Origin of the sequence: Nitrosomonas sp. (genome assembly GCA_031316255.1) — a bacterium.
Lineage (GTDB): Bacteria > Pseudomonadota > Gammaproteobacteria > Burkholderiales > Nitrosomonadaceae > Nitrosomonas.
In genome coordinates this window covers 1,095,760-1,326,445 of sequence record JALDQW010000001.1, presented here as the reverse complement: position 1 = coordinate 1,326,445, position 230,686 = coordinate 1,095,760, and the positions used below count along the sequence as shown (strand labels likewise).

General features: G+C 44.7%; 181 protein-coding genes, 2 tRNA genes and 1 pseudogene (2 of these 184 running past the window's edge). 80 read left to right on the top strand and 104 right to left on the bottom strand.

The window, feature by feature from the left end; translation table 11 throughout:
- From MRK00_05925 to MRK00_05880, 10 genes are all read left to right on the top strand, one after another.
- Positions 1–463 carry the 3' portion of a cytochrome P460 family protein gene (locus tag MRK00_05925; GenBank protein MDR4516912.1) on the top strand. Its footprint begins 164 nt before the window's first position, so only the last 463 of its 627 coding nucleotides appear in the window; its start codon lies beyond the left edge, outside the window; the stop codon is at positions 461–463.
- A gap of 365 nt (positions 464–828) precedes the next feature.
- Positions 829–1,857, top strand: coding sequence for a glucokinase (gene glk, locus MRK00_05920; protein MDR4516911.1), 1,029 nt, complete (start codon positions 829–831; stop codon positions 1,855–1,857).
- A 221-nt stretch (positions 1,858–2,078) separates the two neighbouring features.
- Positions 2,079–4,637, top strand: a complete 2,559-nt coding sequence (glgP, locus tag MRK00_05915; GenBank protein MDR4516910.1) for an alpha-glucan family phosphorylase — start codon at positions 2,079–2,081, stop codon at positions 4,635–4,637.
- A gap of 72 nt (positions 4,638–4,709) precedes the next feature.
- Positions 4,710–5,417 carry a DUF5752 family protein gene (locus MRK00_05910; GenBank protein MDR4516909.1) on the top strand — a complete coding sequence of 236 codons (708 nt, stop codon included), beginning with the start codon at positions 4,710–4,712 and terminating at the stop codon, positions 5,415–5,417.
- Entirely contained in the window at positions 5,414–6,691 is a 1,278-nt protein-coding gene (locus MRK00_05905; protein ID MDR4516908.1) for a glycosyltransferase, read from the top strand. The genes MRK00_05910 and MRK00_05905 overlap by 4 nt, the downstream gene beginning before the upstream one ends.
- Complete coding sequence (gene treZ, locus MRK00_05900; protein ID MDR4516907.1) at positions 6,675–8,531, top strand: malto-oligosyltrehalose trehalohydrolase; 1,857 nt, start codon at positions 6,675–6,677, stop codon at positions 8,529–8,531. Before MRK00_05905 ends, treZ begins: the two co-directional genes overlap by 17 nt.
- Complete coding sequence (gene treY / locus MRK00_05895; GenBank protein MDR4516906.1) at positions 8,528–11,440, top strand: malto-oligosyltrehalose synthase; 2,913 nt, start codon at positions 8,528–8,530, stop codon at positions 11,438–11,440. Before treZ ends, treY begins: the two co-directional genes overlap by 4 nt.
- 704 nt (positions 11,441–12,144) lie before the next feature.
- The gene (gene rpoD / locus MRK00_05890) at positions 12,145–14,337 is read left to right on the top strand and encodes an RNA polymerase sigma factor RpoD (GenBank protein MDR4516905.1); all 2,193 of its coding nucleotides are present in this window, start codon (positions 12,145–12,147) and stop codon (positions 14,335–14,337) included.
- A 12-nt stretch (positions 14,338–14,349) separates the two neighbouring features.
- A tRNA-Ile gene (locus MRK00_05885) sits at positions 14,350–14,426 on the top strand.
- 269 nt (positions 14,427–14,695) lie between these two features.
- Complete coding sequence (locus MRK00_05880; GenBank protein ID MDR4516904.1) at positions 14,696–14,968, top strand: hypothetical protein; 273 nt, start codon at positions 14,696–14,698, stop codon at positions 14,966–14,968.
- A 134-nt stretch (positions 14,969–15,102) separates the two neighbouring features.
- Here the strand turns inward: MRK00_05880 and istB (MRK00_05875) are convergent, their stop codons facing one another.
- Both istB (MRK00_05875) and istA (MRK00_05870) read right to left on the bottom strand, forming a co-directional pair.
- Positions 15,103–15,930, bottom strand: a complete 828-nt coding sequence (gene istB, locus MRK00_05875; GenBank protein MDR4516903.1) for an IS21-like element helper ATPase IstB — start codon at positions 15,928–15,930, stop codon at positions 15,103–15,105.
- Positions 15,923–17,266: pseudogene (gene istA / locus MRK00_05870) on the bottom strand (IS21 family transposase). Before istA (MRK00_05870) ends, istB (MRK00_05875) begins: the two are co-directional and overlap by 8 nt.
- 172 nt (positions 17,267–17,438) lie before the next feature.
- Here istA (MRK00_05870) and istA (MRK00_05865) point away from each other — a divergent pair.
- Genes istA (MRK00_05865) through istB (MRK00_05855) form a run of 3 tightly spaced genes read left to right on the top strand, consistent with a single transcriptional unit; the run spans position 17,439 to position 19,670 of the window.
- On the top strand, positions 17,439–18,020 hold the full coding sequence (istA, locus tag MRK00_05865) for an IS21 family transposase (protein MDR4516902.1): 582 nt from the start codon (positions 17,439–17,441) through the stop codon (positions 18,018–18,020).
- 17 nt (positions 18,021–18,037) lie between these two features.
- Positions 18,038–18,934 (top strand): hypothetical protein, encoded by an 897-nt coding sequence (locus tag MRK00_05860; protein MDR4516901.1) that lies wholly within the window; start codon positions 18,038–18,040, stop codon positions 18,932–18,934.
- Positions 18,924–19,670, top strand: a complete 747-nt coding sequence (istB, locus tag MRK00_05855) for an IS21-like element helper ATPase IstB (protein ID MDR4516900.1) — start codon at positions 18,924–18,926, stop codon at positions 19,668–19,670. The genes MRK00_05860 and istB (MRK00_05855) overlap by 11 nt, the downstream gene beginning before the upstream one ends.
- 362 nt (positions 19,671–20,032) lie before the next feature.
- Here the strand turns inward: istB (MRK00_05855) and MRK00_05850 are convergent, their stop codons facing one another.
- The 7 genes from MRK00_05850 to MRK00_05820 all read right to left on the bottom strand — a co-directional run bounded on the left by MRK00_05850 (position 20,033) and on the right by MRK00_05820 (position 34,016).
- Positions 20,033–21,562, bottom strand: a complete 1,530-nt coding sequence (locus MRK00_05850; protein MDR4516899.1) for a hypothetical protein — start codon at positions 21,560–21,562, stop codon at positions 20,033–20,035.
- A 12-nt stretch (positions 21,563–21,574) separates the two neighbouring features.
- Positions 21,575–22,984 (bottom strand): ABC transporter substrate-binding protein, encoded by a 1,410-nt coding sequence (locus MRK00_05845; protein MDR4516898.1) that lies wholly within the window; start codon positions 22,982–22,984, stop codon positions 21,575–21,577.
- Entirely contained in the window at positions 22,981–23,559 is a 579-nt protein-coding gene (locus tag MRK00_05840) for an SCO family protein (GenBank protein ID MDR4516897.1), read from the bottom strand. Before MRK00_05840 ends, MRK00_05845 begins: the two co-directional genes overlap by 4 nt.
- A complete protein-coding gene (locus MRK00_05835; protein ID MDR4516896.1) occupies positions 23,543–25,468 on the bottom strand; it encodes a YncE family protein in 1,926 nt (641 codons plus the stop codon). The genes MRK00_05840 and MRK00_05835 overlap by 17 nt, the downstream gene beginning before the upstream one ends.
- Positions 25,465–26,046: a hypothetical protein gene (locus tag MRK00_05830; protein ID MDR4516895.1), complete on the bottom strand. Its 582-nt coding sequence runs from the start codon at positions 26,044–26,046 to the stop codon at positions 25,465–25,467. The genes MRK00_05835 and MRK00_05830 overlap by 4 nt, the downstream gene beginning before the upstream one ends.
- Before the next feature lie 11 nt (positions 26,047–26,057).
- The gene (locus MRK00_05825; GenBank protein ID MDR4516894.1) at positions 26,058–32,222 is read right to left on the bottom strand and encodes a hypothetical protein; all 6,165 of its coding nucleotides are present in this window, start codon (positions 32,220–32,222) and stop codon (positions 26,058–26,060) included.
- A 420-nt stretch (positions 32,223–32,642) separates the two neighbouring features.
- Positions 32,643–34,016, bottom strand: a complete 1,374-nt coding sequence (locus tag MRK00_05820; GenBank protein ID MDR4516893.1) for a cytochrome C — start codon at positions 34,014–34,016, stop codon at positions 32,643–32,645.
- Between the two features lie 616 nt (positions 34,017–34,632).
- On the opposite strand from MRK00_05820, the gene MRK00_05815 reads away from it, so the two are divergent.
- Positions 34,633–36,102 carry a hypothetical protein gene (locus MRK00_05815; GenBank protein ID MDR4516892.1) on the top strand — a complete coding sequence of 490 codons (1,470 nt, stop codon included), beginning with the start codon at positions 34,633–34,635 and terminating at the stop codon, positions 36,100–36,102.
- A gap of 74 nt (positions 36,103–36,176) precedes the next feature.
- On the opposite strand, the gene MRK00_05810 is transcribed toward MRK00_05815, so the two are convergent.
- From MRK00_05810 to MRK00_05765, 10 genes are all read right to left on the bottom strand, one after another.
- A complete protein-coding gene (locus MRK00_05810) occupies positions 36,177–36,806 on the bottom strand; it encodes a cupin domain-containing protein (GenBank protein MDR4516891.1) in 630 nt (209 codons plus the stop codon).
- A complete protein-coding gene (locus MRK00_05805) occupies positions 36,796–37,353 on the bottom strand; it encodes a sigma-70 family RNA polymerase sigma factor (protein MDR4516890.1) in 558 nt (185 codons plus the stop codon). Before MRK00_05805 ends, MRK00_05810 begins: the two co-directional genes overlap by 11 nt.
- Before the next feature lie 210 nt (positions 37,354–37,563).
- Complete coding sequence (locus tag MRK00_05800) at positions 37,564–39,066, bottom strand: tyrosinase family protein (GenBank protein ID MDR4516889.1); 1,503 nt, start codon at positions 39,064–39,066, stop codon at positions 37,564–37,566.
- Positions 39,067–39,150: 84 nt separating this feature from the next.
- Positions 39,151–39,354, bottom strand: a complete 204-nt coding sequence (locus tag MRK00_05795) for a hypothetical protein (protein ID MDR4516888.1) — start codon at positions 39,352–39,354, stop codon at positions 39,151–39,153.
- The gene (locus MRK00_05790) at positions 39,354–39,773 is read right to left on the bottom strand and encodes a hypothetical protein (protein ID MDR4516887.1); all 420 of its coding nucleotides are present in this window, start codon (positions 39,771–39,773) and stop codon (positions 39,354–39,356) included. The genes MRK00_05795 and MRK00_05790 overlap by 1 nt, the downstream gene beginning before the upstream one ends.
- Before the next feature lie 360 nt (positions 39,774–40,133).
- The gene (locus MRK00_05785; GenBank protein MDR4516886.1) at positions 40,134–40,877 is read right to left on the bottom strand and encodes an FprA family A-type flavoprotein; all 744 of its coding nucleotides are present in this window, start codon (positions 40,875–40,877) and stop codon (positions 40,134–40,136) included.
- A complete protein-coding gene (locus MRK00_05780) occupies positions 40,874–41,530 on the bottom strand; it encodes a hypothetical protein (GenBank protein ID MDR4516885.1) in 657 nt (218 codons plus the stop codon). Before MRK00_05780 ends, MRK00_05785 begins: the two co-directional genes overlap by 4 nt.
- Before the next feature lie 800 nt (positions 41,531–42,330).
- Positions 42,331–43,623, bottom strand: coding sequence for a S8 family serine peptidase (locus tag MRK00_05775; GenBank protein ID MDR4516884.1), 1,293 nt, complete (start codon positions 43,621–43,623; stop codon positions 42,331–42,333).
- Positions 43,624–43,630: 7 nt separating this feature from the next.
- Positions 43,631–44,335 carry a zf-HC2 domain-containing protein gene (locus tag MRK00_05770; protein ID MDR4516883.1) on the bottom strand — a complete coding sequence of 235 codons (705 nt, stop codon included), beginning with the start codon at positions 44,333–44,335 and terminating at the stop codon, positions 43,631–43,633.
- An 18-nt stretch (positions 44,336–44,353) separates the two neighbouring features.
- The gene (locus tag MRK00_05765; protein ID MDR4516882.1) at positions 44,354–44,944 is read right to left on the bottom strand and encodes a sigma-70 family RNA polymerase sigma factor; all 591 of its coding nucleotides are present in this window, start codon (positions 44,942–44,944) and stop codon (positions 44,354–44,356) included.
- Between the two features lie 537 nt (positions 44,945–45,481).
- On the opposite strand from MRK00_05765, the gene MRK00_05760 reads away from it, so the two are divergent.
- Complete coding sequence (locus tag MRK00_05760; protein MDR4516881.1) at positions 45,482–47,284, top strand: copper oxidase; 1,803 nt, start codon at positions 45,482–45,484, stop codon at positions 47,282–47,284.
- Positions 47,285–47,415: 131 nt separating this feature from the next.
- On the opposite strand, the gene pyk (MRK00_05755) is transcribed toward MRK00_05760, so the two are convergent.
- Complete coding sequence (pyk, locus tag MRK00_05755) at positions 47,416–48,855, bottom strand: pyruvate kinase (protein ID MDR4516880.1); 1,440 nt, start codon at positions 48,853–48,855, stop codon at positions 47,416–47,418.
- A gap of 340 nt (positions 48,856–49,195) precedes the next feature.
- Here pyk (MRK00_05755) and MRK00_05750 point away from each other — a divergent pair, with 340 nt between their 5' ends.
- The gene (locus MRK00_05750) at positions 49,196–49,627 is read left to right on the top strand and encodes a holin family protein (GenBank protein MDR4516879.1); all 432 of its coding nucleotides are present in this window, start codon (positions 49,196–49,198) and stop codon (positions 49,625–49,627) included.
- Positions 49,628–49,720: 93 nt separating this feature from the next.
- Here the strand turns inward: MRK00_05750 and gyrB are convergent, their stop codons facing one another.
- The 17 genes from gyrB to MRK00_05665 form a co-directional block, all read right to left on the bottom strand.
- The gene (gyrB, locus tag MRK00_05745; GenBank protein ID MDR4516878.1) at positions 49,721–52,141 is read right to left on the bottom strand and encodes a DNA topoisomerase (ATP-hydrolyzing) subunit B; all 2,421 of its coding nucleotides are present in this window, start codon (positions 52,139–52,141) and stop codon (positions 49,721–49,723) included.
- 44 nt (positions 52,142–52,185) lie between these two features.
- Complete coding sequence (dnaN, locus tag MRK00_05740) at positions 52,186–53,301, bottom strand: DNA polymerase III subunit beta (GenBank protein MDR4516877.1); 1,116 nt, start codon at positions 53,299–53,301, stop codon at positions 52,186–52,188.
- Between the two features lie 223 nt (positions 53,302–53,524).
- Complete coding sequence (dnaA, locus tag MRK00_05735; GenBank protein MDR4516876.1) at positions 53,525–54,889, bottom strand: chromosomal replication initiator protein DnaA; 1,365 nt, start codon at positions 54,887–54,889, stop codon at positions 53,525–53,527.
- Positions 54,890–54,976: 87 nt separating this feature from the next.
- Complete coding sequence (panC, locus tag MRK00_05730) at positions 54,977–55,813, bottom strand: pantoate--beta-alanine ligase (GenBank protein ID MDR4516875.1); 837 nt, start codon at positions 55,811–55,813, stop codon at positions 54,977–54,979.
- Positions 55,814–55,831: 18 nt separating this feature from the next.
- Positions 55,832–56,626: a 3-methyl-2-oxobutanoate hydroxymethyltransferase gene (panB, locus tag MRK00_05725; protein ID MDR4516874.1), complete on the bottom strand. Its 795-nt coding sequence runs from the start codon at positions 56,624–56,626 to the stop codon at positions 55,832–55,834.
- A 57-nt stretch (positions 56,627–56,683) separates the two neighbouring features.
- Positions 56,684–57,190, bottom strand: coding sequence for a 2-amino-4-hydroxy-6-hydroxymethyldihydropteridine diphosphokinase (gene folK, locus MRK00_05720; GenBank protein MDR4516873.1), 507 nt, complete (start codon positions 57,188–57,190; stop codon positions 56,684–56,686).
- Between the two features lie 2 nt (positions 57,191–57,192).
- Positions 57,193–58,590, bottom strand: coding sequence for a polynucleotide adenylyltransferase PcnB (pcnB, locus tag MRK00_05715; GenBank protein MDR4516872.1), 1,398 nt, complete (start codon positions 58,588–58,590; stop codon positions 57,193–57,195).
- Positions 58,591–58,686: 96 nt separating this feature from the next.
- Positions 58,687–59,439, bottom strand: a complete 753-nt coding sequence (locus MRK00_05710) for a 4'-phosphopantetheinyl transferase superfamily protein (GenBank protein ID MDR4516871.1) — start codon at positions 59,437–59,439, stop codon at positions 58,687–58,689.
- Positions 59,440–59,619: 180 nt separating this feature from the next.
- A complete protein-coding gene (gene fabD / locus MRK00_05705) occupies positions 59,620–60,720 on the bottom strand; it encodes an ACP S-malonyltransferase (GenBank protein ID MDR4516870.1) in 1,101 nt (366 codons plus the stop codon).
- A 58-nt stretch (positions 60,721–60,778) separates the two neighbouring features.
- Positions 60,779–62,575, bottom strand: coding sequence for a lipocalin-like domain-containing protein (locus MRK00_05700; protein MDR4516869.1), 1,797 nt, complete (start codon positions 62,573–62,575; stop codon positions 60,779–60,781).
- Positions 62,576–62,587: 12 nt separating this feature from the next.
- Complete coding sequence (locus MRK00_05695) at positions 62,588–76,432, bottom strand: SDR family NAD(P)-dependent oxidoreductase (GenBank protein ID MDR4516868.1); 13,845 nt, start codon at positions 76,430–76,432, stop codon at positions 62,588–62,590.
- A 114-nt stretch (positions 76,433–76,546) separates the two neighbouring features.
- Positions 76,547–77,350, bottom strand: coding sequence for a hypothetical protein (locus tag MRK00_05690; GenBank protein MDR4516867.1), 804 nt, complete (start codon positions 77,348–77,350; stop codon positions 76,547–76,549).
- 76 nt (positions 77,351–77,426) lie between these two features.
- Positions 77,427–78,272 carry a conotoxin gene (locus tag MRK00_05685; GenBank protein ID MDR4516866.1) on the bottom strand — a complete coding sequence of 282 codons (846 nt, stop codon included), beginning with the start codon at positions 78,270–78,272 and terminating at the stop codon, positions 77,427–77,429.
- A gap of 482 nt (positions 78,273–78,754) precedes the next feature.
- Positions 78,755–80,035 (bottom strand): glycolate oxidase subunit GlcF, encoded by a 1,281-nt coding sequence (gene glcF / locus MRK00_05680; protein ID MDR4516865.1) that lies wholly within the window; start codon positions 80,033–80,035, stop codon positions 78,755–78,757.
- Between the two features lie 6 nt (positions 80,036–80,041).
- Complete coding sequence (gene glcE, locus MRK00_05675; GenBank protein ID MDR4516864.1) at positions 80,042–81,133, bottom strand: glycolate oxidase subunit GlcE; 1,092 nt, start codon at positions 81,131–81,133, stop codon at positions 80,042–80,044.
- A gap of 23 nt (positions 81,134–81,156) precedes the next feature.
- The gene (locus MRK00_05670) at positions 81,157–82,611 is read right to left on the bottom strand and encodes an FAD-binding protein (GenBank protein ID MDR4516863.1); all 1,455 of its coding nucleotides are present in this window, start codon (positions 82,609–82,611) and stop codon (positions 81,157–81,159) included.
- Between the two features lie 22 nt (positions 82,612–82,633).
- Positions 82,634–83,548: a 2-hydroxy-3-oxopropionate reductase gene (locus MRK00_05665; protein ID MDR4516862.1), complete on the bottom strand. Its 915-nt coding sequence runs from the start codon at positions 83,546–83,548 to the stop codon at positions 82,634–82,636.
- Positions 83,549–83,797: 249 nt separating this feature from the next.
- Between MRK00_05665 and MRK00_05660 the strand changes: the two genes are divergently transcribed.
- Entirely contained in the window at positions 83,798–84,877 is a 1,080-nt protein-coding gene (locus MRK00_05660) for a L,D-transpeptidase family protein (GenBank protein ID MDR4516861.1), read from the top strand.
- A gap of 135 nt (positions 84,878–85,012) precedes the next feature.
- On the opposite strand, the gene MRK00_05655 is transcribed toward MRK00_05660, so the two are convergent.
- From MRK00_05655 to MRK00_05615, 9 genes are all read right to left on the bottom strand, one after another.
- A complete protein-coding gene (locus tag MRK00_05655) occupies positions 85,013–85,309 on the bottom strand; it encodes a type II toxin-antitoxin system RelE/ParE family toxin (protein ID MDR4516860.1) in 297 nt (98 codons plus the stop codon).
- Positions 85,309–85,515: an addiction module protein gene (locus MRK00_05650; GenBank protein MDR4516859.1), complete on the bottom strand. Its 207-nt coding sequence runs from the start codon at positions 85,513–85,515 to the stop codon at positions 85,309–85,311. The genes MRK00_05655 and MRK00_05650 overlap by 1 nt, the downstream gene beginning before the upstream one ends.
- A 5-nt stretch (positions 85,516–85,520) precedes the next feature.
- The gene (locus MRK00_05645; protein ID MDR4516858.1) at positions 85,521–85,835 is read right to left on the bottom strand and encodes a hypothetical protein; all 315 of its coding nucleotides are present in this window, start codon (positions 85,833–85,835) and stop codon (positions 85,521–85,523) included.
- Positions 85,836–86,467: 632 nt separating this feature from the next.
- Complete coding sequence (locus MRK00_05640) at positions 86,468–87,679, bottom strand: IS256 family transposase (protein ID MDR4516857.1); 1,212 nt, start codon at positions 87,677–87,679, stop codon at positions 86,468–86,470.
- A gap of 61 nt (positions 87,680–87,740) precedes the next feature.
- The gene (locus MRK00_05635) at positions 87,741–91,088 is read right to left on the bottom strand and encodes a hypothetical protein (GenBank protein ID MDR4516856.1); all 3,348 of its coding nucleotides are present in this window, start codon (positions 91,086–91,088) and stop codon (positions 87,741–87,743) included.
- Positions 91,089–91,797: 709 nt separating this feature from the next.
- The gene (locus MRK00_05630; GenBank protein ID MDR4516855.1) at positions 91,798–92,268 is read right to left on the bottom strand and encodes a bacterioferritin; all 471 of its coding nucleotides are present in this window, start codon (positions 92,266–92,268) and stop codon (positions 91,798–91,800) included.
- A gap of 175 nt (positions 92,269–92,443) precedes the next feature.
- On the bottom strand, positions 92,444–93,721 hold the full coding sequence (locus MRK00_05625) for an aminotransferase class I/II-fold pyridoxal phosphate-dependent enzyme (protein MDR4516854.1): 1,278 nt from the start codon (positions 93,719–93,721) through the stop codon (positions 92,444–92,446).
- A gap of 33 nt (positions 93,722–93,754) precedes the next feature.
- A complete protein-coding gene (locus MRK00_05620) occupies positions 93,755–94,711 on the bottom strand; it encodes an L-threonine 3-dehydrogenase (protein ID MDR4516853.1) in 957 nt (318 codons plus the stop codon).
- A 6-nt stretch (positions 94,712–94,717) separates the two neighbouring features.
- Entirely contained in the window at positions 94,718–95,719 is a 1,002-nt protein-coding gene (locus MRK00_05615) for a zinc-dependent alcohol dehydrogenase family protein (protein MDR4516852.1), read from the bottom strand.
- Between the two features lie 127 nt (positions 95,720–95,846).
- Here MRK00_05615 and glgA point away from each other — a divergent pair, with 127 nt between their 5' ends.
- Entirely contained in the window at positions 95,847–97,331 is a 1,485-nt protein-coding gene (gene glgA / locus MRK00_05610; protein ID MDR4516851.1) for a glycogen synthase GlgA, read from the top strand.
- A gap of 408 nt (positions 97,332–97,739) precedes the next feature.
- On the top strand, positions 97,740–98,939 hold the full coding sequence (speE, locus tag MRK00_05605; GenBank protein ID MDR4516850.1) for a polyamine aminopropyltransferase: 1,200 nt from the start codon (positions 97,740–97,742) through the stop codon (positions 98,937–98,939).
- Between the two features lie 71 nt (positions 98,940–99,010).
- On the opposite strand, the gene MRK00_05600 is transcribed toward speE, so the two are convergent.
- A complete protein-coding gene (locus tag MRK00_05600; protein MDR4516849.1) occupies positions 99,011–99,724 on the bottom strand; it encodes a Crp/Fnr family transcriptional regulator in 714 nt (237 codons plus the stop codon).
- Between the two features lie 460 nt (positions 99,725–100,184).
- On the opposite strand from MRK00_05600, the gene MRK00_05595 reads away from it, so the two are divergent.
- A complete protein-coding gene (locus tag MRK00_05595; GenBank protein ID MDR4516848.1) occupies positions 100,185–101,531 on the top strand; it encodes a SulP family inorganic anion transporter in 1,347 nt (448 codons plus the stop codon).
- A gap of 785 nt (positions 101,532–102,316) precedes the next feature.
- Here MRK00_05595 and MRK00_05590 read toward each other — a convergent pair.
- The 6 genes from MRK00_05590 to MRK00_05565 all read right to left on the bottom strand — a co-directional run bounded on the left by MRK00_05590 (position 102,317) and on the right by MRK00_05565 (position 109,554).
- Entirely contained in the window at positions 102,317–102,985 is a 669-nt protein-coding gene (locus MRK00_05590; GenBank protein ID MDR4516847.1) for a spondin domain-containing protein, read from the bottom strand.
- Between the two features lie 300 nt (positions 102,986–103,285).
- Positions 103,286–103,921: a DUF1109 domain-containing protein gene (locus MRK00_05585; protein MDR4516846.1), complete on the bottom strand. Its 636-nt coding sequence runs from the start codon at positions 103,919–103,921 to the stop codon at positions 103,286–103,288.
- A 3-nt stretch (positions 103,922–103,924) separates the two neighbouring features.
- Positions 103,925–104,461 carry a sigma-70 family RNA polymerase sigma factor gene (locus MRK00_05580; protein MDR4516845.1) on the bottom strand — a complete coding sequence of 179 codons (537 nt, stop codon included), beginning with the start codon at positions 104,459–104,461 and terminating at the stop codon, positions 103,925–103,927.
- A gap of 50 nt (positions 104,462–104,511) precedes the next feature.
- Positions 104,512–106,350, bottom strand: coding sequence for a hypothetical protein (locus MRK00_05575; protein MDR4516844.1), 1,839 nt, complete (start codon positions 106,348–106,350; stop codon positions 104,512–104,514).
- Positions 106,351–106,426: 76 nt separating this feature from the next.
- A complete protein-coding gene (locus MRK00_05570; protein ID MDR4516843.1) occupies positions 106,427–108,304 on the bottom strand; it encodes an SLC13 family permease in 1,878 nt (625 codons plus the stop codon).
- Between the two features lie 29 nt (positions 108,305–108,333).
- Entirely contained in the window at positions 108,334–109,554 is a 1,221-nt protein-coding gene (locus tag MRK00_05565; GenBank protein MDR4516842.1) for a lipase, read from the bottom strand.
- A 390-nt stretch (positions 109,555–109,944) separates the two neighbouring features.
- Here MRK00_05565 and MRK00_05560 point away from each other — a divergent pair.
- The 9 genes from MRK00_05560 (at position 109,945) to MRK00_05520 (ending at position 116,528) form a co-directional block, all read left to right on the top strand.
- Positions 109,945–110,021: transfer RNA gene (locus MRK00_05560), tRNA-Arg, on the top strand.
- A gap of 100 nt (positions 110,022–110,121) precedes the next feature.
- Complete coding sequence (mltF, locus tag MRK00_05555) at positions 110,122–111,474, top strand: membrane-bound lytic murein transglycosylase MltF (GenBank protein MDR4516841.1); 1,353 nt, start codon at positions 110,122–110,124, stop codon at positions 111,472–111,474.
- Positions 111,475–111,675: 201 nt separating this feature from the next.
- Positions 111,676–112,302: a riboflavin synthase gene (locus tag MRK00_05550; GenBank protein MDR4516840.1), complete on the top strand. Its 627-nt coding sequence runs from the start codon at positions 111,676–111,678 to the stop codon at positions 112,300–112,302.
- Positions 112,299–113,405 carry a bifunctional 3,4-dihydroxy-2-butanone-4-phosphate synthase/GTP cyclohydrolase II gene (ribBA, locus tag MRK00_05545; protein MDR4516839.1) on the top strand — a complete coding sequence of 369 codons (1,107 nt, stop codon included), beginning with the start codon at positions 112,299–112,301 and terminating at the stop codon, positions 113,403–113,405. The genes MRK00_05550 and ribBA overlap by 4 nt, the downstream gene beginning before the upstream one ends.
- 72 nt (positions 113,406–113,477) lie before the next feature.
- A complete protein-coding gene (gene ribH / locus MRK00_05540) occupies positions 113,478–113,963 on the top strand; it encodes a 6,7-dimethyl-8-ribityllumazine synthase (GenBank protein ID MDR4516838.1) in 486 nt (161 codons plus the stop codon).
- Positions 113,953–114,420 carry a transcription antitermination factor NusB gene (gene nusB / locus MRK00_05535; GenBank protein ID MDR4516837.1) on the top strand — a complete coding sequence of 156 codons (468 nt, stop codon included), beginning with the start codon at positions 113,953–113,955 and terminating at the stop codon, positions 114,418–114,420. Before ribH ends, nusB begins: the two co-directional genes overlap by 11 nt.
- A gap of 44 nt (positions 114,421–114,464) precedes the next feature.
- Positions 114,465–115,436 carry a thiamine-phosphate kinase gene (thiL, locus tag MRK00_05530; GenBank protein MDR4516836.1) on the top strand — a complete coding sequence of 324 codons (972 nt, stop codon included), beginning with the start codon at positions 114,465–114,467 and terminating at the stop codon, positions 115,434–115,436.
- A complete protein-coding gene (locus MRK00_05525) occupies positions 115,417–115,974 on the top strand; it encodes a phosphatidylglycerophosphatase A (GenBank protein MDR4516835.1) in 558 nt (185 codons plus the stop codon). Before thiL ends, MRK00_05525 begins: the two co-directional genes overlap by 20 nt.
- 80 nt (positions 115,975–116,054) lie before the next feature.
- Positions 116,055–116,528 carry a CinA family protein gene (locus MRK00_05520; protein ID MDR4516834.1) on the top strand — a complete coding sequence of 158 codons (474 nt, stop codon included), beginning with the start codon at positions 116,055–116,057 and terminating at the stop codon, positions 116,526–116,528.
- Positions 116,529–116,554: 26 nt separating this feature from the next.
- Here MRK00_05520 and MRK00_05515 read toward each other — a convergent pair whose 3' ends face one another.
- Genes MRK00_05515 through MRK00_05505 form a run of 3 tightly spaced genes read right to left on the bottom strand, consistent with a single transcriptional unit; the run spans position 116,555 to position 118,431 of the window.
- Entirely contained in the window at positions 116,555–117,250 is a 696-nt protein-coding gene (locus MRK00_05515) for a response regulator transcription factor (protein ID MDR4516833.1), read from the bottom strand.
- A gap of 7 nt (positions 117,251–117,257) precedes the next feature.
- The gene (locus tag MRK00_05510) at positions 117,258–117,746 is read right to left on the bottom strand and encodes a DNA-binding response regulator (GenBank protein ID MDR4516832.1); all 489 of its coding nucleotides are present in this window, start codon (positions 117,744–117,746) and stop codon (positions 117,258–117,260) included.
- Between the two features lie 46 nt (positions 117,747–117,792).
- Positions 117,793–118,431: a serine protease gene (locus MRK00_05505; GenBank protein ID MDR4516831.1), complete on the bottom strand. Its 639-nt coding sequence runs from the start codon at positions 118,429–118,431 to the stop codon at positions 117,793–117,795.
- Positions 118,432–118,873: 442 nt separating this feature from the next.
- Between MRK00_05505 and gltX the strand changes: the two genes are divergently transcribed.
- The 5 genes from gltX (at position 118,874) to mutS (ending at position 125,657) form a co-directional block, all read left to right on the top strand.
- A complete protein-coding gene (gltX, locus tag MRK00_05500) occupies positions 118,874–120,271 on the top strand; it encodes a glutamate--tRNA ligase (GenBank protein MDR4516830.1) in 1,398 nt (465 codons plus the stop codon).
- A gap of 515 nt (positions 120,272–120,786) precedes the next feature.
- Complete coding sequence (locus MRK00_05495; protein MDR4516829.1) at positions 120,787–121,083, top strand: IS66 family insertion sequence element accessory protein TnpB; 297 nt, start codon at positions 120,787–120,789, stop codon at positions 121,081–121,083.
- Positions 121,071–121,421, top strand: coding sequence for an IS66 family insertion sequence element accessory protein TnpB (tnpB, locus tag MRK00_05490; protein MDR4516828.1), 351 nt, complete (start codon positions 121,071–121,073; stop codon positions 121,419–121,421). Before MRK00_05495 ends, tnpB begins: the two co-directional genes overlap by 13 nt.
- Positions 121,422–121,483: 62 nt before the next feature.
- The gene (locus tag MRK00_05485) at positions 121,484–123,064 is read left to right on the top strand and encodes an IS66 family transposase (protein ID MDR4516827.1); all 1,581 of its coding nucleotides are present in this window, start codon (positions 121,484–121,486) and stop codon (positions 123,062–123,064) included.
- 40 nt (positions 123,065–123,104) lie between these two features.
- The gene (mutS, locus tag MRK00_05480) at positions 123,105–125,657 is read left to right on the top strand and encodes a DNA mismatch repair protein MutS (protein ID MDR4516826.1); all 2,553 of its coding nucleotides are present in this window, start codon (positions 123,105–123,107) and stop codon (positions 125,655–125,657) included.
- Positions 125,658–125,708: 51 nt separating this feature from the next.
- Here the strand turns inward: mutS and MRK00_05475 are convergent, their stop codons facing one another.
- The 22 genes from MRK00_05475 to MRK00_05370 all read right to left on the bottom strand — a co-directional run bounded on the left by MRK00_05475 (position 125,709) and on the right by MRK00_05370 (position 146,438).
- Positions 125,709–126,194: a peptidylprolyl isomerase gene (locus tag MRK00_05475; GenBank protein ID MDR4516825.1), complete on the bottom strand. Its 486-nt coding sequence runs from the start codon at positions 126,192–126,194 to the stop codon at positions 125,709–125,711.
- Between the two features lie 106 nt (positions 126,195–126,300).
- On the bottom strand, positions 126,301–126,747 hold the full coding sequence (locus tag MRK00_05470; protein ID MDR4516824.1) for a CopD family protein: 447 nt from the start codon (positions 126,745–126,747) through the stop codon (positions 126,301–126,303).
- 27 nt (positions 126,748–126,774) lie between these two features.
- A complete protein-coding gene (gene rnhB / locus MRK00_05465) occupies positions 126,775–127,368 on the bottom strand; it encodes a ribonuclease HII (protein ID MDR4516823.1) in 594 nt (197 codons plus the stop codon).
- Between the two features lie 28 nt (positions 127,369–127,396).
- Entirely contained in the window at positions 127,397–127,840 is a 444-nt protein-coding gene (gene fabZ, locus MRK00_05460; GenBank protein MDR4516822.1) for a 3-hydroxyacyl-ACP dehydratase FabZ, read from the bottom strand.
- Positions 127,841–127,921: 81 nt separating this feature from the next.
- The gene (locus MRK00_05455) at positions 127,922–128,479 is read right to left on the bottom strand and encodes an OmpH family outer membrane protein (protein ID MDR4516821.1); all 558 of its coding nucleotides are present in this window, start codon (positions 128,477–128,479) and stop codon (positions 127,922–127,924) included.
- 29 nt (positions 128,480–128,508) lie between these two features.
- The gene (gene bamA / locus MRK00_05450; protein ID MDR4516820.1) at positions 128,509–130,851 is read right to left on the bottom strand and encodes an outer membrane protein assembly factor BamA; all 2,343 of its coding nucleotides are present in this window, start codon (positions 130,849–130,851) and stop codon (positions 128,509–128,511) included.
- Positions 130,852–130,854: 3 nt separating this feature from the next.
- Positions 130,855–132,222, bottom strand: coding sequence for an RIP metalloprotease RseP (gene rseP, locus MRK00_05445; GenBank protein MDR4516819.1), 1,368 nt, complete (start codon positions 132,220–132,222; stop codon positions 130,855–130,857).
- Positions 132,223–132,410: 188 nt separating this feature from the next.
- On the bottom strand, positions 132,411–133,598 hold the full coding sequence (gene ispC / locus MRK00_05440) for a 1-deoxy-D-xylulose-5-phosphate reductoisomerase (GenBank protein MDR4516818.1): 1,188 nt from the start codon (positions 133,596–133,598) through the stop codon (positions 132,411–132,413).
- A complete protein-coding gene (locus MRK00_05435) occupies positions 133,595–134,419 on the bottom strand; it encodes a phosphatidate cytidylyltransferase (protein MDR4516817.1) in 825 nt (274 codons plus the stop codon). The genes ispC and MRK00_05435 overlap by 4 nt, the downstream gene beginning before the upstream one ends.
- A gap of 49 nt (positions 134,420–134,468) precedes the next feature.
- Positions 134,469–135,218: an isoprenyl transferase gene (locus MRK00_05430; protein ID MDR4516816.1), complete on the bottom strand. Its 750-nt coding sequence runs from the start codon at positions 135,216–135,218 to the stop codon at positions 134,469–134,471.
- Position 135,219: 1 nt separating this feature from the next.
- Positions 135,220–135,777, bottom strand: coding sequence for a ribosome recycling factor (gene frr, locus MRK00_05425; GenBank protein ID MDR4516815.1), 558 nt, complete (start codon positions 135,775–135,777; stop codon positions 135,220–135,222).
- Between the two features lie 75 nt (positions 135,778–135,852).
- Entirely contained in the window at positions 135,853–136,566 is a 714-nt protein-coding gene (pyrH, locus tag MRK00_05420) for a UMP kinase (protein ID MDR4516814.1), read from the bottom strand.
- Between the two features lie 38 nt (positions 136,567–136,604).
- Positions 136,605–137,489, bottom strand: a complete 885-nt coding sequence (gene tsf, locus MRK00_05415; protein ID MDR4516813.1) for a translation elongation factor Ts — start codon at positions 137,487–137,489, stop codon at positions 136,605–136,607.
- Between the two features lie 203 nt (positions 137,490–137,692).
- Entirely contained in the window at positions 137,693–138,418 is a 726-nt protein-coding gene (gene rpsB, locus MRK00_05410; GenBank protein MDR4516812.1) for a 30S ribosomal protein S2, read from the bottom strand.
- A gap of 626 nt (positions 138,419–139,044) precedes the next feature.
- On the bottom strand, positions 139,045–139,770 hold the full coding sequence (locus MRK00_05405) for a PEP-CTERM sorting domain-containing protein (GenBank protein ID MDR4516811.1): 726 nt from the start codon (positions 139,768–139,770) through the stop codon (positions 139,045–139,047).
- A 206-nt stretch (positions 139,771–139,976) separates the two neighbouring features.
- Positions 139,977–140,600 carry a DUF3465 domain-containing protein gene (locus MRK00_05400; protein ID MDR4516810.1) on the bottom strand — a complete coding sequence of 208 codons (624 nt, stop codon included), beginning with the start codon at positions 140,598–140,600 and terminating at the stop codon, positions 139,977–139,979.
- Positions 140,601–140,775: 175 nt separating this feature from the next.
- Positions 140,776–142,131, bottom strand: coding sequence for a tRNA uridine-5-carboxymethylaminomethyl(34) synthesis GTPase MnmE (gene mnmE, locus MRK00_05395; protein MDR4516809.1), 1,356 nt, complete (start codon positions 142,129–142,131; stop codon positions 140,776–140,778).
- 87 nt (positions 142,132–142,218) lie between these two features.
- On the bottom strand, positions 142,219–144,159 hold the full coding sequence (gene yidC / locus MRK00_05390; protein ID MDR4516808.1) for a membrane protein insertase YidC: 1,941 nt from the start codon (positions 144,157–144,159) through the stop codon (positions 142,219–142,221).
- A 180-nt stretch (positions 144,160–144,339) separates the two neighbouring features.
- Positions 144,340–144,549, bottom strand: coding sequence for a membrane protein insertion efficiency factor YidD (gene yidD, locus MRK00_05385; protein ID MDR4516807.1), 210 nt, complete (start codon positions 144,547–144,549; stop codon positions 144,340–144,342).
- Positions 144,537–144,881, bottom strand: a complete 345-nt coding sequence (gene rnpA / locus MRK00_05380; protein MDR4516806.1) for a ribonuclease P protein component — start codon at positions 144,879–144,881, stop codon at positions 144,537–144,539. The genes yidD and rnpA overlap by 13 nt, the downstream gene beginning before the upstream one ends.
- Positions 144,882–145,008: 127 nt before the next feature.
- Positions 145,009–145,143, bottom strand: coding sequence for a 50S ribosomal protein L34 (gene rpmH / locus MRK00_05375; protein MDR4516805.1), 135 nt, complete (start codon positions 145,141–145,143; stop codon positions 145,009–145,011).
- Positions 145,144–145,337: 194 nt separating this feature from the next.
- Positions 145,338–146,438: a transglutaminase domain-containing protein gene (locus MRK00_05370; protein MDR4516804.1), complete on the bottom strand. Its 1,101-nt coding sequence runs from the start codon at positions 146,436–146,438 to the stop codon at positions 145,338–145,340.
- A gap of 109 nt (positions 146,439–146,547) precedes the next feature.
- Between MRK00_05370 and MRK00_05365 the strand changes: the two genes are divergently transcribed.
- The 13 genes from MRK00_05365 (at position 146,548) to MRK00_05305 (ending at position 157,687) form a co-directional block, all read left to right on the top strand.
- Entirely contained in the window at positions 146,548–147,222 is a 675-nt protein-coding gene (locus MRK00_05365) for an alpha/beta hydrolase (GenBank protein MDR4516803.1), read from the top strand.
- A 41-nt stretch (positions 147,223–147,263) separates the two neighbouring features.
- Positions 147,264–148,031 (top strand): exodeoxyribonuclease III, encoded by a 768-nt coding sequence (gene xth, locus MRK00_05360; protein ID MDR4516802.1) that lies wholly within the window; start codon positions 147,264–147,266, stop codon positions 148,029–148,031.
- A gap of 222 nt (positions 148,032–148,253) precedes the next feature.
- Positions 148,254–149,525, top strand: a complete 1,272-nt coding sequence (locus MRK00_05355) for an HlyC/CorC family transporter (GenBank protein ID MDR4516801.1) — start codon at positions 148,254–148,256, stop codon at positions 149,523–149,525.
- A gap of 148 nt (positions 149,526–149,673) precedes the next feature.
- Positions 149,674–150,084, top strand: a complete 411-nt coding sequence (ybgC, locus tag MRK00_05350; protein ID MDR4516800.1) for a tol-pal system-associated acyl-CoA thioesterase — start codon at positions 149,674–149,676, stop codon at positions 150,082–150,084.
- Positions 150,081–150,761, top strand: a complete 681-nt coding sequence (tolQ, locus tag MRK00_05345) for a protein TolQ (GenBank protein ID MDR4516799.1) — start codon at positions 150,081–150,083, stop codon at positions 150,759–150,761. Before ybgC ends, tolQ begins: the two co-directional genes overlap by 4 nt.
- A gap of 19 nt (positions 150,762–150,780) precedes the next feature.
- Positions 150,781–151,194 carry a protein TolR gene (gene tolR / locus MRK00_05340; GenBank protein MDR4516798.1) on the top strand — a complete coding sequence of 138 codons (414 nt, stop codon included), beginning with the start codon at positions 150,781–150,783 and terminating at the stop codon, positions 151,192–151,194.
- A gap of 21 nt (positions 151,195–151,215) precedes the next feature.
- Entirely contained in the window at positions 151,216–152,178 is a 963-nt protein-coding gene (gene tolA / locus MRK00_05335; GenBank protein ID MDR4516797.1) for a cell envelope integrity protein TolA, read from the top strand.
- A 47-nt stretch (positions 152,179–152,225) separates the two neighbouring features.
- Positions 152,226–153,524 carry a Tol-Pal system beta propeller repeat protein TolB gene (gene tolB / locus MRK00_05330; GenBank protein MDR4516796.1) on the top strand — a complete coding sequence of 433 codons (1,299 nt, stop codon included), beginning with the start codon at positions 152,226–152,228 and terminating at the stop codon, positions 153,522–153,524.
- A gap of 180 nt (positions 153,525–153,704) precedes the next feature.
- Positions 153,705–154,220: a peptidoglycan-associated lipoprotein Pal gene (gene pal, locus MRK00_05325; protein ID MDR4516795.1), complete on the top strand. Its 516-nt coding sequence runs from the start codon at positions 153,705–153,707 to the stop codon at positions 154,218–154,220.
- Between the two features lie 3 nt (positions 154,221–154,223).
- Positions 154,224–155,150: a tol-pal system protein YbgF gene (ybgF, locus tag MRK00_05320; GenBank protein MDR4516794.1), complete on the top strand. Its 927-nt coding sequence runs from the start codon at positions 154,224–154,226 to the stop codon at positions 155,148–155,150.
- A gap of 1 nt (position 155,151) precedes the next feature.
- Positions 155,152–155,841, top strand: a complete 690-nt coding sequence (gene queE, locus MRK00_05315; GenBank protein MDR4516793.1) for a 7-carboxy-7-deazaguanine synthase QueE — start codon at positions 155,152–155,154, stop codon at positions 155,839–155,841.
- A gap of 4 nt (positions 155,842–155,845) precedes the next feature.
- On the top strand, positions 155,846–156,547 hold the full coding sequence (gene queC / locus MRK00_05310) for a 7-cyano-7-deazaguanine synthase QueC (protein MDR4516792.1): 702 nt from the start codon (positions 155,846–155,848) through the stop codon (positions 156,545–156,547).
- A gap of 429 nt (positions 156,548–156,976) precedes the next feature.
- Positions 156,977–157,687: a PEP-CTERM sorting domain-containing protein gene (locus tag MRK00_05305; protein MDR4516791.1), complete on the top strand. Its 711-nt coding sequence runs from the start codon at positions 156,977–156,979 to the stop codon at positions 157,685–157,687.
- A gap of 319 nt (positions 157,688–158,006) precedes the next feature.
- Here the strand turns inward: MRK00_05305 and MRK00_05300 are convergent, their stop codons facing one another.
- Positions 158,007–158,156, bottom strand: coding sequence for a hypothetical protein (locus MRK00_05300; GenBank protein ID MDR4516790.1), 150 nt, complete (start codon positions 158,154–158,156; stop codon positions 158,007–158,009).
- 157 nt (positions 158,157–158,313) lie between these two features.
- Here MRK00_05300 and MRK00_05295 point away from each other — a divergent pair, with 157 nt between their 5' ends.
- The 3 genes from MRK00_05295 to MRK00_05285 all read left to right on the top strand — a co-directional run bounded on the left by MRK00_05295 (position 158,314) and on the right by MRK00_05285 (position 162,623).
- A complete protein-coding gene (locus MRK00_05295; GenBank protein ID MDR4516789.1) occupies positions 158,314–158,616 on the top strand; it encodes a hypothetical protein in 303 nt (100 codons plus the stop codon).
- A 587-nt stretch (positions 158,617–159,203) separates the two neighbouring features.
- Positions 159,204–161,666, top strand: coding sequence for a DEAD/DEAH box helicase (locus tag MRK00_05290; protein MDR4516788.1), 2,463 nt, complete (start codon positions 159,204–159,206; stop codon positions 161,664–161,666).
- Positions 161,667–161,957: 291 nt separating this feature from the next.
- The gene (locus tag MRK00_05285; protein MDR4516787.1) at positions 161,958–162,623 is read left to right on the top strand and encodes a PEP-CTERM sorting domain-containing protein; all 666 of its coding nucleotides are present in this window, start codon (positions 161,958–161,960) and stop codon (positions 162,621–162,623) included.
- Between the two features lie 253 nt (positions 162,624–162,876).
- On the opposite strand, the gene MRK00_05280 is transcribed toward MRK00_05285, so the two are convergent.
- The 5 genes from MRK00_05280 to recA are packed head-to-tail and all read right to left on the bottom strand — an operon-like array spanning position 162,877 to position 167,830.
- Positions 162,877–163,323 (bottom strand): hypothetical protein, encoded by a 447-nt coding sequence (locus MRK00_05280; GenBank protein MDR4516786.1) that lies wholly within the window; start codon positions 163,321–163,323, stop codon positions 162,877–162,879.
- Positions 163,324–163,378: 55 nt separating this feature from the next.
- Positions 163,379–165,970 carry an alanine--tRNA ligase gene (gene alaS, locus MRK00_05275; GenBank protein MDR4516785.1) on the bottom strand — a complete coding sequence of 864 codons (2,592 nt, stop codon included), beginning with the start codon at positions 165,968–165,970 and terminating at the stop codon, positions 163,379–163,381.
- A gap of 5 nt (positions 165,971–165,975) precedes the next feature.
- On the bottom strand, positions 165,976–166,338 hold the full coding sequence (locus MRK00_05270; GenBank protein ID MDR4516784.1) for a hypothetical protein: 363 nt from the start codon (positions 166,336–166,338) through the stop codon (positions 165,976–165,978).
- Positions 166,335–166,799: a recombination regulator RecX gene (gene recX, locus MRK00_05265; protein ID MDR4516783.1), complete on the bottom strand. Its 465-nt coding sequence runs from the start codon at positions 166,797–166,799 to the stop codon at positions 166,335–166,337. The genes MRK00_05270 and recX overlap by 4 nt, the downstream gene beginning before the upstream one ends.
- The gene (recA, locus tag MRK00_05260; protein MDR4516782.1) at positions 166,799–167,830 is read right to left on the bottom strand and encodes a recombinase RecA; all 1,032 of its coding nucleotides are present in this window, start codon (positions 167,828–167,830) and stop codon (positions 166,799–166,801) included. Before recA ends, recX begins: the two co-directional genes overlap by 1 nt.
- 346 nt (positions 167,831–168,176) lie before the next feature.
- On the opposite strand from recA, the gene adk reads away from it, so the two are divergent.
- The 3 genes from adk to MRK00_05245 all read left to right on the top strand — a co-directional run bounded on the left by adk (position 168,177) and on the right by MRK00_05245 (position 172,486).
- The gene (adk, locus tag MRK00_05255) at positions 168,177–168,836 is read left to right on the top strand and encodes an adenylate kinase (protein MDR4516781.1); all 660 of its coding nucleotides are present in this window, start codon (positions 168,177–168,179) and stop codon (positions 168,834–168,836) included.
- Between the two features lie 181 nt (positions 168,837–169,017).
- Positions 169,018–170,277 carry a 6-phosphofructokinase gene (locus MRK00_05250; protein ID MDR4516780.1) on the top strand — a complete coding sequence of 420 codons (1,260 nt, stop codon included), beginning with the start codon at positions 169,018–169,020 and terminating at the stop codon, positions 170,275–170,277.
- 151 nt (positions 170,278–170,428) lie between these two features.
- Positions 170,429–172,486 (top strand): sodium-translocating pyrophosphatase, encoded by a 2,058-nt coding sequence (locus MRK00_05245; protein MDR4516779.1) that lies wholly within the window; start codon positions 170,429–170,431, stop codon positions 172,484–172,486.
- A 95-nt stretch (positions 172,487–172,581) separates the two neighbouring features.
- On the opposite strand, the gene MRK00_05240 is transcribed toward MRK00_05245, so the two are convergent.
- From MRK00_05240 to def, 6 genes are all read right to left on the bottom strand, one after another.
- Complete coding sequence (locus MRK00_05240; GenBank protein ID MDR4516778.1) at positions 172,582–173,841, bottom strand: sigma-54 dependent transcriptional regulator; 1,260 nt, start codon at positions 173,839–173,841, stop codon at positions 172,582–172,584.
- Positions 173,842–173,856: 15 nt separating this feature from the next.
- On the bottom strand, positions 173,857–176,010 hold the full coding sequence (locus MRK00_05235) for an ATP-binding protein (protein MDR4516777.1): 2,154 nt from the start codon (positions 176,008–176,010) through the stop codon (positions 173,857–173,859).
- Positions 176,007–176,612: a DUF4390 domain-containing protein gene (locus MRK00_05230; GenBank protein MDR4516776.1), complete on the bottom strand. Its 606-nt coding sequence runs from the start codon at positions 176,610–176,612 to the stop codon at positions 176,007–176,009. Before MRK00_05230 ends, MRK00_05235 begins: the two co-directional genes overlap by 4 nt.
- A 6-nt stretch (positions 176,613–176,618) precedes the next feature.
- Positions 176,619–177,896 carry a 16S rRNA (cytosine(967)-C(5))-methyltransferase RsmB gene (rsmB, locus tag MRK00_05225; GenBank protein MDR4516775.1) on the bottom strand — a complete coding sequence of 426 codons (1,278 nt, stop codon included), beginning with the start codon at positions 177,894–177,896 and terminating at the stop codon, positions 176,619–176,621.
- Complete coding sequence (gene fmt / locus MRK00_05220) at positions 177,889–178,845, bottom strand: methionyl-tRNA formyltransferase (GenBank protein MDR4516774.1); 957 nt, start codon at positions 178,843–178,845, stop codon at positions 177,889–177,891. Before fmt ends, rsmB begins: the two co-directional genes overlap by 8 nt.
- Before the next feature lie 70 nt (positions 178,846–178,915).
- Positions 178,916–179,419 carry a peptide deformylase gene (gene def, locus MRK00_05215; protein MDR4516773.1) on the bottom strand — a complete coding sequence of 168 codons (504 nt, stop codon included), beginning with the start codon at positions 179,417–179,419 and terminating at the stop codon, positions 178,916–178,918.
- A 104-nt stretch (positions 179,420–179,523) separates the two neighbouring features.
- On the opposite strand from def, the gene MRK00_05210 reads away from it, so the two are divergent.
- The 4 genes from MRK00_05210 (at position 179,524) to MRK00_05195 (ending at position 185,034) form a co-directional block, all read left to right on the top strand.
- A complete protein-coding gene (locus tag MRK00_05210; protein MDR4516772.1) occupies positions 179,524–180,561 on the top strand; it encodes a LysM peptidoglycan-binding domain-containing protein in 1,038 nt (345 codons plus the stop codon).
- 113 nt (positions 180,562–180,674) lie between these two features.
- A complete protein-coding gene (gene dprA, locus MRK00_05205) occupies positions 180,675–181,772 on the top strand; it encodes a DNA-processing protein DprA (protein ID MDR4516771.1) in 1,098 nt (365 codons plus the stop codon).
- 127 nt (positions 181,773–181,899) lie between these two features.
- A complete protein-coding gene (locus tag MRK00_05200) occupies positions 181,900–182,358 on the top strand; it encodes a DUF494 domain-containing protein (protein MDR4516770.1) in 459 nt (152 codons plus the stop codon).
- 171 nt (positions 182,359–182,529) lie between these two features.
- Positions 182,530–185,034, top strand: a complete 2,505-nt coding sequence (locus MRK00_05195; GenBank protein MDR4516769.1) for a DNA topoisomerase III — start codon at positions 182,530–182,532, stop codon at positions 185,032–185,034.
- A gap of 120 nt (positions 185,035–185,154) precedes the next feature.
- Here MRK00_05195 and MRK00_05190 read toward each other — a convergent pair whose 3' ends face one another.
- The gene (locus tag MRK00_05190) at positions 185,155–185,400 is read right to left on the bottom strand and encodes a hypothetical protein (protein ID MDR4516768.1); all 246 of its coding nucleotides are present in this window, start codon (positions 185,398–185,400) and stop codon (positions 185,155–185,157) included.
- Positions 185,401–185,757: 357 nt separating this feature from the next.
- Between MRK00_05190 and aroA the strand changes: the two genes are divergently transcribed.
- From aroA to fba, 10 genes are all read left to right on the top strand, one after another.
- Positions 185,758–187,065, top strand: a complete 1,308-nt coding sequence (aroA, locus tag MRK00_05185) for a 3-phosphoshikimate 1-carboxyvinyltransferase (protein ID MDR4516767.1) — start codon at positions 185,758–185,760, stop codon at positions 187,063–187,065.
- 16 nt (positions 187,066–187,081) lie between these two features.
- Entirely contained in the window at positions 187,082–187,762 is a 681-nt protein-coding gene (cmk, locus tag MRK00_05180) for a (d)CMP kinase (GenBank protein ID MDR4516766.1), read from the top strand.
- Positions 187,763–187,868: 106 nt separating this feature from the next.
- Complete coding sequence (gene rpsA / locus MRK00_05175) at positions 187,869–189,578, top strand: 30S ribosomal protein S1 (protein MDR4516765.1); 1,710 nt, start codon at positions 187,869–187,871, stop codon at positions 189,576–189,578.
- Between the two features lie 9 nt (positions 189,579–189,587).
- On the top strand, positions 189,588–189,872 hold the full coding sequence (locus MRK00_05170) for an integration host factor subunit beta (GenBank protein MDR4516764.1): 285 nt from the start codon (positions 189,588–189,590) through the stop codon (positions 189,870–189,872).
- A 148-nt stretch (positions 189,873–190,020) separates the two neighbouring features.
- A complete protein-coding gene (locus tag MRK00_05165; protein MDR4516763.1) occupies positions 190,021–190,227 on the top strand; it encodes a LapA family protein in 207 nt (68 codons plus the stop codon).
- Between the two features lie 406 nt (positions 190,228–190,633).
- Positions 190,634–192,649, top strand: a complete 2,016-nt coding sequence (gene tkt / locus MRK00_05160) for a transketolase (GenBank protein ID MDR4516762.1) — start codon at positions 190,634–190,636, stop codon at positions 192,647–192,649.
- 68 nt (positions 192,650–192,717) lie between these two features.
- Entirely contained in the window at positions 192,718–193,719 is a 1,002-nt protein-coding gene (gene gap / locus MRK00_05155) for a type I glyceraldehyde-3-phosphate dehydrogenase (protein ID MDR4516761.1), read from the top strand.
- A 167-nt stretch (positions 193,720–193,886) separates the two neighbouring features.
- Positions 193,887–195,065 carry a phosphoglycerate kinase gene (locus tag MRK00_05150; protein ID MDR4516760.1) on the top strand — a complete coding sequence of 393 codons (1,179 nt, stop codon included), beginning with the start codon at positions 193,887–193,889 and terminating at the stop codon, positions 195,063–195,065.
- A 21-nt stretch (positions 195,066–195,086) separates the two neighbouring features.
- Complete coding sequence (pyk, locus tag MRK00_05145) at positions 195,087–196,553, top strand: pyruvate kinase (GenBank protein ID MDR4516759.1); 1,467 nt, start codon at positions 195,087–195,089, stop codon at positions 196,551–196,553.
- Positions 196,554–196,659: 106 nt separating this feature from the next.
- The gene (fba, locus tag MRK00_05140) at positions 196,660–197,724 is read left to right on the top strand and encodes a fructose-bisphosphate aldolase class II (GenBank protein MDR4516758.1); all 1,065 of its coding nucleotides are present in this window, start codon (positions 196,660–196,662) and stop codon (positions 197,722–197,724) included.
- 83 nt (positions 197,725–197,807) lie between these two features.
- On the opposite strand, the gene MRK00_05135 is transcribed toward fba, so the two are convergent.
- The 4 genes from MRK00_05135 to MRK00_05120 all read right to left on the bottom strand — a co-directional run bounded on the left by MRK00_05135 (position 197,808) and on the right by MRK00_05120 (position 200,970).
- Positions 197,808–198,431 carry a CYTH domain-containing protein gene (locus MRK00_05135; protein ID MDR4516757.1) on the bottom strand — a complete coding sequence of 208 codons (624 nt, stop codon included), beginning with the start codon at positions 198,429–198,431 and terminating at the stop codon, positions 197,808–197,810.
- A 16-nt stretch (positions 198,432–198,447) separates the two neighbouring features.
- The gene (locus MRK00_05130; GenBank protein MDR4516756.1) at positions 198,448–198,720 is read right to left on the bottom strand and encodes an oxidative damage protection protein; all 273 of its coding nucleotides are present in this window, start codon (positions 198,718–198,720) and stop codon (positions 198,448–198,450) included.
- Between the two features lie 73 nt (positions 198,721–198,793).
- Complete coding sequence (gene argA, locus MRK00_05125) at positions 198,794–200,140, bottom strand: amino-acid N-acetyltransferase (protein MDR4516755.1); 1,347 nt, start codon at positions 200,138–200,140, stop codon at positions 198,794–198,796.
- Between the two features lie 86 nt (positions 200,141–200,226).
- A complete protein-coding gene (locus tag MRK00_05120; GenBank protein MDR4516754.1) occupies positions 200,227–200,970 on the bottom strand; it encodes a 16S rRNA (uracil(1498)-N(3))-methyltransferase in 744 nt (247 codons plus the stop codon).
- A 188-nt stretch (positions 200,971–201,158) separates the two neighbouring features.
- Here MRK00_05120 and MRK00_05115 point away from each other — a divergent pair, with 188 nt between their 5' ends.
- The 11 genes from MRK00_05115 to MRK00_05065 all read left to right on the top strand — a co-directional run bounded on the left by MRK00_05115 (position 201,159) and on the right by MRK00_05065 (position 212,881).
- Complete coding sequence (locus MRK00_05115; protein ID MDR4516753.1) at positions 201,159–201,716, top strand: thioredoxin family protein; 558 nt, start codon at positions 201,159–201,161, stop codon at positions 201,714–201,716.
- 2 nt (positions 201,717–201,718) lie between these two features.
- Positions 201,719–202,513 carry an inositol monophosphatase family protein gene (locus tag MRK00_05110; protein MDR4516752.1) on the top strand — a complete coding sequence of 265 codons (795 nt, stop codon included), beginning with the start codon at positions 201,719–201,721 and terminating at the stop codon, positions 202,511–202,513.
- 59 nt (positions 202,514–202,572) lie between these two features.
- Positions 202,573–204,009: a Trk system potassium transporter TrkA gene (gene trkA / locus MRK00_05105; GenBank protein ID MDR4516751.1), complete on the top strand. Its 1,437-nt coding sequence runs from the start codon at positions 202,573–202,575 to the stop codon at positions 204,007–204,009.
- Positions 204,010–204,024: 15 nt separating this feature from the next.
- Complete coding sequence (locus MRK00_05100) at positions 204,025–205,482, top strand: TrkH family potassium uptake protein (protein MDR4516750.1); 1,458 nt, start codon at positions 204,025–204,027, stop codon at positions 205,480–205,482.
- 65 nt (positions 205,483–205,547) lie between these two features.
- Complete coding sequence (locus MRK00_05095; GenBank protein ID MDR4516749.1) at positions 205,548–205,949, top strand: response regulator; 402 nt, start codon at positions 205,548–205,550, stop codon at positions 205,947–205,949.
- Between the two features lie 354 nt (positions 205,950–206,303).
- Entirely contained in the window at positions 206,304–207,110 is an 807-nt protein-coding gene (locus MRK00_05090) for a methane monooxygenase/ammonia monooxygenase subunit C (GenBank protein ID MDR4516748.1), read from the top strand.
- A gap of 186 nt (positions 207,111–207,296) precedes the next feature.
- Entirely contained in the window at positions 207,297–208,121 is an 825-nt protein-coding gene (locus MRK00_05085) for a methane monooxygenase/ammonia monooxygenase subunit A (protein ID MDR4516747.1), read from the top strand.
- Positions 208,121–209,383 carry a methane monooxygenase/ammonia monooxygenase subunit B gene (locus MRK00_05080; protein ID MDR4516746.1) on the top strand — a complete coding sequence of 421 codons (1,263 nt, stop codon included), beginning with the start codon at positions 208,121–208,123 and terminating at the stop codon, positions 209,381–209,383. The genes MRK00_05085 and MRK00_05080 overlap by 1 nt, the downstream gene beginning before the upstream one ends.
- 126 nt (positions 209,384–209,509) lie before the next feature.
- Positions 209,510–210,166 (top strand): hypothetical protein, encoded by a 657-nt coding sequence (locus MRK00_05075; protein ID MDR4516745.1) that lies wholly within the window; start codon positions 209,510–209,512, stop codon positions 210,164–210,166.
- 262 nt (positions 210,167–210,428) lie between these two features.
- Positions 210,429–210,845, top strand: a complete 417-nt coding sequence (locus tag MRK00_05070; GenBank protein ID MDR4516744.1) for a copper resistance protein CopC — start codon at positions 210,429–210,431, stop codon at positions 210,843–210,845.
- Between the two features lie 5 nt (positions 210,846–210,850).
- Positions 210,851–212,881, top strand: coding sequence for a CopD family protein (locus MRK00_05065; protein ID MDR4516743.1), 2,031 nt, complete (start codon positions 210,851–210,853; stop codon positions 212,879–212,881).
- An 18-nt stretch (positions 212,882–212,899) separates the two neighbouring features.
- Here the strand turns inward: MRK00_05065 and MRK00_05060 are convergent, their stop codons facing one another.
- From MRK00_05060 to MRK00_05020, 9 genes are all read right to left on the bottom strand, one after another.
- Positions 212,900–215,824, bottom strand: a complete 2,925-nt coding sequence (locus tag MRK00_05060) for an EAL domain-containing protein (protein ID MDR4516742.1) — start codon at positions 215,822–215,824, stop codon at positions 212,900–212,902.
- Between the two features lie 15 nt (positions 215,825–215,839).
- Complete coding sequence (locus tag MRK00_05055; protein ID MDR4516741.1) at positions 215,840–216,958, bottom strand: OprO/OprP family phosphate-selective porin; 1,119 nt, start codon at positions 216,956–216,958, stop codon at positions 215,840–215,842.
- A 160-nt stretch (positions 216,959–217,118) separates the two neighbouring features.
- Positions 217,119–217,556, bottom strand: a complete 438-nt coding sequence (locus MRK00_05050) for a substrate-binding domain-containing protein (GenBank protein ID MDR4516740.1) — start codon at positions 217,554–217,556, stop codon at positions 217,119–217,121.
- Positions 217,557–217,656: 100 nt separating this feature from the next.
- The gene (locus MRK00_05045) at positions 217,657–218,457 is read right to left on the bottom strand and encodes a PEP-CTERM/exosortase system-associated acyltransferase (protein ID MDR4516739.1); all 801 of its coding nucleotides are present in this window, start codon (positions 218,455–218,457) and stop codon (positions 217,657–217,659) included.
- Between the two features lie 24 nt (positions 218,458–218,481).
- A complete protein-coding gene (locus tag MRK00_05040; protein MDR4516738.1) occupies positions 218,482–220,320 on the bottom strand; it encodes an asparagine synthase-related protein in 1,839 nt (612 codons plus the stop codon).
- Positions 220,321–220,911: 591 nt separating this feature from the next.
- Positions 220,912–222,495 (bottom strand): acyl-CoA ligase (AMP-forming), exosortase A system-associated, encoded by a 1,584-nt coding sequence (locus MRK00_05035; protein ID MDR4516737.1) that lies wholly within the window; start codon positions 222,493–222,495, stop codon positions 220,912–220,914.
- A gap of 80 nt (positions 222,496–222,575) precedes the next feature.
- Complete coding sequence (gene prsR, locus MRK00_05030; protein ID MDR4516736.1) at positions 222,576–223,934, bottom strand: PEP-CTERM-box response regulator transcription factor; 1,359 nt, start codon at positions 223,932–223,934, stop codon at positions 222,576–222,578.
- A gap of 327 nt (positions 223,935–224,261) precedes the next feature.
- The gene (prsK, locus tag MRK00_05025) at positions 224,262–226,331 is read right to left on the bottom strand and encodes a PEP-CTERM system histidine kinase PrsK (protein ID MDR4516735.1); all 2,070 of its coding nucleotides are present in this window, start codon (positions 226,329–226,331) and stop codon (positions 224,262–224,264) included.
- A gap of 22 nt (positions 226,332–226,353) precedes the next feature.
- The gene (locus tag MRK00_05020; GenBank protein MDR4516734.1) at positions 226,354–227,751 is read right to left on the bottom strand and encodes a TIGR03013 family PEP-CTERM/XrtA system glycosyltransferase; all 1,398 of its coding nucleotides are present in this window, start codon (positions 227,749–227,751) and stop codon (positions 226,354–226,356) included.
- Positions 227,752–228,038: 287 nt separating this feature from the next.
- Between MRK00_05020 and MRK00_05015 the strand changes: the two genes are divergently transcribed.
- On the top strand, positions 228,039–228,707 hold the full coding sequence (locus tag MRK00_05015) for an ABC transporter ATP-binding protein (protein ID MDR4516733.1): 669 nt from the start codon (positions 228,039–228,041) through the stop codon (positions 228,705–228,707).
- Positions 228,704–230,686, top strand: partial view of an ABC transporter permease gene (locus MRK00_05010; GenBank protein ID MDR4516732.1) — the 5' portion only. The gene runs 579 nt beyond the window's last position; the window shows 1,983 of its 2,562 coding nt (coding positions 1–1,983); it begins with the start codon at positions 228,704–228,706; the stop codon falls past the right edge of the window. The genes MRK00_05015 and MRK00_05010 overlap by 4 nt, the downstream gene beginning before the upstream one ends.

Below are 230,686 nucleotides of genomic sequence, written 5' to 3'. Positions count from 1 at the left end.
CCGGGAATGGGTTTTTATCGGCAGTCCCTTGACACCCAACGATATGAACGACGGCAAAGCCGCTTTCCCGGAGTTTCACAATGTTTATATTGATCCGGTCAGCTGGACACATTGGAAAACAGCGGGTGAATTTCCAGACGAAACGATAATCGTCAAGGAACTCGTCGGTGTGGGCAGTAAAAAGGCAGTCAGTGGAAACGGCTACTTCCAGGGAGAATTTATCGGTCTCGAGGCGATGGTTAAAAACAAAAAGTATTTTCCTGACACGCCCGGTCATTGGGGGTTTTTCCGTTTTACAATTGAAAACAGCCTGCATTTGCATAAACGCGCAAACGCACAAGCCCCTGCAAACTGCTTAACCTGTCATCAGAGCAACGCGGCGACGGATCTTGTTTTCACCCAGTATTATCCTGTGCTACGCGCAAGCAAAGCCATGGGAGAAGCAGGAACGGGCGGCATGTAACAAGCCAAATTTTTAGAACTATTCTTCTAATTATTGATTAATCAGTCTACAAAATGACGTATACAGCGTTCACAAGGTGTTACTCCACGAGGGTTGGCACAAGGGCAATAGTCGTAGTTGTCAAGCACCGAAACACAACCTTGCCGCATCTTGTGAACGCCAAAAGGACAAGCCTTTCAAAGCCGCCAGTCGTTTCAATCACACATATTGATTTGCGCCACTTGATACATCATTGACATTCTTATCCACTAATTAAGATTCTGATTCAGGGTGCCAGACATTAACAACCGAATCCATTAAAATAGATGCGAATTTAGCTCGTTTTGATTTATTCAAATTTTGGCATTCTCTGGATCAAAGACACCGTGAACAAAAAAATCATTTATGGCGATATCGGCGGAACCAAAACCCTCTTACAGATTGCAGAAGTCAAGAATGGCGGTATTCTCTCACAAGAAACGTATCGCTATGACAGTGGAAAATACAATTGTTTTTCTGACATTTTTACTGATTTTCTGAGCAAAACCGGCGTTACTCCATCGGATTGCGTGTCTGCGTCCGCCTGTTTTGCAGTCGCAGGCCCTGTTGTTAGCCAGCAGGCTCAATTGACCAATTTGCCCTGGCAAATGGATGCTGCAAAAATCGCACATCTGTTTTCGATTCCCCGTGTCAAGCTTCTCAATGATTTTGAAGCGGTCGCGACGGCCGTGGAAGTGCTATCTCCTGATGATCTGGTTACCCTTCAGGAAGGCTGCGCATTGCCCAGAGCGATGCGCGTTGTACTCGGTGCAGGTACCGGCATGGGCGTCGCCTGGCTGGCCTGGCAGGAAGAGGGTTATAAACCCATTTCAACAGAAGCGGGGCATATTGATTTTGCACCCACCAATAACATACAAATTCAATTATTGGAGTCATTGCAAAAAAAATTCCATCATGTTTCTGTTGAGCGCGTATTATCGGGCGCTGGTTTGACGCATTTATTCAATTTCCTGCAAACCGACACAACGGAATTCTCGAATCTTGTTCCCATTCAATTGGCTGAGGACGACGGCGCGACTATAACAGCGCTCGCAACCGAACAAAATCATCCGGTTGCCATCCGCACCCTGGAACTGTTTGCAGAAATCTATGGGGCCTATGCAGGCAATTTGGCGCTTGCTGGGTTATGCCGAAATGGCGTATATATTGCAGGCGGGATTGCGCCCAAGATCCTTGATATTATTCGGGCAGGGGGGTTTATTCGCGGATTTTGCAACAAAGGGCGGTTTTCCGGGCTAATGCGTGAAATTCCGGTACGAATAATCATCAACTCCGAGGCCGGTCTGCTGGGTGCCAAAAGAGAGGCCTGGATATTGTCACACTATAATGACTCGCATAATGGCGCGATGAAGTGAATTCGGAAGTCATTTTGAATGTTATAGGTGCTGACTGACTTCACATCAGCGCGCTATTTGCCTATTATGACTTGTTCGCACTTGAGCAAACAAAGCATCGTAACAATTTATTACATTAAAAACACAAATATCACATGAATACAGACACATAACTCATGATCGGGAAGTATTGACAACCAGCAAATTCATGTTACTTTTTTCTCGTCACGGAGATCTACACTATGTTTCCTAAAACCGCATATACAATTACAATAAACCCCAAAATACCCGCCCGTCTTGAGCGTCTGGAAGAATTGGCCAACAATCTCTGGTACAGCTGGGATCGATCCACACGAACACTTTTTTCACGACTCGATCATACGCTTTGGGGCGCTGTCGGACATAACCCCAAAGCATTTCTCAAGCGCGCAGATGAAGTTGTGTTGCAGAAAGCAGCGGAAGATCCTACTTTTTTGACTACATACGACAGTGTATTAGCAACTTTCGATTCCTATCTTTACGAGCAGCCGTCGCCTCTGGATAAGGAGAACGGCTTACAACTGAAAGATCAGATCGCCTATTTTTGTTTCGAATTCGGGTTTCATGAAAGTTTACCCATTTATTCAGGCGGCCTGGGCATTCTTGCAGGCGATCACTGCAAGGCGGCAAGCGACTTGCGCTTACCGTTTGTCGGCATTGGATTGCTTTACCGGCAGGGCTACTTTTTTCAAACAATTGATAATCATGGGAACCAGCAGGCAATCTATACCGACTCGGATTTCGAAGACCTGCCTATAGCGCCTGTCTTGCATGACGACGGCACTGAAATGCGAATTGAAGTGGCATTACCTAAACGCAATGTCCTTGTAAAAATATGGATGGTAAGAATCGGTCGCGTGAAACTTTATCTGCTGGACACCGATTTGCCGGAAAATTCGCCCGAGGATCGCAATATTACCCATAAACTCTATGGTGGCGACAAAACCATGCGCATTGAGCAGGAAATTATCCTCGGCGTAGGAGGGGTGCGCGCGCTGCACGAGATAGGCATTAAGCCGACGGTATGGCATATTAACGAAGGCCATGCTGCATTCATGATACTGGAACGCGCACGTATGCTGATGCATGAAGACCTGGATTTTTCCAGTGCACTCGAAGCGGTAGCGGCCAATACGGTTTTCACTACCCATACTGCGGTACCCGCCGGACATGATCATTTCAGCGAAGAAATGATGCAGACCTATTTTGAATCTTTTTATCAAGATTTTAATCTCAACCGCGAAGCATTCATGGCGTTGGGCCACACTGCAGAATGTGTGGATTTCAATATGACTGCGCTCGCCATTCGCGGCTCGCGCACGCATAACGGTGTAAGTAAAATACACGGCAATGTGTCGTCCAGTATTTGCCAGGATTTATGGCCACAGATCGAACCGGAAGAAAATCCCATGTCTTATATTACCAATGGTGTCCATGTGCCGACTTTTCTTGCACAGGAATGGACTGCTTTGTTTGACCGCTATCTTGGCTTCGATTGGCGTGACAAAATGTGCGACACCGAATTCTGGCAACGTGTTCACGAAATTCCCGATCACATGTTCTGGAGTATACGACAGTCGTTGAAATCACAAATGCTTTTTGGCATCCGCGATCGCCTTGCAGAACAAAATACCCGCAACCACGGTTCTGATGCTCACCTGGATCGACTGCTTAAATTTACCGATCCGATTAACTCGAATATTCTGACTATCGGTTTTGCACGACGTTTTGCCACATACAAACGCGCCGCGTTGTTATTCGATGATCTTGACTGGCTGCGCAGAATTGTACTCGATGAAGCGCGACCAGTTTTATTTATATTTGCCGGCAAAGCGCATCCGGCCGATGAACCGGGACAGGATCTTATCCGGCGAATCAGCCAGATTGCACATATGCCTGAATTTCAAGGCAGGTTGTTACTCGTAGAAGGTTATGATTTGCGCCTTGCCAGACGATTGGTCGCTGGCGTGGATGTCTGGCTTAACAATCCGATTTTTCCTCTGGAAGCCAGCGGCACATCTGGTATTAAAGCCGGCATTAATGGATCGATTAATCTGAGTATACTCGATGGTTGGTGGGGAGAAGGCTATGATGGTCAGAACGGCTGGGCGATCAAACCGGGACCAAAAAACATGGAAGCAGGATTACGCGACCAGGAAGAGAGTCAAGCACTTTATGAAATTCTGCAGGACCAGGTGATACCTCTTTATTATGATCGCAGCAAACTCGGTTACTCACCCGAATGGGTGAAAATGGCCAAGCATTCTATGGCATCATTGCTGCCCCGCTTTAGCGCCGCACGCATGGTGAGTGAATACCTGAACAATTTCTATCAGCCGGCCAGCAAACAGGGTGAACACTATGCCGCTGATCATTTTGCCGGCGCCAGGAAGATTGCCGATTGGAAAAACCGTATCCGCAGCGCATGGAGCGGCGTTCAAATTCGGCGTATCGATACGCCGCTGAACCGGGCAAACTTTAATGCCATCCTGAATTTCAAAGTGGCTGCCAAACTGAACGGACTAAAACCGGAAGATGTTGTCGTAGAAATGCTGATACGCCGTCAGTTCAAAAAAACCCAGCTGCGAAAATTTAATCATTTCCGCTTTGAATTTACGGGTACGCAAGCGCATGACGAACACATCTTTGAACTCAGGCTGGCGCCGGAACTCTGCGGCAAACAGGAATATTTCATTCGTATTTACCCGTATCATTCATTACTGACACATCCGCTGGAAATGGGTATGATGGTTTGGGTGTAGGAGAAACAATCTGTACAATAATCGGTATTCATCGGACAAGGTAACACCATAACGTCTAAGAGGAAATATCATATGGCCGAACCTGATATTGTTACAATGAATCAAGAAGAGGCCCTCAACGTTCCTGGCCCATTCTTTATTAAAGACTGCGCACTGGTTGCGCTGGCAACCGGCAGACGGGCGCGTATGTTGCAAGAATTCCGCAGCGAACTAGCCAGTATTGATGAATCAAGCATTTATCATCATTACTGGGGCAGCTTGCTGCAAGCGCGCTTTGAGGAACGTGAATTCAATAACGATTTTGCCGCCTGGATTAGGCATGGCATCCATGACGCCATTCTGGCCGAACGTCTGGCGGCGCTGGATCCGACCGATTTTACCGACCTTGAATTATTACGCCATGAAATCATGGAACTAATTGACATGCGCCTGGATGAATGTGAAGGTTTGCTATGGATGCGTGCGACCCAACAATTTGAATTTATCCGCTCGCAAATTATTGTTTTTGATACATCATGCTGTTTGCAGCAACCAGCGGAACTGGCAACTGCAATCGAACAATTCTCAACCAGCAGCATCTTTTATCACTTTATTGACGCACGCCGCCGCACGGAACACCGATGCGATGATTTCAGCGACTGGTTAGGCGGCTTTGGTGAAAAATTCACGTTATTGCGGGAACAAATTGCAGGCATTGATCCATACTTTGGCAACCTTTCCGAATTGCGCGCACAACTGACACAGTTATTCCAGACTTATTTTCAGGGAGCGGATTCATGAGCCTATTGGATGATTATGCGCAAATTACCGGACAAGATGTCATTGCGCATCTGCGCCAACTTGCCGCACCTTTTTCTGGCGCAAAAGTCGTGCATGTCAATTCCACGCGTGTCGGTGGCGGCGTTGCTGAAATTCTGACCAAAATGGTTCCGCTCATGCAAGAACTTGGTATTGAGACAAGCTGGGAAGTGATCACCGGCGAAAGCCAGTTTTTTGAGTGCACCAAAGGCATGCATAATACGTTACAAGGCAATCAGATTCACTTGAGCGACAAGCTGCTCAGGGTTTATGAAAGAACCAATGCCGAGAATGCCGAGTCCCTGCGCCCGCTGTTAACAGAAGCGGATTTTGTCTTTATTCATGACCCTCAGCCTGCGGCGTTATTGCAACATTTCCCAAAACGTAAAGGCAAGTGGATCTGGCGCTGTCATATCGACGCCAGCCATCCCTACCGGCCGGTATGGAAATACCTGCGCCAGTTCATTGCGCCGTATGACGCCAGTATTTTTTCGCTGGCCGCTTTTGCCCGTGAATTGCCGCATCCGATTTATCTGATACCGCCCAGCATCGATCCACTCAGCGAAAAAAATATCGAGTTAAAGTCCGGCGCGATTGAACAGGTTTATAAAAAATATAAGCTAGACCCGGAGCGCCCGCTTATTTTACAGGTATCCCGCTTTGACCGTTTCAAAGATCCTGTTGGCGTTATTCAAGCTTATCAATTGGCTAAAAAATTTCTGCCATCATTGCAACTCGTCATGGCAGGCGGCGAAGCGACCGACGATCCTGAGGGCAGTATCGTTTTGGGCGAAGTGCAGGCAGCAGCCAACGGCGATCCTGATATTCATATTCTGTTGTTGCCATCCGATGCGCATCTGGAAATAAACGCACTGCAACGTGCAGCAAACATCGTATTGCAAAAATCCATCCGCGAGGGTTTTGGCCTGACTGTCACCGAGGCAATGTGGAAAGGAAAACCCGTGATTGGCGGTGATGTCGGCGGTATCCGTCTGCAGGTGATCAACCACCACACCGGTTTTCTCGTAAACACGCCTGAAGGCGCTGCGCTGCGCATGCGATACATGTTGTATCAACCCGAGAAAATCAGCGAAATGGGGGAAAAAGCCCGGGCTTTTGTGCGTGACAATTTTCTCATTACCCGCCATCTGCGTGAATATCTGGCACTGATGGTTGCTTTGTTATACGAGTCACAGGATCGCATCGAATTGACTGATTCCAGTCTGAACCGGGAAATCCATGAATCCCGGAAATGATTGTTATCGCATGCCCTTTGGCGCAGAAGTACTTGATGACCATGGCGTAAGATTCCGTCTATGGGCGCCCGCCGCCCGGACAGTCGATGTCTGTTTAAAAAACGAAACGATTGAAAAAATGATTCCGATGTCAACCGGAATTGATGGGTGGTTCGATATCACAACAGATTTGGCCGAGGCAGGCACGCATTATCGATTCCGCATCAATGGAGAAATACAAATACCGGATCCGGCATCCCGTTTTCAGCCGGATGACGTACACGGGCTGAGTGAAGTCATCGATGCCGGTAGCTGGCAATGGCAGGATATCCACTGGCAGGGACGGCCCTGGGAAGAAACGGTCATTTACGAACTACATGTTGGCAGCTTCACACCTCAGGGAAGTTTCTCCGGCATGCTGGAGAAACTCGACCATCTTGTCAATCTTGGCGTCACTGCAGTTGAATTAATGCCGGTTGCTGACTTCCCGGGAAAACGCAACTGGGGCTATGACGGTGCCTATCTTTTTGCGCCCGACAGCCGATACGGCAAACCGGATGACCTCAAAGCATTGATCGACGCGGCACATGCGCGCAACCTGATGGTGTTTCTGGATGTTGTGTATAACCATTTCGGACCGGAAGGCAATTATCTGCATCAATATGCGCCGCAGTTTTTTTCAGCAAAACACCATACGCCCTGGGGTGCGGCTATCAATTTCGATGATGCGCAAAGTTATTGGGTACGGCAATTCTATATCCACAATGCGCTGTACTGGCTGACCGAATATCATGTTGACGGTTTGCGTCTGGACGCCGTCCATGCCGTTCAAGATGACTCGCAACCGAATATCCTGACAGAACTTTCTCAGCAAATACAGAAAAGCTTTACCAACGGCCGACACATCCACCTAATCCTGGAAAACGACCACAACGCAGCACATTATCTGGCGCGGGATACAGAGAACAAGCCACGATTTTACGTCGCGCAGTGGAATGACGACATTCATCATTCACTGCATACTCTGCTGACCGGCGAATCAAGCGGATACTACATCGATTATTCCCAAAACCCGGTATATCAATTGGGGCGCTGCCTGACTGAAGGTTTCGCATATCAAGGCGATCTATCCGTCTATCGGGACGATCAACCTCGAGGCGAAACAAGCGGCCATTTACCGCCGACGGCGTTTGTATCGTTTCTGCAAAATCATGACCAGATTGGCAATCGCGCTTTTGGAGAACGCATACAATCGCTCGCCAAACCTGAACAAATCCATGCCGCAATGGCGATATTGCTGCTCGCACCGTCACCGCCGTTATTGTTTATGGGCGAGGAATGGGGGTGCCGTCAGCCATTTCCTTTTTTCTGTGATTTCGGACCGGATCTGGCCAATCTGGTGATTACCGGCCGCCGCGAAGAATTTGCCCGTTTTCCCGAATTCAGTAATCCCGTTGATCGTGAACGCATTCCTAACCCGATGGACGCCCAGACGTTCCGGCAGGCTGTTCTGAACTGGGATGACTGCAACCATCCTGATCACGCATACTGGCTTGATTTGTATTGCAAATTGCTGGCATTGCGCCATCGCGAAATTATCCCGCGGTTGCACAACATTGCTGGCCGGCAAAAAGATTTTAGTCAACTGGAAACAAATACCCTGACTGCATATTGGATTTTGGGAGATAGCGCCCGGTTATCCCTATTTGCCAACTTTGGCGATAAACCGTTCAGCGGTTGTAATTTTTCTCCCCATGCGGTTTTATATGCCACACATGCTGTCAGCCACGAACACCTCAACATCGAATCCCTGCCGCCCTGGTCCGTTATCTGGACACTTGATGAAAGGCCTGAACCATGAATCCATCCAGCATGCCCTGCGCGACATACCGCTTGCAGTTCAACCGGGAATTCACCTTTTCCGATGCCACCGGCATCATCGATTATTTACATACTCTGGGAATCAGTCATGTCTACGCATCGCCATTCCTCAAAGCGCGTGCTGGCAGCCTGCATGGTTATAACATTGTCGATCACAATGCATTAAACCCTGAAATTGGAGACAAGGCTGACTTCAATGCTTATGTTGAGGAACTTCATCAGTACGGAATGGGACAGATTATCGATATTGTGCCCAACCACATGGGTGTTGGCGGCGACGATAATGCCTGGTGGCTTCATGTCCTGGAAAATGGTGAATCTTCAATTTTTGCTACATTTTTCGACATCGACTGGCACCCTGCCAATCCAGCGCTATACAACAAGATTTTATTACCCTTTCTTGGCAATCATTATGGAACGGTCCTTGAAAACGGTGAGTTAAAACTTGAATTTGACAGCAATAGCGGCGCGTTTAACGTGCACTACTATGAACATTTGTTTCCCATCGATCTGCGCACCTATCCACAAATCCTGGATCTTCAGTCCGACAATCTTGCGCAACCCAACGCCTGTTCGCAAAAATTTCTTGAAGCACTGACCGCAATTATCCTGGAATGTAAGGCCCTGCCGCGCCGTAATGATCTCTCTGACAGTCAGCCAGCGCTTCGTCATCAAGGCGTACTGACCATCAAACGCCATCTGGCCGATCTTTACCAGGCGCATCCTGAAATGAACAGCTTCATACAGGCCAGCCTCACCTGCATAAATGGCGATGTTTCTCAACCGAGTAGTTTTAACAGATTGCATCACCTACTGGAGACACAGGCCTACCGATTGTCATACTGGAAAGTTGCCACAGCAGAAATTAATTACCGGCGTTTTTTCGATATTAATGAATTGGCCGCCTTAAGCATGGAAAACGATGAAGTCTTTAAGGTCACGCACCGGTTTGTCCGGAAAATGATCCATGACGGCCAAGTCAATGGCCTGCGTATAGACCATCCCGACGGCCTGTCCGATCCCAGCGCCTATTATCATCAGTTGCGGCATTTAATCCATCAGGAGAAAAATCATCATCCTCGACAGAATAACGGTTTTTTTGGTATCTGGATCGAAAAAATCCTGGCCAATTATGAGAATTTGCCAACTAACTGGCCTGTCAGTGGTACGACGGGTTATGATGCCGCGTTTTTATTGAACGGCATTTTTGTCCGCCAACAATCCGAGCGCCTTTTCAATCGCATATACAATCGGTTTATCGGTCTGACCCTGAATTTTGAGGAACTGCTTTACGACCGTAAAAAAATCGTCACCTACCGCATGCTTTCAAGCGAATTGTCTGTGCTGGCAAATTTGCTGAGTAACATTGCCCATACCAACCGCCATACCCGCGATTTTACCTATCAAGCATTACGCGACGCATTGAGCGAAGTGGTCGCCTGTTTCCCGGTTTACAGGACCTATATTAGTGCAGAATACATTAGCGATGAAGATTTGCGCTATGTGCAGTGGGCAATCGCACAGGCCAAGAAACATACTCCGGCTGCTGATATTCTTATTTTTGATTTTGTCGAAAATCTGCTGACACTGGCGAATCTTGATCACTACAGTGTAAACATGCGACGCAAGGCAATACAGTTTGTTCAAAAATTTCAGCAATATACTGCGCCGGTTATGGCCAAAGGGTTGGAAGACACTACTTTTTACATATACAACCGCCTGGTATCTCTCAATGATGTCGGATTTAATCCATGTGCTTTTGGTATTTCGGTTGCCGCTTTTCATCAAACGAATAAACAGCGGCTGGATTACTGGCCACATGCAATGGTGACCACATCCACACATGACAGCAAGCGCAGCGAAGATGTCAGAATGCGTATTAGCGTACTGTCAGAGATCCCTAGTGAATGGCAGCAGCACCTCAGCCGCTGGAGCCGGTTGAACCGGAATAAAAAACGTTTGATCAACGGCGAGCGCGCGCCATCGCGTAATGACGAATACCTCATTTATCAGACCTTGATCGGTACCTGGCCGCTGGAAACAGCTGAAACGCTCAATGGCGCAGCTACATTTGAATCGTTGCAAACGCGCATCGAAGCCTATACGCTCAAAGCAGCCAAGGAAGCCAAGGTGCATACTTCATGGATCAACCCCAATGAAGCGTACGAAAAAGCTATCCGTTATTTCGTCAATGCATTGTTTGAAAATCCCGAGCGCAATGCATTTCTAGCCGATTTTCTCCCGTTTCAGAAACGTATCGCGCGTTTCGGACTGTTCAATAGCCTGTCGCAAACGCTGCTGAAACTGACTGTGCCAGGCATACCCGACATTTATCAGGGCAATGAGTTGTGGATGTTTAGTCTCGTCGATCCTGATAACCGGCGGCCTGTCGATTATCAACAGCGCCGCCAGATACTGCAATTCCTCGTCAATGCATCCCAAGCAAGCGCAAAATTATCCGATTTCACCCGGCAGCTCCTTGAACAGATCGACAACGGCTACGCTAAACTTTATCTGACCTGGAAAACCATGACGCTACGCCACCAGTATCCACAATTATTCCATCATGGCAAATATGCCGGTCTATCCACGCAAGGCTTGAAAGCAGACCATATCTGCGCTTTTTTACGTTACGATGAAGAAAAAGCAGTCATCGTTGTTGCAGCGCGCGAATTTGTGCCACTTGTTACCGAAGAAAACGGCTTGCCAATCGGTCGTTCTGTTTGGGAAAACACCGTGATTGAAATGCCCGAAAACCAGCCTGCAAAAGCCTATCGTAATATCCTGACCGATGAATCTGTTACTCCCAAGGCAATCGATGGTCAGTTATTCTTTGATGCTGCCGATGTTTTAAACAGTTTTTCTGTGGGATTACTGGTCAGTGAATAAGCAAACAAAGCCCTAAAAATAAATTTTGATATTCAATACGAAACACTATTACAAACCTCGAGACACTAAAGCAACGCACATACGCAGTAAACAAGCGTGCTCGCCGAGTTGCTACTAAATTCCTATATTTTCAAAATCTTTTCTGAAACAAAAACGAAACTCTGAGAATGAAGTCAATGATTGATAGTGCAGCGCTTTACAAAGCCTATCGTCAAGTACGGCAAGGACGATATCATCGATGCCGAGGGCATTTGTAAAACCGCCAACCAATCGAACATGTACTATGTTGCGACCAACCTGACACACTGATAACACTTATATACCCACTTGAGCTAATTTCTCCCACAGAAAATGAACCTGTGGCGTTAAACCATGCCTCACATACTGTAAATACACTTTGATCTACATTTTCAGTCAAATCCGCTGAAATATTTTTTGATCCAGGGTAAATTTGATGACGAGTCGAATTGAAAAACATGATTCAATCCCAAATTAAGAAAAACAACATAAATTGGGTGGCTTCTTGTGCCTTAAAAAAGATTGCTGAAGATGGCCAAATCGACTTTGCTGTAAATATTTTTTGATATTGCAAATGGTGTTTCGAGGGTGAAAGCAAAAATGCTTGCAAGTCAGAATTTTGATATAATCCGATACTTTCGGCTTTTATACTTTTAATTAATCCATCCTATTTTGGAATTGAATATATGCCAAAGACAAAACCGGTCAATACCAGTGACGTAGAAGATAAAAAGTCTACCGTAAAAACGGAAGAAAAAAAAGAAAATTTAAAATGGGCAAAATCTCAAAATACCAAAAAAAATACAAAAGCAGTTGATAATACGGATAAAAAAATACGCAGGAAATCCAGTGATACAACTGAAATTACTGATGCTAACCAAGACAAAATGACCAAACCAAGCAAGAAAACGAAGACGCGAGTCAGTAAAAAGGCTAAAGCTGCGGCAATTACAGAACAGCTAAATAGTCTTGAATCTGCTGCTTCTGCATCACCAGAGAACTTGCAAGCTATGGATATTGAAGCCAGACGCATGCGTTTAAAACGATTGATTGTATTGGGTAAAGAGCGCGGTTATCTAACCTATGCGGAAATAAACGATCATCTGCCCGATGACATGCTGGATGCTGAACAAATTGAAGGCATCATCAGCATGATCAACGATATGGGTATCTCTGTCCACGATGAGGCGCCAGATGCTGAAACATTATTAATGTCAGATGCTGCAACTACGGTTGCTGATGAAGATGTTGCAGAAGAAGCCGAGGCCGCTTTATCCTCAGTGGATTCTGAATTTGGGCGCACAACCGATCCTGTTCGTATGTATATGCGGGAAATGGGTTCAGTAGGCCTGTTGACACGTGAAAGCGAAATCGAGATCGCAAAACGCATTGAAGGCGGGTTGCGCCATATGATTCAGGCAATTTCTGCTTGCCCGCCTATTATTTCTGAAATTCTCAAACTTGCCTCAGAAGTTGAAAATGACATTCTGCGTATTGATGAGGTGGTTGATGGATTGGTTGATTCTGATGATCAGGATATTGTTAATGCAGAAATGATGGGCGAAGCGTTGGATCCAGATCTGGATTCCAATGACATGGATGATGATTCTGATGATGAAGAATCTGATGACGGCAGTGCAATTGAGAGCGCAGACTTAATGAAGCTTAAGGCTGATGCTCTGGAACATTTTAATGTTGTCCGCGGACTTTACACAGAAATACAGGCCGTTCTCAATGCAGATGGACCCAATAGTAAAAAGTATCAACAGTTACAGGAAAAAATTTCCAACGAACTCATGTGTATCCGTTTTTCAGCCAAAATGGTTGAAAAACTCTGTGACACACAACGTATGCTAGTACAGGATGTTCGCAGTTACGAACGCAAAATAATGGAACTGTGCGTATCGAAATCGAAAATGCCGCGCAGTCATTTCATCAAAACATTTCCTGGAAACGAGACAAATTTTGACTGGATTGATAACGAGATCAATGCAGAAAAACCATACAGCAAAGCACTGGAACACTATAAGCCGGAAATTATTGAGCAACAACAAAAGCTGCTTACGCTCAAAGAAACGATTGGCATTTCTATCAGGGATTTGCGTGAAATAAACCGTAAAATGTCGACAGGCGAAGCCAAAGCGCGTCGTGCAAAACGGGAAATGACAGAGGCAAATTTACGCTTGGTGATTTCCATTGCCAAGAAATATACTAACCGTGGACTGCAGTTCCTTGATTTGATTCAGGAAGGAAACATCGGTCTAATGAAAGCGGTCGACAAGTTCGAATATCGACGCGGTTACAAATTTTCTACCTACGCGACATGGTGGATACGCCAGGCGATTACGCGCTCCATCGCTGATCAAGCACGCACGATTCGAATACCGGTACATATGATTGAAACAATTAATAAAATGAATCGGATTTCGCGTCAAATCCTGCAAGAAACAGGACAAGAACCCGAACCAGCAGTGCTCGCTGAAAAAATGGAAATGCCTGAGGAAAAAATCCGTAAAATACTCAAGATTTCCAAAGAGCCCATTTCCATGGAAACGCCTATTGGCGACGACGAAGATTCCCACCTGGGTGATTTTATCGAAGACGCCGCCACAATGGCCCCTTCAGATGCTGCAGTTTATGCTAGCCTAAGAGGGGTTACTAAGGATATACTTGATTCTTTGACACCGCGTGAAGCAAAGGTATTACGGATGCGGTTCGGCATCGAAATGAACACAGACCATACATTGGAAGAAGTTGGAAAACAGTTTGATGTTACTCGTGAACGGATCCGCCAAATAGAAGCCAAAGCATTACGGAAACTACGCCATCCAGCACGTTCTGAAAGGCTACGCAGTTTTCTTGACACTGGAAACGGGTAATAAAAAAATAAAGGGTCTGTAGCTCAGTTGGTTAGAGCAGGGGACTCATAATCCCTTGGTCGTTGGTTCGAGTCCAACCAGACCCACCATAAAATCAAGAGGTTAGAGGTTTTCTCTAGCCTCTTTTTTCTTGGGGTGTGCCAGATTTGTGCCAATAAAGACATTGGATACGAGTTCGGCATGCTCCAGAAGCTGTGGTTTTGACAGATGAGCATACCGTCTGACCATTTCTTCTGTAAATAGCGGAGTAAAAATGTACCACTGAAGCGCACAAGATTTTGCGAATATCGCGGAATAAAAGTGTGCCAGTCTGATGCCTGTAAGCTGATGCGTTTAGCACCAAGTGAAAGGCGAAAGGATGTATTCAGTGGAACTATATGTAAAAATACGACGGGCGGTGATGGTTGAAGGCAAAAGCGAGCGAGAAGTCGCGCGTTATTTTGGTATTCACCGCGAGACTGTTAAGAAGATGTGTCAATATGCGGTACCGCCAGGTTACCGGCGCAAGAGTTCTCCTGCTTCACCAAAGCTAGCCGCTTTCACTGGCATTATAGATGCCATTCTTGAAGCTGATAAAACAGTTCATCCCAAACAACGTCATACGGCAACCCGGATATTGGAGTGTCAATAGCGGAGCAAAAATGTACCAGATAGCGCGTTAAAAGTGTACCAGTAAAGTTAATAAAAAAGAGGAATTAATCCTCGGGTTTAGCGCTTTTATTTTTTATATTCCGGGGTTGAAATAAAGCGCAGTGTATTCCCCAACTACTCATTATTTTTTTTGGTGTTCTCCTTTCCTATAAGTGTGGAATTCATTGATTGTTTTTGTCGCTTCTTACTTGCAGCCAGGCGATACGATTCACCATTCATTTCCAGGATATGGACATGGTGGGTCAAACGATCCAGCAGTGCGCCGGTCAATCGTTCTGACCCCAGAACACTTGTCCATTCGTCAAACGGTAAATTCGATGTGACCAGGGTGGCGCCATGTTCGTAACGGCGACTAAACACTTCAAACAAGAGCTCTGCGCCTACTGCAGTAAATGGCACATAACCCAGTTCGTCGATGATCAACAATTTGGTGTTAGCCAGCTGTTTTTGCAATAGACGCAACCGTTTCTCATCACGCGCTTCCATCAATTCATGTACCAAAGCTGCGGCCGTCTTAAAGACAACGCTCAAACCTTTCTGACAAGCGGCCAGCCCTAAAGCTAACGCTGTATGCGTTTTGCCAACGCCCGAAGGCCCCAATGCAATGACATTTTCACGCTTGTCAATCCATTCGCAGCGCATCAGCTCTAATACCAACGATTTATTCAATTCTGGAATTGCAGTGAAATCGAAGGTATCCAGGCTTTTAATCACCGGGAATTTTGCCATACGTATACGCCGCTCAGTATTGCGTCGCTCACGGTCGATACGCTCAAGCTCACATAACCGTAATAAGTAACGCGCGTAATCAACACCTTCATTTGCGCATTCGATTGCAACCTTCTCATATTCACGAGCAAAGGTCGAAAGCTTCAATGCCTTGAAATGATTCTCCAGCAAAACCTGTGGTGTAACTGTCGTGGAAATCGATGTTTCATTCATAATGACTCTCCATTACAGGTTTTTGAGTTGCTTCGGATATTTGCAACAGGCTTAAGTACGTCCTAGGTTCGGTGGGTAGTACATTGGCATTGGGTAGATAGGGGTAACACGTCAGATCGAGTTTCGCTGGCCGTTGTTCAATTGCACACAGAATCAGATGCTTGATCGCGTCAAATCCAATTGAACCCAAATCAATCGCTTTTTTTATCGCATGTTCAACTTGCGCTTGGCTAAAATTCTCCAGTAGCCGCAAAACCTGGATATATTCCTTGCGACCACGCCGTTCCAACCGCGCTTCAAGCAATCGGCGCAAACGATCAAATACTTCGGGCAGCACCCAATCCTGGAGGGGCGCCGCCTGATCCAATGCGCGCGGCTTTTGTTCCAGCAATGCCAAATAATGCAGCGGGTTATAGATGAATTCTTCCCGGCCATAGCTGCGTTGATGTCGTGCAATGGTGTCCGCACCCAGACAAATATCAACATGATCAACGTAACCTTTGACCAGCACTTCCCGATGACCGTACTGAGTGGGTACCGAGTAGTCGTTGGTTCGATAGCGCACCAGAGACAGAGAAGATACACGAGTCGAAATCTTGTGGCATGCATCAAACTCAGCTGCAGGCAATGCCATGAGTGCAGCAGCATCACGCTTCATACGCTCAGCAATGGTTTCAGTTTGCCCACGTAGCTTAGCTTGTTGGCGTTTGATACAACCGTCCAGCAACCTGGTGTTCAAGGCATCAAAATTATCAGCTATCGGCAACGGCACCATGAAATGGCGACGATTGAAACCAACCATGCCTTCAACATTGCCTTTATCATTACCCCGCCCTGGACGTCCAAATTTGTCTTCAAACAGATAATGACTTTGCAGTTCACTGAATGCTTTAGTCCGCTTACGCTTGCCATCACCCAGTATTTTAGCGACGGCGAGCCTGGTATTGTCATATAAAATAGATTGCGGCACACCACCTAAAAACGCAAATGCAGCAACATGCCCATCCAGAAAGGATTCGGTATCTTCCGTCGGATAGGCTTTGACAAAGCAGCCGTCCGAATGTGGCAGATCAAGACAGAAATAATGAAACCGTACCAGCTTGCCACCAATATAACCGTCAGCTTCGCCAAAGTCTACCTGAGCGTGGCCAGGTAAATGGACCAGCGGCATAAACATCTCCTTCTGCTGAATCTTGGCTTTATAAACATAATTACGCACAATGGTATAGCCGCCAGTGAATCCATGTTCATCGCGCAATCGCTCCAATATCCGGGTTGCCGTATGACGTTGTTTGGGATGAACTGTTTTATCAGCTTCAAGAATGGCATCTATAATGCCAGTGAAAGCGGCTAGCTTTGGTGAAGCAGGAGAACTCTTGCGCCGGTAACCTGGCGTGTAAATCGGCATGTAAAACTTACCAGAATTTTCGGAAAATCGGCGTTGAAAAGTTTCCACTCTGAGATGATAAATTACCGGCATTTTGCTGGAGAACTTTGGAGTGATAGAGATGGATATAATTGCCGAAATCAGAAGGCGACATTTTGTCAGTAAAGAAAAAATCAGTTCAATTGCCCGTTCATTGGGGCTGTCCCGTCCTACAGTCAGGAAACATTTAAAGACGGAGGCTGAACCGGAATATCGGCGTCAAACGCAATGTGCGCCGAAGCTAGGAGAATTTAAAGCGTTATTGACCAGTTGGCTGGAAACAGAGGCATTGCTACCGCAAAAGCAGCGTCGAACAGCAATGCGATTATATGAAGGTTTGATAATTGAAGGTTATACAGGCGCTTATGACAGCGTTCGGCGTTTTGTAAAGCAGTGGAAAGCAGAGAACAAGGATACCCCGGCACCCAGGCAAACGTTTGTTCCTTTAGCGTTTAAACCCGGTGAAGTCTGTCAATTTGACTGGAGTCAGGAAGTTGTTGATCTGGGTGGGCGGGAACAAGTCGTCAAGGTGGCGCATTTTCGTTTGTGTTACAGCCGCAAGATGTTTGTCGTCGCTTATTTCAGGGAAGCGCAGGAGATGCTGATGGATGCGCATAATCGTGCATTTGCGTTCTTTGGTGGCGTGCCGCTGCAGATGGTTTAGACAATCCCAAGACAATTGTGGATGCGGTTTTGATGGGCAAAGAGAGAAAGTTTAATCGGCGGTTTATGGCATTGGCGAATCACTATTTGTTTGAACCGGTTGCCTGCACGCCGGCGGCCGGCTGGGAGAAAGGTCAGATAGAGAATCAGGTGGGTAATGTCAGAGAATGGCTGTTCACGCCGCGCATAAAGTTTGCAACGCTGGATGACTTAAACCGCTGGCTGGCGCAGCGTTGTCATGAGCTGTCAAACAGGAAGCATCCTGATTTTGCACAAACCATTGCGGAATGTTTTCAGCAGGAACAACCGTTATTGCGGCAAATCACAACACCATTTGCCGGTTATGTTGAGCACCTGATGAAAGTCTCCAGAACCTGCCTGGTGCGTGTTGACCGGAATCAGTACAGTGTACCGGCCCAATGGTCCGGGAAGGTGGTTTCGGTCAGAGTATTTGCCGGTCATCTTGATATTGTGGCGGAGGGAAAAGCGATTGCGACGCATCAACGCAATTTCCTGCGCGATCAGCTGATCTGTAATCCATGGCATTATTTGCCCGTGCTGGAGAAGAAACCCGGTGCTATCCGTCACGGCGCGCCATTCCAGAACTGGGAACTACCGGAATCGATCCGTCACGTACGTGAGAAACTTCAGAAGCAAGATAAAAATGAACGCGCTTTTGTTGATCTGTTGTTATTGACCCGCGAAGCCGGTCTTGATGCACTTGAGACAGCCTGTGAACTGGCGTTGGAATCCGGTGTTGTCAATGCCAGTGTGTTGCAGAATGCTATACGGCGTTTGATTGAACCAGTTCGTTCCAAGACATTGAATACCGGCGATACCTTACAACTAACCACTGAACCGCTGGCCGATTTCCAGCGTTACGATCATTTGCTTGGAAGCCGCCATGTCCACTGACTTGCTTACCCAACTCAAAGCATTGCATCTGTATGGCATGAGCGACGCCTGGTCTGAGTTAAGCGCTGAAATGCCGCAACGCAAGCAAATATCGCCGGAAACCGTATTAAGCCAACTGATCAATGCCGAAATAGCCGAACGCCAGCTACGCAGCCTGAAATACCAGATGAAGGCTGCAAAGTTTCCAATCCACCGCGACCTGGTGAAATTCGACTGGAATGAAACGCCACTCTCACGCCAACAGATAGAACAGCTCTCAACGGCTGCTTTTATGGATGATGCACATAACCTCATCCTGGTCGGTGGCACCGGTACCGGCAAAACCCATTTGGCCACAGCACTGGGCGTTGCCGCTATTCATCATGGCAAACGCATTCGATTCTTCAACGCTGTGGACTTGGTTAACCTGCTGGAGCAGGAAAAACAACTGAATAAAACCGGACACCTGGCCAGAAGGCTCATTCAGATTGACGCAGTCATCCTTGATGAACTGGGCTATCTGCCTTTCCCGGAATCAGGTGGCGCACTCCTGTTTCACTTGATCAGCCAGCTGTATGAGCGCACTTCACTCATTATAACGACCAACCTGAAATTCAGTGAATGGGTGCAGGTTTTTGGCGATGCCAAAATGACCACTGCATTGTTAGACCGTATTACACATCATTGCGACATCCTGGAAACCGGCAATGATTCTTACCGTTTCAAACATCGAAAACAATGTATAAAAACCAATTAACCAACTAAACAAGGTGGAAACTTTTCGACGCCGATGACTGGAAAATTTTCAATGCCGATTGACAGGTTCGGGAAATATTTTAGTAATTGACTTTCAATCGCCACCATGATCTGCACAATATGAAGGACAGGTTAATTATCGTCTCATAATTGTTAATTTTGCAGAATTATATGAAATGCAACTACTATAGAATGTAACGCAATATTCTGTATACAACTCGGCCAGGAATTTTGGAAACAATCAGTTAAATTTCTGGGAATGTGAGCAGCATTGCCTTGGTCACATGCTGCTCACTACATATCTTCTTATAGATGTCAATATTGACAAAGGACATTGAATCAGCTTTATTGTGTTAATTGATTCTAGAGACAGGCAGGGTTCCCATCTGCACGTAATTGTGCTGCGCCATGCCCGGAATCTGGAAAGGGAATTAAACGGCCTATTGATGGGGCTCCCGTTGCAGATCGACCTAATGTGGTGAGGGGACCGCTGCCGTTTTTTAGAAAGCAAAAATTTTCGAATGGTACAGATACGGGATTTTTGTGTTGTCCAAAACGGGTGTTTTCAGGATATATATACTCGCTTACCGGTGCGGTATATTGACCAGAGTCCAATCCACCTACATCTAAAGAAACATGATTTTCAATACGTATACGCACATCGCGCGTAATTGGCAGAAAATTGGCTTTTGCAGGTAAAGTTATCCGAATGCGTCCTACTTGAGCTGTAGGGCTTGGGAAAAGCGTGGTCATTCTTCGCTCTTGTTCTGTACCATCCAAAAGCGAGTCTAAAACAAAAACGTCGACTCTGCGGCTCGGGTCAGTTGTAAATCCAACCAAACGGAAGCGCGAAGTTTCTTCCTGATCAACACCTCTAAATGGCTGACCCAAGGTGCCAACTATAGCTTCTTCAATCAAAACATAAGCAGGGTCGATTCCTGGAGAAGTATAAACGCCCAGTTTAGCCTGTATCGCATGGGCTGCTATAAACCAGTTACCGCTATTGGGCGTTTCTTCTGTCAGCATACCCGAAAAAGTGATGAAATCACCAGGTTGTAGCGGCATCCTTTTCGTTGGATCACAGGTCGCATGGGGTTCGGCTGTCGGATCTATCGCCGGGACGCTACCGCAAGTAAAACGCCGCTTAGACAAAGGTTCTGGACGGTTGGAAATTGGGCAAAGCGCATCTTCAACAGATGGATCTGAACGCGGGATGCACATAGGAAAGCCTGTCTCGGCGACAATCGGTGCATTGCCTGGATCGCTGGAAAAGCGCTCGTCCATCACATCAGCGTTTTCTGGAAATTTGTCCTTATTCAGCTTTCCATATTTTCCCTCCGGATCATTGATTCTCACGCGGGCCGTAGCAACACCAGTTCCAGCTTCAGGGCCGACAAGCAATTCGCCTTTTTCGTAATCGATTGATTGAATAAAACCTTCCCCGGCATTTAATCCTCCCTGGGATATGCGGACTACGCCGGCGATATATTCACCATTGACGATGTTACCTATAATCTCTGCTTCAAAAAGAACTGCTGGTGCGATAGTGGGTGGCACTGGAGCCTGATTGCGATCAAGAAGTGCCAAACCACTTGGTTTTGTGGCGGGCTTCAGCAGCCCATCAGCATCAAATGGATGTGGTCCCCGGAATATATCATTCAGCGTCAGGTATTGCCCCGGCATTGTAATCAGAAGATTTTTCGGCAGTGTAATACGCAATCCATTAACAACAATAAAGCCTTTTGATAAAGGATCATCAAGATCATCCACGTCAAGCTCTTGAATATATCCCAAAACACTAAACGATGACGTCGGCACCTGAGCAGTCGACCAACCTGCAGTGCCAATTAAGATTGCAAACATTAAACATTTTAGCCAATTTGACTTTTTCATAGTTAATCCTCCTTAATGCCAAGTAAAACCTTCAGTCAGCGCATGTCGGGCTTTAGGTGTAAATCGAATAGATAAACCTGGGATAGGTTCGAATTCCTGAGGATTATCTAGTACTGTAATCAATCTATCTTGATCCAGAATACGTCCGGCGCGAGCCATAGCCTCAGCTATCAATCCGATTGCAGCATTACCCAAAGCAGTCCATAAATCCATGGCAAGCAACATATCTTGCGGTACTGGGGAGATCACAACCTGAGCTGCATGATCGGCATGGTATGAACTACCCGATATGCTTGCTAGTGTTGCTACACAGAGCTGTGATGCTTCAAGTTGAAATCGTATGCGCTCGATATCATCCGACGGAAGTAAAAGGATCAATTTATCTGCCAGGCGAGAATCAATCGTTTCTTTCAGTTGTTGATCAACTTGTAAAACATGAATAGCGCGTAACGCCAGTTTTCCAGCTACCGAATCATCTCCATAAAATTTACTTATAGCCGTTATTGCCGGCAAGTTCTTTTCATCCTGGTACCATATTTCACTATCCAGGTTTGAGTTACATTTTTTTTGCAAAATGGATAAGGCTGATTCAATTTGTTGCTGTAAACTCGGCAACAAGTAAGTCGTCAGCCGATGTTGCTGATTCGGAATTGTCATTCCGACCGCTGCAACGCTGGGAGTATTGCTTGCTGTAAGCGCATCAATCAAAGCATTTGATGGATCTGTCAGCCAACTGCCTACTAGGGCAAAAACGTTGTGCGAGTGGATCAAATCAAGTATTGCCGCATCCAATCCATTGGTTGCTGCATCCACCGGAATCAACAACAAGCTACGTCCAAAAATTCCACCGACTGCATTAATCTCGGCTATTTGTTGCTGCATTGCCCGCAAAATAGAATTTCCAGCTGTTGCCTGCATGCCAGTAAGCGGTAAGGCAGTACCCAGAATGATTGTATCAGTGGTTACTCCACGTACAGGGGCTGCCTCTGTACCAATTACGCGCAAGTATGCGATCAATGCCTTGCGCTCAGCGCTGGTCAATTCGAAACGCGGCATACCTTCAGTCAAAGACTTGTAATATATCCGCGCTTTGCCTTTCTCGATAGCACTTAGCACCCGTTCTGAGGAATCATAACCAGGAAGACCGGAACGCGTATCCATCAATGCATGCCACTGCACAGGTGGCGCAGCAATCCCTCCTTCCGTCTGCCCTGCACCATGTGGGCCGTGACAAGCTGAGCAATGTGCATTACTCAATGGTAACGGTACGCCGGTAACCTGAGGCGCTTGGGAAAATAGAACATTGCCATCATACAGCGCACGCCCAAGTTGTACTTCATCCATTACAGATGAAGCCGATAAGGCAGTAACTGTCAGCATAGTGCTCAGGAAACCCGCGTGCCGGAGCAGGTGCCGTATCATTGTGTTATCTCCCGGACCAATCGAGATAGCACATCAGGGCCATTTAACGCGGCTGTGCGTGTCCATCGTTTTTTTGCTTGATTGCCAATCCAAATCAGATTGGTATGTGCTTCAGGTACGCTACCTCGTTCACCAAATGACTGCATGATTCGACGCACCTGTTGAGACGAACCCGTCAGAAAAACCCAGCCATTTTCCACTCCCGTCCTTACGTCGAACCGTTCGGCATAATGACGTAATTGAGCGGGACTATCCGTTAAAGGGTCAACTGTTATGGAAATCAACAGTATTTTGCCGTTGAGATCGGAAACTTCGATTGCTTCCTGCGTTGCACGTAAAATGGCTGTTTGGGGAGAGCAACCGCTGTTGCAATTCGTAAACATAAAATTTACGAGCACGATATGTTCCGGTATGAGCTCATCCAAGCGAACTTTGTGTCCATCCTGATCAGTAAGTTCTATATTGGGAATAACGGGAGCTTCACTTAACCACACCGTACCTGTAGCAGCTTTTGCTACGTTTAAGGTAAATACAATGCAACCGAGTAGGCAAAGATACTTAATCTGCTTTAACATTCTGCCGCCTCTGTGCTGTATCAGCAGTAGATTCAAGATCCAAATATCCAATCCGTCCCAAGGTAAAATCAAGCTTGTGCGAAGGAACACTCACCAAAAGTTCATAGCGCCCTGGATAAGGTAGCTGTGCAGATGCTGCATAAATTCCTGCCTCTTCTTCTCGCAAAACCAGACGAGTTTGCCAACCGGTAGTACGGTGAAAAACCAGCAGGATGCCATCTGTAATACCATTAATTTCTTGTTGCCGAGAATCCTTCACTCCGATTCTAAAAGTATGCTGCTTTTTTACTAAAGTAGCTGATTCATTCAGCAAAACCGCATGTACCGAGTTTATGCGTTCTTCAGGCTTAGAGTCTGGCATACGTACAACAATCGGCAAACAGGCGGTAACTGCGGGCGAGAGTGACTTGACTATTACTTCATAAGTACCCGCAGACGGAAAATTAACTGGAGCCGCATATACGCCTGCGTCGTCCTCTGTTAAACCGTAATCCATGATCATAACAGCACGCGCCTTGCGGCGATAATTGCTAAAGCTGCCTGATGGCGCCATTAATCCTTCAGTGTATTGATATAGCATGCCATCCGCTGCATTAGCCGCAATGACGCCATTTCCTTCTGGCACCGGCACAATCATTGGCGCGACTCCGATTTCTTCACTGACCGCGTTAGGCGCAAGTCGCCCCATCTGTACTTGCGCTGCCTGTAATCGCCCTCGTGCGGCTTCACGTAAATTGATTACCGAAACATTGTTTGAATTTTGTCCGCGCACATAGGCATATTCGGCCGATAACACAATTTGATCGGGTCCAGCAGCAACCTGTATGGTCTTTTTTGCTGTTCCCATCGCGAGATCCACCAAGGTAACCGTACTATTTTTAATGTTAGCAACCAGCGCATAACGACCATCATCAAATAAAGCCAGCGCCTGCCCGGCTTCCTCAAGTTTGATGGTTGTCGTGATTTCTCCAGACCCTGGATCGACTAAAAGCAAATTGGGAATATTGGCTGTTATCACCGCCAAACGTTGCGCCAGGGCACTCCAGCCTGCAACGAGAGGAGTGCCGGGAACATCGATTTCATGTAGATGCTGTTTTGAAATCGCGTTGATTACGGATACGGTATCAGCTTGAGGATTGATCGCAAACACCCACTGCCGGTCATCGGATATTGCCAGTGTGTGTAAACCCGTTCCAACAGGAATACGTACAATTTTTGGATTCGTTACATCTTGATTCGCAGTTAATTCGATTACTGCAATCTCGGCGCGGCCATCCAATCCTATCCATAGTACCTGGCGCTCCTCATCCAGCATTATCCGCGCAGGACGATCACCGGCATCAAAAGTTACGGTGCGTATCAATTTGCGACTTGCAGTATCAATGACAGCAACACTATCCTGATCACGCAGCGTCACAAAAATTCGTTGTAGTTTGGGTGAATAGGTCCAATCGAAACCATCGCCCGGTAATGGTACGATTGATTCCAGTTTGGCATTATTCAAAGCAACAAATGGATTGATAAACGCCACGGTCCGGTCATGGTTTAAAGTAACGATACGATAGGTGTTGAGATCAATATCTGCACGCAGACTTATATTTCCTGACATCAGTTGCTTGGCCCGTATGTCGCAGGAAAGCTCACCACTATCGTAAAGGCCTTGTCTGGAAACAATCCAAGCCAGTGGTCTACCATCCGTATAGGCGCGGCCGCTGATCGAATCCTTTATCGCTATGGAAGCCAGTCCTAGCCCAGGTTGATCGGGCTCAGCCGCATTCTGTAGAGAAAAATCAATCGTTATTCCGCTTGCCTCAGTTTTTGTGTGTAGCGACTCAATGGCAAACACAGTAACTGATGTGTGCAGGACACATGCAAATACAGCGGTCAGGATCGATTTCAGTATACTCATTGCGGAATATAATGGAGGGTGTTGATTGCTATGTGCGTTGCTGGATCAGATAAATGTGGTGCAGTTTCCGAATGTGTAAAATATGCATCAAAGGTTACAGTATCAATCAATTTTCCTGCAGGAGCTTTGCCACCTAAAAAAGGCGCTGTGCCACGTATCTTATTGGAAATGCCACTCTTAATTAATCCTTTCTGAGCCGAAAAATTCGCGCGCAGTTGTCCCCAGTATTCTTCCCCAATCATTCTTGCATCAACAGAAATGTGTGCGCCTACCGCTAGAACAGCGGGTTCGAAAGTAAGCATAATTACTCTATGCTCGTTTCTTGTGGTTCGCAGTAATGGATCGCCATCAAAAAAATTATTATCAAGTCGAGTCCCGCTCCCACAATTATTTACCTGGATTTCATTATGATTTGATATATCAACAGTAATTTTTTGATGATCATAAATGTAATTCATGCTAACAGTATCCAAAAGATCTCTACGATTAATTGTAACGTTGGGATGTTCTATCCAGTTGACTGTGTTGGCATGGTCGAAGCCAGAAAGCTCTAGTTGCATTAATTCATCATTTGGCATTTCGCATCTCCTTATTTATTTTCTTGCGCAGATTTAGGTACAACACGCAGCAATCCCCAGATACCGCCATCAAACAAGAAACTGGCCTGGCTGCGATATAAATAATCCATGGGTATTTCTTTCTTACCGCCAGCTTTGAACACCAGGTTAGCCGCCATCATGGGACCAATAGCATTGTGGCTTCCCTCGATAACATGTCCATTGAGAGATTCGCTGGAAGTCAATATGGTTTTGGAATTATTCGTCCATGGAAATGGCGTCCACTGATGACCATGTACAGTTATGGCTTGCTGGCGTGTATGACCGCCGGGATGAACTACACGAAAGCGCACCTCCCGCCCAGCTTCAGCAACAAAAATAGGCGTTTCAGGATCGCAGGGGGTTTGGATGCCGTAAGGAAACAGTTTTTCTATACCCGCCTGACATAGTTCATTCCCATTTTTATCCATCACAATCTTTGAACTTAGCACATTGGAGTAATCAAATTCATTACGTTCCTCAAACTGAATTGAAGGATCTTCTCCCCGCCGCCCCCAAATTGGCTCAGTGCGGTAATTGATCGCTTTTACACCATAGTCGTCAGGTTCTTCCGCGCCTTTGAGATTACCAATTGGCCACATATCCATCGTGGCATCTACCGCATCCTGAAGTACCAACACAAAATCGCGGTATAGTAATTCCCCGGCCTCGTTGCAGATTGAGGCGCTGGAATCTGAACGGCGGTCAGCTGCCTGCTCAGGATCGCTCCCTGATATGCACACTTGTGAATCTTCTGGTCCGATCACTAGGGCACCAATTGCGCCATGTGCGGAATGTTTGATCACATCACCAAAACTTCGCAGTGGAACAGCTCCGAATTCAATCGGATCATATAGTCGATTTCCATCTTGATCTAAATCGTAATCACCGGCATACCAGGTATAAATGGTTCTACAAGAACCTTTCTCACCACATGCAGGTTGAAGTGAGCCTTGATTAGGATCAAGGTTTCTTTTAAGCTCAGTACCGTTGATACCTGCATTAGTGCCATCACTGATCGTTGGATTTTGTGCCAGCATCGGCACAGATAGACCAACCGAACTGGACATACGGAACTGATTATAGTTAAATCCGTCCAGAATCATTGACATGAAATTATGACCGAAATGACCGTCGATTGGATTGCCTTGTGCATCGAATGGTCCATCATGCATAACCAAAGGCAAATGATTTCGTAATTGAACATTTATGCACGCGCCAGCAGATGCACGTAAGATAAGTGGTTCGAGCACACGTCCATTTTTAAATTCTTCTTTTAATTGCTCAAGAACATCACTATCTGTCATCAATTGACCCTTTTCATCACTACTGAAAAAATCATCGCTTCGAAGATTGCTGCGTACAAACACAATGGCATTTGGATCTGAAATTTTCAGCCGTTGGTTCAATATGATTCCTTTTTTTCCAAATTCATTTTCAGCACAGGCCTCGTCAAAAAGCTGACATGCGCGTACAGCACTGATGTCAAAACTGAAATTTTTGGAACTGTCATCACAAACTTTTTCAGCCGGATCGTCAGTAAAATTATCCGGCTTTGGTATTTGCACAGGATTACCTTTTAGATTATTCAATTTTGCAACTGAAATGTTTTTATCTTCATTAGTGTAGTGACTATAAGAACGCATCACTCCCCACATGCCATCCCATAACTGATCCATGGATGAACCGAAGTAAAGATAGTCCACACGGTGTACATTTAACGGCGGAATATTGACATTAAATTCAAAATGCTCGGAAATACCTAATGGTTGTGCATTGGTATAACCGGAGTTGGAGGAAGCCGGTTGACGCTTCCACTTCACGCCATTCATGGTAAAGACATGTTGCGCTTCCTGCGCGCCTTGAATCAGGCGGATCTGTACAGGGTCTCCTTCGTAGACAGGGAGAATAGGCGTTGCGGGGTCACCCAATTCACGCCATGGCTCAAGGTTGGCAATACGGCATTCTTCCGGATTCAGGCCAGATAATGTACCCTCTGGATACAGCGCGCAGTTAAATTGCTTGCGCCACAACTCGACGTTTTCAAGTACAGTTTCGAGTTGTTCGCCTTTGCCTGCGCTAGTCAGCAGCGCCTTGGTTGCAGGGGAAATTATTGCCCCGTAGGGTTCTTCAGCAATGATTCTGTCTCGGTCCGAATGGACATGCGTGCTGAATACATTGGCCATATCACCAGTACAATGAATCCGCTGCTTTTCAATCTCCTCAGCAGAAAGTTCATCATCCTGAGTATTGAGACAGTCTTTTTGTTGATAGTTAAAGCTACCCAGAATCGGATCGGCTGCGCGTTCGGCAATGCGCAACCCAATCGGCTCATTACGATAATTAATCAACTGCGTGCCGGGATCTTCGGATGAAATCGCCAGCGGCATCGGCTTATTCAAAGGTACTTGTCGTCGTCCAAAATAAAGCCCGGATTGATCCCGTTTTTCAGGATTGATTGGTTCAAGTGCTGCGTTGTAGAGAATTGCAAAATCGGCAAATGCCATCGTGAATTCACGGCGCGTGTCAAACGTCCATTCTTTTTCCGGGCATTCGAATTTTACTGTTGGATCAGGGTTTAATGGACTTGACTCTGAATCGCCGATACATTTAGGTGCAATAATATTGGCGCGAGTAGAAGTTGGCCCGCCGTCGTCCCGTAATACCAGTGGATCACGAGCGCCTAACAAGATGTGGTCAAGCTTGTCGTTCTCACCTACTTTTGCGGGGTCGCGTTCCGCAGGCAGCGCTTTATTGAAATCAGCACCACCGATAATTTTTGTTAATTCCTCTTTATCCTGTGATTTGACTTTTTCCCAGTCAAGTGAATTCTCCCCCAGATTGAGCCACACGGAATTTTTAGGTTCAATGACTAAAGCAGCATACAATCCGTGCTGTTGATGTGAACTTGGACCAAAGTGATCATGCGTAAAAACAGTGCGTAACGTGTTGTCTTTGCCTGTTTCTTCATTGATGATCGGATCTGCCCACCAACGCTGAATCGTGCGTTGCGCACCACAATAGGGGTGATCTTCTGCGAGCTTAGCTAAACCTAGCTTTTCCCAATCCTGTGGACATATACCCTTCTTCTTGAAGTTAATGCACCGCTCAAAAGCCGCCGTATCACTTTTGTCTGTATCGCAACTCAGCTCTTCAAATAATGGATGTGTTTTGAGTTTCAGCATTTCCGATTCAGGCCGGCCGGCTTCTCTAAGTGCCTTATTAATCGCAAATACCCGTTCACGGACTTCGTCGGGTGAAAAAGTGCCATCTTCATAATTCCAGCCATTACCTGATCCATCTGAAGAAGTTACATCGAATTTCACCAGGTGAATATGTTGACCGATCGTATCAGTCGGTGTGTAAATTTGGAAATCATCCACATTCAGCGCATTAGGTACAAAATTGGAGGAATGAAACTCAATGCAGTCACCTGAATTGGCCCGAAAAAACAGCGGCTCCGGCAGGCGAACACGGTTATTTGCATCAATAATGTCTTTAATATCTCGCTCCAGCGCTATGATGCGGGCTTGCGGATCAAACCAGCCATGACGATTGACGGTCAATTCGGTTTGAATAAATGCCGCTTTATAACTGCGCATTGGGGCATGATCAGGGCAAGGATCGCCATAAGGAGCACCAGGTGCTGGTTCACGGCCGTTGATATAGAACAATGCCTTATTATCTTTATGGTGTCTCTTTTCTTTATGGTGTCTCTTTTGACCTTTAACTGTATTGGCCCATTCCGTTACATACGCCGTTGCTTCACCACGCCAGTTTTGGTGCGGGTCATGATGCCTGTGCATTCTTTTTACAGAATGTTCTATGGATTTACCCGCATGAAAATCCATCGCCTTTTTTTCCAGTTCTTCACCATAATGATCCAGCGGTTTAATATTCAGTATTTCCCATTCCTCGGCAAGAATCAGTGATCCAGGGTTAAGCTGATACACTCGATTAGCGATGACTTGTGCAGCATCGCCGCCTTTTTTGAGCGCTGTTTCTATGACGTTTTCATCTTTGTCTCCACGTTCCAGGATACCTTTGTTAGTCGTTGTTATAACCTCAGGCAAATGTTCGTTTTGAAGTTGGACAATATGACGTGGCAAGCCTCCATTTACGATTTGCCCGTCTTTTACGTCCATATCCAACGGCGGTTGAGGGGGACGATGACCTTCTTTACCCGGAATATAAAATGGATACCCTGGAAAACTGCTCGTCGGCATGACAGCTAATGCCGTACCCGGAATTGGAACAACTGCAGGACTTTCTATACCATTTTCAACTTCAGCATCCGGTAAATTTCTTATGCGCCAATGTTCATCCTTGCCTGCATCAGACAATTTATAGCGTCCGTCTTCAAATACATCGTGGGCACGCCACAACTCCCACATTCCTTGTGCAAAATGGGGATAGAGATGGCAATGGAAGATTGAATCACCCGGCGTATAGTTGCGATTGCCTGAGCCTCCGAATTCAATTTCGTAACTGAAAGTTGCGCCAGGTGAAATTGTTTGGGAATCCAGATAGGTGGAATTGGGATCGCTCGAATCCTGCACCCACTGGTGCGCATGCAAATGGAATACATGGGTTTCTTTGGGGCCTGCATGTATATTTCGAAATTTTACCGGATCCCCAAGATAGGAATGGTGCACATTGGAAGGATCATCTGGGTACATTGCTCCAATAGGTTTTTTTCCTTTTTCATCATACTTCAGGATCAGTGCAGGATCTCCGTTGGCCCATGAGCTAAGAAAAAACTCTTCAAGACGGCATTCGGGGCAATTTTTGGCAGGCCCAACATTACGATTGCGTGCCACCGTCATTGCGCCTAGACCGCCCACACCATAGTTAATGCCCATGCCATCCTTGATATAATGCAACGGATTATCTTGATCCTCCAATTCGGCAAATGCCTGGACAGCCTTTACTTCATCATGCATGATGACGGAAAATTCGCGAAAAGAACGACCACAGGAATTACCGTATGCGTAATTTTCACAATGCGAATTGTTTATAGGTTTCCCGTTATCATCAACCTCCGGCAAGACGATGATAGCGTTTAAATCACTGTGAACGATGTCATAAATTTTTTTGTGTGCATGGTGGTGTTTACCGTGCTTTTTATGTACTTCTTTTCGCATATTCAATACAGGTATGCCATCGCGCTTATACTCATAATTGATTCGACTGTAGGGATGCTTGCCTATAGGTTTTCTGCTTGCTGCCTGGAGATCCTCAAAGCTCACCTGGGAACGATACCATCGTGCTCCCGCAGGCTGGACATTTACAGCGCCAAATAATCCCAATCCTACTTGACCACCATCGCCTTCACCACCCACTCCGGCGCCAGTCGAATAAGCAAAGTAAGTACCCTCACGATGCGCACTGAAACGATAAAATGCACTCTGGCCGGGAAAAATTTGAGAACCTTGCAGTTCAAGCTTTTCGGCCAGTTTAGGTTCAGTGTCAGGATGTACGGTGCCTCGATTCAAGCCTACATTACTCGCTGCCGATCCGCATACCCATTCATGCTCATTGGTTGATAATGGACAGTCTTCTGGTTCAATGGGTAAATACTCCAACCCATTGGGGTGAAATGACACGGCCCGGGTCCAGGGCATATCGGAACTGATGGCAGTGGGATTGACCAATGCACGCGCATCTTCGCTTGTCAGTCCCTGCTCATTTACTTGATCGGGATAGACTATTCCATCTGGTTCTTCGATATGTGCCGGGACCTTACCGCCATATTGCTCAGGCCCATTACTGCGCTCTTCACGCACACCTGGCGTCAACATATTGTGCAACGTTACTTCAAGGCATTCACCTTCATTGACCCGCAGTACCAATGGGCGCGGCCTTTTATCTTCACGGAGTTTTACCTTGCCCGGGCGTAATATTGGATTATCGTCTGTCGAAACAATATCCGTTTTGAGCGCATACAATAAACCTGCAGGATTGAATGCGCCAAACCGGTTTAATAGATATGCTTGTTCTAATGCGACTATCTCCGCACGTACAATCGCAGTACATTCATCATCAATGCTTTCTTTTTTAACGGAAGCATGTGCTGCCCAAGGTAACAACATCGTTAATGATATAAGCCAAAGAAACTTGGGCAAACTCGATGCCATCGTTATTTTTTTTATGTACATATTGATTCCTCCTCAGACGATACATTTGTACTGCGTATCAGCGTGGCTTCTTTAACACAAAGGACTAATGTAACAGATTACAAAAGTTCTTCCGTGATAAATCCCACGTTGATTAAAAGGTTTTGATAATTGACTATCAATTTGAATTTGTCAACTGTAGAGAACAAGTAATGTAGAGAACAAGTAAACTGTCCGGGTATTTTGAGTGAGAGGATATCTGGCAGTAAACTCAGGAAAGATTACCGTTGAAATGATTCAAAGGCATAGCGAAGAGCAAAAGGGCGAACCGGTGGTTGATGATGTCGATTTCATGTCAACCTATCCCAAACTCCTCGTCTTACAGACGAGGGTTGTTCAGTTCAGCATACCGAAATGCTGTTTTATTCGATATCGGGTGGAAAGTTACTATAACAGATTTGTCTAGAAAGCCAGCCAGGCATTCAAGTAAAGTGTGTCGTTATTGACGGCATTGCGGCCGAATCCATCGTAATTGTGTATGCCCCCATTAAATTTGAAGTGATGTACATACTGTGCAGCAAGTCGCAGATTTGCCAGTGTGGCCAATGCCGACGTGGACTTGCCAAATGGCGTGTAACTGATTTCTGCAGTAAATGCCTGGCTGTTTGGATTGCCGGTGCGACTGCCACTGATTGGATCGCCAAAACTGTATATTACATTATCTGCTGTACCGGTCGTCTGACCATAAAATAAATTCAATCCGTACGTCTGTTGATAGGTGTAACCGGCTCGGATACGTACCGTATCCAGGTTACTGTTTTTCTTGTCCGCAAGCCCCAAAGCAAGGCTGGCATTCATGTCCCGTTGTTCACGGATATAGGTGGCATTAAACTCATAGATGTGTGTCGGATTAGCCAGATATTGATAAGTTATGTCAAATCCGTAATCGTAAATATTGTCGGTACCTGCGCCCAATGTCCGCTGTGGATAGACATTTGCCTGCATACCGAACGATCCGACAGCAAAATAATGGCCTTGCCAGTCTTTTTGTAGGGCAACGCGCCAGTAAGGTGCGCCACCGTTAATACGCGACTGCTCATCGTCAAAGACGCCGATGCCTGTTTGAATTTTTCGTGGCAGCATGGCGTAACCACCTGCTTCCACATATAGAAGATTATTCACCATCATGTAAGCAGTAGAACCGACAACCTGGCCACCGAGTGCTTCGATCAATGAACCTGCTGCCTGTGTGGGTGCTAAATCAGAAGATGCCCATGGAAATCCCCAGGTCGGTGTAGTATTCCAGAGATCGGTTACTGTGGGATTGTTATTTACTGTTAGACCGTAGACCAGGTTTTGACCCATCAAAGTTGTGTGATCGGCAAAACGAATCTCGGAATTGTCCAATTCTCCAATATCCTCGACACCATTATAGGTGCCCTCGATAAAAGCGCCTACTTTTGAATGAAGTCGGCCAGCCAGAAAAATTGCTGCTTCATCAATTGTTCCATTATCATTGCTGCCGAAGCGTTCTGATGCGCCGCCTGGCTGACCGTGCTGCGTATGGGTATATGATGCGCGTATCATGCCGCTGATTGGCACCAAGGGTATATTGCCTTCCTTATAGTTCGCGCCAGTTGCGGTGTAACCATTTAACTTGAAATTCCTGCCTACCGAAGTGAGCCCAGGCCCGAAAGATTGTACGTGACAGGAACTGCAGGGCATGCCGGTTTGACGTGCAAAGCTTGGCATGGCTTTTACATCCAAGTGAAATAATAGAATCAAAAAAAATGTAAAAAAAACCGTTACATTTTTTGTCGTAACGATTGATCGCATATTCAGTTTTCCTTCAAAAAGTTGTATGAGGTACTCATCAGTATTTTTGGCGTAAATTAAGAGATACTGATACAAACCTGAATTTTTTCAGTTAAAGAAAATTTCCCGGCTAGAGTTCAGTAATAAGAAATTATTATGAATAACTTATCGAGCGGGATCATACTCCAACAGCTGTGAAAAATTTCTAAATTTTCTGTTACAAAAATGTGAAGTTTTTAAAAAAAACAAATAACAAAACAATGGATTAATTGCCAAGACACAGGGGAACTGGTTGCTAAATTCTGCGTCAGGTTTTCGCGTACGGCATTCTGGATGATACAAGATGACGGGGACAGCATTTCAAGTCTAGCGAACCAGAATCCCAGCCGCTGACCCCGTGAGCCACAGCCCCGCCCAATGTCTATACCAACGGCTTGAGATGTGGCTTGTCACCCTGCTAAAAAACAATGGTAGGCCCCCGTATTCGTCACTTTCTGGCATTTTTTGAAAAAAATCTGAAATCAATCGAACCGTTTTGCGGTGTCGTTCGTATTAATGAATAAGTCGCGACGAAACCGGGTGTGTTGTAACCGCCCGAACTTTTAGATGGCATATTCATATTCTCAAGGAGGCTATCATGCCTATTAATACGATTCCTGCAAAACCGCCGTTTCAACCGCGCATGCCCAATAGGCCGGATGAGTTGCCGGATGTGGAAGGTAAAGAATTTACCGTGAGCAGTCAGACGGTGGACGAAAGCGGCTATATTTACGAACGTTTTGTGACCGTGTCGCGTGCGCAGAAATGGAAGCGCGTTTTTGCGGCTACGCTGGAATGCGGTGATTCGGTGGATCAGAAGATTACCCGCAAGATCGGCGTGTCACGCACTTTAACGACTGAAGTGTCTTCCAAACTGGGTGTTTCGTTTGAAGGGTTAAGCGCGGAACTGGGTGCAAAGCTGGGGGTGTCCGTTACTATCAGCGAGGAAGACACGGCGGAATTTAAGGCGACCTCGACGGCGCCAGCGTGTAAATCGCGCACTTACGTGGTGTGGCAACTGGTTGATATTTACAATGTTGAGATTATTGACGAATATTACGGCTGGCCGCCCGATTTTACGTTCAAATACCGGTTTGAGGCGCCGCTCAATGTGTTCGATCCCGATCACAAGGATTTCCCTAACGCCGAATGCTGCACGGAAAAAGTGGCGTTGCAGAAATCTGAAGGATTCGATTGTCCATTTCTGGTTGAATTTGACGATACCGCGCTAGTGGTGCTCGGTCAAACGGTTGAGAACGGGCGAGTGCGTTTTGCCGACAAAATTACGGGCGAATTCCAGCTTGGCGGACTGGTGCCGTATGCGGCGTTAAGTAGCGAATTGCAGGCGGAAATCACCGTACGCGATACCTGCCCCGAACTCACATTCGGTACCGTCAGTCTGTTGGACGATGCAGCCGGGTTCTATTGCAATGAATTGAATCTGGTTAATGAGGCCGGTTTCGAGCGCAGTCAGGCGCGTATTTTGCAGGTCTTCAATCTGCCTAAAGCACAATTGCTGGCCGCCACCAGCGGTGCGGATGAAGTGGTGATCGACCGGCTGATTGCGGCGCGCGGCGATACGGGTTTCAGTTCGCTGCGCGCGATTGAGAATCTGTCAGGATTTACCCGCGCCGATTTGTATCAACTGGTGGTGCCGATTCTGACAAAAGGCTATTTGCAACTGGTGAAACACAGAAACGGTTCGGGTAGCGTGATTACACCAATCGATATCTCCGGCTTTACTCGAGCCATGCTGGATAAACCACTGTCCGATCTGCCGATTGTGGGGCCATCGACGGCTGAGGATATCCGGCTGAAACTGGGTGCGGTCAATATCGGCGATCTGGTGGCTATCGGTTCCGAAACCAGGGCGTCGGAGAATGTGGCTGACGTAACAGATACAGTCACGGGCAGTGGGGATGATAACTCATCGGCCGGACGTATTTTCAATCCCGAACGGTTGCGCACCGAGCTGATTAAGGCCGATTTGCGGCGCGGACTGACCCGTCTGCCCGAGTCGGATATTGACGGTGTGATTGCAGCAATCACCGCCGAATCATCCGGTTAGCCGCGATATCAATCGGCCGTTGATCGGTATAAAACAGTCCGGGTGCATCACATGCCCGGACTGTTTTTTTGCGTTTATTCGCCAGCGAATTCCAGTCCTTCGATCAGAATCGCGGCGAAAATCAGTGCGTCGCTGCCGACCGATTCAACCGCATGCACAGAGCCAGCGCGGCGGTACAGACAATCGCCGGGGAAATAGATGGCGCCGCCGGTTTCTCGCAGTTCACCTTGCAGTACCAGCGACCATTCATCGCCTAAATGGCGGTGTGCGTCGATACGGTTACCGGGTTCGACATAAACCAGACCGCAATCGGCGTTTGGCGCAATTTGCGCACCGCCGTCGAAGTGCAATAAATGCGTGCCGGGAAATGCATTCATCTGCCACGATTCGGCATGGACTCGATCGAGAAGGGATAGTTGTGTCTCAACAGTTTCGCGCGGCAAGTCGAAAAAACCACACAGGCGTTCGATGAAGCCGGAAAACCGTGTTTCCTGCCGCAACGCATTCAATACCCGCGCGCGCAATTGCGCAGAAGGGGCAATCGGCTGCTCGGATTCGGCCAGCAGTGTCAGTGCGTCTTCGATTTCTCGTAGCGACGCCTGTTTTTGGGTGGAGTTGGCAATTTCCGTCGCCAGCATGCGCGCCGTTTTATCATCGAGTGTTTTTAAAGCGTATTCGGCAAACTTGTCGTCGTTATCGGACATGTGATTTTTCCTCATGCGGTTGCAACGCGCTGCGTAACTGTTTGAGCGCTGCGGACAGCCTTGATTTGACGGTGCCCACCGGTATCTGGCATCGCTCGGCGATTTCGGTGCAGGTCAGGCCTTCATAATAACTCAACACAATGACGTTATACTGCGGTTCCGGCAAGCGTTGCACGACGCTGCGCGCCTGTTGCCACTGCGCCAGTTGATCCGGTGCGGGACCGTGTTGCACCAGTGCTGACTCGTCGTAGTCATTCGCTGAAAAAACGGTTTGTGCGTATGTGCGCGAGCGCAACCTGTCGATTGCGCGACTACGTACCCGCAGCAGTATCCAGTTGCGCACCGAACTGCGCGTTGCGTCGAAATCCGCGGCTTTGTGCCAGATTTCCAGAAACACATCGTGAATCAAATCCTCGGCGTCTTTCCGCGACTTAAGAATTTTAACGGCTACGGCGAGCATTTGCATGACATGCCGTTCGTATAATCGTGCGAGTGCTTGCTGCTCCTGTTGTGCAATCTGTTGAATTAATTGCGTATCGATATCCACGCTGGTCTTCTGGTTTGTCTACTGACTGGCTGGGTTGTTGATCGGTTACCGATGCCGCGCAACGAAAACTGCATAGTCGGTGGTTGCCCGCTAAAAAAACACCGGCCAAAGCCACAATTATTTTTTTTCACGGTCATGCGGCTGTCGACTGGGTAAAAAATCATCTCCCCCACATTCATCTTCAATTGCACCCGAAACTCACCCGCGTGACTATAATCGAATCACACGGATCTGATACGCGCCTCTGCCAAAAGCCGAGAAATGCCGCACCGCTGCAAAGTAGCTTCCCGGACTCAGCTCTCGGATAAGTCTGGCGTTTAAACCGGCGCCGCTGTCATCATCGGTTGCGATTAATGTGCTCTGACTGCCCGGTCCGTATAAGGACAGGAAAACATCGGTATTGCCCTGTGTTTCAATCTGATATCTTCCGGCCGCGGAGATATTTATTTGATAGACATCACTTTCACGGTCGGTGGATATTTCGGCAGCAAAAGGCGGATTATCGACGGTTAATACCGGAATGGACGGTATCGGTGTCCCTGTTTCTGAGCTGAGTTGGATCCGGTAATCGCCTGTACTGCCGGGATTATACAATCGGACGGATGCACGGTAGCTACCGGCCGATAATGTCATTGAAATACGGCTATTGAAATTACTGCCGCCATCATCGTTCTCCGCGATTTCCCGGGTGAAATCATCAGGCCCGTACAACGTTAGCACGGTATCCGAATTCCCGGATGTTTCCAGAATGATGTTGCGAAGCTGGTCGAGATCGAATTCAAACAAATCGATTTCTCCCGGTTGCGAGACTTGTCCTGCAGCCGGTGCTGCGTTTAAATTTATTCGCGTGACATTCTGTCCAGGAGGTATCGGTTGTGGCGTACCGGGCAGCAATTGATCATATTCAATCCCTAAAGCGGCGCTGTCAAGCACATCAATGGGTCTTGAACCGACCGGTCCATTGGGTGTGCCGGCCATCATATCTGTAAGGTTCTGACCAAACGGCCCGCCCGAGACGGGCAGATAACCTTGATTGGGAAAACGCAATTGCCACTCATGCCACAATTTGTCCACCATGCAATGGTGCATAAAAAAAACCGGATCGTTCGGTGAAGTCATCGGCAACATGGAGCCGCCCACCCAAACATGGCCGCGATTATGTAGATTGGGTCCCATCCAGCCTTCCAATTGATTGCGAAAACTGGGCGAACTGTTCGTATTCCACGGGAAGCTGTCGTAAGGCGTCACACTGAGTACTTGTAAAATTTCGGATTGTGTCGGCAGCGTGTTTGCGCCGGAGCGGCCAAATTGCCGTCTGAGCGGGCCTGTCGAATTGCCGTCCGAATTGATTACACTCCACTGGCCTGAACGGAAAGGGCCGGTTTCAACGATACCGGTTATCGAATTGCCATCGCCGCCGAGCAGATCGTTATTCCACATTGAAGCGCCCGGCCCGCCACTCGACCAGTTCCAGTAGGGCAGACCCAAATCCGGATTGCCGGATACTCTCTGGAGTTCGCGTTCGAAGTCAAGAATGAAGCGACGATGCCACGGCAGGAAAGCAGGGCTGCGATGAATTGCCGTCATTGGCGTATTGGCGTGCCGTAAAACAAATTGATCATAAAGTCCGCTTTGTTTCAGCGCATGAACTGCCTGTACAAATTCCTGTCTTTCTGCAGGCGTCAGTGTGTTTGCATCTTTACGAATAGCCATGATTGCAGTCTCCAGTTAAATTTTTACCCATATTTATTTCATCTTTGACGCATTCTGCCAGCATGAAAATAAAGGCGGGAAGCCTTACTTGAATTCCTCTGAATCAGCGATGATTTGCTTGGCAAGCGTTAACAAATCGTCATACTGTTTATAGGGAATTAGGTGCGTCGACCACTTGCCCGTTTCGTTGTCAAAAAGAATCTGAACGGGTTTACTATTGATCAGCAGCCTCTTGTTATCCTGTATTTCGATGGTTTTATCCTGGTAGGTTTCCGATATGGTTGACATTAATGTTGCCTCCTTTGAGTGTTTTTGCAATTGACTGGAACAGTCAATATCGAAGGTGCCGGGTGGTGCATCAACTGCTGTGCAGACCAGACATCCGTAAACATACCTTTTTGCGTTGATTTATCCAATACCAGATAAGCAATTGTTCTGGGAAAAGCAATAAAATCGGTTACAGGTTCATAGTGCTCGCCAAGGAGCTCAAATTCGTGGACGTTTTCTTTATTTACTGTTTGCAAAACACGTCCTTGTATCTCCACAGCTCTTTCACTGAAACAGGATTCATACTGTGCAGCCAAACTGAAATTAGAAGCCGATAGATTTAATTTTGCCCGCACAATCACAGGCATCGCGCTGCATTCGGCACGTTGCGCCTTGATCACACAAAACACGTCTGCCCTTACTTCATTTGAAAATGCCACTCCCGGGATCAAAAAAAAGCAAAAACAATATAACAGTCTCTGCCTGTGCCTCAGGTTTAACAAAATAACCATTGTCGTTGCATGATTCACAGAGTTGATCTCTCATTATTCATCAGTGAAAGTTTGAAAAAATTATAAGCAAAAAACCGTGTCAGGAATGTGATTTTTCTCATAGAGTAACAGTAATCGTACAAGCGAGAACAAAACCAGATTCAGATGACGAATCAAGAAAATAATGTGCAGACAGCTTTGGCCGATCCCTTTATCTTTCCTTGCGAGTCTTGATTATCGCTGACCCGGGATTCTTCTTAACCATGAAATTTTCAGATTGAAAAGTCGGCAGCAGCAGTTATTTATTACCTACTTGCCCCAGATACCCACTTCAAGCGCTTCGAACCAGTCCAGAAACTGATTCACTTGCTTATCCTTAAAAATCGCACCATGCTGTGGGCAAAGCATATTTATATCCAGTTTCCTTACCCGCTTTATCCAATCGTTCTTGGCGGTATTTGAAGGCATCCACCGTTTATGAAAAGCTTCCATATACCGAATATGACGCTCAAAATCTTCCACAAATACATTGGTATAATTTTTGGGTAATAATCCGGCGCCGATATCACCGGAGAACAATATTTTTGCCTTGGCATCGTAGACGGAAAAATTACCCGCTGAATGGCAATAGTGGGCGGGAATAACTGTTACACGGGAGCGATTGCCAAAAGCGATATCCATTCCCTCATCAGGAATGGAAACAAACTGATTGACACTTTCCAGACCAAAATGAGCAATAAAACCCGTCCACATCCAGGGGATATATACTTTTGCATTGGGAGATAGGCCCGTCCAAAGCGGCAATGATGAAATAACATCCGGATCCTGATGCGAGCCAAAAATATGTTTGATTGAAGTAAAAGGAATAACTTCCGCCATCACACTGGCGATTTGGGCGAATACTTCCATTCCACCTGGATCAAGAATCAGTCCTTCGCCACCCGATACAACCACATATTCATTGGTATCGATCACATGTTCTGATTTTTCTGGGTCACGGCACAGAACATACCACGCATGATCACCCTTCTCAAATAACAACTTCTTGATCATGATTGCTCTCCTAAATATGCATTGATGATACCCAGCGCACTTTCTATTTCGTTTGTCATTTCATCCACTGTGGTAATGATAAATTCGTGAAATGATTCCAGTTCTTGCGTTACATGATCAAATTGATCACTGAATTCAGCGAACATCGCAACATTAATTTTAATCAGACTGACCAACGGATCAACAAATTCTGAAGTGGCGTAGAGATCAATGAGCGTGATCTTATGTGACTTTAACTGAACCCGGATAGAACGAAAATTATTTTCAATCTGATTATGCAATCGCGAATACTCACGATGAATGATATCCTTGCTTTTACTTTCGCGCGTTTTTTCCATGGCGCTAAAATAGTGCTTCATTAATCCGGCCAATCGCATGTTATCTTTTGCCAATCCTCCAAGAACATGACCGCTTTCCGAGACTTTCTGTAAAATTCTACCGACTTCCGACGCCATGGCGTTTATTTCCTTAACCAGCTCGGTCAATATCAGTCCCATCTCATTCGAACGACTGGCAATCACCTGGGCATTGATTCCCGCTCTGCGCAATTGTTCGATGCGATAATCGAAGGCGCGTGACCGTATTGTAAAATCAATACAACTCACAAAGATACTGACGACATTGTTTTTGTTTGTCGTCCTCGCCAGTTCCATAAAAGACTCCTCTAATGAATACAATACACGGATAAATCACGACCCAGCAGTATGTCAGGACATAATTACTCGGCGTCTAGTCTTGCATAACATTCGCGACAATGTCTATCTTTTTGCGTCAATCTCAATCATTTTAAATAGTAATCGCTGGAGCAGTCACATCATAATTGTATTAAGAAATTGAATCTTGAATTGCTTTCGATAGAGATAATAGCATTCCATTCAGTTGATTATTGATGCATGATAAATCACTACAAGGTCAAGGCACTGCCAAAATTACTCGGGAATCAGCCTGATTTCATGCAGATTCTTAAGCAGTTAATAATTGATGTTTTATTGATCTAAGTCAATGAATATTATTCAGATTGTGTGCAGGATAGCGGTTCCATTATTGTTTTAAGTGGAGGTTAAACATGGCAATGCTAGAAAAGGAAGATTCGGAAGCGTTTAAAAAATTGGGACTCAATCTTGCCATTATAAGTGCCGTAGCGGTGGCGTTGATTTTTTTATCAATGTATCTTGCGTAAGTGATAGTGCGGACGTTTCCTGAATTCAATGCGTTCATTAAATTCCAGGGAAAGGTAATCACGCACGACAACTTGTCAATCGTACCAAGATAAAATCGAAAAGCGGTGTCTTTTTGAGCTTTTGGTGATAGCGTAGTTACTGATGATACACTGCTTATCTGCTCATATTTGACAGATAAGCAGTGTATCATCAGGCAATTTCAGATGGATAGCGTACTAATTTGCATGAAGCATTGCTTGTAAAACCAGCTTTTGCACCAGCGGGCAGTTTTTTCATTGTTTAAACCCGGTTTTGATATTATTGGCTTTGTTGGAATGTGAGTTGAATACTTTATAGAACTGTGGCTCGTTAGCCTTGACCAGCAATTTGTACAGGTCCTGGCTGTTGAGGCCGCGCTCAAGCTGTAATAATAAAGCGGCAAGGCCGGTGACGTGGGCGGTGGCCATTGAATTGCCGGAGATGAAGTCGTAGGCGCCGTTGGGGAGTGTAGTGAGGATTTGTTCTCCAGGTGCGGGGACAATCTGTGCTTGTGTTTTATACGATGTTTGCAACATGTGATTGTGGCTTTGCACGCCGATCACGCCCGGCTGTTGCGCCGGAAAACCGGATTTGTCATCTTGCCGGTCGGTTTGAGAGGCGATGACAATAATGCCTTGCCGAACAGCGGCATCGATCAGTCTGGCCAAAAGGGGATCGTAAGGCCCGGTCAGACTTAAATTAATGACGTCTACCTTCATGTTGATGGCGGTGTTCAACGCCAGGGCCAGGGTAAAGCTGTTGCAAACCGCATCCAGGTTTCCTTCAGAAATTCCCCAGCAGGCTTTCATGGCAACAATGCGGCTATCGGGCGCCAGACCGACTATGCCCTGTCCATTGTTTGCCTTGGCGGCAATAATGCCGGCAATTGCTGTGCCATGCCCGTCACTGGGAAAAGCGGTGGCCTGATCTGCAACAAAATCCTTAATGACATTAATCTGACCGTCCAGATCGGGGTGTTTTGCATCCACGCCCGTGTCTATAATTGCAATGGTTATATTTTTGCCCGTTACTTGACTGTGGATCTTTTCCAGATTGAACGGATGAATACTCGATTGCAACCGGTAATAGGGGTCGCTGTATTCCCTGGCCAGCACTTTAAACGTCGCCATCGATTGAACATTATCGATACGGTTATCATTCGATAATGTCGCAATGATTTCAGCAACTGACTGGTTTTCATTGATCAGATAAACAACGCAGTGCTCGCCTATTTCGCTGATCGACCATTGTGCAAGAATGGTTAACTTGTAATCCGCCTCTATACTGCTGGCAACCCGCTGGCTCCATGTCGAACTGCTGTATTCGCCTCTTTTGCGGTACGCCTGATTGATCTGGCCGACAGGAATCCGGTCGATGTGCTTATCGGAATAGGTAACCAGAACAATGCGTTCAGCACGATTCGTATCAAAAAGCAACGGATCGATAACCAAATCCTGCCCGGCGCTGACCGGCAACACAGAAATACCCAGAACCGCAAACAGCATGGCAATAAACACCAACAATTTCTTTAGAAATAATATCAACATAGCAGGCTCACTCGGATGAAAGTGGGGCAAGCGCCAGTTCGGCAAAAAACACATGTGCGTTGTTACGTAACGCGTTTATGGCATCAGTTGCTTCCATAGAATATTTTTGTTCGCCATCGATAAGAATTTCATAAATACCGTTTTGGTATGGCCCGTTGACAATATGGCCGTGTACACTGCCGACAATCGCGTCAATTTGCGCCACATCAGTCTCGTCAGTAAAAATGACGCGTATCAAATTGGATTTCCTGCTTTCATCAAGCGATTCGGACAGCTTGGCCAAAGTCCGGTACTCATTATCCGGCAGATTCATTTCAAGCGTCGTATTGAATATCAACACCGTTGTCACCAGCACTATTGCGAAAGTCAGCGCGAGATGTCTTCTGAAATCCGGAAATTGAAAGAAAAATCTTTGAAAATTCTCGAATCTTTTACCAAAGGATGCAGATCGGGAAGCCGGCTGTGTGTCAATACGCATTTTGAGCCGATTAAACGACGCGTTGGACATTTGCTGCAAAAGCTCTGCCTGCTGGATATTCTCATAGACCTGCCGCTGCTGCTTTAATTCAATCCGGCATGTAAGACATGTCTTGATATGACCTTCCACCCGTGCCTGTTCCTCAGCACTCAGCGTCCGGTTGATAAACCAGGGCAAAAGACCCCACACCTCACGATGTTCGCGATTACTGCCGGTTTTGCTATTCACTGACATCTCTATTCGCTCCTGCCATTAATCTTGCTGAAGTGATTTTGCCAGAATTTTTCGTGCATGAAACATTCTGGTTTTCACGGTGTTTTCCGGGCATTGCATAATCTCAGCGATCTCATTGTAATGCAGGCCTTGAAAATAAGTCATTTCAACAACCGCCCGTTGCTCAGTCGACAACTGTTTGAATGCAACTTCCAGCCAGTTACTGGTCTCCAGCTGAGAAATCCAATCCGTACCTTTATCAGGAAAATAATCCAGCTCATCATTAAACTCAACAGAACGGTCCTCATCAGCAATCGATTTCTCAATACTCTTCAATGCCTTGAAATACGCAATGCCCAGTATCCAGGTTGATGGACGGCATATCTGATTATACGTTGAAGCCTTATCCCAAACGACATACATCACATCATTAATCACTTCTTCAATGCCGTTCTGCGTTCGCGTAATGCGAAAAACAAATTGAAACAACCGGTTAAAATAAAGCTGATAAAGCTGCTCAAATGCCTTCTCGTTCCCTGCCGCTGTTTCAGCAATCAACTGCTGCTCTCTCGCCTGCATTTTCGGTGAGGCATAAATACTCTCTTTATCATTTCTGGGTGATATGGCCATGATCCATTAATTCAATGAGACATCGTTACTTAGTTCCACTTACCCGTTAATCCACAACCATCATTAAATGGTTCAATGGATTGCAAAAAAATTAGAACCCAAACGTGATCGAACTCAGCATGGCAAACGGCTGTGCTGAAAAAAAGAAGTGCAAAGAGAAGTGTGTGATAAATAAAATTTCTTATTATAAAACAGAAAATTAAATGGCTTAAATTAACTTTGGTACATTAATGTAACCAACATAAGTCAATAAGAATTATTCCTTGATTTGAACCCTTTTGCGGATTATGCGGATATACCGCATGTTAAAAGTTCACATGTGTATACGCATTTGTAATGAAATTTGTAAACGTAAAGTGGAAAAAAATCTCTCTATCGATTGCTTTAACACATTATCAAACTATCAATTATTGGATTCAGTGATGCGCTCATTAAATTACTGTCTACAAATTGAAGTAACTCACAACTTTTCGGTTACAAATTGGTTGGGCCGTTTTAGTACTTTTACCGGCCTGCTGCTTAAATTAGGGAAATGATATGAAAAAATTATTAATCGTGATTATTTTGATGGTTCTTCCCGCTCTGGTCTGGGCAAAGGGGGGCAACCGGATTACTTTTAAACTGAACGACGGGCCGGGTATTTGGTATAAAAATACCAACGGACCAGTGGCCGGGCTGGGCTCTCTTGGCGTAGGCACACCGGGTGTCGAAGTTGTTTTCACGGGAGATTCCAATACCGTGCATACTTATACCAGCCTGCTTTATCCCACTGGCGCGAGAAACATGCCTTTTGATACCGATCCGCAAAAAGGCAGTGAAAGTGTCACGTTAAGAACGCCTGGCCTGTACGTCTTTTTCTGTCAGGTGCATCCCTACATGCTCGGTGCAGTGATCGTGGACGATCCGAATACCGAAGGACTCGACCTGGGTGAAACGATTACACTGATTAATGGCATTACTGTGCCGACCAGCAGTGATCTGGCAACACGCCTGCTGCGCGGTTTTATGGTGTTGACCGAGCCGGGTAACTGGCAAAACTTCTCTTCATCAGACCCTTGGCATATCAATTACCCCAGTGTTCCTGTACGCATTACAGGTGGTGCGGTGGTTGATCTCGCCAGCGTACTGAAAGCACGCTATGGCAACGATACTGCCCTGCCATCGTTGTTAACGCCCCCACCGGGTGTGGGTGAAGTCTGGGTAAACACACAATTTGAGAAAACGGCCAACAAACGCAAGCCGGGCGCAGCGGCTGTTGTTGATGCAACAACCTGGCAAGTAAAACGCAAAGTATTCTTGCCTGATGTAGAACTCAACAACCCACACAATATGTGGACTGACCGCGATCAGAATCTTATTTATGTCACGGAATGGTTTGACAGCAAGCTGACGATTTTTGACCGGGAATCCGGCCAGTTCATCGACCGGATTCAGGTTGGAGAAGCGCCAGCACATGTAATGACACGCGTGGATACCGATCAATTGCATGTTTCTATCAACGGTTCAGACCGGAATGAATCGGTTGTCGAGTTGTCACCGCTTGCCGGCGGCATCGAACGGCGCATTGATGTCGGTCGGCCTGGCCCGCATGCACATTGGATGGGTCATGACGGCGGCACTATGGTAACCCCTAATGTATTTACCGGAGATTCAACTATCTATGACTTTGTGCGCGACGATATACAGGATATTGTTCCTACCGGCAGCGTAGAAGCACATCCGATTGCTACCGGCATGATGCCCGATTCCAGTAAATACTATGTCGCTAATTTTCTCGATAGCACGTTTACAGTAATCGAAACAGCGACCGGAACGGTACTCAAAACCATTAATCTACTGCAAAACTATGACCCGGTTAACGGTAACATTACCGGCCCGGTTGGCGGCTTGCCGATTCAAACACCGGTCAGTCCGGATGGTATAGCCATGGTAACGGCTAATATCCTGACCGATACCATCACCATTGTGGATACCAAAACGGATACGCTGGTGGCTTCGCTGTCTTGCGATGCAGGGTGTCATGGGGTGCAATTTGGCGCCAAAGCTGGAGGCGGTTATTACGCCTATGTCAGCAGTCAATCAGCCAATGTGCTGCAAGTTGTCGATATCGATCCCAACGGTGACGGCAATCCGGCTGACGCTAAAGTTGTTGGTAGAATTTTGTTGACTTCGACTGCAAATACCGCCTCAGACGACACGATTACGGCACTTGATGGAATGGGCGGTCAGGGATTGTTGCCTATCCCTGTGGTTTATAACGGCTGGGTGCAAAACCTGCCGCAAAGCTGGAAAAACCAATTAACGCCGCAGCAACTCGATCCATTGAATACATCAAAATAGTTTATCTGTTAGCTTTAACTATTCATTCTTAGATTATTCAATAAGGATATGAATGCCGATAAGCCTCTCACAGAGGCTTATCGCAGAAACTACAGAATCAGACTTACACGAAAATCGCTCATCTGCTGATTTTACACTTTCAATACGCGAATATGGTCGGTGCCCCCGACTCGACGCTGTGTTCCTGCAGTTACGACAACAACATCTCCCATTTTGATGTAACCAAGTGCCTTGGCCCGGCTTAATGCGAATTCAAGCTTGGCATTATCGTCATTGCCTTCTTCACTGAGCAAGGGTACCACACCCCAGTTCATGGACAAGCGCCGCGCCACCAACTGGGAATAGGTTACAGCTACTATTGGGCAGTCGGGGCGATTTTTGGAGATCAACCGGGACGTGAGGCCGGTTTCGGTAAGACTGAATATGGCGACGGCCTTAAGCTTTTCTGCCATATCAACCGCCGACTGACTGACTACCTCGGGAATAATGTTCAATTGATCAATGCGGGTTTTCTGCAAGTAACCGTATTCACTCAGCGATGCCTCTGCGCGCTGGGCAAGAATAGACATGGTGCGCACTGCTTCTACCGGGAATTTACCTATCGCGGTTTCCCCTGAAAGCATGACTGCCGATGTACCATCAAGAATAGCGTTGGCGACATCGCTGGCCTCGGCGCGGGTGGGCTTGGGATTACGCTCCATGGAAGCAAGCATCTCTGTCGCAGTAATTACGGGTTTGCCATTCATTACCGTGGTACGGATAATTTTTTTCTGAAATACGGGAACTTCAGCCAATGGCAGTTCGACACCGAGGTCACCGCGCGCCACCATCACCCCATCAGCCGCTTTAACAATTTCCTCGAGGTGCTTGATCCCAGCTTTATTTTCTATTTTGGCAATGATTGGCGTGCGTCGTTCGGTTTTCAGAAAAATATCCCGGATACGATGGATATCCTCCGCACTTTGTACAAAAGATGCAGCCAAATAGTCCACGTCGTTTTCTGCAGCAAAGTTGATTTCCCTGACGATATCATCTCTGAATTCCGGGCTCACCGCATTGACTGCCAGTTCTATGTCAGGCAAGTTGACGCTCTTGTTTTCCTTTAAAATACCGCCATGGACAATCTGGCAGACGATTTCGTTATATGTAACCGAAGTCACTTCCAGTTCGATGGCGCCGTCATCGATCAAAATCGAAGTTCCCGATTTTACTTCACTGGGCAAGTTTCTATAGGTTATGGAAACACCATCCGCGTTGCCGATGCGTCCGTCCGTATACAGGGTAAATTTCATACCCCGCATCAGTTCAACCGAGCGATCACTGAGTTTGCCGGTTCGAATTTCGATTCCTCGGGTGTCAACCATGATGGCCAGTGGCACACCCATCGTGTTGGCGGTTTCACGGATCCAATCCAGGCGGACCTGGTGCTCCTCAATGGTGCCATGGGACAGATTCAGACGTGCAACATTCATCCCCGCAGAGATCATCGCTTTCAGAACATCGGGTGAATCACAGGCCGGGCCAATGGTGGCAACAATCTTGGTTTTTCGAAGGTTTTTCAGATTATTCATGAATCATTATTGAGGATACCGCACTCATCTGGAGGCATACTAACGCTCGGTAAATTATCGATTATAGACTAATTATGATAACAATTTATTTGATTATCGACTTTCGCGACAGGTTCCTGTTTTTTAGTAACCGAAATCGTGCTGAAGCGGTTCAATACCCGTCAGATGAACAATCTTAAAAAATACGTTATTCTAGGGGTAGTTCTCAATGAATGAATTATTTCTGTTGTCCCTGAGATGGTGCCATACCACGTTATTCGTCGCTCATGAATAATCCGTGTATAGCATCTTGCAGCTGCATACTTTTTAGAAGGTAAATCATACATTAGGAGGAATCAAAATGATCTGGAATTTCTTACAACCTTTATTAGGGCCAGTAATCAACAAGCTTATTGATCGAATTCCTGACCCCAATAAACGTGCTGAAGCCAAGGAAGAATTTGAACGTGAATTAATGAATGCGGTAATGTCAGCTGGAGAGGCTCAAACCAGGGTTAATCTGGTTGAAGCAAGTCATAAAAGCGTATTCGTTGCCGGATGGCGGCCATTTATCGGCTGGATTTGCGGAATCGGGTTATTGTGGGCTTTCGTACTGCAACCCATGCTGGCCTGGGCATTTTCCGCATTTTATCCTGAATTTCCGCATCCTCCGCAAATCCATACGGATGGCCTTTATCAGTTGGTACTGGCTATGTTGGGAATGGGTGGATTGCGGACATTTGAAAAATTGAAAGGTGTTTCCAGAGAACGAAGCCCTTTGAAAGAGGACTAAGTCTGGCGCGTGCAACACATTCGCCTAACCATTACATACCGGCATAAAATCAGCCGGTATGTTATTCTTTTTTATCAGTCCTTTAACATCGACTTAAACATCAATATTCGTCGCCCTGAGTGCATTATTTTCAATAAAAGCTCTTCGCGGTTCGACTACATCCCCCATTAATGTTGTAAAAATTTCGTCTGTTAATATACTATCCACGATCTGCGCACGTAACAGTCTTCTGATTGATGGATCCATAGTCGTTTCCCATAATTGTGCTGGGTTCATTTCACCGAGTCCTTTATAGCGCTGGATATTCAACCCTTTTTTTGCTTCTTCAAGCAGCCATTCGAGCGCCTGTTTAAAATTGCCGATCGATTGTTTTTTTTCACCGCGTTGAATATATGCGCCGTCCTTTATCAGCCCGTGAAATACCTGATATGTTTTTTTGATTTGTGTGTAATCGCCACTGTGCAAGAAATCCTGATCCAAATAACTGACATGCAGATTTCCATGTGACAAACGTTCTATTCTAAGGCGGTAGCGTTCATTGACTTCATCGTATTCAGCTTTTATATTTGCATCATGAACATGTGATTGCAGCCGTTCTGCGCTGTTAGCCGCATTTTCCTCATTACTCAAATCAATCTCCGGTTGATGCAATAAGGCATTCATAACGGCGTTATCGGTCAAACGGCTCATGCGTTCTATCACGGCCTCGGCCAATAGGTATTCAGTGGCAATTTTCTTCAGCGTTTCACCTGTCAGCGCCGGCTTATTTGTTTCAGCATACAATTGCGCATCTGACAAAGCTAATCCTAGAATATATTGCTTAAGTTCATAGTCGTCCTTGACATAACGTTCTTTTTTTCCATGTTTAATCTTATAAAGCGGAGGTTGCGCAATATAGATATGTCCGCGTTCTATCAGTTCCGGCATCTGGCGATAAAAAAATGTTAACAGTAGCGTTCGTATATGCGAACCGTCAACATCCGCGTCAGTCATTATGATGATTCGGTGATAACGCAGTTTGTCTGGATTATATTCGTCCTTACCAATTCCTGTTCCAAGTGCTGTGATTAACGCTATGATTTCCTGAGAAGAAATCAGTTTATCAAAACGCGACTTTTCCACATTAAGTATCTTTCCCTTCAGGGGCATGATCGCTTGAAATTTGCGGTCACGGCCTTGCTTCGCTGAACCGCCCGCCGAATCACCCTCGACTAGATAAAGCTCACAGAGTTCCGGATTCTTTTCCTGGCAATCCGCCAATTTTCCTGGCAACCCCATACTGTCAAGCACGCCTTTACGACGAGTTAATTCCCGCGCTTTGCGCGCTGCTTCGCGCGCTCTTGCTGCTTCCAGAATTTTATTGCAGATCGTTTTTGCATCGACAGGATTTTCCAGCAGAAACTCTGAAAGCTTTTGTGAAACGATTTCTTCAACAACTGGCCTTACCTCTGAAGAAACAAGTTTTTCCTTGGTTTGTGAAGAAAATTTTGGTTCAAACAGCTTGACAGAAAGTACGCAAGACAGTCCTTCACGCATATCATCACCCGCCGTTTCAACTTTGGCTTTTTTTGCCAATTCATTTTTTTCGATATAGCTGTTCAGCGTACGCGTCATTGCTGCACGTAGACCCGTCAGATGTGCGCCACCATCTTTTTGTGGAATATTGTTGGTAAAGCACAAGACCTGCTCGCTGTAACTGTCACTCCATTGCATTGCAACTTCAATGGTAATTTCATCTTTCTGACCGGATGCATAAAAAATATTGGAATGTAAAACTGTCTTAGTGCGGTTGATATATTCCACAAAATTTCTGATCCCCCCCGAAAAGGCGAACTTTTCTTCTTTTCCCTGACGCTGATCGATAAGGTGAATTTTTATCCCGTTGTTGAGAAACGAAAGCTCGCGCAATCGTTTGGCAAAAATATCATAGTGATATTCGACATTTCCAAAAATTTCCTTGCTGGCCAGGAAATGAACTTCGGTGCCATGTCGTTCGGCATCTCCAACAATTGTAAGTGGCTTAACAGGTACACCCATACGAAATTCCATTTCGTGAATCTTTCCATCACGGCGTATCGTGAGATGTAACCATTCAGATAATGCATTGACAACAGATACGCCAACACCATGAAGACCCCCTGACACTTTATATGAATTGTCGTCAAATTTGCCACCGGCGTGTAATTCGGTCATAACAATTTCAGCTGCTGACCGCTTTTGTTCATCATCCTGTTTGATCCCGGTAGGAATGCCTCTGCCGTTATCATGTACGCTGACTGAATTATCTGGATGCAGTATTACTGTAATTTCGTCGCAATAACCGGCCAGAGCTTCATCAATAGCATTATCGACAACCTCAAAAACCATATGATGCAAGCCAGTTCCGTCACTGGTATCACCAATATACATACCGGGCCGTTTACGTACCGCATCAAGACCTTTCAGTATTTTGATACTGTCTGAACCATAGTTGCTTTTATCTTCTATAGGTAGATTGTTTTTCTCGTCATTCATGAATAAGGCATTTTCCAAAAAATTATAACAAAATAGCTGGGGAATTAAATTCTCATTGGCATGATGACATACTTGAAGTCATCTCTGTCCGGAACAGTAATTAATACGCTGGATGAAGCATTTGCAAATGCAAAACGAAATGTATCGACTGTGACATTATTTAATAAATCTACAAGATAGGTAATGTTCAAACTGTAATCGATCGGTTCATTATCATACTGTATCGCTATTTCATCCGATGCTTCCTCCTGTTCGTTATTTTTACAAAAAATACTGAGTTTTTCTTTATCGATAGTTAAACGAACGCCTCTTAAGAGTACATTTGGATTGGATAGAATCGATACACGTTGCAATATTTGCAGGAAAGAAGCACGATCTAGATCGAAGTATTTGTCATTTTGTGTGGGAATAACACGATTGTAGTTCGGGTATTTGCCATCAATAACTTTTGAAATAAGAATAATATCGGAAAATGTAAACCTGACTTGTTTTGGAAAGATTTCTATCTTGACCGGTTCTTCATCGTCCTTCAGCAGTTTTATCAATTCAAACACAGTTTTGCGAGGTAAAATAACTTCTTGATTTATATCAGATGATTGAATTTCTGTCAAAGCAAGTGCTAATCGGTGAGTATCAGTACCTACCGTTTTTAATTCTCCATTTTCTATTGACAGTAGTACGCCATTCAAAAAATAGCGGATGTCTTGTTCCGCGATCGCAAACTGAGCATTGTTCAATAAGTTTTTAAATATGTTTTGTTGTAAGGTGATTACAGAAGCAATTTCGTTTTCTTCGGAAAGAACAGGGTAGTCATCCGAAGGCAAACTTTGCAAATTAAACAAACTTTTTCCCGATTTGACTTGAAGCTTTTCATCTTTTTTGACTAACAAAACCTCGGCGTTGGAATCGATAGCACGAACAATATCCAAGAATTTTTTAGCTGATACCGTTAGCGAAAAATCTTGACCTTCATTATTTTCAATTTTGGAAGTTGCTGTTATCTGCATTTCCATATCAGAGGTTAAGAAAGAAATTGTTTCATTATTTTTCTGAATGAGCACATTTGAGAGTATGGGCTTGGTTTGTTTTTTCTCAACAATTCCTGTAACCATTTGCAATGGTCTAAGCAAGTTTTCCCGGTTTGTTTTAAATAAAATCATTTATAGAAATATTTAGTAAAACTGATAATGATTTGAAAATTACTGTATAAATATGTTTTATTTTTAAGAATCAGATATTTATTTTTAAAATAAATAGGGTATAAAAACAGTAATTCATGTGTGTTTTTTGTGGATAAAATCAGAGAAAAGTGTGTATTTGAAGTTATTCACAGGTTTTTAAAATGTTATCAACATAAAAATGAGTAACAGTTGCGGGTAATTTTCAACCACGCAGAATATGTATCAATGCATTATAGTCACGATTGATTGCAGGATCGGATGTACGGAGTTCATTGATCTTTCGATGACCATGCAGTACTGTCGTATGATCCCGGCCGCCAAACGCTTCGCCAATATCAGGCAAACTCAGTGTCGTGAGCTCCTTGGCAATAGCCATAGCCATTTGTCTGGGCCTTGCGATAACGCGAGATCTTTTTTTGGAGTACATTTCAGAAACTTTTATTTTGTAGTAATCGGCTACGGTTTTTTGGATATTCTCTATCGATATTTGCCGGTTCTGTACTGCGAGCAAGTCTTTTAATGCTTCTTTGGCAATTTCAAGCGTTATATCCTGACCGACAAAACGGGAGAACGCAGTGATGCGTTTCAACGCGCCTTCCAGTTCACGAACATTCGAGCGGATATGCTTTGCAATGAAAAAAGCAATATTTTCGTCGAGCTTTATTTTTTCTTGCTCGGCTTTTTTGATAAGTATGGCAACGCGCATTTCAAGTTCCGGTGGTTCAATGGCAACAGTCAGACCCCATCCAAAACGTGAAACGAGACGTTCTTCAAGGCCGGATATTTCCTTGGGATAGGAATCACTGGTAATTATGACCTGTTTATGCGCTTCAATAAGCGCATTAAATGCGTAAAAAAATTCTTCCTGAGTTCGGTTTTTGCCAACAAAGAATTGTACGTCGTCAATCATCAAAAGATCGAGTGAATGGTAATACAGTTTGAATTGGTCAAATGACTTGTGTTGATATGCATTGACGACGTCGGATACATATTTTTCGGCATGCACATAGCGGATTTTCGCTTGCTTGTTGTTTTCATAGACCAAGTTTCCAATTGCCTGGATGAGATGTGTTTTACCGAGTCCAACACCGCCGTAGATAAAAAGTGGGTTATAAGCGATTCCAGGTGATTCGGCAACCTGAATGGCGCCTGCCCGGGCCAGTTGATTGGCTTTTCCGGTGACGAAATTGTCGAATGTAAAATTAGGGTTGAGCTGACTGGCCGTTCTTTTTTTTTGTTTAGACTGATTTTCAGCTATAGGCGCCGGTGCAGTTTTTTCTATTTTGGTTGATTTATTGGCTACTTTAGATGGGTCAGCTATTTTCAGGTTAAATTGAATTTCTTTCGAAAAATGATCTTTCGCCATATTTTCGATATGCGAAATAAAATTATCTTGAACCCATTGCAGAACAAACCGGTTAGGCGCAATGATAATGACTTCCGTTCCATTATCATGATTATTGCCTTCTAATTCGAGAGGTTTGATCCAGGTGTTGAATTGTTGTGCATTTAATTCATTTCTAAAATGTTCAAGACATGATAACCAGAAAGTATTAAATGCCTGCATGATTTAACTATTACCTGTATTAATCGGAACCAGATCGAATCTAGTACGCAAATCGGTTTAAAGTCTAATGACAATTTAAGTCATTGATCAACACTCGTTGATAAATTCGATATTATCTATGAGTCTTGTTTTTCCAATTCGAGCAGCTGCCAGTACAACGCGTTTTCGGTTATTGATTTGAGCAGGTAACAACGTTTCTTGATCGACAATGGAAATATAGTCTACTTTCCATTCTTTTTCAGTAAGTGTTTTAATTGCCTTCTTTTCTAATCGTGAAAAATCGCTTTGACCGTTTTTTACTTCATTAACGATGTTTTTTAATGTTTGATATAAATTACATGCTTCCAGACGTTGAGTGTTGTCTAGATACTGGTTGCGGGAACTCAAAGCAAGCCCATCCGTTGCCCGAATAATTTCTCCATCCAGAATTTTAATCGGAAAGTTAAACTGTTGCATCATTAATCGCATAATATGCAATTGCTGATAATCCTTCTTTCCAAAAACAGCGATATCCGGTTGAATAATATTAATTAATTTTAATACGACCGTAGCAACGCCAGTAAAAAAACCGGGTCTAAATTCACCTTCATACATGTCAGCTATAGGGGGTAATAGTACCAAGATTTCCTGAGGAACAGGAAAAAGAATTTTATTATTGGGAGCAAAGACCAAATCCACATCCAGGCTGTTTAGCAAATCACAATCTGCTTTTAGTGATCGTGGGTAGTGATTAAAATCTTCACTGGGTAAAAACTGCAGAGGGTTGACGAAAATACTGACAACCACAAAGTCGGCATGCTTTTTGGCGATTCGTATGAGCGAGAGGTGGCCTTCATGCAAATTCCCCATTGTTGGCACGAAGGCAATATTTTTTACATTTTGTAGCGCTTGACGCAGTGCTGCTATGTTTTCGACTATTTTCAATTTGCTTGAATTTAGCGGTTAATGGAATTCATGTTCTGAATCAGGGAACTGACTTGTCTTCACCGCCTTGACATAATTGCGCACGGCATCCTCAATGGTGTGGGATTCTTCCATAAAGTTCTTGATGAATTTAGATTTTTTACCTTGATACAAACCCAGCATGTCATGCAAGACCAGTACCTGAGCAGAACAATCAGCGCCAGCGCCGATGCCAATTGTTGGAATAGACAGGATTTCCGAAATTTGTTTTGCAAGCTTTGCCGGAATCGCTTCCATCAATAATAAATTAGCGCCGGATTCTTCCAGGATTTTTGCATCTTCCAGCAACATTTTTGCCGCGATTTCCGTATTTCCCTGTATTTTATAGCCACCCAGTTGATGAATAGACTGCGGCATTAAACCGATATGAGCGCAAACTGGAATGCCTCGCTGTGTTAAGTATTGAATCGTTTCGGCCATAATACGGCCGCCTTCTATCTTGACCATCTGGGCGCCTGCAGCCATGATTTGGGATGCGTTTTCGAAGGTGCGTTCCGGGGACAGCTGCGAGGTTCCAAAAGGCATATCGACCATAATAAATGCTTTGTCAGCGCCACGTGCCACACAATGTGTATGGTAAATCATGTTTTCCAGGGTAACCGACAATGTGGTCTCTTTGCCTTGAATCACATTGCCCAGGGAATCACCGACCAGTAAAACATCAACCCCACAGTCTTCCAAGAGTTTGGCAAATAGCGCATCATAGCAAGTCAGAACAGTAAATTTCTCACCATTTTCATACATTTTCAGTAAAGTATTGATTGTGGTTCTCATATGGATTATTTATTCAATCGATCTTCAATAGCACATCTGAAATGAAGAGATTTGTTTTCAGGAAATATTGAGCTGTTCAATTTTTTGATTGGAACATGCAGTAATCAATTGACTGATTTTACCATGTTCCGGAATCTCGCAATGCGGCGCGATTTCCATTAACGGCAGCAATACAAACGCGCGTTGGGTCATGCGCGGATGGGGTATCGTCAGCCTATCGTCGCTGAATTGCAGATTACCGTAGAGCAAAATGTCCAGATCAAGTGTGCGTGGTGCATTGCGAAACGTGCGTACGCGTCCATGTTGCAGTTCTATTTTTAATAATTTATCCAATAATTCTACAGGTGTTAACGTCGTATCGATTTCGGCAACAGCATTGATATAATCAGGCTGGTTGAGCAATCCAACGGCTTTACTTTTATAAAGAGAAGAACATTTCAAAAAATTTGTATCGGGTAATTTTTTTATTTTCTCGATTGCCGATTGTATCTGCTTGAACGGATCTTCAAGATTACTGCCAAGCGCAATATATGCGAGACTGTTCTTTTTATCTGGATAGGACATTTCTAAGATGCGGCTTTTTCATTGGCTAATGTGGCTGGTGCGCTATCGGCTGTATCCGGTTTTATAGCAGATTTTCGGCGACTTCGGTTTTTACGTTTTCTGGACGAAGTGGATTTATGGATCATTTTTTCACGCTTTTCATGGTCGGCAGCAACAAAATTTTTCCACCATAACCCCAATTCCGCATTTATTTCACCGCTTTCACACCGTAACAGCATGAAATCGTATGCCGCACGAAAGCGTGGATGGGAAACCAGGCGAAAAGGTTTGCGGCCTGCTAAAGATTCAAATCGTGGCTGCATTGCCCAAATTTCGATAATAGCAGCACTGAAGCGACGTGGAATAGCGAGATTTTTTTGTTGTTTTGACAATACCTCATCGATTGCACTATGCAATGCAATTACAGGTTTTTCCCCGGATGTCTTGTGAATATCCCAGGTTGCAAGAGCCTCATGCCAGAGCAGCGAAGCAAATAAAAAAGCCGGTGAAACATGTTTATCCTGTTGAATTCTTTCATCCGTATTTTTGAGTACAAGCGTTATGAAACGCTCTCCCATGGGTTGTTCGAGAATAACATCGAGCATTGGTAACAGACCATGGTGTAAACCGCGTGCACGCAGATCGACTACACAAGAGAGTGCATGGCCTGACAATAGCAGTTTTAACATCTCGTCGAACAAGCGTGCGGGCGGTACATTTAACAATAGTGGAGCTAGATCACCAATGGGTTTGGCTGTGCTGGTGTCAATCTGCATGTCCAGCTTTGCCGCCAGACGAACGGCTCTGAGCATGCGTACCGGATCTTCCCGGTAACGACGTGTAGGATCGCCAATAATACGCAGTGTTTTAGCTTCGATATCGGCATATCCGTCGAGATAGTCATGAATTTCTTCGCTGCACGGATCGTAGAAAAGTGCATTAATGGTAAAATCACGGCGCGCTGCATCTTCTTCCTGGCTGCCGAAAACGTTGTCTTGCAACAATCTGCCATGCTGATCGGTGTGGTTTTTAATACCCGGAATAGTATTGTCGGCAGATATAGGGCCACGAAACGTTGACACTTCTACAGTTTCGTTTCCGCACATGACATGTAGCAAGCGAAAACGCCGTCCGATAATACGGGAGCGCCTGAGCAGAGAGCGGGCCTGCTCGGGTGTTGCATTAGTCGCGACATCAAAATCTTTTGGTTCGAGTCCAAGCAGCAGATCCCTGACAGCGCCGCCAACAATAAATGCGGAAAAACCGGCTTTTTGCAGCCCCTGCGTAACTTTTAGCGCACATTGGCTGATTTGTCCACGGTTAATACCATGGACATTAGGCGGTATTATGCGTAGCTGAGTTTTTGTATTGACAGCAGAAGTCTTACGTTTAAATACTTTGTGAAGAAATTTTCGGATCATTGCGAAATACAGTACGTATCAGCATTGAATTATACACCCAGAGCTTATATTTCATCATGTTATATCGCTTCAATTTTAACTGGAGATATACCTTGTTCAAGTAGGAAAACTCAATTTACTTAATTCAGTAGTTTGCAGCAATGGTGTATTTTCAAAAAAACGAAATCGGTATTGTCTGGCTTGATTGCTCGTTTTTCCTCTGGTAGAGATGGCTATTCGATGTTTTTCATTGGGATAAAATAGCCAATTGCGCCAAAATTGGGTATGGTCAAATCGCTTGGCAGAAAAATGCAGGCGTATATTGTCATTTTTATATTGCAGTCTGTTTGATCCAATTTCAAAACTGAAGTCTGTCAAGGGTATGGATAATCCTAGACCACGGGCTTTGATATAGGATTCTTTTAAAGTCCAGTAATCAAAAAAACGGCTGCGTTGTTCATTTTCCGATGTATTGAGTAAATCCGAAAATTCTTGTTGCGAAAAATAGTTTTCTGCAATTGATAAAAAACTACAGTTTCTGTTAACCATTTCTACGTCACAGCCAATATCGTCGTTTAACATCACGGCACAGATGATTAAATCATCAGTATGGCTGATATTAAACCGAAGTGGTAACAATGGATTTACAATTTCCGGCTTGCCGTGGGAACCTGCTGTGAATTGCCAGCGGGAAGGGTGGATATCTTCATAATGCGAGAGCAAATCGCGTATAAAAGCACGAGTAATTAGAGCATTATGGCGTTTTTCAGCAAAAATATAACTGCTTTGCTTTTTTAATTCTTCATCAGTCAGTATGCCTTTATATTGTGCAAGTAAACCGGTTTGCCAAATGCAACGTGGCTTAGTCATCCATAGGTGGATGTCATTATTGTTCAGTTTTAATATTGAAACATTTTTGTTCGGAATGATCATTGTTATTTACAAATTCTGTTTTTTGATGCGTGTTCTTGGTAACGACGCGATGTGATTTATCATTTCCGGCAAAATAATGAACCTAAGGATTTAGCAATACTCCAGCGTACAAATTATTTATTTGCCGGAAGGTATGACTGAAATTTCGTTCAATGGGAAATAACCTTTGTAACCCAGCAAATAAATGACAGCTTTATTATTCAAAATAAACATTGCATTGCTGCGGGTTTGCAATTCTTTTTTGTAACCCTTGGCTTTCACAGGAGTTCCGATTGGATAATGATTATTCCAGTTATCTATTTGATTTTTGGGCATATCCACAATGTTTTCACTCTGCTGGGCTGTCTGCTTTATTGAGTATTTTTTGGTGGACGAATACTGTAGCTTTATAGAAGCAATTAACTTGCTCAAAACCTGGCCATTGCCAATTTCTTCAAATTCATCAATACCCAGTTCAAGCAGATAAAGCATACTTTGTTCCCACATGACGGAGTGTGTAATCTGGCTGGCCAGATAAGTTTTTATAGACTCATTTTTATACGGTTGGGCATCGATATTGGAAATAACCGGAATGTTCAATTCTGCGAATTCAAATTGTTCCAGAAAGCTTTCAAATTGTGCTTTGATGGGCTCCATATAGCGCGAGTGAAATGCGCCACTGGTATTGAGCGGGATAAAAACTGAGCCGGCATTTTCGATGAAAATTTTGGCGCGATTGATATCTGCAGGTAAACCCGAAATAACGATCTGAGCAGGTCCGTTATAGTTGGCAATATCAATTGAGGATAAGCCATTTTCGTCCAGACATTGCCGGATTTGCGCTTTGGACATTTTGAGGATTGCGGCCATGGCACCTTCGCCAGCCTGTGCCATTAACTCACCTCTGCATTTAACGAGCGTTAAGCCCGCTTCAAAACTGAAAGCGCCTGCAACTTGCAGTGCATTATATTCTCCAAGGCTGTGACCTGCGACATAATCCGGTTTTTTTTTGGTTTGCTTTAATTTTTTCAAATAAGTCAGCGTGTTGACCACATAAATAGCCGGCTGTGTATACTGGGTGTTGTTTAATTGTAGATTTTCATTTTCCAGACATAATTTTTTGATTGAGTAACCAAGAATATCATCCGCCATTTTGGTTATTTCAGGAAACTCATCAAACAAACCTTCTCCCATTCCTTTTGTTTGGGAACCTTGGCCGGGAAACATGTAGCAAATCATTTTATTCTCCTTCATTGGCAACTATTTTTTTAGTTTCAGTACAAATCAGTTCATACAATCAATGCCGATTCAATTCCATAACACAGTGTATTTTTGATTTGTCGATGCGATCAAACTGCCCTTCAAATTTTAATTGCCGTTGCGAGAATACGAGCTGGATGTTTATTTTTTTGATATTAGTTTCGAGCATGCCTTGCTCGATATAAAAAACAAAATGATTATGATCGATGACTTCAAAATGCCCGCAACAAGAACGTGTAGTATGGATAGCGTCATTGAGTTCCTCATTGGTTGCCAGCACTAAATTGTCATAGTAGGGGCGATTTCTATCCCGCAATACAGCGACCAATGAAAAAATGCCTTCTGCTGTCAGGATCAATAATCCGTCGGGATGATCCCCTAAAATTCGATTCCCGTCTTCTTCAAAGACTGTTATCGGCCATGATCCGACACACCAGTGATCTGCATATTTTGCTTGATTGTTGACTTGCTTCCAAATGAGCTTGGAATAGCCATTTGATTTACTTTGCCTGGCGTTTTGGGTCGTTAACGGCGCAGTTGTTAATGTGATAGTATTGTCTTCGATCTGAAAGTAGCGGGTAAGACTATCGTTATCAAAATTAGGATCGGTGCTTGCAGATACGGCGTGTTCAATAACACCGATATCTTCCTGATATGCACCGGTATACGATAGATATGTCAGTATTTTTTCAGCAGGTGTTATTTTTTTCGTTCCTTCATTAAGGACATTAATTGCTAGGTTATTCCGCGAGCCTTGCCATAAATGTGCAGCCATTTTGCCGTCGTGCTGATAAATCAGATATCCTTTCGGATTTGTGCCAAATGGGTATATATGGACTTCTTCAGTGCCTGCTTCAAAGGAAACGAGTTGGTATGTTGCAGCAGTAAATAAATTGTTTTTTTTATCGTTTTCTTTTTTACAAAATGATTTGACAGTTTTAAAAAAAGATTGTGGAGGATTCATGAAGTATAGATGCGAGCCTTCAATTTCTACTAAAGAAAACGATTCTTTGGTATATTTTTTCCATAGCGACAGGCTTACCGCGTCTTTGATCAAAATATCATTGTTTGCCTGAATAGCCAGGATCGGGCAGGACAATTGAAACTGATCATGCTGGAAATTGTAAGATTTGATAAGTTCCAGATCGCACCAGATTGCTTCATCGGGTAATGGTTTTATTCCGGATTTCAATGGGAGAATGATTTGACTTTTCTCCAGTATTTCCCGACATTCGCGCATTTCCATGGAGCGATCGATTTCATAAACAGGGGGCAGTATTTTATAACGCTCAAATATTTCGGGTGGTGAAACCGATGAAGGGATAAAAACTATGGGTGATAACTGACAGCTTTGTTCAAGTTTAACTACGGTTTCATAAGCGACAATGCTTCCCATGGAGTGACCATAGACAATAAATGGTTTATCGCAGTGCAGCTTGATATTTTCCACCATGTAATCGGTTAATTCTTGCCAGTCAGAAAAATCAGATGCGCCCATTAACCAGATTTCTATATTATTCTGATCACTGAAAGCATTTTTCCATGACCACGTCAGGGCTTCGTTACCGAAGCCAAACGGTAAGAAGATGAATAATCGTAACTCCGGGTTTTCGATGTGATTAATACATTCTATTTTTCGTGTAGCATAAGCTGAGTTGGCATGATTTTCAGCTGGAAAAACGGGCCTTATAATATTACTGGCGAGAACTTGATTGTCCTGTTTTTCTCCGTTTACAACGGTCTCAATCAAGTTCAGATATTGCGCTCTCGCTTCAGCTTCGGAAAGCTCGCCGAAGTGCACTTTTTCCAGTAAATTCTGAATTTGTTCGTACATGGTATAACCTCGCTATCTCATGGCTGCACTTTGTTTGACAATTTGCAACGCGGTATCAAAATCAATCTTGTTTAGTGATAAGGCATTGGCAATATCACCAATCGAAAGTGATGATTCTTCCTCCTGACTGATGTTTTCCGGTAATACTGAGTGATGTTGCTGACTATCGGCTGCTATTTCCAAACCAGTGGAAAGTAGTTTTTCGGCCTGATCAATTTGCCCAGGTTCCTGGTTGTCCAGGTCAAGCAGCTCAATCAGCAAATTTTTATGATTTGTTATCAAATAATCGGCAAGAGCGTCGATAGTCCTGTATTCTGTGAGCAGAGTGCTGGTAATATTCGGAAACGACCGGTTCAGAATAGTGATTGTTTGCATAATGAGTATGGAGTCCATTCCATAGGCTTCCAATGAGCGAGCACTATCAATTTTTTCTAAGGGCATTTGTAGTACAGAAGCTGCTAGTTGTTTGAGATAACCGATGCACTGTTCTCGTAAACTGTTCGGTGACAACTTCATTTTTGAACTGTCTTGTTTGTCTGGGGACTGTTGAGCGACTGCTTCTGCTTCGTTGATTGTGTAAATTGATTTAGACTTCAAAGAATCTGCGATCCAATAACGCTCTTTGGCAAAAGGATAAGTCGGTAAATCGCACCGTTGCGGTCTATGGTTTTCGTTATAGAGCCGGTTCCACTCAACAAACCGTCCTTTGACCCAGCATATGAGTACACGCTCATAGTTTTGATTCTGCAGCCAGTTATTTAAATCAAGCTCACTGACATCGGCTGCGGGTAATTGAGCGGTGCTATTCATGTCTATCTCGCCCACATACATATGCTCATGGTTTGTATCGCCGTTTATATAGGCTTTAAGTAAAAGCAGCAATTCTTTGCGATTTTTGGCCAGCAAGCCAAGGCGGTGTTCAAATGCTGTACGTCCGGTTTGAAGTGTATAGGCAATACGTTGAAGATCGAAACATTCATCCATCTGGTTTTCCAGATACATGCTCAGTTGATGTGCAAGCGCAACAAGTCTTTCTTTTGTTTTAGCGGATAACACAATCGGATAGCTTTTGTTACCGTTTGTATTTTCATCAGGTTTTGGTAATGGTTTGTCCGCATGCTCAGCAAGATATTCCTCAATGACGACATGTGCATTTGCTCCGCCAAAACCAAAACTGCTGACCCCGGCTCTCCGGGGTAGTGATGCACCGTTTTTATCCATTAAATTTGGCCAGTGTTCAGCGTTTTGAACGACTTTAAACGGCGTGTTTTCCAGATGTATATGCGGGTTTAATTCTTCGAAATGGCATTGTCCCGGCAGTACTTTGTTTTTAAGTGCGAGGATTGTTTTGATTACCCCGGCAACTCCAGCCGCAGCCTCCAGATGACCAATGTTGCCTTTGACTGAAGCGATGCCGCAGTAGCCCTCCTGCTGTATGGCCTGTCCGGATTTGAACGCATTTTTAAGGCCGTTCACTTCGATTGGATCACCCAGCGGCGTGCCTGTACCATGCAACTCAACGTAATTCAGGGTTGTTACATCTATTTTCGCTTTGCTGCACGCGTCGAGAATCAGCTCTGATTGCGCCCTGGGGTTGGGTACGGTCAGACTTGGAACCTTGCCGCCATGATTAACCGAAGTGCCTTTAATAACCGCGTGAATGGTGTCCTGGTCTTTAATGGCTTTATCTAGCCGTTTTAGAACAAGCGTGCCGACCCCCTCGCCTCTGACATAACCATTCGCTTTTTTGTCTAGTGGACTCAGATTCCCATCGGGACTTAACATGCCTGCTTTACTGAAGGCGATATAAAGTGTCGGTGAGATTAAGGCATTGACTCCTCCAGTAATGGCGACATCGCAATTTCCATGTTCTAATGACTTGACGGCCATATCCAGAGCCACCAAAGAACTGGAGCAAGCCGTATCGACTGGAATACTGGGACCTTTGAAATCGAAAAAGTAAGACACGCGATTTGCCGCAATGCTATGTACGCCGCCTGTTGATGAATATGCTTCTATATCGCTGTTCATCAGTAGTTCATAGTAATCATTACCGGAAATTCCGGTGAAAAATCCGACTTTGGAGTTTTTTGACAAATCCATCGGGGCGTAACCGGCATGTTCGATCGATTTCCATACCGATTGCAAAAGCAGCCTTTGCTGCGGGTCCATTAAAGCGGCTTCGCGTGGAGAAATGTTGAAGAAGGCTGGATCGAATTTGTCCAGGTCGTCGACAAAGTGACCCCATTTAATATTGGTCTTATGGGTTTCTTTGTTTGGGTCGCCGAAAAATGTTTTCCAGTCCCAACGGTTTACAGGTATTTCCGAAACAGTTGACTGACAGTCAATCAGTAACTGCCAGAATGATTCAAGATCGGGCGCACCCGGAAACACGCAATCCATGCCAATGACGGCAATATCGGTAGCGGGACTGGATTGAACATGAACTGAACTCGATTCATTTTTTTCGATTGAGTGCAGCCGTTTTATCTCAGTTTCTTGTTGTTCAAGCACGTGTTTGATTTTGTTGGCTTGCCTGATTCCTGCAGGTTTTACTTCGCTTCTTTCAATGGATTCATCGGTATGCCGGTTCTTTTCGTAAAAATGTGTCAACTCAGGGCGGAACTGTTCGAGTAAATGGATGTTCAGTTTTTCTAAAGAGGTATGTTCGAAAAATATTGCCGGACTGATTTTGATGGAAAACTTTTTGTTGAGTTGGCTGGATAGTTTTGCCAGAATTACGGAATCCAAACCCAGGCTAATGAAATCAACATCCGCAACGACCTGACCGGGTTTGAATTTCCCAAGGTCAACAATGATTTGTGTAATGTCGTCTCGCAGCATTTCGTCAAGATTTTCGGCGGATATTTCAGATTCTGCGCGGTGAACAGATGAATTGGCTTGCCGGTTGATATCACTGGAAACAATTTTTAATGTATTGGGAATTTCTCTCGATATGTCAGTAGCCTGAAGATTAACCGGTTTCGCACGTTCATAATAGGCGTAAATGTTTGTTTTGTGCTCATCAAGTAAGTAAGCAATCAATTTTTCCAGGTTGGTATGCTCAAAAAAAATGGCCGGACTGATTTTGAGAGAAAATTGCTTATTGAGTCGGCTAGCCAGTTTGGCAAGGATGACAGATTCCAGCCCAAGCGCCATAAAATCATTTTGTAATGAAATCTGTTCAGGGCTGAATTTCCCTAGCTCGGCAATCATGTTTTTTGTATCGATTTGCAGGTCAGATGCGATATCTGCGGCCGAGCTAGTAATAGCTAATGGGTTCTGGGATGAATCATTTTCATGAATCTGTTTTTTTTGTGTCATTAGCGGATCGGCAGTTGCCTTTTCGTTTTTGACGACGGCGATCTGGTTTTGTCCCAAATGAAAAATTTGCTCAAAACACTTCATTCCTTCAGCTGCTGCCAGCGGCGCTCCAAATGAATCGTCTAACATGTCAGACACATCTGCGCTTTGCCCCATTTTTCCATCTTTCCAGAGAGGCCAGTTGACGGTTAGTGACAAGCCCTGGCGGAGCTGTTTTTCGACCAGAGTTTGTCGATAGGCCATAAAAGCATCCATAAATCCGTTGGCAGCGCCATAGTCGCATTGACCGGGATTTCCCAATAGTGATGTCAGGGATGAGAACACTAGGAAGAAATCCAGCGGTTCGGAAAAAGTGGATTGATCAAGGTTAATGGTGCCCTGCAGTTTGGGTTGCAAAACTTTTTTCAGGGACTGGGTATTTTTGTTTATCAACAGATTGTCTTCCAGTACGCCAGCACAATGAATTACTCCGTTAATAACACCATACTGTTGCTTGGCTTTTGTAATAACCCGTTCAAGGCTGTCCGAGTCAGTTATGTCAGCTTGCAAGTAAAGCGCATCCTCCGTAGCGTGCCTGATACTTTTGATAAAAGCATCGTCATCGCTATCCAACGAAGAGCGGCCAATCAGAACTAGATTAACGTTGTAATTTTGGGCCAGGTAACGAACCAAAATTTTGCCGATTCCACCCATGCCGCCAGTAATCAAATAAGTGCCACCGGCTTTGATTGCGCTAAAGTCAAAGTTTGCAGATTTTCGTGGCATATTGATATCTTTAAGGGGGTGTAATTGCCATTCAGAGCGGCGCTGTCCATTTTCTGAATATCGAATCCAGTTGCCTGCATTGTCATCTGAAACCCTTAATTCATTGATCACCGGATCTATCCAGGCAGATAATTCAATACTATCCATTTTATTCAGCTGGATCGAAATGACACTGTTGACGGATTTAGTGTATTCGGTCTGAACACTGTTGAAAAATCCATTGATGCCGCCTTCGAGTACCTGCTGAGAGGTGTCTTTTTTACATATATTTACAAATAATTGCCGTATTGTTTTAGATGAGCTGAGGCAGTGTTTATTGATATCAAATAAGGCGACGATGCTCTGTTGGGTTTGAAAACATAACGTATTGGGTTCTTTTTGTGATGTTGAATCCTGCAAGCAGACAATATGGCTGATATCATTTTTTACATCATTCAAAAAAACCGCCAGTTGAGCGTTTGCATTCTGTTCCAGAGTATTCAGATAAAGTCTGCCCGGTTTTTCTGGGTGTTTCTTATCCGAAAGAATGATTTCATAAACAGGATGGTTATTATTGATCCGGTTTAATGTTGCACAGAATTGTTCGAGCTGGTCTGCATTATTTGAAACAACGATAAAGCCTGTTGCATTTTCAACAGAGGACTTCGAACTGTTTTTATTGATGGCCGTTTCTACCCAAGCCGGTGAAGAATAGGTTATCGCGTTGACAGCACCGTGAACGTGTCCGCTTAGTTTTTGAATTTGACCCGTTGATAAATTGGTTTCTCTAAATGAAAAGTTTTTTACTTTCATTAAAATAACACCCGATTGATCAACAATCGTTACATTAAACGAGCGAACTGAGTGGTGACTTTCGTGTAGCGCTTTGTTATCGCTTGGCTGTACCAGCGAATAGAGTGTGTCGGGTAAAGTGGCGTAAATTTCCACTTCTTCAATACTATAGGGCAGAAAGAGCGCGCCTTCTTTTTGATGCGTTGTTTCCAGGATATAGAGTGCTGTCTGCAGCGCACTATCCAGCAGACTTGGATGAATATGGTAATGATTTCTTTCCTGGCTGTTTAATGAGGCGGGCAAAGTTATTTTGCCAAGTGCCTGGACGCCATTCCATTTGATCCAGTTAATTCCCTGAAATCCATCCTGTAAATTGAGCCCTTTTTTATGAAACAACGCATAAATCTGATCTGAATCAATTTGGTTTTGCAAGCTGCTTTCGATTTCATCGATTGGAATCGAACTGTTTCTTTCCAGCTGCAAGTGATTCATTGATGGGTCAAGATAGAGGCATTGCCCATAGCCATGGACAGTCGTTTTTCCATTCTTTTCCGTGCAGGCCTGCAAATAAAACTCATCATCTTCAACAAGTAATTCAGTAGAGACCTGAAGTTGCCGGGATTCTTGCGTAATGGGCTCCAGCCAGGCAAGATTATAAAGTTTGAGGGGTTTTAATTCTTCTGTGCTTAAGGCGGCGGCAGAGCGGAACATTTCAATATAAGCCACGGCCGGCAGCACTTTAGTGTCACCCACAATATGGTCTTTCAGGAAAAACTCTTCTCCTGTAAATATTGAATTAAAACGTTGAGTGGAAAGTGTGGATCGATTTTCATGTATCAAAGGATGCAGTTTTGAAGCACCCTGGTGTTCGCCGATAATTTTTTCAACCTGGCCAGTTGAAATCCAATAGCTTTCTTTGGCAAATGGATATGTCGGTAAATGGATACGGCGGGGTTTATCCGATTGATAGAGCAGATTCCAGTTAATTTTGAAGCCTTTTACCCAGATGTCGAGCAGCTTGCCGTATTTCTTACGGGCAATCCAGGCTTCAATAATGCTGCCAATGTCTTCATCGCTTCCAAAGATACTCAGAATGTCTTTATGATTGGCGATATTGCCGGTATAAATATTCTTGGCAGTATCCTTGTTTAAATAGGCTCCAAGCGCGTTTTGAAGTTCTGCTACGGAGCCCGCAATAATGCCGAGCCGTTCATTCATTGCTTCCCGGCCAGTCTGCAATGTATAGGCCAGATCGCTTAAAGAATCTGTCAGAAGATTCTGATCCAGAAAATGCAATAGGTGGGCGGCCATTTCGCGAAGCCGGTTTTCATTCTTCGCAGATAACACAATCATATTGGCGGCGTCAGGTTGTACATTTGCAGTTTCTGTTTTCCGGGCATCAAATTCTTCCAGCAGAATATGCGCATTGGAGCCGCCCGCGCCAAAAGAGCTGATACCCGCCCGGCGGGGGTAAGTTTCAGAAATGCCGTCGGTGATCAGTTCTGGCTGAGTCCATACTGACAAGCCGTGCTGCACCTTAAAGGGTGTTTGCGTGAAATCAATATTTGAATTCAAGGTATCGGAATGAATCGAGGGTGCGAGTTGCCTGTTTTTCATCTGCAAGATGACTTTTGTAATTGATGCAATGCCAGCCGCGGCTTCCAAGTGACCAATGTTGGATTTAACCGAACCAATGGCGCAAAATTGCTTGTCTTTTGTGGATACTTCAAATGCCTTGCGCAGCCCTGTTATTTCTATCGGATCACCAAGCGGGGTTCCTGTGCCATGGGCTTCGATATAACTGACTGTGCGGGGATTAATGCCGGATTTCCTGAACACAGTTTTGATGATATCCGACTGCGCATTTGGGCAAGGAACAGTATAACCATTGGTTTTTCCGCCGTGATTAACGGATGAGCCTTTGATTACCGCATAAACAGCATCGCCGTCTTTAATCGCTTCTGATAACGGTTTCAATATAATTGCGCCGACGCCCTCGCCGGGTACATAACCATCACCACCGTCTCCAAAACTGCGGCATCGGCCGTCCGTGGATAGAAATCTGTTCTGGGATAAAAACAGATATTTGCTTGAATGTAGCGACAGGTTAACACCACCCGCAATAGCTACCTTGCAATCCCCGTTATGGAGACTTTGGCAGGCAAAATGCACCGCTGTTAATGATGAGGAACATGCGGTATCTATTGCCAGGCTTGGTCCTGAAAAATTCATAAAGTAGGATACGCGGTTTGCAATGCTGTAGAGTAATCCGCTGGGTGCTACAATATTGCCTTTGAGTGTTTCTTCGGTGCCTATGGCCTGATAGGGTTGCCACAGTGCGCCGACAAACACACCGACCTGGCGATCGGAAGAATCCAGCAGCGCCTGCCGTGTATAGCCTGCATCTTCCATGGCGCCCCAGGCAACTTCAAGAAATAATCTTTCCTGCGGATCAATCAGTTCAGCCTCGCGAGGGGAGATATTGAAGAAAGCGGCATCGAATTTATCAATGTCATTAAGAAAAGCGCCTCGCTTGCTATAGATTTTGTTATTTTCAGGATCTGAATCAAAGATTGGCCTGAAATCAAAGTGCGATTCAGGGATGTCGGTTATGCAATCCGTACCTTTTTTGAGTACTTCCCAGAATTCGTTTACATTGTTGGCATGTGGATAACGTCCATCAATACCGATAATGGCGATATCTTCATTTAAATGGACGGACTCGGCAGGCTGGGCAGAAATTGCGCTATTATTGTGTATGTTTTTTGGTACGAAAGAATCTTTTTTTCTGTCTGTATCTGGAACTGCTTCAGAACGGATGCGATCATCTTCCTTGTTTGTCTTGGTCGAATCAGTTGAATTCACCGATGTATTTAAATCAAACAGATCCTGTAGTCGTGTCAGGTGATTTTCGGCAAAGTATTCAACCAGTTCTTCAATATTTCGATATTCGAAAAACAGTGTTTTCGAAAGCGAGCCAAATACCGCTTCGAACGCCCTGTTCAATTCCACGATCATGACCGAATTGATACCGTATGCTTCAAAATCTTCACTGGCTTCTATTTCGTCTACAGCAAGACCGATATGCGGTGACAAAAGCTGTTTGATAGCGTGGGTGGCTGATTTATACAACTCGGCAGTACCCTGGTCGGTGTTACTAGCGGCGGTAATGTTACCGGGTGGTGTTTCGACGGGTTGAATATCCGGTTCTGGAATGAATGTTTGGTCATTCTCGGATGTTGGTTGCGCCAGTTTTTCGGCATGATTTTCAATAAAATATTCAGCCAGTTCCTGAACATTTCTATATTCGAAAAATAACGTTTTCGAAAGCGGGCCGAAGGTATCTTCAAAAGATTTGTTCAATTCTACAATCATGATCGAGTTAATGCCGTAGGCGTCAAACGATTCATCGTTGTCAATTTCTTCGACAGACAATCCAATATGTGGAGATAACAGGTTTTTTATGAAACGATAGCTGGCTTGCGCAAGTTGTTTGGAAGATTGATCGGATGTAATTGAAGTTTGTTCAGGGTAGTTATTCTTGTCGTTATCCTTCTTTTCCACGTTCTTTAACGCCCGGATTGCAAAGCCTTTCAGGCGGGCGGCAACCAGACCGTCTTCTCTGCAGACAAGCAGATCAAATTTTTTCAGGTTGTCATTGCTTTTAGTTGATTTCGAATAAACCAGGCAGCGGCTTGTGACGGGTGCAAAAATTTCCAGTTCATCAATGCCCATGGGAATAAAATGCGCCTGTTGATTTTCTTCATTAAACCGGTTGCTGATCAAAGCTGTTTGAAAAACACCCGTGAGCATTGTTGGATGCAGCACATAGTCATCCACAGTATCTTCTATGCTGTCAGGCAAAGCCAGTATTGACAACGCTTCACCCTTGCTTAACAGGATTTGCTGCATGGGTTTGAAAGTCGGACCGACATGCAGCCCTTCAGCGATAATCTGTCGATAGACTTGATCAGGCTGTTGAACGGCGGTGCACCGGGAACGCACTGCATTTAAATCCAGATAATCCGGTGCTATTGACGTTGCAGCATTATTTTCACGGTTAACGAGTGTGCCAATCGCATGTACAATTTTTTCCCGGCTGTCGTTATAACTGATCACTTCATAATCATATCCGGACGATTTAGGCAGAATATTGATGTAGGCGGTAAAGTCTTTCTCAGGTGATGAGAGCTGGCGCACCCAGTAATTATTGGTCAGTTTGATAACAGCTTTGTCACCCAAAAGCAGATCGCCCGCCTGTCGTGCCATTTCAATATAACACGCGCCGGGCATATTATATTGGCCTTCAACCACATGATCTTCCAGATAAAATTCGGCGACATTGAAAGTCCTCTGGAACTGTTTTTCAGATGGATTGGACTGATTGACATCAATCAATGATGTATTGTGTCGCGACGGCGGCAATCCCTTTTTGCTCTGGCAATGGCTATCAATGAATCGAACAAACTGATCGATTGTGTCGAGTTCAAAGAACACGGTCGGTTTCAGGTTGATTTCGAATCGCGTATTAATATGCTGGATAATAGAAACCATTGAGCCGGAATCTAATCCCAGCTCACTCATGCTTATTTCGCCATCGATTTTTTCAGCAGCAATATCAAATAATTCAGAAAATTTATTTTTGACTTCATTTTCAATATCATTGTTAGCGATACCATTCATTTCTAACCCCGTTTGATTGATTTCGTGCTGTATAGTGATATCTGATTGTGTGTTTTGCTGGTTCTCGATGCCCAGACAGTGCGCAATTTTTGATTTGTCGCCGTCGATGGCGACAATATGGCTTAAGCCGTGCGAGTGACCATAACAACTTGCAAATTTCAGCCCTTGCTCGAAAATTTCCAATCCAGACTTTTCTTCCAAAGGCGCCATGCCGAATTCGTGCAATAAATGCGCTTCTTCCTCAGGTGTAACGCGCATGCCGCCTTGCGCCCATAATGGCCAGTTAATCGCCAGTGTAAAGCCGCTACGCTTGTTTTCATCGCGTAGCCGGTTTCTCAATGCTGCGTAACTGTCGAGAAAGCTGTTGGCTGATGCATAATCTGACTGGCCCTGATTGGGCATGAGCGCGGCTATTGAAGAAAACAGGCAAACAAAATCGAGATTCTCGTGACGGGTTGCAGTGTCCAGATTGAGCAAACCGTTTACTTTGGTATGGATGACGCGGCGAAAAGAATCCTCTTTCTTCAATAATATATATGCATCTTCGATTACACCGGCAGCGTGGATAACGCCATGGATATGTGGGTATGTATTTTTTATTTCCAGGAATGTTTTCTGCAATGCATCCGCCTGAGTAATATCGGCGCTGTAGTATGTACATTGGCCGCCCAGAGACGCGATGGCCGCTATTTTTTCCTGGATTTGTGCATTCAGTTTGGATCGCCCGATGAGCAGCGTGGTGGCATGGTATTTTTCTGATAAATACCGGGCAAAAATAAACCCCAACCCTCCGGCGCCACCGGTAATCAGGTAAACGCCGTTCTTTCTAAGTACTGTTTCTGAACCGTGAAGATGCAAATCCGGTGGCGTGAAATTAACGATTTTGCGTGTTAATCTTTTTCCCGATTCATGGCGGATTTCCAACAGCTTGTCGTGTCGCTCACTGGCAAATTCCCTTTGGGCCAGTTGAATAATCTCCTCAGGAGCTGCGCTATCGATTCCCGCAGACAAGAAACGCATATTGGGGTTTTCATAAATCAAGGTTCTGGCAAAACCGCCAATCAACGCGTGATAAGGCTGAGAACTCTTTGTTTCGTTCGGGTAGCAATAGAGTAACTTGACGTTTTTAGAGGCTTTTCTGGAAATAATGGCTTTGGTTAAACGCAGTAAGGAAATAATGCCATTTTCTATAGGATCGATAGAATTTGATGGTTCAGAATCAAAATTCCACAGGTAAAGGATATTGTTGATAGCGCACTTCTCATCTTTGAGGTACTGAATCATCTTCAGATAATCATCGAAATTTGCCGGATCAATTTGAATATGGTTACTGTTGATGATTTGATAGTTGCTACCAGGCGTGACCAGATATACGGGCCCATTGACAGAGGAATGAGACCAGGTGTTTTGTTGGAGCAAGTGATTGTCATTGCCAAAAACAATGAGATGATCCAATGATTCAGGTTGCAGTTGAATCTCTGTATTTCGCCATTCGGAGCAATAGTAAATATCCGTTTTCTTCTTTTTTGATACTTGAGATTGAATGTTTCCGGTTTGAAGCTGCTGGATATCCTGATGCGGTTTCAGATGGAGCGCTCTTTTTGTCAGACCGGTAATGTTAACCAGCAATTCACCCGTTTCGTTGCAAATCACGGCGTCGAAGACAATCTCATTGACGTTCGGATTATTGTTGTCGCGTTTTTTTGCATAAGCATAGCAATGCGCAGGAATCGGCTTAATGATTTCGATGCGCTCCAGATAAAATGGGACATACTGTTCATCTTTCCGATCCGATCCAAATATACTTAAAGCAACGATTGTCTGGAAAACGCCATCCATAATGCTCGGATGCAACACAAAGTCATCCAGGGTTTGTGCTAACACTTGCGGAATCTTCAGTTCGGAAAAGATGGCCTGACTGTTATAGAAGCAACGCTGTAAAGGCTGAAAGCTGGGGCCATAGTTCAAGCCATATGGAATAAACCGTTGATAAATGTCCTGTTGCAGTATTTCACGCGAACATGCCTTCTTAATTACAGGAATATTGATAGGAACCAGATCCAATGCGCTTAAATTTGTATGCCCGATTTCGCCTCTGCTGTGTAAGAATTTATGATGCAAAACCTGGAAGTTGCTGAAAGACGACTGTTCAGGTTGCCTGGTTGTGTTGTTGGACAGCTTGACATGAATGGGGAGATCCTCATCTTTAAGAATAACAGGATTAATCCAGTAAACATGTTGAATGGTATTGGCGTTCTGATTCCCGGCCACCTGATCATATGCGGCCCGGGCTATTTCCAGATAGGCAACGCCAGGCAATAATTTTTCATCCTGAACGCAATGATCCCGGATATAAAAATCATTGGGATGCAGGGTTTTATTGAATACAATTTCCGCCATTTTAAAATCACTCTTTGGAGCAGAGATTGCAATCGGATTTTTTTCCGGGGTTTTAACTGGCGCTACACTTTCCTGATTGAACCAGCAGCGTTTTTTCATAAACGCATAGACCGGCAACGGTATTCTCGAAGCGCTGTTATTGTTACTATAAAATTCAGTCCAATCCAGCTTTGCACCCTGTGTCCATTTCTCCGCAAGTGATTCAAGCGACATTTCGGCATTTACCTTAATTATGGACGGCCTTTCACCTTTTTTAATCACGACACTACCTATAAAACAGGAAGTGTTTGATACACCGTTTTTGATGTAATCAGCCAATTGGCGAATTAATTCCGCTTTACTGGAAACGATCAGTGTCAACCGTTCTGTGAATTGATCCCTGCCCACCTGATGGGTATAGGCAATGTCTTGCAAACGGGGTGCGCGGTCACCCATGTTTTGGCCCGGGGCGTTCAGAGCAGATAAATACTGCAGTAAATTGCCAGCCTGTTCTTTCAGGCCTTCTTTTTTCTTGGAAGAAATCAATATCAATTGCGGTGTTTCTTCTTCATCCGTTGTTAAACGGACAGCTTTTTTAACAGGTGCTTCTTCCAAAATAACGTGCGCATTAACGCCGCCCATGCCAAATGAACTCACGCCGGCCCGTCTCGGTATTGTCTTGCCGTTGTCAGCTAGCAAAGCTTCCCATTCGATATTCCTGTCGGCGATGTAAAAAGGACTTTGTTCCAGATCGATATAGGGATTAAGCTTTTTAAAGTTACGTAACGCGGGAATTTTCTTATGTTGCATGGCTAAAATGGCTTTGATAATCCCGGCAATGCCCGATGCGCTTTCCAAATGACCGATATTGGTTTTAACCGAACTGAGCGCACAAAATTCGGTGCTTCTTGGCGCCGATTTTTGAGATATTCCCTGCTTTGATTTAAACGCCTTTTTCAATGCATTGATTTCAATCGGATCGCCCAGTGGCGTGCCGGTGCCATGTGCCTCAATATATGTAATAGTTCCGGGATCGACATCGGCGTTTTCCAAAGCGGTGCCGATCACCTCAGACTGCGCTTCTACAGTCGGAGACGTCAGAAAATTGGCTCGTCCGCCATGATTGATCGCTGAGCCTTTAATCACGGCGTGAATAAAATCGCCTGCTTCAATCGCTTTGGTCAGTGGTTTGATGAACAGTATGCCCGCGCCTTCGCCTCTGACATAGCCATTTGCCTCGGAATCAAACGTTTTGCATTGCCCGTCAATAGACAGCATCCCGGATTTGCTGTGCGAGATAAACATGGTTGGAGCCAGCAGGGCATTGACGCCACCCACCAGCGCGGCTTCACATTCACCGCAGCTGATATCGCGCATGGCATTATGCAATGCAACCAGACTGCTGGAGCACGCTGTGTCGACCGGTTCGCTTCTGCCATGAAAATCAAATAAAAAAGAGAGCCGATTGGTGAGAATGGAATGTACAGTTCCTGTTGAGATGAATGGTGCTATTTCATTACGCGATTCTCGCATCATTTCACTGTAATCATTTTTCGAAACCCCGGCGTATATGCCGATCTTTCTTCCTGCCAGGCTTTCAACACTGTATCCCGCATCTTCTATGCAGTGCCATGCTGTCTGCAGGAATAAACGGTGCTGCGGATCAATATATGCTGCTTCCTTGGGCGATATGTTGAAAAACAGGGGATCGAATTTATCGATGTCATCAATAAATCCGCCCCATTTGATATTGGTTTTATTGGTATCGGTACGTGGATCGCCAAAATATGCCTGCCAGTCCCAGCGGTCTTTGGGAATTTCAGCCACGCAATTTTTTCCCTGAATAAGATTTTCCCAATACTGCGCATAGTTTTCAGCACCGGGAAAACGGCAAGCCATACCAATTACTGCAAAATCAATTTTTTTTTCTAACACGGTTTCACCTTTGATCTTTTTGTTGTTTTGCTGGAACTGTCTGGCAGCCGAATGTTATCCAGCAAAACAAGTGAAAAGAATGCGCCTTTATTTGGCTTTATTGATTGATTCAGTTCAGTTCTGTTGCTCAATCATGGTTTCTTCAAAGCCAAGTCCTGGGAAAGTCAACGTATTCCGGGCTTGAGCAACAAACTGCCCATTAGAGAGTTTATGCAGCTCGGTATAGGCCCAACCCAAGCCTTCGCCCCATTCCGGATGAAATAATTCACAATTGATAATTAAGCCGGTGCCGACAGGAAAATTGGGTCCGCGGGATTGAAACCGGATAACAATATCTTCATATTTTTTACCGCGTTGGATGATATAGGTGCCTTCTGCTGCTAACATCGTTCCTGCGGGCGCGTGTACGCCGGCGAACTCCCCGGCTAGATCAATTCCCGAAGGATCGACCACTACTGCAATAAAACCGCCCTCCAAAATCGGAAATCCATTTCCCGGGTTATTTTCTTTACCTTCTCCGGTCATCATGATGGCTTTGAAATTGATGGTGGGATCTATTTGGAAGCCGGTAAAAATAACGCCCGGATTATTTACATCGATGCCAAAACGTTGTTCAAGAAATTCAATTGCCGCTTGCTGTTTATTTTCGATTTCCTGATCACTTAGGCCTAAAATATTTTTGAAAAATGCTTTGCCATCGCCACCAATCAGCCCGTCTCTAAAAATAGATCCGTCTACAGAGTCGAATGGGCGGTTTGCGACAAAAGTTATTGCTTTGGTCAGATTGTCCGGCGCATGTTTGCTTGCCGGATATTCGGCTTTTTTCGACTTGTGCGAATGTTCTGCAAATACTGTGGGAGTTAAAAAGAGTGTAATTAAGAGCGTAGAAAGAAATCTCATTATCAGGATTTTGTTCATGATGTTTGCCTCGGTGTTATAACGCCCCGCGGTGAATGCAGGGCGATTACATAATTGATAAACAGGTTTTGGTGAATCAGTTCTGTTCTATCATGGTTTCTTCGAATCCCAGGCCCGGGAAAGTCAAGACATTTCTTACCTGAGAGGTAATCCGGCCATCGGAAAGGTTATGGAACTCAAAGTATCCCCAGCCGAGACCTTCGCCCCATTCCGGATGCATTACTTCACAATTGATGATGCCACCGGTACCGACTGGCTGCATCGGCCCTCTGGATTGATAATTAATTACAATGTCGTCGCCTTGTTTGCCGCGTTTGATGACATAACTGCCACCGGACGCAAACATGGTGCCTGCAGGTACCCATGTGCCTTCAAATTCGCCGCCCAGCTCAATCCCGGCCGGATCAATTACCGCAGCTGCGAAACCGCCATCCAAAATCGGGAAGCCTTCTTTTGGATCATTTCCTTTCCCTTTTCCGGTCATCATAATCACGCGGTAATCGGCATCCGGATCAATCTGAAAGCCCGTGAAATGTATTCTGGGGTCGTTAACATCGATACCGAAACGTTCAGCATAAAAAGCAATGGCTGCATTACGTCTGTCTTCGATTTCCTGGTCACTCAGGCCCAGTACATTTTTGAAAAAATTCATGCCATCACCGCCGAACAAGCCGTCTTCAAAGAAAAGGCCATCGACAGAAACAAATGGGCGGGTGGAAATAAAAGTCATGGCTTTGATAAGGTTGTCAGGATCATCTGAATGTTTACCGTGATGATGCTTGTCGGATTTATGGGATTTATGGGATTTGTGGGATTTATGCGTATCATGCGATTTATGGGAATTATCCGCTGATGAAGCTGTTGCAAATACAGCCAGCAATAAAGCTGCAACAATCATTGTAATATTTTTTGTTAATTTCATAATTTCTCCTTGCAATAAAAAGTTATTGAATACATTGCTTAATGAGCATTCGAAAATCCATCTTTATCGGATAGCTACACTCTCCTGTACTTGGTTACACGTTGAATAATTAATTTGCTATGTCGATTTTTCGATCGGCTGCATACTCATCCCGGTCAGGAGCGGGTGAAGATTACAGTGATGTTTTAAACCGCACAGTGAAAAAACTCACAATTACGTGAAAAAAAATGGAATTGCTCTAAAGGACTAAAGGTGAGGTGGCCATGAATAGTTGGCCACTAAAATGGCAAAGTTAACGTGTTATTTTCTGTATGAATATTTTAGTAAATAAAAAATAATTACAACTATCCTGCTAACTTTTCTTTCAGAATAAATTTGGAGGAAAAATCTTATCCAGTTTTTGTACAACTAAATAGGCTGACATCGGATAGATGTGGCTAGGAATGTTGACGGAAAACATCCATCGCCGCTTAAAACGTAAGTTACCTGGTCAATTTCGGATCAGTATCAATGCCGTCTTTATGAATGTGTTCTTCCAGCACTTCAATCCAGTGCCTGACCGGTAAAGCCGTGCCGCTTTGTATATGCATCAGGCAACCGATATTGGCAGTTAGGATTTGTTGAGGACTGCCGGATTCAAGTGCGGATACTTTGTTTCTGAGTAACTGTTGCGACAACTCGGGCTGTAAAATGGAATAAGTGCCTGCGGAGCCGCAGCACAGGTGTGCGTCTGGAACTGAAGCGAGTTCGAAGCCGGCTGTCTGCAAAATGTGTTCAATCAGGCCTTTGATTTGTTGACCATGTTGTAGCGTGCAGGGTGAATGGAAGGCAAATTTGCTGGGAGTTGAATCTTTCCTTGATTTTCGTAGCAGCTGTATCAATTTTTCCTGCTCCGTAACCAGAATTTCACTGATATCCCTGGTCATGGCCGAGATCCGTTCGGCTTTTTCTGCGTACGCCTGGTCGTGGCGCAGGATATGGCCATAATCCTTGACGGTCACTCCGCAGCCGCTTGCGGTCATGACAATCGCTTCAATTTCATTGCGTTCAATAAACGGCCACCATGCATCGATATTTTTGCGCATGGCCTCCATGCCTTCTTCCTGTGCATTCAGGTGAAAGGCGATCGCGCCGCAACAGCCGGCCTGCGCCGATTTTATCAGTGAGATATCCAGCGCATCCAGAACCCGTGCAGCAGCCGAATTAATATTTGGCGACAATGTCGGTTGTACGCAGCCGTCAAGCACCATCATTTTACGTTTATGACGCGGTGCGGGCCATTGCCGTACTGCATTGTTGGGTTTTGCCGGAATCGATTTTTTTAAACTGTGCGGCAGGAACGGGCGAAACAATCGCCCGATTTTAATCAATGGTTTAAACAGTAAGGGGTTCGGAAGGATTTTGCGTAACAGGTACCGCAATCCTTTTTTTCCAGCAGGGCGATCAACCTGTTTTTCAATCAGGTCGCGGCTGATATCAACCAGTTCCGCATAGCGCACACCGGACGGACAGGTGGTTTCACAGGCGCGGCAGGTCAGACACCGGTCCAGATGCAACTGGGTTTTTTGCGTCACGGGCTGACCTTCGAGCATCTGCTTCATCAGGTAAATACGCCCTCTGGGACTGTCCAGTTCGTCACCGAGTAACTGGTAAGTCGGGCAGGTCGCCAGACAAAATCCGCAATGCACGCAACTGCGTAAAATGGCGTCTGCATCTTTTCCCTGGGGTGAGTTTTTGATGAAATCGGCGAGTCTGGTTTGCATGGCTTCTTAAAATTCAGGATAAAGCCTGCCAGGATTCAAAATTCCCGCAGGATCAAATTTTTGTTTCAGGCGCTGATGGATGCGCATTAGCCCGGGTTCAAGCGGTTGAAATCGCAGTGCGGCCTGGTTCTGGCTGCGGAAAAGTGTGGCATGGCCACCCGCTGATTTGGCCGCTTGTCGTATTGAATTTGCCGTAGCGTTGCCGCTGCATTCTTCGTCACAGGCCAGCCAGCGTAACGCGCCATTCCACTCAATCAATTGCCTTGCGTGCAGTTTGGGTAACGATAACGGGGATGCGGTCGATTTGATTGACAGGCGCCAGAGCGAGATGGCCGGTTTAAAAAAATTATGCGTTTGATCGCGCAAAGATTTCCAAAAAAAATCGCCTTCGCTAAAGATTTCTCCGCCGAGCTGTTTTTGTGCGGCGCTGACTGCGGACTCTGAACCGGACAAACGGATATACAATCGATTGCTGGTAAAGCCTGTTGCAGAAATTGGCAATGGCTTGCCTGCCCAGCGATTGGTGAATTCAATTGCACAGGCTTCGTCCATGTCCAGAATCAAGGTGCGTTCAACAGCCGGTAACGGTAACACCTTGAGTGAAACTTCCAGTAATACACCCAGCGTGCCCATAGCGCCTGCCATCAAACGGGATACATCGTAACCCGCTACATTTTTCATGACTTGTCCACCAAAATGCAAGTCCCGGCCATTTCCATCCAGCATGCGCACACCGAGCATGAAATCGCGTACAGCGCCTGCAGATGGGCGGCGCGGGCCGGATAAACCGGCGGCAACACTGCCGCCCAAAGTGGATGCATTGGAAAAGTGTGGCGGTTCAAATGCCAGCATCTGGCCATTTTCATGCAGTAACGATTCAATTTCCATTAATGGCGTGCCTGCACGGGCGGTGATGACCAGTTCGGTCGGTTCGTAATCGATAACACCCCGGTAGGGCGTTACATCCAGTTTTTTCGCCTGCGTGGTTGACGGATAACCATAGAATGCCTTGCTGCCGCCACCCGCGATAGACAGGGGTTGACTGCCTTCTGCGGCGGCCCGGATGGTAGAAGAAAAATGATCGATAACAGCGTTCATGTGAAATAAAGCAGGTCTGGTTTTCAGAAGCGGGGTAAATCAGGGAATCTTTCCGAACCACTGTGCACATGCATTGCGCCCAGTTCGGCGCAGCGATGTAATGTAGGGACGGCTTTCCCCGGATTCAACAATCCCTGTGGATCGAAAGCCGATTTAACGCCATGAAAAATATCCAGTTCACTCGACTTGAACTGCACACACATCTGGTTGATTTTTTCCATGCCGACACCATGCTCGCCGGTGATGGTGCCGCCGGCCTGAATACACATTTCCAGAATTTTTCCGCCAAATTCTTCGGTTTTTTCCAGTTCTCCCGGTGTGTTGGCATCATAAAGAATGAGCGGGTGCAAGTTGCCGTCACCGGCATGAAACACATTCATGCAACGCAGGCCGTATTCTTCTGACAGTGTTTCTATTCCGCTTAAAACCGTTGCCAGATGTTTTCTGGGGATGGTGCCGTCCATGCAGTAATAATCGGGAGAGACGCGTCCAGCGGCGGGGAAAGCGGCTTTGCGGCCCGCCCAGAAGCGCAATCGTTCCGTTTCATCGCGGGAAGTGCTGACACTGGTCGCGCCGCTGGTTTTCATAATGGCGTTGATACGTTCAATTTCATCGGCAACTTCCTCGGTTGCGCCGTCAGATTCGCACAACAGAATGGCTTGTGCATCCAAATCATAACCGGCATGCAGGAATTCCTCGACCGCATGGATAGTGATTTTATCCATCATTTCCATTCCGGCGGGAATGATTCCGGCGGCTATGACATTGGCGACCGCATTGCCGGCCTTCTGAACATCGTCAAAAGCCGCCATAACCAGTTGCGCCTTTTCGGGAATGGGCATCAGTTTCACGGTAATTTCAGTGACAATGCCGAGCATGCCTTCACTGCCTGTCATCAATGCAAGCAGATCAAAGCCGGGGCTATCGAGTCCATCGCCGCCAATTTCGTGATGCTCGCCATCTATCGTTAACAGGCGTAATTTAAGAATGTTATGGACTGTCAGGCCATATTTCAGACAATGCACCCCGCCGGAGTTTTCCGCAACATTACCGCCTATAGAGCAGGCAATCTGCGAGGATGGATCGGGCGCGTAATATAGCCCGTGCGGTCTGGCTGCATCACTGATCGCCAGATTTCTGACGCCCGGCTGGACGCGCGCCGTTCGAGCGAGCGGATCTACTTCAAGAATTTGGTTTAATTTTGCCAGCGACATTAAGATACCTTTGGCATGCGGTAATGCGCCGCCGGATAGCCCGGTACCCGCGCCGCGGGCAACTAAAGGGGTTTGTGTGGCATGACAGAGTTGCAATATCCGGGCAACTTGTGCTTCCGATTTTGGCAGAACGACAATCATCGGCGTTTGCCGGTAAGCGGACAGGCCGTCGCACTCGTAGGGCCTGAGATCTTCAGTTTCGTGCAATACCGCTTCTGCAGGCAGGAACGCGCACAAGGCGTTGATTAAGTCTTTTGGTGACATGGAGGCTATTTAACAAAGCGTATTATTCTGTTTTCTTTTTTATTTCATGGTTGGCCAGTTTTTCCAGCATTCTTACTATAGCTGAATTATCCCATTTTGCGCCACCATGTGCGATACATGCATTATACAGTTCATGCGCTGTCGCAGTATTGGGCAGACTGATGCCAAGTGCTGACGCGCTGGCAAGAACGATATCCAGATCTTTTTGCTGTAATTCAATTCGAAAGCCAGGATCAAAACGGCGGTTAATCATGCGTTCGCCATGAACTTCCAGTACCCGGGAACCTGCAAAGCCACCCATTAATGCCTGACGCACTTTTTCAGGATCGGCGCCGGATTTTGAAACAAACAATAGCGCCTCGCCCACAGCTTCTATCGTCAGCGCGACGATAATCTGGTTGGCAATTTTACAGACCTGGCCTGCGCCGTTTTCACCGATTAAGGTGACCTGTTTACCCATTAATTCAAAAACAGGTTTGACCGTGTTAAATACCGCTTCGTTCGCACCGACCATGATCGTCAATGCTGCATTTTGAGCACCAACATCGCCCCCGGAAACCGGTGCATCAACATAATCATGCCCGAGTTTATTTATTCGTGCAGCGAATTCGCGGGTAGCCAGTGGCGAAATCGTGCTCATATCGATAATGGTGCGGCGTATCTGCGGATTATCGCCGGAATTTTGTATACCCGCAGTCACACCGTTTGCGCCAAACAGTACTTTTTCGACATCCGGTGTATCGGGCAGCATTGTAATAATCATCTCTGCGCGTTGCGCCGCTTCCATGGGTGTCGCACAAGCGATTCCGCCCAGCGCGACCAGATCGTTCGGCACGCCGCTTCGTGTCTGAAGAAAAACAGTATGTCCACCCTGAATCAGATGTCCGGCCATGGATTTACCCATGATGCCCAGACCGATAAAACCGATGTTTGCCATATTGACTTGCAAAATATTGTATGAAAAGCAGCAGCTTGTTGCTGTTTGTTGTTATTTAGTATAAAGATATTAACAATAATTGTCTGTATTTCTTCATACTTGTTGAGCTATCTACAAAAACACTGTAAATTAAAAAGAGCAAATATCCAAATAATACATATGATTAAATCAATTTCATGGTCAAAGCACGCTAGGCAATATAGCTGCGGCCTATTCGTTATTATTCTTCTAAGCGGCTGTCAGACGTTTTTGAGCCAGTCACCTGAAGATTCCGCGCCGATAGCCAGTACGCTGCCTGTGCCTCAGGCCAGCCATGAATTCATTTTTGATGCGTTCCGCGACGATGTCGTTGGCAGCGTGCAGGTGATCACCGCCGAATATGAAGATACGCTCTCGGATATAGCGCGGCGGTTCAATCTAGGCTTTGATGAGATCGTAAGCGCTAATCCGGATGTTGATCCGTGGCTGCCGGGAAAAGGAACGCAGATTGTGATTCCGACACAATTTGTATTACCGGACGCGCCCCGGGAAGGCATCGTAATCAATCTCGCGGCAATGCGTTTGTTTTATTTCCCTGAGGTTAAAGACGGCGAGCCGCAGAGAGTCATTACCCATCCGGTCGGCATTGGCCGCTTGCAATGGAAAACCCCGGAGGGGATAACCCGGATTACCGTCAAGGACGAGAATCCAGTCTGGCGGCCGACACCGTCAATACACAGAGAATATGCCAAAAACGGTAATCCTCTTCCAGCCGTTGTTCCGCCAGGACCGGATAATCCGATGGGTTCTCATGTATTAAGACTTTCCTGGCCAAGCTATGCCATACATGGCACCAATAAGCCGGCAAGCATTGGCCTTCGTGGCAGCTTTGGCTGCATCCGCATGTATCCGGAAGATATTGTCGGGTTGTTTGACGATGTAACGGTCGGTACCCCAGTTCGGGTGATCAATCAGCCCCGGCTTTTCGGCTGGCGCGGCGATCAATTGTACCTGCAGGCTTATCCGGTACTGGAAGACGACAAGCGCAAGCACGACAAGCTGTTCAGTCAATCAATGAAAGCCACGCGAACCGCCCTTAAAGCACAAATCAATGCGCGTCCCCATCTTACGGTTAATGAAAAACTGATCGATGAAATAATCCGTGATCCACTTGCTACCGCGATACCGGTTACGCAACAGGATTTGACGATACATTCATATTTGAATCAAGCCAAACATGTACAGAATACGCTGCCGCAAAATGCGACCTGGGCGGGTGAAATGAATCAACAAATGACCACAGCTGAAATACCGGAAATGGTGAATGAAGAATCAGAACAGGTTCGCTAGTGACACTTTCTGGTTAAACCTTTTTGTCAGGCAGAAGAGCTGAATAACGTATTAATTCTTTTGGATCAAAGCTGTCCTGTGTGAATTACTATTTTTAAGCAACAACTGGCAAATTAAACAGATCGCGACACCTGGTTATGTTTTTTCCTTTCCAACCCAGTACTCTGGTTTTCTATGCTGGTGCGCAACGGCAATAATAATGATGTGATCTTTTTCAATAGAGTAAAGTAGTTTATACGGAAACTTGTGAAGAAGACATTTCCGGATATCGCCTCGTTCTACAGACCACGCCTCTGGATATTCTGAAATCCTTTTTGCCGCCAATTTAATCTCTTCTCGAAACTGTTTTCCAAGTCCTTGAAATTCAATTTCGTAGTATTGGCTTGCATCATCAAGTTCTTGTTTTGCAAGTTCTGAAAATAAAACTCGCATTATTCTTTCTTGAATACTTCCTCGATAGGTATACCTTCAAGGGTGCCTGCTCGATAGGCTTTGAGTCGCTTTTCTGCCTCGTCTGCCCATATTGCGTCTAGTGAGCGATCAGGTTCATCCAAGCTCTTTATGATCCCTTCGACCACCAGAAATCTCTCGTTTGGTTTAAGCTTTAATGCTTGTTCCAGTACATCTTTGCTACTCACCAGGTTCACCTCTCATTTGCTAGAAACATATCGCTGGCCGCACTAACGGTCAGTATTATAAGGATACTCCGTTTTTGTAATTGTATTTCCCAAATATAGACAATGTGTGAATGCAAGACCAAACCCCTTTGTCGGAACCCCTTTGTCGTTTTATTATTATGAAGTTCTTTAGTACACTCAAAGCCAGGTTTACCATCATCTCCTACATAAACAACATAACCATCCTTTTGCGCAACAATATGCACAATTTTTTTCCCATGATCTGTCGTGTCGCCTACAACGTATTGGCTTGACAATTTGTCTTTCATGTCTTGAGTCATCACAAGTTACCAGTCAAATCCAATATAATTTCACGATTATAACCTAGCAAAAATCACCTATATTAATCGCGGCAACGTAATTTTAATAACTCTCTTTTTATGTGGTATCAGACTTCATTCAAATAAGAATACCATCCATGCACAAAACAGTGAATCAGTTTAATTTAATGATATGTACGTTATGGTGATAAATTGCACTGGTGGCAAATTATCTAGTCGCTGTGAACCATACCGAGCCATATCTCGAACTTTTGATAGAAAATCCAATAATTCAACAAAGAAGATATTTAACCTAATACATGAGAAAGAACAATCTGATGACAATTTGAATAAGCGAGCGGCATAAACTGTATTCATAACCTTATCTTCTCAAGGAACGCATATTCTGCGAAGGAAGGGAAGTTTGCTAAGGGTAAAAAAATTTAAGCTGGTTTCAGTTGATTTTATAATAAAAAAAATATAGATTAATTACTTAGAATTACATTTATCATGAGGGTGTTCAAAATTCTGTGTCAGTTTGCCAATCACCTAACGCGCTTCGCTTGTTGACCACTGAAACCGGTGACCGATCGACACAATTCGTGTCGATACGCTAACCAGTTTCAGCGGTGACATAAAAATCTGTATTAAATTCATAAATCCAACGCCGCATCCAAACGACCCTCAAAATATATCGCTAACTGGGATAATGTCAAATTCCAGTTCTGTATCGGCATCGTCCATTTCTTGCTGGCATTTTTAATTCCGACATACAGTAGCTTTAGTAGACTGTTTTCATTCGGAAATCCACCTTTGGTTTTTGTCAGTTTGCGAAATTGGCGATGTACGGCCTCAATGGTGTTGGTTGTATAAATCACACGGCGTATCGGTTCAGGATATTTGAAGTATACCGATAAATTTTCCCATTTGTTGCGCCAGGATTGAATCACGATGGGATACTGTTTTCCCCATTTGGCTTCCAATGCATCAAGCGCATCTTCAGCTGCATCAATGGTCGGCGCTTTGTATACCGGTTTCAGGTCAGCCATGAATGCTTTTTGATTTTTTGACGCCACATATTTCATCGAATTGCGGATTTGATGAATAATGCATAACTGAACCTCGGTTTCTGGAAAAATACTGTTGATTGCCTCAGGAAAACCCACGAGTCCATCAACGGCGGCAATAAGGATATCCTGTACGCCACGGTTATTTAAATCTGTCAGTACGGAAAGCCAAAACCGGGCGCCTTCGCTTTCCGATACATACAACCCTAGTACTTCCTTCTTTCCTTCAATGTTTAAGCCAAGTACGGTATAAACTGCCTTGCTGACATACCGGCCATCGTCTTTCACTTTGTGATGTATGGCATCCAGCCACACGAACGGATAGTGACTATCCAATGGCCGTTGCTGCCATTCCCTAAGCTCCGGAATAAGCTTGTCAGTGACTGCACTGATCGTCGCCGATGAAACGTCAATGCCGTATATCTCGGCAATATGCCCAGAGATATCCTGATAGCTGGAGCCCAACGCAAATAACGATAGAATTTTGCGTTCGATTTCATCGGTAAGATGAGTCTGATGCTTTTTAACCAACTGAGGTTCAAATGTACCGTTGCGGTCTCTGGGTGTTTCCAGTTGAAAACTACCTGATGCTGATTTTACAGTCTTTGGCGTCGTGCCATTCTTCCGGTTCTGTTCATCCCCGGATTTGATATGCTGTTCAAGTTCCGCCGCCAATGCAGCTTCAGTGAGTTGTTTGATCAATGGCGTTAATATGCCATCTTTTCCATTCAAATTCCGCCCCGCTTTCAAGGATTCCAAGGCTTCTTCAAAATCAAATTGCACTGTAGTCTTGTTCATTCGTCACTCCTATAAAATTTAATACTAAAGGAATGACACAGAATTTCTAATACTCCCTTTATCATAAATCGGGGGTTATAATTTTAAATATTTTACAATCCTCATCCCAATCTATATCAAATCTAATGAAGATTGTTATCAGTATTCTTTGTAAAAGATGTTGTCGCTGTTCAGATCTATCACCGATTTCACTAAGCCATTTTGGTGGTTTATCAAGAAACTCATCAAGTAAATCTTGATCTTCTGAAAACGCATTAATATCAAAATAAAAAACATCTTTAATTTTCCCAATATCTTCATCTTTGTTTAATGGACTTTGCTGGACATATGTTCCAAATTTATTTTTATTTATTATAAACAAATAGTTATTTTGGGTATTATGGCGTATTTCAAAAATAGGCACTAGCTTGTCGTTTAGTCGATACCATCCATAAAAGCCTTTAACACCCAGTTTAGGTGCGTCTTTGTGCCAATTTGGTAATATTTTTTGATTTTTTTCAAAAAGATATACCGTCATGATATTTGTACTAACTATTACAACTTCACTCAGGTCATCAAATTTTTCCAAATGTGAATCAAGCATATCAATATTAATTGTTTCAGCTTTTTCTGCTATCTTGTTTAATACACTTGAATCAGCTCCTGTAGCAATATTTCGACCATAGTTTTCACCCCACTTTCCATAGCTAACATACCAATCTTCAAAAAAGGCGGCTTTATCATCTACTGTATTAATTCCAAATCTACTTTTGCCTTTCTCATTGATTCCTGTTTCGCTTAAATCTCTAAATCTCTTTAAATGTTTAAATAATGTGAGCGTCTGTTCATTCTCATAATATGCTTTTACAACGTCATTTTCAAAATTAGAAATTATTTTACTGGATGGAGCTGTTTCTATTTTAATTTTTCTTTCTATCTCTTCTTGAGCGTCTTTAGCCTGTAATAATAAAGCTCTAAATGCTGTTACTTTTGTATTGGCATTTTGATTTAGTACAAACTGCCAATCCTCTGGATGTTCTTCAATATTTTTTAAAATAACCATAAGATCCCTCGAGCCTTCTACTAAAAATACAAAATCTCTCGAAGTTGGCAATACCATTCTTTTGATTTCTTCTTCACTCTTTTTTGTTAATAACATTAAAGATTTTACTGCATAAAACTTTTCAAGCTTCTCGAGGACTTGAATGCTATGAACCCCTTCATCTGGTCTTGTTTCCCACCAATTCCAATTCCAAAAATCTTCAACTTCAAACGAATGACATTCTTGGAAAAGTCTTGTTAGCTCAATCAAGTCATTAGGTACAGTACTGTTAATACTATTGAAGAACTTAGAAAGTAGTTCATCCTCTTTGGATTTTTGAAATTGATCAAAGACAAACGTAGCGATCCCAAACAACATTTGCTTTCTTCTGGACTCAATATTTTTCCACAACACTTCTCTCGCAATTGCTACGTTACGCTTTTCTTCAATCGATATCCTTTCTTCTTCAGTAATTTTTTTGTTTTTTATTTCATAATCCCATCGTCTAACATCACTGTAATTTCTAAAAAAATGCGAGTGCTCAAAAAGTGTACTTACCTTGAGTTTAAACTTTTCAAATGACTCAATATCATTGTTATCAAATGACATTTTAAGTAGATTCTGAAAAATAAAGATTAAATGTATAGAGAAACCCTCATAAGATTTTATTTCTTCGATGGTGAGAGTCTCTTTTTTAAGTGAAGATTCAAGATAATAATCACATAACTCCTTAATATATCTCCAGCTTCTATCAACTAAGAACTGCTTTATATTCTCGTTCTCGACTCTGGTTGAATATAGATATAATGATTCAACAATTCTAATGAATTCTTGAAAAGTATAATGATCATGTTTTTCTATAGCTCTACGGGCAATTCCTATTGGAATAAATGCGACTGTTCCAATAATACTTTTATTATTTGATTTTATTGCGAGTTCTAATAAATCAACCAGATCAGTTGATAACCAACGAACCTGTTCCCATCCAGAAAAGAGAGAAGTCCGCTCCTTTACTGCTTGGTCGTGGTCATAGCCACCACCATATTTAATAATCTGTTCCAAAAACCCTTCAGCCAAAGCTATATAGGTCTTTGAATGCTCATCTACTTTACCTGAAGCTTCAGACTTTATTGCTGCCGCGAAATCATCTCTTAAGTTTTGCAGTTCTAACCTAACTTCTTCTGCAAATGAATCTGTCTTCTCAATACTAAAAATTTGCTCAAAAATTCTCTCTAGTTCTGCTCGCACCTCTTCATTGCTTCCAATTAGATTTCTGTCATAGCAGATCAAAGTACAATGCTCTTCGTCAATAAGATCATTATATTTTTTGAGTATGTATCGTTTGGTGTTTTGTTGTAACTTGATTTTACTTGATTCATTCACTGAACCATCAACTGAAATCTTGGGGATAGACTTTTCTTGCACTTCCTCATAAGAAAAACCATTTTTGACAGCTTCTTTATTAAGTAATTTTGAGAAATCCTCTAATTTCAGTAAGTTAATATCTTTAATCCTGCCAAATTTTTTAGACTTTAAACAGATTAAATCTGACGTTCTGTCAATCGAAAACAAATGAAATTGGATAAGGATTTCTTGCTCATCAAGTTTGGAAAGAAAAATATTGTCTGCCAACCTTGATTCAATTGCCAAATCAATACTTCTCTGCATGAGTTCTTTTAAAAGAGTCCTACGCTTTTTAACAAACTCGACTCTATTTAGAAGTGTACCAATAACTCGTGCAAGTGATAACAGCGAGAACAGTGCGACCAAGATAATTGGTATATAAATAATAATATTATTATTTCCCCACAAAAATAACAAGAAGGAAAGGACTACTGAAACAGTTAGAGGCCAGATGTTACTTTCTTTGAGAAGAACTCTTCCTTTGTCAGTCGAACCGTCTCGAAAGCTTTCCGCAATAAAGATGGTAAGAGCAAAAACAATTACACCAATACCCGCAAGTGCTGCAATTAGATTTTGATTGTCTTCGTTTTTTATAGTTGGGAATGCTGGGGTTTCAAATGGGTAATGCCTATTAATATAGGCTCCTAGTAAGTCTATTAAACTTTGTGACCAGTGTGCCAATATAAAAATTAGAACGAAGCCTAAGAGAATGACTGAAAATGATTTGATTGAAGGTTGATAGATATCATCCAGTTTAAATTTATCCAAAATTCCGGATGATTTTGATACACGCTTCTTCTCTCGTTTTATATAAGATGAGAGATAGGGATTTGTCTGCTTTACAAAAAAGTCAGATAGAATCTTCTTTTTACTTATGAAGAAAGACTTTGCAGATCCTACAAAATCAATCAGCTTGTAATAATGTCTTTTTGCCAAAGAAATTAATACATCCTTTTTATTTGTAAACCAGGTTTTAATTTTCACTATTGAGTCACAATATAAAATATATTGTTCTTTGTCTATTAAAGGGTTCTCTCTCCTTAAAGTAAAATAACTTTTGTTGTTATCCTGTCAATGAAATTTAGACTTTTTTACATTTTGACCTATTCAAAATAAATATCTGTGAAGATTTTGTTGTAATTGCACCTGGAATATTTAGGGATAGTTAATTTGCACTGGTGGAAAATTATTCTGCTGTAGCCTAACCATATTGAGCAATATTTTGTAGTTTTGATACAAAATTATTTTTATGTCATACCCATATATCGCATATGTCCACGTTTCTACACCAAGCAATTAATTAATGGAGTTTCAATAGTAGAACAACGCCGCACCTCTTAATTAGCCTCAGGCCATCAATTAAGTATTGAATGGTATGAAGAAAAATACGGGGGTCAGATCTTGAAAAATACGGGGGTCAGATCTTGCAATACAACACGCGCAAAGTATATGTACCCCGCATTCAACCTATAAAAAAACTAAGTCCGGGTCCTAACCAATAAAAACAAGTCCGCAATTCCATTTTTAAACCAAGCCAGTCATGTACAGAATACACTTCCCTATAAGGCGACTTGGACAGGTGAAATGTATCAACAAATAACCACTGCCGAAATACCGGAAATGGCGAGTGAAGAATCAGAACAGGTTCGTTGAGCGTGTTTCCGATTCTCCTGTTTTGCCAGTTAGAATTTAGCTAAACTGTTTTGGCTTCCGAAAAAGCAGCAACATCCCCTGGCCGCCGAAGCATTTTGTCTACCTCGCCCTGATGCATTTCTTCTGCGGCGATTAACCGGCGGGCGTATTCTTCCATCATTACAAATTTGCCTTCGACCAATGACAACAGGGTTTTGTAGTGTGCAAGCGCTTCCCGCTCGTGTTCCAGTGATTCCCGTAATATGTTGCCGACGTCATGTTGATGGGTTTCCAGCAAGGGCCCGATTGTTAAAGGCGGATGTTCTCCCAGATGGGTGATCATTTCACCGGCTTCGCGGGCATGCATGAGGGATTCATTGGCTTGCGCCTGTAACCAGGAAACAATTGGAATGCGGTTGTAGCCATAGATCATAAACGCATAATGCGTATAACGCACAACGCCGGCCAATTCCATTTCAAGGATTTTGTTCAGGCAGTTGAGTACGGCTGGTCTATCAAAATCTTCGTTCATTTGGCTTCTCCTTTATCGCGTGGTCATAAATTAAGGACGCCTCTGGAAATTCAGCGTTTTAAGCAAGACGAGGCGAGAACAAAAAATATCGATGCAGCATAAGTTTGATATGAAAGGAAATATTTTTTGTGAACTACGACGTATTGTAACAAAATCCGGCTTTTAAGAAGTGGACTTAAAATTTTTCCAGAACTTCAAGCACATAATCAATATCCCGTGTTGTATGATTGGCGTTGATTTGGAAGCGGATTTCCTCGTCTCCCTGAGGTACGACCGGATAATTAAGACCGGTGGCCAGTATCTGGTTTTTAAACAAATGTTGGATCAGTTGCGTTGTTTTTGGGGTATCACGGACGACAAGCGGTGTGACAGGATGTTCGCCGGGGATGGTTTCAAAGCCAAGTGAACTCAACCCGGATTCAAAACGGGATGCCAACGTGCGAAGTTTTTGCAGTCGCTTGCGTCCTGCGTCGCTTTCCAGGATGTTCAGCGATTGCGTCGCTGCCTGCGCTTCGGATGGCGTGATCGGATTTGAATAGATGTAAAAGGGTGAAGTTTCACGCAGGTATTCAATCACAGGCGCGCTGGCGGCGACATACCCCCCGTTGACACCCAGTGCTTTTCCGAGTGTGGCGATTAAAATGTCGACCGTGCAATTGGTAAATTCCTCGGTTCCGCGCCCCGTCGCGCCAAACGCGCCGATGCCATGTGAGTCATCGGCAATAGTGATGACGCCTTCGGAAAAATGGTGTTCATGGCTGCGGCAAATTGCAACGATTTCATTCAGCGGGGCATGGTCGCCGCGCATGCTGAAGATACCATCGGTCACCACCAGCACGCGCCTGATTTGGGCGTTATTTCCATTGCGATTTCCTGCGGCATAGTTGCCGAGAATCCGCTCGAGTTCGGTCATGTCCAGGTGCGGGTAAATTTCTTTTGCAGCGGGACGGGACAAACGGATTGCATTGATAATGCTGTTGTGATTAAGCTGATCGCTGATCACCAGCGTATTGTCATCGATCAACGGCGGCAGCACACCCATGATTGCCGCATAGGCTGCGCTGTAAATCATGGCGGACTCGCGTCGATGAAATGCTGCGAGGCGTTTTTCCAATTCGATATGCGGCGCGTAGGTGCCGGATATAAAACGCACCGCGCCCGGACCGGCGCCGTAGTTCTGCATGCCCTTTTCTTCCGCTGTCATTACTTCCGGGTGTAAGGACAACCCCAGATATGAATTGGAATTCATCAACAGATAGGGGTTTTCATCACCGGCAAGAAAATAACGCGGCCCAAACGCCTGGTCTAGTTGCGCATCCGGCAAAAGGCCTTTTTTGACCCAGTCGGGCAAGACGATGCGGTTAATAATGTTCTCAGTGCTTTTTTGTGCGCCTTTTTCCTTGATGATCTGCACTTTTTCCGCGCAATAGGCGTTCAATTTATCCAGCGACATGTTAACTCCCTGCAGTTGTGGCGCAATTTGACGCTAACGGTGCTCCAGTTTTTTTGATAGACGCGCGATCATATCCCGCGTCATGTGTTCAAGATTATACTGTGGTTTCCAGTCCCATTCTTCCCGTGCTACATGGTCATCCATATGACGCGGCCAGGAATCCGCGATGGCTTGCCGGACAGGATCAACGGTATAGCGTATTGAAAAATCCGGAATCAATGTCTGAATACTTGCTGCCAGTTCTTCGGGGGCAAAACTCATGGCGGTGATGTTGAACGCATTACGGTGTATTAAACTGTTTGCATCGGTTTCCATCAGTTCAATCGCAGCCCGTACGGCATCGGGCATATACATCATGTCCAGATAAGTGCCCGGTTTTAAAAAGCACTCATAAGGTTTGCTTGCAACAGCGTCGTAAAAAATTTCAACAGCGTAATCGGTGGTGCCGCCACCCGGTAAAGTTTCGTACGAAATCAAACCCGGATAGCGAACCCCGCGGGTATCGACACCATAACGGGTATGATAATAATCGCACAACAATTCACCCGACACCTTGCAGACGCCATATAGGGTGTTCGGACGTTGCAGCGTATCCTGCGGTGTATTGTCGCGTGGCGTATTCGGGCCGAATGCACCGATTGAGCTCGGAAAAAACACCGCACAATTATTTTCCCGGCTGACTTCCAGTATATTGTATAGACCGCCCATATTGACCTTCCAGGCCAGTTGCGGGTTATTTTCTGAAACAGCCGATAACAGTGCGGCAAGGTGAAAAATCGTGTCGATTTGATAGTCACGGACTACCGCCGAGATGGCTTCAATTTGAGTCACATCCAGCGTGATATACGGTCCTTCTTCCACAACGCCTTGTTGAGGGGTTTTGTTATGGCCGGCAGCCACGACATGTGCATTGCCGTAGCGGCTACGGAGTGCGGGGACCAGTTCGGAGCCGATCTGTCCGGTTGCACCGGTTACAAGAATACGCTTCATGGGTAGCTATTGACCCATGTTCAGGACTACTTTGCCAGCTGGATGCTGTTGTTCAAGAAAATCCTGCGCAGCCGCTGCTTCCGCCAGATCGAATGTCCTGGCCACTTCTATTTTCAGTTTGCCGTCATCAATCAACGCTGCGCAGCGCGTCAGAATTTCACCCTGATGGTGTTTTGCGCTGTCGATTTCCAGAATGACCGGCGTCAGCATCAGCTCAAAACCGAACCGTATATTGCGGACGCGTGCATCGCTCCAGTTGGTGTCAGCGGCGGGCTGCAAAATCGTTACCACATCGCCGTAGTTTTTAACACTGTTGAAACAATTCTGCAGTACGCACGGTCCCACGGTATCGAATGCAATGTCAACCCCTTTGCCGCCGGTCCAACTCATGACTTCGTCAACCACATGCTGTGATTTGTACAAAATTGTTTCATCTGCTCCTAACTGTTTTGCAAAGGCTGATTTTTCGACATTGCTGACTGTGGTGATGACTTTGGCGCCTGCAAGTTTGGCCAGTTGAATCGCCACATGGCCGACACCACCCACTCCGGCATGAATCAAAACGGTCTGGCCGGAAGAAATGCGTGCGCGGTCATGCAATGCTTCCCATGCGGTGATCAACACCAGCGGCGCGGCGGCAGCCTGTTCAAACGATAAAGCCTGCGGTTTTTTTGCCAGCAGGCTTGCATCCACAAGCACATAGTCGGCGTAAGTGCCTTGGCGCTGATTGAAGCCGGGCTGGGAAAAATAGACTTCGTCACCGGGTTTGAAGGTTTGCACGGCTTTGCCAACAGCCTCAACAATCCCCGCGCCATCGCATCCCGGTATTATTGGGAAGGATACGGGAAAACGATCCGGGGCGGCGCGGATTTTGCAATCGATCGGGTTGATGCCGGCCGCCTTGGTGCGTACCAGCACCTGTTTGTCGTCACACTGGGTGGGTGCATCGATATCACCGTATTGCAATACATCCGATGATCCGCTTTTTTCAAAATAAATTGCTTTCATCATCAGTCCTTTTCTATTTTTTCCTTGTACGTTGCAGTAATTACGCAAAGGAACCCTTATTAATCAATGTATAATGCGATTTATACATCATTATGTCATGAGTTGAGTCTTTTTTGTTTTTTCCAGGATGATCACTTCAAAGCAGAATAATCTGAAGGTTCTGTTCGCAACCAGCGAAGCGCATCCGCTGATTAAAACCGGCGGGCTTGCCGATGTTGCGGGCGCGTTGCCGGTAGTTTTGCAAAATCTGGGCTGCGATATCCGTGTCGTGCTGCCCGCATATGGCGATATTCTGGAAAAGCAGCCATTTATGGAGACGCTGGCGGAAATGTATTTTCCCGGTATAGCGGGCAAAGTCACATTGCATTCCACATGTCTGGGCGATAGTACGGTAAAAGTTTTGCTTGTCGAGCATGCGTCCGCCTTTGCGCGCAAGGGAAACCCCTATGTTGACCGTGATGGAAAACCGTGGCCCGATAATGCAGAGCGGTTTGCGTTATTCAGCAAGGTCATTCAGCGTATCGCGCTGGATTGGGTACAACTGGACTGGAAACCGGACGTGGTGCATTGCAACGACTGGCAAACCGCTCTGGTTCCGCCATTATTAAAACAAATACCGGATGCTCCGCCGAGTTTGTTTACCATTCATAATCTTGCCTATCAGGGTTTGTTTCCACAAAGCACCTTTGATGCACTGGGTTTGCCGGCGGCATTATGGTCTCCGGAAGCTTTGGAATTCCATGGCCAGCTTTCGTTTATCAAAGGCGGTTTGGTATTTGCCGATCGCATCAACACCGTGAGTGCGCAATATGCCAGGGAAATACAAACTCCGGAAATGGGTTATGGGCTAGAGGGATTACTGCAACACCGGAAATCTGTTTTATCAGGCATCGTGAATGGCATTGACGATATCATCTGGAATCCACAAACGGACAAGTTGATCAGTCAGAATTACACGAGCAGGACACTGGCCAGGAAAAAAGCCAATAAATCAGCCCTGCAAAAACTGTTTAAGTTGCCTGTCAAGGAAGATATATTCTTGCTCGGATTTGTCGGTCGACTGGTGGAGCAAAAGGGCATTGATCTGATTATTGAATTCCTGAAAAGCATAGACGAAAAACCGGTGCAATTTTGCCTTTTGGGTTCGGGCGGCAAAGGTTTTGAGGAAGCGCTGATTGATCTGGCTGGAAAAAACCCAAAACAAATCGGTGTCCACATTGGTTACTATGAAAAAATTGCACATCAGATTGAGGCCGGGGTTGATGCCTTCTTGATGCCGTCAAGGTTTGAGCCGTGCGGATTGAATCAGCTCTACAGCCTGCGTTATGGCACAGTCCCGATCGTTCACAATGTCGGCGGACTGGCCGATACGGTGATTGATGCAACCGGGGAGGCGATTGCAAACAACACCGCTACGGGATTCGTGTTTAATCAGCCGACAGTAACGGCTTTAAGTGAAGCAATTGGCCAGGCGCAAAAAGTCTATCTAAAATCAGGAATATGGAAAAAACTTGCAAAAAATGGCATGAAAGCTGATTTTACTTGGAGCAAAAGCGCCCAGGAATATCTCAATCTTTACCAATCTATGCGGTCAGATGAAGAGAAGATTTAATCTGCAAGCGCATTGAATGATCAAGCTAATTCTATATAGTTTAAAATCGTTTTTAAATAAACGTGCAGTGATGTCTTGCCCAGGTTTCGCGAGGATGATGACAAACCTTCAACATAAATGAACGCTAAGTATTCCATTTCGTGCAACTTCCAAGTAAAATTCCGCTTTTGCGTGAATCTCATCAAAATAATAATTTATGCCGGTGAGTTTCAGAATGCATACGCTCGGTCGAGGCCGAATTCTTAACCAGGCGCCTTGCTGTAATGTGTAGATGAGGTGCCCATGTTGGGTTTTGCACGAATTGAACGAAAACGAAGATTCCACTATTCCGCTGCCAGACAGCGACAACACTTTATATCCTATAATCCATTTTAAACCGTACCTGACAGCGTATCTGGAGATACGGCCATGAACGGTTTGCATCTAATTGGTGATTTGAGCGGTTGCCTTTGCGACCCGCAACGCCTGCTCGATGGCACCGGTTTTAAAGAAAAATGCATCGATTTGGTGCGGAATTCCGGCTTGACGGTGATGGATACCACATTCAAGCAGTTTGATGATTCGGGATTTACGGGAACAGTTGTTCTTGCCGAGTCACATGTTGCAATCCATACCTGGCCTGAAAATAACGGATTAACGCTGGATGTTTATGTATGCAACTATAGTGCTGACAACAGCATTAAGGCGCATAAATTGTTTGATGCAATCGTTGCATATTTTCAGCCGGAAGAAATTGCCAAACATGAAATAGCGCGCGGCGAGCATCTGCTTGTCGAACCGCTGAATGATTCAATCGGTTTCTATGTCAAGGCCAGTCGGCAAATCGGAGAATGGCGAACCAAATACCAGAAGCTTTCGATTTACGATACCCCGCAATATGGAAAGATTTTCCGTCTGGACGATTACAATATGACTTCCGAGCGGGAAGAGTTTGTTTATCATGAAAATCTGATTCACCCCGCATTGACAGTTCACGATGCGCCAAGAAATGTACTCATCATTGGTGGCGGTGATGGCGGTTCATCCGAAGAGGCGTTGAAACATCCGTCGGTTGAGCGGGTGACCATGGTCGAAATTGATGAAGAAGTTGTCAGGATAGCCAAGGAACATTTTCAAGCGGTACATAACGGCGTGTTTGACAATCCCCGATTGCAGGTGATTGTGGATGACGGCATGAAATTTGTGCGTGAAACCCAGAATAAATTCGACCTGATTGCACTGGATCTTAATGATCCGGTGGGACCGGCCGCAGCGCTTTACTCAGTGGAATTCTTCCAGCAATGCCGTCAGGCACTGAATCCGGAGGGTTTGCTGACACTTCATATCGGCTCGCCGACGGCGCAACCCGAGCGCGTTGCTGAACTCGCACAACGCCTGCACGGTGTTTTCAATATTATGCGGCCCTATACCATGTACATACCACTCTATGGCGCACAGTGGGCCTTGGCCGTATGTTCCGAACAACTTGATCCAAAAGCATTTTCGCCTGAAGAGATTGACCGGCGCATTAAAGCGCGTAATCTACAGCAATTGCAGTTTTACAATGGCGATACTCACCAGGGCGTTTTTGCGCTGCCAAATTTTGTGCGCGATCTGGTTGAAAAATAAAAAGGGAAATTGATAACGCATTTGTCAGACGAACCATAATCCGGAGCTTCTCCAGGAATAAATCCATATATTTAGATACCGCCGCGTACCATATTGACCATATCAGTCAGTTTTTCAATATCGAGAATATGCAAGTCTTGTCCTTTGCGTATTACAACCTTTTTTTTAGCCAAACTACTAAGCTCGCGGGTCACAGCTTCGCGATGCGTGCCGACCAGGCTGGCGAGATCAAAATGGGTGGGTGCAGGAGAAATAACTGCTGTGTTAGGCCCTGTCATATGTTTTTTGGCGATGCGCAATAATTCGGTTTGTATTCGGTTACTGACTGCAAGGGTACTGAAGTCATACACACGATCGGTCAGTCTGCGGACTTCGCTAACCAGACGTTTTAGGATGGTTCCGGCGACAGTACGGTTTGAATAGATAATTTTCATAAAATCGGCAGCCGTCATCGATGCCAGTAATGTGCTTGTTTTTGCCAGAACGGTTGCTGAGCGGTACTCTCCATCGATTGCTGAGAGCTCGCCAAACATTTCACCTGCGGACAAATCGCATAAAATGACTTCGTGCCCTGACAGGGAATGATACGTCACACGAATTTCACCTTGCGCGATAAAAAAAACACTGTTTGACTTATCATGAAAATGTATGATTTCTTTACCTTCATGGTATCGGTCCCAGTGGCAGTCATTGGCAATTTCTGTCAGATCGGAGGGAGATAGTGCTTGAAATTCCTTGATAGTTGAAAGCATTGCACATGCACGTTCTACGGAAATAGTTGCCATCTGTTTTTAGCCCTCCCGATTGGGTGTTTTAATCCTTTGGTCTTGCAATATAGAGATTAACATAATAAGTGTTATGACATTTTATTACCAGAGCCGAATTTTACTGACAGTCATTTATACTCTTAAATCATTCCATTAAGAACCTGTTCAGTATTTCGAACCGCACAATGCGGCACAAGGCAAAATAGAACGAAAAGGCGGAGCATACACAAAATAATCTAAAAATATTTGAGTTACGTCAATACACCTTAATGCGACATGGAATAAACAGTAATCATACACTGAACAAAGCTGAAGCGTGGTGGTGTTATGTATTGACATTCCGCTATAAAAAACGGCTTTAAATGCAGTATTGCATATGAAAAATGCAAATTTCAGATTTTTAGTGCTCGTTTTATGGTGAACGCCGATTGTCTGTTGAAAAAAGTTTGTTTTTTCATAGATGGGAGATTCCAGAGATATGAACGCGCACGACCCCAAAACTCAGTCGTCACCCGAGAAAAAAGGCCAAAAACATACTGAACATGTTTCTTCAGATATCACGGGGTCTGCCGCATTCCAGGTAAAGCATGTCGCCCGTGATGTTCAGGCTGGAATAATTACCGGTGCAATGGCAATTCCGCTTTCCGTCGGCATTGCCATAATGTCGGATTACCCGATTAAGGTTGCACTGGCTACGGTCGTTTTTGCCTGTTTTGTCGGCTGGATCAATGCATGGATACGACCCGGTAATTATATCGGTGCACCTGGTGTTGCTGCAGGTCTCGCACCGGTGCTTGCACTGGGTGTAGCCAGTTTTGGCATGGAAAATATGGCGTTTGTCATTTTTCTGACGGCTTCGATGCAGGCGGTCATCTGGAAATTTAACCTGCAAAAATATATTTTGATTGCGGTGCCAAGCTATCTGGTGGAAGGTTTGTTGGCGGGTGTGGGGCTTAAAATCGCCATTAATTTTTTTGCGATGACCTATGAAATTCCTGAAGCGATGGAAACAGAAATTTTCTGGAATTCGACGCGGATTCAAATGGTCTTGATATCGTTGACTGGTTTTGGCGTTTTTCTTTATCTGTTTTCCAAATTTCAGAATACACAGCCCGCGATTCCCTATTTCGTACTGATTACGGCCAGCATCATTGTCTCCTATTTTGTTGCTATGCCAATGCTGCACGTCGATGATATTCCGTTGACGCTGTCTTTGCCGTTGCCTAAATTTGATAGCGCGATAACCTGGGTGTATGTGATCGGTTTTGCCGCCACGCTTGCAGTCATCGATGTGATTGAACAGGTGATGAGTAACGCGGCGATTGAGAAAATTGACCCATTGAAACGCAAGTGCAACACGAATAACAGTCTGCTTGCGATCTGGATTGCCAATATGGGCGCGAGTTTTTTTAACGGTATGACAAATCTCGATGGCATTGCCAAAAGCACCACCAACAAACTGGCGGGGGCATATACGAAATTCTCTGTTCTCATTATTGGTTGCGTTATCCTGTTTTTTGTACTGAATACGGATTTTCTGGAATTTATGCCGAAATTCTCTCTGGCTGCGGTGATGATATTTACCGGATGGAAAATGATTGCCGGCCTGTTTCATGTGGCGCATCATGGGCGATATGAACTGATGCTGGCGACCATCTGCGCGTTGCTGGTGTATAGGCTCGGTATTTTTGAAGGCCTGCTGATTGCCATTGCGTTGCATGGCATGATCAATTATGTCGTGCTCAATAAAGCGCATAATGTTACGAGCAAGGTCATAATAAAAAAGTATCTGGAGCGCTTTGCAGGTAAGGGTGGAGTGGATTGACAACTGGATTAACGGCGCTAATTATTTCTAAAGTTTAGGAATTAAGTTCTTGCTAATGTCGCACTTGGGCTTTTTCATCTAAGTTGTCTGAATCAACTTCCACCAGAATCTCGTCCATACTCTGAAGCAATAAATCTGTAATTTTTGATTGGAGTAGTGTGTGTTTCGCGCGCTTATACCATTGATCAGAATGATTTTGCATTGGAGATTAAAGTGCAAAGCCATGGGAATGATACTTAGGGCGTTGTTTCGGAATAGCATTAGTAACATACAAGGGTGCCGGTGCATATCATCTCGGTTTAAGGCCTGTCAGTACATTATGTGGAAGAACCTATTTTCTGTTTTATAGTAGATGCACGTCCTGGGCCTGGAATCAAGGCAAGTAGGATGAGCATTCTAGAGGTTTTTCGATTTTCTTTTGACCATGATTTTCCTTAACCTGACTAAAACCAAAGTATTGATTGCTGTAGATTGTGGTACAAATTCCGTCGGAATTCTCTGGGCGATCGGAATGAATGAATAATGCAGAAACTGGGGAAATTTGCTAGCTGATGAAATGCAGTTATCCAGTATGTTTAATATTAAAAACCTGTTCAAGTTCTCACGAAGCAACCTACAATTGAGTTGAAAAAGGCCTTAAATGCTCCTTTATTACGTATAAACTGTGTTTTCTTGCTTGTTTTTGTCTTGTACTGCATTCATTTATAAAGATCTTGAACAGGGTCTAAGGAAAAAGGTGGTGAATCTGTAAAGTTTATGCCTATTCACCGGTATCGTTAATACAATTAGTTGATACGCTTGATAACCACCAGGGCCACGGGGTTGCGCCAGTCATAAAGCGAGGCGTCAAGTCCTCCTATTCCATGAATTCCGTTGTGTATATGGACAAAACCCTCGCCTTCGTCTTCCGGTGAAAGACCTGTGCCACCGCAGGCCGGTCCGGGTATGGTGCTGCATGATTCATCGTTGGTTTCACTACCGGCGTCGTAAGCGTCAGCAAAATAGGTGATGGAGTGGTTACCTTTGGGCAGTGTAACGTCTCTAAGTGCAATGAATGCATCGTTAGTGTTGACCAGCATGGCTCCAAGACTTAGATGATCCTTCCTGGAATGTGCATTAATCATCATTGTTCTGGTTTCGCCCGGGCCGATTCCGCTAGCACCGACTTGTGCATCACGATAACCCGGTGTACTTATCAATTTGGCTGCCAAAGGGTTGCCGTCACCGGCTTCTGCAAGCGTTGCCAGTTCCGGAGTAGGCGTATCACCCGCGTTAAAAAATGATATGCCCGCGCGGTGGGTGGCTGTCATGGGTGGTGCTATGGGTTGACCGGGCGAGAGATTCGTGATGGTTATTTGATATGTAATTTTGTCGTCGTTCTCGCTTGCCCAGCTATTAGCAATAGCAAAAATAAAGGTGGCACTCATAGTGTACAGAAATTTTTTTATAACCATTTTGAGAAATCCTTTTGAATAATAATAGAAAATCGAGTTGATTGTCCCGAACTTAACGCCAAGCGTTGTTTGACAAGCACATGCCGCATGGGTAGATGATTGTCAATTTGGCACTTTGCTTACATTGATTCGTATGCGTTAGCAAAAAGGTTACAAAACATGGGAAATATTTCAAAAAATGCTGTCTGGTAATCTGTTTTGGCTGGTTTATTTATTTCAAGAAGCTAGATATGTAAGTTATGATGACCCGGTTTGTCGGAGAAGGAGGTGCTGCATACAAAATGTATGTAACAAGCGGTGCTACCATTTCAGAATAATTTCTCCCAGCCATAAACCGACGAGTCCGATGACAAACATGGGCAGATAATGCCATTCGACAACATGACTAATGGAATCATTGACTTCATATAATCGTAACCATAAAGCGCCAATGCTGGTTGCGGAAAGCAGTGCAAGCCCGCCAGCGAGACGGTAGTGTATGCTTGCCAGTTTGCGCAATGAATAAAATGTCCAAACAGTCGGCAACAGTGAAACCAGGATAATGCACAGCGTGCATTCATAGGTGTGGTCAGGCAAGGATGCAGGTGGATGATCTGCATTCCAGGCGAAAAATATCACGACCAGAAACATACCGATCATGAGAATCGGTGCAAATGCGATAGCGCGTTTTTGGTGTATATCCGGAAATGCGAGTAGCGAAGTGGTCACTAATGTTGCTACAAAAATGCTGAATAAAGCCAGAACTTCAGCAACAAACCATTGGTTTTCGATTGCCTGCATAAAATCGGACCTCGGGCCAAAAATTCCCAGTAATACGGATAGATAGACAATTGTAGCTACGGTCCATTTGAGGGTCAGCAGAAATGGATGCGGTGCAGGTTGTACTTTCGTTGCATCGTCAGTTAACGTCTTAATCAATTGTTCTATATTATCCATCTATTACTCCAATTGATGCCTTAATGTTTTGTAAGCGCGATGCGCAGCAACTTTTACCGCAGCTTCTGTCATGCCAATTTTCTCGGCAACTTCCCTGGCTGTATAGCCTTCCTGGTGCATCATTTGCATTATCAGCGCCTGCTTTTCAGGTAACTTGTGGATTTCTCCACTGATAGATTCGTAACTAATACGGTATTCTGTTACATTATTTTGCAAAGAATTTTCCAATTCTGACATGTCTAGGGCTGAACGCAGGTTATCGGCATAATGGTTGCGCAGGTAGTCCAGCAAACGATATCTGGCTATCGCATATGCCCAGGGCTTATAGGGTCGCAAGCCATCGTAAGTATGGCGCACTTTGTGGATGGACAAAAGAATATCCTGTAAAAGATCGTCCACTTCATTTTCAGCACTCAGTTTCTGCTTCAAAAAAGGCTTTAAAAAATGTGCAGTTTCCCGAAGCAACTCGGCGTACGCACGTTTGTCTCCTTCCAGTGCTTGTTGCATCAGCATTTCAAGGTATGTGTCATTTTTTGTCATTGAACACCAAACAATTTTTTGAATGAGCCATTCTATTCATTCACGTGGCTCTAATTCAACTCCAGCGATTCCTCAAACTCCAGCCGCGCTTCATCAATTGCTTCGAGAATCTGCTGTTTGAATTCATCGCGGGAGTAGTGTTCCTCGAGTTTCAGTAGCAGGTGTTCGACACCAAGACCTATGGAGATGCCGCCAATAATACCCCCAAGGGCTGCGCCGATTGCGGTGCCAATGCCTGGAACAACAGAGCCGAGTGCTGCACCGCTGGCTGCGCCCGCGGCGGCACCGCCAAGCACGCTGGCTGCTTTTCCGGCAGCGACTTTGATCATCGCCTTGGCGCCTAAGCTGATTGCGCCTTTGGCGATCACTTTGCCGGTCACTTTACCGGCAATGGCGCCGGTGATTGCACCAGCTGCGCCTATGCCACCCGAAATCAGCAGGCGATTTTCCAGATTGACGATTACGCTATTGCTCGGGGGTTCTTTGATGGCGTCCAGGGGCGAATATTGTACGATCTCGGGTTGTTGTGTTGTGGGTTCAATCTGATTCTCGGCCAGTATCTGATTGATTTTTTCAAGATATTCACTGCGCAGTTGGTCGTTTTTACGCATGGCGTCTTCGATGGATTGCTGTACCGGGCCAAATGCATTGCCCTGCATCAGATAGGCCTCAAGTTTTTCAATCATCCAGTTTTCCAGTTTTCCGGTTGCCAGTGCAACAATGCGTTCGTATTCGCCGGGCAGGCTGTAATACCAGTCAAGGTAATCATCCACATTTTGCGCCATTAACAGAAAGCTTTGATCCGTGGTTTTTCTGAGATCATGAACCGATTTATCGAGTTCGTGCACAATTTCGAGATAGGCCTGCCGGGTTTGTTCAATGGTGCCCGGTTTATAGTAGCCATCGCCGATCTTCTCCAGCGATTCGATTTTTTCGACTACAGCAACCTGGGTTTCTTGCAGGTGTTCTACAACGCGTGGGGTTGAACGCAGCCAGGCATCCACATAAACTGTTGCCGGTACATAGATAAACAGCATGAAAAAGGTGATCAATCCAGATGCAATTGCCAGTGAACGCGGCGGAATATACGCCGGTACATCAATATCTTGCAGTGGCGTGAGTACGCGACGGTATTCGGATAATGGCACCATAAAGCTGGAAATGGCAAGTGCAATATTATAAAAAAGAATGGTTCCACCGAAAAAAACAAAAATCAGAAAAATAATGTCATTGAGGGAATGTAAATTGCCTAGCACATAGGCTTTTAAGCCTTCAACAAAACCCAACAGTCGAGCGGTTTCCAGTATCAATATGCTGTTACTGGCGCCATCGACGCCAACACTTCTCCCTTGAATCGCCTCGGCTAAAGACGCGTAGGGTTGATATTCACTCGCCAGTTTTACATAGAGCACGTAAAATCCGGCCATTGCCAGCGCTGTTGCCCAGCGTGTCCAGATTAAGGATTTGTGCAATGCAATATAAGGCTTGAATTCCCGAGTTGCAATCGGTGCAAAGATGACATGAAAACAGGTAAATACCGGAACGGTCAATAGAAAAACAATCCATTCGATCTTTTGGGATACGCCGAGATAAAATACCAGCACAAATGTAAACGTAACCGACCAGAGCGCCCAGCCGATATAGGGTAAAATCCGTTTATTCAAAAACCAGTACAGAATGCCCAGATTACGGAACTGATTGGCGCGATGAATTCTCTGGATGGTTATCGAATAGGTGGCCGCCATATACAGCGGCATGCCAAACACAAAGGTCACCAGCAAAGCAAACCATAGCTGTTGATCGGGAATCATGCCGCCACTATGATAGGCGAATACCAGCCAGCCCAGCGACAATATCCAGAAGGTGATCATTCTATTCAGTGAGACCATTTATGTACCTTGATTTACGACGTATTCTTCTTATTGTTTTATCGGACGAATCTTCAGTCCGTATTGTGCTATAAACTTAGTATAATGGCCAAACCAAAATAAGCATCGGGATACTGATCGTGACAACCAGAATTTCCAATGGCAATCCCAGCCGCCAGTAATCGCTAAATTGAAAGCCGCCGGGGCCGAGTATCAACGTATTATTTTGATGACCGATCGGCGTCAAAAATGCGCATGAGGCGCCTACTGCCACAGCCATGAGAAAAGCATCCGGGTTTGCGCCCAGTTGATTGGCTGCGCCGAGTGCAATCGGACACATGACTGCTGCAGTTGCCGCATTATTCATTAAATCTGAAAGTGTCATGGTTACTATCAGGATCAACCCCAATGCGATAACTGCATGTCCCTGCGCCAGATTGTCGAGTAATGCGCTTGCAATCAGATCGGCTGCGCCAGTACTTTGCATTGCATTTGCAACCGGAATCAGGGCTGCCAGCAAAACAATGACGGGCCAGTCGACCACCTGATAAACTGCGCGTAACGGCATGATCTGCAAGAGGGTTACTGCCAGTACACTGCACATGAAGGCAATTGCGGGTGGCATTAGACCCAAAACGATGACGCCGATAGCCAGTAACATAATGAAACCACTCAGTAATGCCTTTCGTTTGTCAGGAATGCGCAGCGTTCTTTCGGCTAACGGCACACAGCCGGTATTCTCGGCAAACTCGGCTATGGCATCGGGTGCACCCTGCAACATTAAAACATCGCCTGCCTTGAATTGGATCGTGCGTAATCGCGCCATTGTCCGTTTTCCGGTACGTGACAATGCCAGTAGATTGACGCCATAGCGTGTACGCAGCGCAATGGTTTTAGCTGAGCGATTCACCAACAGCGAAGCGGGCAGTACGATATATTCAGCCAGAATAATTTCATTCGATGCAGATTGTTTTTCTGTTTTGTTTTCTTCTGTCGCCGGTTCAGTTTTATTTATTTCTGTTTCAGTGCCGCGCTTCTTTTCGGAATCTGCTTTATCCTGGGGTTCTTCCGCGTCGTTGGTTTTTTTTGCCGCTTCAAGAACCAGACCCAGGCTGGATATTACATTGGCGAGCGGTTCCGCTTCCGCTTCGATAATCAGAATGTCGTTGGGATAAATTTGCCGGTTCAAACTTGCTGGCGTTACCCGAACATCGTTTCGCACCAGGCCGATCACTTGGGCATCGGCTTCTTCCAGTGCGGCATCTATTTCATAAAGCCGCATACCGGCGGCTTTGCTGTCTTCAGTGACGCGTACTTCCGTCAGATATGCACTAAGGTCGAACGTTTCCTGACTTACCTGCTTGCGCACGGGAACCAGGCGCCAGCCAGTCAGGGAAATAAACAAAACACCCGTTATCGCAACGGCGATTCCAACGGGCGTAAAATCAAACATGGAATAATAGCCAAACTCGGTTGTTTCCGCACGAATGCCAGAGACAATCAGATTGGGCGGCGTGCCGATGAGTGTTGTCATGCCCCCCAGAATGGAACCAAAAGCCAGCGGCATCAGAATTTGCCCGGGCGGCATTTCCAGCCGTGTCGCCATTTGCAGTGCGACTGGAATCAAGATCGCCAGTGCGCCAACGTTGTTCATGAAACCGGAAAGAATTGCCGCCAGACAGGTCAATGAAAGAATTGACAGCGTTGCACCGGATTTTAACGGCAACAGCGTTTTGGTGAGCCAATCAACGGCACCGGTATTTTGCAATCCGGCGCTCAAGATTAGAATACAGGCAACGGTAATGACAGCCGGGTGGCCAAAACCGGTGAAAGCTTCCGAATAACTGACCAGACCGGAAACGGTGCAGGCGAGCAGCGCACTGATTGCAACCAGATCATGGCGCCAACGGCCCCATAAAAACATGATTGCTGTTGCAAGCAGTATGCCGATTATCAGTATTTGTTCAGTCGTCAAATGCAGGCGCTGTATTTATTTTCAACGAACTACCAGCCATCCTGATAAATTGTCAAAAGCGACGATGCATTATCAATCAGGGTGGTAATACTGTGACGATTGAATCTGAGCTCATCCAGTTTCTTGAGCTCCGATGGGAGGATTTCTTTTAGATCAAAATCAAATTGTATCAGCGGCGAAATATGATCGGCATTTTGATAGAACTTTCCGGTTTCATCGGTGTTGGAAACCGGATCGTGAATATCGCCCAATACAAAGATGATTTTGCTCAGTTCTTCGGGTGGTAAAGCGGATGGAAAGTCCTTAAAAAAATCATCCGGAACCGGTGCGGAATTAAACGCAAAAGTTTCCAGCCCGAATGACGCGCCGACTGCTTGAGCCAAACCGCCGCCAAGCGAATGACCCGTAACGATAATTTTCCGCCCCTGCACACGATTAACGACAGTCTGGGCGTAATCCATGGCATCTTCGAATTGTGTGTCTACAAATCCGAATGTGAGTAGTGCATCAGCAGCCGAATCTAGGAAAAACTCTGCAGATTCACTGATTGAACATGGGAAATCGCAGCTTTCTGTCCCGCGAAAGGCAAGCACCACTTCATCATTTTCCTCGTGATAGTAGACTGCGGCCTGCATACCGGAATTTTTGTCCTTTTTATCGATCAGCACCCATTGATCAACGACGGTGTTATCAAAATCGTAAACGGCATCCGCAAGCCGCGCATAGGGCAACGACCGGCCTAACAGATCAACCGCATGCCGTTCTTCCCGATCCAGCATGCCGTAGGGCTTCCAGGTAACATTGGGAATAAAGTCGGGATTGATATAGCGTGCTATCGAAACCAGTTCAAATATGGAGTGATCATCGCTTTCGACTAAAACCAGACTGGCAACATAGCGTTCCGTACCGAATGTCTGCGGGATATCGATTTTGGGTAGAACTAGAGATCCATTCGCAAGGGAAAAAACAGGGCTGTGTTGATCGGATAAATTGTCATGTTTTGTAGTGAGCAACCTGAATTGATTCGGGTTATCCAATCCTGACCATTCCAGAGACGCTTTGTAAAAAGCTGCGCCCGGATGTTCTGCTATGGTTATGTTTTGCAGGCAAAGTAGGCCATCGTCAACAAAAAAAGCCGCAGGTGTTGTTTTTTCCTCACAATCAGTGGTTACTGCTTGTGCAGGATTAATAATGATTAAAAAACAACTTAAGCCAATCAAAAAGCCTGCCGAGCTGTAATTTCTAAGCATAATTTTCTCTTTTGTGGATAATCTGCGGTAGCCAATAGCGCAGGTCACCTCTTTTGTAACGTGTCATAACGCATTATGTTTTTTTTAATTTTTTTTCAGGGAAGATTATAAACCTATTTGTACTGCGGTATGAGTTTGAATATCTGGTCAACTGCCATCATACAGGACGGGCATTTCGTACGGTAACCCGATATTCAGCAATCGAGCCGGCTTAAGCGAAATTGTTTGAAAAGTGAATGCGCAAAAATGCTGTCTTGATCATCTTTGCAGAGCAAAACTGGCGGACAAACACAAATTGGACGTATTTTATAAAAGAGGTTATGCTTTAATGTTTCTTACAGTTTGCTTCAGGGAACAGTCAAAACCGATTGCTGTTTTTGTAAGTGTATTGCGCCCATAGCTCAGATGGATAGAGTACCGCTCTCCGAAGGCGGGGGTCACACGTTCGAATCGTGTTGGGCGCGCCATATTTCAAATTATTGTTCATTAACTTAATTGTTCAATTGGTCAAGCCGTCTTCTATTATTTCAGGTCATTTAATTTGAAAAAATATACGATCATTGGGTTATGTGTACACCAACAGTGAGAATTGTTATTTTTATTTTATATGGCTTGCTGATTACCGGGTGCAGCTCATATGAAAAGCCTGTTTCGCCATTTGCAATGGCCAATGAGCTGGTGGTGATCACCGTTGAGCACACAGATAATTTTTATATCGATAATGAAGGCAATTTTTCCGGCATAACCTATGATCTAGTCAACGAATTTGCAGCAGAGATTGGGCTGGAGGTGCGATTTATCTTGATGCCCGAGATGGATTCTGCATTAGCAGCATTACACAGACACCAGGCTCATATTGCAATTGGTTTAAGCATTCGGGACGATCAAGCCTCACGTTTTATTTTAGGTCCCGTTTACTTACATACGCATCATCAGGTCGCTTTTAATGCCAAAAATTTTGAACCCCGAAATGCCCATCAGCTGGTTGGGAAAAAAATTGAAGTGCCTGTGGGTTCAATCCATGAAAAACAATTGCAAAAAATCAAATCAGAACTTCCTGAATTGGGCTGGTCCGCAGTTGCCCTTTCAAGCGAAGAATTACTGGCAAAGCTGAACAAGGGTGAGATTGCCTATACAGTTGCAGATTCTTTACATATTAAGAAAGCCAATCATTTTTTTCCGCAGGTTAAAGGTGCTTTTGAATTAGATACCTCTGTCAGTCAATGGATTCTCCCTAAATATACGGAAAAGCTGCTTGTCGATAAGGTAAATGCCTTTTTTGAACGAATTATGCAAGAAGGCGTACTCGGACAATTGCTGGATAGCTATAACGGACAATATAATCAACTGAGTCCGGGCGATATTTACTTCTTTAAAAAGAAAATCCGATCAAGATTGCCTGAATTCAAACAATATTTTTTCCACGCAGCGCGAAGAACGGGGATCGATTGGCGCTTGTTGGCAGCTTTGGCATATCAAGAATCACACTGGAATCCACAGGCAAAATCACCTACCGGTGTACGCGGAATCATGATGTTGACGCAGGAAACTGCCAGACGAATGGGCGTAAAAAATCTATCTGATTCCCGTCAAAACATACTTGCCGGGGCGCGCTATTTACAAATGCTTAAGAATAAGCTGCCAGAAAGTGTTCTGGAACCGGACAGGACGTGGATGGCGCTGGCTGCCTACAATCAGGGTTATGGCCGGATTATCGATGCGCGGGCATTAGCAAAACGGTTTAATTTAAATCCGGATTTATGGATCGATTTGAAAAAAACATTACCATTACTGAATAAAAAGCATTATTCCAGTACTGTAAAATATGGTCACGCACGCGGAGACGAAGCGGTGATATTGACAAATTCGGTCCGTGCCTATTATGAGATTTTAAAAAATACTGCAGCTGAAAGTTATTAACTTGTTTATAAGATTTGTTTTTATTTATGGACACCTCTAAAAATTCATACTTCGTTACAATACTTCGTTGTTTACAAAAAATGTTTCCTTACATATCAATCATATGCTGCGTCAAAATTTTTTGTTCTCGCCTCGTCTTGTTTAAAACTCTGAATTTTTAGAGGTGCCCTTATATTGATCTAATGGCCTCATCATAAAAAAATGTTTACAGGAATCATTCAAGCAACTGGAACGCTAACCCAGGTCAATATCCCGAAAAACAATGTTGAGAATGGTCTGTGTCTCAGTATTTCTCCAGGTTCTTTGGATATGAGCGATGTATCGATCGGTGACAGTATCGCTGTCAACGGAGTTTGTCTTACTGTTAAAGCGCTTCCGGATTCGTTATTCACGGTTGACGTGTCGCCGGAAACGCTCCGGTGTACTTGCGGTCTGGACGAAATAGGCCTTTCGGTAAATCTCGAGAAAGCCATGCGTTTATCGGACCGGCTAGGCGGGCATCTAGTCAGCGGACATGTCGATGCCACCGGAGAAGTGATTAAATTTGAGCCTTCAATAGAAAATGAAGAAAATTTTCTGTTGACGATTCGGCCACCCGGACACTTGCACCGTTATATCGCTCTTAAAGGATCAATAACTGTCAATGGCGTCAGTTTGACTGTTAATCAAATTGAAAACGATGAATTTTCCATTAATTTAATCCCGCATACTTTATCGGCAACGACATTAAGCGCGCTTAAGCCGGGTCTGCGTGTAAATCTGGAGACTGACATGCTGGCTCGATATGTAGAAAATCTTTTGAAAATGCCAGGAAACCAAGAAAAATGAAAATCAGTACCGTTCAAGACATTATCAATGATTTAAAATCGGGCAAAATGGTTATCCTTGTTGATGAGGAAGACCGGGAAAATGAGGGTGATTTGATTCTCGCGGCTGATTTTGTTACACCGGAAGCAATTAATTTTATGGCAACCTATGGCAGAGGGCTTATCTGTTTAACTTTGACGGAAGAACGCTGTCAGCAATTGAATCTGCCATTGATGGTTACTTCGAATCGTTCCCCGCTGGGCACTAATTTTACTTTGTCTATTGAAGCGGCAAGCGGTGTCACGACCGGTATTTCTGCTGCCGATCGTGCAACGACGATACAGGCAGCAGTTAAAGCGGACGCCAAGGCGAAAGATATTGTGCAACCGGGTCATGTTTTTCCGTTGATGGCTCAGAAGGGTGGCGTACTTGCGCGCGCAGGACATACGGAAGCAGGTTGTGACTTGGCCGGGATGGCCGGTCTGACCTCAGCGTCCGTTATTTGTGAGATTCTGAAAGAAGATGGCAGTATGGCTAGATTGCCCGATTTAATGATCTTTGCAGAAAAGCACCAACTCAAAATCGGAACAATTGCAGATTTAATCCATTATCGCAGCTTGACTGAAAGTCTGATAACACGTGTTGCTGAACGGCCAATTCAAACAATACACGGCCATTTTTTACTCACTGCATACCGTGATGAAACGGTTAGTACCGTTCATCTTGCCTTATCCAGAGGAGAAATAGAGCCGGACACAGAAACATTAGTGCGTGTGCATGAACCTTTGTCTGTTATAGATTTGTTGGATGTTCATGACGATACACATTCCTGGAGTATTCATGAATCGATGCGGATGATTGCAGATGCCGGGCGTGGCGTTATCGTATTTTTACGTGGAGAGGAAAATTCTGATAAAGTGATTAACCGTGTTGAAGCGAAGCAAGCAGAAATTACAGTACGGGACAAGTCTGATTTAAGAGATCACGGCATAGGTGCACAGATATTGAAGGATTTAAATGTTGGTAAAATGCGGTTACTGGCAACACCAAGGAAGATGCCAAGTGTAACAGGCTTTGGTTTGGAAGTGACCAGTTATGTAGATGTGACTGATCGTGGCAGTTAATGGTCATAAGGCATGCATAAAACGTGGCGCCGAGCACATATAATTGGAATATGAATTTATTCGGGAGCAGAAATGACATATTATGACAATATTCTGGAATTTGAACCGGAACTTGATGGTGAAGGTCTGCGGATCGGTATTGTAATGAGTCGTTTTAATATTGATATCGGAGAAGGACTGCTCGGCGCATGTACGGCGGAATTAAAAAAATACAATGTCCAGGATTCAGATGTCCTTCTGGTCACTGTTCCCGGTGCGCTCGAAGTGCCAGCCACGTTATTGAAAATGGCTTTTTCAAATCAGTTTGATGCGTTGATTGCGCTGGGTGCGGTGATTCGTGGAGATACTTATCATTTCGAAGTGGTAGCCAATGAATCCGCGCGCGGTATTACCCAGGTACAGTTAGAAACGGAGATTCCCGTTGCAAACGGTATCTTGACAACGGATACAGAAGACCAGGCCATTGAGCGAATGAGTCAGAAGGGTGTTGATGTTGCGCGTGCTGCGGTGGAAATGGGAAATTTACTGATCAAACTGGAAGAATACGGTGTTGACTGAAATAGCAGCGCAAAAAAAAATAACAAAACCAAAAAGTCGCCGTCGATTGGCGCGGGAACTTGTTCTGAAAGGACTTTATCAATGGCGTCTGGCTGGTGGAGCAGCCAGTATTATCGTGGCGCAATTGCGTGAAACAAAAGAATTTACACGCGCTGATGAAAAATATTTTCTGAAATTATTCAATGGTGTCTTTAGTGATGTAAATACACTAGAAGAAACGATACAACCTTTTCTCGACAGACCGTTTAAAGAGCTCAGTCCGGTAGAATTTGCCATATTGCTACTCAGCACCCATGAATTAATTCATTTTCTTGAAATACCTTACCGTGCCATTATTAATGAAGCGATTGAGCTTGCCAGGACTTATGGCGGTAGCGACGGTTATAAGTATGTCAACGGCGTATTAGATAAACTTGCGATAAAATTGCGCGCTGTTGAAATCGCTGCGCAAGTATAACACTTGGCTGGAATCTGTATTTACCCGTAGCGAGTAGCAGAATCGTGCCCTCTGAATTCGATGTTATACAGCGTTACTTTAAACGACCGGTAACAGGAACAGTGCTGGGCATCGGCGATGACGCGGCAATTGTAGCGCCAAATGCTGACATGGAATTGGCTGTTTCTACAGATACTTTGGTTTCAGGAAGGCATTTTTTTGAAGATTCAGATCCCTATCAATTGGGATACAAGTCTTTGGCTGTGAATTTGTCCGATATGGCTGCAATGGGAGCAAAGCCACGATGGGTAACACTTGCGTTAACTCTGCCACGGGATATGGTCGAATCAAATGAAGCGTGGCTCAGTAAATTTGCTGACGGTTTTTTTAAACTGGCACAGCGTTACCGAATTGAATTGATTGGTGGTGATACTACATGTGGGCCACTTAATATTGGCGTGCAGATTATCGGAGAAATTACAAAAGGTCGGTTTTTGCGACGCGATGGCGCGGAACCTGGTGATGATATCTGGGTTTCGGGATGTATGGGTGACGCTGCGTTGGCATTAAAGTATGAATTGCAAGAAATTGATTTAACTGAAGACGAAGCGGATTATTGTCGGTCTGCATTATATATGCCGATTGCGCGAGTTGAATTGGGACAACATTTGGTTGGTCTTGTACATAGTGCAATTGATATTTCCGATGGATTAGTGGCCGACCTGGGGCATATTTTAACCTGTTCAAAACAGGCAGCAGTAGTGCGTTTTGATACTGTGCCGTGCTCCTCGGTTATGAAACGATATATTGCTTCACCGTTGGCGCGGCAGTGTCTGCTTGCCGGTGGGGATGATTATGAACTCTGTTTTACTGCACCAAGAAGTAACCGTGCTTCTATTGAACATATTGCACAAAAATTACAAGTTCCTTTGACACTCATCGGGGAAGTTAGGCAAGGGGAAGGTCTGGTCGTGATGGATGCGAAGGGTAGAGAAATGGATATAGAGAAAACGGGATATGACCACTTTGCTTCCTAAGGCATACGGCAATTCGAATGATAACGGTACTGCATCACCAAATGTGCAACCTGATATTGTTTTTGTCTGTAAACATCCGGCTTATTTTATCGCTTTTTCTGGTGGTTTTGGTTTAAGTCCTAAAGCACCCGGTACTGTGGGAACGCTTATCGCTTTTCCATTATTCTGGGTATTGGATCATTATCTTGATTCAATTCATTTATTGTTGTTGATCGATGCCTTGTTTATCCTGGGAATCTGGGCATGTGGCGTGACGGGCAAAGCACTGGGTGTGCCTGATCATGGCGGGATTGTTTGGGATGAGACCGTTGCGTTTTTATTGGTACTATACTTTACACCAGCGGACTGGGTTTGGCAGCTTGCTGCTTTCTTCCTTTTTCGTTTCTTCGATATAATCAAACCGCAACCCATTCGGTATTATGATCGACGTTTAAAAGGTGGTTTTGGCGTCATGTTTGATGATTTGATCGCTGCGTTTTTTACTTTGCTTTGCCTGTCTGGATGGAAAGCATGGGTGTTGTTAGAAGGGTATTTTTAGAACAGATTGATAGCAACTTGGATACCGCTAAAACGAAAATTTCTGATAACACGCAGTCTATTAGGTATTTGGCTGCGGAAGTGGGCGAACGTCTACGGCAACGGGGTGTGCTAATGGCTACTGCGGAATCCTGCACAGGGGGATGGCTCGGTCAGGCAGTCACGGCGATAGCCGGGAGTTCTGTCTGGTATGATCGTGGTTTTATCACCTATAGTAATCTTTCCAAAAATGAAATGCTGGGTGTCAGTATGACTACACTAGAAAAGTATGGTGCTGTATCCGAAGTAACGGCGCAGGAAATGGCTTTTGGTGCGCAAAAAAACAGTCATGCTCAGGTCAGTGTGGCCATAACGGGAATAGCAGGCCCAACGGGCGGCACCGAACTCAAACCAGTTGGTACGGTTTGCTTTGCATGGATGTTAAAGGAAGGCCTGTTGAATAGTGAAACATGTTTTTTTAGTGGAGACCGTGAATCCGTACGGCGGCAGGCCGTCATGAAAGCACTGCAGGGACTGCTAAAGCTATTGGATGAGAGCTCAATCCATGTTGTTTAACGATTACCGGTTTTGAAATTTATGACTTATGCAAAATAGGATGGATCGTGGAAAGCATTGTTTGTGTGAGATGGCTTGAGCGAAGAAACAGTGTCTTTCATCATCAACGCCAGTTTGATACGATCTGTTATTTGCAGTTTACGAAAAATTTCAGTTAAATGTGCTTTGACCGTCCGTTCTGTGATATCCAGTCGGTTTGCTATTCTTTTGTTGCTTTCACCGCGTCCGACCAGCATCGCTATTTCATATTCACGTTTGGTCAGGTTTGTTAACAAGTCGTGGATAGCGTTTTCAATTCTGTCTTTTTCCAATGTTACTTCGACAAGCTCCTGCAGCATGTAGCTTGTCAATGATCGACGTATCCACAATTCACCTTTCTGAACGGCTTTAATAACATAGATGATTTGTTCGGGTTCCATGTCATACTGACAGCAACCACTGATACCATTTTTGAATAAAGTCCACTCTTCGTTATCATTAATCGCTGGGCTGAAAATGATAATCTTTATTCTGGGAATTGATACAGTGATATCCAGAATTTCTTTCTGAAGATCCTGTCCTAAAAATTTATAATCCAGTAAAAGGAGATCCGGTTTAACTTTCATAAGCCGGTCTTTAAAATGTCTTGGATTATTGATGGTCGATGTTGAAGATAGGCCAAACACACCATCTTCCCATCGTTTAAGTAATTCAGTATCGGAACTGGCAAGTAAAATTAACATAGGTCATTTAAGTAAATTTTATTTTATCCATTATCTTTACAAGCATTTTGCGTGAAACCCAGGGTTCTCCCTTATCTACTGTTTCTATTATTTTAGAGACATTAAAGGGTATTACGCTACAGTCGACAACTCCACATGCGCCACTCTCAAGAGCCTGCAATATATGGTTGTCGTCGGCCTCTTCTTTGATTAAAACAACAGGTAATGTATCCGGACAATGCTGACTTAACTCATGGAGCAAATCAAAGGATTCTTTCGTTAGCTGTTGAGTATTCACAAAAAGTACTCGAGGCCTTAGCCGTTTAATTCGTGCAACAGTATTTGCTTGTAACGACTGATTGTCACGAGACTTGAGCCGCCTTTCTACATTTTTGTTGTAAAAGGAATCTTTGTCGGTTAAAACTTCGATAGTTTGATCGTTCTTGCGTAGATAATGTTCGAGTTGACTGCATTTTTCCTGATCGTTTTCTGCAACAGCTACTGTTATTGGCCGCATTTTTCCCTAATTCTTATAATGTAGTTGATGAGAAAAGGTCGACTTTTCAGTTCTTGTAATGCGCTTTTCCCAGTAGATCTACAATATATTTTCCGGGTATCGCATAACTGATTCCACTCGGTGCTGAAAGTGCAGCTTCTTTCTTACCTTTTACATACACCATATTTATGACGCCGTAAACTATACCTGTGTCTGGATCGTACAATGGGCTGCCACTGTTCCCCGGGTAGGCTACCCCGTCAAGCTGAAATACCAGAAAAGGAGACTGGAGCTGTCTGATCAATTTTGCATCCAATTGTGTGGTGTTATGTGCAGGCCTGATGATTGGCGTAATAGACGAGATGATTGCTTGGTGTGTTACCGGATAAAAACCAAGAACCATACCAATCGGAAAACCGGTGTAGGCCATTAGTTTTCCCTCTCTAACCGTTTTCGAATCCCCCAGTTTCATCACGGGTAATGCGGAACCACTTATTTTTAACAAAGCCAGGTCATGCTCTTTGTCCACGGAGATAATGGTTACATCTCTGAGTTCAGGTTTTTGGTCTTTTCCTGTAATTACAACATGTTTTTCCATTCTTTCTAGATTTAGAGACTCTGGGATTACATGCGCATTGGTTACGACATGCAAACCGTCACCTACCACAAAACCTGTGCCCATAAATGTAACTGGTGGCGACTTCATTTTTTGATACGTTCCAATACCGACAATTGATGGCTTTATTCTGGTAATAGTTTCTTCTAGTTGTGCGTTACCTGTGGATGATAAAATGCACAAGAAAAATAAAAAAATAAACGTTCTTACTATTTTCTGGTTGGTAAAAAGAAAAAGTCGATTGATATTTCGGGTGAAGGATAATTTCTTCATAATTATAAAAGTCTGTTATCAGTCCTCGCTTAGAAAGTAGGGATATATGAAGTAAAATAACCAATCCAAATATCGGCTTGGATAGAAACCGAGAAAGATACAAAGCAAAACAAGTACTTTATCCATTTGATATTGCTTGGTTTAGTGAACTTGTCAGTGTACCTGACAATAATTTTGAATAGTGTACTAGCTTAACTATAGTTTTGTTGAAAAGAAAGCAATAAGTCACATTAATTTATTAAATAGTCTATTTATTATGATCGTACGTACTCGATTCGCACCTAGTCCGACTGGTTATCTTCATATTGGTGGTGCACGCACGGCTTTGTTTTCCTGGGCTTTCGCACGTAAACATGGCGGTCAATTTATTTTACGCATTGAGGATACTGATCTGGAACGTTCAACCAAAGAATCCACAAAAGTCATTCTAGATGGTATGTCCTGGTTAGAACTGGATTATGACGAAGGGCCGTATTATCAGATGGAGCGTTTGCAGCGTTATCAAGATGTTGCGCAACAATTATTAGAAAATGATCAGGCTTACTATTGTTATGCCAGTAAAGAAGAACTCGAAAAAATGCGCGAGCAGCAGCTGGCAGCAGGAATGAAACCTAGATATGACGGACGCTGGAGAGATTCCAGGCAGACACCGCCCAAAGGTGTTAAGCCAGTAATTCGGTTCAAGAATCCATTAACAGGTTATGTCAATTTTAATGATCAGATTAAGGGAAAAATTTCGGTTGCTAACAGTGAGCTTGACGATCTGGTGTTGATCAGAAGCGACGGCATACCCACATACAATTTCAGTGTGGTATTGGATGATCTCGACATGAATATCACGCATGTTATCCGAGGTGATGATCATGTAAATAATACCCCCCGGCAGGTTAACATCCTAAAAGCACTGGACGCTCCCTTACCGGAATATGCCCATGTTCCAATGATACTCGGCGCCAACGGCGAACGTTTGTCAAAACGGCATGGTGCAGTTTCAGTAACACAATATCGGGATGACGGATATTTGCCGGAAGCATTAATCAATTATCTGGCGAGATTGGGATGGTCTCATGGTGATGAAGAAATTTTCAGTCGTGAACAGTTGGTCGAGTGGTTCGATTTGAGTGCTATCAATCGCTCTCCGGCAAAATTTAACCCGGAAAAGCTGCATTGGCTTAATCAGCAATATCTTAAAAAAGCGGATAATAACCGCGTGCTTGAATTGGTTATCCCTTTTCTTCAAACTGATGGTTGTGACATATCCAAGGGGCCCGATCTTTTAGAAATGATTGATTTGTTAAAAGAAAGAGTGTACACAATAGAAGAATTGGCAGATGCGGCTGTATTCTTTTTTCGTCCGCTGGAATCCACCGATGAATTAAAAGCACAGTACTTTACTGCGAACAGCAAACCAATCATGCTTGATTTAATGGAAAGATTAATGCGAACACAAGACTGGCGAAAAGATACAATTCAACAAACGATCAAGAGTGTTGTCAAAGAACATGACGTTAAGTTTCCAATGGTCGCAATGCCATTGCGAGTCATGGTGACGGGAGAAACGCACACGCCGTCAATTGATGCTGTTCTTGAACTCCTCGGACGTGAGGAAACGTTAAGGCGTATGAATACACAAATAAATAATTTTCCAGATACTTAGTCTCTCCTTAAATATTCCCAAACAGTTAATATTAATTTTGATTGTCAATCACCATCGAAAACCGTCTATCTGGTTGGGTTGGTTAACCGGTTTAACGGTGCAGTGGTCATACTGACATTTCCAGATACTGGAATCCATTCATTAAATTTTAGGTTGATCGTTAATTGGTGAAGGATATATACAATTGGTTGATTTATTTTTTGCTAATATATTCAAAAAATTTGTCTCAAAATAGTGAAAAGGGAACAACTTTCTCCCATGTACTGCACCTTGCTTCATAACATCACGGCAATGCGTGTTCGACAATTTCAGATGGATAGCGTACTCGTGAAATAATAATCTTTCTGAAACGCGAGCTCATAGCACCTTAAGATAAGGCTTTTCCCCGTTTTTTATAGTTGATCGCAGTCCGATAGCATATATGAATTCCAAAAAAGAAAGTAAGCGTTTAGCCCTACCATCTAGAAAGCAGATCTCATTCTGGTTAACTTCAAATATTTATTGGAGGATAACCAATGACAACCCAAGAACAACAGATACGTCATATCAAAGCGTGGCAGGCGAGCGGTTTGTCGCAAGTGGCTTATTGCCGTGATCATGGATTGAACAGCAAGACATTTGGGAATTGGCTACGGGTTTATCGTGATGTGCAAAAAGACAATCAACGAACTTCGTTGATACCGGTGACGATCAGAACAACCACAACACCATCGGATTATCTGAAACTGCGTTGTTCAGGCGGTCATACACTCGAACTGCCGGCAGATGTATCACCACAATGGCTCGGTGAATTGTTGAGATGTCTGGATTGATTGCGCATTCTGGACAAATCTGGATGGTTGTGGAGCCTGTGGATATGCGCCGGGGTATTGACGGATTGTCGCTTATTGTCCAACAGGCATTGGGGCATTCACCCTGTGCGGGTTCAGCTTTTGTATTTTGCAACCGCGCACGCAACCGGATGAAGGTGTTGTTGTGGGATGGCACTGGCGTTTGGTTATGTCAGCGCCGTTTGCATCAGGGCTGGTTTGTGTGGCCGAAGCTGGGAGATCGTTGTTTTGAATTGAGTCAATCACAGTGGCAATGGCTGACAGCAGGTGTGGACTGGCAGCGTTTATCGGCATTGCCACCTGCTCATTTGCGCGCATAAAATCAGTCTGATAATTCAATATTTACAGCAAGTTAGGCTGGTTTTTTGGTATAATAACAGCCATGAAATCACTGGCGCAGCTTGATCAATTAAACCTTGATGCGGATACCAAACAACAGGTCACCGGTATTGTTCAAGCATTACTTGATCAGGCGCAACAAGAGATTCGTGCACAGGCATGCAAGATCGAGGCATTGACCATGGAGCTGGCGCATTTGCGCCGCATCCGTTTCGGCAAGAAGAATGAATCGTTGTCAGTGGTGCAGCTCAGTTTATTTGAAGAATCGGTGCTGGCTGATATTGCAGCCGTTGATACCGAAATCGAGCAGATTGAACCGGCTGTAAAAACAACACCGGCAAAACCGCCGCGTTCCCGTGCAGGCCGCCAACCGTTGCCTGATCATCTGCCACGCATCGAACACCGCCATGAACCGGAATCCTGCCAATGCGGACAGTGCGGCAACACGCTGCTCAAAATCGGTGAAGACGTCACCGAACAACTCGACGTAGAACCGGCCAAATTCTTTGTCCATCGTCACATTCGTCCGCAATATGCATGTAAGGCCTGCGAAACCGTCACCGCAGAACCGGTGCCACCGGCAGTCATTGACGGCGGCATAGCGTCACCGGGGTTATTGGCCTGGGTGATCAGCAACAAATACCTTAATCACCTGCCGCTCTATCGCCTGGAACAGATGGCTGCACGTGAACAAGTTATACTTTCGCGTTCCACATTGGCCGAATGGGTCGGCCGTACCGGTGTTGCGCTGCAACCCTTGGCAGACCAACTGAAATGGCATCTTTTGCAAGGAAACACCCTTCACGCCGATGAGACACCGGTTGCGCAACTGGAACCCGGCAACGGTAAAACCCGCAAAGCCTACCTGTGGGTCTACCGCAGCAATGACCTCGATCCCGGGCCGCGCATTGTTGTCTTTGATTATCAAATAAGTCGCAGTGGCCGGCATACGCAAGACTTTCTGCAAAACTGGCAAGGTCATTTGCTGGTCGACGACTATGGCGGGTACAAAGCCTTGTTCTCTCGAGAAGAGTCGCCTTGCATTGAACTGGCATGCTGGGCACACGCCAGGCGCAAATTCTTCGACCTGCATCAGGCCAATGACAGTCCGATGGCATTTGAAGCATTGCAGCGTATCGGCGAACTGTACGCAATCGAGGCCGAAGGCAAACAGCTGACCATCGAAGCGCGTCAACAGCTGAGAAAACAGAAAAGTCTGCCGGCACTCGATGCCTTGTACGACTGGCTGATGCAAACTCGAATGCAAACTGCCAACGGCGGCGCATCCGCCAAAGCACTCGACTACACACTCAAACGCTGGCCTACTCTAGTACGCTACGTACACACCGGCCACCTACCGATCGACAACAACCCGGCGGAAAATGTCATTCGTCCCATAGCTGTCGGCAAGAAAAACTGGCTCTTTGTCGGTTCTGAACGTGCCGGTCAACGCGCTGCCACTATTCAAACCCTGCTTGGCACCGCACAACTCAACGGCCTCAACCCAGCCGCATGGCTCAAAGAAACACTCGACAAACTTCCAGCCTGGCCTAATAGCCGTATCGATGAGTTGTTGCCACTCGCGCCGGAATTTATCGAGGCATTAAAACGAGAAAAATTCTAGATGGCCGTGCCGGACGCATACAAAAGAAACGCATACTCCCATGATGCAACAATATCTGCGTATTAAAGCGCAGTATGGTGACATGCTGCTGTTTTACCGCATGGGAGATTTTTATGAACTGTTTTTTGAGGATGCCGAGAAAGCAGCGACTCTTCTTGACATTACGCTGACACGGCGAGGATCATCTGCCGGTGAGCCGATCAAGATGGCGGGAGTACCCTATCATGCGGCCGAGCAATATCTGGCTAAACTGGTCAAATTAGGCGAGTCTGTCGCGATTTGTGAACAGGTGGGCGATCCGGCGACAAGCAAGGGGCCTGTCGCGCGTGAAGTGACGCGAATTGTTACCCCAGGCACGTTAACCGATGCCGCACTGATGGAAGACAAGCGCGATTGCATTCTGCTTGCGCTGTATGTTCATGAATCAACGCTCGGTCTGGCCTGGCTGAATCTGGCGGCGGGCCAGTTACGCGTGATGGAGACATCATCCGGTCATCTCATCAGCGAACTGGAGCGGCTGCAGCCGGCTGAGATTCTGGTGCCGGAATCATACCAATCGGTCAAGGGTCTGAGAGACCGCTGGGTATTGAAGTATCTGCCGCCCTGGCAGTTTGATCTGGACAGTGCGGTAAGCAGTCTGACGCGTCATTTTGATACGCACGATCTCTCCGGTTTTGGTTGTGAGGATTTGTCAACGGCCTTATGCGCCGCCAATGCATTGTTCGAGTATACCCGGCTGACACAGGGCACCGCTGCGATTCATGTGACGTCTTTACAGGCAGAGCGCGACAGTATTTATGTACGTATGGATGCCGCTACCCGCCGCAATCTGGAAATTTCAGAGACGATACGCGGTGAGCGCGCGCCAACGGTATTGTCCTTGCTGGATACCTGCGCGACCAGTATGGGCAGCCGTTTATTGCAATTCTGGCTTCATCATCCGTTGCGTGATTTGTATGCGATTCAGCAACGGCTGGATAGCGTTGCCAATCTGATCAGCCATAATATTTATATCACGGCGCACGATTGCTTGCGGCATGTTGTGGATATTGAACGGATTACTGCACGTATCGCGCTGCGATCTGCGCGCCCCAGAGACTTGTCCGGCCTTAGGGACAGTCTGAAGCATCTACCTGATACGGTTAAAGCGCTGTCTGGCTGTACAGTCAAAAGAATAAAGCTGCTCGAGCAGGATATGCTGCCGGATCAGGCGCTGATCGATTTGCTGGAAAAATCGATTCAACCGGAGCCCAGTGCGGTATTACGGGAAGGGAATGTCATTGCGGATGGATACGATGCCGAGCTGGATGAATTACGTGCTTTGCAGAATAACTGTGGCGAATTTCTGGTCCAGCTTGAAGCACGTGAGAAGGAACGCACCGGCATTCCAAATTTGAAGGTGGAATATAACCGCGTGCATGGTTTTTATATCGAAGTGACCCATGCGCATAGCGATAAAGTTCCGGATGAATACCGCCGCCGGCAAACGCTCAAAAGTGCAGAACGCTACATCACGCCCGAACTCAAGGCTTTTGAGGACAAAGCACTGGCGGCGCAGGACAGGGCGCTGGCGCAGGAAAAATCCCTTTACGACGACTTGTTGAACACACTGGCCGATTCCGTACAGGCATTACAGAAAATAGCTGCCAGCGTTGCCGAAATCGATGTTTTATGCGCTTTCGCGGAACGGGCCCAGTCGCTTGACTACGTTGCCCCGGTATTATTGCATGAAAATGTCATCGATATCGAAACGGGTCGTCATCCAGTAGTTGAACGACAGGTAGAAAACTATGTTGCCAATGACGCCCAGTTTGGCCAGGATCACTACAGCAAGCAGCAAATGTTGGTTATTACCGGCCCCAACATGGGCGGCAAGTCAACATATATGCGGCAGGTTGCCCTTATCGCATTATTGGCGCATTGCGGCAGTTTTGTTCCAGCGGAAAAAGCTCAAATCGGTATTCTTGACCAGATATTCACCCGTATTGGCGCTTCCGATGATCTGGCGGGTGGGCGCTCAACGTTCATGGTAGAAATGACGGAAACCGCAAATATCTTGCATAATGCCACAACACAAAGTCTGGTTCTCATGGATGAGGTCGGGCGCGGCACATCAACGTTTGACGGGCTTGCGCTTGCTCTGGCAATCGCGCGTTATCTGTTGATCAAGAATCAGAGCTGCACACTTTTTGCCACGCATTATTTTGAGTTGACCAAACTGGCCGAGGAATACAAACAAATTCGTAATGTACATCTTGAGGCCGTGGAGCATAAAAACCGTATCGTTTTTTTGCATAAGGTTACTGCCGGGCCTGCCAGCCAGAGTTACGGTCTGCAGGTTGCTGCACTGGCGGGTGTTCCCAGTCAGACGATCCGTATGGCCAGAAAACATTTGGCTGAACTGGAAAAGGACAAAGCGGACAAAAATCCGCAACTGGATCTGTTTTTCGATGAGCCAGCAGTTGATGAATTCGAAATGCTGCAGGAAAATCCTGTGATTCCTTTGCTGCGAACCATTTCGCCTGATGAGTTGACGCCGCGGCAGGCGCTAGAGCAGCTTTATAAGCTCAAACAGATATTGAATGAGCAATAAGGCTTAGCGGATAAACGTTTATAAGTCAGCGTTGATCAAAACAATAATCACTTAATGTGTATGTCCATCGGGACCATGAACATGTTGATGTGAAATTTCTTCTGCTGTTGCCGGGCGGATATCGATAACCGTACAGGCAAAATTGAGGGCCATTCCTGCCAGTGGATGGTTTCCATCCACGACCACTTTGTCGTCCGCAATATCGGTTACTGTGTAAATCAGATAATCTTCCGAGTCTTCAGTGGCGCCTTCAAAACGCATGCCGACTTCAACATCTTCAGGAAAGGCGCTGCGCGGCTCAATTCGAATCAAGGTGCTGTCATATTCTCCAAAAGTATTCTCGGGTTCCATAGAAACGGTACAGCTAAAACCGACTTCTTTTTCATGCAGTGCTTCTTCAACCATGGGGAAAATCCCATCATAACCCCCATGCAAGTAACTGATTGGTTCTTCTGTTTTTTCAATGAGATTACCTGATGAATCAGATAATTCGTAATGAAGTGATACCACGGTATCTTTAGCAATGCGCGTATTCATCTAAAACTCCGTAAAATTGATTTAAAATGAGCGAGTACGCTATCCATCTGATATTGCTGGATTCTTATGGATTTGCGGTACGCCCTTTGGCAATAGCCGGGTGTTGTTATGTATCCAGAACGGCTATGGCGATGGTTACAAATCCGAGAATCAGGTTTAACCCGATCAAAACACGGATCTGCACCAGTGCAATACCCGCTTTTTCCCACTCTTCTGCAGCGACATAGCGCTTGAGTTTGCGGTAGGCGGTAAAAAACACATATATAAATATCAACATCATCATCGCGCCAATCGCAAACATCAAATAAATATTAAAGGGCAGTTTTTCAAATCCACTCATCTGCGAAATCATGTGCAGACCGCTTGCGAGGATAACCGTTATCGATAACCAAACCCAATGGAAAAAACTGGAAAAAACCGCCTGCCAGAATTTAAGCATTTGCGGTGACGGCAGCAATTGATTGACAACGGGTCTTAATACCATGTAGGCAAAAAACATACCGCCTACCCAAATAACAACACCCATTATATGTAAGACTTTCAGGGTTCCCATTTTGCTTCCTTTGCTTGTTTTACAGATTTAACTATTTATATTTTCTATTGTTTTAACTGGCGCAAAGCTTCGCCGATGTGCTGTTGTTATACCATATATTCGCAAGGCATTGATATGCTTCTTGGTTGGATAGCCCTTGTGCTGGTCAAATCCATATTCAGGAAAACGTTCATGCAGTAGTCTCATTTCAGCATCACGCGCTGTTTTGGCCAGAATGGATGCTGCCGATATTTCTGCTATAAGGCAATCGCCTTTTATCACCGTATGGACTGGAATCTCGAGTTTCGGACTATGAATGCCGTCAACCATTACCAAATCTGGTATAAGCGGTAACTGTTCGACAGCACGTTTCATGGCTAATAATGTAGCCTGCAAGATATTCAATTGATCTATTTCGGTGACTGATGCCGATGCGATTGCCCAGGCCTTTGCAAACTGTTTAATTGCTGCCGCAATTTCATTCCGTTTCTTCTCGCTGAGTTGTTTTGAATCCGCCAGACCATGAATGGTTTGGTGTTTATCCAGGATTGCGCATGCCGCAACCACCGGACCGGCAAGCGGGCCGCGACCGGCCTCGTCCACCCCGCAAATCAGTTGAGGCTTCGTTGCAACTGCTGGCAACTGTTAATCCCAGTGCTTGCGGTAATGGTTACACGCTTCTGGAAGTGCACATTAATTTGGCTTCGGTCACCAATTGATCGTCAACTTCTGCGCGTGCCGAATATTTCCATAAGCCTTTTATCTGACGGTCTATTGAAACTTTAAGTATAAGCTGATCGCCTGGCATGACGGGTTTTTTGAAACGGACACCGTCGATGCCGACAAAATAATAAACAGAATCCTCTTTGTTCGTATTGCCTTCGGTTTTCAAAGTCAGCAGCGCAGCCGCTTGAGCCAGCGCCTCTACGATCAGCACACCCGGCATGACAGGGTGATGCGGAAAATGTCCCTGAAAAAACGGTTCATTGATAGAAACATTCTTTAAGGCGACAATGTTTTTTTCTGCTTCAATAGAAATAACCTTATCTACCAGCAATAATGGATAACGATGTGGCAAATATTTAAGTATTTCATGAATATCCATAGTACTCATTGTTTTTCCTTATTTATTCAGATCAAAAATCGATGCAAATGCAAAGCTTGATTTGGAGTTGCGTATAAATCGGGATCATGTTCAGTGCGCATTTTTATTACGGCTATTTGTTTTATTCAGGACTTTTATCACTTGATCAGTGATATCGATACGTTGACTGCGATAAACTGAATCTTGCAATTGCAAAATCAGATCGTAGTTTTCTTTTTCAGCAACAGTGTTAATGGCTTCATCGATCAGTTCCAGAATTACACCATATTCTTCGTTCTGACGAACTGTCAGATCTTCACGCATCTGGCGTTGCGCGCGCTGGTAATTGCGGCTCAGGTTTGCAAGTTCCCGTTCCAGTTCACGTCTGTCAGCATCGTTCATTGTTGCGCCTTTTTGTTCCAGCTTTTCCTGCAACGTTTTGGCTTGTTTGGCCATATCCTTAATTTCCGCATCGCGTGGAAAAAATTCTTGATCGATTTTTTGCTGGGCTTTAAGCGCGGGCGTTGATTCGCGCAAAATTTTTTCGGTATTGACAACACCTATTCTGATATTGTCTGCATGAAGATCGGATAGCGCATTTACAGGCAATAACAAGATTGCCATGACAATATAGTAATGAAATTTCCACCATCGAAGCGTCAAGTCCAATAGGTTCTCCTGATTGGTTCTAGCCTGGCCTAAAACTGTTGCCCAAACCTGAACTGAAACATCTGTAAATTATCTTCATCTTTAGCGTTTAGTGGCTTGGCAATACTGACCTGGAGCGGCCCCATGGGTGAGATCCACATTACGGACAAACCTGCAGAGTAGCGCATCAAATCGGTAAATCCTTGCTCTATGATATTGCCATTAGCATCGTGCTTTGCTTTAAAATTATCGAAAACCGTTCCCGCATCGATAAATGCGCCCAAGCGAACAGAGCGGTCATCTTTCATAAAAGGTGCGGGAAACAACAACTCAAGATTAGCCACGACACGTTTGCTGGCACCCAGTGCGAAAGTTCTGTTATTGGACGTCCCATTACTATTTGGAACTTCCTCTCTTGGACCCAGAGAGTTCAAGTCAAAGCCGCGTATGGAATTGTTTCCGCCTGCAAAAAAGTTTTTGAAAAAGGGAAGCGGCTTGCCTGCATAACCGTCACCAACGCCAAATTCGGTATTCAGCAATAACGTAAATGTATTGGTGAGCGGAAAATAGGTTTGCTGGTTATAGCTGGCTTTATAATAATTCAGATCAGCCCCAGGTATGCTGACTTCACCAAACAAGCGATGCGTGGTACCTGAAGTGGTATAAATTGCACTGTCTCGTCTATCTCGCGCCCAGCTTACTGTGAACGGCAGGTTGTATGTTGTTTCACCAAAGTCTTCAACAAACTTTACAGTACGTGGCAAGCTATCTGAAAAGGTGCCAATTTGCGTTTGCTCAGCGCCTGCACTAAATGACACAATATCATTCTCGGCAATAGGAATACCAAAACGCACGATAGCGCCAGAGGTTGTTGTTCTGAAGGCATTAACTCTCGATAAACGCGATGTATTTAAATTTCGTCTGAACACATCGAAACCCAGGCTTACTCCATCCACAGTAAAGTAGGGATTAGTGAAAGAGGCGGAAAAAACGCGATTAATACGACCGGTGTTGACTTGCAGGCTAAAAAAGTTTCCGGTGCCAAAAATATTGTTTTGCGAGACTGAACCGTTGAGTATCAGTCCTTCACGATCCGAGAAACCTGCGCCAAACATAATTGCGCCGGTCGGTTTTTCTTCAACATGAATATTGACATCGACTTGATCGGGCGCATCCGGCACAGGTGGTGTTTCTACATTGACACTGTTAAAAAAGAACAACCGGTCAACCCGTTGCCTGGAAAGATTGATTTTCGAAGTGGAATGCCATCCGCCTTCCATCTGACGAAATTCGCGACGAATAACTTCATCTTTTGTGCGGTCGTTGCCGGTAATATTGATACGGCGTATATAGACACGTCGCCCCGGATCGACAAAGAACGTAAAAGCCACCTGCTGATTTTCATGATCCAGTTCGGGGGCTGCATTAATGTTCGCAAACGCATAACCGTCATCACCTAAGCGATCGGAAATCAATTTGACCGATTCGGTTAATTTCTCGCGTGCAAAAACATCGCCGGGATGTAGCAGGATCAAATTTTTCAATTCTTCTTCGGGTACGAGTAACTCACCCGCCAATTTGATATCGGAAACAGTGTACTGTTCCCCCTCGGATACGTTGACGGTGATGTAGATATCCTTCATGTCCGGGGTAATCGATACCTGTGTGGAATCAATGCTGAATTCCAGATAGCCGCGATCAAGATAGTAGGATCGGAGTGTTTCCAGATCCGCAGATAGTTTTTGCTTGGAATACTGATCGTTTTTGGTAAACCAGGTTAATAAACCGGGCGTTCTCAACACAAACAGGCCGCGCAATATCTTGTCATCAAACGCTGCATTACCGACAAAATTGATTTGTTTAATCCGCGCCGTACGACCTTCTTCAATATCGAAATTAATGCTGACGCGATTGCGCTCAAGCGGTGTTGTGGTTGTCGTTATCTTGACTGCATACTTGCCCGTACTGATATACTGCCGTTTCAGTTCCTGTTCTGCACGATCCAGCAGGGAACGACTGAAAATCCGGGATTCCGATAGTCCCGCTTGTTTCAGGCCTTCCTTGAGCTTGTCTTTTTCAAATGCCTTGGAGCCATTAATGTTAATCTGAGCGATTGCTGGCCGTTCTTCAACCTGTACAATCAATACACCGTTTTCGGTTTTTAATTTGACATCCTTAAAGAATCCAGTGGCGTACAGTGCTTTGATCGCGGCGGTTGCTTTTGTTTCATCTATGGTATCGCCGACCTTAAGCGGCAGATAACTGAAAACTGTTCCGGCCTCGGTACGTTGTATGCCTTCGACACGTATATCCAAAACGACAAAAGATTGACTGGCCCACGCAGAAAAAGCACATAAAAAGCCGACCAGCGCGACAAAATACTTGTATTTCATTATCTAACCAGTTGCCAACCGATTAATGTCGTTATAGATCGCAAAGGTCATTAGTGTAAACAGCATCAATAAACCTATCTTCTGCCCAATAATCATGATTCTCTCGGAGACTGGCGAGCCTTTGATCATCTCGATGACATAATACATTAAGTGCCCCCCATCCAGAATGGGGATAGGCAACAGATTTAAAACGCCCAGACTGACACTGATCAGGGCCAGAAATGCAAGATAGGAGACCAATCCCATTTGTGCAGATTGCCCAGCATAATCGGCGATGGAGATCGGACCGCTCACATTTTTCCAGGAAACGTCGCCGGTGATCATTTTAGAGAGCATGCTCAAGGTTAAAACAGTTGTTTCCCAAGTTTTATTCAGCGCTATTATGACTGCTTCTCCAGCTGGATAAGTGACAACGACACGCATTGCTTCAAACAGGGATTGGTCAATTTCGGGCATAATGCCGATCCGGCCGACCTTCTGGCCATTTTCGGTCACTGCTTCAGGGACAATATTCAGGGTTATGATTTGATCATTACGCAGAATATCCAGAGTCAGAGGGCGTCCAGGATTTGTCTGTACTTCCGGCACAAATTCTATCCAGCTGTAGATGTCCTTGTCATTTACAGCCAGAATCTCGTCTCCTGCACGCAAGCCGGCGCGCTCACCCGCGCCGCCCGACATGACTTCCGCGATTATGGGTTTGATTTCGGGTTGATAGACATTAAATCCGATCTTGCCAAGCACATTTCCTTCCATTTCATCCGGGTGAATGCCGCTGAGATCAAGTTGGCGCCAATTTCTCACACCGTTCTGATTAATTGTCTCAACGGAAACGGCGGAGGAACGATCAACCGCGTAACGCAATAATGTCCAACGTGCATCCTGCCAGCTTTCAACCGATTCATTTTCAATACTGACGATAGTTTCACCCGCTTCAAATTGTGCATTGGCCACCGGGGTATCCGGTACAATCGGCCCTAACGTGGGTTTTATACCGTCGACGCCCAGAATAAACATGAGCCAGTACATAACGATTGCCAACAGGAAATTGGCAAGCGGTCCCGCAGCTACAATCGCGAAACGACGTCCAACCGGTTGGCGATTAAAAGCGCGCGAAAGTTCTTCTTTTGCAACCCTGCCTTCGTTTTCATCGAGCATCTTGACATAGCCGCCCAATGGAATGGCCGCAACAACCCATTCAGTCTGATCTTTACCTAATCGTTTTCTAAAAACAGGTTGACCAAAACCTACAGAAAACCGCAGAACTTTAACGCCGTTCCAGCGGGCTACAAGATAATGACCAAACTCATGGAAGGTGATCAGTATACCTAGCGCAACGATAAAGGATATGATTGTGAAAAATATTGACATGTTGGATCAGTATATAAGATTGTTATTGAGTACTGCCGCTTTAATCCCGTACAGTCCATTTGTAAAGTCTATCATCATGCAAAATCCGCTGCTTGATGTGCCCGCATTTTCTTTCACATTCCTTAGTTTTTGAATTAACGCTATCTTACCATTAGAAAAATTCAAACAGCATAGAAAATGTATATTGATTATTTGAATGTGCTCAGCCAGTCATGCGCTGCATTACGGGCCATGCTATCAGCCTTAAGTACATCGCTTAGCGAGTGTATCGTTTCTTGCTTCAACGTTTTCATGACATGTTCAATCATAACCGGAATTGCGGTAAACGGCATTTTTTCCTCAAGAAAAGATGCAACAGCAATTTCATTGGCTGCATTCAGTATTGCAGGCATGTTGTCGCCCATATCTAGCGCTTCATAGGCGAGTCTCAGGCAGGGAAAGCGAGTAAAATCAGGTTGGTCGAAATCCAGATGCGCCACTTCGAACATATTCAGTGATGCTACGCCGCTTTCAATTCTTTCAGGATAACCCATGGCATGGGCTATCGGTGTTCGCATATCCGGGTTTCCAAGCTGCGCCAGTACGGAACCATCAATATATTCAACCATGGAGTGAATAACACTTTGCGGATGAATAACCACTTGTATGTTTTCAGGTGCCGCATTAAATAACCAGTGTGCTTCGATAACTTCGAGTCCTTTATTCATCATGGTTGCTGAATCAACAGAGATTTTACGCCCCATATCCCAGTTCGGATGTGCACATGCCTGTTCCGGTGTAACATGCGCCAACGAATCCAGCGAAGCATTTCTGAAAGGGCCGCCCGAGGCGGTCAACAGGATACGCCGGATACCTTTTTCCTGAAGGCTTCCGTCAAAGTCATGCGGTAACGATTGGTGTATCGCATTATGTTCGCTGTCAATGGGCAGCAGGGTGGCACCATGTGTTTTGACCATATCCATGAAAATCCGGCCTGCCATAACCAACGTCTCTTTATTGGCAAGCAAAACCAGTTTGCCTGCTTTTGCGGCCGCAAACGTCGGTCGAATTCCGGCTGCGCCGACAATAGCGGCCATGACAACATCAACTTCCGGAAGTGATGCGACTCTTTCCAGTGATTCCACGCCGGACAATACAGTGGTATCCAGGTTACTCTGATTAATTGCGTGTTCCAATCGCTCTGCTTGCACTGGGTCCAGCATTACAGCATAGTGAGGCCGGAAATGTCGGCATTGTTCAAGCATTTTTTCGACGTTGTTGTTGGCGGTGAGCGCCAGGACCTTGAACAGATCGGGATGACGATTAACAACATCGAGCGTACTTTCACCGATACTGCCAGTCGAACCCAGTATTGTTAAAAAGCGAATTTTATTCATAATTGTGAAGGGTTAAAAGCCAGTAATGCCAGAATAGCCATGGGCAGGGAAGGTGTTAAGGCATCAATTCGGTCTAAAATGCCACCATGTCCCGGAAGAATTTTACCGCTGTCCTTAACACCAGCTTGACGTTTTATCAGGGATTCAAACAAGTCGCCAATAATGCCGAGTATAGCCAGTACAATCAGCAATGGTACTAGCAACATCGGATAAGCACCATCGGCAAATGCAAAAACCCATACAAGTCCATAAACGATAACAGCCAGCATGGCACCGGCAACGCCTTCCCAGGTTTTTCCCGGGCTGATGTGATAGGCAAGCTTGTTTTTACCAAAAGCGCGGCCAGTAAAATATGCTGCGGTATCAGAAATCCAGATTGTCCCCATAAAGCCCAGTAAAAGCAGCGGGCTTATTGCGCGTAACTGATACAGAGCAAGTGCGGTCGGCAGCAACACCAACCAGCCTATCAGCATTAAAACAAAAGTGCTGTTGATTGTATGGGTTTGTTTCAATAAAAAAGGGACATAGCCAATCCAGAAAATGGCCGAGAGCACATAAATCCAGATCAGCGCTGGTGTAAAAGCATCGATTTCAACGGCTTCACTTAACTGAAACAATAATTCTCCACCCAGTAATGTTGTCAGGATCATGAAAATAACAGTATTTCTAACTGAGAATCGGGATAAATGACACCATTCACGTGAACCGATAACCGTTAAAACCAATAATAGGGTGGCCCAGAAAATATCTTGCAAATAGAACAAAGCAGATAAAAAAAGAGGTAATACAATAATTGCAGTCAATATACGGGCTTTTAACATAAATATCTTTCAGTGCAGCAAAGTTTACATTGATGGTGAATGGAAGTCGTTATTGTTGAATTTGCTCGCTGGTTTGGCCAAAACGCCGCTCTCGTTGCTGGTACGACTGAATCGCTAAATCAAATTCGCTTTCATCAAAATCCGGCCAGAGTGTATCGGTAAAGTATAATTCTGTATAAGCAAGCTGCCATAATAAAAAATTGCTGATGCGACATTCGCCACCTGTGCGTATAAATAAATCGGGTTCGGGTGCATAATTCATGGATAGATACTGAGCAAGACTTTCTTCTTCAAAATGTTTAGGTAAATCAGTTGATTTATCCATCATCTGACGCATGGCCTGCGTAATGTCCCATCGCCCGCCGTAATTGGCCGCTATTGTCAATGTTAGCCTGGAGTTGTTAGCGGTGAGTTGTTCACCTTTTTGTATAAATTGAATAATCTTAGATTCAAACTTTGAAATATCGCCGATGACTTTAAAGCGAATACCGTTTTCATGCAGTTTTGAAATTTCCTGTTCTAAGGCGCCAACAAACAATTGCATCAGGAAAGATACTTCATCGGCTGGACGTCGCCAATTTTCGCTACTGAAAGCAAACAGTGTTAGATACTCTACACCATGTTCCGAACAGGATTTAATAACATTTCTAACTGTTTCAACACCTTGTTTATGTCCAGCCATGCGTGGCAAATATCGCTTTCTTGCCCAACGTCCATTGCCGTCCATGATAATGGCGATATGTTTAGGTATGGGTCCTGTTTCAGGTATTTCTCGCGTGGAGCTTGTACCATGAGACATATCAAATGGCCATTAATTCGGCTTCTTTGGTTTGCAGAATCTTATCGATTTCGGTGATATAACGATCCGTTATTTTTTGGATTTCATCCTGGCCGCGACGCTCTTCATCCTCCGAGATATCTTTGGATTTCAATAATTCCTTTAACTGAGAATTGGCGTCGCGACGAATGTTTCGCATTGCTACGCGCACATTTTCCGCTTCATGTTTGACTACTTTGGTCAATTCTTTCCGGCGTTCTTCCGTTAAAGGCGGCATCGGAACACGGATTGTTTCACCGACTGACATAGGGTTAAGTCCAAGATCAGATTCACGAATGGCTTTTTCCACCGCGCCGGCCATCTTTTTTTCCCATGGAATGACACCAATTGTTCGCGAGTCGATCAAATTAACATTGGCCACCTGATTAATCGGTGTTGGCGTGCCATAATAATCAACCGTAACATGATCAAGCAAGCCGGTATGCGCCCGTCCGCTTCTTACTTTGCTCAAATCCGTTTTTAGCGCTTCCAGACTTTTTTGCATTTTTTGTTCAGCAGTTTTTTTTACATCGGCAATCATAATAATTTTCCCATAAGTTGCGTTATCGACAGCAGTTCAATAACGCACGAGAATAACAAACAGGAACTTAATAACCTAGACCATTACAAAAGTTCCTTCATCTTCTCCCATAATAATACGCTTGAGTGCCCCCGGCTTGAAGATACTGAACACATTGAGGGGTAAATTCTGGTCTCTGCATAAAGTCAGTGCTGTTGCATCCATAACCCGCAAATTCTTGACAATGGCTTCATCAAAAGTCAGCTTCTGAAAACGTGTTGCCTGCGGATCAATTTTGGGATCACTTGAATAAATGCCATCCACTTTAGTCGCTTTTAGCATGATGTCGACATTCATTTCCATGCCGCGTAATGCTGCGGCTGTGTCAGTTGTAAAGAATGGATTTCCTGTTCCAGCAGCGAAAATGACAACCCAGCCTTCTTTCAAATAACGAATTGCCTTGCCTCGAATATAAGGCTCGACAACTTGATCGATGCGTAAAGCTGATTGAATACGGGGAACAAGACCTGCTTGCTTCATCGCATCGTGCAATGCCAATGCATTCATAACAGTAGCCAGCATACCCATATAATCGGCCGTGACACGTTCAATGCCGTCATTGGTAGATTTCATGCCGCGAAAAATATTTCCGCCGCCAACAACTATCGCAATTTCTACGCCGAGCTTATTGATTTCTTTGATTTCAGCAACAATCCGCCCAATCACTGTCTGATTAATGCCATAGCTATCTTCGCCCATTAGTGCTTCTCCAGAAAGCTTGAGCAAAATACGCTGATATCGAGTTGTCATGGGCGGTGTTGTTTAATAGTAAAGAGTGATATCAAAGCTTATTTTGCCTGTCCCATCTGTGCTTTGACTTCTTCTGCAAAGTTCTCTGTTTTCTTTTGGATACCTTCACCCACAACAAACAGGGTAAAATCATTTACCGATGCTGATTTTTTTGTCAATAGCTTTTCAACTGTCTGATCAGGATCTTTGACAAAAGGCTGCCCCAGCAGGGTTACTTCTGCAAGATATTTGATAATGCGGCCTTCGACCATTTTTTCAATAATATTGGCTGGTTTACCACTTTCAGCAGCCTGTGCTGAAAAAATCTGACGTTCGTGTTCCAATACATCAGGGGAAACCTGTTCTTTGGAAACACACATCGGTTTGCTTGCCGCAATATGCATTGCCAAGTCCTTGCCTAAGGTTTCATTTCCACCTTGATAATCGACCATGACACCAATTTTGGTTCCATGTAAATAGGTAGCCAGCTGATCTCTGGTTGAATGATATGCGCATCGACGAATACTGATATTCTCGCCAAGTTTCATGACAAGCGCTTTGCGAGCGGTCTCGACTGTATCTTCGCCAGACAACGTCGTTTCACTCAACACTTGAACATCCGTAATATTTTTTGTGGCCACCAATTCTGCCAAATGATTGGCAAATTGGATAATGTCCTCGTTTCTAGCAACGAAATCCGTTTCGCAGTTGACTTCAACCAATGCACCGGTATTGCCATTGGCAGCAATAAAAGAGCCAATTACACCTTCCGCAGCAATGCGTCCTGCAGCCTTGCTTGCTTTAGCGCCGCTTTTAATTCTGAGCAGATCTTCTGCTGCCTTCATATCTCCGTTAGTTTCCGTTAAAGCTTTTTTGCATTCCATCATGCCAAGCCCCGTTAACTCACGTAATTCCTTTACCATGCTTGCGGAAATCGCAGCCATATTCAATTTACTCCAGATACTTTATTTAAACAAACTTATGAATCCAATCTTATTAGCTCTCACCGGCGCACTTCGTGTTTTTCTATCAGTGTTTTCTGATCAGGAAAACTAAACTGAAGCGTTTAATCAGCAAGAACTGGCTTATTGAAAACGTTAATGACTTATTAATTAAAATTTAGATGTTTGGTAATAAGCCCGGATTTTTATTCATCCACTTCTTCAGCATTCATTTCAACGATTTCCTGAATCGCCTGATTGCGCCCTTCCAGAATAGCATCTGCGACGCCACGTGCATACAAGCGTATTGCCCGGCTCGAATCATCATTGCCTGGAATGATGTAATGAAGGCCTTCAGGATTATGATTGGTATCTACCACACCTACAACCGGGATACCTAATTTTCTGGCTTCGGTAACGGCGCCTTTCTGGTAACCTACGTCCACTACAAATAATGCGTCTGGCAAACTTTTCATTTCCTTGATACCGCCAAGACTGGCGTTCAGCTTGTCCAACTCGCGTTGCATATCAAGCGCTTCTTTTTTGATCATTTTTTCCAGCACTCCGTCTTGCACCATCGCTTCCATATCATGCAGACGTTTTATAGACTGTTTGATCGTTTTGAAATTGGTCAGCATGCCGCCCAACCAACGTTGATCAACATAAGGAGCGCCGCATCGCGTTGCTTCTTCCCGTATGATATCGCGGGCTTGACGTTTGGTTCCAACAAACAAAATAACGCCTTTATTCGCTGATAACTGACGCACATAGCTCATGGATTCTTCGTACATCTCCATTGTGCGTTCCAAATTGATAATATGGATTTTATTGCGATGGCCAAAGATATATGGCGCCATCTTGGGGTTCCAGAAGCGCGTTTGATGGCCAAAATGAACACCTGCTTCCAGCATTTGCCGCATTGTTACTGACATAAATTCTCCTCAAAGGGTTGAACCGCCATTCACCTAGTGACTTCGCGGCATCGGCTGCGAAGCACCCTTTTAATATACGCGTGAATGTGTGAAATAAAAAAACAAGTGATAGGAATTGCTTGCAGCAATTTGCTCGTTTATTTAAACAATCAAGCAAAATCTATCAACCATGCATTATAGCATTTTCCGACGGCCACTCAAGCTGGACAGTGACAAAGTCAACTTCTTCTGCAATTTCAAACAGTATTCGCAGAGAGTTAATTTAGGGCGTCTCTAAAAATCTGTATTTTGTAATAATACTTCTTTGTTCACAACAGATATCCCTTACATATCAATTATATGTTGTGTCGGCGTTTTTTGTTCTTGCTGTATCTTGTTAAGGCGCGATTTTACTGTGCATGAAGTATTATAGTTTGTTCCCACGGGTTCATTTTCTGCTAGAAGTCAACTTGAAGGGGTAAAATAATGGTAGCTTGTGCGATTGGATAAACAAGGCCAATGGTTCAATGGTTGTTTATTAATGCGATTCTTCAGATTGTTTTGTGCCAATATAGGTGGTAACTCTGAGTAGAATCGCAGTTCATTTCCGTTACCACTCATAGCATGTCAATGCGTTTTTTTTTTGACTATCTGCCAAGATGACGCGTTCTTACAAATGCAAACAATCCCAACCCCAATAGAAACAGTGTGCTGGGTTCAGGCACTACATTCATATCGGAATCATAGGATATGATTTGACCGGCTTCCAAATGAAGTTCGGCAATCTGTGTTAAAGAAAATGAGCTGTCGGTGCCCGGTGCTGAGACTGACGCAAGATTACTGGCAAAAGCACCCGGTCCAAAATATGTAGCGGAGGCGAGATGAACCGCGCCGACAGTGTCAAATGCGCCATTTGATGTGTTGAAATAATAGTCAAACTGAGCCGAGTTAAGTGCGTTACCGCCTAATCCTAATGTGCCGCCAACACTTGCAAGTAAGGTGCCGTTTGGCGAAGTCAGCTGATAATCAACATCAGTCAAAGTGATTCTCAGGTCTATTGCGGAAGATGAAGTAATTAAAACATTATTTAAATCCAGGCCGGCCACTAGATGTGAATTGGGTCCAAGTGGCTTGCTGGTTCCAACGGATACAAAAATATTTCCATTCGCGGTAGCGATGGTTGAATTTAGCAAGCCGAGCGTCGCCGACCCATCACTCGCGCCGTTATCGGTAATGCTGTATGTTCCACCATTAGTCAGGTCCTCAACTTTCAATTGCATGGTCGCGACTGCATGGCTTGTGCCTACATATAAAAAAGATATTAAAATTGATGCTGTTAAAACCTTAGACGAACATACGAATAAATTTTTCATTATTTTTCTCCTGTAAAAAAATTCAAACTATGTCGGCATTATGAGGATTGTTTTTTTAAGCAAATACTGGACATTGGTACACGCAGCCAGAAGGGGTTGTGCTTTTTACGCATTCCAATAAAGAAACGCCGCGTTTTTACCTGTGCCAATTTATGCAGCGTTTCAAGAGTGAGTTAATCCATTTTTTTGTGACGATCAACATAGAACTACTGATAGATCGCATTTTTATGAAAAAGCCATCCATTCACATGAATTTCTTCAGGATCGTGGTGCGTCCAGTGAATGACGCCGCCTTTATCATTCCATTCGTACTCACCAAAGAATTCAATCGAATCATTTATTTCTAAGGTATCAATTCTTGGCGCTAAATCTATATTATGTGCGATCAACAGCGTTTGTTTTGATTTCAGCTCGATGATAAACCTCTGGTGGCGGGTGCCGTCAAGCTCATCCGATAAAATGGAAATGACAGTGCCCACCCCAAAAACCTGTACATTACTTTGCGCACTTGCAAAGAGTTGAGCTAGCAATTCATCGCTGCTGGCTTTTGATTCTATGAAATCGGGAATTACTCCTGCTCTTAATAAGCCGCCGAAAACATTGCCAAAAACATAAACTTCTTCATCTTTGGTGCCAATATAGGTATCAGTTTCGGGGTAGTAGCGAACCAGATACGCATATAGCGGAGTAGTTTCGACTCCGGCTGGGCTAAAAAAATCAGGGTACGCGGCTTCAACAAAATTAAACAATTTATTGCTATTGATTAATGAATTTTCTGCGACAGATATTCCTGGAATTAACGTCAGGAATAGTAAAGTAAAGAATTTCATGAGCGATACGCCTTGATAAGGAAAAAAGATGGTACTCATAAGGCTATAACGGCATAAAACTTTGATTTTTAATCAGAATAGATAGAAGATTTATGCTGAATGATGGCAAACCAAAATCAGGCCGCCCTTGCTGTTGAAGGTGCTTCAGTGTGTTTGAGCGCCAATGCGACAGGTGTTATTTTCCAATGCAAAAATGTGAAAATATTTCGCCGAGCAAGTCGTCTGCAGTAAAGCGGCCGGTAATCGATGCCAATGCATCTTGCGCGAGCCGGAGTTCTTCGGCGAGCAATACCCATTCCGATTCATCCTGGGCCTGTTTCCAGGCTGCATTGAGATGAAGCCTTGCGTCTTCCAGCGCTTCCAGGTGGCGCTGTCTGGCCATGAAAAGTCCTTCCCCGCCCTGGCCGGTGTGCCAGCCTGCTGCGTGCAGGATTTGCTCGCGCAGTAGTTCCACGCCCACGCCTGTTTTTGCAGACAGGTAGACTTCAACCGTGTTTTCTTTTGTTTTTGTTTCCGGTTTTTGATCAATCAGGTCTATTTTATTTAACACCGTGATATGCGGTTTGTCGATGGAAAAGGCCTGCAGTAAGTCGCTGTCTTCAACGGCCAGCGGATGGCTGCTATCAATCAGGCGGATGAGGATATCGGCACCCTTGACAGCGGCCTGAGTACGCTCAATGCCTTTTTGCTCGACAATGTCCGCGGTTTCTCTTAACCCTGCAGTATCGATGATATGAACGGGTATGCTCGAGATGGTGATTGTGCGCTGGATGCTGTCGCGCGTGGTACCAGGGATTTCGGTAACAATGGCGACTTCCTCCTCGGCCAGTTGATTGAGCAGACTCGATTTGCCGACATTCGGCTCGCCTACCAGGACGACCTTGATACCTTCTTGCAACAAATTGCCTCGGTGCGCGGATGACAGCACCTGTTCAAGTTGCGCGTTAATTGCGCCGAGCTTTTCCTTGACTTCCTCACCATGCAAACCGTCAATTTCTTCTTCTGGAAAATCCAGCGTTGCCTCGACCAACATTCGAAGCGTGGTTAACGATTCAACCAGTGCAGTGATGGTCGTTGAGAAACTGCCTTGCAGCGAACGCGCCGCACAGCGTGCAGCCTGGCTGGTGCTGGCTTCGATAATGTCGGCAACACTCTCGGCCTGGACGAGATCAAGCTTCTGATTTAGAAATGCGCGTAGCGTGAATTCACCGGGTTGCGCCATCCGTGCACCGCATGCAAGGCACTGGCCGAGCAGCAGACTCATGACTGCCGGGCCGCCATGTCCCTGCAATTCGAGCACATCTTCGCCGGTATAGGAATTGGGCGCGGGGAAATAAAGGGCGATACCCTGGTCGATGATTTGTCCCTGGATATCAAGAAACCGGCTTAACTGCGCATGTCGCGGTTCAGGAAGTCCGCCCAGAATGACCTGAGCGATTGATGCCAGATTTTTACCCGAGATGCGAACAATGCCAACGCTTCCTCGGCCGGGTGGCGTTGCAATTGCAGCAATAGTATCTGTGCGATTCAACATGCCTTTGTATTAATACAGTATTGCTAAACCGCAAAAAAACGATACAGCCAGTGCATGGAGACATTGGCTGTATCGCAATCGAAATTACCTTCGCTTGCCTTTCCTGCTTTTACCCTTTCGGGCAATTTGGTTAGGTTGGGGTTTTGGTTTTTCTGGTGCAGGAGAGGCTCTCTCTTCCTCAGATGTTTCTTCCTTGGTTGCAATTACTTCAGCGTCTTCGATATTGCTTTCTTTGGCTGGCGCATCAGAATGTGCAAGGTGTTTGGTTTCATCAATTGTTTCTTCCAATTCAGTGTTAGAAACATTTTTTCCTTTTCCCTTGCCTTTACTTCTTTTCTCTTCTTCTGCTTCTGCCTTTTTTTCAAGCATGCGTGTAATCTGCCATTGTTGCAGAATGGAAAGAATATTATTGCACAGTGAATACAGCACCAAACCCGAGGGGAAGAAAAAGAAAAATATGCTGAAAGCGATCGGCATAATCTGCATGATTCTCGCCTGAATAGGGTCGGTGGGCTTGGGACTCAGCTTTGACTGGATATACATCGATACACCCATCATCAATGGCAGCACATAGTATGGATCAGGCACAGACATGTCAGTAATCCATAGCGCCAGCGGCGCATAACGCAATTCAACTGCAGCCAGTAATGTCCAGAATAGTGCAATAAATACTGGGATCTGTACAAGTATCGGCAAACACCCACCCAGCGGATTGATTTTTTCCTTTTTATAAAATTCCATCATGGCCTGATGCATGCGCTGACGGTCACTGGCATATTGTTCTCGGATACGTTGCAGCTTAGGCGTGACCACACGCAATTTGGCCATCGAACGGTAACCCGCCGCAGACAGCGGGAAGAATATCAGCTTGACGGTCAGCGTTAACAGGATAATGGCAATACCCCAGTTATCAACATAGGAGTGGTAAAAGGAAAGCAGCCAGAACAAAGGCTTAGCCAATACCGTTAACCAACCGTAATCGACAGTCAGGTCCAGCCCCGGAGACAGTTCGGCAAGCTTATTTTGTTCTTGCGGGCCCGCGTAGAAAGGCATGTCTATGGTTTTGGTTTGACCGGGTTCTATAGCGCCAACGGGTACAATAACGCCTGCGGTATATTGGTTATACGCTAAACGCTTTATAAAATATTCCCGCGGTGTATCCTGTTTGGGCAGCCATGCTGTCAAGAAGTAGTGTTCAAGCATGGCAATCCAGCCATTATCGGCATTGGTTGGATATTCAGCTTTGTTTTTATCCAGGTCGGAAAACTTGACTTTTTGAAACTTCTCTTCATCCGTATAGAGCGCCGGGCCGGTATGAGAATGAACCAGGAATCCCTGGCCAACCGGGTCTTTGGCATCCCGCATCATCTGAAAATACGAAAATGGCATGATTGTGGAATCGCTATGATTCACAATTTCAAATTCCACATCAATGACATATGTGCCACGATGAAAGGTATAGATTTTGGTGACCTGTATGCCATCGACTTCGGGCGCCAGAAGACGGATGCTTATGCTGTCTTCACCCGGACTGAGTTCATATGTATGTTTATTTGAATCGAGCGTAAATCTGGTTTTATGACTGGGCAGACCTTCGCCGATTAATCCCGATTGCGCAATCTGAAAACGGGCCGCTTGATCGAGTAACAACTCGTAAGGCTTTGTTTCGTCTTCTCTTGCGGGATGTTTTAACAATCCAAGCTTTCTGATATCGCCACCAGCCGTATCGATTTCAGCAACAACCAAATCGGTAGTTACCTGAATTTTCTCACCGATTTCAAACAAATTTGGGGTGATCGATGGAGTAACGCCCGCAATTCCAGCGACTGCGCTCGGTTGATTCGCGCCGGCGAGCTCATCGCCAGGCACAGGCAGCGGGTCATGACGTTGATTAGTGCCATTTTCAGATATTACACCGGGCGTTACCTGAGTAACCGGCGGTTGAATTTCTTTTTGCCAAGAATCCCACAATAACAGCAGAGAAGTGGACAAAATAATGATAAGTATAAGTTTTCTTGTTTCCATTTTTATATGGTCAGATTAATTTTATGACGACACTTTATGGTGTGCTGCAATAGATGCAAAACACTCGGCGATTACATTAGTCGGCAGCTATCGTCGATGGCTATATTTTTGATTTAAATAGATACTTCGCGCCTTCAAACAAACCAATGCTTCGCAACACGCAAGCAAAGTGAGAGACTGTCAAGGTACTGGCTCATAACCCCCTTTACACCAGGGATTGCACCGCAAGATACGCCAGATGCTTAACCGCATTCCACGCAAAAAACCATGTTTGGCCAATGCTTCACATGCATATTGTGAACAGGTGGGAGTGAAACGACATGAGGGTGCCATCATGGGGCTAATGCAGTATTGATAAAATCGTATAAAACCAATCATTAATCGTGACATTGTTGTAGTTGATGCATCAATAATCTGACTTCTGCAATAAATTCCGTTGAACGTTCTGCTGTTACAGGGCACTTCAAACGCATAATCCAGTCCATTTCCATTGTATTATTGTTTCTTTGAAACGTTCTAAATGTTTCGCGTAACAACCGTTTTGCCCTGTTGCGTTTAACCGCGGCACGTTCCACTTTTCTGGAGACAATAAGCCCAAGACGAGAAAACGGCAGGCCATTCGGTTTGGCGTAAATTTGAACATAACCGCCGCGTACCTGTCGCCGGAAACGAAAAACCTCGGCGAACGCTTCAGCCTGATGTAGTCGATGGCTTTTGGGCAGGGAGTATATTTTTGCGCTAATGGGAATATTATTGCCCTGTTTTCACTCGGATCGAACACTTGCGCGAGCAGGATTTCGAAAAACCGTCTACGTTGCCGTTGCTGCGAAAACGGTTTTCAACAATCTGCTAGACACTCAGTTTCGCGCGCCCTTTAGCGCGACGTGCACGGATAACAGCCGCACCACTTCGTGTTTTCATACGCACAAGAAAACCATGCGTACGTTTTCTTTTGGTTACAGAAGGCTGATAAGTACGTTTCATTATTTATTCTCTCTTGTATCTAAATTTAGTCAATAAAACCGCATATTACAACCTGTTATATGACCTGATGTCAACTTTTTTTGAACATTGTTTTAATTGGTTTTTGAAATCCGGTTACTATTGAATATTGGGTCAAGTACTTACTGACTCCTTGCAAATTCGGCTGTTGGTAAATTAATGACGTTGTTATCGAATTAAAATTGGGCGCCAGTTCCAACGAGCTCGGCTGAGAAAATCTGATAGCTGAATTTTTTCGGGTCAAGACTATCGAGTGCCTGGTCATCAATCTCGGCATGCGGAAATAAAAAGAAAGGCAGTTTGCCGGATTTGCTGTTGGCCAACTGAATATCCTGTGCATGATTGAACGTAATCCAGTTCATTTCCCAGGCGCCAAAAAATTTCTCCCGTAAACGCGCTATCTTTGGATCGTCCAGTTCCAAGTTTTCCAACTTGGCCACTTTACAGACATCTGCTGGATTAACAGGTACCCAGCCGACGTTATTCAGATAGAATTCAGCGCGGCTATGTTGCGCATGGCTGATATCCGATTGCCTGCCAAGCGATTCATGCAATTCGGATTCCATCATACGGATACCGTATTGAATGCGTGCAGGTATGCCGACCGAACGCGCCAGTCCCACAAACAGTGAGTGTATATCCACGCATTTGCCGCTCAGTTGGCTGTTTTCCAGCATGAATTTGATATCACCCCGGCCACGCCCGCGTGTTGTCGCATCATGCTGAAAGTGATCAATTAACCAATCATAGATGGAACGTGCTTTATCGATTGCTGTATTATTTTCATCATAAACGATGGAATAGGCCACGTCTTTGACAATCCCATTGACCGGTATCAACTGGGTGGGCTCGAGATAAGGCTTTATAGCGCCAGGCACCGCAGTGTTTCCTGTCGTATGATAGTGATTAAGATTAGCGGCATGGTGTGAGGTTTTGATGATACATTGAACGGATGCGGTGCGCTCTCCTTCACCCTGCCATTCCGCCATAAATACTGGAAAATTTTCTTTGCCAACGGTATCAAACTTCGCCTGTGCAGCGTTGCCGGACCAATTGTTTCCCTGGGTAAACTGATAGGCTTGATCAAGAGAACTGGGTAGCGGCAGCCATAAACGCGCCCGTTTTCCTGTTGCAGGAAGATTGACCTGGTATGTCAACCGAAAACTATGCCATTTCTCATAATCCAGCGATTGTTTTTTTGCGAGCACCGGAAATGAAGCCATTGGTATTAAAAGTGCGCCCGACCCCATTATTTTGATAAAATCCCTGCGTTTCATCGTTTCTCTCTAAAAATATATTTTGAATTTGAATAACTGCCAGCTGGCAAATTTTATCCTATCATCGGCTTTAGTCAATGCCACATTGTACTCTCTGTAATTATCGCTCATGCCAACTTCAGATTTATTGCCCACAGTTGAAATAGAAACAGGTTCTGATCCCGATTATGCCGTTATCTGGCTGCATGGTCTGGGTGCGGATGGCAATGATTTTGTCCCTATAATCAATGAACTGGAATTTTCTCCCAAAAAAGGAATACGTTTCATCTTTCCGCATGCACCCATGCGACCAGTGACGATTAATGCTGGTTATGTCATGCGCGCCTGGTATGATATCCGGAGTATGAATATCAGTTCCCTGGAAGATGAAACGGGTATCAGAGATTCGCAACACGCTATTGACGCACTGATCGGTCATGAAATCAATCGCGGTATTGTTTCAAACAATATTGTTTTGGCCGGGTTTTCTCAGGGTGGCGCAATCGCACTGCAGGCCGGTCTGCGCCAAAAAAACAAACTGGCGGGTATTATGGCGTTATCATGTTATCTTCCGCTTTCTGAGACACTTTTAAACGAAGTGCATCCGGCGAATGCCTCAATCCCCATTTTTATGGCGCATGGCACATATGATGCGGTTGTTCCAGTTTCACTGGCCATTACTTCCAGGGATAAACTGTGCCAGGCCAATTACATGCCTGATTGGCACGAATACCCGATGGAACATGCCGTTTGCGCACAGGAAATCAGCGATATCGATGGTTGGTTACTTCGGGTTTTCGCGTAAGTGCGCTATCTTTACTTACGTTGTCTTAATGGAAAATAGATATGAAGCTGGCCACCTGGAACGTCAATTCATTGAAAGTTCGACTGCCTCAAGTCGTTGACTGGCTGCACGCACATCAGCCTGATGTGTTGTGTTTGCAGGAAACCAAATTAACCGATGAAAACTTCCCGCAAAATGAAATTGCTGAAGCAGGGTATCAATCCGTATTTACCGGGCAAAAAACCTATAATGGTGTTGCGATACTCAGCAAGAAGCAAGGTAAGGAAGTACTGACTGCGATACCGGGTTTTGAAGACGAACAACAAAGAGTCATTTCTGCGACTTTTGATGAGTGCCGTATAATTTGTATTTATGTCCCTAACGGCGAAGCAGTTGAATCTAAAAAATTTGATTACAAATTAAACTGGTTGCAGGCGCTTGCCGAATGGTTGCGTGATGAATTGAAAACCTATCCCAAACTGGCAGTACTGGGCGACTACAATATTGCACCGGATGACCGTGACGTTTATGATCCAAAACTCTGGGCAGGAAAAGTATTGTGTAGCCAGGCTGAAAGGGATTTTTTTGACAAACTGTTGAATCTTGGGTTCAAAGACAGTTTTCGTTTGTTTGATCAGCCTGAAAAGACCTATAGTTGGTGGGATTACCGCATGTTGGCTTTCCGCCGCAACAGGGGGCTACGTATCGATCATATTCTGTTGAGCAAGGAATTGGCTGATCACTGTAGCGCGTGTCATATTGATAAAGCAACGCGCAAACTGGAACGTCCTTCTGATCATGCGCCCGTCATCGTTGAATTATCGCGTTAGTATTTTCCAAGAATCTGCTCAAGATCGTACAAATGGAATTTTTGCCTTGCGTTAAACTCGTTTATCAACGCAAGAACAGATCTTAAGTATGAAAAAACGCTGTTTTGCAATAGAAAAAATAATGAATTGGCTATCGCCTACTTAACAACCCGCTCGAATTCGATTACGCTTGCAGTTTGATAACCGAAATTCAACTGCCGAAAAAGGTGTTCTTTGGAAGATATACCGCTTTATATCTTACTGATAATTCTATTTTTCTTATTAATTCTGTCAGGTTTTTTCTCACTTTCCGAAACCAGTATGATGGCGATCAATCGCTATCGCCTGAAGCATATGGCCAAGCAGGGGCACCGGGCTGCGCGCCTGACCAGCCGATTGCTGGACAAGACGGATCGGCTACTGGGTGTGATTTTACTGGGAAATAATCTACTCAATACCGCTTCGGCTACCCTGGTGGCAGTCATAGTCGCAATGCTTTTCGGGCAGGATGAATTGGCATTGTTAATTGGCACCATTTGCGTCACTTTCGCCATACTGATTTTCAGCGAGATTACCCCGAAAGTCATCGCAGCGGCATATCCCGAACGCATTGCTTTGTTTGCAAGTTATATTCTGACGCCTTTGCTGAAGATTCTTTATCCGGTTGTGTGGTTTATTAATTTATTTGTCACTGGGCTTTTGATGCTGTTGCGTTTAAACCCAACGCAATCGACAGCGACACAGACGATCAGCTCAGAGGAACTTAAAACACTGGTTCTGGAAGGCGGGCATTTTATCCAGAAAAAACATCAGAGCATGTTGCTTAATCTGTTTGATCTTGAAACGATTACGGTCGACGATGTTATTGTGCCGCGCAGCCGGATCGAAGCAATTGACCTGACCGCCGATGATGAAACCATACAGGAACAACTGCTGACCTGCCATCACACCCGACTACCGGTCTACCGTGAACGCATGGACAATATTGTCGGCATCATCCATATGCGAAAAGTACTGAATCACATGAAAAGCGGGCCCATTACGGCGGCCACTTTGGAAAAAATCATGCAAAAACCGTATTTCATTCCATCCGGAACACCGCTGTTTTCACAGTTGCAGCTTTTCGAGGAAAACAGGAATAGAATCGGCCTGGTTGTCGATGAGTACGGTGAATGGATGGGGCTGGTTACGCTTGAGGACATACTCGAAGAAATTATCGGCGAATTCACGACGCATGCGCCCACCCATGCAAGCACCTATCATAAGCAGGAGGATGGAAGCATTATTGTCGAGGGCAGCGCGTTATTGCGGGATTTAAACCGCAAGCTGGATACGCAGTTTCCGCTTGACGGTCCGAAAACACTCAATGGTCTGATTCTCGAATATTTACAGGAAATTCCGGAAAGCGGAACCGGACTCAATATTGCCGGTTACCCCATGGAAATTTTGCAAGTAAAAAATCAGGCGGTCAGAACAGTCAGAATTCATCCGGTTTCAATGGAAACCGAACAATAAAACACCCTCATTATCCGTTCCCGAAGTCGTCATATAAAAAATCATTTTTAATTTTAACTTCAAGTAATTTTTGTCATCTTTTCAGGTAATTTATAGTATAGAATTATCAGAATTTTTTTAGGCGCCCTGTTTAGACTTTTTATACACAATGGATAATCAAAAATTTTCCTTGCCCACAAGGGTTTATTACCAGGATACCGATGCAGGCGGTGTTGTTTATCATGCAACCCATCTTCACTTTCTGGAACGTGCGCGCTACGAATGGCTTCGGGAACTGGGCTACGATGTACATGAGTTGCTTAATACCCATAAATTGCAGTTCATGGTGCGCTCACTCGAGATAGAATATTTCAAACCCGCGATACTGGATGATCTACTTCATATCACCGTTGATGTCGTTGACATGGGACGTAGCCGCATTACTTTGGCGCAAGAAATTTTATGCAACCAGACTACTTTGGTTAAGGCAACAATCCATGTGGTATGTGTTGATACAGACACCCTTAAGCCCGTAAGAATTCCTATCAATCTACGCGAAAAAATCGAGACACCAACATGAACACACCAGTCACCCAGGATTTATCTCTTTTTTATCTGATCAGCAGTGCCAGTGTTTTTGTACAACTGGTCATGCTTATACTGTTACTGGCTTCATTGTTTTCATGGTGGTATATATTCCGGAAACTATTTGTGATTCGAAATGCCATAAAACAAAGCGATGATTTTGAGGATATTTTCTGGCGCGGCGCGGACATGAACGCGCTGTATCAGCGCGCAACCAGTTCGCGCTATACCTCTGGCAGTATGGAGCGTATTTTCGTGGCGGGATTCGGCGAATTCAGCAAGCATCCACCGGGCACGGACGTCGACATGGTTATGGATAGTACGCGCCGCGCCATGCAGGCAACGTACCAACGGGAAATGGACAGACTGGAAACACATTTGTCCTTTCTGGCAACAGTGGGTTCTGTCAGTCCCTATATCGGATTATTAGGCACGGTATGGGGAATCATGAATTCCTTTCGCAGTTTATCCAATATTTCCCAGGCAACAATTTCACATGTTGCACCCGGAATTGCAGAAGCCCTGATTGCAACCGCAATGGGTCTGTTTGCAGCCATACCGGCTGTTATTGCCTATAACCGTTATGTCAGTGATACCGAAAAACTGGCGACACGGTTCGAGAGTTTCATGGAAGAACTGTCTAATGTTTTGCAACGCAGGGCTTCCCATTAATCTGGAGTAAGAAAACACAATGGCTCGTCGCATTAAACGCCAGTTAAAGAATGAAATTAATGTCGTGCCCTATATTGATGTGATGCTGGTGTTGTTGATCATTTTTATGATCACTGCGCCCATGATCAATCCGGGGCAAATCGAATTGCCTCAGATCGGGAAATCATCCGCTGTGCCTTCCGCACCGTTGGAGGTGATGATCAAGGCCGACAACAGTCTTGCATTGCTTGACCGGGCCAAAACAAGTCTTGAAGTCCATGTGACACATCAACAGCTGATTGATGCGATCAAACAAAAACAGTCGCAAAATGCCGATCAGCCCGTCGTTATTGCCGCCGACAAAAATGTGCGTTACGAGGAAGTCATCAAGATCATGGATATTTTGCAGCAGTACCAGGTTCAAAAAGTCGGTTTGCTAACACAACCTAAATGATCAATCCTGAAAAGCCATTTTTTGTTTATTAATAGATCGGTAGTCATGATTGCAGGCCAGCCAGACAAAGCACCTTCAGAAGAACAGCGTTCAGCGCTGGCGGGAATTTTGGCATTGCTGGTGCACATTGTATTCATTGCTCTCCTGGTTTTCGGGTTTAACTGGAAAGACCGTCCGCCTGAAGGCATGATTGTAGAATTATGGCAGGATTTGTCCCAGCCCGTTCAGCCGCCGGTCGTCAAAACAACGCCGCCACCGCCTGCCCAGCCAAAACAACAGCCAAAACCTGTACCGGAGCCAAAGTCCGAACCGAAGCCGGAACCGGCCAAGGCCAGACCTGCGCCGATTAATGTTGCGCCGCCACCGCCCAGTAAGCCGGACATTGAACTAAAAGACAAAACTGAAAAACCAAAACCCGTCCAGGAAAAACCGAAACCCGATCTGGAGGAACAGAAGAAAAAAGAACAGGAAAAAGCTGAATCGGAGCGATTGAAACGCGAACAGGAAGCGCAAAAACAGCGTGAACTGGAAGCGCAGAAAAAGCGCGAATTGGAAGAACAAAAAAAACGAGAGCAGGAAGAACAGAAGAAACGAGAGCAGGAAGAACAGAAGAAACGTGAATTAGAAGCTCAGCAGAAACGGGAGCAGGAAGAAAAAGCCCGTCTCGAGGCGCAACAGGCGGCTGCGCGTGCACAAATCGCCAGTGAAATCGGAAAATACAAGGCTATGATTCTCGCTAAAATCAAAAGCAGAATCGTCATGCCGCCCGATTTACCGGGTAACCCGGTTACCGAGTTCAACGTCACGTTATTGCCAGGCGGCGATATTCTCGATGTCAGGTTGCGCAAAAGCAGCGGTTATCCCGCTTTTGACAGTGCCGTTGAGCGCGCCATTCTGCTTTCCAGGCCGCTGCCGTTGCCGCCCGACCCGGCATTATTTAATGAATTTCGGAACCTGCATGTAACCGTGCATTATTTGGAATGATTGTTATAATCCAATATTATTTTTCGAATTTTTAACGTCTTATATCTATGTCAACGCATTCTCGCACACAATTTTATTGTCTATTGACAGTATTGCTTTGGTTGGTCTGCACACCGCTGCACGCCAGACTTAATATTGAAATTTTTGGCGGCGGAACCGAACGAATCTCCATTGCAATCGTACCTTTTGCAGATGAAAACAGACTGCAGCAACGCGTCACCGATGTGGTTGCTGCCGATTTGCAGCGCAGCGGACTGTTCAGATTAATCGACCCGACCGGATTGACGCCCCATGCACCTGCGGAAGTCGTCTACAGCGACTGGACGAATCGGGGGGCGAGCGCCTTGGTTATCGGGCGCACGATTCCCATGCCCGGCGGTCAGGTGGAAATTCAGTTTCGTTTGATGGATGTGGCGAGACAGGCGCAGTTGACCGGCCTGGCAACAATTGTGCCGGTAACGCAATTACGCGCAGCCGCACATCGTATCGCCGATATCATTTACGAAGCATTGACGGGCGAAGCCGGTGTGTTCAGTACGCGTATTGCCTATGTTTTGAAACAGGGAAACAAATATGCGCTTCAGATTGCCGATTCGGACGGCTATAACGAACACTCGATTATCGAATATACGGAACCCATTATTTCGCCCGCCTGGTCGCCCAATGGCGGTCAAATCGCTTATGTTTCGTTCGAAAATAAAAAGCCGGTGGTCTATGTGCAGACGATTGCAACGCGGCAACGCAAGGCTGTCGCCAATTTTGCCGGCAGCAACAGCGCGCCTGCATGGTCGCCTGACGGTAAAACACTGGCCGTTGTGCTATCGCTGCATGGCGGTTCACAGATTTACCTGATTAACGCGGACGGCAGCGGTTTGCGGCGGCTAACCCGAAGTTCGGGTATCGATACGGAACCGAATTTCTCGCCGGACGGACGCCATATTATTTTCACTTCTGATCGCGGCGGCAGTCCTCAGATCTATCGTATTCCTGTTTCTGCGACAGAATCAACAACAGCCGAACGGCTGACATTTGAAGGCAACTATAATGTCAGCCCGGATTTCAGTCATGACGGCAAAAGCTTTGCATTTATACACCGGCATCAAGGCCGGTTTACTGTTGCAGTGCAGGATATTGCCACACGCCAGGTGCAAATTCTGACAAATTCCCAGTTTGACGAATCGCCCAGCTTTGCGCCGAATGGCAGGATGATCTTGCATGCTACAGAAATCGGAGGGCGTGGTATATTATCGGCTGTTTCTAGAGATGGTCAGACGAGGCAGCATTTATCTGTTCAGACGGGTGATATCAGGGAACCGGCTTGGGGGCCGTTGCTAAAACAAAAATGAGGTATTTGTGCGTTTAAAAAATTCGAAGATTTAAAAAAAGAGGTTCGCGTAAAAAATGATGACATAGCGTATCGTTTGATATATAAGGAAGCATTTTTGTAAGTAGTGTCGTGTTGTAGCAAATTTCGGATTTTTAGAGATGACCCTAAGATTTTTTGTTTATTATTAAAGGAGCGGTAAATGAAGACAATAGCAGGTATTTTGATCATTGGCTTATTATCAGCATGCGCCAGTCAAACGACGCAGCCTGATGTAGAAGATCGGTCAACAACAGGGGCAGATAGCGGTTATGGCGCGGATGGCAGCGCGCTGGGTTCAGGCGGTACGGGTTTTCATCCGCTGAACGATCCGAACAGCATTTTGTCACAACGCAGTGTGTTTTATGACTTTGACAGTTATACAGTAAAGAATGACTACAGACCTATGGTCATTGCGCACGCACAATATCTCCGCGACAATCCCAATGCACAGGTCATTTTGCAGGGTAACACCGATGAGCGCGGCAGCCGCGAATACAATCTGGCGCTCGGTCAACGTCGCGCCGATGGTGTAAAAAACATCATGACATTATCCGGTGCACGGGAATCACAAATTGAAGCCGTCAGCTTGGGCGAAGAAAAACCCCGCGCCTACGGCAGTAGTGAATCGGCATGGGGTGAGAACCGCCGCACGGACATACTTTATCGAGGTGAATAAAACATGTTAATACGCGTTTTCTGTCTGCTGTTATTGATCAGTAGCAATGCCAGCTATGCCGGATTATTTGGCGACGATAAAGCACGCGAACAAATCAGTGTTTTGCGTCAACAGGTTGAGGAAATGGAGACGCGTATTACCAAAATGGAAGAAGCGCTGAAAAGCCAGGCGTTGCTGGATCTTTATTCCCAGGTCGAGACGCTTGGACTGGAACTCGGCAAATTACGCGGGCAGATCGAAGTACTCTCAAATGACAACGCATCGTTGCAAAAACGGCAAAGGGATTTCTATATCGATCTGGATAACCGTTTAAGATTGATCGAAGATCCCAATGCGCCGCTTCCAACCTATACCGCCCCTACCAATGACGATTCTCCTGCCATTCCCGAACAATCGACGAACAGTATTGCCGTACCGCCCGCATCTGGTCAATCGGAGCAATCCAGTGTAGAAAACTTTGCGCCACAAGCACAGTTAACACCCGAAGCGGAAATGGCAAACGCGGAACCGCAAACAATGATTGCCGCGGTTCCCGAACATGATTTAAGACCCGCAGGTGCGACCGATAAACAGGTTTATGATACTGCTTACAGGCTTTTTACCAGTGGCGATTACAGCGGCGCCAAAGCGCAGTTTGAAGCCTTCCTGAAACATTATCCGCAATCGATTCTGGCGCCGAGCGCGGCTTACTGGGTTGGCAATGCGCTTTATGCGTTACGGGATTTTCAGGAAGCGATAGATGCCCAAAGTGCGCTGATCAACCGCTATCCGGACAGTCCCAAAGTGCCTGACGCAATGCTCAACATTGCCAGCAGCCAGAATGAAATGGCCAACAGTAAAGCGGCCAAAAAAACCCTTGAAGACCTGATTACCCGGTATCCTTTCAGCGATGCCGCCGGAAAAGCCAAGCAACGGCTGACTCAATTCTGATTTGAATTTTTCCAGCAGCAAACACACAAACCAGGCAAGGAACGACAAAACCTCAACCTTGCGTATCAGCGAGATTTTCTATTCACTACAAGGTGAAACCAGCCGCACCGGTTTGCCAACCGTATTCATCCGCCTGACAGGCTGCCCGCTGCGCTGCGGTTACTGCGATACGGCCTATGCATTTACCGGCGGAGAAAACATGGTTATTGACGTCATTCTGGAACGAATAGTCAATTACCGGACACGATATGTCACCGTCACCGGCGGCGAACCGCTCGCGCAAAAAAATTGCCCGGTACTGCTGACCGCACTCTGCGATGCGGGCTATTGCGTATCGCTTGAAACCAGCGGCGCACTCGATATATCTGGCGTTGACCCACGCGTTTGCAAAATCATGGACATCAAAACACCCGGATCGGGCGAAATGGACAAAAACCGTTGGGATAATCTGAATTATTTAACGCCGCACGATGAAATCAAATTCGTGCTGTGCGATGAAGCGGATTATCGCTGGGCATGCCGGATGATCCAGGAACACGGCCTGGACAGACGCGGTTCCGTGTTGTTCTCGCCCGTGCACGACCAGCTTGATCCAACTACTCTGGCCGGATGGATTTTATGCGATCAACTGCCTGTGCGCATGCAGATTCAGTTGCATAAACTGCTCTGGGAAGATGGGCCGGGGCGATGAACACATGAACAAAGCAACTCAACCTGAAAAAAAAGCCGTCGTACTGCTGTCCGGCGGCCTTGACTCTGCCACCGCGCTGGCGATTGCCAAAGACCGGAAATTTGATTGCTACGCGCTCAGCGTCGATTACGGTCAGCGGCATGAATCCGAACTCAATGCGGCCAGGAGCGTTGCCGCAGCAATAGGTGTTGCCGACCACAAAATCCTTACCGTCGATCTGACCGCATTTGGCGGTTCGGCGCTGACCGATACATCCATCGCTGTGCCAGTGTCAGGTGAAACAACCGGCATTCCAATTACCTATGTTCCTGCGCGCAATACCATCATGCTGTCGCTTGCATTGGCATGGGCGGAAACGCTGAATTGCCGGGATATTTTTATCGGCGTCAACGCCGTCGATTATTCCGGTTATCCCGATTGCCGTCCCGAATATATCCAGGCATTTGAAAAAATGGCCAACCTCGCGACCAAAGCCGCCATCGAGGGCGGCGCACTCACCATCCATACCCCACTCATCGATTTATCGAAGAAAGACATCATTCTGACCGGTCTGGCACTTGGCGTCGATTACAGTCTGACGGTTTCGTGCTATCAGGCCGACGAAGCTGGGCGTGCGTGCGGCGCTTGTGACTCTTGCCGGATCAGGCGGGATGGGTTTGAAGCTGCCGGTATTGCGGACATGACGTATTACCGCTCACTAACCTGAACGCATAGAGTACTGGGTCACATCCTTTTATTTATAAAAATAATCATACAGAAAATAACGCCTTAACATTGCCATTCTGGTGTCCAAATTACCGGGGCTACTTCAGCGCGAGTGGAATGATTTCATCCTGATGATCTTCAAGAAGCGCTCTAATAAAAATCAACAGAATAACCCGCAGTGACAAAAAATCCGAACCCGAAATCCGGGCAATGCAGTCAAATCAAAAGGCTCTATTACATTGAAATTTCACTAGAGGTGAAAACTAGCACATGTCGAAAACCTTTACATTTCTTAAAAATTAATTTTCATTATTCTGAAATATTCTCTAATAATCAGCAGCATAACAATATGGCATAAAAATTGCTCACTATATTTTTAAAGCATTAGGTTAATTTTTTTATTTTAATATTTTAAGAAAGGTTTATAACAATGAAAAGAAATATAAATTTGTTTACTGCACTAGCAATAGTCGGCTGTCTTATAATGCCACAAGCGCAAGCAATTACTCTAGGCACTTATACGCTGCACAATCATCCCGATGGTGGTATAGCGCCGCCGTTGTATGGTTTTCGTCTTGATGGTCTGCTGGGCGATCCAGCTAAAGAATATACTTTTGATTTTGATCATAGCGGCAGTAATATGACGCTTACTTGGGATGGCAGCAAAATTGTAATTGACGGCACTGCCTTTGGTGGTGAAGACATCGGAGGCGGTTATAAAGCAGGCACAACTGATCTATGGAATATTCATTTTGAATATAAGATTGGTATTTCACAGTCTGCCAACGGTGGATTGATCGATCTTGTCGTACATGCCGATAATCAAAATTTTGGCACGATTAGCAGTAGTTTTGGTTCATGGGAACTTGAGGATCAGTCTAATAATAATCAGAATACTGGTTTAGCGTTCCAGCTGGGTGATGAAAATGGCGGTGGTCATCGTGGTTTTTCCGGAATTTCAGGATGGGGTTGGGTTAACCATGGCGCAAATTGTATATCTGGAAGATGCGACCATATTTATTCGAGTGATTGGTTATTTACTGCCGAGAAAAATCAAGTACCTTTACCTGCAACTATTTGGCTGTTTGGCATTGGATTATTAGGTTTGACAGTACTGAACCGCGGCCGTAGCCGCATATAGTCTATTTATTGCGCGTTAAGTCATTATTCGGCAAAACGCGCAATGGGGTTCCGCGCAAAGGGGTTCGGTCTTGCATTGATACATTCTCAGATAATCGTCAGGCCTATTGAGTAGGCTATAATTCTAGATCAGACACCCCGTAGTATAAACGGATCGGTTGCCTGCTGCGTTGGAGCGTGTTGCGAGCTAAGCAGAGAGAAAAATTGAATGTTGTTTGGCAAGACACGATCCTTTGCGCCGCTCATTTGAGTATGCTTCGTATTGTATTGCAAGAAGACCTCGTTTTTTGTGTGACCCCGTTTTTGCAGTCTACGTAATGCTAATCCAATTCATTACGGCCTTCAACAGCCTCGCCTTCATGCGTTGTTCCATAGCTGTCAGTGTTTCCAGGACTCGCAGGTGCTGACGGTCCGCCACAGGCAATTAAAGCAAATGATAATAATACTGCAAACAATAATGTGAATTTCATAATATAAACCTTTTTGTAAAGAAAATATGCTTAAATCTTAATAAGCGCTATCAGTATACCTTTAAATACACTATGTAGCCATACAGAATAAAGCGGATTAAAGTTCTAAGAAAAGTAGAGGGTCTAGAATTATCTATCGCGACAACAAAAACGCAGCATGCTGCTAAACCATAGCAATCCTCGGATTCGTGCAAAAACCCAGCAGGCGGTGAAGGATCAACCGTCGCCAAAAACCTCCAAACTTTCTGGAGCGAGTGTTGTCAGTGAGGCACAAGAAGGTTTTAGCGTTACACTGACGGCCAGCAAACGTTTTCGCGTTCTCCATATGCATACCCCGAATTTTTATGGCGCCAAGATGATACGATCCGATACGGGGCTTTACACATACGTGCTGGAAGATCATGGTGCCCGAGCAATAGGGATAAATATCGTAGACCATACGCCAAAATTTATGTTGTAGTTCCCCAGACAGGGTGGTACCTGATTGATTCCTACGGCTATGGGAAAAACAAGGCTCGGCTACGTATCCAGGGCAATGGGCACTCCACTTTGGAAAACTGGGAATATGGGGCATCACCGACCTTCTACAGCCATTATGCAACAGTGGAGTATCTCGAGGAGGGCGGACATATTTTTTATTTTCAGATGGATACAATCCTAAGCGCCACCGTTGTGCTATCAAATTCCTTTACATTCTTTGAGGTATCGGTGGAGAGTTTTTAGGTCGTGTCTGTCCGAAAACTCCGTTTCTATCATTATCCAGCCTATTTTTAATTGTTCTATGAGAGATTTGGCAAGAGGATGCACAATCCGCGGGGTGTTTGAGTCTAAAATTAATTCTATGTATTAATGCAAGACCTACTGGTTGGGTTCTGATTGGGTTTGTATACAGAGCGATTGAGTGCCTATTGAGCAGATTTGGAAGTAGGGTAGATCTGCAGAAGAGACTTCATTGCACAGGGATTTTTTTCCGATTTGATAAATCAGTTTTATTGTTTCTCTGTTGACTTGTTAAAATTGTTCTTTTGTTACGCTCACAGGGAAAAAATGGCAACTAATAGCCGCAAAGCAAAGAAAAAATCGCCTCGCAAGGCTAAGACCGAGCTTAAGCTCTCACGGACGCATCTACCAGACGGTTTGACGGCGGTGGAATGGCAGCGAAGACTGCGGCGGCAGTTTGGTCGTGTGCAGCAATTTGGTCTCGTCAATCAGGGGACTGAAAAATTCTTTTCGGATTTTAAAGTTGTTAATCCGGTTTCGAACAGCAGTTATCGGGTCGCAATTCGCGGTTTGCGACCTGGTGATAATTTTTGTGCCTGTCCGGATTTTGCCACCAATGAGCTGGGAACCTGTAAGCACATTGAATTTGCGCTGGCCAAACTGGAAAAAGTGCGTGGTTTTAAAACGGCATTTGCTCGAGGTTATCACCCGGTTTTTTCTGAATTATATCTGCGTTACGATAGTGAACGAACGGTACATTTTCGTCCTGGAACCGATTGTCCGCAAAAACTATTGGACAAAGCGCGCGTGCTATTTGATGAAGCGGCAGATTGGTGTTTACCTGTGCAGCGCTATGGAGAGTTGGATAAATTTATTAATGCAGCGGTTAAATGTGTGCATGAATTGCGTACTTACGATGATGCGTTGGATTATGTTGCCGGATTGCGTGATGCTGAGAAACGGTTGCAGTTTTTAAACCAGACTTTCCCATTGGGGATAGAAGACCCGCAATGGAAGAAATTGCTAAAAGTACCACTTTATCCGTATCAGAAAGAAGGTGCTTTGTTTGCGGTACGGGCCGGACGAGCATTGATCGGTGATGAAATGGGACTGGGGAAAACCATACAGGCCATTGCGGTTACCGAGTTGCTGGCACGTTATTTTGATGTCAGTAAAGTGTTGATAGTATGTCCGACCTCGCTGAAATACCAGTGGCAGAGCGAAAATGAACGCTTTACCGGACGTGAATCGTTGGTAATCAGTGGTAATCCGGCCAAACGTCGCAAGCAGTATCAACAGGCCGGCTTTTGCAAAATCACCAACTATGAGAAGTTGCATGCCGATCTGGATTTGATAGAAGATTGGTCACCGGAACTGGTGATTGTGGATGAAGCGCAGCGGATTAAAAATTGGAACACTATTGCCTCGCGTGCACTCAAACGAATTAACAGTCCTTATGCAGTAGTGCTAACCGGCACACCACTGGAAAACAAGTTGGAAGAACTGATTTCGCTGGTGCAGTTTGTCGACCAATATCGCCTTGGACCGACTTGGAAATTGTTGTATGAACATCAGCAAAAAGATGAAACCGGCAAGGTTACAGGCTATGTTGGTTTGAACAAAATTGGCGAGACACTAGCTCCAATGATGATTCGTCGATTGAAATCTGAAGTTTTCTTACAATTACCTGAGCGGTCGGATCAGAATGTTCTCCTGCCTATGACAGCACAGCAACAACAGTGGCATCAGGAAAATGCTGAAGTCGTTGCCCGTATTGTGGCACGCTGGCGTCATAAGAAATATCTGTCTGATACCGACCAGCGTCGATTGACTTGTGCGCTGCAGAATATGCGTATGTCATGTAACAGCACATATTTGTTAGATCAGGAAACCGATCATGGGACTAAGGCCGATGAATTAATGGTACTGTTTGATGAATTGTTCGAGTACCCACAAAACAAGGTAGTGGTGTTCAGTCAGTGGGTCCGTACCCATGAAATCTTGATTCGGCGTCTTAAAACCCGGGGTATCAGCTATGTCAGTTTCCATGGTGGCATTGCATCCGAAAAGCGCCCAGAATTGATTCGGCGGTTTAAAGAAGACACCGATTGTAGAGTATTTTTATCAACAGATGCTGGCGCAACCGGACTGAATCTGCAGTTTGCCAACACTGTGGTGAATATGGACTTGCCGTGGAATCCAGCATTGTTGGAGCAGCGTATTGCTCGTATTCACCGTATGGGGCAACCGGATAAAGTGCAGGTAATTAACTATGTAGCCAAAGGTTCGATAGAAGAAGGTATGCTGTCGTTGTTGGCATTCAAGCGCTCGTTATCGGCTGGCATTCTGGATGGAGGTAGTGCTGAAATCTCACTGGGTGGATCACGTTTGAAACGCTTTATGCAAGATGTGGAAAATGCGACGGCCAATATGAGAGGCGGCGAACCGTTAGATCAGGCTGAACAGACGCCAATCCAACAAGAAGCAATCTATGAATTAAAAGAAGAAGACTGCAGCGATGCAGCTACACCGCCCAATTCAAGTCAAGATTCAGCAATAACAACAACCGCGCCGCCCGTTACTGATCCCTGGCAAGCGATTGCCCAAATTGGCGGGCAGCTTGTTGCTGCTTTGGCTTCGGCGCATAATCCTGATGCACCTGGGCACCCTTGGGTTGCGCGTGATGAACAAACCGGGACCAGTCATTTGAAAATCCCCGTTCCTCCACCTGAAACTACGCGTCAGTTGGCGGACACCTTTGCTGCGTTGGCAGAGATGCTGCGTAAGTAGTCGTCCCTTAGGATATTCTCAAGTAGATGATATTAATAATGATTATCCGGGATTTTGCTGTTTGTTGATCGTCAGAGAATGTATTAATACATGACTCAAGACGGCTAATTGGAGATCCCGTTTTTTCTTTGTGATTCTTATTTTTAAGTGTCGATTAATTTTACTGTTCACAACGGCTAGTCAATGGAAAGCAAACTAATGCTTTAATAAACAGTGGAGTGTAGATTGGGAGTGAATATTGCTTGAAACATACAAAAGGAAAAACTTCACAACAAAAAGGGGAAGAATAGAATGAAATGCTTCAATAAAGCAATAGAATTATTCGTGGTTGGCGTTATTGCAATTTTTCTTACAACATCAGCAAATGCCACGCTGGAATTTAGATTGGGCGGTAAAGCTGTATACGACACAGATCAAAACGTAACCTGGCTAGCAGATCCAAGCGCAGCTCGTCCTAATGCTTTCGATAACGGAAGATCTAATAATGATGGCGAAGTTACTTTTGCTAATGCTGTAGGCTGGCTTGCAAATTTGAATGTTGCTGGCGTTACAGGGTGGAGCGCTACCGAAGAAACCGATCGTTGGTATAACTATTCTAATTCTGAAGTAGATTTTCTTATTGACGAATTAGAGCAAACACCTTCTTTTTATGATGCTTTTGGAGGTCATCAATCATATTGGGCCGTAGGTTCCGCACTTGTTTGCGGCGGTTTCCCTTGTCCAGGCCCTGATAATACTGAAGAATTTGCAATTGGTTTTATTCTCGGTGCACCATATGGTTTGCGCTCATCTTTTGGTGAAGCTTATGAAACAGCGTTTTTAATGCTGCCCGAATCTGAATTTCGTATTTTGGCAATGCATGGCGGTGATGTGTTTGCACAAATTCCTGAGCCAACTATAATTGTGTTAATAGGTGCGGGCTTGATCGGGCTTGTAGTACAACGACGCAAGGCTTAGTTTAGATTCTTGTGCCTCTCTCTGTGCCGTAACGCGCAAAAGGGGTCGCGCGGCAAAACAACATTCAAATTGTCCTCTCTACCTAACTCGCAGCACTCTCCGACGAAGCAGGCAATCGATCTGGCTGTGCCACGGGGTGTTCGGGTCTAGAATTCTAGTCTACTAATATAGACCTGACGAATATGGGAATGTATTAATGCAAGACCTACCGTTCGGTACCGTTCACGTTTACTTCGATCAACTGCCGTCGTCATTATTTGCACCGGTTTTCTATATCCGCCGCAATGTCATCTGCGTAACTGAGATCGGACTTTACGATAGCGCCGAAATACGGGTGCCGGTAGAGGTCGGTATAGTCGCGCATGAGATTGCACCAGTCTTCCATGACAACAAATTCACTGCTTCTGAGATGATACGAGCTGATGCGCGGCTCAAGGATTGCCAGCGTCCAGTGTTTGACCCGTTCGGTGTCTGCGGGGCTGAAGTCTTTCGTGTCGTTGCGCTTTGTCCGGGCTATCAGGTCTGCGAGCTCATGATCCGATGCTACGGCCAGATTGATTTGGCTCATTAATCCAGCTAGGGATAATTGATGCGTGATCTGAATCGCTTCACGATTTTGCTGTAGTTCAAATATCACAAGTACTAGGCCAGATACCAAGGCGAAATTGGTGATAATGGTGAACAGTCGTTCAAACTTCATAGGTGTTCACGCTCAAACAGATTAATTGGGAATCAAGTTTTGTAATGAGAGTTATTCAAATCTTGCTTTGTAGCCAACCCACCACACTCTCCAACGCCTCAGGCAACCCATCCGGCAGCGTCCCCCCCGCCTGCGCCATATCCGGTCTTCCGCCGCCTTTGCCACCGACTTGCTGGGCGACGAAGTTGACGAGTTCGCCGGCTTTGATCTGTTTGGTGAGGTCGTCACTGACACCGGCAATCAAAGTGACTTTGTCAGCGTCAACGGTGGCCAGCACGATAATGCAGGATTTGAGCTTGTCTTTCAGTTTGTCCAAAGTTTCGCGCAGTGATTTGGCATTGGCGCCTTCGAGGTTGGCGGTGAGGACTTTAACACCCTTGATTTCCTTGGCCTGATCGACAAGATTTGTGCTTTGGTATCCGGCCAGCTTGGCCTTGAGTTGTGCAAGTTCTTTTTCAGTTTGCTTGACGTTGTCGATGATCTGGGAAATTTTCTGATTGATTTCCTGGGGATTGGTTTTGAGTGTTTGCGCGATGGTTTGCAGTTGCGCTTCGCGCTGCTGAATATAGTCGACGGCGCCCTTGCCGGTTACCGCTTCGACGCGGCGTATGCCTGCGGCAATGCCGGTTTCGGCAGTGATTTTGAAAAAACCGATCTGGCCGATTTGCGCGACATGCGTGCCGCCGCACAGCTCGGTAGAGAAATCGCCCATGCCGATGACGCGCACCACATCGGCGTATTTCTCGCCGAACAGCGCCATCGCGCCCTGTTTGACAGCTTCGTCATATTTCATATGATCGGCGGTAACTGGCCAGTTATGACGGATTTGTTCATTGACCAGCCGTTCGGCTTCACTGATTTCTTCGGTTGTCATTGGTGTATTATGCGAAAAATCAAAACGCAACCGGTTGGCGTCGACCAGCGAACCTTTTTGTGCCACATGATTGCCGAGCACTTTACGCAATGCGGCATGCAGCAAATGCGTGGCGGAATGATTATTGGCGATGCTGGAGCGGGTGAGCGGGTTGACTCTGGCCTGGACATGATCCTTGACGACCAACCGACCGCTTTGCAGCAGTCCTTTGTGGCCAAATACGTCAGCCTGGATTTTTTGCGTATCGGTGACGGCAAACGTGCCGTTCGCGGCCATGAGTTCGCCACTGTCGCCGACCTGTCCGCCGGATTCGGCATAGAATGGCGTATGATCGAGCACGATCACCGCTTCGTCACCGGCTTCGATAAAATCGACCGGTGTGCCTTCCTTGTAGATAGCGAGTATCCTGCCGTCATGCTGCAATGCGTCATAGCCGTGAAAAACGGTTTGATCGCCGTTATACGCCAGACCTTCGGTCATGGTGAACTTGTTGGCAGCGCGTGCCTGTTCGCGCTGCCGCGCCATGGCCTTTTCAAAGCCTTCATTGTCGATGCTGATACCGCGTTCGCGCGCAATGTCGGCGGTCAAATCGAGTGGAAAGCCGAAGGTGTCGTACAGACGGAATGCGGTTTCGCCATCGAGCACCTTGATTTCCTGGCTTAACGCTTCTTCCAGAATCTGCATGCCATGCTCCAGCGTTTCGGCAAAGCGTTCTTCTTCCAGTTGCAGCACACCGGCTACGCGTTCTTTTGCCGCAGTCAACTCAGGGTAGGCTTCGCCCATTACGTTGCTCAGATCCGTAACCAGTCGGTAGAAAAAAGGCTCCTTTTGACCCAGGCGGTAGCCGTGACGGATGGCGCGACGGATAATGCGCCGCAATACATAACCGCGGCCTTCGCTGCTCGGAATTACGCCGTCGGTGATCAGAAATGCACATGCGCGGATATGGTCGGCAATGACTTTGAGCGAATTGTCTTCAAGATTTTGCGTACCGGTTTCGCGTGCGGCGGCTTTGATCAGGTCCTGAAACAGATCGATGTCATAATTGCTGTGCACCTGCTGCATGACCGCGGAAATGCGTTCAAGTCCCATGCCAGTGTCGACCGAGGGTTTGGGCAACGGGTGCAGCTCGCCGTTGCTGTCGCGGTTGTATTGCATGAACACCAGATTCCAGATTTCGATATAGCGGTCGCCTTCTGCGTCAGGTGAACCCGGGGGGCCACCCGCAACATCGGCGCCGTGATCGTAAAAAATTTCGGAACACGGTCCGCACGGGCCGGTATCGCCCATTTGCCAGAAGTTGTCCATGGTGTCGATGCGCACAAAACGCGCGGGATCGACGCCGATTTCATTGAGCCAGATATCGGCAGCTTCGTCGTCTTCGGCGTAGACGGTAACCCACAATTTGTCCTGCGGAATGTTGAGTGTGTCGGTCAGAAATTCCCAGGCAAACTGAATGGCGTTGCGCTTGAAATAATCGCCGAAACTGAAATTGCCGAGCATTTCGAAAAAGGTATGATGCCGCGCCGTATAGCCGACATTTTCCAGGTCATTATGCTTGCCGCCGGCGCGAACGCAACGCTGTGAACTGGCCGCGCGCGCGTAGCTTCGCTGATCCTGCCCGAGAAAAACATCCTTGAACTGAACCATGCCGGCATTGGTAAACAGGAGCGTCGGATCGTTGCCGGGTACCAGCGGGCTGGAGGCGACAATGGTGTGGCCATGTGACTCAAAAAAGTCCAAAAATTTTTGTCGTATTTCGCTGCTTTTCATCTCTGTTATAAATTATTGTATCTTTTTAATTCAACAACTGTCGTGCCCAGTGCTTCACCCTTGATGATCGCCAGACTCTCAATGCGTACGCGGACCGTGAGTTTAATGCCTGTTTCAGGTAAGTCGGAACCTGTGAGTATGGTGATTTCGCCGGTATTGTCTTCCAGCACATATGCTTTCAAATCAATGACGGGAATGCGTGTCGGATCTTTTGTGATGCCGCTGAGCATGACTTCCTTGCCGTCAAAACTGGCGGGAGAGGTATTGATTTCCTGAATGGCTGTAATCCCGCTGGCGTTAAGTGGAAAAGGGTATGCCAATGGGAGCAGCATGATTAATGAAACTATGAGTCCTGAAACCGTTTTCATCGATTGTCCTGTTCAGCCTGCGACAATACCTGGTGAATGACGTCGGACGAAAATCCTCTGTTCACCAGAAAGCGTATCTGTTTGCCGCGTTCCTTGAGATCGTTGGGGGGCGCGCCGAATTTTTTTTGCCAGATTTGGCACGCGATTTCCAGATCGGTTTCTTTGAGATCGGGCAATATATCGGCAATCAAATGTGCGTCAACGCCTTTCTCCTTGAGTTCGCGCACGATGCGCTGGCTGCCAAACCGTGGTCTGCGTGTCCGTGCGGCTTGCTCGGCAAAACGTTCCGTTGACAGGTAGCCGTCCTGTTCGAGTTGATCGAGCAAGCTGGACAGTGCCTGAGGCGACTGTTCATGCGCTGACAGTTTTTTTTCCAGCTCACGCCGCGAATATTCGCGCCGCGCCAGATAGCGTAGTGCACGCGTTTCGAGAGTGGGTTTGCTGATGTCAGTATCTGTCATCACTCTGTTTCATTAGACGCTTGGGTTTGATTGTCGGGCGCAAAGATGCCAACCGATTCGCGGATTTTCCGCTCGATTTCCTGGGCCATATCGGCATGTTCTTTGAGATATTCGCGCACATTATCCTTGCCCTGACCAATTTTATCGCCATTGTAGGAGTACCAGGCGCCCGCTTTGTCGATCAGTTTGTGCTGCACGCCGAGTTCGATAATTTCGCTCTCGCGGGAAATGCCTTCGCCATAAAGAATATCGAATTCAGCTTGTTTGAATGGCGGGGCCACTTTGTTTTTGACCACCTTGACGCGCGTTTCATTTCCGATTGTTTCTTCGCCCTTTTTGATGGCGCCCGTACGGCGGATTTCGAGACGCACAGAAGCATAGAACTTGAGTGCATTGCCGCCTGTGGTTGTTTCCGGATTACCAAAGATGACACCGATTTTCATGCGGATCTGGTTGATGAAAATCACCATGGTGTTGCTGCGCTTAATGTTGGCAGTCAGCTTTCTCAATGCCTGAGACATCAATCTGGCTTGCAAGCCCATTTGCGGATCGCCCATTTCTCCTTCAATTTCGGCGCGCGGTGTCAGTGCGGCGACGGAATCAATGACAACGATATCAATTGAACCGGAACGCACAAGCATATCGGCAATTTCAAGCGCCTGTTCGCCGTTATCGGGCTGCGAGATAAGAAGTTCCTGCACATTGACACCGATTTTCCGTGCATAATTCGGATCCAGTGCGTGTTCGGCATCGATAAAGGCAGCCGTTCCGCCAAGTTTTTGCATTTCAGCAATCACTTGCAGGGTAAGCGTAGTTTTGCCTGAAGACTCAGGGCCATAGATTTCAATGACACGGCCGCGTGGCAAGCCACCAACACCCAGCGCAATATCCAGGCTAAGCGACCCAGTGGAAACAACTTGTATGTCATTGGCAACATCATTGGCCCCCATGCGCATGATTGCGCCTTTGCCAAATTGTTTTTCAATTTGGGCCAGTGCTACGGCTAATGCTTTGCTTCTGTTTTCGTCCATGTTTTTTCCTGTTAAGAAACTTCGGATTATCGCACAATCAATGGTGATTTATTAGAGGGTGTCTTAACGTGTCATGTACATTTCTGGTTGTTTTCAGGTGAAAATCAAAAATCTGCGCACTTACAAATGTACATAAGCGTGAACACATTCCTTGAATGAAGCTTGTTGTTTCCAAGTCGCTTTTTTAAAATTTTTTTGATTTTAAAATAAAACAAGACTCGAGTATCTTGCCAGCCTACGCTATAATGACGAATTAAAAAATGGGTGGCAGAGGCCTCAATTGTTTTTTGCTGCTCAATACGCATTAATAGTAAAACATACTAACAAAAGAATAGGGAGAACAGCTATCCGAGTCATATTATTAGGCGGTCCCGGTGCCGGTAAAGGAACACAAGCTAATTATATCAAGGAACATTTCGGTATTCCGCAAATTTCAACAGGCGATATGCTGCGTAATGCTGTCAAAGCCGGCACCGAATTGGGCGTGATGGCTAAGAAAATCATGGATACCGGAGGACTGGTATCGGATGATATCATTATCAATCTGGTTAAAGAACGTATTGCCGAGCCGGATTGCGTACACGGTTTTTTGTTTGATGGTTTTCCCCGCACTATTCCGCAGGCAGACGCCATGAAGGCGGCTGGCGTGCAAATTGATTGTGTGGTTGAAATCGATGTCGCAGATGATGAAATCATTCGGCGCATGTCCGGCCGCAGGGTCCATCCCGCTTCCGGCCGAACCTATCATGTGGAATTTAATCCACCGAAAGCTGAGAACCTCGATGATGTGACAGGTGAACCGCTCATTCAACGTGATGACGACAAGGAAGAAACTGTTAAGAAAAGACTGGCGGTTTATCATGAACAGACCGAACCGCTCGTTGCCTATTATTCAAAATGGTTTCAAGAAGGTACCCACAACGCACCACGCTATGTCAAGGTTGCAGGAGTTGGGAGCGTTGAAGAGATTCGGGGCAGGATTCTGGCAGCATTAACGGATTGTTAAAAGCTGCTGACGGTTTGACTTTACCGTTCATCGTATCATTTTCCAAGATTAGCGCGGCAACACTCATGTTGGGTGGTTTTGTTGCGCTGATTTTTGTAGTGTTGAAATTTTGAACTGTATCAACTGTGCCTTTTGATAGTAAGGTTTTGCTTAAGATTTGATCAATCAGGAGAAATAAAAAATGTCAATAAAAAATGCATTTTATGCCCAATCAGGGGGTGTGACTGCAGTTATTAATGCATCGGCAGCCGGTGTGATAGAAACAGCGCGCCAACATCCCGATAAAATTGGCAATGTTTACGCAGGCCGTAACGGAATTATTGGTGCGCTGACCGAGGACTTGATCGACACCAATGCCGATTCAGCCGAAGCAATTGCCGCATTGCGCCATACGCCATCGGGCGGATTTGGTTCATGTCGCTACAAATTGAAAAGCATAGAGCAAAACCGCCGCGAATATGAGCGTCTGATCGAGGTTTTCAAGGCACACAATATCGGATACTTTTTTTATAATGGCGGTGGAGATTCTGCTGACACCTGCCTCAAGGTGTCGCAAATTTCCGATACGCTGGGCTATCCGATTCAGGCAATCCATGTGCCGAAAACAGTCGATAATGATTTGCCGATTACCGATTGTTGTCCCGGATTTGGCTCGGTTGCAAAATATATCGCCGTATCGACGCGCGAGGCAAGTTTTGATGTGGCCAGTATGTCTAAGACATCCACCAAGGTTTTTGTGCTTGAAGTAATGGGACGCCACGCAGGGTGGATTGCTGCTGCCGGTGGTTTGGCGTCCAGCAAGGATTGTGAAATCCCGATTGTGATTCTGTTCCCGGAAATTACCTTCGATAAGGAAAAGTTTCTTGCCAAAGTGGATAGTTACGTCAAGGAATATGGCTATTGTTCAGTCGTGGTTTCTGAAGGCGTTCAAGGGCCAGACGGTAAATTTTTAGCCGATCAGGGGTTGCGTGACGCGTTTGGTCATGCCCAGTTAGGTGGTGTGGCCCCAGTTGTCGCAAATATTGTCAAAGAAGGACTGGGCTTGAAATATCACTGGGGTGTGGCGGATTACTTGCAGCGCGCCGCGCGTCATGTGGCTTCCAAAACCGATGTGGAGCAAGCTTATGCGATGGGTAAGGCCGCTGTTGAATATGCGCTTGCAGGCCACAACTCGGTCATGCCGACAATTGAGCGTTTGTCCAGCTCGCCTTATCGCTGGCAGGTGGGTATGGCGCAGCTTTCGAATGTCGCGAATGTCGAGAAAATGATGCCAACAGAATACATCAGTGAGGATGGGTTCGGTATCAGCGAAGCTTGCCGCGAATATTTATTGCCGCTCATAGAAGGCGAAGACTATCCACCGTATAAAGATGGTTTGCCTGATTACGTGCGGTTAAAAAATGTTGCAATAGAAAAGAAACTAGCTGGATTCGAAATCTAGGGTGTATAAAAAGATGCATTTAAACAACAAGTGCATATAAAATATGCGCCTTTTGTGCCAAGATTTTGGACAAGTGTTTAATTATGTGGAATTATTAGACCGATATTCTACGTATTAATTTTAGATGGTCTGACTTTAAGTGGAGTTCTTTATGTCTAACGGTTTAATTATCGCAATTGGTAGCGGGATTCTGGCCCTGATATACAGCGGCATATGGATCAGGGGTATTTATGCCCAGTCTACCGGTAATGCTCGCATGCAGGAAATTGCTTCTGCAGTACAGGAAGGTGCTTCGGCATATCTCAATCGCCAATATACAACGATTGGCATAGTCGGTTTAATTCTATTCCTGGCCATTGGCCTGGCATTGACATGGGATACTGCAATTGGTTTTGCATTGGGTGCTATTTTATCCGGTGCTGCAGGATATCTGGGAATGAATGTCTCCGTTCATTCTAATGTGCGGACTGCAGAGGCAGCGCGTACCGGATTGAACGAGGCACTCGCTATCGCATTCCGTGGTGGTGCAGTGACAGGCATGCTGGTCGTTGGCTTGGGTCTTCTGGGCGTTGCAGGGTATTGTGCATGGTTATTTAACGGTGCTGATCCGGACACGCCAGTCAGTGAAGTGATCAAACCTTTGATCGGGTTTGCTTTTGGCGGCTCGCTGATTTCTATCTTTGCCCGTCTGGGTGGTGGTATTTTCACCAAAGGCGCCGACGTCGGTGCCGATCTGGTGGGTAAGGTTGAGGCCGGAATTCCTGAAGATGATCCACGTAATCCTGCTGTGATTGCCGATAACGTTGGCGATAACGTCGGTGATTGTGCGGGTATGGCGGCGGATTTGTTTGAAACCTATGCAGTAACGATTATTGCGACCATGCTGTTGGGTTCATTACTCTTTCTGACCAACGAAATGAGCGCTGTGGTTTTTCCGCTCATGCTGGGTGCTGCTTCAATCGTTGCATCGATTATCGGGTGCTACTACGTCAAAATGCAGGAAGGTGGCACGATTATGAAAGCGCTTTATCGTGGATTAATTGTCGCCGGCGGTATTGCATTGTTGGCCTATCTGCCGGTAACCGTTTGGTTTATGGCCGATATGACACTGGAAGTATCAGGCGTTGAAGTCGCCGGTGGTGCGCTGGTTATGCGCATATACCTGGCTGCTGCGATTGGTTTGCTGCTGACCGGTGCGATGGTTGTGATCACGGAATATTACACATCAACCGACTATCCGCCAGTGCAGCATATTGCTGAAGCGTCTACAACCGGTCATGCAACAAACATTATTGCCGGATTGGGTGTTTCCATGCGCGCAACTGCAGCGCCAGTGTTGGCGGTCTGCTTGAGTATTTTGATGGCTTATTCACTGGCAGGTCTTTATGGTATTGCCATTGCAGCGACAGCTATGCTGTCGATGACGGGTATTATCGTCGCACTGGATGCGTATGGCCCGATTACCGATAACGCGGGCGGTATTGCAGAAATGGCCGAAATGCCGGAATCTGTTCGCGCAGTTACCGATCCGCTTGATGCGGTTGGAAATACAACGAAGGCAGTTACCAAAGGTTATGCAATCGGTTCTGCAGGCCTTGCGGCACTGGTGTTGTTTGCAGACTATACGCATGGGCTGGAAAAAGCGGGTCATATGTTGACGTTTGATTTGTCCAATCACATGGTTATCATTGGCTTGTTTATCGGTGGTTTGATTCCCTATCTGTTTGGCGCCATGTCTATGGAAGCAGTCGGACGCGCTGCCAGTTCTGTGGTGATTGAAGTCCGTCGCCAATTCAATGAAATTCCAGGGATTATGGAAGGTACCGCAAGGCCTGATTATTCCCGCGCGGTTGATATGCTGACCAAAGCGGCGATTAAAGAAATGATGATTCCATCACTCTTGCCCGTTCTGGTTCCATTGTTGGTTGGCGTGCTGCTCGGGCCGCAAGCATTGGGTGGCGTACTAATGGGCTCTATTGTGACAGGTTTGTTTGTTGCGATTTCCATGACAGCCGGTGGCGGTGCATGGGATAACGCGAAAAAGTACATCGAAGATGGCAATTTCGGCGGTAAAAACAGTGAAGCGCACAAAGCTTCTGTTACGGGTGATACAGTGGGCGATCCATACAAGGATACTGCTGGTCCGGCAATTAATCCACTGATCAAAATTATCAACATCGTGGCATTGATGATTATTCCGTTGCTGTAATAATCTTTGCATAGTATAAAAAAAGCACACCAATACGGTGTGCTTTTTTTTGAGACGCTTTGCCGTGCCGTTACGGTTAGTGTTTCAATAGTTCGTTAATTGCCTCTCAGTTTAATGCCCAGTAATTTGATCTTTCTGTATAAATGAGTGCGCTCCAATCCAGCACGCTCGGCGACGCGTGTCATATTTCCGTTTTCTTCTTCAATCAATCGTTCAAAATATGTTTTTTCAAATAAGTCGCGCGCTTCTCGCAATGACAGGTCAAAGGGAATGTCGGGTGCGGATGACGTTGAGGTTGATTCAGGGAAAACCATGGCTTGTTGAACCATGTCCGCAGTAATTTCGTCGCCAGTACAGGTGAGTGCTAACGAGTGAACAACGCCGGTCAATTGCGTCAGGTTGCCGGGCCAGTCATAATTGCGCAGACAATTTAACGCGGCTGTACTAAATTGCAAGACTGGCGAAACTTCTCCTGATTCGGCAAAGCCGGACAAAATCTGATTGGCCATATCGGGGATGTCTTCGCGGTGCGTTCGCAGTGACGGAACACCGATACTGAGCACGCTGAGCACTTCATATAACTTGGTATGGTAGTTGCCTTGAGCGGCCAATTCCGCCAGAGGCTGGGAAGTTGCGCAGACAAGGCGCACATTATATTTTTCCAGTTTGCTGAGCAGTAACAACAAGCCTTTTTGTGCCAGTTTATTGATTTCGCCAATATCTTTCAGGAATAAAAGTCCATCCTTGGCCTGTTCCAGGAGATCCAGGGGTTTCTCTGCTAATAGCGTCAACGTTTCCGGTTCTACCCAGGGTGTATTGGGGCGGTGCATAAAGCGCGCGCAGATTTCCATGCCGACACCGGGTTCGCCCATTAAGAGTAATGGGGTTTTCAGATTAGCAACTTTCTCCAGTTTCTTTTTGAGATCAATGATCAGTGCGCCTTTTCCCAGGCTGGCCAGCGATAGCGCGGTCTGTTGCTTGCTTTGGCCGCCACGCATTGCCTTGCCGACAGTGCTCAACAGCTTTTGCAGTGGTATGGGTTTCTCCAGATAACCGAATGCGCCAATACGCGTTGCCTCTACGGCTGTATCAATGGTGCCATGTCCGGACATCATGATTACAGGCATGGTCAGCATGCCGCTACTGGCCCAGTCCTTCAGCAGTGTGATGCCATCTGTATCAGGCATCCAGATGTCCAGTAATACCAGATCGGGTCGTGTCTGATTGCGCCAGATGCGCGCTTGTTCGGCGTTTTCAGCTAACGCAACGCGATAGCCTTCGTCGCGCAAAATTTCGGATAATAATTCGCGTATCCCGATTTCATCATCAACTACTAATATTGTATTATTTGTCATCATTAAATTTTATCCTTAGTCTTGAGCTAAGTTTTCTGGTGCCGGTAAAGTGATTGTTACCTGGGCGCCATGTGGTTTCCGATTTTCGATACGGATGGTTCCTTCGTGCTCCTCTACAATTTTTTTTACAATAGGCAGACCCAATCCGGTTCCTTTAGCCTTGGTGGTAACATAAGGTTCAAAAACCCGTGCCCTGACTTCATCGGAGAAACCGCAGCCATTATCACACACGGATAATTGAATACTGCCTTGCATTGCTTCCGTTTTGATTTCTATTACAGGTTTTTCGATTTCGTTCAAAGCATCCTGGGCATTAAGCAATAAGTTATGCATGACTTGACGCAATTGTGCGGAGTCTCCATAAATTGGCGGCAAATTCTTGGCCAGCACCCGCTTTATTGTTATCTGTCCTCTTTTTTCATTTGCGATATTTGCAGTTTCATAGAGTGACAGGATCTCCATCACCAGTTTATTGATATCCAGTTTACGCATTTCTAGCGTGGGTGCACGGGCGTACTGGTTAAACTCGTTAACCATACGTTTTAATGCTTCTACCTGATTGACGATTGTTTCAGTCAGGCGATGTAGGGTTTTGGCATCCTGCTCATCGAGTTTGCTGGCCAGTTTATGTTCTATCCGTTCGGCAGAGAGTTGTATGGGTGTGAGTGGGTTTTTTATTTCATGGGCAAGTCGTCGGGCTATTTCGCTCCAGGCTACAGCACGCTGTACTTGCAGCAGGTTTGTAATGTCATCAAAAACAACAACACCGCCGCCGCCAGAAATTTCAGGCAATCGCGTGCCGCGTAATAACAATACTTGATTGTTTCCGTCATCCGAGCGCGTCATTTGCCGTTCCCACATGCCTGTTTCACCCGAATTAAAGCCTGCGCGAATTTCCGCCACTATGGATTCAACCTGAAATTCATTTTCAATACAGCCGTCAATAACAGAACCATCCAGACTGATTAGCGGTGTCTGTAAAATCTGTTCGGCACTTCTGTTGGCCTTGATCAGTGTCAGTTGTTCATCAAATACGAGTACGCCTGATGAAAGATTTGCCAGAATACTTTCCAGATGCGCGCGCGCACTTTCAACCTCTTGCTGATTATGCTGCGCGATTGCACGGGCTTCTTCCAGTTGTTGCGTCATCAAATTAAAGGATTCGGTCAGAATGCCCAGTTCATCACGGCTTTGTACCAAGTGGCGGCGGCTATAATCCCCTTGTGCGACGGCTTTTGTGCCTTCAGCCAGCATACCCAGCGGTGAACTTAAGTTTTCACTCAATAGAGAGGCGGTAGCCAATGCTGAAAAAAGAGATAGCAATAAGGCCAGGGTCAGAGTCACGCTATAGAGGCGGGTCAGGCCTTGGCGCGAGAGCGAGAGCTCTTGGTAATCCCAATAACCTTCTTGCACTTTTTCTGCATTCTGTGCCAAATGTTCAGGTACCGGTTGCAATAACTGGAGAATACGAATGTCGTCATCCAAACTTAACACATTTACCGGCGCCAGTACACGCAGATACAATCCTTTGTCGTCGACCGGTTCAATGGCGCTATACGCTTTTTGTGTTCTGATATGGCGCATTACAATACCCGTGGGTACTTCAGGAAATAATGCCAGACTGTTTTCACTTGAGAAAGCAATAACCTTACCATCACGATTAAATAAAGTGGCTTCTTCTATCTGTGACTGCAATAGTAATTCATTCAATGAAGTTACGGGAGAGATTGATGGCTCTGATAATGTCAGTGCGGCTACTTTCGCTTTTTTTTGCAATTCTTCCAATGAATTTTCCAGCATTGTTTGACCCAGGTTTAAACCACTTTCGAGAGCCCGGTCTACTTTGACATCAAACCAGGATTCAATACTTTTTTCGAGAAATTGCACTGAAACCGTATAGACGAGCACGCCGGGTAAAATGGCCATTAATGAGAAAATGACTAATAACCGTAACGCTAATCTTGAGCCAAATACGCCGGATTTAAGTCGCCGTCTAAACCGCCATAACAGATATCCGACAACGACTATAAATAGTAATACGAAGACGATATTAATTATCAGTAGTAACTGGTAGCGGCGTTCAAAGAAGTCGGTGTTGGCGCCGGCTGTTGCCAACAAAAACAGCATGATTGCTCCCAATCCTGCGCCGATGATCAGAACATATTTCATTGATCGTCAAAAAGTTGAAACGGTTGTTCTGATGAGGGCAGTGTCATACGCCACTCTAGTCTGTCGGAGCTCAAATTCCATGCACTTGAGCCGAGTGCCTCAACTTGAAAGGGTTTGGGCATACGTGTCAAATCAAGCCATAATCTCAATATTGCATTGTAGTGAACATTGGGTTTTAGTTCATGTTTTATTGTTAAGGGGTGATCCCGTAGGCGCTGCAAGGCCATTAGCGCATCTTTGAGTGAGGAATAGTTACTTGAAGACGTTCTGTCAGTGAGGCGATATTGCCGTGTGAGAGCATGGTATCTTAAACCGGTTCGTGTTTTAATCCGGGCGATTTCTTTGTCTAGCCAGTACCAGCGTGGCTCAACGAGAGTGAATTTATTTACAAAGTACAGTACAACGCCTTTTTCCAAAGCCTGTACCAGTGTCGGGTTCAATTCAATTTCGGAGTCGATACTGACGGTGTAGCCATTGTCCACTGCGGTCAGTTTAAACGATTTAACCTGAATGCTGCCGTTGGCAAACGTGTTTGTAATACATGAACATGCTGCCGAAAACATAATAATGAAAGCCAATTTTAATAATCTGGGCCGTTTCATGACAGTTTAAAGTTTGTGCAAAAGCGTATAAAAAAAACCATCGTGTTGACTGTCCGGTAGCAGTTGTCCATCGAGTAAAATTGATTGCGAATGTGGCTCAATTCGTGCATCGGAATGTTGTTTTAGAAATTGATCTATCTGCAATTTATTCTCTTCTATAAACACTGAGCAGGTAACATAAAGCAACTTACCATTTCTTGCCAACATTTGCCATACGGCATTGAGAATTGTTTGTTGCTGAATGGCGAATTTCTGCAGGTCGCTTTCGCGCCGTAACCACTTGATATCAGGGTGCCGGCATACCACGCCTGAAGCGGAGCAGGGCACGTCAGCCAGAATGCGATCGAATAATTTTCCATCCCACCATGAACTGGGATTGGCTGCGTCTGCGCAAACGATACGGTGCGCATGCATTTGCAGACGCTCAAGATTTTGCTCAACCTGGATGAGCCTGGTTTTATCATTGTCCAGTATAGTTAATAGTATGTCTGCAATTTCCAATAAGTGAGTACTTTTGCCACCCGGTGCGGCGCACGCATCCAGCACGCGCATGCCGGGACGTACATCAAGTAAAGGTGCTGCAAGCTGAGCACCCGCATCTTGTACTGATACCAGCCCTTCATGAAATCCCGGTAATTTTTCAACCCCAACGGGTTTTTTTAGAAGTAAAGCATGCGACCATACCAATTGTGAATCCATATTGTTATCCGTGAGCAGCTGTTGATAGGCTGTTACACTGATTTTACGTTGATTGACGCGCAAAACCATGGGAGGGTGTTTATTATTTGCATTCAGGATAGTTTGAAAGTTTTGCGGATACTGCGCACGCAGCTTGTTTATCCACCATTGCGGATGAGAGTAAAAACCAACTTCATTTTCTGCCGCTTTTATCAACAGCGTTTCTTTTTGCCGTAAAAAATTACGCAGCACTGCATTCACCAGTCCCTGCATTTTTTTGTTGCCGGCCAGTGTTCTCGAAGCGGAAACGGCCTGGTTGACGACTGTGTATACCGGCAATTTGCTATAAAGCAATTGATACAGACTTATCAGTAACAGGTAGTATATTTTTTTGTCTTGTAGCGGTTTGCTCAGCAAAATGGTCAAAATTCCGGAGAGCTGCCCGTAAAACCGTAGCACACCATAACTGAAGTCTTGAATGGCGCCTTTTTGCTGACTTGAAAGCGTTGGATGTTTATGCCAGCATTGGTGGAGTGTGTCTGTCAGGCTGGATCCGGCTAAAACCTTGCTTATAACAGAAACAGCGATTAGCTGTGTATTAATCATGTATTACAGCTAAATCATCAGGGGTGTCAAAATAATCCCCGGCATGCAGATTAAATCCGGTCAGGAATTCATTTGCATGCAATCGTTTTCCGCCAGGTCTTTGGATGATCTCAAGTCGGAGTTGGCCTTGACCGCAAGCAACAAAAATCCCGTCATGCGCGATTGCAATAATTTTTCCCGTTTGGCAGGAATCCCCTGGTATCATTTTTGCCTGCCAAATTTTGATGTTAACGCCTTGAAAGCGCGTATAAGCGCCTGGTGACGGATTAAAGGCGCGAATTTTACGTTCAATTTCTTCTGCGGGCTGCTGCCAGTCTATTTGTGCTTCGTTTTTTTTGATTTTGGCAGCATAGCAGGCCTGGGATTCATCCTGCTGTGTCGGAGTGAGTTTGTCGCGCTCGAGTAACTTCAAAGCGTTGATAATGGCATCTGCTCCAAGTTTGCATAATTTGTCATGCAACGTATGTGTTGTTTCATCATGTGAAATAGCCATGCTTTCTTTAAATAACATGCCGCCCGTATCAAGCCCCGCATTCATTTGCATAATGGTGATACCCGTTTCTTTGTCACCGGCGAGAATCGCTCTTTGGATCGGCGCCGCGCCGCGCCAACGGGGTAGCAGGGATGCATGAATGTTTAAGCATCCATGACGGGGTATTGGTAACACGACATCGGGTAATATCAAACCATAAGCAGCTACGACCATGACATCAGCACTGACAGCACGCAATTGCTGATGCATTTCCGGGTCTTTCAGAGATTGTGGTTGTATTAAAGGCAGTTTATGTTTTTCAGCCAGTTGTTTGACCGCACTGGCGACCTTTTTCATTCCTCTGCCCGCTGGTCGGTCCGGTTGAGTGAGTACCAGTGCAATTTCATGACCCGCAGCGATCAGCGCATCCAGTGCTGTTGCTGCAAAAACCGGTGTTCCCGCAAAAATTATTTTCATGATGCTGATTGTTTTTCAGTCTTAAATGGCACGCAATGTTGGAAAAAGTCAGAAAGAATAATACAGGACACTACATTGCTCCGCGTTGTTGCTTCTTTAATTTTGCCAAAACCCGGGATTGTTTAAATTTGGACCAGTATTCTACAAAAACCTTGCCTTCAAGGTGATCCATCTCATGTTGAATGCACACAGCCAACAATCCCTTTGCGTCAAGTGTAAAGGGTTTGCCATCAGTATCCAGTGCTTTAACCGTTATTGATTCAGCGCGTTTTATTTTGCCAAATATTCCGGGAACGGATAAACAGCCTTCTTCGTAATCAAATGATCCGTCGCGTGAAATGATTTCTGGATTAATAAGAACATACAGTTGATCGTGTGTTTCAGAGATATCAATAATAATAATGCGTTCATGTACATCAATTTGTGTGGCGGCCAGGCCAATGCCTGGTGCCGCATACATTGTTTCAGCCATGTCCTGAATCAGCGTGCGCGTTTTGTCATTCACATGAGCAACCGGCGCTGCTTTGATATGAAGCCTTTCATCAGGGTATTGTAAAATTTTTAGAATAGCCATAAAAAAATTATCTATTTTATCAAATCGAACAGACGATATAGACCGTATCATTGGTGAGTAATTCTGCGCTCACTAAAACTATTTTCTGTCGCCGAGGTCATTTCATGCGTAAGCTAATTATATCGATAATCCTGTGTTTAAGCCTTTTTTCCGCTTTGTCTGTCAAAGCTGTTGATCATGGTCTATTAAAAAGTGATATTCCTGATCGATATGAAGTTGTACAAGGCGACACGTTGTGGGGGATTGCGGCACGATTTCTGAGAGAACCATGGCGCTGGCCTGAAATTTGGGGACTAAATCGCGATCAATTGAAAAATCCGCATAGTATTTTTCCGGGCGATATTATTGCTCTGGAAAAAACACTGAAAGGTAACCGCCTGCGGCTTATAAAAGGCGAAGGTGATCAGAGGACCGTCAAATTATCGCCGCAAATACGTATTGAGCAGGTAAAATCAAGAGCTATTCCAAGTATTCCCGCATCTGTTATAGAGCCATTTCTCAGCCAGCCGATGGTTGTGGAACAAGACGGTCTTGTGCAGGCGCCCTATTTACTGGGAACGAGCGACAATCGAGTTGTTTTGAGTGCGGGAAACACAGTCTACATCGGCAACATGCCGTATGATTTGGGCAAAGCCTGGCAAATTTTTCGAACTGGCAAACCATTGAGGGATCCTGATCAGAATAATCAGGTAATCGGTTATGAGGCTGAGTATTTGGGCAATGCCAGTGTTAAAGTTTTTGATGAGATTAGCACAGCAGTGATTACACATTCCACGCAAGAGATTTTAAAAGGCGATCGCCTTGTACCCGCACCCGGAATTGTCTTCAACAATTATGCACCGCATGCTCCAGAGGTGTTTATTACCGGACGGATAATTTCTGTTTATGGCGGCGTTACAGAAATTGGCAAAGGTTCTATTATTACGTTGAATAGAGGTATGCAGAATGGTTTGGAAATGGGCCATGTTCTTGCGGTTTATCGTAGAAGCCAAACTCGCATGCCCGATGGAAAAATGATTGAGTTGCCTGAAGAACGTACTGGCCTGGTTTTTGTATTTAGGGTGTTTGATCATGTGTCCTATGCGCTTGTTGTTAACAGTACCGCTACAATCAAAATTCTGGATGCAGTGAAGAATCCATGAGCTGAAGTAGTCGATGAAAATGGGCCTCGGTTTGGCTTGACAGCAAATGTTTGTTGCGGGAATACTCCAATCTTAGATATTCTGGCGGAGTAGAGCGTTCTCAAAACAAAAACATGAAACATGAAACCGATATCGAGTCATGGTTGAAACTCTGTCTTATCAAAGGTGTAGGTGATGAATCCATCCGGCGATTATTGGTTGCATTTGGGACGCCAACAGCAGTTTTAGCGGCGCCTGAAGCCGCACTTGAGCGCGTTGTCAAAAGATCGGTTGCCAAATTTATTAAAAATGGCGCTGATTCAAAAAGAGTAGCTTGTACACTGGACTGGCTTAAAGATTCTGCCAATTCGGTTATTACTTTTGCGGATAATGACTATCCGTCCCAGTTGCTTAATATTGCGGATCCGCCCCCTTTGCTTTATTTCAAGGGCAGGCGTGAGCTTCTGAATAATCCGGCGCTCGCGGTGGTGGGTAGTCGCAATGCAACGCCGCAAGGGTTGTCCAATGCGGAAGCGTTTGCAGGATCAATCAGTAATGCCGGGATTTGCATCATCAGCGGCATGGCGCTTGGCATAGACACTGCCGCACATCGTGGCGGATTGCAAGGAAACGCATCAAGTATTGCTGTTGTGGGCACCGGGTTGGATATCGTATATCCGGCAAAAAATCATTCATTAGCGCATAAATTGGCGCAAGACGGCGCGCTGATCTCAGAGTTGCCATTGGGCACACCGGCCATTGGTAGAAATTTTCCTAGAAGAAACAGAATTATCAGTGGCATGAGTCGGGGTTGTTTGGTCGTTGAAGCTGCATTGCGCAGCGGTTCTTTAATTACAGCCAGACAAGCGTTGGAACAAGGACGCGAGGTTCTGGCTATACCGGGTTCTATTCATTCTCCATTATCAAAAGGGTGTCATGCACTCATCAAGGAAGGTGCGAAACTGGTTGAAAGTACTCAGGATATTCTTGATGAATTGAATTATCCTGTCACTCAAAATAAACAAAGCATGATTGAGCCGGGTGGTTTTGAGCTGTCAAATGAAAATACTTTGCTGCTCAAGTATTTGGGTTATGATGTTGTCGATGTGGATACGTTATGTATGCGTAGTGGCTTGACGGTTGAGTCTGTATCAGCCATGCTATTAACGCTTGAACTTGATGGTTATGTTGCCAGTCTGCCGGGTGGTTGCTATCAGAGAATTACGAAATAAAACAGTAAAAAAGAATAAAATGCTGAGTCTTTTTGTTACAGTGTACATGGCTGATTTGATTTAGTCTGAAGCCCAGTGATTAATCAGCTTATGCTGTAAGTATATTGATATATTTTAGAGCTTTATGATGTTTGACATACTTTATTATTTATTTGAAAATTATTTTGACTCAGGGAGTTATCCTGACTCAGAAACGCTTACCCGAAAACTGGCATTGGCTGGTTTTGATGATGAAGAAATACATCAGGCGTTGGATTGGTTATCTGAGTTGGCGCGTCAAGATACTGGCAACTATCCAGCTGCATTTGCAGATAATGGCTCGTTTAGATGCTTTAGCGCGTTTGAGATGGAGAAAATTGATACGGAAGGACGCGGTTTTATTCACTTCCTTGAGCAAGCAAAGATTATTAACCCTTTGCAAAGAGAATTATTGATTGACCGCGTGATTGCGATGGATGAGGTGTCTTCCAGCTTGGATAAAATCAAACTAATCGTGCTAACAGAACTCTGGATACAGAACCAACTTTCCGATGATGCGGTTCTGGAGAAATTATTAATTGTAAGTGATTCGCACTATAGGCATTAGTATTTGCCTGTATGTCTGTTGTCATTTCATTTGAAATTATTTTTCCAGAATGAATGTGCTAAAAATTACATCGGGAAATGAGTCGATTCTACCCGCGAAATTTTTCAAATCAGAAATTGTCGTCATAATGATTAGAAATATGACCGATTCTCGCTTATTTGGAGAAAAGTCATGAGCAAGTCATTGATAATTGCCGAGAAACCTTCGGTTGCATCGGATATTACCCGCGCATTGGGTAATTTCACAAAACATACGGATTATTTTGAAAATGATGCGTATATTGTTTCATCGGCAATTGGTCATTTGCTCGAACTTGCTGTGCCAGAAGAGTATGAAGTTAAGCGTGGAAAGTGGAGTTTTGCAAACCTTCCGGTCATTCCACCGCGATTTGATTTACATCCAATCGAGAAAACAGCAACACGTCTGAAGTTGTTAACCAAATTGATCAAGCGCAAGGATGTTGACACCATTGTCAATGCATGTGATGCGGGACGTGAGGGCGAATTAATTTTTAACTATATTATCCGGCATGCGGGTGTTAATAAGGCGATCAAGCGCCTTTGGTTGCAATCCATGACGCCTGATGCGATTCGAGAGGGATTTAAGAAGCTCCTGGATAATTCGGAAGTTCAATCGCTGGCAGAGGCCGCTGTAAGTCGATCGGAATCGGACTGGTTGGTTGGGATTAACGGTACGCGAGCCATGACTGCGTTTAATTCCCAGGAAGGCGGTTTTCATAAAACAACTGTTGGGCGGGTGCAGACGCCGACGTTGGCGATTCTTGTCGAGCGCGAAGAAAAAATAAAGAAATTTAAGCCCAAAGATTATTGGGAAGTGCAGGGCGAATTTTCCACCGGGAATGGCAGCTATTGTGGTAAGTGGTTCGATGAGTCGTTTAAAAAAGACAAAATAAACGCCGAGCTTAAGTCCGACCGAATTTGGGATAAAGAGAAAGCCGAAACCATACGGCTTAAATGTACGGGAAAATCCGGTGTTGTTACTGAAGAAAGCAAGCCTTCCAAAGAAACTTGTCCACTTCTATATGATTTGACCAGTTTGCAGCGTGATGCCAACAGTCGATTTGGTTTTTCGGCTAAAGTAACGCTAGGATTGGCGCAGGCTTTATATGAAAGACATAAGGTATTGACCTACCCGCGTACTGATTCACGCGCCTTGCCGGAAGACTATATCGATACGGTGAAGAGCACCTTGCATAATCTTGAAGGTACTGCATATGGTGAGTTTGCCAAAAAGGCATTGGTGTCTGATTGGGTCAAGCCCAATAAACGCATTTTTAATAATGCCAAGATTTCTGATCATTTTGCTATCATTCCAACCTTGCTCAACCCCAAGAAATTAAATGAGGCTGAATTCAAACTTTATGACTTGGTAACCAAGCGTTTTATAGCCATTTTTTATCCTGCGGCAGAATTTTTGATCACGACACGGATAACCCGAGTAGAGAATGAGCCTTTTAAAACGGAAGGGAAGGTAATGGTTAATCCCGGATGGCAGATAGTGTATGGCAAAGCGTCACATCACAGTGCTGAAGATGGCGCTTCACTGATTGCGGTAGAATCTGGCAAACCTGTGGCAACCACGGCGGTTAAAATCATTGCCAATCAAACGCGTCCCCCTGCTCGATTCAATGAAGCAACTCTGTTGTCAGCTATGGAAGGTGCCGGTAAGCTGGTGGAAGATGAGGAATTGCGCGCTGCGATGAGCGCAAAAGGGTTGGGAACGCCTGCTACGCGTGCAGCCATTATAGAGGGCCTGGTTTCGGAAAATTATCTGTTAAGAATGGGGCGCGAACTGCAGCCTACTGCAAAGGCCTTTTCATTGATTACATTGTTGCGCGGATTGAAGATTCCGGAATTGATTTCGCCGGAATTGACGGGTAATTGGGAGTTTCAGTTGCGTCAAATTGAAAAAGGCGAACTGAAACGCAGCGCGTTTATGGAAAAAATTGCAGAAATGACGCAGCATATTGTTGAGCAGGCAAAAAGTCATCGTGGCGAAACGATAGAGGGCGACTTTGCTACGCTGAAGTCACCTTGTCCTAAATGCGGTGGTGTTGTGCATGAAACGTACAAAAAATTTAAGTGTCAGCAATGTGATTTTGCGGTATGGAAAATACTTGCCGGGCGTCAGTTTGAAATTGAGGAAATGGAGACACTGATTACGCAAAGAGAAGTCGGTCCGCTGCAAGGTTTTCGCAGTAAAATGGGGCGGTTATTTAACGCCAATATCAAACTCTCAGACGATTTTGAGCTGAAATTTGATTTTGGTAATGATGAAGAAGACCAAGCTCCCGTTGATTTCTCAAATCAGACACCTTTGGGTAAGTGTCCTGTGTGTCAGCACGCTGTATATGAGCATGGTATGAGTTATACCTGTGAAAAATCAGTGGGTGCTTCGCGTACATGTAGTTTTAAAATGGGAAAAATCATTCTGGAAAGACCGATTGAACCGGAACAGGTTTCTAAGTTACTTGAAACAGGAAGAACAGATTTGCTTACAAAATTCATTTCTAAAAAAGGCAGACCCTTCTCGGCGTATCTGGTAAGAAATGAGGATGGCAAAATTGGATTTGAGTTCGAACAGAGAAAATCCAAAAAGGAATCGGCGGATGAATCCCAAACAAAAAAAACAGACTACCAAGAAGTCAACGAATAAAAAAACAAATGTAACATGAGAGGACGCTCTCAGGATTTCTAATGGTTTTTATCTATCCTGAATGAACCCGATATTGAATAATTGCTTTCATCCGGCTATCGGGCTCTAATCCTATAAATGCTAGGCATAAAAGTTGATGATATATTTAATCACGACCCCTGATGAAACAATGATCATGATCAGTCCGCCAATAACAGCTGTGCCTTCAACTAAAATGGACAGAAATGCGCGTCCTGTAGTTTCAAATTCTTCGTCACCGAGCTCATTTTTGCGACTTTCCCGACGTTTTTTTACCCAAATCTGTAACCAGATGATGACTGGAATAATCAGTAGAGCAAACATTAAAGCAATTTCTTCATCTTCCATGTAAAACATGATAATCCTCTTTAAATATAATGATGTTACGGTGCTATGGTCTGCTTTGTCTGCAATTTTTTGTTTTATGGGTACTTATTTCGCGCAATCATGATTAGCAGACCGATGCTAAAATAATAACGTTTTCTTAAATAGAAAAATAGATCAATATATAATAGATTACCTTAAACAGAACAGATTTATAAATTTTTTATTACGCAACTCAGAGGAACTTAGCAGCTGTCGGTTAAAGAAAAATAAATCAGCGGAAATTATTTCCTCTACTTCTACCTGCTGATCTTTAACACGAAATTCGCTTTTCGTGCATATCGTATGGCTATTGTCCAATTTCCAAACTTATGAAATACCATGAAATGGCTTGACTTGCCAGCAGTCAAAAAAACGCAGGGTACAATTCAGTTACCTGGATCTAAAAGTATTTCCAATCGTATATTGCTGCTCGCCGCTTTGGCAGAAGGTGCTACGCATGTCCATGATTTGCTTGCTTCGGATGACACGGGCTATATGCTGAAAGCGCTGGCGACACTCGGTGTTGGTATTACTCCGACAGGTGAAAACAGCTATCAGGTTAACGGTGCTGCAGGTCAGTTTAAAGTAAAAGAAGCAGATCTGTTTCTAGGAAATGCGGGTACCGCTTTTCGTCCGCTGGTTGCAGTGCTGTCACTCATGGGGGGGCGCTATCGGATGTCTGGCGTTGCACGAATGCACGAGCGGCCTATAGGCGATTTGATAGACGCGTTACGCCAAATTGGCTCGCATATCAATTATCTGGGGCAGCAGGGCTATCCGCCGCTGGAAATAAATCCAGCTTCAATTCATCATGAAAATATACATCTTGTCGTCAAAGGCGATGTATCAAGTCAATTCTTAACCGGGTTGTTAATGGCGCTTCCGATTACCGGGAAAAAATCGGTTATCGAAGTTTCGGGTACATTAATTTCACAACCCTATATCGCATTGACGATTGCGCAAATGAGAAAGTTCGGGGTAATTGTTGAGCATGAGTCGTGGCAAAAATTTACGTTGCCAGCGCATCAATCCTATCGAAGTCCCGGCGACATTATGGTCGAGGGTGATGCTTCTTCGGCATCGTATTTTCTTGCCGCTGGAGTTATTGGCGGCGGTCCAGTGCGGGTACAAGGTGTAGGTAGAGAAAGTATACAAGGTGATGTGCGCTTTGCTGATGCGCTGGAAAAAATGGGGGGGCATATCAAAATGGGCGAGAACTGGATCGAGTCTGCTTGCCCGCACTTTGAAACATTTTGCCAGTCACTGAAAGCGATCGACTTGGACTGTAATCATATACCGGACGCGGCAATGACGCTTGCCGTGACCGCATTGTTTGCAAACGGCGTTACCGTTCTTAGAAATATAGCGAGTTGGCGTTTGAAAGAAACGGACAGGCTTGCTGCAATGTCTATCGAGCTTCGAAAGTTAGGTGCACATATTGAAGAAGGCGCGGATTATTTGCGGATCACGCCACCTGAAAATGGCCTGACATCGGGTGTCGCAATTGATACGTACGATGATCATCGTATGGCGATGTGTTTTTCCCTGGCAGCATTTGGGGCGCCGGTGCGTATCAATGAACCGGAATGTGTGTCCAAAACATTTCCTGATTATTTTGATCAATTTAAACGGATTATCCAGTCCTAAGGGATAAATTGGATTTATGGAAAAAAACAGTATTCCAGTTATTACAATCGATGGTCCTTCGGCATCTGGGAAAGGTACGATTGCACAGTTAGTGGCAAAAAAACTTGGATTTCATTATCTGGATAGCGGTGCATTGTATCGTTTGGTTGCATTAAAGGCGTTGCAAGCGGGGATCGATATTACTGACGAAAACAAACTGGCAAAGATTGCCGCAGAACTGGAAGTTTATTTTGATAACGAACAGGTTTTCCTCGAAAACATTTTGGTTACCGACAAGATACGTACTGAGGAATGCGGCATTATGGCTTCAAAACTTGCTTCATATCCAAGAGTTAGAGCATCATTGCTTATGCGCCAGCGCGCTTTTCGACAGCTGCCCGGATTGGTGACAGATGGCCGGGATATGGGGGCAGTGATATTTCCAGATGCGTTATTGAAGGTTTTTCTTACTGCAAGTGTTGAGATACGTGCGCAAAGACGGTATAAGCAGTTGATAGAGAAAGGAATAAATGCTAATATTGACGAATTGCAAAGGGATGTCCAAAAACGTGATGAAAGGGATAGCAATCGTAGCGTTGCACCTTTGCAGCAAAATTCAGATGCGAGGTTGCTCGATACAACCTCGCTTTCTATTTTGCAAGCGCAAAATTACGTGCTTGAATGGTATCGAGAATGCTGTTCAAGCAAGCGGGTTTGAAAATCTGAGGCCTGTTTCATGAAGTAGAAAAAGGCTTGTTTTCAAACAATTTTTTAACCAACCCATTCTTCTTGTAAAAGAAGAAAAATTTCAGGTATTTTTTATAATGACTACTGCTTCCACCGTAACTAATTCCCCAGAAAGTTTTGCCCAGCTGTTTGAAGAGAGCCTTGCGCGCCAGGAAATGCGCGCTGGAGAAGTTATCACCGCTGAAGTCGTGCGTGTTGACTACAATATTGTTATCGTTAATGCAGGTTTGAAATCGGAAAGCTTCATTCCCGTTGAGGAATTTAAGAACGATAAAGGTGAAATTGAAGTAAAACCTGGAGATTTTGTCAGTGTTGCCATAGAAACGTTAGAAGATGGATATGGAGAAACGCGGTTATCCCGTGACAAAGCAAAACGTTTGACTGCATGGCATGAACTCGAAGAAGCGATGGAAAGCGGCAAAATTGTTACGGGTATGGTCAATGGTAAAGTAAAAGGTGGTTTGACGGCCATGATCAATGGTATTCGTGCTTTTTTACCCGGCTCACTGGTTGATATACGGCCTGTAAAAGACACGACGCCGTATGAAAATAAGGAAATGGAATTCAAGGTTATTAAACTTGATCGCAAACGGAACAATGTGGTCGTTTCGCGTCGTGCTGTACTTGAAGAAACCCAGGGCGCGGATCGTGAATCACTGTTGGCAAGTCTTGAGGAAGGCTCAGTTGTGCATGGCATTGTTAAGAATATAACCGATTATGGCGCATTTGTTGATTTGGGCGGTATTGACGGTTTGTTGCATATAACAGATCTGGCCTGGCGGCGTGTTAAGCATCCGTCCGAAGTTGTTAATATCGGTGATGAAGTGACCGCAAAAGTGCTCAAGTTTGATCAGGAAAAAAATCGTGTTTCGCTCGGTATGAAGCAATTGACCGAAGATCCATGGGTAGGATTGTCACGCCGTTATCCGCCGCGCACGCGTTTGTTTGGTAAAGTGACAAACCTGACCGATTACGGTGCTTTTATAGAAATTGAACAGGGTATCGAAGGACTTGTGCATGTTTCCGAAATGGATTGGACCAATAAAAACGTTTATCCATCCAAAGTTGTTCAGTTGGGTGATGAAGTTGAAGTGATGATACTTGAGATTGATGAGGAGCGTCGTCGTATTTCCCTGGGCATGAAACAATGTCAGGTTAACCCATGGGAAGAATTTGCTATGAATCGTGAAAAAGGCGATAAAGTTAAAGGCCAGATTAAATCGATTACTGATTTTGGTGTTTTCATCGGATTGCCAGGTAATATTGATGGTTTGGTGCATTTGTCGGATTTGTCGTGGAATCAACCCGGTGAAGAAGCGGTTTGCAATTATAAAAAAGGTGACGAAGTTGAGGCGGTTATTCTTTCCATTGATGTCGAGCGCGAACGTATTTCATTAGGTATCAAGCAACTGGAAGACGATCCCTTTAACAGTTTTGTTGCCGAGCATGACAAAAACAGCATAGTTGAAGGAACAGTGAAATCCATAGACGCAAAGGGTGCGGTGATTTCATTGACTAATGAAATTGACGGTTATCTGCGTGCATCTGAAATATCTCGTGACCGAGTCGAAGATATCCGTGCTCACTTGAAAGAGGGTGAGAAAGTCGAAACCATGATCGTCAATGTGGATCGCAAGAATCGTGCGATTAATCTGTCAATCAAGGCGAAAGATAAATCAGATGAAACCAGTGCAATGCAGAAAATTAAGGCGCCGGCAAATGCAGGAACTACAAGTCTAGGCGCGCTGCTTAAAGCTAAAATGGATAGTAAAAATACAGAGCAATAAGGAATATTCATGACGAAATCTGAACTGATTTCCCGGCTTGCGGCACGTTTCCCGCAGCTTGTAGCAAAGGATGCCGAGCTTTCCGTCAAAATGATCATTGATGCAATGGCAAAGAGTTTGGCTGATGGTCAACGAATTGAAATTCGTGGATTTGGTAGCTTCGATTTGAATTATAGGCCGCCGCGAATTGGCCGGAATCCCAAATCAGGTGACAAGGTGCATGTTCCAGCGAAATACGTTCCACATTTTAAGGCGGGTAAAGAAATGAGAGAGCGAGTAGACTATAAGAGTTGATGTACTCTTTGTTTTAATGCTAGCGAAACGGGTGATTAATCGTAAATAGTTGTTTTTTATTTGTTGCCCGTTTGCTGAAACATGGCATACGTAGTAATTAATTTCTATTAAATTGTAACTTTCTTGAAATGTGCGAGTTTGGTCTATTATGCAACTAATAACATGGCTGCTGCGTTTAATCCTGTTTGTTGTTTTGGTTTGTTTTTCTGTGATTAATTCAGATAAGATATCCTTATATTACTATCATGATCTGTCATTGGAGCTGCCTTTAAGTGTTGTCTTGCTGATATTCTTCGGATTAGGGGTTTTGTTGACAGTTCTTACTTCACCACGAAAATCGTCCGAAAAAAAATAAGATTTCTGCTGAGTCCCAATTTAGATATTTAGATGGATAAAAAATCTCCAATGCTGTGATGGAATTTCATTGCCCATTTGAAATATAGCATTTTGTGTAAATTAGGTTTTTGCGTGAAAAATCCTCCGGCTGCTATTTTAAGTTCGGTATAGGGGGCAAAAAATGGCATGCTATTTTTATTTAAAATAAATACCTGGAAACAATCCTAGAAAAAAAACGAACAGGGTACTGGTTTTCAGAAAAATGATGCATTGCTTTATTCACTCAGTGAAACTTTTTGATATTGTCTCGTGCGTCATCTTAAGCGATAATGCCTGCATAAGGTTGTTCAAGAAAGAAAACCGAGCGTTTGGATTGAATATACTATTAATAATTATAAATAAAAGGAATAAGGGAGTAAGTATCAATGGATACATTCAAAGATTTTAATGAGCCGGTATTTAAGAATCTGACCAGTGCGGTAAGGGCGCTGGCCATGGATGCCGTGCAAAAGGCCAATTCCGGTCATCCAGGCATGCCAATGGGCATGGCTGAAATCGCTGAGGTATTATGGATACATCATCTCCGGCATAATCCTGACAATCCCAACTGGTCTGATCGGGATCGCTTTGTGTTATCAAATGGTCACGGATCAATGCTGATCTATGCGCTATTACATTTGACGGGCTACGATTTGCCAATGGAAGAGATCAAAAAATTCCGTCAATTTCACTCTAAAACGCCAGGACATCCTGAATATGGTTATACACCTGGAGTTGAAACAACAACAGGGCCATTGGGTCAAGGTATTACCAACGCAGTAGGTATGGCTGTTGCTGAAAAAGTGTTGGCTGCAGAATTTAATCGTCCGGGATTCGATATTGTTAATCATCATACCTATGTTTTTCTGGGTGATGGTTGTCTTATGGAAGGCATTTCCCACGAAGCATGTTCTCTTGCGGGTACTTTGGGTTTAGGAAAGTTGATTTGTTTTTATGATGATAACGGTATCTCAATCGATGGGCATGTCGAAGGCTGGTTTACCGATGATACGCCCAAGCGGTTTGAGTCATATGGCTGGCATGTTGTGCCCAATGTGAACGGACACGATCCTGTTGCCATTGAAGCTGCTATTGAAGAGGCTAAGCGAGTTAATGACAAGCCCAGCATGATATGCTGCAAAACAGTTATCGGTTTAGGTTCTCCAAATTTGGCAAATACACATGCTGTGCATGGTGCGGCCTTGGGCGATGCCGAAATTGCTGCGACACGGCCACATATCGGCTGGCATTATGCGCCATTTGAGATTCCAGATGAAGTCTACAGTGCTTGGGATGCCCGTGATAAAGGTAAACAACTGGAAGGTGAATGGAATGAAAAATTTGCTGAATATGCAAACAAGTATCCATCGGAAGCGGCTGAGTTTAAACGACGGATGGCGGGTGACTTGCCTGCTAGTTGGGCAAGTCATGTCGAAGCAGTCATTAGCGAAGTCAATGGCAAAGCAGAAACAATAGCAAGCCGTAAAGCTTCTCAAAACGCCATTGAAGGATTGGCGCCCATTTTACCAGAGTTGATTGGAGGGTCTGCGGATCTGGCCGGTTCGAATTTGACACTATGGTCGGGTTCCAAAGGTGTGAGTCGCGAAACAGGTGGTAATTATGTGTATTACGGCGTTCGGGAATTCGGTATGAGTGCCATGATGAACGGTATGTCTTTGCACGGCGGCCTGATTCCATATGGCGCTACCTTTCTGATGTTTTCGGAGTATGCGCGTAATGCATTACGCATGGCTGCGTTGATGAAAATTCGCAATCTGTTTGTGTTTACACATGATTCCATCGGTCTGGGAGAAGATGGACCAACACATCAACCGGTTGAACAAACGTCAACATTACGCTTGATTCCCAATATGGATGTCTGGCGGCCGTGTGATACGGTTGAGTCGACCGTAGCTTGGGCGCGTTCTATTGAGCGAACAGATGGTCCGTCGACCCTGATTTTCAGTCGCCAGAACCTGCCATTCCAAAAACGTGATGCAGCTACAATCAAGCTGATAGATAAAGGCGGTTATCTCTTATCCGAAGCAGAAAATGGGAAGCCGCAAGTAGTACTGATTGCAACAGGATCCGAAGTTGATCTGGCCATTCAGGCGCAAGCAGAATTAGTCAAAGAAGGCATTCAAGCGAGAGTGGTCTCCATGCCTTGCACCGGTGTATTTGACCGCCAGGATCGCGCATACAAGGAAAGTGTTTTGCCAAGGGGTGTTGTACGCGTTGCGATTGAAGCAGGTGTGAGCGACTATTGGCGCAAATATGTTGGATTGGAGGGCGCTGTTGTCGGCATAGATACATTCGGTGAATCTGCGCCAGCAAATGTTTTATTTGAGCACTTCGGGTTTACAGTTGCCAACGTGGTTAAAACTGTCAAGAGTGTGCTTTAACCGTATTTGAAACTGCAAGGCGCAGATGGCGCTTGCTACTACAGAATTTTTATTGAAGGAGTTTTGGTATGACAATTAAGGTAGGCATTAATGGGTTTGGACGTATAGGGCGTATGGTTTTTCGCTCAGCGGTTCAAAATTTTCCTGATATTGAGGTGGTCGCAATTAATGATTTGCTGGAACCGGATTATCTTGCGTATATGTTGAAGCATGATTCGGTACATGGCCGTTTCCAGGGAGATGTTTCAATTGAAGACAATACATTAGTCGTAAATGGCAAACGTATTCGTTTGACAGCTGTTAAAGATCCTGCCGAATTGAAATGGAATGAAGTTGGTGCGGATGTGGTTGTCGAATCGACCGGTCTTTTCCTGACCAAGGAAACCTGTGAAAAGCACCTAACAGCAGGTGCCAAGAAAGTAATTATGTCGGCGCCTTCCAAGGATGACACGCGGATGTTTGTTTATGGTGTCAATGATAAAACCTATAATGGCGAGGCAATCATATCCAATGCGTCTTGTACCACCAATTGTTTAGCGCCCATTGCAAAAGTACTTAACGACAAGTTCGGTATTAAGCGCGGCCTGATGACCACTGTGCATGCCGCTACCGCAACGCAAAAAACAGTTGACGGTCCTTCGAATAAAGATTGGCGCGGTGGACGCGGTATATTGGAAAATATCATTCCTTCAACAACCGGTGCGGCTAAAGCAGTGGGCGTTGTTATTCCGGAATTGAATAAAAAATTAACCGGTATGGCGTTTCGGGTGCCTACATCTGATGTTTCTGTAGTCGATTTAACCGTTGAATTAAACAAAGATGTCTCTTATGAAGAGATTTGTAAAGCGATGAAAGACGCGTCAGAAGGCGAAATGAAAGGTGTTCTTGGTTATACCGATCAGAAAGTGGTGTCTACGGATTTTCGCGGAGAAAGCTGTACGTCAATATTTGACGCAGAGGCCGGCATGGCGCTTGATGGCAGTTTTGTGAAAGTCGTTGCCTGGTACGATAACGAATGGGGTTATTCAACCAAAGTTCTGGAAATGGTACGTACCGTTGCAGGAAAATAAAATATGGTTTTTTTGTATTTGAGTAGTTAAAAGAAATAGGCTTGATGTGAGAAGTGGACACTATAGAGTGTCATCGGCAGCAACTACTTGAATCAGTTTTTATCAATTAATATAAAGGGTAGCCCATGCTATCCTTTATTCATTTTAAGACAAATCTGGAGTTCACCGTGTCTGTTATCAAACTTGTTGACCTTGATCTCAAGGGGAAGCGTGTTTTTATTCGTTCCGACCTGAATGTGCCTGTAAAGGATGGCAAGGTAACGTCGGATGCGCGTATTACAGCCTCTATGGCTACAATCAATCATTGCCTGAACGCGGGTGCAAAAGTGATGGTTACCTCGCATTTGGGCCGCCCCGAAGAAGGGGAATGGTCGGAAGAGAATTCGCTGAAGCCTGTTGCAGATAATATTGCGGCCCGGTTAAACAGTCCGGTTCGATTGATCAAGGATTGGGTGGATGGCGGTTTTGATGTGGCTGATGGGGAATTGGTTGTTTTGGAAAACTGCCGCATCAATAAGGGCGAAAAGAAAAATTTGGAGGAAACATCCCGTAAATATGCGCGTTTGTGCGATATTTTTGTTATGGATGCTTTTGGGACGGCGCATCGTGCACAAGCGTCAACCTATGGAATAGCGCAATATGCCCCTGTTGCCTGTGCCGGCATACTATTGACTGAGGAGCTCGAGGCATTAACAAAAGCATTGCACGATCCTGCAAGACCCATGGTGGCGATTGTTGGCGGGTCAAAAGTATCGACAAAACTGACTGTACTGGAATCGCTTTCTGAAAAAGTCGATCAACTGGTTGTGGGGGGGGGTATAGCCAATACCTTCTTGAAAGCAACTGGCAAAAATATCGGTAAATCGTTATGTGAGGACGATCTTGTTCCAACGGCAAAATCGCTCATTGAAAAAATGAATCAGCGTAATGCATCCATTCCTATTGCTGTCGATGTAGTAGTGGGTAAGAAATTTGATGCCAATGAAGCTGCTGTATTAAAGGATGCTGATGCAGTTGCAGACGATGATATGATTTTTGATATCGGCCCTAAAAGCGCGCAGGAGCTTGCAGATATTATTATGAAAGCGGGTACAGTGGTTTGGAATGGTCCAGTAGGTGTGTTTGAGTTTGATCAATTTGGCGCGGGTACTGAAAAAATTGCGCGCGCAATTGCTGAAACGAGTGCATTCACGTTAGCCGGTGGCGGCGATACGATTGCAGCCATTCAGAAATATGATATATACGACAAGGTATCGTATATATCGACGGCAGGCGGTGCGTTCCTCGAGTTCCTGGAAGGTAAAAAGCTGCCTGCGGTTGAAATCCTTGAAGCGCGTGCAAAATAATTTTCTTTTATCAAAATAGAAATGATCCGACGAACGAAAATTGTCGCTACACTCGGCCCAGCAAGTTGTACCAATCCGAGTGTACTAGAGCGAATGATACGCGCAGGGGTGGACGTGGTGCGGATTAATTTTTCACATGGAACGCGTGAGCAGCATTTACACCATGCCGAGATGACGCGATCAATTGCGCATTCGCTCGGACAAACTGTCGGTGTTTTGGCCGATTTGCAAGGTCCAAAAATACGTATTGGAAAATTTGAGGGTGGCAAAATCAAGCTTGAAATCGGGGACACATTTATACTCGATGCAACCTGTGAATTGGGTAATCAGGAAAGAGTGGGTCTGGATTACAAGGAGCTGCCCAATGATGTAGAGCCGGGTGCGACACTCATGCTGGATGACGGTCGTATTGTATTGAATGTGTCCATGGTAAAAAACAATGAGATCATCTGTGTTGTAGAGCAAGGTGGTGTATTGTCGAATAATAAGGGAATCAATCGCAAAGGGGGTGGATTGGGCGCCCCGGCTTTGACTGCAAAGGACATAGAAGATATTAAAATTGCAGCCGAAATGAATGCGGATTATTTGGCGGTTTCTTTCGTTCGATCAGGTGACGATATCAGGCAAGCGCGTGAGATGATGCTGGCCGCAGGCGGAAAAAGTCTTGTCATGGCAAAAATTGAACGTACAGAGGCGATTCTTGCATTGGAGGATATTCTGGAGGCGTCCGATGCGATAATGGTTGCAAGGGGGGATCTGGCGGTTGAAGTGGGCGATGCGGCAGTGCCTGCTTTACAAAAGAAAATGATTCGAAATGCACGGAACAACAACAAACTGGTCGTGACCGCAACACAAATGATGGAATCGATGATTACCAGTCCGATTCCGACGCGTGCAGAAGTATCGGATGTGGCCAATGCGGTATTGGACGGAACAGATGCCGTCATGCTATCGGCTGAATCAGCAGCAGGCGAATATCCTGTAGAATCAGTTGCGGCGATGGCAAGGGTTTGCCTTGAAGCGGAAAAGGAATATCTGGTTACCGGAGATAGACGGCGACAACCGACTAATCACCCCGCTTCCATCGAGGAAGCCATTGCCAGAGCAACCATGTTTACTGCCAGTGGGCTGCAAATTCGTGCCATTGCTGCGCTAACGCAAAGTGGTGAGACAGCATTGCTTATGTCGCGTAGAAGTTCAAAAGTACCGATAGTGGCGCTAAGTCCAAACGAGAGTACTCGGCGTAAGGTCACCCTGTTCAGGGGTGTCTATCCTGTCGAGTTTGGTCATGAGATCAATGATCCTGAAATTATTCTAGAACGTGCAGAGGACGAACTGCTTAATCGGGGGATTGTACGGAATGGGGACATTATGGTCATGACGATAGGCGAGCCGATAGGGAAAGCAGGTGGCACCAATACGATGAAAATTATCAGAGTGGGCGAATGTATAAAAAAAGAAGATGATATTGCAGCAGAAAATGCATAATGGCATTCAAGTCCACGTAAGACGGATTTATTGTCCGTAAAAATACAGAGAATATTTGGCATTCTATAAAATCAAAATTTCGATAAATCTAATGAAGGAGAGATAAATGGCACTTGTATCATTAAGACAACTTTTGGATCATGCGGCAGAAAACGATTATGGTCTGCCAGCATTCAATGTAAACAATCTGGAGCAAATCCATGCCATTATGCAGGCGGCAGATGAATGCGACAGTCCGGTGATCATGCAGGGTTCAGCCGGTGCTAGAAAATATGCAGGCGAAGCGTTTTTGCGTCATCTGATTGCGGCTGCTGTAGAAGCGTATCCACATATTCCGATCGTAATGCATCAGGACCATGGCGCATCGCCAGCGGTCTGTGTGAATGCGATCCGCAGTGGTTTTTCAAGTGTCATGATGGATGGATCTCTTGAAGCCGATGCTAAAACACCTTCATCTTACGAATATAATGTCAATGTTACCTCTGAAGTCGTGAGTATCGCACATTCGGTAGGTGTTTCGGTTGAAGGAGAATTGGGCTGTCTGGGTTCCCTGGAATCCGGCATGGGTGAGGCTGAAGATGGTCATGGCGCTGAAGGCAAGCTGTCGCATGATCAACTGTTGACCGATCCGGAAGAAGCGGCTGATTTTGTTAAGAAAACCGGTGTCGATGCTCTGGCGATCGCAATTGGTACATCGCATGGTGCTTATAAATTTACGCGCAAGCCGACAGGTGATATTCTGGCCATTGACCGTATTCGGGAAATTCACCAACGTATACCGAATACGCATTTAGTGATGCATGGTTCCAGCTCAGTGCCGCAGGAATGGCTGGACATTATTCGGCAGTATGGCGGTGAGATGAAAGAAACCTATGGGGTTCCGGTTGAAGAAATCCGGGAAGGTATCAAGAATGGTGTGCGTAAAGTCAATATCGATACGGACATTCGCTTGGCAATGACGGGTGCGATTCGTCGCCATATGAATCAGGACAAAAGCAATTTTGATCCGCGTAAATTCCTCAAGGAAGCGACCGTTGCAGCAAAAGATATTTGTAAAGCGCGTTTTGAAGCCTTTGGTTGTGCTGGTCAAGCAAGCAAAATCAGACCGATTCAACTGGACGATATGGCGTCTCGCTATGCAAAAGGTGAACTAGATCCAGTCATTAAATAGCGCGAGCGATAACTAATAATTTCAAGTACGGAGAATTGTGGTTTGAGTGCCAGATTCTTCGTGCTTGTAGTCATCAAGACAAATTATTGCCCAACCAAGAGTGCATATCCGCGCATGGCTTTGTTGGTATTTTCCCGGGTCAATGGGAAAGCGCAGCTTCTTTGTAACATTTCAGCAAACTGAAACAATTGGGCCGTGTTCCCGGATTTTAATTCAAGTTCTATTTCGCAGATCGGTAGTATGCGTTGATTGGCCACAATTTTTCCCTCATCAATGCAAAACTCGAGTCTAAAACCCTGTTCGGGTTCGAGTAAATGGGTGATACGATTAAAGTCAGTAATGAATATGGGGCGCAGTGAACGACGAAGTCTCCTGTCAGCAAAGAAGTTTTTTATGCCTTGATCAGGTATTTGTGAAAAATCGGGATTGTCATCAGCAATTGGATATTCCCATTCGTTATGCTGATGAAGTCCGTCTTGAATTGTGCCGCCACTTTTGATTGTTTGAATCCATAAACCGCCTGCTTTTCGCACACGTAACGCAATACGTTGTTTCTGCAGTATAAAATCTGATGAATCGAAATAAATGCTATACAGTTTTTGACTGACTGGTTTGCTGATACTGAAATCTTTCAACAATTGCAGCTGTTTTATGCTGGCAGAAAACTGCGGCGAAAACCGTAGTTTGAGTTCGACTTCAGTGGACACGCACTTTTAAATTATTTTAGTTTTCGGGTGATACATACCCTTCGGGTTGCTCGGCGCCCTGACCAAAAAAATGTGCTTCCATTTGTTCGGCAAGATAGTGGCGTGCTTTGTTATCGGATAGATTTAGCCGGTTTTCATTGATCAACATGGTCTGAAGCTCGATCCATTCATTCCAGGCTTGTTTTGAAATCTGTTCAAAAATTCGTTGACCCAGTTCGCCTGGATAGGGCTTAAAATCCAGTCCTTCAGCTTCGTGCCCAAGTTTGATGCATTTAACAGTTCTCGCCATAGAAGATGCCTTGGAATAAAAAGTTATAATTATGAAGAATCAAAGCGCTCGAGTAAATATCACGGTATCCAAATCAGAGTTTGAGTGTTTTCATAAATACTTTTGATTTGCGCTTGTAATTATATAAATCTTTTTTGAGTTTGGGTAATTCGGCCAATGAGGTTTCGGTAAAGCCATGTTCGATAAACCAATGCGTTGCATGTGTGGTCAATACAAATAGCTTGTTATTGCCCTGGGAGACGGTAATATCTTCAATCGTCTTCAATAATCGATTTCCATAGCCTTGGTTACGATAAGATGGGTGTACAGCCAGACAGGCTAATTCACTGACGCGCTCTTGAGAAAAAGGATAAAGCGCGGCGCAGCCGATAATCATGTTGTCATGTTCAAATACAATAAAGCGGTCAATCTCGATTTCCAGTAATTCGCGATTCCTTCTGACCAATATGCCTTCAGTCTCAAGGGGTTCTATCAGTTGTAGAATGGTGCCCACATCTTCAATTTGGGCTTTTCGAAGCGATTCCAGTGTTTCACGGGAAATCATGCAGCCAAAACCGTAATGCGTAAACAATTCCTTTAAAATGGCGCCATCTGTATGGCGGCTGATCAGATGCGTGCGAGAGATTTTGGTTTCACAGGCTTTTATCGCGCAAGAAAGCAATATTTGAATTTCTTCGGAAAGGCCAACTGGAGTATTTTCTACTTGCTGCCTCAGCAGTGATTTGCTTTGTGCAACGGTTAATTCACGTGGAAGAATTTTCTGTTTGTTGGGCGAAGTGCTGTTGTCATCCAATGAATCCAGCAGAAAAATAAGTTTTTCAGCATTCAGCGCAATGGCGACTTCAGTTGCCACATGTTCCATAGTCAGGTTAAAAATTTCACCGGTAGGCGAGAATCCCAGTGGCGGCATTAGAACAACATCACCTTGATCCAGGCAAAGTTGAATAGCGTGGGCGTTGATTTTGCGCACTTTGCCGGTATGCATAAAATCAACGCCATTTATAATGCCAAAGGGGCAGGCGGTGACGAAATTGCCGCTGGCGACATGTATCGCTGCATTTGCCATCGGAGAATTCGGTAAACCCATGGATAACTGTGCTTCAATCTCAATATGAATGCGTCCAATGGCTTCTTTGACACACTGTAGCGATGCGGTGTCGGTAATGTGATTACCCAATGCGAACTTTATTTCGAGTTGATTCTCGTTGAGCCGCTGAAGTATTTGCGGACGTGCGCCATATACCAATACCAGCTTCACTCCCAGACTGGCCAGTAAATTTATATCATGGACAAAGCTGACGAAATTATCATCTGTGACCATTTCACCACTTATGCCAATAACAAAGACTTTTCCTCTGAATGTATTTATATAAGGGGCGACGGAGCGAAACCAGGCGACAAAATCCGCAGTTGAATTCATTGTTAGAAAAATTTTTGAGGCTATCCGTTACAAGTTTAAATTGATTTGCTTATCTTAATCCAGCAGGTATTGATCATGAGATAGATTTAAAAATCTCCCCATCTCATTTGCAATGCCGCGATTGTCGACAGTGCGGCTGTTTCTGTTCTTAATATGCGCTTTCCGATACGTAAAGGTTGAAAATCTGCCTGTTGCAAAATTATTTCTTCTTCTGAAGTCAAACCGCCTTCCGGGCCGACAACTACAGTAAAATACTGGGTTGGTACAGGGTCAGTCAGATTTTTTAGACTTTCATTGCCGGTTGTAGAGAGCATATAGCGTAAATGGTTTGAACTATTGGTTTTGTTGTTAATTATCCAGTCTGTTAATGAAATCAGAGGAAAGACTATCGGTATAAAGTTTCTGCCGCATTGTTCGCACGCCGAGATAACAACGCGATTCCAGTGTTGTAGTCTTTTTGTAGCGCGCTCTTTTGAAAGACGGACAATGCTTCGTGTTGTCGAAATGGGCTGAATGCTAGTAACGCCCAATTCTACAGATTTTTGTATAATCAGATCCATTTTTTCGTTAACGCATATGGCTTGAACAAGATCTATGTCAAGTGGCGATTCCCGCTCAACGGCGTTAAATTGATCAATAATGACCTTGGTGGTTGTTTTTCGGATACTTTCTATATGTGCAGAATATTCACCACCTTTTCCGTTAAACAGGACGATTGAGTCGCCTGCTTTGATTCGCAAAACACGAACAGCATGGTGTGCGCTGGTAATTTCTAATTCAATACATTGCCCGACATAAATATCGTCATGATGAAAGAAACGTGGCGGCATATGCAGTGTTAGACGGGTAAGTAGCGTAATCAATAGTGCGAGTCATGTTAATATAACATGTTCAGTCATGAAAAATTACTGTGCAGTGAGTTGTCTGTGCAGATAATGCAGGATGACTAAGACCACCGGTAGAAAATGGATTGACGTTTTTGAATCTATAATAGCATTAAGTAGGGAGATATTTGGATATGGCAAGCTTGGAAACGCCTGTTTGTGACTTTGGTTGGAAAGCGATAGATTTTGATTTGTTGGGTGTCGATGGAAAACGCCATAATTTGACTTCGGCTAAAGGAGAAAATGGACTATTGGTGATGTTTATCTGCAATCACTGTCCCTATGTAAAAGCAATACAGGATAGGCTCATTCGTGATATCAATGAATTGAAGCAATATGGAATTAATGCCATAGCAATTATGTCAAATGATCCTGCTGAATATCCTGAGGATTCGTTTGAGAATATGTCTCGTGTTGCCACGGAATTAAATTATCCTTTTCCATATGTCTGGGATGAAACACAGGGTGTCGCCAAAGCATATGGCGCTGTGTGCACACCGGATTTTTTCGGTTTCAATAGTCAACTTGAACTTCAATATCGTGGCCGTCTGGATGCTTCGCGTAAGGAAGCGGCGGCGCCTGATGTGCGCCGTGATTTGTTTGAAGGCATGCGGCAGGTTGCCAAGACTGACCAAGGTCCAGAGGACCAGATACCCAGCATTGGTTGCTCCATTAAGTGGCGTTCAGAGTAAAAGTGTTAAATGAAGTTATTGCAGTTGTCAGAAGGGTCGCCCAAGAAGAAGTGATGCCGCGCTATATGCAGGTTGCGCGAAAAGTAAAATCAGATGGCAGCAGTTTCACAGAAGCAGATATTGCTGCACAAGAAATTTTGCTGCAAGCGTTACAGACAGTCCGCTCTGGCGCTTTCATGGGTGAAGAGATGTCGCTGGAAGAGCAAGAAGTGCAATGGCAGAAAGGAATGACTGGAAATGTGGATGGTTTGTGGAGTGTCGATCCTATCGACGGTACGTCTAATTTCCTCAACGGATTGCCGTATTTCGCGATCTCGGTTGCCTGGATGGTACAAGGCAAAAGTGTATTAGGCGTTGTATATAATCCGGTTTCAGATGAGATGTTTTATGCTGAGAAAGGGCGCGGTGCATTTCTAAACGAAAAACCGCTTCCTATAAAACAGCATATTACTGTATTGTCAGGTGCGATAGCCAATGTAGATTTAAAAAGGCTGCATAAAAAACTGGCTGTGGAAGTTGCTGCGAATCCACCCTATGCCTCTCAACGAAATTACGGTGCCTGTGCACTGGAATGGTGTTATACCGCAGCGGGTTATTTTGATATCTATCTACATGGCGGACAAAAACCATGGGACTATGCTGCGGGTAGTCTGATACTCGAGGAGGCAGGTGGGCATATGTCGGGTTTCGAGTATGACGATTATTGGACGGGTTCACCCTGGAAACGCTCAGTCATTGCAGCATTGAATGCGGATTTGTTCATGCAGTGGCGTGAATGGGTGCGGGAACATAAATAAAACCCAGTTTTACACCGTGATCTATAGCGTCATGCAGCAATCAGTGTAGGGAAATTGATTTGAAAATTATCATTCTTGGTGCAGGCCAGGTGGGTTCGACAGTGGCTGAGCGTCTTGTCAGTGAAGCCAATGATATCACTATGGTAGATATCGATCCCGAACGGTTGGCATTGTTACAGGATCGTCTGGATTTGCGTACCGTGGTCGGCAATGCTTCGCATCCTTCTGTATTGGTTAGTGCTGGCGCTGAAGATGCTGACATGATTCTTGCTGTAACAGCACATGATGAAACCAATCTTGTATCATGCAAGCTTGCTGCTTCAATGTTCAATACCCCGACCAAGATAGCACGCATCCGTTCGTCAGAATATTTGACACACTCTGAAATATTTTCGACGGCTAATTTTTGTGTCGATTTTGCAATATGTCCAGAGCAAATACTGACTGAATACATTGAAAATTTGATTGAATTTCCAGAGGCGCTCCAGGTGCTCGATTTTGCGGAAGGAAAAGTTAGCCTGGTGGCCGTGCGGGCCCTATTCGGTGGACTTCTTGTAGGACAGCAGTTGCAGGAACTTCGCAAGCATATGCCTAATGTGGATACACGCGTAGCAGCAATTTTCAGAAAAAATCGCCCAATTATTCCTGAGGGCGACACCATTATTGAGGCCGAAGATGAGGTCTTTTTTATTGCCGCAGCTGAAAACATTCGTGCTGTGATGCGTGAACTGCGCAAAATGGATAAAGCGGTAAAACGGGTAATGATTGCCGGTGGTGGCAAGATCGGTAGGCGCTTGGGTGAAACATTGGAAAAAGATTATCAAGTCAGAATCATCGAGCGGAACTATAAGGCCAGTGAACGTCTTGCTGCAGAATTGCATAAAACATTGGTGTTGAATGGCGATGCGACAGATGAAAAATTGCTTGAAAGCGAAAGTATCGCCGAAATGGATATGTTTTGTGCGCTTACAAACGATGATGAAAACAACATTATGGCGGCGTTACTCGCCAAACGCATGGGCGCACGAAAGGTAATCGCGTTGATTAATCGACGCGCCTATGTTGATTTGGTGCAAAGTGGCGGTATTGATATTGCAATTTCGCCTGCACAGGTGACAATTGGTTCGTTGCTGGCCTATGTACGGCAGGGCGATGTGGTTGCCGTGCATAGCTTACGGCGGGGAGCGGCTGAAGCACTCGAACTGGTGGCGCACGGAGATGCGCGTTCGTCTAATGTTGTGGGTAGAAAAATAGAGGATATCGAACTCCCTAAAGGCGCAACGATAGGTGCCATTGTGCGCGGTCTGCCTGTGATAAGCGGTGTTTATGAAAAGGCATCCAACGAACAGGCGAGTGCCATTGTTCATGCCAAGGTTATCATCGCGCATCATGATACAGTGATTGAATCTGAGGATCATGTCATTCTGTTTGTCGTTAACAGAAAAATAATTCGGGAAGTGGAAAAGTTGTTCCAGGTAAAAGTCGGTTTTATATAGTGATTTGTTGAACTTATGGGCCGTCTTCTTGCTGTTGTCAATGTACTGGGAAAAATGATTGTGGTATTTGGGCTGACAATGCTTATACCGCTTGGTTTAGCCCTTTTGATTGATGATGGTGCAGCTTGGGTGTTTGAAGAATCCATTCTGTTTACATTAGCTAGCGGCTTAATCTTATGGTTTATTACATCGCGTTTTAAGCGCGAATTGCAAACGCGGGATGGATTCCTGTTGGTTGTGCTGGTATGGTCCGTTCTGCCTGCGTTTGCCATGCTGCCATTTTTATTTTATTTGCCCGAGTTGAGCTTGAGCATGGCATATTTCGAAGCGGTTTCTGGATTAACTGCGACGGGTGGAACAGTGTTGACAGGTCTGGATGATTTGCCGCTTTCAATCAATTTGTGGCGGGGTGAAATCGTCTGGCTGGGTGGAATGGGACTTATTGTCCTTGCCGTCGCAATTTTGCCTTTGCTTGGTGTGGGTGGACGGCAAATCTATAAAGCCGAAACACCGGGACCGATGAAGGAAAGTAAATTAACACCGCGCATTGCAGAGACTGCAAAGGGATTGTGGTTGATTTATACGTGTCTGACATTGGCTTGCATGATTGCCTATCGGTGGGCCGGTATGGACTGGTTTGATGCGCTCATGCATGCTTTTACGACATTGGGTTTGGGCGGGTTTTCATCGCATGATGCGAGCTTTGGTTATTGGAATTCTCCTTCGATTGAGTTTGTAGCCATGGTTTTCATGCTGATAGCCGGGATAAACTTTGCGACCCATTTTCTGGCTTGGCGTGCCAAAAGCTTCAGCGCTTATCGCATTGACCCTGAGGTCGGGTGGTTTTTGTTTATTGTCCTCTTTAGTTGTTTCGTATTTGCGCTATATTTGTGGTTTCTGGAAGTTTATGCGGATCTATTCGTTGCTTTGCGTTATGCGAGTTTTAATATTATTTCGGTTGCGACTACAACAGGCTACAGCAGTACGGATTACAGCGTATGGCCTATCTTCATTCCGCTGTATATGTTGTTTCTGTCTGCATTCTGTACTTCTTCCGGTTCTACTGGCGGTGGAATCAAAATGATGCGTGCAAGAATTGTCTACCATCAAGTGTATCGTGAATTGATAACGATGATGCATCCAAACGCGATAACACCAGCAAAGTTGGGTAAAACAGTTATATCTAACCGCATTGTTTTTGCGGTATTGGTATTTATTTTCATTTACTCCGTCAGTATTGTAATAATGACATTGATTTTAACGTTGAGCGGGTTGGATGAAATGACAGCTTTCTCGGCAGCTGTGGCTTGCATCAATAATCTGGGTCCTGGGTTGGGTGCGATTGGCCCAGCATCAACCTATGCGTCATTGACGGATTTTCAAACATGGGTGTGTAGTTTTGCAATGCTGTTGGGACGGCTCGAATTTTTTACATTGCTTGTCGTTTTTACCCCCGCTTTTTGGAGAAAATAATTGATGTATAAGTAATGTAAGGGTATGGGTTTATACTGTTATAAATTTAGCTGAAGGAGCATCAGGTGGGTGATCTTAAAAGGTTGAATGGTATTAAAGTACTCGTAGTGGATGATAGTAGCACCATACGAAGAAGTGCAGAAATTTTTTTGAGTAACACCGGGTGTGAGATTATTTTAGCAGTAGACGGATTTGATGCATTAGCAAAAGTTGTAGATAATCAACCGGATATTATATTTGTTGATGTTGTGATGCCGCGGCTTGATGGCTATCAGGCATGCCAATTAATTAAAAAAAACACGCGCTTTCATGCAACGCCTGTCATTATGTTATCTAGCAAAAATGGACTGTTTGATAAGGCGAGAGGTCGTATGGTTGGTTCAAGCGAATATTTAACTAAGCCATTTACCAAAGATGAGTTGCTTAATGCAATCGAAAAACATGCGTTACAAATCAGCAACACTTGAACTGTAATTTAAACGCATTTATATTTTTAATAGAGCCATTTTTCTGTTCAAATTGGACCAACCTCATAAAAATAATGCAAAAATTATTGTTTGATATAAATCAATGATTATTAGAAATAAAACGTATTTCATCTTAAAAAACCCTCACGGACCCCGTGGAGATTTTATGACAAATGACTTGACTTTATAGTGTAAGGTCGACTAGCCTTTGGTTTACAGTAGCAGGAGCGAGTATGAAGAAGCGCAACTGAGCTGTTAAAAAGAGCAGTATTAAAGAGCAGTACTAATTAATTAGTATTAAGGACAAGAGAGAAGTAGTAGTAATAATTAATACGAAAGTAAGGAGGAATAAAGATGGCAACAACGATGGGAACGAGTAGAGCAGCGAGTGCTGACTATGACATGTCATTGTGGTACGACTCCAAGTACTACAAGCTGGGCATGGGCATTATGCTGGCGGTAGCGATATTCTGGATTTGGTATCAGCGTACATTTGCGTATTCACATGGTATGGACTCAATGGAGCCGGAATTTGACCGTGTATGGATGGGCTTGTGGCGTGTACACATGACCCTGATGCCATTGTTTGCGTTGGTAACCTGGGGCTGGATTCTGAAGACCCGTGACACCAAGGAGCAACTGGACAACCTGGATCCAAAGCTTGAAGTTAAGCGTTATTTTTACTGGATGATGTGGTTGGGTGTCTATCTGTTTGGTGTTTACTGGGGCGGCAGCTTCTTCACCGAGCAAGATGCATCCTGGCATCAGGTGATTATTCGTGACACGAGTTTCACGCCAAGTCACGTAGTTGTGTTCTATGGTTCATTCCCGATGTACATTGTATGTGGTGTAGCGGCATACCTGTACGCGATGACCCGTTTGCCACTGTATAGCCGTGGCACATCATTCCCGCTGGTTATGGCGATTGCTGGTCCGTTGATGATTCTGCCGAACGTTGGATTGAACGAGTGGGGTCATGCATTCTGGTTCATGGAAGAGCTGTTTAGCGCGCCATTGCACTGGGGTTTTGTGATTCTGGGCTGGGCAGGTTTGTTCTCAGGTGGTATCGCGGCACAGATTGTGACCCGTTACTCTAACCTGACAGACGTGATCTGGAATGGTCAAAGCAAAGAAATTCTAAACAACCGGATTGTTCCTTAATCTAAGCTAGACTATACATCGCCCAAGCGAGAAGCCTGGGCGATGCTCTGTGAGGCTACGGGATGCAGATAAAGGGAGTAATAATAATGCATTCTGAGAAATCTCGAGGAGATGTAGTGAAAGGCAGTGAAGGAATCGTCATGTTATTAAATTAATATCACACGAAACAAACGAAGGGAGAGTCTAGTGAGCAGAACAGACGAAATTATAGCGGCGGCGAAGATGCCGCCGGAAGCGGTTAGGATGTCCAGATACATTGATGCGGTGTATTTTCCAATTCTGTGTATACTTTTGGTAGGTACATTCCACATGCACTTTATGCTATTGGCAGGTGACTGGGATTTCTGGTTGGATTGGAAAGACCGTCAGTGGTGGCCGGTAGTGACACCGATTGTAGGCGTTATGTATTGTGCGGCATTGATGTACTATCTGTGGGTAAACTACCGTTTACCGTATGGTGCGACCTTATGTATTGTTTGCCTGTTAATAGGTGAATGGCTGACGCGTTACTGGGGTTTTTACTGGTGGTCACACTATCCGATCAACTTTGTATTGCCATCGACAATGATACCAGGCGCATTGATGCTTGACACGATCTTGTTGTTGACAGGAAACTGGTTGGTTACAGCATTGATTGGTGGCGGATTCTGGGGATTGTTCTTTTATCCTGGCAACTGGCCGATATTTGGTCCAACCCACTTACCGGTGGTTGTAGAAGGCGTATTGCTTTCAGTAGCTGACTACACGGGATTCTTGTATGTACGTACAGGTACACCGGAATATGTTCGATTGATTGAACAAGGGTCACTGAGGACATTTGGTGGACACACCACGGTGATTGCGGCGTTCTTCTCGGCCTTTGTATCCATGCTGATGTTCTGTGTATGGTGGTACTTTGGCAAAATCTATTGCACCGCGTTTTACTATGTTAAAGGCGAAAGAGGCCGTATTTCAATGAAGATGGACGTTACGGCATATGGTGAAGCAGGATTTGCAGAGAGGATCAAATAATGAAAATAAAGAACATCTTTAAGCTTGGCGTCATGGGATTGTATGGCGCAGCGATAGGAGCCGCGACACTGGCGTTGACAGTAGCGGTAGACGTGACACCGGTAGCGGCGCATGGTGAACGTTCACAGGAGCCATTTTTGCGTATGCGTTCCATCCAATGGTACGACATGAGATGGGAGCCTAAGGTCACCAAGGTGAACGACATTGCGACCATGTCAGGAAAGTTTCACCTGGCGGAAGACTGGCCCCGTGCGGTTGGCAAGCCGGAGCGTGCGTTCTTCAACGTTGGTAGTCCGAGTCCGGTATTTGTTCGTTTGAGCACCAAGCTGAATGGCGAACCGATGTTCATATCAGGGCCGTTGGTTATTGGTCGTGACTATGAATTTGAAGTCAAGCTGAAAGCGCGTATACCTGGCCGTCATCATATGCACGCGATGGTTAACGTAAAAGACGCAGGACCGATTGCAGGGCCTGCATCGTGGATGAACATCACAGGCAACTGGGATGACTTTACCAACCCTATCAAGACACTGACAGGCGATACTATTGATACAGAGACCTTCAACTTTGCCAATGGTATATTCTGGCATCTTGTATGGACGGGTCTGGGCATATTCTGGATTGGCTATTATGTAGCACGTCCGATGTTTTTGCCACGTAGCCGTGTATTATTGGCGTATGGTGATGACCTGTTGTTGGATCCAATGGATCGTAAGGTAGCGTGGGCGGTAGCGATACTGACCTGTACGTTGGTATGGGGTGGTTATCGTTATACGGAAAGCACCTATCCATATACGATTCCGATTCAGGCTGGTGAGTCCAAGATAGATCCACTGCCGATTGAGCCAAACCCGGTAGCGATCAGAATAACGCATGCTAACTATGACGTACCAGGGCGTGCATTACGTATTACCATGGACGTTACCAACAATGGTGATACAGCGATCAACATTGGTGAGTTCACGACAGCGGGTGTACGTTTTGTAAACGCGCTGGGCCGTGAGCATCTTGATCCTGATTATCCGAGAGAGCTGGTTGCAACAGGCTTGACATTGGATAATGACGCAGCGATTGAGCCAGGCGAGACCCGTGAAGTCAAACTGGAAGCTAAAGACGCATTGTGGGAAGTGCAGCGTTTGATGGCTTTGTTGGGTGATCCGGAAAGTCGTTTTGGTGGATTGTTGATGACATGGGATGAAGAAGGCAACCGTTACATCAACAGTATTGCTGGAGCGGTAATCCCGGTCTTTACGAGACTCTAAAAAGTAGACAAGCAACAACGCCGGTACACCACTGTCGCAAGACAGCCGGTGTACCGGCTTTTTTATTAAGAAGAAGAGCACAAGAAGACTCAGGGCACCGCATTAACAATGCAGGGAAAGAGAGAAATGAAAGATAAGCGGAGTGCGGCAGGCGAGAAGAAGCGGGCGAAGTACTCTGATCAGGAGGTAATGGATGTGTTAAAGCGAACCATGAAAATGGGCGCAGCAGTTACGGTATTAGTTGCGGCATTGTATACAGGCGCGGTATTTGGGCATGGAGCAGAAGAACTGGAAGATGACAGTTGCATGCGCCGTATAGGTGAGAACATGATACATTTAAGTGTTTATCAACCGCAGGTTGACGAAGCTGGGCATTATTGTACGGACATACCTGCGACGGGCAATACGGTGCTTGTCGTGGATCTGGTTGACCCGATATTGCGTGAAATGCCGATAGGGGTGAAACTGGTGCGAGGTAGCAGAGAAGAAGACGGTGAAGTACTGGCAAATATAAGGGCATCCGTATATGCCGATGGTGTAATTAACACGCATCAGGTATTGGAGCAGGGGAGGCATCTATTGGTCATAACTGTCGATGGCGTGCAACCGCTGAAGTATCTCTATCATTTGCGCGTTGAGATGGTCAATTATGCAGAAGTATTCAGGGCTTCGATAGGCCCTGTTGTTGGATTGGTGTTGCTGACTTTAATTGGCTACAAATTATTCAAATCCAAGCGTTTCAAAAACTGGATGGCTACCCGAAGAAAAAAAAGGACGGCGTGAGCTTCTTCTTTATATAAAAAATTCTAGATTGCAGAGCTTAAAATAATAAAATACAAATATTTCTGTACGACATTTATTCTTTAAATTTTGTTTAATATCACGCTATAGCATTGTTTATATGGATAAATAATAATGTAATTGCAGAAATTAAATGTTTATGGAGTATAAACAAATTACTTCCAAAATATAAATGTAGGAACTCGATTTATTCTATAAACTCAAAACAGTTTTTAATCAAGCTTTCGTCAACGGTGCAGATAAAATGGTAAACAAAATGCTAAGTGAACAATGCAATGGTATAACTATAAGAAATTCAGTTAAATTAATAATATATATCTTCCTATTGGTAGCGTTGATGCAAGCCAATACTGTTTGGGCACATGCATCTCTAGTTAAATCTGATCCGCCGAGAAGAGCCTCACTATCTAAATCTCCAGCACAAATACAACTTTGGTTCAATGAAGAGATTGAAACCGCATATGCATCTGTAGCGGTTCTGGATTCAAATGGTAAAACCGTATCGGTGGATGAGCCCAAAGCTGTAGAGGAAGATCCAAAATCGGTCATACTCGCTATGCCGGAATTGGAGCCAGGCAGTTATAAAGTACAATTTCGTGTTTTGTCTGTAGATGGACATGTCGTAGAATCAGACTACAGTTTTAGAATAAAAAATAATTAAAATAAATGCTAGAAGTCATTGCAATAGCTGCACGCTGGTTCCAGCTTGCAGCAAATTTGATTGTATTGGGCAGTTGTGTATTTTTGGTTATTGCAAATATTGGCAACAATCCATATTCTGCACAGTGGGTTGAAAAACTAGAAAGATTATTTCCAAAATTGGCGATCAGTATTGTTATTGGCCTTGTCATTATCCTCGCAACTACAATAGCACATGTTACAGGCGGTATAGACAAATTATCACAACCAGGGGTATGGTTAAATTTTGTCAGTGATACGCGCACCGGACAAATATGGATCGGTCATATGATTGCTGCCATGTTATTAATGGCGTCAGTTATTTATCTTCGTAAAAGCAATAGAACGCGCTGGCGTTATATGTTTTGTGCTGTGATGGCAGTATTTCCTTTGGTTGCGGACGCGATGGTCAGTCATTCTGTTGCAGAAGGTTTGTCTATTTCGAATGCTATGCCTTATGCGTTGCATATCATATTTGCGGGCATCTGGTTGGGCGGTTTACCTGCTTTATTATTATTGAAGTATGAGTACGTTCAACAAGTGAAAAGCAGGAAATCAAGTCTTGTTGACATTCAAATATTAAAGCGATTTTCTGCGATGGCATTGCCCATAATGCTACTTATTGTGGTCACTGGGCTTATTGTAGGAGATCGTATTTTTGATGATAAATATGCTGCGCTGGTGGCAACACCGTATGGCTTGTTGTTGAATGCGAAATTACTATTACTGTGTCTTATCTTGATAATTGCTACGCAGATACGGTCATATTGGTTGCCATTGTTTTCCAGTAGTAATAGTAGCCAGGAAACCAAGGATAGTGCATCTGGGATGCGAAAATGGGTAAGAATTGAGTTTATTTTAGCCATGATTCTAGTATTAATTGCCACGATTCTTGCTAATAATACGACACCTGCAAAACATGCTGTAATCGAGGAATGGCCATTCACTTTTCGTTTCTCGATTATTGCAACATGGGGCGGTGAAAATGTGGCTACATTAGTATGGGGTGGATTGGCGATAATTGGTGTAGCCTTGGGCGTTTTGTATTTTGGCCGAACAGCACAGTGGGGCATGAAAAAGCTTGTGACAATTCCAGGAGTGCTGTTTCTTAGTGGATTGGCTGTAGCATTGCCACCCTTAACAATTGAAGCATATCCTGAGACTTATCGGAAACCTCCCATTCCCTTTGATGCAATGTCTATTTCATATGGTTCAGCACTTTATTCTGAACATTGCGTAGATTGCCATGGATATCAAGGAATGGGAAATGGTATCAAGTCGAGAACATTGTCTACAGTGTTGCCGGATATGCTGACCGAACCTCATACTGTTGAACATACTCCCGGTGATTTTTACCATTGGATTTCATTTGGTATGAAAGATACCGATATGCCCGGTTACGCTGATAAACTGGATGAAGAAGAACGTTGGGACTTGGTAAATTATGTTTATGCCTTGTCCCGCGGTTACCAGTCACGAATTTTATCGCCAGAAATTATACCCAACAGAAAGAATGTTGTTCCACCGGTTTTTTCTTACGGTGGACTTGACGGTTCGAGTGGTGTTCTACAAGAATTTCGTGATAAAAGCCCTGTGCTATTAATCATTTTTTCTTGGCCGCAATCTGAAGCACGAATCGATCAGCTCAAACAAAGTTTCGCAAAACTCAATGAACGAAATATAGCAGTTTTGGCAATTCCGACTCAAGAACTGAAATCTGAGGCGCATGCCGAAATAGAAGCGGGATTGCCTTTTACACTGGTGACGCAAGGCGCGTCAGAGATTGCGGAAAGCTATTCTTTATACCGCCGAACAATGAGTCACGCCGATTTATTAGGACGTGGTTCAACACCTGATCATATGGAGTTTTTGATTGATCGAGATGGCTATTTACGTGCACGATGGATTCCATCGGCGGATAAATCTGGTTGGAGCAATATCGATCTGCTTGCAAAACAGATAGATTTATTAAATAAGGAAAATTTGAACCCTGCCAAGGCAGGTGAGTATATTAGATAAAAGTAAACCCGTACGCTATTACGATTCAATTATCGAACGAGTTTCAGAATGTGGAAAATACGTGTTATAGGGTGCGGGTTTGCCAATGTAATAGCCTTGGGCATAATCAATTTTCATTCTTCGAAGTAGTTTAAAAATTTGATCGTTTTCAACAAATTCTGCGGTTATCTTTTTGCCAAAACCACTTGCTACACTACATAATGCGCTGACTAGAATTTGGTCATCTTCATTATCAGCTAAATTACGTATGAATGAGCCATCAATTTTGACCGCATCAACCGGTAACTCCCTTAGATAGTAAAACGAAGAAAAACCTACGCCGAAGTCATCTAGTACAAAGCCACAACCTAATTCTTTGATTTCTCTCATAAGCGCGCGCGCTCCTGGCAGGTTTTCTAGTGCTGCAGTTTCGGTAATTTCAAACATAAGTGTTTTAGGATCAACATTTTGACTAACCAGTTCCTGTTTTATGATTGGTAATAGTTCGGGATCATTAAATGCATGAGCGGATAAATTAATGGAGAAACTGATGGCGTTTTTTCCATTCTGGTTAATTTTTGCGGACTGGGTAATTGCTTTGTGTAAAACTAAATGATCAATTGCATGTATTAGTCCGGTATGTTCAGCTGCAGAAATAAATCCGGCGGGCGACAAAATTGAACCATCAAAATCATGCATACGCAGTAAAACTTCGTAGTGCTTTATTTCTTGAGTTTGAATGTTCATGATGGGTTGCAAGTAAAGCATAAAGCTGTCATGCAAAAGTGCGTATTCGATTTTCTCTTTCCAGTAGACTAGTGTTTGTACACGTTCTCTACTTCTATCTTCCTTAGAAAATAAATACCAGGCGTTACGTCCAGTATCTTTTGCCTGATACATGGATAAATCTGCTGCTGCCAACAAATCATGGACGTTTTCTCCATGTTCTGGAAAAAGTGCTATACCGATACTCGCTGAAACTTTATGTGTACGGCCATTAATTGTTAGTTGAGTTTCACTCAGATGAGTAAGAACTTTTTTTGCAACTTCGATGGCGCCTTCAGTATTTATTTCAGGTAGAATAACAGCAAATTCATCCCCACCTAAGCGACCTGATATGTCATCAGAGCGAATAGTACGCAATAACATTCCGGCAACCATTCTGAGTAGTGCGTCACCCGCCTGGTGTCCACTGGTATCATTAATGTATTTGAAACGATCCAGATCAAAAAAGAGTAATGCACCTGGATGATGATATCGGTCGGACCGGCTAATTGCCTGTTCAAGTTCTTCACTGAAACGGCGTCGATTAAAAAGATTTGTTAATGGATCATGATCGGCTAGCCAGGCCAGGTGTCCTTCAACCCGCTTGTATTCGGTGACATCCAGACCTACTGATAAAATGGAGGGATCATCAATGCTGTTCCAGGACAGCCGCGAATGTAGCCAGGCGACATGACGCGTTGTTCCGTCCTTACAATGGGTAATTGCCTCGTGACGCAATTGTTCTCTTAGTCCTCCATTGATTTCATCTAATTGTATGGACAATTCATGTGAATCGTAGTCAGATACAAGAATATTTAAAAATGGCGTATTTTTTAGTTCTGCCTCTGAGTAATAGGTGAGCATTTCTCCATAAGCATTCATTGAAATGATTTTACCGCTTGTGTTTTGTGTCAAAACGATGACCTGAGCAGTGTCAAGTAAGTTGGCGACAAAATCTCTTTCTTTGCTCAATTCGTCTTTTTGTTCAATAAGCAGTCTTGTTCGAGAAGAAACTTTTTGCTCCAGATCTTCCAGCTGAACTGAGAGCTTCACAGCTGCATCATAAAGCGTATCGATTTCGTCTCTGTACAACTGTTTTTTCTTTGTTAGCCTAAGTGAGTGACGGAAATCTTCAAATTGCCCGCTTGCCAATAACGGCAAGGTATAGGAAACATCCATTAGACGGGAAAGCAAGCGGGTAAAAATACCAAATAAAAAAAATTCTGAGATAGCAAGTCCGAGAAGGCCAATTAATGCAATTTTCCAGATTGAGTCATAGATATTGTTAACTGCTGAAGTGACATCGGAAATGACAATCAGATACGCTCTATTTGAATTTTCAGAATTCAATGGATAGAGTTTTATCTGGTGGTGATTTTTTTCCGAACTGATCTGAACAACATCGTTTAGACTGTCAATGGATGGATAAATTTTTGCGGCTTTGTTTAAAATTTTATAACTTTCATTTTTATTGGTCAGTGCTGCAACGAAAGTTTTCCATGGTTCAATATAATAAGAATTAGCACTGGATCCGGAATCATATAACAATAAACCAATCTCAGCGCCTGATATGCGTCTGAATGCCAGCAGTGCATCTGCGAGGGAAACGCCGATAACCGCGATGCCGCCTGTACGACCTTCGATTAATAGCGGCGCTACTGTAAGCTGGATGCAATTTCTTCTACATAATAATGGATTGATCGGAATTTCGTTTTTGTTAACTTGTTTAACCCATTCCAATATAATTTCATTGTCATGTGGACTGGATTCAATAATGCCCCAGTCAGCTGTTAATTCATTCGAAGGATTATAAAAGCGTACAAACTCAACGCCATTGTGAAAATGCAGCAATGTCCAATGTTGGTCAAAAATTTTGCTGATTTTTTCATTATCATCTGATAGCAAAGCTTCACCCATTCCATCCAGAAAAGGAATTGTTTCAGCTTGTTGGCGTAATCCACGTGACAACCGTTCAATAAGGCTTTCAATTTCTCTTTCAAATCGATTGTGTTCGAGATTTCGTTGGTCATTAAAATTGGCAACAAGTCCTAAATAACTCACAAAACAGAACAATAAAACAACAGCTAATAGAATCAGGCTGCTAAACGATGTGATTTTCCACTTAAAACTAAGAAATGTGCTGTCTCGGGTATCTGGTGGTTGCCCGGCAAAAGTTTCTTTTTTGATAACTTGTGACATTGGAGTTATTCAAATCTAGAAACGGAAAGACAGTTGTGCCGCATAAAGATTCCAGTTCTTTGATGTAGTCGTTGAATCTGGATTGTCTAATGGTGAAAGCCAGCCTGTTCCATTTATTCGGTGATATTCTAGCCGTGCCATAATTCTGGGCGTGATGTTCCAACGTAAACCAACAGTTAGATCTTTTGCGAAACGTGTATGTGCAGGTCCTCTGTTTAGCGCAGCAAATTTGCTTCCGTCACGATCACTTTTGTCTGTAAAGAGAACGTCATAACGAATTAACGCTTCCCATTTGTGATTTAAACGAAATTCACCCTGGAAATAAAAACTTTCTCCATAAAAATTCAGGCTGTCGAATCTTGGGTCGTTGAAGTTTCTGAAATGAAAGTGTCTAATTGCATATTCCGATGTCAGGCTCCAGCGTTCAGTATTATACTGCGCCGATACATAGATAGGGGAGAACTGGATTGAACCCGGCCCTAATTGATCGTCAATACCAGGCTTGTAGTCTACATTCAGCCATATGCCGCTGAGAGCAAGCCTTAAACGCTTGTCGGCGCTTTCATACAGACCGCGTCCGATCAGCGAAACATCCGGGGATAGATCGCCAACCTGATTCCTGATTAACGAAGCTGTAGTATCACGATCATCCACAATCGGACGGATTATGCCGAATTGAAAGGATAAATCGCCCCAGTCAACAAGAGAGGTTTCGCCATAAAATTGTATTGAATCTGACGAAAGCCCCAGGTTACGGGTTCTGTCAAAATAAATTGATTGTGGCAGCAAAATACTTGGGCGCGTGAAAGCGACATCGCGGGTGTCATTGTAAAATCCAAAAGGATTTTTCAGACGCCCAAAGCGAATACCAAATTGGTTGGTGCCTTCCGAGTATAACCTATAGTCCAGAAATGCAAAATCGAGACGGGGTTGGCCTGAGTTATCCCTGCCGGCACGGCGCGAAAGCATTTGACCGGATAACTGCAATCTTGGCAAGGGACGGAACAAGGCATTTAGCCCCACTTCAGTAAAACCAAAGCTGCCGCCTTCATCAGTATTTCCGAACACATCGTTCGCTGATGTCGCTATAAACGCCTGACTTGCAAATCCTTGTATCTGAAGATTATCCAACATGTTTCTCATTACAGATTGGCTTGATGACGTTAAATTTCCATTCAAGGAATCATTGTTTTTTTCTTCTTGAGCCAATGCGGATAAACTGTAAGCCCACAAACTGAATAGAAGAATGATCGTCGCAATCTTAAATTGTTTAAAAGAAACAAAGAATGATCGATTATTTAATCTGGAGTACATGGATTTCATCATTGACATAAGTGGTCTCTAAATATCCGATGGCACCTGGTGTATTCATGATTCTACTCAGCATATCTTCATTTGAAGATACCGTTGTCGGTGCCTGGCCTGTGCCTGAAAATACTAGGCGATCCCATGATTGGCGTAGTTGATAGGGAAATAAACTTAGTTTTTCTTTTGAAAATTCATGATGTAGCTTATGGTCATCCGGAAGCACAAAAACTTTAATGATTACGCCATTTGGCCAAGTTCTAAGCCGCATACTAAAAATTGCACGTAAATAATTTTTAGATATATTTGATTCATTGACATCCGGGTGCGTCACAATCTGATAATGACTATCAGCCATAACATCAGTTGCGACAAAATAAAATAATGTCAGCAGAATACAAAAATAGCTTGTATTACGTTTAAGCATTATGACGTTTGAAATCCATTTATAACATGAGTTTGCAGAATTTAAATGATTGCAGCAATCACATAAATGGTAAATAAAAAATTAAATGGTTTTTGATACTTTATTTTTCTGGTTGCCAATACTTGCCACGATCGGTAATGACATCCCAGACTCCTTTATGAAATTTGTAAGTTCTAAGTAAAATGTCAGACACTTTTGCTGAATAAGGTTGACGACGACCATGGTAATCGATCACGGGACCAATGGGGTTGAAATTTAATCCGGAGAAACTCACCAGCCTATTTAATGCTGGTTCCATAGCAGAAATCCAGTACTGCATATTATGTTTGGTTGTCATCTGCACTACGCCGGCCATAAGAACAACGTATAAATTAAGCGAGGAGCGACGGTCTCCTTTTCGTCGGTCATCTCCTTTACGCCGGTCATTTTCAACGGCACTACCTGCTTCTTGTTTTTTTTCAGTATTATTTTGTTGGTTAGTCGGCGATTCGGATTTACGGCGGTCCTTTTTTCTTCGATCAAAATCTGACGAAACCAGGAAACGGGAAATTTCCGCAGTTTGCTTTCTTGTTTCGTTGTTTGAAATATAAAGATTAGGGTCTATCTCGGTATGTATTTCTAGGGGAAATAAAGTGTCTGGATTTGATGAGTCAGGCAGGATCAGGCGAACCGTACCAATAAACTTGCCCGTTGGAATAAACTGTATCAATATATGACTTGAGCGTTCGTCATATTCATCTTTTTCCAATTCATCAGGATAATCCGCCGCATGCATATCAGGGAAATTATTTTGTATACATAAGACCTGATAGCGCAACTGATATACTTTAAGAAGCAATTCAGGCGTATTTGCTTCAATCAAATTGAAGGATTTCTTAAAAGTACTATAAATATCATTCATTACAAAATTTTTTCATTAAATAGATTAACGTGGCTTATACCATTGTTCCAACATCATTAATACCCAGATCAAAGTACCATGATACCCGGCATGTTCTTGTAAGTGTTGCTTGAGTAAAGTATCTATAAAATCAGCGCGGATCAGATTGCGAGATTTAAGATCTGTCAGGCTGTCAGCTGCTAGTGCTTTAAGTTGCGCATGTTCTTGCAGCCAGACACCAAAAGGTAGTCCAAAACCATGTTTTTGTTTGACAATGATTTCTCTGGGTAAAAAGTCCTTTAGCGCTTCTTTAAAAAAATAACGTAGCTTGGTGCCTTGTACTTTAAAGTCAGGCCTGAGTTGGCAAGAAAAAGATACCATTTCGTCACTGATTAACGGAAATGCGACATCCATTTGAGCAAGTTCACACGCTTTTACAACTTTTGGCAGGTCATTATCCGCAAGTGTGAATTTCCAGTCATATGCTAGCATTTGGTTGGTAAGGCTTTTTGCTTCAACCTGATGGTAAGTTTCATTATTTAAAGATTCAGGAAAAGTAGTGTCCACATTTGCAAGAAATTCTTCCGTAAAAACGGATGTAAAACCATGGCGCACAAGCAGGTTATAGGTTTCCATGCGTGCTGGCATCGGTATTGCTGCTTGTTCTATAAAACGATATGCTTTTCGAAACAGGGGTATGAGATTCTTTCCCGACACAGTTTTTGCCCAGGGTTCAAGAAGTTTCCTTCGCAAGACAGTGGGCAGGTGCGTATACAAAGAAAACAAATATTGTTTGGCATAGCGTTCATTTCCACCAAACAATTCGTCACCGCCGTCACCGCCTAAAATTCTACCAAGGCCATCAGCCTTTGCCATGCGAGCACAAAAAAAGGCGGGTATGGCGGACGCATTACCGAAAGGTTGATCAAAAATACTGGCTATCTGGGGAATTGCTGTTACCACATCATCGGGTGTTACATAGTATTCGTGATGTTTCGTGGAAAAGTGACGCGCAGCAATACGCGCATACTCCATTTCATCATAGCCTTCAGCTTCAAACCCTATTGAGTACGTCAATGCCGGCTTTCCGGTAACTTCGCCAAGTATGCCAGCAATCGTTGAACTGTCAGTTCCGCCACTTAAAAAAGCCCCCACGGATTCATTGCCAATAGCGTCACGAACGCTGGATCTTAATAGCGCATGTAGTTCAAGTTTCAGATCTTCAAAAGAACGCTGACTCGATTCATTGAAAGTGGGTTTCCAGTATTGATTGGATTCAATCGTACTATTCTGAAAGGTTATATATTCTCCGGGTAGCAGCCGGCGCAGATTTTTATAGATGGTTCCCGGGCTTGGGATCATATGATAGTACACATAATTAAATATACTTTGTGTATCGATCTCTGATTGGGCATGTGGGTGCCGAATAATGGCATCTAGCGAGGAAGAAAAAATTAAATGCTTGCCATTGACTTGATAGGCCAGTGACCTTGTTCCCATACGATCAACGGCGAGAATCAGCTGATTCTTGTTTTCATCAATGACGCATAGCATAAACTCACCGGAAATAGCGTTTAATATTTTTGCGCCATCGATTTGCCACTGCTCCATAAAGAATTTTGCAGCATCTTTGGAACCAACATGCCGGTCCGATAGAATATTTTTAAAGCTGATTTGTCCACATAACCCTACCATAACGCCATGGTCCTGGTAGGTATGTACACTGTCAGAGTGACCAATTACCGCAAGTGCAGATTTTTCGCCAAAAATCATTTGAAGTGAGCGGTTGTCATGCTGCGCAATTGGTTTGATCATTTCTTTAAGAAGCGTACTGCTTTCAGCAGCCGTAAAATTGCAGTCTGTCCAACCGCATATACCTCCCATTCTGGTTCTCCTAAAATTTTATTCGTAGATGCCTAGATTAATACAGCGTGGCTAAACAATATTTTATTATAATCAATTATTTGATGGAATTATGATTAATAATAATTCGTATTGATTTTTATCAAATAGCTGGACTGTGATTGCCACTTGTACAGTGCAGCAGAGAAAGGCTATGGAAATTCCTGTCAATCATAACTATATGATTATAAAGTAATAATACATTTTTTTCACTTTTGTTTCATCATTAAGTCAGTCGTTAAATCTAAAGTTACTCACAAGAAAGTTGAAATAAGAATCATTTCTCCTTTCGGATCTATTTCCTATATTACGTCCTTACAGATCAAATTTCACCAGAAGTAGCGGCTTAATACCATTAATCAAGGTTTTTAAACTACCGAAATCAAGATTATTCTAATTCAGAAAGTGATTTGCATCGAAATTGGGTGCGCTTCCGTGTCATTCTCCAGCCAAAAGTATAAATAAGGCTGCAAACATTATGCGATAGGTGAGAAAGTAGCGTAGTCGAGATTTCGATGCAACTGCTTAGTGCTGGAAGTTGGTAGCATGCTGTATGGTTTTTTTGGATGCGTGTCATGATTGGTTTTCTATAAATAAATGCTGCATTTCCTGAAAAAGGGATTTTCTGTCAATTTTACCGTTTGGGCTTCGAGGTAAATTGTTGTTGCGGATGTCAATATAACTGGGCTGCATAAAGGAAGGCAAATGACGTTTGCAAGTGGTTAATAAATCCTCCGCCTCAAGTATTCCGTTTCGTGGCGTTGCAATAACCAGGATGGCTTGTCCGAGTACAGGATGAGGTATGCCAATCGCAACAGCCTCACCAACTTTTTCCGTTGCATAGATGACTTCCTCGATTTCTGTTGGGCTTACCCGGTACCCCGAAGTCTTTATCATTTCGTCGCGCCGGCCTATAAAGAAAAGAAAACCTTCTTCATCCATACGCACTGTGTCACCCGACCAGACTGCAAGTTCGGGAATGGTTAAGCCATTCTGACGGGAGCCAATAGGTTTAAAGCATGCAGATGTTTTTTCAATATCGCCCCAGTATCCCATGGAAACAAGTGCGCCGCGGTGGACCAGTTCTCCTGGTTCTCCCGGTACGCAATGTGTGCCATCTTCTCTAAGAACCAGTATTTCGGCATTGGGAATGGCTTTGCCAATCGAATCCGGTCGTCGTTCAATTTCTTCTGGAGGAAGGTAAGTTGAACGGAACGCTTCTGTCAGGCCATACATCAGAAAAATTTGTGTAATCGGTAGCGCATTACGAAGCTGATCGAGTGTGGTACGCGGCATTGCTCCACCCGAGTTAGTAATATAGCGTAATGTCTTGACTTTATTCCAATTTAATTGAGCCAGTTGTATCCATAATGGCGGAACTGCTGCCAGTCCAGTAATATTTTCTTTTTCGACAGTTCTGATAATATCTCTCGGTAACAAATAATTCATGAGAATATTGGCCGCACCGACATGAAAAGCAGTTGTCAGTTGACTTAGGCCGTAGTCAAAACTCAGTGGCAGCACGGATAGGATTCGATCATTTGGCTGATTCTTCAAATACTCTGCGACACTTTTTGCGCCAGCAACGATATTGCGGTGTGAGAGCACGACGCCTTTGGGTTTTCCGGTACTGCCGGAAGTATAAAGAATCGCAGCCATGTCTTCATCAATTACACGGTGGGGTTTGAGTACTGTGCGTGCAGAAGAAATATCTGACCACTTGATTATGCTAAGCCCTGGAATTTCTGGGACTTCTTCTTTGCAATCAACAACTATTACGGTATGAAGATCATGGCAAGATGGCAGAATTTCAGTCAGTAACTTAAATCGCTCAATTGAGGTTACTAAAATGCGCACATTACAGTCTTTCAGGATATAACTGACTTGTTCGGGTTTTAGTAGTGGATTAATGGGTACAAATACTCCGCCCGCAGCATTGGCTGCGAATAAAGCGCTGACAGTTTCATGGCGTTTTTCCATATACACTGCAAGGCGTTCGTTACGATCTAATCCGGCGCTTAGAAACCCCGCCGACAATTGTTCTATCTCTAAGGCCAGCGTTTCATAACTCTTTTTCTTGCCTTGATAAGATACTGCCTCATTACTGGGCGTGTTATTTGCTGATTGATAAATGAGTTGATGTACTAAATTAGCCACATTCTTGGCCCTTTGGAAATGATTAAAATTGTAGTTCAATTGTTAGGACGACAATGGTGTTTTAATAAAAAGCGTCCTGTTTATTTGATGCCGCATCGATTCATTAAGTCGTAAATCGTGGGGCGGCTGACACCCAATAATTTGGCGGCCTGAGCAACATTTCCGTCAACTCTCGCTAATGCTTTAACAAGCGCTTTGCATTCTTCTTGTTCGCGTACAGTTTTCAAATTGAGCGGTTCGGTTAAAGCATCGTCAGTTTTTAATCCCAAGTCTTGCGCGGTAATTGTTGAATCTTCAGCCATAATGACAGCGCGCTTGATACAGTTTTCGATTTCTCGCACATTTCCGGTCCATTGATGCTTTTCGATTGCAGACAATGCTTCCTGGCTGAAATTTAAAGTGGCTTTTCCTTCCTTTGCACAAAATTTGTTTTTAAAATAGTGAGCAAGCAGCACAGCGTCGCCGATACGATTTCTTACCGGTGGAATTGTAATAACAATTTCACTGAGGCGATAATATAAATCTTCGCGAAACTGGCTTGTTTCCATTAGTTTATTGAGATCCTGGTGGGTCGCACAGACAATGCGCACATCTACTGGAATTTCTTCCCGTCCGCCAATGCGTTCAATCACTCTTTCTTGTAGAAAGCGGAGCAGTTTTGCTTGCAGCTGGAATGGTAGGTCGCCTACTTCATCAAGGAAAAAAGTACCGCCATCAGCGAGTTCAATTTTGCCCACAGTTTGTTTTGAAGCGCCCGTAAACGCACCTTTTTCATATCCAAATAATTCGCTTTCCAAAAGTGCCTCAGGAATAGCGGCACAATTAATGGCCATAAAGCGTTTTTTTCTTCGATTGCTCAGACTATGCAGTGCTCGTGCCAATACTTCTTTACCCGTACCGCTTTCTCCCAGTAACATGACTGTAGCATCTGATGGCGCTACTTTTTCAATATTTCGGCATGCTTTCAAGAGTTCAGGGTCACGCGTTATCAGGCCGTCGATTGGAGAACTGCTTTGGGCCTCATTTAAGCGGCGGTTTTCCTGTTGTAGTGCATGTAAATAGAATGCGCGTTCAACGACCAGTTTTAGCATTTCGGGATCAAACGGCTTCTGATGGAAGTCATATGCGCCCATTTCTACTGCTTTTAATGCATTGGCATGATTCTGGTTTCCTGTCAGAACAATTATTTTTGTATCTGGTCTCAGCGCAAGTATTTGTTGCAGCGTTGCCAGTCCCTCGGTAGCGCCATCTGGATCGGGAGGCAATCCCAAATCCATTGTTACAACCGCAGGCTCATGTCGTCTGACTTTGGTTAAAGCACTTTCACGATCTGAAGCGACCAAGACTTCATAATTATCAAAATTCCAGCGTAATTGCTTTTGTAAACCGAGATCGTCTTCAATAATTAATAATTTCTTTTTTTCCCGATTTTCCGACATATGTTTTACCTGTGTGTAATTTGCTACCGTTTGTTCGATACTGTTCTTAGCAGGCTGTCCGAAAATAGATTGCTTTACTGTGGAAAAGCTATTTTGGCTAATTTTCCGACTATTTTCTTTAAGTAGAAAAACTATTAGCCTCAAATATTCAGAAAATCTGTCTCAAAATTGCTTCCCCTCGCTACGATCACTATTCTCGGACAGCCTCCTGGTAAATTAGGATTACAGTAAAATTTCTGATGCGAGTTAAGTATTTTATAGACTGATCTCAAAATCTTATTTTCGAACAAGCATGATAGTTGTCTTTTAATTAAAGATTAAAGGTATTTATATGTTATCGTTTTCGTTAAGTAATTTTAAAATAATATAAAATGTCGTGCCTACTGATTCTTCAGTGGATACTTCCAGTTTGCCTCCAATTTCTTGTATATACTCCCTGCTTTCAAAAACGCCAATGCCCATGCCAGCGGATTTGGTTGATTCAAATGGTTTGAACAGACGTTCTTGAACAAATTTCTCACTCATGCCATGACCTGTATCCTGAACCTCGATAACTGCTTCATTGTTATTGCGGTGCAAACGAATCTCGACTGTGCCGTTTTTTGGTGTGGCTTCAATTGCGTTTTGCACGATGTGACTGATGACACGTTTTAATCGTGTCCTGTCCGCGGAAATGTGCAAATCGGAGTGGTATATTTCAAATTTGGGCCGGGGTTCAAAAATTAATTTGCTTTCAATTATTTCTAGCAGTAATTGATTCAAAGAAACTTGGTCTGGCTGGTCCAGTGTATGGCCGTTGCTCAGTTTTTCGAGTAGGCGTCTCATTTTGCCAATCGATAAATTTACAGTTTGAATCATGTCATCCTGGAATTCAGGGTTGTTTTTATGTTTCTCTGCATTCGAAAGTAAGAGCGAGAGTTGAAAAATTAAGTTTTTTAAATCATGAACCACAAATGTTGACATGCGATTAAATGATTCGAATTGACGGGCTATCATTAACTCCTGAGAAGCTTGTTCTTGTGCCAGATAGCTTGTTGCCTGCTGGCCTGCAATTTTAAGCAGGTCTCTGATTTCCCAGTTTAACTTTATTGTGCTTCTGGGTTTGATTAGTACCACAAAGCCGAATAGCTTTCCATGTTGGATCAATGGAATAACAAACCATGCGTCTGTGAGGCTCTGGAGCCATTGCGGGACAACCAACGACGTATATTTCTCAGGATTCGTTTGATATTCTTTTAAATCAATGACCCAGTCTTTTTGTTCCAGGAATTGGCACAGAGAACTCTTAGGTTTTTCAGTATCCTTGATTAAGGGTATATTCCATTGTTGGATGGGTACAAAATGTCCTGCTTCATGTTTTAACCATAATCCACCGCCAGGGCTTTCGACGAGTTGGGCAAGAGACTGTATGACGCGTTCTTTTAATCCGCCTTTTTCTTCTGATAAGTTGCGTGTAAAGCGAAGCCATTCTTCTCGATAATCATAGTTGTAACTATAAAAATGTTTGCTAATAAAAACTTTCAGCCATGAACGGATAGTGCCTGAAAACAAAATTCCAATCAGAAGGATGATCGCGCCGAATAAAAAGCTTACTTGTAAAACGATGCCCCATTTCTCACCGGAAAACCGAAGATAATAGCCCGCGCCGGCCATTACAAGGAGATAGATCGCTATGCCGAAAGATGCGGCGGTGTAAAAGATGATCTGGCGCGAAACAGCAATCCCAACTGCCCACTTTGGATTGCGTGCGGCTGATATAGCGATTAATGGCACAACCAGAGCATTGACAATACCTCGTGTAGTCCAAATATCAAAATTGATGTTCCTGAATAAAAGCGCGTCACTGAACAGGTAGAAGTCATAAATGAAAATGGCACCGATGCCCAGACAGATGAATTTGATGCCCCAACGGTTTTCAGGAGGTGTGTTTCTGTAAAATTGTTCAACGAGAATGATGCCGATAATCGCCATCAAAACCCATCCGACTATGCCGGTCAGCGTTTTTATTGGTATGTCAGGGGCAAGGGAGTCGTCCTGGAATGAATAGAGTGAGTAGCAGATAAAAAATAGATAAACTAACGCAATGAATATTATGGAGTCTCTAATTCTTGGAGAAGATAGGTCTGTTTTTGGTTGAAAAGGACCTATCAGAGCAATTAGAAATGCCGACCAACCGCCGTTTCGTAGTATTTCAAGAATATTTGTTAGTGAGGTAAACGAATAGCCGCTCGCAATATTGATGGCCGTAGCTGTAGCCCATGTCGCAGATAATAGGCAGGCAACTGTCAGCATCATGCCGTACAATCTGCCACGCCAGCTCGTCAATAAAAGAAGAGACAGGAAAAAAAAAGCGAACGCGGCTATTGAATAACTGATGATCGCTATATCTGTCCACATAAATCTGTTTTAAAGCACTTGATTATCTGCTCCCTTTTCCCAGTAAAACCACTTCCACTGTAAGAATGAGGATAATAACGTCAAGAAACAGGCTGTGATTCTTGACATAGTATAAATCATATTGCAATTTTTCAATCGCATCTTCAACGGATGATCCATAGGGATAGCGGACCTGAGCCCAGCCCGTTATGCCAGGCTTGACACTGTGTCTGACACTGTAGTAAGGAACTTGGGCATTGAGCATGTCCACGAAATAGGGGCGTTCAGGGCGCGGTCCAACAAAACTCATTTCGTTTTTTAATACATTGACTATTTGAGGTAATTCATCAATTCGCAATTTGCGAATAATATTGCCAACTTTGGTGATGCGTGGATCATTTGAAGTGGCCCATTGCGGTTGTTTATTTTTTTCAGCATTCTTGCGCATACTGCGGAACTTCAGAACCATGAAAGTTTGCCCGTTTTTTCCAACCCTTTCTTGCCGATAAAATACTGGAAAGCCATCCCCCAGTATAATCAACAGTGCAGTAACCAGCATTACGGGTAGTGTCACGATAAGTAGGGTGGTGCTGGCCATTACATCAAAAATCCGTTTAATTATTGACCTTAAAACGCTTTGATCAAATCCGCCGCCAAAAACGAGCCAGCTAGGATATAAGGAATCCATTCGGATATGACCGTTTTCTCGTTCAAAAAACGTCGCGATATCCATAACTCTGATACCGTGCATTTTACATTCCAGTAATTCCTGAATAGGAAAGTATCCGCCTCTTCTCTCCTGAGGAGCAATAATGATTTCTTCAGCCTTATATTGTTCTGCGAGAGAAAACAAAGATTGTTTGCCAGTAATAACCAAAGAAGCTGGAACATGACGCTCTTCCCCGGGAAATGGAATAAATCCAACAATTTTGGGCTGGTGATATTCTGATTCTTTTCCTCTCGGGTTAATAAGATCATTTGCATTTTTGCCAATTCCTAATACCAGTGTGCGCGGTCTTAAAATATCTATGTTGAGCGTTTTAAATAAAATAGCTCTAATGAGCAAGATTTCAATAAAAGACAAAATCATGACATATAGCAGTGTACCGCGACCCAGATAAGTTTCTGGAAAGACATAAAATATGAAAGTCATTAATCCAAAGCATAGCGCAATTGAAGGCATGAAGCGGAATAATGTTGTGTTCAAATCGCGCTGTGTCTCCAGGAGATACATGCCCATGGCGGCCATGCTAGACATCATGGCAAAAACATAAATAAAAGCCTCAACGATTAAATTCTTATAGAATATTGTGGACATTTCATATTCCACGGCAAGCCGAAGGTGAATTCCACCGAAGAAAGCAATCAATAAAAGCAGAAAATCAATGCTGACGATTAGAACAGAAATTTTTGGAATATAAAGATTATTGATCTTTAGCAATTTTCCTCTCCAGCTTTACATGAAATATTCGGTTATTGAGTTTAAATGAAATGTTGGCACCAATATTGCGCAAAGAATAATGCTGTTCTTTAAAATTTAGGTGGCTTAGTGAAATGAAATACGGCACAGTGTACCCAAGCGCAATTTGATTTTCTAGGAACAAAACCGCAGTACAGTTGATTAGCGATTATACCTTAAGTGACTATTGGGATATGTATTTTAGACTAAACTGTTGTAAGTTTGCCAGCGCCGGAATATGTAATCACCCTATTTGAATTATTTTTTCTATGCTTGAATTAAAAAATATCAGTAAAACCTATGTAGAAGGTTGTCAGGTGTTGTCCAATCTGACGTACACGTTGAAAGCAGGTCAATATATTGCCATTATGGGCGAATCCGGGGTAGGCAAGTCAACTCTGCTTAATCTTATTGCGGGCTTGGATGTTCCAGATACCGGTGAAGTATTGATAGATGGTAATCAAATTTCGAAACTCGATGATGATTCTGTGACCATGCTGCGGCGTAAATTATTAGGGTTTATCTTTCAGGCATTTCATATTTTGCCGCATCTGACGCTTGGACAGAATATTGCGTTGCCATTATTGTTGAACAATATGCCGGTGGATCACGCAGAAAAAATGCTGGCAGAAGTTGGATTGCATGGGCGCAAAGATGATTTCTCGCATGAGTTATCTGGTGGAGAGTTGCAGCGAGTTGCAATCGCTCGTGCTTTGGTTCATCGTCCCAAACTTGTGTTGGCGGATGAGCCCACTGGGAATCTGGATCCTGATACGGCTCATGATATTCTTCAACTCATTCGTTCGGAAATCAAAATTAATGGTTCTTCAGGCATACTCGTTACACACTCGCATACTGCGGCTGCTACTGCTGATGCAGTGCTGGTTTTGACCAAGCAGGGCTTGCAACCGATTGAACAAGTCGGCAAGTCCCCATGAAAATGGCGTCTTTATCCTGTTGGCTGCTGTTGAGTGAATGGCGTGCCCGTTTTGTACAGATAGTCGTTGCAATAATGGCTATTGCGTTAGGGGTGGCGCTGGGATTCTCAATTTACCTGATTAATACTGCAGCTTTCAGTGAGTTTTCGGCGGCGAGTAAAAGTCTTTCAGGTCAGTCGGATTTGCAGATTTATAACAAACAGGGTTTGTTTGATGAGTTGCTTTATCCGAAATTGGCGCAATACAAAGGTGTCAGCCAGGCTAACCCCGTGCTTGAGTTTACTGCGGTTGTGCCGGACAGGTTGGAAAGCAGTAATGATCACAAGCTGAGGATACTCGGAATTGATATGTTCCGGGCAGCTACTATCTCACCCGATTTATTGGGTGTTCCAGCCGAAGATAGAGTATTGGATGGTCTATCCGATGACGCCATTTTTTTGTCTCCAGCGGCCATGGAATGGTTGCAGGTTAAACAGAATGACCTGCTCCAACTGAATGTGGGGTTGCAAAACTTGTCTTTACGAGTGGCGGGTGGGCTTACACGAGCACGTGCAGGACAGCGCATTGCGGTTATGGACATAGGTGCGGCGCAATGGCGCTTTCAATATTTGGGATTACTTTCCCGTATCGAACTTAAGCTCGATTCAGGGATTCATCATGGTGCTTTTAAGGCAAAGCTGGAACAAGAACTCGGGGCACAGTTTTTTGTGACTGAAGTTGCGGATCAGGAAGTGCGTGTCGCCAACATGTCGCGCGCCTACCGTGTTAATTTGAATATGCTTGCGTTGGTGGCATTATTTACGGGAGCATTTCTGGTTTTTTCCACACAAGCATTATCGGTGATCCGCCGTCGTAATCAATTTGCGTTGTTGCGTGTGCTGGGTTTTAAACGGCAGCAGTTGTTACAGCAGATCATCGTGGAGAGTGTCGTGTTGGGTTCTATCGGTTCTTTCGCGGGGATTGCTTTGGGGTATGGAATTGCAGCGTTGGCAATCAATTTGTTTGGCGGTGATCTTGGAAGTGGTTTTTTTCCTGGCATACAACCTAATCTGCATATGAGTCCAGGTGCTGCTATGGTGTATTTTGTGGTAGGGGTTAGTGTTACTTTGTTAGGAAGTATTTTCCCTGCCCGAGAAGCCGTACGAGCTAAACCAGCTGCCGCTCTGAAATCGGGTAGTCAGGATAGTGCGCTTAATCGCCTTTCAACACCCTGGCCGGCGGTGATCTGTTTGTGTGCCGGTATATTAATGACGCAATTCCCGCCGGTTTTTGAATTGCCGGTTTTCGGATATCTGGCGATAGTTTTTCTACTGATAGGCGGTATCGCATTGATGCCGGGTTTTGCGACCTGGTTTTTTTCGTTCTGGCTTGATGTTGTTAATCGCCTCATTAGCAGCGGCAAGCTAAATGTGACAGCACTCATGGTATTTGCGCGCCTGGCCAATGCGCCCAATCAGGCTTCGATTGCTTTGGGTGGTGTGTTGTCCAGTTTCAGTCTGATGGTTGCAATGGCGATTATGGTACTGAGTTTTAGGGTATCGGTTAATAACTGGCTGGAGCATGTGCTGCCCGCCGATCTTTATGTGCGTGCTGCTGACAGTGGAAAACAGGGCGGTTTTCAGCCGGGAGAGCTAAAGCCCCTGGCAGAATTACCTGAGTTTTCGCGCATTGATTTTTTTCGTGTACAGCATTTGGTTCTGGATCCGGATAGGCCGGAAATTACCGTAATCGCGCGACCCATAGATAAGAAGGATCCAGGTAATACGTTGCCTTTAACAGGTGAGACAATTGAGCTTGATCAGTTGTCTGAAGGTGAGCGGCCGATATGGGTATCTGAAGCAATGGTTGATTTATATGGATACACAGTTGGTAAGCAGATAATGATGCCGGTTGGTGATGCGATGCATGCATTCATTGTTGTTGGTGTCTGGCAGGATTATGGCCGTCAGTTTGGTGCTGTGCAAATGCAATTATCGGAT

What these genes read in the sequence shown, in the direction of transcription:
- glgP (MDR4516910.1), top strand. Translation starts at nt 2,079, where the DNA reads ATGTTTCCTAAAACCGCATATACAATTACAATAAACCCCAAAATACCC.
- MRK00_05910 (MDR4516909.1), top strand. Translation starts at nt 4,710, where the DNA reads ATGGCCGAACCTGATATTGTTACAATGAATCAAGAAGAGGCCCTCAAC.
- MRK00_05905 (MDR4516908.1), top strand. Translation starts at nt 5,414, where the DNA reads ATGAGCCTATTGGATGATTATGCGCAAATTACCGGACAAGATGTCATT.
- treZ (MDR4516907.1), top strand. Translation starts at nt 6,675, where the DNA reads ATGAATCCCGGAAATGATTGTTATCGCATGCCCTTTGGCGCAGAAGTA.
- treY (MDR4516906.1), top strand. Translation starts at nt 8,528, where the DNA reads ATGAATCCATCCAGCATGCCCTGCGCGACATACCGCTTGCAGTTCAAC.
- rpoD (MDR4516905.1), top strand. Translation starts at nt 12,145, where the DNA reads ATGCCAAAGACAAAACCGGTCAATACCAGTGACGTAGAAGATAAAAAG.
- MRK00_05880 (MDR4516904.1), top strand. Translation starts at nt 14,696, where the DNA reads ATGTATTCAGTGGAACTATATGTAAAAATACGACGGGCGGTGATGGTT.
- istB (MDR4516903.1), bottom strand. Translation starts at nt 15,930, where the DNA reads ATGAATGAAACATCGATTTCCACGACAGTTACACCACAGGTTTTGCTG.
- istA (MDR4516902.1), top strand. Translation starts at nt 17,439, where the DNA reads ATGGATATAATTGCCGAAATCAGAAGGCGACATTTTGTCAGTAAAGAA.
- istB (MDR4516900.1), top strand. Translation starts at nt 18,924, where the DNA reads ATGTCCACTGACTTGCTTACCCAACTCAAAGCATTGCATCTGTATGGC.
- MRK00_05850 (MDR4516899.1), bottom strand. Translation starts at nt 21,562, where the DNA reads ATGAAAAAGTCAAATTGGCTAAAATGTTTAATGTTTGCAATCTTAATT.
- MRK00_05845 (MDR4516898.1), bottom strand. Translation starts at nt 22,984, where the DNA reads ATGATACGGCACCTGCTCCGGCACGCGGGTTTCCTGAGCACTATGCTG.
- MRK00_05840 (MDR4516897.1), bottom strand. Translation starts at nt 23,559, where the DNA reads ATGTTAAAGCAGATTAAGTATCTTTGCCTACTCGGTTGCATTGTATTT.
- MRK00_05835 (MDR4516896.1), bottom strand. Translation starts at nt 25,468, where the DNA reads ATGAGTATACTGAAATCGATCCTGACCGCTGTATTTGCATGTGTCCTG.
- MRK00_05830 (MDR4516895.1), bottom strand. Translation starts at nt 26,046, where the DNA reads ATGCCAAATGATGAATTAATGCAACTAGAGCTTTCTGGCTTCGACCAT.
- MRK00_05825 (MDR4516894.1), bottom strand. Translation starts at nt 32,222, where the DNA reads ATGTACATAAAAAAAATAACGATGGCATCGAGTTTGCCCAAGTTTCTT.
- MRK00_05820 (MDR4516893.1), bottom strand. Translation starts at nt 34,016, where the DNA reads ATGCGATCAATCGTTACGACAAAAAATGTAACGGTTTTTTTTACATTT.
- MRK00_05815 (MDR4516892.1), top strand. Translation starts at nt 34,633, where the DNA reads ATGCCTATTAATACGATTCCTGCAAAACCGCCGTTTCAACCGCGCATG.
- MRK00_05810 (MDR4516891.1), bottom strand. Translation starts at nt 36,806, where the DNA reads ATGTCCGATAACGACGACAAGTTTGCCGAATACGCTTTAAAAACACTC.
- MRK00_05800 (MDR4516889.1), bottom strand. Translation starts at nt 39,066, where the DNA reads ATGGCTATTCGTAAAGATGCAAACACACTGACGCCTGCAGAAAGACAG.
- MRK00_05795 (MDR4516888.1), bottom strand. Translation starts at nt 39,354, where the DNA reads ATGTCAACCATATCGGAAACCTACCAGGATAAAACCATCGAAATACAG.
- MRK00_05785 (MDR4516886.1), bottom strand. Translation starts at nt 40,877, where the DNA reads ATGATCAAGAAGTTGTTATTTGAGAAGGGTGATCATGCGTGGTATGTT.
- MRK00_05780 (MDR4516885.1), bottom strand. Translation starts at nt 41,530, where the DNA reads ATGGAACTGGCGAGGACGACAAACAAAAACAATGTCGTCAGTATCTTT.
- MRK00_05775 (MDR4516884.1), bottom strand. Translation starts at nt 43,623, where the DNA reads ATGTTGATATTATTTCTAAAGAAATTGTTGGTGTTTATTGCCATGCTG.
- MRK00_05770 (MDR4516883.1), bottom strand. Translation starts at nt 44,335, where the DNA reads ATGTCAGTGAATAGCAAAACCGGCAGTAATCGCGAACATCGTGAGGTG.
- MRK00_05765 (MDR4516882.1), bottom strand. Translation starts at nt 44,944, where the DNA reads ATGGCCATATCACCCAGAAATGATAAAGAGAGTATTTATGCCTCACCG.
- MRK00_05760 (MDR4516881.1), top strand. Translation starts at nt 45,482, where the DNA reads ATGAAAAAATTATTAATCGTGATTATTTTGATGGTTCTTCCCGCTCTG.
- pyk (MDR4516880.1), bottom strand. Translation starts at nt 48,855, where the DNA reads ATGAATAATCTGAAAAACCTTCGAAAAACCAAGATTGTTGCCACCATT.
- MRK00_05750 (MDR4516879.1), top strand. Translation starts at nt 49,196, where the DNA reads ATGATCTGGAATTTCTTACAACCTTTATTAGGGCCAGTAATCAACAAG.
- gyrB (MDR4516878.1), bottom strand. Translation starts at nt 52,141, where the DNA reads ATGAATGACGAGAAAAACAATCTACCTATAGAAGATAAAAGCAACTAT.
- dnaN (MDR4516877.1), bottom strand. Translation starts at nt 53,301, where the DNA reads ATGATTTTATTTAAAACAAACCGGGAAAACTTGCTTAGACCATTGCAA.
- dnaA (MDR4516876.1), bottom strand. Translation starts at nt 54,889, where the DNA reads ATGCAGGCATTTAATACTTTCTGGTTATCATGTCTTGAACATTTTAGA.
- panB (MDR4516874.1), bottom strand. Translation starts at nt 56,626, where the DNA reads ATGAGAACCACAATCAATACTTTACTGAAAATGTATGAAAATGGTGAG.
- folK (MDR4516873.1), bottom strand. Translation starts at nt 57,190, where the DNA reads ATGTCCTATCCAGATAAAAAGAACAGTCTCGCATATATTGCGCTTGGC.
- pcnB (MDR4516872.1), bottom strand. Translation starts at nt 58,590, where the DNA reads ATGATCCGAAAATTTCTTCACAAAGTATTTAAACGTAAGACTTCTGCT.
- MRK00_05710 (MDR4516871.1), bottom strand. Translation starts at nt 59,439, where the DNA reads ATGACTAAGCCACGTTGCATTTGGCAAACCGGTTTACTTGCACAATAT.
- fabD (MDR4516870.1), bottom strand. Translation starts at nt 60,720, where the DNA reads ATGATTTGCTACATGTTTCCCGGCCAAGGTTCCCAAACAAAAGGAATG.
- MRK00_05700 (MDR4516869.1), bottom strand. Translation starts at nt 62,575, where the DNA reads ATGTACGAACAAATTCAGAATTTACTGGAAAAAGTGCACTTCGGCGAG.
- MRK00_05690 (MDR4516867.1), bottom strand. Translation starts at nt 77,350, where the DNA reads ATGAACAAAATCCTGATAATGAGATTTCTTTCTACGCTCTTAATTACA.
- MRK00_05685 (MDR4516866.1), bottom strand. Translation starts at nt 78,272, where the DNA reads ATGAAATTAACAAAAAATATTACAATGATTGTTGCAGCTTTATTGCTG.
- glcF (MDR4516865.1), bottom strand. Translation starts at nt 80,035, where the DNA reads ATGCAAACCAGACTCGCCGATTTCATCAAAAACTCACCCCAGGGAAAA.
- glcE (MDR4516864.1), bottom strand. Translation starts at nt 81,133, where the DNA reads ATGAACGCTGTTATCGATCATTTTTCTTCTACCATCCGGGCCGCCGCA.
- MRK00_05670 (MDR4516863.1), bottom strand. Translation starts at nt 82,611, where the DNA reads ATGTCACCAAAAGACTTAATCAACGCCTTGTGCGCGTTCCTGCCTGCA.
- MRK00_05665 (MDR4516862.1), bottom strand. Translation starts at nt 83,548, where the DNA reads ATGGCAAACATCGGTTTTATCGGTCTGGGCATCATGGGTAAATCCATG.
- MRK00_05655 (MDR4516860.1), bottom strand. Translation starts at nt 85,309, where the DNA reads ATGCGAGTTTTATTTTCAGAACTTGCAAAACAAGAACTTGATGATGCA.
- MRK00_05645 (MDR4516858.1), bottom strand. Translation starts at nt 85,835, where the DNA reads ATGACTCAAGACATGAAAGACAAATTGTCAAGCCAATACGTTGTAGGC.
- MRK00_05640 (MDR4516857.1), bottom strand. Translation starts at nt 87,679, where the DNA reads ATGAACAAGACTACAGTGCAATTTGATTTTGAAGAAGCCTTGGAATCC.
- MRK00_05630 (MDR4516855.1), bottom strand. Translation starts at nt 92,268, where the DNA reads ATGAACGAAGATTTTGATAGACCAGCCGTACTCAACTGCCTGAACAAA.
- MRK00_05625 (MDR4516854.1), bottom strand. Translation starts at nt 93,721, where the DNA reads ATGTCGCTGGATAAATTGAACGCCTATTGCGCGGAAAAAGTGCAGATC.
- MRK00_05620 (MDR4516853.1), bottom strand. Translation starts at nt 94,711, where the DNA reads ATGAAGCGTATTCTTGTAACCGGTGCAACCGGACAGATCGGCTCCGAA.
- MRK00_05615 (MDR4516852.1), bottom strand. Translation starts at nt 95,719, where the DNA reads ATGAAAGCAATTTATTTTGAAAAAAGCGGATCATCGGATGTATTGCAA.
- glgA (MDR4516851.1), top strand. Translation starts at nt 95,847, where the DNA reads ATGATCACTTCAAAGCAGAATAATCTGAAGGTTCTGTTCGCAACCAGC.
- speE (MDR4516850.1), top strand. Translation starts at nt 97,740, where the DNA reads ATGAACGGTTTGCATCTAATTGGTGATTTGAGCGGTTGCCTTTGCGAC.
- MRK00_05600 (MDR4516849.1), bottom strand. Translation starts at nt 99,724, where the DNA reads ATGGCAACTATTTCCGTAGAACGTGCATGTGCAATGCTTTCAACTATC.
- MRK00_05595 (MDR4516848.1), top strand. Translation starts at nt 100,185, where the DNA reads ATGAACGCGCACGACCCCAAAACTCAGTCGTCACCCGAGAAAAAAGGC.
- MRK00_05590 (MDR4516847.1), bottom strand. Translation starts at nt 102,985, where the DNA reads ATGGTTATAAAAAAATTTCTGTACACTATGAGTGCCACCTTTATTTTT.
- MRK00_05585 (MDR4516846.1), bottom strand. Translation starts at nt 103,921, where the DNA reads ATGGATAATATAGAACAATTGATTAAGACGTTAACTGACGATGCAACG.
- MRK00_05580 (MDR4516845.1), bottom strand. Translation starts at nt 104,461, where the DNA reads ATGACAAAAAATGACACATACCTTGAAATGCTGATGCAACAAGCACTG.
- MRK00_05575 (MDR4516844.1), bottom strand. Translation starts at nt 106,350, where the DNA reads ATGGTCTCACTGAATAGAATGATCACCTTCTGGATATTGTCGCTGGGC.
- MRK00_05565 (MDR4516842.1), bottom strand. Translation starts at nt 109,554, where the DNA reads ATGCTTAGAAATTACAGCTCGGCAGGCTTTTTGATTGGCTTAAGTTGT.
- mltF (MDR4516841.1), top strand. Translation starts at nt 110,122, where the DNA reads ATGTGTACACCAACAGTGAGAATTGTTATTTTTATTTTATATGGCTTG.
- MRK00_05550 (MDR4516840.1), top strand. Translation starts at nt 111,676, where the DNA reads ATGTTTACAGGAATCATTCAAGCAACTGGAACGCTAACCCAGGTCAAT.
- ribBA (MDR4516839.1), top strand. Translation starts at nt 112,299, where the DNA reads ATGAAAATCAGTACCGTTCAAGACATTATCAATGATTTAAAATCGGGC.
- ribH (MDR4516838.1), top strand. Translation starts at nt 113,478, where the DNA reads ATGACATATTATGACAATATTCTGGAATTTGAACCGGAACTTGATGGT.
- MRK00_05525 (MDR4516835.1), top strand. Translation starts at nt 115,417, where the DNA reads ATGACCACTTTGCTTCCTAAGGCATACGGCAATTCGAATGATAACGGT.
- MRK00_05515 (MDR4516833.1), bottom strand. Translation starts at nt 117,250, where the DNA reads ATGTTAATTTTACTTGCCAGTTCCGATACTGAATTACTTAAACGATGG.
- MRK00_05510 (MDR4516832.1), bottom strand. Translation starts at nt 117,746, where the DNA reads ATGCGGCCAATAACAGTAGCTGTTGCAGAAAACGATCAGGAAAAATGC.
- MRK00_05505 (MDR4516831.1), bottom strand. Translation starts at nt 118,431, where the DNA reads ATGAAGTCGCCACCAGTTACATTTATGGGCACAGGTTTTGTGGTAGGT.
- MRK00_05495 (MDR4516829.1), top strand. Translation starts at nt 120,787, where the DNA reads ATGACAACCCAAGAACAACAGATACGTCATATCAAAGCGTGGCAGGCG.
- tnpB (MDR4516828.1), top strand. Translation starts at nt 121,071, where the DNA reads ATGTCTGGATTGATTGCGCATTCTGGACAAATCTGGATGGTTGTGGAG.
- MRK00_05485 (MDR4516827.1), top strand. Translation starts at nt 121,484, where the DNA reads ATGAAATCACTGGCGCAGCTTGATCAATTAAACCTTGATGCGGATACC.
- mutS (MDR4516826.1), top strand. Translation starts at nt 123,105, where the DNA reads ATGATGCAACAATATCTGCGTATTAAAGCGCAGTATGGTGACATGCTG.
- MRK00_05475 (MDR4516825.1), bottom strand. Translation starts at nt 126,194, where the DNA reads ATGAATACGCGCATTGCTAAAGATACCGTGGTATCACTTCATTACGAA.
- MRK00_05470 (MDR4516824.1), bottom strand. Translation starts at nt 126,747, where the DNA reads ATGGGAACCCTGAAAGTCTTACATATAATGGGTGTTGTTATTTGGGTA.
- fabZ (MDR4516822.1), bottom strand. Translation starts at nt 127,840, where the DNA reads ATGAGTACTATGGATATTCATGAAATACTTAAATATTTGCCACATCGT.
- bamA (MDR4516820.1), bottom strand. Translation starts at nt 130,851, where the DNA reads ATGAAATACAAGTATTTTGTCGCGCTGGTCGGCTTTTTATGTGCTTTT.
- rseP (MDR4516819.1), bottom strand. Translation starts at nt 132,222, where the DNA reads ATGTCAATATTTTTCACAATCATATCCTTTATCGTTGCGCTAGGTATA.
- ispC (MDR4516818.1), bottom strand. Translation starts at nt 133,598, where the DNA reads ATGAATAAAATTCGCTTTTTAACAATACTGGGTTCGACTGGCAGTATC.
- MRK00_05435 (MDR4516817.1), bottom strand. Translation starts at nt 134,419, where the DNA reads ATGTTAAAAGCCCGTATATTGACTGCAATTATTGTATTACCTCTTTTT.
- MRK00_05430 (MDR4516816.1), bottom strand. Translation starts at nt 135,218, where the DNA reads ATGTCTCATGGTACAAGCTCCACGCGAGAAATACCTGAAACAGGACCC.
- frr (MDR4516815.1), bottom strand. Translation starts at nt 135,777, where the DNA reads ATGATTGCCGATGTAAAAAAAACTGCTGAACAAAAAATGCAAAAAAGT.
- pyrH (MDR4516814.1), bottom strand. Translation starts at nt 136,566, where the DNA reads ATGACAACTCGATATCAGCGTATTTTGCTCAAGCTTTCTGGAGAAGCA.
- tsf (MDR4516813.1), bottom strand. Translation starts at nt 137,489, where the DNA reads ATGGCTGCGATTTCCGCAAGCATGGTAAAGGAATTACGTGAGTTAACG.
- rpsB (MDR4516812.1), bottom strand. Translation starts at nt 138,418, where the DNA reads ATGTCAGTAACAATGCGGCAAATGCTGGAAGCAGGTGTTCATTTTGGC.
- MRK00_05405 (MDR4516811.1), bottom strand. Translation starts at nt 139,770, where the DNA reads ATGAAAAATTTATTCGTATGTTCGTCTAAGGTTTTAACAGCATCAATT.
- MRK00_05400 (MDR4516810.1), bottom strand. Translation starts at nt 140,600, where the DNA reads ATGAAATTCTTTACTTTACTATTCCTGACGTTAATTCCAGGAATATCT.
- yidC (MDR4516808.1), bottom strand. Translation starts at nt 144,159, where the DNA reads ATGGAAACAAGAAAACTTATACTTATCATTATTTTGTCCACTTCTCTG.
- yidD (MDR4516807.1), bottom strand. Translation starts at nt 144,549, where the DNA reads ATGTCACGATTAATGATTGGTTTTATACGATTTTATCAATACTGCATT.
- rpmH (MDR4516805.1), bottom strand. Translation starts at nt 145,143, where the DNA reads ATGAAACGTACTTATCAGCCTTCTGTAACCAAAAGAAAACGTACGCAT.
- MRK00_05370 (MDR4516804.1), bottom strand. Translation starts at nt 146,438, where the DNA reads ATGAAACGCAGGGATTTTATCAAAATAATGGGGTCGGGCGCACTTTTA.
- MRK00_05365 (MDR4516803.1), top strand. Translation starts at nt 146,548, where the DNA reads ATGCCAACTTCAGATTTATTGCCCACAGTTGAAATAGAAACAGGTTCT.
- xth (MDR4516802.1), top strand. Translation starts at nt 147,264, where the DNA reads ATGAAGCTGGCCACCTGGAACGTCAATTCATTGAAAGTTCGACTGCCT.
- ybgC (MDR4516800.1), top strand. Translation starts at nt 149,674, where the DNA reads ATGGATAATCAAAAATTTTCCTTGCCCACAAGGGTTTATTACCAGGAT.
- tolQ (MDR4516799.1), top strand. Translation starts at nt 150,081, where the DNA reads ATGAACACACCAGTCACCCAGGATTTATCTCTTTTTTATCTGATCAGC.
- tolR (MDR4516798.1), top strand. Translation starts at nt 150,781, where the DNA reads ATGGCTCGTCGCATTAAACGCCAGTTAAAGAATGAAATTAATGTCGTG.
- tolB (MDR4516796.1), top strand. Translation starts at nt 152,226, where the DNA reads ATGTCAACGCATTCTCGCACACAATTTTATTGTCTATTGACAGTATTG.
- pal (MDR4516795.1), top strand. Translation starts at nt 153,705, where the DNA reads ATGAAGACAATAGCAGGTATTTTGATCATTGGCTTATTATCAGCATGC.
- ybgF (MDR4516794.1), top strand. Translation starts at nt 154,224, where the DNA reads ATGTTAATACGCGTTTTCTGTCTGCTGTTATTGATCAGTAGCAATGCC.
- queC (MDR4516792.1), top strand. Translation starts at nt 155,846, where the DNA reads ATGAACAAAGCAACTCAACCTGAAAAAAAAGCCGTCGTACTGCTGTCC.
- MRK00_05305 (MDR4516791.1), top strand. Translation starts at nt 156,977, where the DNA reads ATGAAAAGAAATATAAATTTGTTTACTGCACTAGCAATAGTCGGCTGT.
- MRK00_05300 (MDR4516790.1), bottom strand. Translation starts at nt 158,156, where the DNA reads ATGAAATTCACATTATTGTTTGCAGTATTATTATCATTTGCTTTAATT.
- MRK00_05295 (MDR4516789.1), top strand. Translation starts at nt 158,314, where the DNA reads ATGCTGCTAAACCATAGCAATCCTCGGATTCGTGCAAAAACCCAGCAG.
- MRK00_05290 (MDR4516788.1), top strand. Translation starts at nt 159,204, where the DNA reads ATGGCAACTAATAGCCGCAAAGCAAAGAAAAAATCGCCTCGCAAGGCT.
- MRK00_05285 (MDR4516787.1), top strand. Translation starts at nt 161,958, where the DNA reads ATGAAATGCTTCAATAAAGCAATAGAATTATTCGTGGTTGGCGTTATT.
- MRK00_05280 (MDR4516786.1), bottom strand. Translation starts at nt 163,323, where the DNA reads ATGAAGTTTGAACGACTGTTCACCATTATCACCAATTTCGCCTTGGTA.
- alaS (MDR4516785.1), bottom strand. Translation starts at nt 165,970, where the DNA reads ATGAAAAGCAGCGAAATACGACAAAAATTTTTGGACTTTTTTGAGTCA.
- MRK00_05270 (MDR4516784.1), bottom strand. Translation starts at nt 166,338, where the DNA reads ATGAAAACGGTTTCAGGACTCATAGTTTCATTAATCATGCTGCTCCCA.
- recX (MDR4516783.1), bottom strand. Translation starts at nt 166,799, where the DNA reads ATGACAGATACTGACATCAGCAAACCCACTCTCGAAACGCGTGCACTA.
- recA (MDR4516782.1), bottom strand. Translation starts at nt 167,830, where the DNA reads ATGGACGAAAACAGAAGCAAAGCATTAGCCGTAGCACTGGCCCAAATT.
- MRK00_05250 (MDR4516780.1), top strand. Translation starts at nt 169,018, where the DNA reads ATGTCAATAAAAAATGCATTTTATGCCCAATCAGGGGGTGTGACTGCA.
- MRK00_05245 (MDR4516779.1), top strand. Translation starts at nt 170,429, where the DNA reads ATGTCTAACGGTTTAATTATCGCAATTGGTAGCGGGATTCTGGCCCTG.
- MRK00_05240 (MDR4516778.1), bottom strand. Translation starts at nt 173,841, where the DNA reads ATGACAAATAATACAATATTAGTAGTTGATGATGAAATCGGGATACGC.
- MRK00_05235 (MDR4516777.1), bottom strand. Translation starts at nt 176,010, where the DNA reads ATGAAATATGTTCTGATCATCGGCGCAGGATTGGGAGCAATCATGCTG.
- MRK00_05230 (MDR4516776.1), bottom strand. Translation starts at nt 176,612, where the DNA reads ATGAAACGGCCCAGATTATTAAAATTGGCTTTCATTATTATGTTTTCG.
- rsmB (MDR4516775.1), bottom strand. Translation starts at nt 177,896, where the DNA reads ATGATTAATACACAGCTAATCGCTGTTTCTGTTATAAGCAAGGTTTTA.
- fmt (MDR4516774.1), bottom strand. Translation starts at nt 178,845, where the DNA reads ATGAAAATAATTTTTGCGGGAACACCGGTTTTTGCAGCAACAGCACTG.
- def (MDR4516773.1), bottom strand. Translation starts at nt 179,419, where the DNA reads ATGGCTATTCTAAAAATTTTACAATACCCTGATGAAAGGCTTCATATC.
- MRK00_05210 (MDR4516772.1), top strand. Translation starts at nt 179,524, where the DNA reads ATGCGTAAGCTAATTATATCGATAATCCTGTGTTTAAGCCTTTTTTCC.
- dprA (MDR4516771.1), top strand. Translation starts at nt 180,675, where the DNA reads ATGAAACATGAAACCGATATCGAGTCATGGTTGAAACTCTGTCTTATC.
- MRK00_05200 (MDR4516770.1), top strand. Translation starts at nt 181,900, where the DNA reads ATGTTTGACATACTTTATTATTTATTTGAAAATTATTTTGACTCAGGG.
- MRK00_05195 (MDR4516769.1), top strand. Translation starts at nt 182,530, where the DNA reads ATGAGCAAGTCATTGATAATTGCCGAGAAACCTTCGGTTGCATCGGAT.
- MRK00_05190 (MDR4516768.1), bottom strand. Translation starts at nt 185,400, where the DNA reads ATGGAAGATGAAGAAATTGCTTTAATGTTTGCTCTACTGATTATTCCA.
- aroA (MDR4516767.1), top strand. Translation starts at nt 185,758, where the DNA reads ATGAAATGGCTTGACTTGCCAGCAGTCAAAAAAACGCAGGGTACAATT.
- cmk (MDR4516766.1), top strand. Translation starts at nt 187,082, where the DNA reads ATGGAAAAAAACAGTATTCCAGTTATTACAATCGATGGTCCTTCGGCA.
- rpsA (MDR4516765.1), top strand. Translation starts at nt 187,869, where the DNA reads ATGACTACTGCTTCCACCGTAACTAATTCCCCAGAAAGTTTTGCCCAG.
- MRK00_05170 (MDR4516764.1), top strand. Translation starts at nt 189,588, where the DNA reads ATGACGAAATCTGAACTGATTTCCCGGCTTGCGGCACGTTTCCCGCAG.
- MRK00_05165 (MDR4516763.1), top strand. Translation starts at nt 190,021, where the DNA reads ATGCAACTAATAACATGGCTGCTGCGTTTAATCCTGTTTGTTGTTTTG.
- tkt (MDR4516762.1), top strand. Translation starts at nt 190,634, where the DNA reads ATGGATACATTCAAAGATTTTAATGAGCCGGTATTTAAGAATCTGACC.
- gap (MDR4516761.1), top strand. Translation starts at nt 192,718, where the DNA reads ATGACAATTAAGGTAGGCATTAATGGGTTTGGACGTATAGGGCGTATG.
- pyk (MDR4516759.1), top strand. Translation starts at nt 195,087, where the DNA reads ATGATCCGACGAACGAAAATTGTCGCTACACTCGGCCCAGCAAGTTGT.
- fba (MDR4516758.1), top strand. Translation starts at nt 196,660, where the DNA reads ATGGCACTTGTATCATTAAGACAACTTTTGGATCATGCGGCAGAAAAC.
- MRK00_05130 (MDR4516756.1), bottom strand. Translation starts at nt 198,720, where the DNA reads ATGGCGAGAACTGTTAAATGCATCAAACTTGGGCACGAAGCTGAAGGA.
- argA (MDR4516755.1), bottom strand. Translation starts at nt 200,140, where the DNA reads ATGAATTCAACTGCGGATTTTGTCGCCTGGTTTCGCTCCGTCGCCCCT.
- MRK00_05120 (MDR4516754.1), bottom strand. Translation starts at nt 200,970, where the DNA reads ATGCCGCCACGTTTCTTTCATCATGACGATATTTATGTCGGGCAATGT.
- MRK00_05115 (MDR4516753.1), top strand. Translation starts at nt 201,159, where the DNA reads ATGGCAAGCTTGGAAACGCCTGTTTGTGACTTTGGTTGGAAAGCGATA.
- MRK00_05100 (MDR4516750.1), top strand. Translation starts at nt 204,025, where the DNA reads ATGGGCCGTCTTCTTGCTGTTGTCAATGTACTGGGAAAAATGATTGTG.
- MRK00_05090 (MDR4516748.1), top strand. Translation starts at nt 206,304, where the DNA reads ATGGCAACAACGATGGGAACGAGTAGAGCAGCGAGTGCTGACTATGAC.
- MRK00_05080 (MDR4516746.1), top strand. Translation starts at nt 208,121, where the DNA reads ATGAAAATAAAGAACATCTTTAAGCTTGGCGTCATGGGATTGTATGGC.
- MRK00_05075 (MDR4516745.1), top strand. Translation starts at nt 209,510, where the DNA reads ATGAAAGATAAGCGGAGTGCGGCAGGCGAGAAGAAGCGGGCGAAGTAC.
- MRK00_05070 (MDR4516744.1), top strand. Translation starts at nt 210,429, where the DNA reads ATGGTAAACAAAATGCTAAGTGAACAATGCAATGGTATAACTATAAGA.
- MRK00_05065 (MDR4516743.1), top strand. Translation starts at nt 210,851, where the DNA reads ATGCTAGAAGTCATTGCAATAGCTGCACGCTGGTTCCAGCTTGCAGCA.
- MRK00_05060 (MDR4516742.1), bottom strand. Translation starts at nt 215,824, where the DNA reads ATGTCACAAGTTATCAAAAAAGAAACTTTTGCCGGGCAACCACCAGAT.
- MRK00_05055 (MDR4516741.1), bottom strand. Translation starts at nt 216,958, where the DNA reads ATGTTGGATAATCTTCAGATACAAGGATTTGCAAGTCAGGCGTTTATA.
- MRK00_05050 (MDR4516740.1), bottom strand. Translation starts at nt 217,556, where the DNA reads ATGCTTAAACGTAATACAAGCTATTTTTGTATTCTGCTGACATTATTT.
- MRK00_05045 (MDR4516739.1), bottom strand. Translation starts at nt 218,457, where the DNA reads ATGAATGATATTTATAGTACTTTTAAGAAATCCTTCAATTTGATTGAA.
- MRK00_05040 (MDR4516738.1), bottom strand. Translation starts at nt 220,320, where the DNA reads ATGGGAGGTATATGCGGTTGGACAGACTGCAATTTTACGGCTGCTGAA.
- prsR (MDR4516736.1), bottom strand. Translation starts at nt 223,934, where the DNA reads ATGTCGGAAAATCGGGAAAAAAAGAAATTATTAATTATTGAAGACGAT.
- prsK (MDR4516735.1), bottom strand. Translation starts at nt 226,331, where the DNA reads ATGTGGACAGATATAGCGATCATCAGTTATTCAATAGCCGCGTTCGCT.
- MRK00_05015 (MDR4516733.1), top strand. Translation starts at nt 228,039, where the DNA reads ATGCTTGAATTAAAAAATATCAGTAAAACCTATGTAGAAGGTTGTCAG.